The sequence below is a fragment of the Telluria antibiotica genome (assembly GCF_011682055.1).
Classification (GTDB): Bacteria; Pseudomonadota; Gammaproteobacteria; order Burkholderiales; family Burkholderiaceae_D; genus Telluria; species Telluria antibiotica.
In genome coordinates, this window is record NZ_JAAQOM010000011.1 from 56,556 (window position 1) to 264,815 (window position 208,260).

Annotated in this window: 186 protein-coding genes, 1 tRNA gene and 2 rRNA genes (1 of these 189 cut by a window edge); 69 read left to right on the forward strand and 120 right to left on the reverse strand. The window is 66.0% G+C overall.

Annotated elements, in window-relative coordinates; all coding sequences use genetic code 11:
- On the forward strand, nt 1–602 hold the end of the coding sequence (locus tag HAV22_RS18220) for a sodium:solute symporter family protein (protein ID WP_166860991.1). Its footprint begins 1,483 nt before the window's first position; only the last 602 of its 2,085 coding nucleotides appear in the window; its start codon lies off the left edge, out of view; it ends in the stop codon at nt 600–602.
- 22 nt (nt 603–624) lie between these two features.
- A complete protein-coding gene (locus tag HAV22_RS18225; protein ID WP_166860993.1) occupies nt 625–867 on the forward strand; it encodes a hypothetical protein in 243 nt (80 codons plus the stop codon).
- Between the two features lie 195 nt (nt 868–1,062).
- Here HAV22_RS18225 and purM read toward each other — a convergent pair whose 3' ends face one another.
- Nucleotides 1,063–2,106, reverse strand: coding sequence for a phosphoribosylformylglycinamidine cyclo-ligase (gene purM / locus HAV22_RS18230; RefSeq protein WP_166860995.1), 1,044 nt, complete (start codon nt 2,104–2,106; stop codon nt 1,063–1,065).
- A gap of 147 nt (nt 2,107–2,253) precedes the next feature.
- On the opposite strand from purM, the gene HAV22_RS18235 reads away from it, so the two are divergent.
- The 5 genes from HAV22_RS18235 to folK are packed head-to-tail and all read left to right on the forward strand — an operon-like array spanning nt 2,254 to nt 6,581.
- Nucleotides 2,254–3,336 carry an AI-2E family transporter gene (locus HAV22_RS18235; RefSeq protein WP_166860997.1) on the forward strand — a complete coding sequence of 361 codons (1,083 nt, stop codon included), beginning with the start codon at nt 2,254–2,256 and terminating at the stop codon, nt 3,334–3,336.
- Nucleotides 3,337–3,369: 33 nt separating this feature from the next.
- Nucleotides 3,370–4,062, forward strand: a complete 693-nt coding sequence (hda, locus tag HAV22_RS18240; protein WP_166860999.1) for a DnaA regulatory inactivator Hda — start codon at nt 3,370–3,372, stop codon at nt 4,060–4,062.
- Nucleotides 4,059–4,733: a histidinol-phosphatase gene (locus tag HAV22_RS18245; RefSeq protein ID WP_166861001.1), complete on the forward strand. Its 675-nt coding sequence runs from the start codon at nt 4,059–4,061 to the stop codon at nt 4,731–4,733. Before hda ends, HAV22_RS18245 begins: the two co-directional genes overlap by 4 nt.
- Nucleotides 4,726–6,108, forward strand: a complete 1,383-nt coding sequence (gene pcnB / locus HAV22_RS18250; RefSeq protein WP_166861003.1) for a polynucleotide adenylyltransferase PcnB — start codon at nt 4,726–4,728, stop codon at nt 6,106–6,108. The genes HAV22_RS18245 and pcnB overlap by 8 nt, the downstream gene beginning before the upstream one ends.
- A complete protein-coding gene (gene folK, locus HAV22_RS18255) occupies nt 6,105–6,581 on the forward strand; it encodes a 2-amino-4-hydroxy-6-hydroxymethyldihydropteridine diphosphokinase (protein WP_166861005.1) in 477 nt (158 codons plus the stop codon). Before pcnB ends, folK begins: the two co-directional genes overlap by 4 nt.
- A 111-nt stretch (nt 6,582–6,692) precedes the next feature.
- On the opposite strand, the gene HAV22_RS18260 is transcribed toward folK, so the two are convergent.
- Entirely contained in the window at nt 6,693–7,910 is a 1,218-nt protein-coding gene (locus HAV22_RS18260; RefSeq protein WP_166861007.1) for an anion transporter, read from the reverse strand.
- Between the two features lie 148 nt (nt 7,911–8,058).
- Here HAV22_RS18260 and panB point away from each other — a divergent pair, with 148 nt between their 5' ends.
- Both panB and thpR read left to right on the forward strand, forming a co-directional pair.
- Nucleotides 8,059–8,895: a 3-methyl-2-oxobutanoate hydroxymethyltransferase gene (gene panB, locus HAV22_RS18265; RefSeq protein WP_166861009.1), complete on the forward strand. Its 837-nt coding sequence runs from the start codon at nt 8,059–8,061 to the stop codon at nt 8,893–8,895.
- Nucleotides 8,896–8,902: 7 nt separating this feature from the next.
- Nucleotides 8,903–9,418 (forward strand): RNA 2',3'-cyclic phosphodiesterase, encoded by a 516-nt coding sequence (thpR, locus tag HAV22_RS18270; protein WP_166861011.1) that lies wholly within the window; start codon nt 8,903–8,905, stop codon nt 9,416–9,418.
- 88 nt (nt 9,419–9,506) lie between these two features.
- Here the strand turns inward: thpR and HAV22_RS18275 are convergent, their stop codons facing one another.
- Nucleotides 9,507–10,679 (reverse strand): MFS transporter, encoded by a 1,173-nt coding sequence (locus HAV22_RS18275; protein WP_229421303.1) that lies wholly within the window; start codon nt 10,677–10,679, stop codon nt 9,507–9,509.
- The gene (locus HAV22_RS18280) at nt 10,676–11,464 is read right to left on the reverse strand and encodes a DeoR/GlpR family DNA-binding transcription regulator (RefSeq protein ID WP_166861013.1); all 789 of its coding nucleotides are present in this window, start codon (nt 11,462–11,464) and stop codon (nt 10,676–10,678) included. Before HAV22_RS18280 ends, HAV22_RS18275 begins: the two co-directional genes overlap by 4 nt.
- A 168-nt stretch (nt 11,465–11,632) precedes the next feature.
- On the opposite strand from HAV22_RS18280, the gene HAV22_RS18285 reads away from it, so the two are divergent.
- Nucleotides 11,633–13,189: a response regulator gene (locus HAV22_RS18285; RefSeq protein ID WP_166861015.1), complete on the forward strand. Its 1,557-nt coding sequence runs from the start codon at nt 11,633–11,635 to the stop codon at nt 13,187–13,189.
- A 202-nt stretch (nt 13,190–13,391) separates the two neighbouring features.
- Here the strand turns inward: HAV22_RS18285 and HAV22_RS18290 are convergent, their stop codons facing one another.
- Complete coding sequence (locus HAV22_RS18290) at nt 13,392–14,738, reverse strand: glutamine synthetase family protein (protein ID WP_208296262.1); 1,347 nt, start codon at nt 14,736–14,738, stop codon at nt 13,392–13,394.
- Nucleotides 14,739–14,928: 190 nt separating this feature from the next.
- On the opposite strand from HAV22_RS18290, the gene HAV22_RS18295 reads away from it, so the two are divergent.
- Nucleotides 14,929–15,999 carry a sensor histidine kinase gene (locus tag HAV22_RS18295; RefSeq protein WP_229421304.1) on the forward strand — a complete coding sequence of 357 codons (1,071 nt, stop codon included), beginning with the start codon at nt 14,929–14,931 and terminating at the stop codon, nt 15,997–15,999.
- Complete coding sequence (locus HAV22_RS18300; RefSeq protein WP_166861017.1) at nt 15,996–16,748, forward strand: LytR/AlgR family response regulator transcription factor; 753 nt, start codon at nt 15,996–15,998, stop codon at nt 16,746–16,748. The genes HAV22_RS18295 and HAV22_RS18300 overlap by 4 nt, the downstream gene beginning before the upstream one ends.
- 217 nt (nt 16,749–16,965) lie before the next feature.
- Here the strand turns inward: HAV22_RS18300 and HAV22_RS18305 are convergent, their stop codons facing one another.
- The gene (locus HAV22_RS18305; RefSeq protein WP_166861019.1) at nt 16,966–18,450 is read right to left on the reverse strand and encodes an aldehyde dehydrogenase; all 1,485 of its coding nucleotides are present in this window, start codon (nt 18,448–18,450) and stop codon (nt 16,966–16,968) included.
- A 143-nt stretch (nt 18,451–18,593) separates the two neighbouring features.
- Between HAV22_RS18305 and HAV22_RS18310 the strand changes: the two genes are divergently transcribed.
- Complete coding sequence (locus tag HAV22_RS18310) at nt 18,594–20,051, forward strand: high affinity choline transporter 1 (protein WP_208296263.1); 1,458 nt, start codon at nt 18,594–18,596, stop codon at nt 20,049–20,051.
- 124 nt (nt 20,052–20,175) lie between these two features.
- Here the strand turns inward: HAV22_RS18310 and HAV22_RS18315 are convergent, their stop codons facing one another.
- The 3 genes from HAV22_RS18315 to HAV22_RS18325 form a co-directional block, all read right to left on the reverse strand.
- On the reverse strand, nt 20,176–21,627 hold the full coding sequence (locus HAV22_RS18315) for an aspartate aminotransferase family protein (protein WP_166861021.1): 1,452 nt from the start codon (nt 21,625–21,627) through the stop codon (nt 20,176–20,178).
- A gap of 27 nt (nt 21,628–21,654) precedes the next feature.
- Complete coding sequence (locus HAV22_RS18320; protein WP_166861022.1) at nt 21,655–23,025, reverse strand: glutamine synthetase family protein; 1,371 nt, start codon at nt 23,023–23,025, stop codon at nt 21,655–21,657.
- 126 nt (nt 23,026–23,151) lie between these two features.
- On the reverse strand, nt 23,152–23,910 hold the full coding sequence (locus HAV22_RS18325; RefSeq protein ID WP_166861024.1) for a gamma-glutamyl-gamma-aminobutyrate hydrolase family protein: 759 nt from the start codon (nt 23,908–23,910) through the stop codon (nt 23,152–23,154).
- A gap of 253 nt (nt 23,911–24,163) precedes the next feature.
- Here HAV22_RS18325 and HAV22_RS18330 point away from each other — a divergent pair, with 253 nt between their 5' ends.
- Nucleotides 24,164–25,618: an NAD-dependent succinate-semialdehyde dehydrogenase gene (locus HAV22_RS18330; protein ID WP_166861026.1), complete on the forward strand. Its 1,455-nt coding sequence runs from the start codon at nt 24,164–24,166 to the stop codon at nt 25,616–25,618.
- Nucleotides 25,618–25,941: a DUF4844 domain-containing protein gene (locus HAV22_RS18335; protein ID WP_166861028.1), complete on the forward strand. Its 324-nt coding sequence runs from the start codon at nt 25,618–25,620 to the stop codon at nt 25,939–25,941. The genes HAV22_RS18330 and HAV22_RS18335 overlap by 1 nt, the downstream gene beginning before the upstream one ends.
- A gap of 85 nt (nt 25,942–26,026) precedes the next feature.
- On the opposite strand, the gene HAV22_RS18340 is transcribed toward HAV22_RS18335, so the two are convergent.
- From HAV22_RS18340 to HAV22_RS18380, 9 genes are all read right to left on the reverse strand, one after another.
- Nucleotides 26,027–26,392 (reverse strand): nucleotide pyrophosphohydrolase, encoded by a 366-nt coding sequence (locus tag HAV22_RS18340; RefSeq protein ID WP_166861030.1) that lies wholly within the window; start codon nt 26,390–26,392, stop codon nt 26,027–26,029.
- Entirely contained in the window at nt 26,389–27,051 is a 663-nt protein-coding gene (gene can, locus HAV22_RS18345; protein ID WP_166861031.1) for a carbonate dehydratase, read from the reverse strand. The genes HAV22_RS18340 and can overlap by 4 nt, the downstream gene beginning before the upstream one ends.
- A 94-nt stretch (nt 27,052–27,145) precedes the next feature.
- Nucleotides 27,146–28,267, reverse strand: coding sequence for a molecular chaperone DnaJ (dnaJ, locus tag HAV22_RS18350; RefSeq protein ID WP_166861033.1), 1,122 nt, complete (start codon nt 28,265–28,267; stop codon nt 27,146–27,148).
- A gap of 255 nt (nt 28,268–28,522) precedes the next feature.
- Nucleotides 28,523–30,463: a molecular chaperone DnaK gene (gene dnaK / locus HAV22_RS18355; RefSeq protein ID WP_166861035.1), complete on the reverse strand. Its 1,941-nt coding sequence runs from the start codon at nt 30,461–30,463 to the stop codon at nt 28,523–28,525.
- Between the two features lie 93 nt (nt 30,464–30,556).
- Nucleotides 30,557–31,102 (reverse strand): nucleotide exchange factor GrpE, encoded by a 546-nt coding sequence (gene grpE / locus HAV22_RS18360; RefSeq protein ID WP_166861037.1) that lies wholly within the window; start codon nt 31,100–31,102, stop codon nt 30,557–30,559.
- 494 nt (nt 31,103–31,596) lie between these two features.
- Entirely contained in the window at nt 31,597–32,700 is a 1,104-nt protein-coding gene (gene hemH / locus HAV22_RS18365) for a ferrochelatase (RefSeq protein WP_166861038.1), read from the reverse strand.
- Between the two features lie 13 nt (nt 32,701–32,713).
- Complete coding sequence (recN, locus tag HAV22_RS18370) at nt 32,714–34,378, reverse strand: DNA repair protein RecN (protein ID WP_166861040.1); 1,665 nt, start codon at nt 34,376–34,378, stop codon at nt 32,714–32,716.
- Between the two features lie 30 nt (nt 34,379–34,408).
- Nucleotides 34,409–35,311, reverse strand: coding sequence for an NAD kinase (locus HAV22_RS18375; protein ID WP_166861042.1), 903 nt, complete (start codon nt 35,309–35,311; stop codon nt 34,409–34,411).
- 145 nt (nt 35,312–35,456) lie between these two features.
- A complete protein-coding gene (locus tag HAV22_RS18380) occupies nt 35,457–36,257 on the reverse strand; it encodes a DUF3667 domain-containing protein (protein ID WP_371869678.1) in 801 nt (266 codons plus the stop codon).
- Nucleotides 36,258–36,484: 227 nt separating this feature from the next.
- On the opposite strand from HAV22_RS18380, the gene HAV22_RS18385 reads away from it, so the two are divergent.
- The 4 genes from HAV22_RS18385 to gloA all read left to right on the forward strand — a co-directional run bounded on the left by HAV22_RS18385 (nt 36,485) and on the right by gloA (nt 39,050).
- A complete protein-coding gene (locus tag HAV22_RS18385) occupies nt 36,485–36,796 on the forward strand; it encodes a hypothetical protein (protein ID WP_166861046.1) in 312 nt (103 codons plus the stop codon).
- Nucleotides 36,793–38,115: a PQQ-dependent sugar dehydrogenase gene (locus HAV22_RS18390; RefSeq protein ID WP_166861048.1), complete on the forward strand. Its 1,323-nt coding sequence runs from the start codon at nt 36,793–36,795 to the stop codon at nt 38,113–38,115. Before HAV22_RS18385 ends, HAV22_RS18390 begins: the two co-directional genes overlap by 4 nt.
- Nucleotides 38,112–38,540 carry an OsmC family protein gene (locus HAV22_RS18395; protein WP_208296264.1) on the forward strand — a complete coding sequence of 143 codons (429 nt, stop codon included), beginning with the start codon at nt 38,112–38,114 and terminating at the stop codon, nt 38,538–38,540. Before HAV22_RS18390 ends, HAV22_RS18395 begins: the two co-directional genes overlap by 4 nt.
- 96 nt (nt 38,541–38,636) lie before the next feature.
- On the forward strand, nt 38,637–39,050 hold the full coding sequence (gene gloA, locus HAV22_RS18400) for a lactoylglutathione lyase (protein WP_166861050.1): 414 nt from the start codon (nt 38,637–38,639) through the stop codon (nt 39,048–39,050).
- A gap of 126 nt (nt 39,051–39,176) precedes the next feature.
- On the opposite strand, the gene HAV22_RS18405 is transcribed toward gloA, so the two are convergent.
- The 4 genes from HAV22_RS18405 to HAV22_RS18420 all read right to left on the reverse strand — a co-directional run bounded on the left by HAV22_RS18405 (nt 39,177) and on the right by HAV22_RS18420 (nt 42,347).
- Nucleotides 39,177–40,502, reverse strand: a complete 1,326-nt coding sequence (locus tag HAV22_RS18405) for a TolC family outer membrane protein (RefSeq protein ID WP_166861052.1) — start codon at nt 40,500–40,502, stop codon at nt 39,177–39,179.
- A 43-nt stretch (nt 40,503–40,545) separates the two neighbouring features.
- Nucleotides 40,546–40,869, reverse strand: a complete 324-nt coding sequence (locus tag HAV22_RS18410; RefSeq protein WP_036234402.1) for a rhodanese-like domain-containing protein — start codon at nt 40,867–40,869, stop codon at nt 40,546–40,548.
- Between the two features lie 13 nt (nt 40,870–40,882).
- On the reverse strand, nt 40,883–41,536 hold the full coding sequence (locus HAV22_RS18415; protein ID WP_166861054.1) for a protein-L-isoaspartate O-methyltransferase family protein: 654 nt from the start codon (nt 41,534–41,536) through the stop codon (nt 40,883–40,885).
- 163 nt (nt 41,537–41,699) lie between these two features.
- Nucleotides 41,700–42,347 (reverse strand): TetR/AcrR family transcriptional regulator, encoded by a 648-nt coding sequence (locus HAV22_RS18420; protein ID WP_166861056.1) that lies wholly within the window; start codon nt 42,345–42,347, stop codon nt 41,700–41,702.
- A gap of 124 nt (nt 42,348–42,471) precedes the next feature.
- Here HAV22_RS18420 and HAV22_RS18425 point away from each other — a divergent pair, with 124 nt between their 5' ends.
- The 3 genes from HAV22_RS18425 to recQ all read left to right on the forward strand — a co-directional run bounded on the left by HAV22_RS18425 (nt 42,472) and on the right by recQ (nt 45,526).
- Nucleotides 42,472–42,750 carry a YkgJ family cysteine cluster protein gene (locus tag HAV22_RS18425; RefSeq protein WP_166861058.1) on the forward strand — a complete coding sequence of 93 codons (279 nt, stop codon included), beginning with the start codon at nt 42,472–42,474 and terminating at the stop codon, nt 42,748–42,750.
- A 99-nt stretch (nt 42,751–42,849) separates the two neighbouring features.
- Complete coding sequence (locus HAV22_RS18430; RefSeq protein WP_166861060.1) at nt 42,850–43,683, forward strand: undecaprenyl-diphosphate phosphatase; 834 nt, start codon at nt 42,850–42,852, stop codon at nt 43,681–43,683.
- A 22-nt stretch (nt 43,684–43,705) separates the two neighbouring features.
- A complete protein-coding gene (recQ, locus tag HAV22_RS18435; protein WP_166861062.1) occupies nt 43,706–45,526 on the forward strand; it encodes a DNA helicase RecQ in 1,821 nt (606 codons plus the stop codon).
- Nucleotides 45,527–45,686: 160 nt separating this feature from the next.
- Here recQ and trmB read toward each other — a convergent pair whose 3' ends face one another.
- On the reverse strand, nt 45,687–46,373 hold the full coding sequence (gene trmB, locus HAV22_RS18440) for a tRNA (guanosine(46)-N7)-methyltransferase TrmB (RefSeq protein ID WP_166861289.1): 687 nt from the start codon (nt 46,371–46,373) through the stop codon (nt 45,687–45,689).
- Between the two features lie 141 nt (nt 46,374–46,514).
- Here trmB and HAV22_RS18445 point away from each other — a divergent pair, with 141 nt between their 5' ends.
- On the forward strand, nt 46,515–47,633 hold the full coding sequence (locus HAV22_RS18445) for a succinylglutamate desuccinylase/aspartoacylase family protein (RefSeq protein WP_166861063.1): 1,119 nt from the start codon (nt 46,515–46,517) through the stop codon (nt 47,631–47,633).
- 132 nt (nt 47,634–47,765) lie between these two features.
- On the opposite strand, the gene HAV22_RS18450 is transcribed toward HAV22_RS18445, so the two are convergent.
- The 3 genes from HAV22_RS18450 to HAV22_RS18460 all read right to left on the reverse strand — a co-directional run bounded on the left by HAV22_RS18450 (nt 47,766) and on the right by HAV22_RS18460 (nt 53,356).
- Complete coding sequence (locus tag HAV22_RS18450; RefSeq protein WP_166861065.1) at nt 47,766–50,450, reverse strand: bifunctional diguanylate cyclase/phosphodiesterase; 2,685 nt, start codon at nt 50,448–50,450, stop codon at nt 47,766–47,768.
- 126 nt (nt 50,451–50,576) lie between these two features.
- Entirely contained in the window at nt 50,577–51,131 is a 555-nt protein-coding gene (locus HAV22_RS18455) for a response regulator (protein WP_229421305.1), read from the reverse strand.
- Between the two features lie 167 nt (nt 51,132–51,298).
- On the reverse strand, nt 51,299–53,356 hold the full coding sequence (locus tag HAV22_RS18460; protein ID WP_166861069.1) for a hybrid sensor histidine kinase/response regulator: 2,058 nt from the start codon (nt 53,354–53,356) through the stop codon (nt 51,299–51,301).
- Nucleotides 53,357–53,643: 287 nt separating this feature from the next.
- Between HAV22_RS18460 and HAV22_RS30875 the strand changes: the two genes are divergently transcribed.
- The gene (locus HAV22_RS30875) at nt 53,644–53,808 is read left to right on the forward strand and encodes a PEP-CTERM sorting domain-containing protein (protein WP_208296265.1); all 165 of its coding nucleotides are present in this window, start codon (nt 53,644–53,646) and stop codon (nt 53,806–53,808) included.
- A 205-nt stretch (nt 53,809–54,013) separates the two neighbouring features.
- On the opposite strand, the gene HAV22_RS18470 is transcribed toward HAV22_RS30875, so the two are convergent.
- A tRNA-Gly gene (locus tag HAV22_RS18470) sits at nt 54,014–54,087 on the reverse strand.
- Nucleotides 54,088–54,359: 272 nt separating this feature from the next.
- Between HAV22_RS18470 and epsC the strand changes: the two genes are divergently transcribed.
- Nucleotides 54,360–55,283, forward strand: a complete 924-nt coding sequence (gene epsC / locus HAV22_RS18475) for a serine O-acetyltransferase EpsC (protein WP_166861071.1) — start codon at nt 54,360–54,362, stop codon at nt 55,281–55,283.
- A 19-nt stretch (nt 55,284–55,302) separates the two neighbouring features.
- On the opposite strand, the gene HAV22_RS18480 is transcribed toward epsC, so the two are convergent.
- The 4 genes from HAV22_RS18480 to HAV22_RS18495 form a co-directional block, all read right to left on the reverse strand.
- Nucleotides 55,303–56,385 (reverse strand): TraB/GumN family protein, encoded by a 1,083-nt coding sequence (locus HAV22_RS18480; RefSeq protein ID WP_166861073.1) that lies wholly within the window; start codon nt 56,383–56,385, stop codon nt 55,303–55,305.
- Nucleotides 56,386–56,510: 125 nt separating this feature from the next.
- The gene (locus HAV22_RS18485; protein WP_166861075.1) at nt 56,511–57,530 is read right to left on the reverse strand and encodes a TraB/GumN family protein; all 1,020 of its coding nucleotides are present in this window, start codon (nt 57,528–57,530) and stop codon (nt 56,511–56,513) included.
- A 112-nt stretch (nt 57,531–57,642) separates the two neighbouring features.
- Nucleotides 57,643–59,175, reverse strand: a complete 1,533-nt coding sequence (locus HAV22_RS18490; protein ID WP_166861290.1) for a UdgX family uracil-DNA binding protein — start codon at nt 59,173–59,175, stop codon at nt 57,643–57,645.
- Nucleotides 59,175–60,404, reverse strand: a complete 1,230-nt coding sequence (locus tag HAV22_RS18495; RefSeq protein ID WP_166861077.1) for a putative DNA modification/repair radical SAM protein — start codon at nt 60,402–60,404, stop codon at nt 59,175–59,177. The genes HAV22_RS18490 and HAV22_RS18495 overlap by 1 nt, the downstream gene beginning before the upstream one ends.
- A 162-nt stretch (nt 60,405–60,566) precedes the next feature.
- Here HAV22_RS18495 and HAV22_RS18500 point away from each other — a divergent pair, with 162 nt between their 5' ends.
- Nucleotides 60,567–61,370 (forward strand): alpha/beta fold hydrolase, encoded by an 804-nt coding sequence (locus HAV22_RS18500; RefSeq protein ID WP_166861079.1) that lies wholly within the window; start codon nt 60,567–60,569, stop codon nt 61,368–61,370.
- 76 nt (nt 61,371–61,446) lie between these two features.
- On the opposite strand, the gene HAV22_RS18505 is transcribed toward HAV22_RS18500, so the two are convergent.
- The 13 genes from HAV22_RS18505 to HAV22_RS18565 all read right to left on the reverse strand — a co-directional run bounded on the left by HAV22_RS18505 (nt 61,447) and on the right by HAV22_RS18565 (nt 78,407).
- Nucleotides 61,447–63,027 carry a tetratricopeptide repeat protein gene (locus HAV22_RS18505; RefSeq protein ID WP_166861081.1) on the reverse strand — a complete coding sequence of 527 codons (1,581 nt, stop codon included), beginning with the start codon at nt 63,025–63,027 and terminating at the stop codon, nt 61,447–61,449.
- 6 nt (nt 63,028–63,033) lie between these two features.
- Entirely contained in the window at nt 63,034–65,256 is a 2,223-nt protein-coding gene (locus HAV22_RS18510) for a putative bifunctional diguanylate cyclase/phosphodiesterase (protein ID WP_166861083.1), read from the reverse strand.
- 7 nt (nt 65,257–65,263) lie between these two features.
- Nucleotides 65,264–67,387, reverse strand: coding sequence for an HDOD domain-containing protein (locus HAV22_RS18515; RefSeq protein WP_166861292.1), 2,124 nt, complete (start codon nt 67,385–67,387; stop codon nt 65,264–65,266).
- A gap of 344 nt (nt 67,388–67,731) precedes the next feature.
- On the reverse strand, nt 67,732–69,006 hold the full coding sequence (locus HAV22_RS18520; RefSeq protein ID WP_166861085.1) for a multidrug effflux MFS transporter: 1,275 nt from the start codon (nt 69,004–69,006) through the stop codon (nt 67,732–67,734).
- Between the two features lie 3 nt (nt 69,007–69,009).
- The gene (locus HAV22_RS18525; protein WP_166861294.1) at nt 69,010–70,197 is read right to left on the reverse strand and encodes a THUMP domain-containing class I SAM-dependent RNA methyltransferase; all 1,188 of its coding nucleotides are present in this window, start codon (nt 70,195–70,197) and stop codon (nt 69,010–69,012) included.
- Nucleotides 70,198–70,313: 116 nt separating this feature from the next.
- The gene (locus tag HAV22_RS18530; RefSeq protein ID WP_166861086.1) at nt 70,314–70,727 is read right to left on the reverse strand and encodes a CopD family protein; all 414 of its coding nucleotides are present in this window, start codon (nt 70,725–70,727) and stop codon (nt 70,314–70,316) included.
- An 86-nt stretch (nt 70,728–70,813) separates the two neighbouring features.
- Nucleotides 70,814–72,079 carry a glutamate-5-semialdehyde dehydrogenase gene (locus tag HAV22_RS18535; protein ID WP_166861088.1) on the reverse strand — a complete coding sequence of 422 codons (1,266 nt, stop codon included), beginning with the start codon at nt 72,077–72,079 and terminating at the stop codon, nt 70,814–70,816.
- A 108-nt stretch (nt 72,080–72,187) separates the two neighbouring features.
- Nucleotides 72,188–73,201: a DNA polymerase III subunit delta gene (gene holA / locus HAV22_RS18540; protein WP_166861090.1), complete on the reverse strand. Its 1,014-nt coding sequence runs from the start codon at nt 73,199–73,201 to the stop codon at nt 72,188–72,190.
- 44 nt (nt 73,202–73,245) lie between these two features.
- Complete coding sequence (locus HAV22_RS18545) at nt 73,246–73,767, reverse strand: LPS-assembly lipoprotein LptE (RefSeq protein ID WP_166861092.1); 522 nt, start codon at nt 73,765–73,767, stop codon at nt 73,246–73,248.
- Between the two features lie 3 nt (nt 73,768–73,770).
- Nucleotides 73,771–76,431: a leucine--tRNA ligase gene (leuS, locus tag HAV22_RS18550; RefSeq protein ID WP_166861094.1), complete on the reverse strand. Its 2,661-nt coding sequence runs from the start codon at nt 76,429–76,431 to the stop codon at nt 73,771–73,773.
- A 135-nt stretch (nt 76,432–76,566) separates the two neighbouring features.
- A complete protein-coding gene (locus tag HAV22_RS18555; protein ID WP_166861096.1) occupies nt 76,567–76,893 on the reverse strand; it encodes a barstar family protein in 327 nt (108 codons plus the stop codon).
- 79 nt (nt 76,894–76,972) lie between these two features.
- Nucleotides 76,973–77,782: a 4-hydroxy-tetrahydrodipicolinate reductase gene (gene dapB, locus HAV22_RS18560; RefSeq protein ID WP_166861098.1), complete on the reverse strand. Its 810-nt coding sequence runs from the start codon at nt 77,780–77,782 to the stop codon at nt 76,973–76,975.
- 1 nt (nt 77,783) lies between these two features.
- Nucleotides 77,784–78,407, reverse strand: coding sequence for an outer membrane protein assembly factor BamE (locus tag HAV22_RS18565; RefSeq protein ID WP_166861100.1), 624 nt, complete (start codon nt 78,405–78,407; stop codon nt 77,784–77,786).
- Nucleotides 78,408–78,489: 82 nt separating this feature from the next.
- On the opposite strand from HAV22_RS18565, the gene fur reads away from it, so the two are divergent.
- Entirely contained in the window at nt 78,490–78,918 is a 429-nt protein-coding gene (gene fur / locus HAV22_RS18570; RefSeq protein ID WP_166861102.1) for a ferric iron uptake transcriptional regulator, read from the forward strand.
- Between the two features lie 36 nt (nt 78,919–78,954).
- On the opposite strand, the gene hrcA is transcribed toward fur, so the two are convergent.
- A complete protein-coding gene (hrcA, locus tag HAV22_RS18575) occupies nt 78,955–79,968 on the reverse strand; it encodes a heat-inducible transcriptional repressor HrcA (protein ID WP_166861104.1) in 1,014 nt (337 codons plus the stop codon).
- An 81-nt stretch (nt 79,969–80,049) separates the two neighbouring features.
- Nucleotides 80,050–80,760, reverse strand: coding sequence for an HAD family hydrolase (locus HAV22_RS18580; protein ID WP_166861106.1), 711 nt, complete (start codon nt 80,758–80,760; stop codon nt 80,050–80,052).
- Nucleotides 80,761–80,983: 223 nt separating this feature from the next.
- Here HAV22_RS18580 and HAV22_RS18585 point away from each other — a divergent pair, with 223 nt between their 5' ends.
- Both HAV22_RS18585 and HAV22_RS18590 read left to right on the forward strand, forming a co-directional pair.
- Nucleotides 80,984–81,577 carry a hypothetical protein gene (locus tag HAV22_RS18585; protein ID WP_166861108.1) on the forward strand — a complete coding sequence of 198 codons (594 nt, stop codon included), beginning with the start codon at nt 80,984–80,986 and terminating at the stop codon, nt 81,575–81,577.
- Between the two features lie 17 nt (nt 81,578–81,594).
- Complete coding sequence (locus tag HAV22_RS18590) at nt 81,595–82,299, forward strand: hypothetical protein (RefSeq protein ID WP_166861110.1); 705 nt, start codon at nt 81,595–81,597, stop codon at nt 82,297–82,299.
- 407 nt (nt 82,300–82,706) lie between these two features.
- Here HAV22_RS18590 and HAV22_RS18595 read toward each other — a convergent pair whose 3' ends face one another.
- Together HAV22_RS18595 and HAV22_RS18600 are read right to left on the reverse strand one after the other, a co-directional pair.
- Complete coding sequence (locus tag HAV22_RS18595; protein WP_166861112.1) at nt 82,707–82,886, reverse strand: hypothetical protein; 180 nt, start codon at nt 82,884–82,886, stop codon at nt 82,707–82,709.
- A gap of 27 nt (nt 82,887–82,913) precedes the next feature.
- Entirely contained in the window at nt 82,914–83,108 is a 195-nt protein-coding gene (locus HAV22_RS18600; RefSeq protein ID WP_166861113.1) for a hypothetical protein, read from the reverse strand.
- A 237-nt stretch (nt 83,109–83,345) separates the two neighbouring features.
- On the opposite strand from HAV22_RS18600, the gene HAV22_RS18605 reads away from it, so the two are divergent.
- Nucleotides 83,346–84,182 carry a DUF6851 domain-containing protein gene (locus HAV22_RS18605; RefSeq protein WP_166861115.1) on the forward strand — a complete coding sequence of 279 codons (837 nt, stop codon included), beginning with the start codon at nt 83,346–83,348 and terminating at the stop codon, nt 84,180–84,182.
- A gap of 19 nt (nt 84,183–84,201) precedes the next feature.
- Here HAV22_RS18605 and HAV22_RS18610 read toward each other — a convergent pair whose 3' ends face one another.
- Complete coding sequence (locus tag HAV22_RS18610; protein WP_166861117.1) at nt 84,202–85,377, reverse strand: hypothetical protein; 1,176 nt, start codon at nt 85,375–85,377, stop codon at nt 84,202–84,204.
- A 106-nt stretch (nt 85,378–85,483) separates the two neighbouring features.
- Entirely contained in the window at nt 85,484–86,767 is a 1,284-nt protein-coding gene (locus HAV22_RS18615) for a S8 family serine peptidase (protein ID WP_229421306.1), read from the reverse strand.
- A 95-nt stretch (nt 86,768–86,862) separates the two neighbouring features.
- Here HAV22_RS18615 and HAV22_RS18620 point away from each other — a divergent pair, with 95 nt between their 5' ends.
- The gene (locus HAV22_RS18620; protein ID WP_166861119.1) at nt 86,863–87,339 is read left to right on the forward strand and encodes an RNA polymerase sigma factor; all 477 of its coding nucleotides are present in this window, start codon (nt 86,863–86,865) and stop codon (nt 87,337–87,339) included.
- A gap of 8 nt (nt 87,340–87,347) precedes the next feature.
- Nucleotides 87,348–88,067, forward strand: coding sequence for an anti-sigma factor family protein (locus HAV22_RS18625; RefSeq protein ID WP_166861121.1), 720 nt, complete (start codon nt 87,348–87,350; stop codon nt 88,065–88,067).
- Between the two features lie 164 nt (nt 88,068–88,231).
- Here HAV22_RS18625 and rsmA read toward each other — a convergent pair whose 3' ends face one another.
- From rsmA to HAV22_RS18645, 4 genes are read right to left on the reverse strand one after another with little or no spacing between them, the layout of a single operon-like run.
- A complete protein-coding gene (gene rsmA / locus HAV22_RS18630) occupies nt 88,232–89,011 on the reverse strand; it encodes a 16S rRNA (adenine(1518)-N(6)/adenine(1519)-N(6))-dimethyltransferase RsmA (RefSeq protein ID WP_166861123.1) in 780 nt (259 codons plus the stop codon).
- A 4-nt stretch (nt 89,012–89,015) separates the two neighbouring features.
- Entirely contained in the window at nt 89,016–90,065 is a 1,050-nt protein-coding gene (gene pdxA / locus HAV22_RS18635; RefSeq protein WP_166861125.1) for a 4-hydroxythreonine-4-phosphate dehydrogenase PdxA, read from the reverse strand.
- Between the two features lie 3 nt (nt 90,066–90,068).
- Nucleotides 90,069–91,514 carry a peptidylprolyl isomerase gene (locus HAV22_RS18640; RefSeq protein WP_166861127.1) on the reverse strand — a complete coding sequence of 482 codons (1,446 nt, stop codon included), beginning with the start codon at nt 91,512–91,514 and terminating at the stop codon, nt 90,069–90,071.
- A 46-nt stretch (nt 91,515–91,560) separates the two neighbouring features.
- On the reverse strand, nt 91,561–93,837 hold the full coding sequence (locus HAV22_RS18645) for an LPS-assembly protein LptD (RefSeq protein ID WP_166861129.1): 2,277 nt from the start codon (nt 93,835–93,837) through the stop codon (nt 91,561–91,563).
- 95 nt (nt 93,838–93,932) lie between these two features.
- Between HAV22_RS18645 and HAV22_RS18650 the strand changes: the two genes are divergently transcribed.
- The 4 genes from HAV22_RS18650 to HAV22_RS18665 are packed head-to-tail and all read left to right on the forward strand — an operon-like array spanning nt 93,933 to nt 98,227.
- Nucleotides 93,933–94,991, forward strand: coding sequence for an aminoglycoside phosphotransferase family protein (locus HAV22_RS18650; RefSeq protein WP_166861131.1), 1,059 nt, complete (start codon nt 93,933–93,935; stop codon nt 94,989–94,991).
- An 11-nt stretch (nt 94,992–95,002) separates the two neighbouring features.
- Nucleotides 95,003–95,728, forward strand: coding sequence for an N-acetylmuramate alpha-1-phosphate uridylyltransferase MurU (murU, locus tag HAV22_RS18655; protein ID WP_166861133.1), 726 nt, complete (start codon nt 95,003–95,005; stop codon nt 95,726–95,728).
- The gene (gene pepP, locus HAV22_RS18660; RefSeq protein WP_229421307.1) at nt 95,728–97,062 is read left to right on the forward strand and encodes a Xaa-Pro aminopeptidase; all 1,335 of its coding nucleotides are present in this window, start codon (nt 95,728–95,730) and stop codon (nt 97,060–97,062) included. The genes murU and pepP overlap by 1 nt, the downstream gene beginning before the upstream one ends.
- Nucleotides 97,055–98,227: an FAD-dependent monooxygenase gene (locus HAV22_RS18665; RefSeq protein WP_166861137.1), complete on the forward strand. Its 1,173-nt coding sequence runs from the start codon at nt 97,055–97,057 to the stop codon at nt 98,225–98,227. Before pepP ends, HAV22_RS18665 begins: the two co-directional genes overlap by 8 nt.
- 137 nt (nt 98,228–98,364) lie before the next feature.
- On the opposite strand, the gene HAV22_RS18670 is transcribed toward HAV22_RS18665, so the two are convergent.
- Genes HAV22_RS18670 through HAV22_RS18680 form a run of 3 tightly spaced genes read right to left on the reverse strand, consistent with a single transcriptional unit; the run spans nt 98,365 to nt 101,307 of the window.
- A complete protein-coding gene (locus HAV22_RS18670) occupies nt 98,365–99,822 on the reverse strand; it encodes an NAD(P)(+) transhydrogenase (Re/Si-specific) subunit beta (protein WP_166861139.1) in 1,458 nt (485 codons plus the stop codon).
- Entirely contained in the window at nt 99,819–100,172 is a 354-nt protein-coding gene (locus tag HAV22_RS18675; protein WP_166861140.1) for an NAD(P) transhydrogenase subunit alpha part 2, read from the reverse strand. Before HAV22_RS18675 ends, HAV22_RS18670 begins: the two co-directional genes overlap by 4 nt.
- Before the next feature lie 16 nt (nt 100,173–100,188).
- Nucleotides 100,189–101,307 (reverse strand): Re/Si-specific NAD(P)(+) transhydrogenase subunit alpha, encoded by a 1,119-nt coding sequence (locus HAV22_RS18680; RefSeq protein ID WP_166861142.1) that lies wholly within the window; start codon nt 101,305–101,307, stop codon nt 100,189–100,191.
- 247 nt (nt 101,308–101,554) lie between these two features.
- On the opposite strand from HAV22_RS18680, the gene HAV22_RS18685 reads away from it, so the two are divergent.
- The 3 genes from HAV22_RS18685 to HAV22_RS18695 all read left to right on the forward strand — a co-directional run bounded on the left by HAV22_RS18685 (nt 101,555) and on the right by HAV22_RS18695 (nt 103,803).
- On the forward strand, nt 101,555–102,058 hold the full coding sequence (locus HAV22_RS18685; protein WP_166861144.1) for an NUDIX hydrolase: 504 nt from the start codon (nt 101,555–101,557) through the stop codon (nt 102,056–102,058).
- Between the two features lie 4 nt (nt 102,059–102,062).
- Nucleotides 102,063–103,166, forward strand: a complete 1,104-nt coding sequence (mnmA, locus tag HAV22_RS18690; RefSeq protein ID WP_166861145.1) for a tRNA 2-thiouridine(34) synthase MnmA — start codon at nt 102,063–102,065, stop codon at nt 103,164–103,166.
- A 157-nt stretch (nt 103,167–103,323) separates the two neighbouring features.
- A complete protein-coding gene (locus HAV22_RS18695) occupies nt 103,324–103,803 on the forward strand; it encodes a chemotaxis protein CheW (protein ID WP_166861147.1) in 480 nt (159 codons plus the stop codon).
- 3 nt (nt 103,804–103,806) lie between these two features.
- Here HAV22_RS18695 and HAV22_RS18700 read toward each other — a convergent pair whose 3' ends face one another.
- The 6 genes from HAV22_RS18700 to HAV22_RS18725 form a co-directional block, all read right to left on the reverse strand.
- Entirely contained in the window at nt 103,807–104,259 is a 453-nt protein-coding gene (locus HAV22_RS18700; RefSeq protein ID WP_166861149.1) for a hypothetical protein, read from the reverse strand.
- Nucleotides 104,226–104,462: a hypothetical protein gene (locus HAV22_RS18705; protein ID WP_166861151.1), complete on the reverse strand. Its 237-nt coding sequence runs from the start codon at nt 104,460–104,462 to the stop codon at nt 104,226–104,228. Before HAV22_RS18705 ends, HAV22_RS18700 begins: the two co-directional genes overlap by 34 nt.
- A gap of 149 nt (nt 104,463–104,611) precedes the next feature.
- Complete coding sequence (locus HAV22_RS18710) at nt 104,612–104,995, reverse strand: response regulator (RefSeq protein WP_166861297.1); 384 nt, start codon at nt 104,993–104,995, stop codon at nt 104,612–104,614.
- Nucleotides 104,996–105,011: 16 nt separating this feature from the next.
- Nucleotides 105,012–105,788, reverse strand: coding sequence for a 5'-3' exonuclease (locus tag HAV22_RS18715; RefSeq protein ID WP_166861153.1), 777 nt, complete (start codon nt 105,786–105,788; stop codon nt 105,012–105,014).
- 7 nt (nt 105,789–105,795) lie between these two features.
- A complete protein-coding gene (locus HAV22_RS18720) occupies nt 105,796–106,464 on the reverse strand; it encodes a glutathione S-transferase (RefSeq protein WP_166861155.1) in 669 nt (222 codons plus the stop codon).
- A 31-nt stretch (nt 106,465–106,495) separates the two neighbouring features.
- Nucleotides 106,496–106,690: a hypothetical protein gene (locus HAV22_RS18725; protein ID WP_166861157.1), complete on the reverse strand. Its 195-nt coding sequence runs from the start codon at nt 106,688–106,690 to the stop codon at nt 106,496–106,498.
- Between the two features lie 56 nt (nt 106,691–106,746).
- Between HAV22_RS18725 and HAV22_RS31540 the strand changes: the two genes are divergently transcribed.
- From HAV22_RS31540 to HAV22_RS18740, 3 genes are all read left to right on the forward strand, one after another.
- Entirely contained in the window at nt 106,747–108,663 is a 1,917-nt protein-coding gene (locus HAV22_RS31540; protein WP_308789227.1) for a methyl-accepting chemotaxis protein, read from the forward strand.
- Between the two features lie 312 nt (nt 108,664–108,975).
- Nucleotides 108,976–110,910, forward strand: coding sequence for a CocE/NonD family hydrolase (locus HAV22_RS18735; RefSeq protein ID WP_166861158.1), 1,935 nt, complete (start codon nt 108,976–108,978; stop codon nt 110,908–110,910).
- Between the two features lie 108 nt (nt 110,911–111,018).
- Nucleotides 111,019–111,483 carry a DUF72 domain-containing protein gene (locus HAV22_RS18740; protein WP_371869682.1) on the forward strand — a complete coding sequence of 155 codons (465 nt, stop codon included), beginning with the start codon at nt 111,019–111,021 and terminating at the stop codon, nt 111,481–111,483.
- A 69-nt stretch (nt 111,484–111,552) separates the two neighbouring features.
- Here the strand turns inward: HAV22_RS18740 and HAV22_RS18745 are convergent, their stop codons facing one another.
- Genes HAV22_RS18745 through HAV22_RS18755 form a run of 3 tightly spaced genes read right to left on the reverse strand, consistent with a single transcriptional unit; the run spans nt 111,553 to nt 113,982 of the window.
- On the reverse strand, nt 111,553–111,807 hold the full coding sequence (locus tag HAV22_RS18745; protein ID WP_166861159.1) for a DUF6587 family protein: 255 nt from the start codon (nt 111,805–111,807) through the stop codon (nt 111,553–111,555).
- A gap of 2 nt (nt 111,808–111,809) precedes the next feature.
- Nucleotides 111,810–113,702: a ferrous iron transporter B gene (feoB, locus tag HAV22_RS18750; RefSeq protein ID WP_166861161.1), complete on the reverse strand. Its 1,893-nt coding sequence runs from the start codon at nt 113,700–113,702 to the stop codon at nt 111,810–111,812.
- 10 nt (nt 113,703–113,712) lie between these two features.
- Nucleotides 113,713–113,982, reverse strand: coding sequence for a FeoA family protein (locus HAV22_RS18755; protein WP_052170598.1), 270 nt, complete (start codon nt 113,980–113,982; stop codon nt 113,713–113,715).
- A gap of 235 nt (nt 113,983–114,217) precedes the next feature.
- Here HAV22_RS18755 and HAV22_RS18760 point away from each other — a divergent pair, with 235 nt between their 5' ends.
- The 3 genes from HAV22_RS18760 to bfr all read left to right on the forward strand — a co-directional run bounded on the left by HAV22_RS18760 (nt 114,218) and on the right by bfr (nt 115,838).
- Nucleotides 114,218–114,436 (forward strand): (2Fe-2S)-binding protein, encoded by a 219-nt coding sequence (locus HAV22_RS18760; protein WP_166861162.1) that lies wholly within the window; start codon nt 114,218–114,220, stop codon nt 114,434–114,436.
- 183 nt (nt 114,437–114,619) lie between these two features.
- Nucleotides 114,620–115,300, forward strand: a complete 681-nt coding sequence (locus HAV22_RS18765) for a PepSY-associated TM helix domain-containing protein (RefSeq protein WP_371869683.1) — start codon at nt 114,620–114,622, stop codon at nt 115,298–115,300.
- A gap of 67 nt (nt 115,301–115,367) precedes the next feature.
- Nucleotides 115,368–115,838, forward strand: a complete 471-nt coding sequence (gene bfr, locus HAV22_RS18770) for a bacterioferritin (protein WP_166861165.1) — start codon at nt 115,368–115,370, stop codon at nt 115,836–115,838.
- Between the two features lie 43 nt (nt 115,839–115,881).
- On the opposite strand, the gene HAV22_RS18775 is transcribed toward bfr, so the two are convergent.
- The 10 genes from HAV22_RS18775 to HAV22_RS18820 all read right to left on the reverse strand — a co-directional run bounded on the left by HAV22_RS18775 (nt 115,882) and on the right by HAV22_RS18820 (nt 128,524).
- Nucleotides 115,882–116,976 (reverse strand): hypothetical protein, encoded by a 1,095-nt coding sequence (locus HAV22_RS18775; protein WP_166861166.1) that lies wholly within the window; start codon nt 116,974–116,976, stop codon nt 115,882–115,884.
- Nucleotides 116,977–117,017: 41 nt separating this feature from the next.
- The gene (locus HAV22_RS18780; RefSeq protein WP_166861167.1) at nt 117,018–117,425 is read right to left on the reverse strand and encodes a hypothetical protein; all 408 of its coding nucleotides are present in this window, start codon (nt 117,423–117,425) and stop codon (nt 117,018–117,020) included.
- Between the two features lie 57 nt (nt 117,426–117,482).
- Nucleotides 117,483–119,075: a methyl-accepting chemotaxis protein gene (locus tag HAV22_RS18785; protein WP_208296266.1), complete on the reverse strand. Its 1,593-nt coding sequence runs from the start codon at nt 119,073–119,075 to the stop codon at nt 117,483–117,485.
- A gap of 163 nt (nt 119,076–119,238) precedes the next feature.
- The gene (locus HAV22_RS18790) at nt 119,239–120,186 is read right to left on the reverse strand and encodes a PfkB family carbohydrate kinase (protein WP_166861169.1); all 948 of its coding nucleotides are present in this window, start codon (nt 120,184–120,186) and stop codon (nt 119,239–119,241) included.
- Nucleotides 120,137–121,510, reverse strand: coding sequence for an MFS transporter (locus HAV22_RS18795; protein WP_166861170.1), 1,374 nt, complete (start codon nt 121,508–121,510; stop codon nt 120,137–120,139). Before HAV22_RS18795 ends, HAV22_RS18790 begins: the two co-directional genes overlap by 50 nt.
- On the reverse strand, nt 121,492–122,451 hold the full coding sequence (locus tag HAV22_RS18800) for a PfkB family carbohydrate kinase (RefSeq protein WP_166861171.1): 960 nt from the start codon (nt 122,449–122,451) through the stop codon (nt 121,492–121,494). Before HAV22_RS18800 ends, HAV22_RS18795 begins: the two co-directional genes overlap by 19 nt.
- An 18-nt stretch (nt 122,452–122,469) precedes the next feature.
- The gene (locus HAV22_RS18805) at nt 122,470–124,272 is read right to left on the reverse strand and encodes an alpha-amylase family glycosyl hydrolase (RefSeq protein WP_229421308.1); all 1,803 of its coding nucleotides are present in this window, start codon (nt 124,270–124,272) and stop codon (nt 122,470–122,472) included.
- 59 nt (nt 124,273–124,331) lie between these two features.
- A complete protein-coding gene (locus HAV22_RS18810; RefSeq protein ID WP_229421309.1) occupies nt 124,332–126,605 on the reverse strand; it encodes a TonB-dependent receptor in 2,274 nt (757 codons plus the stop codon).
- A 286-nt stretch (nt 126,606–126,891) separates the two neighbouring features.
- Nucleotides 126,892–127,905 (reverse strand): LacI family DNA-binding transcriptional regulator, encoded by a 1,014-nt coding sequence (locus HAV22_RS18815; protein ID WP_229421310.1) that lies wholly within the window; start codon nt 127,903–127,905, stop codon nt 126,892–126,894.
- 10 nt (nt 127,906–127,915) lie between these two features.
- The gene (locus HAV22_RS18820; RefSeq protein WP_166861174.1) at nt 127,916–128,524 is read right to left on the reverse strand and encodes a glutathione S-transferase C-terminal domain-containing protein; all 609 of its coding nucleotides are present in this window, start codon (nt 128,522–128,524) and stop codon (nt 127,916–127,918) included.
- Nucleotides 128,525–128,689: 165 nt separating this feature from the next.
- Here HAV22_RS18820 and purB point away from each other — a divergent pair, with 165 nt between their 5' ends.
- The gene (gene purB, locus HAV22_RS18825) at nt 128,690–130,069 is read left to right on the forward strand and encodes an adenylosuccinate lyase (RefSeq protein ID WP_166861175.1); all 1,380 of its coding nucleotides are present in this window, start codon (nt 128,690–128,692) and stop codon (nt 130,067–130,069) included.
- 147 nt (nt 130,070–130,216) lie between these two features.
- On the opposite strand, the gene HAV22_RS18830 is transcribed toward purB, so the two are convergent.
- Nucleotides 130,217–132,166 (reverse strand): TOL_0244 family TonB-dependent receptor, encoded by a 1,950-nt coding sequence (locus HAV22_RS18830; protein ID WP_229421311.1) that lies wholly within the window; start codon nt 132,164–132,166, stop codon nt 130,217–130,219.
- A gap of 325 nt (nt 132,167–132,491) precedes the next feature.
- On the opposite strand from HAV22_RS18830, the gene HAV22_RS18835 reads away from it, so the two are divergent.
- The 3 genes from HAV22_RS18835 to HAV22_RS18845 are packed head-to-tail and all read left to right on the forward strand — an operon-like array spanning nt 132,492 to nt 134,198.
- Nucleotides 132,492–133,028, forward strand: a complete 537-nt coding sequence (locus HAV22_RS18835) for a cytochrome b (protein ID WP_166861177.1) — start codon at nt 132,492–132,494, stop codon at nt 133,026–133,028.
- Between the two features lie 11 nt (nt 133,029–133,039).
- Nucleotides 133,040–133,594, forward strand: a complete 555-nt coding sequence (locus HAV22_RS18840; protein WP_166861178.1) for a YceI family protein — start codon at nt 133,040–133,042, stop codon at nt 133,592–133,594.
- A gap of 37 nt (nt 133,595–133,631) precedes the next feature.
- A complete protein-coding gene (locus HAV22_RS18845) occupies nt 133,632–134,198 on the forward strand; it encodes a YceI family protein (protein ID WP_166861179.1) in 567 nt (188 codons plus the stop codon).
- 164 nt (nt 134,199–134,362) lie between these two features.
- On the opposite strand, the gene HAV22_RS31270 is transcribed toward HAV22_RS18845, so the two are convergent.
- Nucleotides 134,363–135,865 (reverse strand): hypothetical protein, encoded by a 1,503-nt coding sequence (locus HAV22_RS31270; RefSeq protein ID WP_229421312.1) that lies wholly within the window; start codon nt 135,863–135,865, stop codon nt 134,363–134,365.
- A 272-nt stretch (nt 135,866–136,137) separates the two neighbouring features.
- Between HAV22_RS31270 and HAV22_RS18860 the strand changes: the two genes are divergently transcribed.
- The 3 genes from HAV22_RS18860 (at nt 136,138) to HAV22_RS18870 (ending at nt 139,932) form a co-directional block, all read left to right on the forward strand.
- The gene (locus HAV22_RS18860; RefSeq protein WP_105379201.1) at nt 136,138–136,407 is read left to right on the forward strand and encodes a GlsB/YeaQ/YmgE family stress response membrane protein; all 270 of its coding nucleotides are present in this window, start codon (nt 136,138–136,140) and stop codon (nt 136,405–136,407) included.
- 71 nt (nt 136,408–136,478) lie between these two features.
- Nucleotides 136,479–137,756, forward strand: a complete 1,278-nt coding sequence (gene cls / locus HAV22_RS18865) for a cardiolipin synthase (protein ID WP_229421313.1) — start codon at nt 136,479–136,481, stop codon at nt 137,754–137,756.
- A gap of 16 nt (nt 137,757–137,772) precedes the next feature.
- Complete coding sequence (locus tag HAV22_RS18870; RefSeq protein WP_166861181.1) at nt 137,773–139,932, forward strand: S46 family peptidase; 2,160 nt, start codon at nt 137,773–137,775, stop codon at nt 139,930–139,932.
- Here the strand turns inward: HAV22_RS18870 and HAV22_RS18875 are convergent, their stop codons facing one another.
- Nucleotides 139,933–141,165, reverse strand: coding sequence for a pyridoxal-phosphate-dependent aminotransferase family protein (locus HAV22_RS18875; RefSeq protein WP_166861182.1), 1,233 nt, complete (start codon nt 141,163–141,165; stop codon nt 139,933–139,935).
- 180 nt (nt 141,166–141,345) lie between these two features.
- Here HAV22_RS18875 and HAV22_RS18880 point away from each other — a divergent pair, with 180 nt between their 5' ends.
- Nucleotides 141,346–142,269 carry an alpha/beta fold hydrolase gene (locus HAV22_RS18880; protein ID WP_371869684.1) on the forward strand — a complete coding sequence of 308 codons (924 nt, stop codon included), beginning with the start codon at nt 141,346–141,348 and terminating at the stop codon, nt 142,267–142,269.
- 166 nt (nt 142,270–142,435) lie between these two features.
- Here HAV22_RS18880 and HAV22_RS18885 read toward each other — a convergent pair whose 3' ends face one another.
- Complete coding sequence (locus tag HAV22_RS18885) at nt 142,436–143,923, reverse strand: APC family permease (RefSeq protein ID WP_166861185.1); 1,488 nt, start codon at nt 143,921–143,923, stop codon at nt 142,436–142,438.
- A gap of 189 nt (nt 143,924–144,112) precedes the next feature.
- Between HAV22_RS18885 and HAV22_RS18890 the strand changes: the two genes are divergently transcribed.
- Both HAV22_RS18890 and HAV22_RS18895 read left to right on the forward strand, forming a co-directional pair.
- Complete coding sequence (locus HAV22_RS18890) at nt 144,113–144,610, forward strand: RrF2 family transcriptional regulator (RefSeq protein WP_166861186.1); 498 nt, start codon at nt 144,113–144,115, stop codon at nt 144,608–144,610.
- Between the two features lie 85 nt (nt 144,611–144,695).
- Nucleotides 144,696–145,889 carry a globin domain-containing protein gene (locus HAV22_RS18895; protein WP_166861187.1) on the forward strand — a complete coding sequence of 398 codons (1,194 nt, stop codon included), beginning with the start codon at nt 144,696–144,698 and terminating at the stop codon, nt 145,887–145,889.
- Between the two features lie 110 nt (nt 145,890–145,999).
- Here HAV22_RS18895 and HAV22_RS18900 read toward each other — a convergent pair whose 3' ends face one another.
- From HAV22_RS18900 to HAV22_RS18945, 10 genes are all read right to left on the reverse strand, one after another.
- The gene (locus HAV22_RS18900; protein ID WP_166861188.1) at nt 146,000–147,115 is read right to left on the reverse strand and encodes an NADH:flavin oxidoreductase/NADH oxidase; all 1,116 of its coding nucleotides are present in this window, start codon (nt 147,113–147,115) and stop codon (nt 146,000–146,002) included.
- Nucleotides 147,116–147,293: 178 nt separating this feature from the next.
- Nucleotides 147,294–148,280 carry a succinylglutamate desuccinylase gene (locus tag HAV22_RS18905; protein WP_166861190.1) on the reverse strand — a complete coding sequence of 329 codons (987 nt, stop codon included), beginning with the start codon at nt 148,278–148,280 and terminating at the stop codon, nt 147,294–147,296.
- 3 nt (nt 148,281–148,283) lie between these two features.
- A complete protein-coding gene (locus HAV22_RS18910; protein ID WP_166861191.1) occupies nt 148,284–153,029 on the reverse strand; it encodes an NAD-glutamate dehydrogenase domain-containing protein in 4,746 nt (1,581 codons plus the stop codon).
- A 207-nt stretch (nt 153,030–153,236) separates the two neighbouring features.
- Nucleotides 153,237–154,580, reverse strand: a complete 1,344-nt coding sequence (gene astB, locus HAV22_RS18915) for an N-succinylarginine dihydrolase (protein ID WP_166861192.1) — start codon at nt 154,578–154,580, stop codon at nt 153,237–153,239.
- Nucleotide 154,581: 1 nt separating this feature from the next.
- On the reverse strand, nt 154,582–156,048 hold the full coding sequence (gene astD / locus HAV22_RS18920) for a succinylglutamate-semialdehyde dehydrogenase (protein WP_166861193.1): 1,467 nt from the start codon (nt 156,046–156,048) through the stop codon (nt 154,582–154,584).
- On the reverse strand, nt 156,041–157,072 hold the full coding sequence (gene astA / locus HAV22_RS18925) for an arginine N-succinyltransferase (RefSeq protein ID WP_166861194.1): 1,032 nt from the start codon (nt 157,070–157,072) through the stop codon (nt 156,041–156,043). Before astA ends, astD begins: the two co-directional genes overlap by 8 nt.
- A 25-nt stretch (nt 157,073–157,097) precedes the next feature.
- Nucleotides 157,098–158,138 carry an arginine N-succinyltransferase gene (locus tag HAV22_RS18930; protein ID WP_166861196.1) on the reverse strand — a complete coding sequence of 347 codons (1,041 nt, stop codon included), beginning with the start codon at nt 158,136–158,138 and terminating at the stop codon, nt 157,098–157,100.
- An 81-nt stretch (nt 158,139–158,219) separates the two neighbouring features.
- The gene (locus tag HAV22_RS18935) at nt 158,220–159,461 is read right to left on the reverse strand and encodes an acetylornithine/succinyldiaminopimelate transaminase (protein WP_166861197.1); all 1,242 of its coding nucleotides are present in this window, start codon (nt 159,459–159,461) and stop codon (nt 158,220–158,222) included.
- Between the two features lie 227 nt (nt 159,462–159,688).
- On the reverse strand, nt 159,689–160,627 hold the full coding sequence (locus tag HAV22_RS18940; RefSeq protein ID WP_166861198.1) for a GlxA family transcriptional regulator: 939 nt from the start codon (nt 160,625–160,627) through the stop codon (nt 159,689–159,691).
- An 18-nt stretch (nt 160,628–160,645) separates the two neighbouring features.
- Nucleotides 160,646–161,551 (reverse strand): DMT family transporter, encoded by a 906-nt coding sequence (locus HAV22_RS18945; protein ID WP_166861200.1) that lies wholly within the window; start codon nt 161,549–161,551, stop codon nt 160,646–160,648.
- Between the two features lie 96 nt (nt 161,552–161,647).
- Between HAV22_RS18945 and HAV22_RS18950 the strand changes: the two genes are divergently transcribed.
- The 4 genes from HAV22_RS18950 to HAV22_RS18965 all read left to right on the forward strand — a co-directional run bounded on the left by HAV22_RS18950 (nt 161,648) and on the right by HAV22_RS18965 (nt 164,007).
- Complete coding sequence (locus HAV22_RS18950; protein WP_166861201.1) at nt 161,648–162,136, forward strand: MarR family winged helix-turn-helix transcriptional regulator; 489 nt, start codon at nt 161,648–161,650, stop codon at nt 162,134–162,136.
- 1 nt (nt 162,137) lies between these two features.
- Nucleotides 162,138–162,419: a hypothetical protein gene (locus tag HAV22_RS18955; RefSeq protein ID WP_166861202.1), complete on the forward strand. Its 282-nt coding sequence runs from the start codon at nt 162,138–162,140 to the stop codon at nt 162,417–162,419.
- A 29-nt stretch (nt 162,420–162,448) separates the two neighbouring features.
- Nucleotides 162,449–163,285, forward strand: a complete 837-nt coding sequence (locus HAV22_RS18960) for an HDOD domain-containing protein (protein ID WP_166861204.1) — start codon at nt 162,449–162,451, stop codon at nt 163,283–163,285.
- A gap of 203 nt (nt 163,286–163,488) precedes the next feature.
- A complete protein-coding gene (locus tag HAV22_RS18965; protein ID WP_166861205.1) occupies nt 163,489–164,007 on the forward strand; it encodes a porin family protein in 519 nt (172 codons plus the stop codon).
- Between the two features lie 255 nt (nt 164,008–164,262).
- Here HAV22_RS18965 and HAV22_RS18970 read toward each other — a convergent pair whose 3' ends face one another.
- The 9 genes from HAV22_RS18970 to queA all read right to left on the reverse strand — a co-directional run bounded on the left by HAV22_RS18970 (nt 164,263) and on the right by queA (nt 174,729).
- Nucleotides 164,263–165,468, reverse strand: a complete 1,206-nt coding sequence (locus HAV22_RS18970) for a transposase (RefSeq protein ID WP_166861206.1) — start codon at nt 165,466–165,468, stop codon at nt 164,263–164,265.
- A 239-nt stretch (nt 165,469–165,707) separates the two neighbouring features.
- Nucleotides 165,708–166,511, reverse strand: coding sequence for an IS5 family transposase (locus HAV22_RS18975; protein ID WP_166861208.1), 804 nt, complete (start codon nt 166,509–166,511; stop codon nt 165,708–165,710).
- Nucleotides 166,512–166,610: 99 nt separating this feature from the next.
- Nucleotides 166,611–166,961, reverse strand: coding sequence for a hypothetical protein (locus HAV22_RS18980; RefSeq protein WP_166861209.1), 351 nt, complete (start codon nt 166,959–166,961; stop codon nt 166,611–166,613).
- 106 nt (nt 166,962–167,067) lie between these two features.
- Nucleotides 167,068–168,342, reverse strand: a complete 1,275-nt coding sequence (locus tag HAV22_RS18985; protein ID WP_166861210.1) for an alpha/beta fold hydrolase — start codon at nt 168,340–168,342, stop codon at nt 167,068–167,070.
- Nucleotides 168,343–169,001: 659 nt separating this feature from the next.
- On the reverse strand, nt 169,002–170,024 hold the full coding sequence (secF, locus tag HAV22_RS18990; RefSeq protein WP_166861212.1) for a protein translocase subunit SecF: 1,023 nt from the start codon (nt 170,022–170,024) through the stop codon (nt 169,002–169,004).
- 12 nt (nt 170,025–170,036) lie between these two features.
- The gene (gene secD / locus HAV22_RS18995) at nt 170,037–171,926 is read right to left on the reverse strand and encodes a protein translocase subunit SecD (protein WP_166861213.1); all 1,890 of its coding nucleotides are present in this window, start codon (nt 171,924–171,926) and stop codon (nt 170,037–170,039) included.
- 54 nt (nt 171,927–171,980) lie between these two features.
- On the reverse strand, nt 171,981–172,313 hold the full coding sequence (gene yajC / locus HAV22_RS19000; protein WP_166861215.1) for a preprotein translocase subunit YajC: 333 nt from the start codon (nt 172,311–172,313) through the stop codon (nt 171,981–171,983).
- Nucleotides 172,314–172,541: 228 nt separating this feature from the next.
- A complete protein-coding gene (gene tgt, locus HAV22_RS19005; protein WP_166861216.1) occupies nt 172,542–173,681 on the reverse strand; it encodes a tRNA guanosine(34) transglycosylase Tgt in 1,140 nt (379 codons plus the stop codon).
- Between the two features lie 4 nt (nt 173,682–173,685).
- Nucleotides 173,686–174,729, reverse strand: coding sequence for a tRNA preQ1(34) S-adenosylmethionine ribosyltransferase-isomerase QueA (gene queA / locus HAV22_RS19010; protein ID WP_166861217.1), 1,044 nt, complete (start codon nt 174,727–174,729; stop codon nt 173,686–173,688).
- A gap of 154 nt (nt 174,730–174,883) precedes the next feature.
- Between queA and recG the strand changes: the two genes are divergently transcribed.
- The gene (recG, locus tag HAV22_RS19015; protein ID WP_166861219.1) at nt 174,884–176,968 is read left to right on the forward strand and encodes an ATP-dependent DNA helicase RecG; all 2,085 of its coding nucleotides are present in this window, start codon (nt 174,884–174,886) and stop codon (nt 176,966–176,968) included.
- Between the two features lie 128 nt (nt 176,969–177,096).
- Here the strand turns inward: recG and HAV22_RS19020 are convergent, their stop codons facing one another.
- The 3 genes from HAV22_RS19020 to HAV22_RS19030 all read right to left on the reverse strand — a co-directional run bounded on the left by HAV22_RS19020 (nt 177,097) and on the right by HAV22_RS19030 (nt 178,558).
- The gene (locus HAV22_RS19020) at nt 177,097–177,369 is read right to left on the reverse strand and encodes a hypothetical protein (protein WP_166860911.1); all 273 of its coding nucleotides are present in this window, start codon (nt 177,367–177,369) and stop codon (nt 177,097–177,099) included.
- A gap of 53 nt (nt 177,370–177,422) precedes the next feature.
- On the reverse strand, nt 177,423–177,755 hold the full coding sequence (locus HAV22_RS19025; RefSeq protein ID WP_166861220.1) for a hypothetical protein: 333 nt from the start codon (nt 177,753–177,755) through the stop codon (nt 177,423–177,425).
- 122 nt (nt 177,756–177,877) lie between these two features.
- A complete protein-coding gene (locus tag HAV22_RS19030; protein WP_166861222.1) occupies nt 177,878–178,558 on the reverse strand; it encodes a DJ-1/PfpI family protein in 681 nt (226 codons plus the stop codon).
- Between the two features lie 85 nt (nt 178,559–178,643).
- On the opposite strand from HAV22_RS19030, the gene HAV22_RS19035 reads away from it, so the two are divergent.
- Complete coding sequence (locus tag HAV22_RS19035; protein ID WP_166861223.1) at nt 178,644–179,639, forward strand: GlxA family transcriptional regulator; 996 nt, start codon at nt 178,644–178,646, stop codon at nt 179,637–179,639.
- Nucleotides 179,640–179,681: 42 nt separating this feature from the next.
- Here HAV22_RS19035 and HAV22_RS19040 read toward each other — a convergent pair whose 3' ends face one another.
- From HAV22_RS19040 to pyrC, 7 genes are all read right to left on the reverse strand, one after another.
- On the reverse strand, nt 179,682–179,987 hold the full coding sequence (locus HAV22_RS19040) for a hypothetical protein (protein WP_166861225.1): 306 nt from the start codon (nt 179,985–179,987) through the stop codon (nt 179,682–179,684).
- A 130-nt stretch (nt 179,988–180,117) separates the two neighbouring features.
- Entirely contained in the window at nt 180,118–180,609 is a 492-nt protein-coding gene (locus HAV22_RS19045) for a hypothetical protein (RefSeq protein WP_166861227.1), read from the reverse strand.
- Nucleotides 180,610–180,825: 216 nt separating this feature from the next.
- Nucleotides 180,826–181,230 carry a hypothetical protein gene (locus HAV22_RS19050; RefSeq protein WP_166861228.1) on the reverse strand — a complete coding sequence of 135 codons (405 nt, stop codon included), beginning with the start codon at nt 181,228–181,230 and terminating at the stop codon, nt 180,826–180,828.
- Nucleotides 181,231–181,382: 152 nt separating this feature from the next.
- Nucleotides 181,383–181,757 carry a 50S ribosome-binding protein YggL gene (locus HAV22_RS19055; RefSeq protein WP_166861230.1) on the reverse strand — a complete coding sequence of 125 codons (375 nt, stop codon included), beginning with the start codon at nt 181,755–181,757 and terminating at the stop codon, nt 181,383–181,385.
- Nucleotides 181,754–182,761: a Gfo/Idh/MocA family protein gene (locus HAV22_RS19060; protein ID WP_166861233.1), complete on the reverse strand. Its 1,008-nt coding sequence runs from the start codon at nt 182,759–182,761 to the stop codon at nt 181,754–181,756. Before HAV22_RS19060 ends, HAV22_RS19055 begins: the two co-directional genes overlap by 4 nt.
- Complete coding sequence (locus tag HAV22_RS19065; RefSeq protein ID WP_166861235.1) at nt 182,751–183,566, reverse strand: DUF3025 domain-containing protein; 816 nt, start codon at nt 183,564–183,566, stop codon at nt 182,751–182,753. Before HAV22_RS19065 ends, HAV22_RS19060 begins: the two co-directional genes overlap by 11 nt.
- Nucleotides 183,567–183,569: 3 nt before the next feature.
- Nucleotides 183,570–184,619: a dihydroorotase gene (gene pyrC, locus HAV22_RS19070; protein WP_166861237.1), complete on the reverse strand. Its 1,050-nt coding sequence runs from the start codon at nt 184,617–184,619 to the stop codon at nt 183,570–183,572.
- Nucleotides 184,620–184,765: 146 nt separating this feature from the next.
- On the opposite strand from pyrC, the gene HAV22_RS19075 reads away from it, so the two are divergent.
- Complete coding sequence (locus HAV22_RS19075) at nt 184,766–185,503, forward strand: sulfite exporter TauE/SafE family protein (RefSeq protein ID WP_166861239.1); 738 nt, start codon at nt 184,766–184,768, stop codon at nt 185,501–185,503.
- 8 nt (nt 185,504–185,511) lie between these two features.
- Here HAV22_RS19075 and HAV22_RS19080 read toward each other — a convergent pair whose 3' ends face one another.
- On the reverse strand, nt 185,512–186,237 hold the full coding sequence (locus tag HAV22_RS19080) for an amino acid ABC transporter ATP-binding protein (RefSeq protein WP_166861241.1): 726 nt from the start codon (nt 186,235–186,237) through the stop codon (nt 185,512–185,514).
- A gap of 238 nt (nt 186,238–186,475) precedes the next feature.
- On the opposite strand from HAV22_RS19080, the gene HAV22_RS19085 reads away from it, so the two are divergent.
- Nucleotides 186,476–187,747 (forward strand): dicarboxylate/amino acid:cation symporter, encoded by a 1,272-nt coding sequence (locus tag HAV22_RS19085; protein ID WP_166861243.1) that lies wholly within the window; start codon nt 186,476–186,478, stop codon nt 187,745–187,747.
- Between the two features lie 118 nt (nt 187,748–187,865).
- Nucleotides 187,866–188,891 (forward strand): type II asparaginase, encoded by a 1,026-nt coding sequence (locus tag HAV22_RS19090; protein ID WP_308789229.1) that lies wholly within the window; start codon nt 187,866–187,868, stop codon nt 188,889–188,891.
- 125 nt (nt 188,892–189,016) lie between these two features.
- On the opposite strand, the gene kdoO is transcribed toward HAV22_RS19090, so the two are convergent.
- Nucleotides 189,017–189,889, reverse strand: coding sequence for a Kdo hydroxylase KdoO (kdoO, locus tag HAV22_RS19095; protein WP_166861247.1), 873 nt, complete (start codon nt 189,887–189,889; stop codon nt 189,017–189,019).
- Nucleotides 189,890–189,900: 11 nt separating this feature from the next.
- Nucleotides 189,901–191,748: an ABCB family ABC transporter ATP-binding protein/permease gene (locus HAV22_RS19100; protein ID WP_166861249.1), complete on the reverse strand. Its 1,848-nt coding sequence runs from the start codon at nt 191,746–191,748 to the stop codon at nt 189,901–189,903.
- Nucleotides 191,749–191,809: 61 nt separating this feature from the next.
- On the opposite strand from HAV22_RS19100, the gene HAV22_RS19105 reads away from it, so the two are divergent.
- Together HAV22_RS19105 and HAV22_RS19110 are read left to right on the forward strand one after the other, a co-directional pair.
- The gene (locus HAV22_RS19105) at nt 191,810–192,244 is read left to right on the forward strand and encodes an acyl-CoA thioesterase (protein ID WP_166861251.1); all 435 of its coding nucleotides are present in this window, start codon (nt 191,810–191,812) and stop codon (nt 192,242–192,244) included.
- Between the two features lie 10 nt (nt 192,245–192,254).
- Complete coding sequence (locus HAV22_RS19110; protein ID WP_166861253.1) at nt 192,255–193,844, forward strand: alkaline phosphatase D family protein; 1,590 nt, start codon at nt 192,255–192,257, stop codon at nt 193,842–193,844.
- Between the two features lie 51 nt (nt 193,845–193,895).
- On the opposite strand, the gene HAV22_RS19115 is transcribed toward HAV22_RS19110, so the two are convergent.
- The 4 genes from HAV22_RS19115 to HAV22_RS19130 all read right to left on the reverse strand — a co-directional run bounded on the left by HAV22_RS19115 (nt 193,896) and on the right by HAV22_RS19130 (nt 200,754).
- On the reverse strand, nt 193,896–195,575 hold the full coding sequence (locus tag HAV22_RS19115; protein ID WP_166861255.1) for a long-chain-fatty-acid--CoA ligase: 1,680 nt from the start codon (nt 195,573–195,575) through the stop codon (nt 193,896–193,898).
- Between the two features lie 91 nt (nt 195,576–195,666).
- On the reverse strand, nt 195,667–197,349 hold the full coding sequence (locus HAV22_RS19120) for a long-chain-fatty-acid--CoA ligase (RefSeq protein WP_166861257.1): 1,683 nt from the start codon (nt 197,347–197,349) through the stop codon (nt 195,667–195,669).
- 186 nt (nt 197,350–197,535) lie between these two features.
- Nucleotides 197,536–198,651: an aminopeptidase gene (locus HAV22_RS19125; RefSeq protein ID WP_166861260.1), complete on the reverse strand. Its 1,116-nt coding sequence runs from the start codon at nt 198,649–198,651 to the stop codon at nt 197,536–197,538.
- Nucleotides 198,652–198,660: 9 nt separating this feature from the next.
- Complete coding sequence (locus tag HAV22_RS19130) at nt 198,661–200,754, reverse strand: molybdopterin-containing oxidoreductase family protein (protein WP_166861262.1); 2,094 nt, start codon at nt 200,752–200,754, stop codon at nt 198,661–198,663.
- A gap of 148 nt (nt 200,755–200,902) precedes the next feature.
- Between HAV22_RS19130 and HAV22_RS19135 the strand changes: the two genes are divergently transcribed.
- Nucleotides 200,903–202,102, forward strand: coding sequence for a M20 aminoacylase family protein (locus HAV22_RS19135; RefSeq protein WP_166861263.1), 1,200 nt, complete (start codon nt 200,903–200,905; stop codon nt 202,100–202,102).
- Here the strand turns inward: HAV22_RS19135 and HAV22_RS19140 are convergent, their stop codons facing one another.
- Nucleotides 202,103–203,002 (reverse strand): NAD(P)-dependent oxidoreductase, encoded by a 900-nt coding sequence (locus HAV22_RS19140; RefSeq protein ID WP_166861265.1) that lies wholly within the window; start codon nt 203,000–203,002, stop codon nt 202,103–202,105.
- Between the two features lie 137 nt (nt 203,003–203,139).
- Here HAV22_RS19140 and HAV22_RS19145 point away from each other — a divergent pair, with 137 nt between their 5' ends.
- Nucleotides 203,140–203,688 (forward strand): acyloxyacyl hydrolase, encoded by a 549-nt coding sequence (locus HAV22_RS19145; protein WP_229421314.1) that lies wholly within the window; start codon nt 203,140–203,142, stop codon nt 203,686–203,688.
- Between the two features lie 109 nt (nt 203,689–203,797).
- On the forward strand, nt 203,798–205,243 hold the full coding sequence (locus HAV22_RS19150) for an MFS transporter (RefSeq protein WP_166861269.1): 1,446 nt from the start codon (nt 203,798–203,800) through the stop codon (nt 205,241–205,243).
- Nucleotides 205,244–205,249: 6 nt separating this feature from the next.
- Here HAV22_RS19150 and HAV22_RS19155 read toward each other — a convergent pair whose 3' ends face one another.
- The 3 genes from HAV22_RS19155 to HAV22_RS19165 form a co-directional block, all read right to left on the reverse strand.
- A complete protein-coding gene (locus tag HAV22_RS19155; protein WP_229421315.1) occupies nt 205,250–207,640 on the reverse strand; it encodes a penicillin acylase family protein in 2,391 nt (796 codons plus the stop codon).
- A 277-nt stretch (nt 207,641–207,917) separates the two neighbouring features.
- Nucleotides 207,918–208,030: ribosomal RNA gene (gene rrf, locus HAV22_RS19160) — 5S ribosomal RNA — on the reverse strand.
- A gap of 125 nt (nt 208,031–208,155) precedes the next feature.
- Nucleotides 208,156–208,260: ribosomal RNA gene (locus HAV22_RS19165) — 23S ribosomal RNA — on the reverse strand; the annotation flags it as partial.

Below are 208,260 nucleotides of genomic sequence, written 5' to 3' on the forward strand. Positions count from 1 at the left end.
CGATCGACGGCGACGTGCTGACGCTCGCCACGCCGGAGATCGGCGGGCTGCCGTACGTGATCTCGGGCCTCGTCGCGGCGGGCGGCCTGGCGGCGGCGCTGTCGACGGCGGACGGGCTGCTGCTCGCGATCTCGAACGCGCTGTCGCACGACATCTACTACAAGATCGTCGACCCGGGCGCCTCGACGCAGAAGCGCGTGACGATCTCGAAGCTGCTGCTGCTGGCCGTCGCGTTCATCGCCGCGTACGTGGCGTCGCAGAAGCCGGCGGACATCCTGTCGCTCGTGGGCGCCGCGTTCTCGCTCGCGGGGTCGGCCATGTTCCCGGCGCTGGTGGCGGGCGTGTTTTGGAAGCGCGCGAATTTCGCGGGCGCGATCGCGGGCATGGCGACCGGGTTCCTCGTCTGCCTGTACTACATGCTGCACACGAATCCGATGCTGGGCGGGAGCCTCGATGCCGTCTGGTTCCACATCGCGCCCATCTCCGCCGGCGTATTCGGCGTGCCGGCCGGGGCGCTGGCGCTCGTCGTGGCGAGCCTCCTGACGGCGCCGCCGCCGCGCGAGAGCGGCGGGCTCGTGGCGCATATCCGGGCGCCGGAATGACCTCATCGATCCGCTACGACACATGACGAACCGTCACACGGCCGAACGGGACGGCGACCCGCGCTCCGACAGCTGGCATTACTTCGTGAAGGTGTTCACGGCGGACGGCATCGTGCACGAGACCGAACTGGAAGTGCTCAAGAAGGACCACCGCATCGAGGTCGACTGGAGCGTGCCGGCGTTCCGCTTCCATCGCCGCAACGGCATGGCGCTCTACCATATCCGCACGGGCGAGGTGACGATGGCCGCACCGGCCGCCGGGTAAGGCCTGGCACGCACGGCACGCAAATGACGACGGGGCGCCGCGGCGCCCCGTCAAAGCATGCGTGGCTGTAGGGTGGGCGGCCTCCGCCCACGCGGACGTGTGCGGGCTGCGCACGCCCGCGTCGGCACGGGGTGCCCACCCTACAAGTCTACAGTCGGGCCGCGGCGCCCCGTTTCACTTGCAAGTCCGCAGGGCTTATTCGACGATCGTCTGCGCCTGGCCTTCGCCGCGCGCGCGGATCTCGCCGATGCGGTAGACGGTCTCGCCGGCCGCCTTCAGCTGCGCCTCGGCGGCGTCTGCGTTCTCTTTCGAGACGATCACGGTCATGCCGATGCCGCAGTTGAACACGCGGTGCATCTCGGCATCCGCCACGCCGCCGTGCTGCTGCAGCCACTGGAACAGCGGCGGCAGGGGCCACGACTTCGCGTCCAGCACGGCCGTCAGGTTATCCTGCAGCACACGCGGGATGTTCTCGACGAGGCCGCCGCCCGTGATGTGCACGAGGCCCTTCACTTCCATCGCCTGCATCAGCGCCAGCAGCGGTTTCACGTAGATGCGGGTCGGCTGCATCAGCGCGTCGGACAGCTTGCGGCCGTGGAAGTCCGCTTCCAGGTCCGGCTTCGACACCTCGATGATCTTGCGCACGAGCGAATAGCCGTTCGAGTGGATGCCCGACGACGCGAGGCCCAGCACGACGTCGCCCGGGGCGATCTTGGTACCGTCGATGATCTGCGATTTTTCCACGGCGCCGACGGCGAAGCCGGCCAGGTCGTATTCGCCGTCCGGGTACATGCTCGGCATCTCGGCCGTCTCGCCGCCGATCAGCGCGCAGCCGGCTTGTTCGCAGCCGGCCGCGATGCCTTTGACGACGGCGGTCGCGGTCGGCACGTCCAATTTGCCGCAGGCAAAGTAGTCGAGGAAGAACAGCGGCTCGGCGCCCTGCACGAGGATGTCGTTGACGCTCATGGCGACGAGGTCGATGCCGACCGTGTCGTGACGGTTCAGCTCGAACGCCAGCTTCAGCTTGGTGCCGACGCCGTCGGTGCCGGACACGAGGACCGGTTCCTTGTACTTCTTGCTGATTTCGAACAGCGCGCCGAAGCCGCCAATTCCGCCGAGCACGCCTTCGCGCATGGTGCGCTTGGCAAATGGTTTGATCGCTTCGACCAGGGCGTCACCGGCATCGATATCGACACCGGCGTCGCGGTAGGAGAGAGAAACATTAGATGGTTGGCTCATGGTATTTGGCAGCGGAGGCGGTAAAATAGTAGGCGGTTGACAACGGGGCGCCGGACGGTACGGGGCACCGATGGTCGGTCGGTCAATCCATTATTTTATCAAAACCGCCTGCCGCGGCACCGTTTTAACCACCAAGAACAACAATACATGCCATTTTCCCTCAGTCCGGAGCAGAAGCAATCGGCGTTTTGGTTGGCACTCTGGCTGGCTTGCGGTCTGCTGCTGTACGCCCTCGGCCCCATCCTCACGCCGTTCATCGCGGCCGCCATCCTCGCCTACGCCCTGAACGGCGCCGTCGACCGGCTGGAGCGCACCCGCCTCGGCAAGTTCCATTTGCCCCGCTCGCTCGCCGTGGCGGTCGTGATCCTCGGATTCCTCGCCGCCGTGACCGCCCTCGTGCTGATCGTCGTTCCGGTGCTGCGCACGGAACTGCCGCTGCTGCAGGCGCAGATCCCGGACGCGCTTGCCCGCATCGACACCGTCCTGTCGCCGCGCCTCGCGCAGCTGGGCATCCACATCAAGCTCGACGGCAGCAGCCTGCGCACGATCCTCACGCAGCAGATCATGACGTCGGGCGACGAGATCTGGACCACGGTGCTCGCGTCCGCGCGCGTGGGCGGCAGCGCGCTGCTCGGCTGGATCGCGACGGCCATCCTGATCCCCGTCGTGCTGTTCTACCTGCTGCTGGACTGGCACCGCCTGCTGCTGCAGCTGGAAAACGCCGTGCCGCGCCGCTGGGTGCGCCAGACGGTGGGCATGGCGCAGGAAGTCAACGCGCTGCTGGCGCAATACCTGCGCGGACAGTTGCTCGTGATGCTCGTGCTCGCGTTGTACTATTCGGCGGCGCTGGCGCTGGCGGGGTTCGAGGTCGCGCTGCCCGTCGGCATATTGACGGGGCTGCTCGTCTTCATCCCCTACCTGGGGTACGGCCTGGGCCTCGCGCTGGCGCTGACGGCCGCCATCCTGCAATTCTCCGACTGGAGCGGGGTGATCGCCGTGGCCGTCATCTATGGCGCGGGCCAGGTCATCGAAGGCTTTTTCCTCACGCCGCGCCTCGTGGGCGAGCGCATCGGCCTGAATCCGCTGGCCGTGATCTTCGCACTGCTCGCGTTCGGCCAGCTGTTCGGCTTCGTCGGTGTGCTGCTGGCGCTGCCGGCATCCGCGGTGCTGATGGTGGCATTCCGTCACCTGAAACGCCACTATCTGCGCAGCAGCTTTTATAATGGCTGATTCATACGCACACGACATTGTGAGAACCAAGCCATGAAACAGCTGGTGCTCGATTTAGGCGCCGAGCCGGCGCAAAGCCTCGACACCTTCCAGATAGGGGAAAATGCCGAAATGGCGCATTTGATGCACCAGTTCGCCCAGCGCGCGTCGCGCGAGCATTTCTGCTACCTGTGGGGTGAGACGGGCGCCGGCAAGACGCACCTGCTGCAAGGCCTGGCCGCAACGGACGGCGCGCGCTACATCGCGGCCGACAGCGGCCCCGAGGCGTTCGTGCTCGCGCCGGACGTGAGCCTGTACCTCGTGGACGACGTCGACCAGCTGTCGCCCGAGCGCCAGATCGACGCCTTCGCCCTGTTCAACCAGGTGCGCGAGCATGGCGCGTACATGGTCTGCACGGGGCCGGTGCCGCCGGCCGTGCTCCCGGTCCGCGAAGACCTGCGCACGCGCATGGGCTGGGGCCTCGTGTACCAGATCCACGGCCTCTCCGACGACCAGAAGATCGCCGCCCTCACCCAGGCCGCGGAAGCCCGCGGTTTGACGCTGTCGGCCAGCGTGTTACCCTATCTGCTGTCCCATTTCAAGCGCGACATGCGCTCCCTGTCGACCATGCTGGATGCGCTCGACCAATATTCGCTCGAGACCCAGCGCCCGGTCACGGTACCGCTGCTGCGCGATTTATTGCTACAGGGAAATACCGGCAGTCCACACTCCGAACCCAAAGAATGAACGACCTCGCGCTGTTTGACCTCGACCACACCCTCCTGCCGATCGATTCCGACTACGAATGGGGCCAGTTCCTCGTGCGCCAGGGCGTCGTCGACGCCGGCGAACACCAGCGTCGCAACGACGCCTTCTTCGCGCAGTACAACGCCGGCACGCTCGACCCGGTCGAATACCTCGAATTCGCCCTCGGCACCCTGGCCCGCTTCGACCCGGCCCACCTGAAGGACCTGCAGGCGCAATACATGCGCGACGTGATCAAGCCCGCCATTCGTCCGAAAGCGCTGGACCTCGTGCGCAAGCACCAGGACGCGGGCGACCTCGTTGCGATCATCACCGCCACCAACGCGTTCGTGACGGCGCCGATCGCGCGCGAGTTCGGCGTGGAGCACCTGATCGCGGCGAAGCCGGAACTGGACGAGCGCGGCCACCCGACCGGCAAGCTGGCCGGCACGCCCACGCAGGGTCACGGCAAAGTGACGCACATGCATGCGTGGCTGGACGGCCTGGGCCGCCCGTTCGACAGCTTCGCGCGCAGCTGGTTCTACAGCGATTCGCACAACGACATCCCGCTGCTGTCGGTCGTCTCCCACCCGATCGCGACCAATCCGAGCGAGAAACTGAGCCAACACGCCGCCACCCTCGGCTGGACTTCACTGCATCTCTTCAATGATTAAAAAATTCATCCGCAAAATCCTCGGTGTCAAAGACGAGCGCGACCCCACCGAACCCGTGATCCTCGGGCCGGAGCAGCACGGCATCGATCCGAAGCTCGTGTCGAACAACGCGGTGCGCGTCACGCAGACCTTGCAGGAAGCCGGGTTCAAGGCCTTCGTCGTCGGCGGCGCCGTGCGCGACCTGCTGCTCGGGGTGAAGCCGAAGGACTTCGACATCGCCACCGATGCCACGCCCGAGGAAGTCAAGAAGCTGTTCCGCCGCGCCTTCATCATCGGCCGCCGCTTCCAGATCGTGCACGTGATGTTTGGCCAGGACCTGCTCGAGGTGACGACGTTCCGCGGCAAGGGCAGCGACAACGCGCCGAAGGATGAACACGGCCGCGTCCTGCGCGACAACAACTTCGGCCCGCAGCACGAGGACGCCGAGCGCCGCGACTTCACCATCAACGCCATGTACTACGACCCGGCCACGCAGACGGTGCTCGACTACCACGGCGGCATCGAGGACATCCGCGCCAAGGTCCTGCGCATCATCGGCCAGCCGGAAGCCCGCTACCGCGAAGACCCCGTCCGCATGCTGCGCGTCGTACGCTTCGCCGCGAAGCTCGGGTTCACGATCGAGCCGGCCACGCGCGCACCGATCCCCGTGATGGCCCCGCTGATCAACAACGTGCCCGCCGCGCGCGTGTTCGACGAGATGCTGAAGCTCCTGATGAGCGGCCAGGCGCTGGCCTGCCTGAAGGAGCTGCGCTCTTCCGGCCTCCACCACGGCCTGCTGCCGCTGCTGGACGTCGTGCTGGAACAGCCGATCGGCATGAAGTTCGTCACCCTGGCCCTGGAGTCTACGGACACGCGTGTCAAAGCCGGCAAGGGCGTGTCGCCGGGCTTCCTGTTCGCGTCGCTGCTGTGGCACCAGGTGCTGGAAAAGTGGACCGCTTACCGCGCGGCAGGCGAATCGCCGATCCCCGCGCTGCACCTCGCGGCGGACGACGTCCTCGACAACCAGACGGAAAACCTGGCCCTGCAGCGCCGCATCGCCACCGACATGCGCGACATCTGGGCCATGCAGCCCCGCTTCGAGCGCCGCAACGGCAAGTCGCCTTATAAACTGCTGGAGCATCCGCGCTTCCGCGCCGGCTTCGACTTCCTGCTGCTGCGCTGCGAATCGGGCGAGCTCGATGCGGAGATCGGCAACTGGTGGACGACGTTCTACGCCGGCGACGTCGCCGAGCGCGAACGCCTGATCAATTCGGCACGCGACGTCCAGCCCTCGAGCCAGAAGAAACGCCCGCGCCGCCGCGGTCCGCGCCGCGCGGAAGGCGAAGGCGCACCGGCGGACGCAGGGTCGAACGCACAGGCGGCAAGCGGAGAATGATCGCCTGGGTCGGCATCGGCGCGAACCTCGGCGACGCGCGCGCGAACGTGGTCGATGCCATCGAGCGCCTCGCGCACCTGCCGGGCGCACGCCTGGTGCAGGCATCGTCGCTGTACCGCACGGCCCCCATCGATTCCTCCGGCGACGACTACGTCAACGCCGTCGCCGTCCTCGACACGACGCTCGATGCGCACGCGCTGCTGCAGGCGCTCTTCGCCATCGAACAGGCGCATGGCCGCGAGCGGCCCTACCGTAACGCGCCGCGCACGCTGGATCTCGACCTGCTGTTGTACGGCGACGAGATCATCATTGACGCGCCCACCTTGATCGTTCCGCATCCGCGCATGCACGAGCGCGCGTTCGTGCTGGCGCCGCTGGCCGAAGTCGCGCCGGACCTCGTCATCCCGGGCCGCGGCGCCGTGAGCGCGCTGCTCGCGAGCGTCGCGAACCAAAACGTCGGAAAGCTGACCTAGCCGTAGGGTGGGCACCCCGTGCCCACGCGAACGTTTGCCATTCGCCGGCTTCCGCGTGGGCACAGGGGTGCCCACCCTACTAAAAAAACCGCAGCGCCAGCAAATGTTCCGTTAAAAACGCAGCGCCAGGTACACGCCGGAAATCGCCAGCGTCGCGAGCGTCACCGGCACACCGACACGCGCGTGACGCCGCCAATCGATGGCGATCCCGCGCCGCGCCGCCGCATCGACGACGATGATGTTCGCGATACTGCCCACGATCAGCAGATTGCCCGCCAGGGTGCTCACGAGCGCCAGCATCACGCCGCCCAGCGGGTGGTGGACGACGGGGATCAGCAGCATCACGGCCGGCACGTTGGAGACGAGGTTCGACAGCACGAACGTCGTCGCGAACAGCGCGCCCGGCTGGTCGAGCCGCAGCCCGTGCGCGGCCATCCAGCCGACAGCTTCTCCCGTCAATCCCGTGCGCTGCAGCGCGGCGTTGACGACGAAGAGACTCATGAACAGCACGAGCAGTTCCCAGTCCACCAGCCCGAGCATGTTCTGCGAACGCAGCTGGCGGCTCATCAAAAGGATGCCCGCGCCGACGAGCGCCATGTGCTCGCGCGGCCACGGCGCCACGAGGAAGCCGACCAGCAGCGCGCCCGCGACGGCGAGGCCTTTCGTCGTCTGCCACGCATCGAACGCGATGGCCGGGGCCTGCGCGTCGGGCGCGGCCGCGGCTTCCTCCCAGCGTCCCTTCGCCTGGTGCACGATCAGCACCCAGCACAGCACGAGGCCCAGCGCGACGGGCAGGATCGCGTCGACAAAGTAGCCGTCGAACGACAACCGCATCGTCTGGCCGATCAGCATGTTCTGCGGGTTGCCGATCAACGTGGCGGCCGAGCCGATGTTCGCCGCGCACGCGAGCGCCAGCAGGAACGGCACGGGCGCGAGCTGGCGCCGCCGGCATGCGTCGACGAGCAGCGGCGCCATCGCGAGACACACGATGTCGTTGCTGAACACGGCCGACAGCGCGGCCGAGACACCGATCAGCACGGCCAGCAGGCTGGCGGGGCCGAGCCCCAGGCCCGCCAGCTTGTTCGTGACCCAGTCGTAGAAGCCGCCGAGGCGCATCTGCGCGGAGACGACCATGAAGGCGAACAGCAGGGCCATCGTCGGCAGGTGGATCGAGGCGACGGCCTGCTCGAGGCTCAGCGCATTGATGGTGATGAGCGCGATGGCCCCGAGCAGCGCGACACCCGTGCGGTCGAGCCGCAGGAACGGCAGGCCGCCGAGGATCATGCCGAGATAGACGATGAGGAAGATAATGAGGATGGTCGTGGCCATGGGATGATGCCGTCCGTCGCTGGCGTTTTCAGGTAAGATCGCGCATCTTAACAAACCGTCCCGGGCGCACCTGTCACCGCAAGCCTGTCCGGGACGGTGGCCACGCCGGGGCGATCCTCCGGCTCATCTCGATTTGCAAAGGAAGACTATGAGCGCTTATTTGGGCGGAAACTCGACGAACGATGCGCCGGTGCGCAAGGCCGTGACCTTGCCCGCGCTGCTGGCGATGCGCGCGGCCGGCGAGAAGATCGCCATGCTCACCTGCTACGACGCCAGCTTCGCCTCGCTGATGGACCGCTGCGGCGTGGACATCCTCCTGATCGGCGACTCGCTGGGCATGGTGTGCGCGGGTTACGATTCCACGTTGCCCGTGACGGTGGCCGACGTCGTCTACCACACGGCGTCCGTCGTGCGCGGCCGCAAACACGCGTTCGTGCTGGCCGACCTGCCGTTCGGCAGCTACGGCACCCTGCAGCAGGCATACGACAGCTGCGCCGCCCTGATGCGCGCGGGCGCCCAGATGATCAAGATCGAAGGCGGCGCGTGGCTCGCCGAGACCGTGCGCTTCCTGACGGAGCGCGGCATCCCCGTGTGCGCCCACATCGGCCTCACGCCGCAATTCGTCCACCAGCTGGGCGGCTACCGCGTGCAGGGCAAGACGGACGAAGGCGCGGAACAGCTCAAGCGCGACGCCCAGGCGCTGCAGGACGCCGGCGCGGCGATGGTGCTGCTGGAAGCGGTGCCGGCGGCGCTCGGCAAGGAAGTGACGGGCATGCTGCACGTGCCGACCATCGGCATCGGCGCGGGCCCCGACTGCTCGGGCCAGGTGCTCGTCATGCACGACCTGCTGGGCGTCTTCCCGGGCCGTAAGGCGCGCTTCGTGAAGAACTTCATGGAAGGCCAGACGAGCATCGACGCGGCCGTGCAGGCCTATGTGGCGGCCGTGAAGGACGGCAGCTTCCCGGCTGCGGAACACTGCTTCTGATGCGAAGATGAGTACAGCGACGCAGCCGGACAGCGTTCGCCTCTTCCTGGCCCTGTGGCCGGTTGACGCCGTGCGCGACCAGCTGCGCGCATGGCGCGACGCGTGGACGTGGCCGCGCGGCGCGACGCCCGTCCACACGGACAAGCTGCACGTCACGCTGCACTTCCTCGGCAACCAGCCGACCGCGCGGCTGCCCGAATTCCTGGACGGGTTCCAGGTGTCTTTTTCGCCATTCAACCTGCAGTTCGGCCGCCCCGAGTTGATGCACGGCGGGATCGCGTGGCTGGCGCCGCACGGTGAGCCGCAAGGGTTGCTGGACCTGCATGCGCGGCTGTCCGATGCCTTGGTGGCGCTGGGCCTCACGCCGGAAGCGCGTACCTATCGGCCGCACGTGACGATGGCGCGGCGGGCAAATGGGGCGGGCGTGCCGGCCAGCGGTCCCGCGATCGATTGGGCGGTCGGCGGTTATGCCCTCGTCGAATCGCGCGGCGGCACATACACGGTGCTCAAAGAATATTCGTAGGGTGGGCGGCCTCCGCCCACGCGGACGTTTGCGATGTGTTGACGTTACGCGTGGGCACGGGGTGCCCACCCTACGGCACCTCGGCAGATCACCCGTGCCGCTTCACGATCCGCGCATTCGCCGCGATCACGATCCCCGACACCGACAGGATACCCAGCGCCACCGCGATATTCGTGTGCGCCGCAATCGACCCGATCAGCGGCGGCGCCATCAGCAGCCCCGCATAGCCGAGCGTCGCCACCGTCGCGAGCCCGCCGCCGGCCGACATCCCCGGCATGCGCGCGGCCGCCGCGAAGATCAGCGGCACGACGTTCGCCGCGGACAGCCCGATCAGCGCGAAGCCCAGCGCCGACAGCAGGAAATGCGTGCTGACGACGGCCAGCATCAGCCCCGCGAACATCCCGACGCCGCCCGTCACCATGACGCGCAGCGCGCCGAAGCGCAGCACGAGGCGGTCCCCGGCGAAGCGGCACGCGGCCATCGCCACGGAGAACGCCGAGTAGCCGAAAGCCGCCGTCGCCGCGTCGACCCGTGTCCGCTCCGTCAGCAGCAGCGCGCTCCAGTCGACGAGCGCCCCTTCGACGGCGAAGCACAACAGCCCGAGCAAGCCGAGGAACAGCGCGGGCCCGCGCGGCAGCGCGAAGTGGCTCGCGTGCGGCGCCGGCGCCACGGCCAGCAGGCGGCGCGCGCACACGGCGACGACGGCCGCGATGGCGACGCTCACCATCAGCGCCCCGCTGCCGTCGCCGAAGCCCGCACCGATCAGGACGCCGCCCAGCGCCGCGCCGATGAGGCCACCGAGGCTGTAGAAGCCGTGGAACGACGACATCGTCGGGATGCCGCGCGCCGCCTCGACCTCGCTGGCGTTGGCGTTCATCGCGACGTCCAGCACGCCGTTGCTGGCACCGAACGCGTACGCCGCGAGGAACAGCGGCACGAGGCCGCCCAAGTTCATCAACAGGGCGCTCGTGAGCGCGAACAGCAGGCCGGCGCCGATCACGACGGCGCGCGTGCCCCAGCGCCCGGCCATCCAGCCGGACAGCGGCATCGCGGAGATCGCGCCGCCGGCGATGGTCAGCAGCAGGAAGCCGAGCACGCCCGTGTCGATGCCCGCGCGCGCCTGCACGAGCGGCACGTGCGCGGCCCACACGCCGATGCCGGCGCCGTTGAGCAGGAAAATCGTCGACACGGACCAGCGCGCGGCATTCAAGCCCGTCGCGGGCGCCCGTTCGAGCGCGTTGGCGTCGTCGAGACGGCTCATGCGCGCCCCCTTGCCACTGGCGCGGCCAGCACGATCTCGGGCGCGCGCTCGCCCCGGCGCAGGCGCGCGAGCACGTCGGGCGCAGCATCCGCTTCCAGCACGAGGCGGTCGATGTCCGCGAGCGGCGCGATGAGGAACGGGGCCGGCGCTTCCAGCCGCTCGTTCAGCACGGCGACGACGCGCCGGCTCGCCGCCGCCAGCATCGTCTGCTTGACGACGGCTTCCTCCGCGTCGCTGGCGCCCAGGCCGCGGTCGGCCTCGACGCTGCACACGCCGACGATGGCCAGGTTCACGCGCAGGCGCTGGATTTCCGCCACGGTCTGCGCGCCCAGCACGGCGCCCGCGTGCGCGGAATAGATCCCGCCCAGCAGCACGACGCGCGTCGCGCGCAAGTGGCCCAGGCCCAGCGCGACCTGCGGACTGTTCGTGATGATGGCGGCGGCGCGGCCGTCTTCCAGCAGGCGCGCGAACGCGAGGTTCGTCGTGCCGGCGTCCACGAGCACCGTGTCGCCGGGCTGCACGGCGTCGGCCAGCGCGCGCGCCAGCATGGCCTTGCGCGCCTCGTCCGCGTCGAGTCGCTGCCCGAAGCTGGGCTCCGCGCGCGTGCGCCGCATCGCGCCGCCGTGGACGCGGCGCAGCAGGCCGGCCGCGTCCAGGTCGCGCAGGTCGCGCCGGATCGTGTCTTCCGATATGCCCAGCCGCTGCGCCAGTTCGGCCGCGAGCACCTTGCCCTGCTGCTCGACCGTGTCGACGATGTGTTGCCGTCGTTCTTCCGCCAATTGCATAACACCTCCTGTGAGGCCGCCACTGTACACGCTGCAGCAAAAACACGCAACAAAACGATAAAACATGCACAAACATGCATAACGTATCTTTTCGTTAACTCCGGCCACCGCATGGTTGGATGGGGATGCGTTCGTTGCTACACTGGGTCGAACCAGTATCGGAACACCATGGACAAGTCCGCCGCCATCCTGATCGTCGACGACTACCAGCTGATCCGCACCGCCGTGCGCCGGGTGCTGGCGGACCTCGGCTTCGCCAACGTGTTCCAGGCCGATAACGGCAAGGCGGCGCAGGCGCTGATGCGCCAGCAGCCCATCGACGTCGTGATCGGCGACTGGGGCATGCCGATGATGAGCGGGCTGGACCTGCTGCGCTGGATGCGCCGCGACGCGCGCCATGCGCGCACGCCGTTCATGATGCTGACGGCCGAGGCCAACCCGGCGTCCGTGCGCAGCGCGCTGCAGGCCGGCGTCGACGCGTACATGATCAAGCCATTCACCGTGCACAGCTTCGCCAGCAAGTTCATGGCGATGATCGGCGCAGTGCCCGACAGTCCGGCGGCCGCTGCCGCGGCCGCCGCATCCCTACCGGCAGCGGAGCCCGCGCCCGTCGCGGTCGACGTCATCGGCCTGCAGGCGCCGCTGGCCGAGCGGCTGAAGCGCTGCACGGTGCTGATCGTGGACGACATCCCGACCAACATCGAGGTCCTCGCGGGCGCGCTGAAGGACGACTATGCGATCAAGGTGGCGATCAGCGGCAGCAAGGCGCTGGGCATCGCTGCCGCCTTCCCCGTCGACCTGATCCTGCTCGACATCATGATGCCGGCGATGGACGGTTTCGAGACGTGCCGCCGGCTGAAGGCCGATCCGAAGACGGCGCACATCCCCGTCATCTTCCTGTCCGCGAAGGATGCCGTCGACGACGTCGTGGGCGGGCTGCGCCTGGGCGCCGTCGACTACGTGCCAAAGCCCGCGGACCCGGCGATCCTCAAGGCGCGCATCGCCACGCACCTCGCGCTGTCCACGGCGATGGAAGACCTGCAGCGCCAGAACCGCCTGCTGATCGAGAACGCGCACTTGCGCGAAGACGTCGAGCGCATGACGCGCCACGACCTCAAGAGCCCCATCGCCGTCACCCTGCACGCGAGCCAGGCCCTGATCAATGCCGGCCTGCCCGAGCCGCAGCGCGAGCATGCGCACATGATCGAGATGGCGGCCAACCACGCGCTCGACCTGATCAACCGCACGCTCGACGTGCACAAGATGGAAAAGGGCGAATACCGCGCGGCGCTGCGGCCGTTCGACATGGCGGCGCTGCTCGCGCGCGTGGCGCGGCAGACGGAGCTCGCGTTTCCCGACCGCCGCATCGCGCTCGAGTGCGCGGCGCCGGGTGATGTCGTGTGCCTCGGTGAGTCGCTGCTGTGCTATTCGATGTTCACGAACGCCTTCAAGAATGCGGCCGAGGCGGCGCCCCCGGGCGGGACGATCCGCGTCGACGTGGCGCCCGGCCCCGGCGGGGTGCGCGTCGTGATCGACAACGAGGGCGAGGTGCCGCCCGCCATGCGCGACCGCTTCTTCGACAAGTACGCCACGGCCGGCAAGCCGGGCGGGCTGGGCCTGGGCACGTATTCGATCCGCCTGATGGCCGAGGTCCAGCGGGGCGCTGCGGCCATGGAGACGGGCGACGGGCATACTCGGGTGACGATCACGTTGCCATGCGGGTGACACCGCGGCGACGCACGCAATGGTGGGCGGAGGGCCGCCCACCCTACTCGAACGGACGGGATTTAGTAGGGTGGGCACCCCGTGCCCACGCGGAAGCCGGCATGACGCAAACGTACGCGTGGGCGGAGGCCGCCCGCCCTACGGCCTGTCATCCGGTTGAACGTACCCGGTTAGGGTGGGCGCCCGTGCCCACCGCGCATGATCAGACGAGGAGCATCAGGTGCTCCCGCTCCCACGAACTGATCACCCGCGAAAACGTGGCGAACTCCAGCTCCTTCACTTCGCAGAACGCCTGCACGAACAAGGGCCCCAGCATGTCGGCCAGTGCCGGACAGCCACGCAACTGCAGGATCGCATCCTCGAGGTTGCGCGGCAGGTCGCCGTGGATATGCTCCGCGCTTTCCGGTGTCGGCGCGGGCGGTTCCAGTCCCTCGGCCATGCCGAGGAAGCCGCAGGCGAGCGTCGCCGCCATCGCGAGATACGGATTCACGTCGACGCCGGGCACGCGGTTTTCCACGCGCCGGCTGGCCGGGCCGGAATTCGGAATGCGGATGCCGCACGTGCGGTTGTCGTAGCCCCAGTGCACGTTCATCGGTGCCGACTGGAAGCGCGACAGGCGCCGGTAGGAATTCACGTGCGGCGCGAAGAGGAGTGTCGCCGGCGGCACGTAGCGCTCGAGCCCGCCAATGAAGTGGCGGAACAGCACGCTTTCCGACCCGTCGTCGTTGGAAAAGACGTTGCGCCCATCCCCGTCGACGATACTCTGGTGCACGTGCATGGCACTGCCCGGCTCCGTCTCCATCGGCTTGGCCATGAACGTGGCAAAGATGCCGTGGCGCAGCGCAGTCTCGCGCACGGCGCGCTTGAACAGGAACACGCGGTCGGCCAGCTCGAGCGCGTCGCCATGCGTGAAATTGATTTCCATCTGACCCGCACCCGCCTCGTGGATCAGCGTCTCGACACCGAGCTCGTGCTGCTTGCAGAACGCCGACAGCTCCAGGAAAAACGGATCGAAATCGTTGACGGCGTCGATCGAATACGACTGCCGGCCCTGCTCCGTTAAGCCGCTGCGGCCCGTCGGCGGGCTCAGCGGCTCGTGTGGGTTCGTCGTGCGCGCGACGAGGTAGAACTCCATCTCCGGCGCCACGACGGGCGTCCAGCCGCGCTCGGCATAGCGGGCCAGCACGTGGCGCAGCACGGCGCGCGGAGCCAGGTCGACGGGGCTGCCGTCGAAATTCGTGCAATCGTGGATGACGAGCGCGACCCGTTCCGTGGCCCAGGGCACGACGCGGATCGTGGCCGGGTCGGGCACGCAGATCATGTCGGGATCGGTGGACCCCACGTACGGGGTGTTGTTCGGCTGTTCACCGTGCACGGTGTTCAGCAGCACGCTCTTCGGCAACCGCATGTGTTCGCCGGCCAGGAACAGGTCTTTCGGAAGGATCTTGCCGCGGGCGATGCCTGTCATGTCGGCAATGACGCACTCGACTTCATGGATGTTATGTTCGCGCAGGAAATCGCGCATCGGATTATGCGCTTCGGAATCCATCACACTCCTCGCTTGACTCGATGCGGCCAATATAGCACCGGGGATCATTGCGCCGCGCGCGGGTCGGACGGCCCGGTTGCCGCCGCCGCAACTCCGCATTTCCGCAATTGGTTGCCCGGTTACCGCACTTCGCGCCGCGGCCATCGCAATGCGCGCGTTCCTGCGGCATACTTTCCGGATGGACCTGCTGATGACACCCACGACGATGCCCACGAGCCGCATGTGGCGTAACTACGCCCTCGGCTGGCTTGCGTACATGCTGCTGCTGGCCGTCGTGCTGCGGCTGGCCGACCCCAGCACCCAGGCCTACAACTGGCGCGGCCTCGTCCCGATGCTGTGGATCGTGCCGCAAGCCCTCGTGCTGGCCCTGCACTGGCCCCTGAGCGGCTGGATGGAGCGCCGCCAGGTGCCGTTCAAGGTGCGCTGCCTGATCCACGGCGTGGGCGCGCCCGCGTACGCGACCCTGTCGTACGGGCTGCCGGGGCTGGTCTACGGCTGGACGCAGCCCCTGTCGTTCTACGTCTGGCCCGTGCTGTACTCGATGATGGGCTACGGCGTCATCGCCACGACGTTCCACATGGTGCGCGCGAACGCGGCGCGGCGGCGCCAGGAGGTGGCGACGCAGCAGGCGCACGCGCTGCTCGTGGCGTCGGAACTGAACGCGCTGCGCAGCAAGCTCAACCCGCACTTCCTGTTCAACACGCTGCACTCGATCATCGCCCTCACCCGCAAGAACCCGAACGCTGCCGAAACGGCGCTGTTCCAGTTCTCCGACATGCTGCGCTACGTGCTGGACACCGAAAAGACGGGCAGCGACCACGTCACCTTGAACGACGAGCTGCGCTTCGTGCGCGACTATCTCGAACTGGAAAGCCTGCGCCTGGGCACGCGCCTGAAGGTCGACTGGGACCTGGACGATGCCGCTTCCAGCCACGTGCTGCCCGCGCTGTCGCTGCAGCCGCTCGTCGAGAACAGCATCAAGCACGCTTTCAACCCGCACAGCCGGCCGGGCCGCCTGCTGATCCGCACGCGCCTCGACCCGCGCACGGGCACGCTCGTGCTGTCCGTCGGCGACGACGGCCCGGGCGCCGACCTCGGCCGCGTGCGCGCGTCGAACGGCCTGGGCCTGCGCACCGTCGAGCGCCGCCTGCAACTCGAATACGGCACGGCGGACGCCCTCGCCATCGAGACGTCGCCGGGTGCCGGCTTCGTCGTCACGATGGCCATCCCGCTCGCCGCCAACGACAAGGAATTTTCATGAACGCCCGCACCGTCTTCATCGCGGAGGACGAACCGCTCGCGCGCGACGTCCTGCGCGACTTCATCTATGCCCACGACGGCCTGCGCCTCGTGGGTGAAGCGGCCGACGGCGCCAGCGCGCTCGCGCAGATCGACCGCATCCGCCCCGACATCGTCTTCATGGACATCCAGATGCCCGAGATGACGGGGCTGGAAGTGCTGCGCCGCCTGACCGTCGTCCCCGACATCGTGTTCACGACGGCGTACGATCAATACGCCGTGACGGCGTTCGAGCTGAACGCCGTCGACTACCTGCTGAAGCCTTTTACGCGCGCCCGCTTCGACGCCGCGGTCGCACGCCTGCTCGACACGCCCGGCGCGGCCATCCCCGCGCGCGAGGTCGTGGACGGCGCCCTCGCGCAAGGCATGCAGCGCACGCCGGCCCGGCTCGAACGCATCCTCGTGCGCGACCGCGGCCGCATCTTCCCGCTGTCCGTGAACGAGATCGCGTACATGATGGCCGACGCCAAGTACACGGCGATTTCCGCGCGCGGCCAGACCTTCCTCGTGCGCATCGGGATCTCGCAGCTGGAAGCCCAGCTGGACCCGGGCCGCTTCATGCGCATCCACCGCTCGGCGCTCGTGAACCTCGACTTCGTCGACTCCATGCGGGCGGACGACCAGTCGCAGCTCGAGATCACGATGCGCGACGGGGCGGTGCTGACGGCGAGCCGCGAGGCGTCGAAGGTGCTGCGCGAGATGGCGATTTAGTAACGCCAACACATCGCACACGTCCGCGTGGGCGGAGGGCCGCCCACCCTACGCACGCATCGCGGTACGCATGGTGGGCACCCCGTGCCCACGCGTAACGCCAGCCGTAGGGTGGGCACCCCGTGCCCACGCGTAACGCCAGCCGTTGGGTGGGCACCCCGTGCCCACGCGTAACGCCAGCACATCGTGGCCGTCCAACCAGCCCACCGATCGCGGATCATATCTGGATCCAGGTGGTCTTGAGTTCCGTGTACTTGTCGAACGCGTGCAACGATTTATCGCGCCCGTTACCCGACTGTTTATAACCGCCGAACGGTACCGTGATGTCGTCGTTGTCGTACTGGTTCACGTGCACGGTCCCCGCGCGCAGCCTGCGTGCCGTGCGGATTGCTTTGCTCATGTCGGACGTCCACACGGCGGCCGCGAGGCCGTATGGCGTCGCGTTCGCCTGGCGCACCGCGTCGTCGAGATCCGTGAACGACAGCACGGACAGCACGGGCCCGAAGATTTCCTCGCGTGCGATGCGCATGCTGCTGTCCACGCCGTCGAACAACGTGGGTTCGACGTACAGCCCGCCGGTCTCCACGCGCGCCGCGTTGCCGCCTGCGAGCAGGCGCGCGCCGGCCGCCTTGCCCTCGTCGATATAGCCCAGCACGGTCTTCATCTGGATCGTGTCGACGATGGCGCCCATCACCGTCGCCTCGTCCAGCGGATCGCCCGGCGCGTATTGCGGAATCATTCCAAGCGCCTTGTCGAGGAACGCTTGCCGGATGGATTCCTCGACGAACAGGCGCGACGGCGCATTGCAGCTCTCGCCCTGGTTGAAATAGATGGAGCCCACGGCGGCGGCGACGGCCGCGTCGAGGTCCGGACAGTCCGCGCAGACGATGTTGGCGGACTTGCCACCCAGCTCCGTCCACGCCCGTTTCAAATTCGACTGCCCCGCCATCTGCACGATCTGTTTTCCGGTGCGCGTGGACCCCGTGAAGCCGATGCAATCGACGTCCATGTGCAGCGCCAGCGCGCGCCCCACCTCGTCGCCGTAGCCGGGCAGCACATTGAACACGCCTTCCGGCACCTCGGCTTCCAGCGCCAGCTCGGCCAGCCGCAGCGACGTGAGCGGTGCCTTTTCCGATGGCTTCAGCACGACGCTGTTGCCGGCGGCGAGTGCGGGGCCAATCTTCCACGCGGCCATCAGCATCGGATAATTCCAGGGAATGATGGCGGCGACGACGCCGACCGGCTCCCGCGTGATCAGGGCCAGGCTGTCCTGCGGGCTCGGTGCGACCTGGTCGTAGAGCTTGTCGATGGCCTCGCCATACCAGCGGATGCAGTTCTGCGCGAGGCACACGTCCACGCTCTTGCTGTAGCGGATGGGTTTCCCCATGTCGAGGGTTTCCAGCAGGGCCAGCTCGTCCTCGTGGGCGAGCATCAGGTCGGCGAAGCGGACGAGGATACGCTTGCGCTCCGCCGGTGCCTTGCCGGCCCAGCGGCCGTCCTCGAACGCCGCCCTGCCGCTGGCGACCGCCGCATCGGCATCGGCCCCGTCGCAGCGGGCGACTTCGCCCAGCTTGCGGCCGTCGATGGGAGAGATGTCGTCGAAGCGGGCGCCGGAAACGGCGTCGACGCGCCTGCCGCCGATGACGGCACGACCGTCGATCCGCACCGTTTTGGAACGCTCATGCCAGCTGTGCGTGGTCATCCTGCCTCCTTCCGGACGTCATCCTGTTGTCAGGCCGATACTAGCAAACAAAATCGATCCAAACGCCGATTTCTGCCGCTATAATCCGGGATTTTTCCCACCCGCATTTACTATTTCCGCCGTCGCACGGAGCACTTACTGATATGAATACCATCCTGATTTCATCCGTCGTGCTCTACCTGCTCGGCACGCTGGGCCTCGGCGTCTGGGCCGGTACGCGGATCAAGGACACGTCCGACTTCGCCGTCGCCGGCCGCAGCCTGCCGCTGATCATGGTCGTGACGACGACGTTCGCCACCTGGTTCGGCGCCGAGACCGTGATGGGCATCCCCGCGAAATTCGTGCAGGGCGGCCTGGGCGCCCTCGTGGAAGACCCGTTCGGCGCCGGCACCTGCCTGATCCTCGTCGGCCTGTTCTTCGCCGCTCGCCTGTATAAACTGAACCTGCTGACGATCGGCGACTACTACCGCGCCCGCTACGGCAAGGGCATCGAAGTGTTCTGCTCGGTCGCCATCATCCTCTCCTACCTCGGCTGGGTGGCGGCGCAGATCACGGCGCTGGGTCTCGTGTTTTCCGTGCTGACGAACGGTGCGATGTCGGAAACCGTCGGCATGATCGTCGGCACGCTCGCCGTGCTGATCTACGTCGTGATCGGCGGCTTCCTCGCCGTCGCCATCACCGACTTCATCCAGATGATCGTCCTCGTGATCGGCCTGTCCATCATCGCCATGTTTTCGGCGCAGCTGGCCGGCGGCGCGGGCGCCGTCATCGACATGGCGCACCAGAAAGACCTGTGGCACTTCCTGCCGGAAGGCAGATTCACCGACATCGCCTTCTTCGTCGGCTCCGCGGTGACGATGATGCTGGGCTCGATCCCGCAGCAGGACGTGTACCAGCGCGTGATGTCGGCCAAGAGCGCCCCGACGGCCAGAGCCGGCGCCGTGATCGGCGGCGCCAGCTACATCATCTTCGCGTTCGTGCCGATGTTCGTCGTCGCATGCGCCGTCATCGTGATGGGCAACCAGGCGATGGACCTGGCCAAGAGCGATTACCAGCGCGTGCTGCCCACGTTCGTGATGACGAGGATGCCGCTGATCATGCAGATCCTGTTCTTCGGCGCGCTGCTGTCCGCGATCAAGAGCACGTCGTCCGCCACCCTGCTGGCACCGTCCACGAGCTTCACCGAAAACATCCTCAAGAACCTGCGCCCGGGCATGAGCGACCGCCAGCAGCTGCTCGCGATGCGCGTCACGATCGTCGTGTTCGCATCGCTCGTGCTGGCGTACGCCATCGCGATGAAGGGCACGTCGATCTACGACCTCGTGTCGTCCGCCTACCAGGTGACGCTCGTGGGCGCGTTCGTGCCGCTCGTCACGGGCCTGTACTGGAAGCGCGCGACGACGCAGGGCGCGATCCTGTCGCTGGCGGCGGGCATCACCACGTGGATCGTGTTCTTCCCGCAGATCTCGCCGCTGGGCGAACACTTCCCGGGCCAGTTGGCCGGCCTGATCGCGGCGTTCGCGGGCATGTTCGTCGGGTCGCTGGCGCCGCAGGTGCTCAAGAACCGGCACGAGCCGCACAAGACGGCGTTGAGCGTGTAGAGAGCGTCCGCGTGGCACGGGGTGCCCACCCTACGATTGCCTCGATGTCGTAGGGTGGGCTCCCCGAGCCCACGCGAAACGTTGCATCACACGCGGCCGTAAAACGAGCCCACCATGCCTGTGATCAGTCGAGCCATCCACGTCGCTGCACATCCACCAGCGTCAGGTCGAGGCAAAGCCTGATCCGCTCCACCATCTCGTCGATCTGCGCCCCCGTCATCACGAGCGGCGGCGCCACGATCATCCGGTCGCCAACGGCACGCATGATGACGCCGTTGTCGAACATGTGCTGCCGGCACACCATCCCCACCGCCAAATCGCGCGCGAACGGTTCGCAGTCGTGCACGGTCGCGCCCTTGCGCCGCACGAGATTCAGCCCGGCCGCCATGCCGATCGCTTCCGCGTGCCCGACGAGCGGGTGGTTCGCCAAACGCGCGAACGCGGCCTTCAGGTGCGGCCCCGTCTCGCGCGCGACGCGCTCGACCAGTTTCTCGTCCTCGATGATGCGCAGGTTTTCCAGCGCCGCCGCGCAGGCGACGGGATGGCCGGAGTACGTGAAACCGTGGTTGAAGTCGCCGCCGCGCTCGACCAGCGCGCGCGCCACCCGCTCGCCGACGAGCACCCCGCCCAGCGGCACGTAGCCGGACGTGACGCCCTTCGCGAACGGAATCAGGTCGGGCCGCATGCCCATGCGCTCGCAGCCGAACCACGTGCCGAGCCGGCCGAAGCCGCAGATGACCTCGTCGGAGATCAGGAGGATGCCGTATTTGTCGCAGATGCGCTGGATCTGCGGCCAGTACGTCTGCGGCGGGATGATGACGCCGCCCGCGCCCTGCACGGGTTCGCCGATGAACGCGGCGACCTTGTCCGGCCCCAGTTCCAGCACCTTCCGTTCGAGCCAGTCCGCGGCCAGCAGGCCGAATTCGGCTTCCGACAAGCCCCGTCCGTGCTCGGCGAAGTTCGGTTGCTCGATGTGGTCGATGCCGGGAATCGGCAGCGCGCCCTGCGCATGCATCGCCGCCATGCCACCCAGAGACGCGCCCGCCACGGTGCTGCCATGGTAGGCGTTGCGCCGGCTGATGACGATGCGGCGTTCCGGCTGGTCCATCAGCTGCCAGTAGCGCCAGACCATGCGCAGCGCCGTGTCGTTCGCCTCCGAACCGGAACTCGTGAAGAACACGTGCTCGAAGCCGGGCGGTGCCAGGCCCGCCAGCTTTTCCGCCAGCTTCACGGCCGGCACGTTCGTCGTGTTGAAGAAGCTGTTATAGAACGGCAGGACGTCCATCTGGCGCGCGACGGCCTGCGTGATGGACGTGCGGCCATAGCCCACGTTCACGCACCACAGGCCGGACATGCCGTCGATGATCTTGTGCCCGTCCGAATCCCACACGTGGATGCCGTCCCCGCGCACGATCACGCGCGCACCCTTCGCGCCCAGGGCGCCGTGGTCGGTGAACGGGTGGAGGAAGTGGGCGCTGTCGAGTTGTTGCAGCGTGCGGGTGTCAAGGCGCGTGTCGGCGTCTTCGCGGGCCGTCGCGCGCGGGCCTGCCCCGATTGCCATGCTGTCGAAAGTCATGATGATCTCCTTGTCGTCGTCGCATGGTCAAACGTGCAGCAATAAATGTTCCCGTTCCCACGGGCTAATTACCGTCATAAATTCCTGGTGCTCCAATTCCTTGACGGCGGAATAGACGTCGATGAAGCGCTCGCCGAGGACGTCGCGCAGGCGGTCGTCGCCGCGCAGCGACGTCAGCGCCTCGGAGAGGCCCTGCGGCAGCTCGACCTTCATCTTGTACGCGCTGCCCTCCACCATCGGCGTCGGCTCCAGCTGTTCCTGCATGCCGAGATAGCCGCACGCCAGCGTGACGGCCAGGGCGAGATACGGATTGGCGTCGGCGCCGATCACGCGGTTTTCCACGCGCCGGTCCTGCGAGCCCGAGACGGGCACGCGGAAGCCCACCGTGCGGTTGTCGACGCCCCACTGCAGGTTGATGGGGGCCGCGGTGTGGCGCACGATGCGGCGGTAGGAGTTTACGTACGGCGCGACGATGGCCATCGCGGACGGCATGTATTTCTGCAGGCCGCCGATGTAGTGGCGGAACAGGTCGGACGGCGAGCCGTCCGGGTTGCTGAAGATGTTGCGGCCGCTCTCCTCGTCGACGACGCTCTGGTGCACGTGCATCGCCGAGCCGGGCTCGCCAGCCATCGGCTTGGCCATGAAAGTGGCGTACATGTCGTGCTTCAGCGCCGCTTCGCGCAACGTGCGCTTGAAGTAGAAGACCTTGTCCGCGAGGCCCAGCGGCTCGCCGTGCTGGAAGTTGATTTCCATCTGGCCCGCGCCGATCTCGTGGATCAGGGTGTCGACGTCGAGGCCCATCATGTCGCAGTAGTCGTAGATGTCCTCGAACAGCGGGTCGAACTCGTTGACGGCGTCGATGCTGTAGACCTGGCGGCTCGTCTCCGAGCGGCCGCTGCGGCCGATCGGCGCGGCCAGCGGCAGGTCGGGATCGATGTTCTTCGCCGTGAGATAAAACTCCAGTTCCGGCGCGACGAGCGGCTTCCAGCCCTTTTGCGCATACAGTTTCAGCACGCGGCGCAGCACGCTGCGCGGGGCGAAGTCGACCAGCTTGCCGTCGGAGAAATAGCAGTCGTGGATCACTTGCGCCGTCGGATCGACGGCCCACGGCACCATCGTGATCGTGCCCGGGTCTGCCTTCAGGATCATGTCGCGGTCCGTCGTCGAGATCGCGCGGTCGAAGGCGTCGTCGTCGGACGGCGAATTGCCGGTCACGGTCATGCCCAGCACGATTTCCGGCAGGCGCATGCCGCGGTCTTCGGTGAATTTAACGCGCGGAAGGATTTTTCCTCGCGCGACGCCCGTCAAGTCGGGGACGAGACATTCGATTTCGGTGACTCGCTTGCCATTGAGCCACTCGTCCATGTCGTTGTATGAAAAATTGTCGCGGATAGCCATGATGTTTCCTCTGTCCGTTGAAAAGGGCAGCCAAAGCGCGGGCGCGCCGCCTTTCGGCTGCGTGTGTGTCGAGCAGGGATCTGGGAAGCTATGGGACGGGCGTGACCGCCCATTTCGCGTCGGGGGTCATAGCGGTGTCCGTTTCGTTGCCCGGTAGGTGCGGCAGGCGTCGCCAAACGCGCCGAACATCTTCATCGAGTGTGGATTGTGGACGATGCGCCATTCCGGATGCCATTGCACGGCCAGCGTGAAGCCGGGCGCGCCGCCCACGGAAAACGCTTCGACGAGGCCGTCCTCGGCCGTCGCTTCGGTGACGAGGCCGGGCGCCAGTTCGTTCACGCCCTGGCCGTGCAGGGAATTCACGGGAATTTCTGGCAAACCGATGATCTGATGCAGCATGCCACCTTCCACGAGCTGGATCTTGTGGGCGTCGCCATACTGCTCGTCCATGCCCAGTTCCGGATTCTCGCGGTGGTCGAAGTGTCCCGGCACGGCCTGCACGGCCTGGTGCAGGCTGCCGCCCAATGCCACGTTCATTTCCTGGAAGCCGCGGCAGATGGCGATGATCGGGACGCCGCGCTTCACGGCAGCGCGGATCAGGGGCAAGGTCGTCTGGTCGCGCGCGGGATCCTGCGGGAGCGACGGATCGAGCACTTCTTCGGAGTAATAGCTAGGATGAACGTTCGAGGCCGAGCCCGTCAGCATGATCCCGTCGCACAGCGCGAGCATCGTCTCCAGGTCGAGCGCTTCCCCCAGCGACGGCATGATCAGCGGCGCGCAATCGGCGCCGAGGACGACGGCATCGACATACTTGTGCTGGGCCGCGTGGTAAGGGTGCTCACCGAAATCGCGGGTGCAAGCGGGGACGAAAACGATCGGGCGCATGGTCTCTACCTCGTAGTGAGCGCACAGGAACCATCATACGTACAAACTGGTCCGAACGCGAGTGGCCGTTGTTCCACATCAAGGAATGCGCAGTCCGGCAAAAACGCTTCCCTGGAATCTGCTTGTGAACGGGTTCGCAGTGATAACCCGTAGCAAAAGCTTAACGTCAACTGAAGAACGATGCCAACACAAACGGCCCGTTCCCGGGCACCGTGCTATCGTGATGCCGCCCGAACGAGATGACGAGGAACCGATGCTGAACCTCAACGATCCTTCCCTGCTGCGCCAGCAGGCCTACATCGACGGCGCCTGGCGCGATGCGGATGACGGCAAGACGGTCGCCGTGCGCAATCCCGCCACCGGCGACACGCTCGGCACCGTGCCGCACATGGGGGCGGGGGAAACGCGGCGCGCCATCGAGGCCGCGCAGGCCGCGTGGCCCGCGTGGCGCAAGAAGACGGCGCGCGAACGCGCGCTGATCCTGCGCGCATGGAACGACCTGATGCTGGCCAACGCCGACGACCTCGCCGCCATCATGACGGCGGAACAGGGCAAGCCGCTCGCGGAATCGAAGGGAGAAATCGCGTACGCCGCGTCGTTCATCGAATGGTTCGGCGAGCAGGCCAAGCGCATCGAAGGCGACGTGCTGGAAGCGCCCGCGCGCGACCGCCGCATCGTCGTCACGAAAGAGCCGATCGGCGTGTGCGCCGCGATCACGCCGTGGAATTTCCCGGCCGCGATGATCACCCGCAAGGTCGGGCCCGCGCTCGCGGCCGGCTGTCCCATCGTGCTGAAGCCGGCCGAACTGACGCCGTATTCCGCCCTCGCGCTGGCCATGCTCGCGGAGCGCGCCGGGGTGCCGAAAGGCGTGTTCTCCATCGTCATCGGCGATTCGAAGACGATCGGCGCGGAAATGTGCGCGAACCCCATCGTACGCAAGCTCAGTTTCACCGGGTCCACGCAAGTCGGCCGCCTGCTGATGGAACAATGCGCGCCGACCGTCAAGAAACTGTCGCTGGAACTGGGCGGCAACGCCTCGTTCATCGTGTTCGACGACGCCGACCTCGATGCGGCCGTCGAAGGCGCCATGACCTCGAAATACCGCAACATGGGGCAGACCTGCGTGTGCGCCAACCGCATCTACGTGCAGGACGGCGTGTACGACGCATTCGCGCAGAAGCTGACGGCCGCCGTCGCGAAGCTCAAGGTCGGCAACGGCATGGAGCCGGGCGTGAACCAGGGGCCGCTCATCGAAGAGAAGGCCGTCGAAAAAGTCGAGCACCACATCGCCGACGCGCTGGGCAAGGGCGCGCGCCTGCTGCTGGGCGGCAAACGCCATCCGCTGGGCCACACGTTTTTCGAGCCGACCGTGCTCGCCGACGTCACGCCGCAGATGCTCATCGCGGAAGATGAGACGTTCGGCCCCGTGGCGCCGCTGTTCCGCTTCAAGACGGAGGACGAAGTGATCGCCCTCGCCAACGCGACGGAATTTGGCCTGGCGTCGTACTTCTACGCGCGCGACATCGGCCGCGTATGGCGCGTGGCCGAGCAGATCGAGACGGGCATGGTCGGTGTGAACACGGGCCTGATCTCGAACGAGGTGGCGCCGTTCGGCGGCGTCAAGCAATCGGGCCTGGGACGCGAAGGATCGAAATACGGCATGGACGACTATCTCGTCATCAAATACATCTGCCTGGGCGGCATGTGATGGCCGACGACCCGTTCCGCTGGGTGCGCGACGCGCCGCTGTTCGTCGTGCCGCGCACGCTGGACGCGCTGCGGGCGTTCCGCGCCGGCCCTGGCCTGGACGACAGCCTCGCGCGCGTGACGGACCGGCTGATCGCCGGGATCGCGGCGCATCCGACGAAGTTCTGGGTGCTGAAGCAGTTCCAGCCGGCGCTGGAGGATGCGCGCGAGCAGTCCGCGGAGAGGCGCGAACGGGTCGATACGGAGCTCAGGCGCTTGATGGGCGTGGTCGGGATCGACAGTTCGGATGGGTTGCTGACGTACTACCTCGGCGGGCACGCATAAGGTGGGCACGGGGTGCCCACCCTACCTGATTATCTAACAAGCCGTAGGGTGGGCACCCCGTGCCCACCAAACCCATGCACAGCCATCAGCGTTTGTACTCGTGATACTTGCGCGCGTCCCCGCGCACCTGATCGGCCGGATACTTGGCCCGGTTGAGCACCATCTTCTCCTGCACGGCGGCAAACAAGTCGACGTCCAGCTTGTCGGCCAGCCGCACGAGATACACGAGCACGTCGGCCATCTCGTGGCGCACCTCGACGAGCTTGTCGGCGCCGAGTTCATCGGCGCGGCCGTCGTTCAGCCACTGGAAATGTTCCAGCAGCTCGGCCGCTTCCACCGACAGCGCCGCCGCCAGGTTTTTCGGCGTATGGAACTGGTCCCAATCACGCTCGTCGACGAACTGGCGCACGATGGCGCGCAGTTGGTCGAGCTCGCCGCCGGGCGTCGTCACTTCAGGTAGCCTTGCAGGATGCGGTCCAGCTTCGGCTTGATCTCCTCGTAGCTGCTGACGGTGACGCCGAGGTCGCGCAGCAGGCCGTCATGCACGCCGTAGACCCAGCTGTGGATCGTGATGTCCTGGCCCCTTTCCCAGGCATCGCGCACGACCGTCGTTTGCGCGATGTTGATGACCTGCTCGGCCACGTTCAGTTCCACGAGGCGGTTGGTGGCGGCGGTACCGGCCACGTTGCCCAGGTATTTGCCGTGCTTGTCGCGGACGTCGCGCACGTGGCCGAGCCAGTTGTCGGCCAGGCCGACGCGCGTATTGTTCAGCGCCGCGCCCACGCCCGAGCAGCCGTAGTGGCCGCACAGGATGATGTGCTTGACCTTCAGCACGTCGACGGCGAACTGCAGCACGGTCAGGCAGTTCAGGTCCGAGTGGGACACGACGTTGGCGATGTTGCGGTGGACGAACAGCTCGCCCGGTGCCATGCCGACCAGTTCATTGGCGGGCACGCGGCTGTCGGAGCAGCCGATCCACAGATATTCCGGAGATTGCTGCGAAGCCAGGTCCTTGAAGAAGTCGGGATCCTCCTGGATCATCGACGCCGCCCATTGGCGGTTGCGTTCGAAGAGGTCTGCGGCGGTGAGGCCGGTCGGGGTCTTTGCCATGGCGTTTTACCTTGTTCTAAAACTTGTTTAATCAACCACACTGTGGTCAAAAAAAACCGCCGGGGCTCGCGCGCCCGGCGGTCCATTCGCTATCTTACTCGAAGAAGTCCTTCACCTTGTCCATCCAGCCCTTGCTTTGCGGGCTGTGCTTCGCGCCACCTTCATTCGTCAGGCGGTCGAATTCGCGCAACAGGTCCTTCTGCTTCTCGGTGAGCTTGACCGGCGTCTCGACGACGACGTGGCAGAACAGATCGCCCGCATAGCCGGAACGCACGCCCTTGATGCCCTTGCCCTTGAGGCGGAAGGTCTTGCCCGTCTGGGTGCCTTCGGGGATTGTGAACGAGACCTTGCCGGCCAGAGTCGGCACCTCGATTTCGCCGCCCAGTGCCGCCTTCGAGAACGAGATCGGCATTTCGCAATGCAGGTCGTCGCCCTCGCGCTGGAACACGGCGTGCGGCTTGATGTGGATTTCGACGTACAGGTCGCCCGGCGGCCCGCCGTTCGTGCCCGGCTCGCCGTTGCCGGTCGAGCGGATGCGCATGCCGCTGTCGATACCGGCCGGGATCTTCACTTCCAGCGTCTTGTTGCGCTTGATGCGTCCGGCGCCGCCGCAGGCCGCGCACGGTTCCGGGATGATCTTGCCGCTGCCGTGGCATTTCGGGCAAGTCTGCTGGATCGAGAAGAAGCCCTGCTGCATGCGCACCTGGCCGTGGCCGTGGCACGTCGAGCAGGTGACGGGCGACGTGCCCGGCTTCGCGCCACTGCCGTGGCACGTGTCGCACTTGTCCCAGCTGGGCACGCGGATCGTCGTGTCGAAACCGGCGGCTGCCTGCTCGAGCGAAATTTCCAGGTTGTAGCGCAGGTCGGCGCCGCGGTACACCTGCGGGCCCGAGCTGCGGCCGCGGCCGCCGCCGAAGATGTCACCGAAGATGTCGCCGAACGCATCGCCGAAGCCGCCGGCACCGAAGCCGCCGCCCATGCCGCCGTTCGGATCGACGCCAGCGTGACCGTAGCGGTCATAAGCCTCGCGCTTTTCCGGATTGGTCAGCATCTCGTAGGCTTCTTTGACCTCCTTGAACTTCTCTTCCGCTTCCTTGTTGTCGGGATTGCGGTCCGGATGGTACTTCATCGCAAGCTTGCGATAGGCCTTCTTGATCTCGTCTTCCGAAGCACTCTTCGCGACGCCGAGGATCTCGTAAAAATCACGCTTTGCCATTTGTCGGCACCTTGCTGTCTATCTACAAAAGAACTGTGGCGAACCAGGCAATCACCTGCAAACGCACAGCCCAAAAGGATACGAGTATACAGTGAGCATGACGGGCCTGCTCAACTCGGCCGTAAAAACAACGGCTTAGTTGGACCCGCGGTGTTCAAGACCACAAAAAAACCGAGCCGGGCACCATGAGGTCGCTTCGGCTCGGCGGGTTGCGGCGGCGGGACGGGCAGTTGAGCCCGCCCCGCCAGGACGTCATTACTTGGCGTCCTTGACTTCCTTGAAGTCGGCGTCGACGACGTCGTCTTCCTGCTTGCCCGGCTCCGCGCCCGGCTGGCCACCAGCCGCCTGCGCACCCGCGGCGCCCTGCTGGGCCTGCATGTCGGCGTACATCTTCTCGCCCAGCTTCTGCGCAGCCGTCGACAGTGCGGACACCTTGGCGTCGATCTCGGCCTTGTCGCCCGACTTGATGGAACCTTCCAGGTCGGTGATGGCGGCTTCGATCTTTTCCTTCTCGCCGGCGTCCAGCTTGTCGCCGTACTCGGTCAGGGACTTCTTGGTCGAGTGCACCAGCGCGTCGGCCTGGTTGCGCGACTCGGCCAGTTCCTTGACCTTCTTGTCCTCTTCCGCGTTCAGCTCGGCGTCCTTCACCATCTTCTGGATCTCGTCTTCCGACAGACCCGAGTTCGCCTTGATGGTGATCTTGTTCTCTTTACCGGTGGCTTTGTCCTTCGCGCCCACGTGCAGGATGCCGTTGGCGTCGATGTCGAAGGTCACTTCGATCTGCGGCGTGCCGCGTGGTGCCGGCGGGATGCCTTCCAGGTTGAACTCGCCCAGGCCCTTGTTGCCGGCGGCGATCTCGCGCTCGCCCTGGTAGACCTTGATGGTCACGGCCGGCTGGTTGTCGTCGGCGGTGGAGAACACCTGCGAGAACTTGGTCGGGATCGTCGTGTTCTTCTGGATCATCTTGGTCATCACGCCGCCCAGGGTTTCGATACCCAGCGACAGCGGGGTCACGTCCAGCAGCAGCAGGTCCTTGCGGTCGCCGGCCAGCACGGAGCCCTGGATGGCGGCGCCGACTGCAACAGCCTCGTCCGGGTTGACGTCCTTGCGCGGATCCTTGCCGAAGAACTCTTTAACTTTTTCCTGCACCTTCGGCATGCGGGTCATGCCGCCGACCAGGATGATGTCGTCGATGTCCGAGACCTTGACGCCCGCATCCTTGATGGCGACGCGGCACGGTTCGATGGTCTTGGCGATCAGTTCCTCGACCAGCGCTTCCAGCTTGGCGCGGGTGATCTTCAGGTTCAGGTGGACCGGCGCGCCGTTCGCCATGGCGATGTACGGCTCGTTGATCTCGGTCTGCTGCGACGACGACAGTTCGATCTTCGCGCGCTCGGCCGAGGCCTTGATGCGCTGCAGGGCGATCGGGTCCTTCGACAGGTCGAGGCCGTTGATCTTCTTGAACTCGTCGATGATGTAGTCGATGATGCGCTGGTCGAAGTCTTCGCCGCCCAGGAACGTGTCGCCGTTGGTCGACAGCACTTCGAACTGCTTCTCGCCGTCCACGTCGGCGATCTCGATGATCGACACGTCGAACGTACCGCCGCCGAGGTCATACACGGCGATCTTGCGGTCGCCCTTGTCGGTCTTGTCCAGTCCGAATGCCAGCGCGGCCGCGGTCGGCTCGTTGATGATGCGCTTGACGTCCAGGCCGGCGATACGGCCGGCGTCCTTGGTTGCCTGGCGCTGGGAGTCGTTGAAGTAGGCCGGGACGGTGATGACGGCTTCCGTCACTTCTTCGCCGAGGTAGTCTTCGGCGGTCTTCTTCATCTTGCGCAGCACTTCGGCCGAGATCTGCGGCGGTGCCAGCTTCTTGTCGCGCACACCGACCCACGCGTCGCCGTTATCGGCCTTCGTGATCGTGTACGGCATCAGGCTGATGTCCTTCTGGACTTCCTTCTCGTCGAATTTACGGCCGATCAGGCGCTTGACCGCGAACAGGGTGTTCTTCGGGTTGGTGACGGCCTGGCGTTTCGCCGGCGCACCGACGAGGATCTCGCCGTCTTCCTGGTAAGCGATGATCGAAGGCGTCGTGCGGGCGCCTTCCGCGTTTTCGATGACCTTGGGCTGACCATTTTCCATGATCGCCACGCAGGAGTTGGTGGTGCCCAGGTCGATACCGATGATTCTGCCCATAATATTTTCCTTTTTAGTACTCAGTTTTCAGATGTGTCGAATATTGGGAAATGTCGTCTGCTTTCAAGAGCTTATTGAGCCCTCAACGCGACATTATTTCGGTGCCGCGGCGGTCACGATGGCCGGACGCAGCAGGCGGTCGGCGATCATGTAGCCCTTCTGCAGCACGGTCACCACGGTGTTCGCTTCCTGGTCGGACGGCACCACGGCCACGGCCTGGTGCTTGTTCGGGTCGAGCTTGTCGCCCGGCTGCGGCATCACTTCCAGCAAACGGTTCTTCTCGAACGCGGCGGTGAGCTGCTTCAGGGTCATCTCGACGCCTTCCTTGATCGATTCGACCGTCGGCGCTTCGACTTTCAAGGCCATCTCGAGGCTGTCGCGCACAGGCACCATGGCCTCGGCAAAGCTTTCGATCGCGAATTTATGGGCCTTGCTCACATCTTCCTGGGCACGGCGGCGGATATTGTCGGCCTCGGCCTTGGCACGCATGAACGCGTCATGCATCTCCGCCAGCTTGGCTTCGGTGGCGCTCAGCTGTTCTTCGAGGCCGGGCTCGTTCGCCGGCGCACCTTGCGCTGCCGCGTCGGCAGCTTCCGCCTCCGGCTGATTGCTCACCTCTTGGTTTTCTTGGTCTTGCATCGAAAAAACTCCTGAAATCAAGGACTTGGCTGATTGATTGGACGGTTATACCGCTTACACAGGCCCCCATATTGGGCAATCGCCTACATTTTCAAGGGGAATTGCCGGATTAATATGCAGATATGCGTAGTCTTTTGTTACAAGATTTACTTGCTTGTAGTCACCATCGACAGCCAGCCGTTCTACTATCGTTCTGTTAAGACATCCGTCCGAACCGACCCGATGGGAACGATCATGAAACTGCATCTGATAAGCGGCGCCGTGCTCATCTACACCCTGCTCGCGCTGGCTGCGATTTGCCTGGCGGAACTCGGGTCGGCCCCGCAAAACGTGGCATTCTAACATCCCATCGTCGCTGTCTGACGTAGGGTGGGCACCCCGTGCCCACGCGAACGCCAGCGAATCGCGAACGTCCGCGTGGGCGGAGGCCGCCCACCCTACGCAAATTCATACACGCCGACATGTCATGCCCGCGTATCCATTCAATGAGTCGATTACGCGCCCATTTTTATGGCATGCTCGCGCGCGGTCTCCGCATCGCGGCGCTGCGCCTCGCGTTGCGCGGGCGTGAGCATCGTCGGCCAGCCGATCAGGTGCTGCTCGGCGATCTCGGCCATGCCGACGATCCAGGATGGATTGTCGTTCAGGCAAGGAATGTAGTGGTAGTCCTGGCCGCCGTTCGATTCGAAATCGTGGCGGACTTCCATGTTGATCTCTTCCAGCGTCTCCAGGCAGTCGCTCGTGAAGCCGGGGCACATGACGTCGATCCGTTTCACCCCCGCGCGCGCGAGCTGCTGCACCGTGGGCGCCGTGTACGGCTGCAGCCATTCGGCCTTGCCGAAGCGCGACTGGAACGTCACCATGTACTGGTCCGGCGCGAGGCGCAGCCGGGCCGCCAGCAGGCGCGCCGTCCGGTGGCATTCGCAGTGGTACGGGTCGCCCAGTAATAACGTGCGCTTGGGCACGCCGTGGAAGCTCATCACGAGCTTGTCGCCGCGGCCGTGCGCATCCCAGTACGTCTCCACGGAGTGCGCCAGCGCCTCGATATACCCTTCGTGGTCGTGGTAATGCTTCACGAGGCGCAGCTCGGGGATGTTGCGCACCTTCTTGTAGTGGTCAAAGACGGCGTCCCAGATCGATGCCGTCGTCGTGCCCGAGTATTGCGGGTACGCGGGCAGCACGACGATGCGTTCGGCGCCGCGCGCCTTCAATTCGTCGAGCACGTCGGGCAGCGCGGGCACGCCGTAGCGCATCGCCATCGCCACCTCGACGTCGTGGTGGCCGCGCTGGACGAGCATCGCCTGCAGCGCCGTCGCCTGACGCTCCGTGTACACTTTCAGCGGCGAGCCGTCGCGGCGCCAGATCGTCGCGTATTTTCTTGCCGACTGCCCCGAGCGGAACGGCAGGATCGCCAGGTACAGGATCAGCTTCCACACGGCACGCGGAATCTCCACGACACGCGGATCGAGCAGGAACTGCTTCAGGTAACGGCGCACGGCGGGCCGCGTCGGCGCATCGGGCGTGCCGAGGTTGACGAGCACGATGGCACTCTTCGCGACGGTGCCGTGCTGGTGCGGCGGTTCTTTGTTGAAAGGCATGGAGGTCGTTCGCTCAGGACGCCAGCAGTTCGCGCGCGTGTTTGCGCGTGGTCTCGGTGATCTCGATGCCGCCCAGCATGCGCGCCACCTCTTCCACGCGGGCCTTGTTGTCGAGCACGTCGATGCGGGACACGGTCTTGCCGCCATCGGTCGTGTCCTTCGCGACCTGGAAGTGCTGGTTCGCCTGGCTTGCGACCTGCGGCAGGTGCGTGACGCACAGCACTTGCCGGCTCTGGCCCAGGCGCTTCAGCAGGCGTCCGACGACTTCCGCCACGCCGCCGCCGATGCCCGTGTCGACCTCGTCGAAGATCAGCGTGGGGACTGTCGTCGCATTCGCCGTGATGACGGAAATCGCCAGCGAGATGCGTGCCAGTTCGCCACCCGACGCCACCTTGGCCAGCGGCCGCGGCACAACGCCGGCGTGGCCCGCCACGAGGAACTCGACCTGTTCGATGCCGTACGCGGCCGGCTCGCACGGGTTCAGCGCGACGACGAAGCGCCCGCCGCTCATCGACAATTCCTGCATCGCGTCCGACACTTGCGACGACAGGCGCTGCGCGGCCTGCGCGCGCGTCGCGGACAGTTTCTGCGCGACCGCCAGGTAGGCCGCCTTCGCCTTCTCTTCCTGCTTGCGCAGGCCCTCGACGTCGCTCGCGTCGGCCAGTTGCTGCAGCTTGGCTTTCAACGTCGCGTGTTCGTCCGGCAATTCATCAGGCGTCACGCGGAATTTGCGCGCGGTGCTGTGGATGGCGTCCATGCGTGCGTCGACCTGGGACAGGCGCTCGGGATCGAGCTCGACCTTGTCGACGTACGTGTTCAGCGCGTACACGGCCTCCTGCAACTGGATGCGCGCCGGCTCCATGCAGTCGAGCACGGCCTGCAGGTCCGCATCGACGCCGGCCAGCTTGGCCAGTTTCTGGTTCAGCGACGACAGCTGCGACAGGATCGGCTGCTCCGATTCCGACAGCGCAGTCAGTGCTTCCTGCGCGCCTTCGATCAGGCTCGCAGCATGCGACAGGCGGCTGTGTTCGTTGGTGATCTCGGCCCACTCGCCCGGCTTCACCGCGAGTTTATCGAGCTCGCCGACCTGCCACTCGAGGCGCTCGCGTTCCAGCAGCACGTTCTTCGCGTTCGTCTCGAATTCCTCGCGCTGGCGCGCCAGCGCCTTCCACGCTTTGTACGCGCTCGCGACTTCCTGCACTTGCGCCGTCGCGCCCGGGTCGCGCACGGCGACCTGGTTGTCGAGCAGCGCGCGCTGGGCATCGAGCTTCAGCAGCGACTGGTGCGCGTGCTGGCCGTGGATGTCGACGAGCAGCTCGCCCAGTTCGCGCAGCTGGCTGGCGGTGGCGGCGACGCCGTTGATGTACGACTTCGAGCGGCCCGCGTTGTCGATCACGCGGCGCAGCAGCGCGCCGCCCTCGTCCGTGTCGAACTCGTTCTGTTCCAGCCACACGTTCGCTGCGGACGTGAGCGCGAAGTCGGCGCTGATGTCGGCCTTGGCCGCGCCTTCGCGCACCATGCTGGCGTCACCGCGGCCGCCCAGCGCGAGCTGCAGGGCGTCGATCAGGATCGACTTGCCGGCGCCGGTCTCGCCGGTGAGCACCGTGAAGCCGTTCGAGAACTCGAGCTCGATCGTGTCGACGATGACGAAGTCGCGGATGGTCAATGTGCGCAACATGAAGAAACTCATCTCCTGATGGATGCTGATTTACTTGAGCTTGCCGTCACCGGACGGATATTCGTTCCAGTGCAGCTTCTCGCGCAGCGTGTGGTAGTAGCTCCACCCTTCCGGATGCAGGAACGTGACGGTGTGGGGCGAGCGCGAGATCATGATCTGGTCGCCGTGCTGCAGGCTCGCGAACGTTTGCATGTCGAAGTTCACGCTGATGTCGCGGCCGTTGATGATCTCGACGACGATGTCGCTCGTGTTCGGCACGACGATCGGCCGGTTCGACAGCGCGTGCGGCGCGATCGGTACGAGCACGATGCCGGCCAGGGTAGGATGCAGCAGGGGGCCGCCGGCCGACAGCGCGTACGCCGTCGAGCCCGTGGGCGTCGAGACGATCAGGCCGTCCGAACGCTGGTTGTACATGAACGTGCCGTCCACCGTGACCTTCAGCTCCGCCATGCCCGCGCCCGTGCCGCGCGCGACGACGACGTCATTGACGGCAACGGAACAATGGATCTCGACGCCGTCGCGCACGACGCGCGCTTCCAGCAGCGAGCGTTCCTCCGTCTTGGCCTTGCCGCTGAGGATGTCGCCCAGCGCGGGTAGCATGCGGTCGATGGGGATGTCGGTCATGAAGCCCAGGCGGCCCTGGTTGATGCCGATGAGGGGCACGCGGTAGCGCGCCAGCTGGCGGGCGATGCCGAGCATCGTGCCGTCGCCGCCGACGACGATGGCGGTGCGGCAGTGCGCGCCGATCTCGTCGATGGACATCGCGTCGACGCCGGCCACCTTCACGTGGCCCGCCGTCTCCTGCTCGAACACGACGCGGTAGCCGGCGCCCTGCAGGAAGTCGACGATGGCCTGCACGGGCTCGTCGATGCCGGCCGTGTTGTGCCGTACGACGAGCGCGATGGTTTGTTGCGGTTCAGGCGTCACGGACATTACGACTCTCGGCAGCAGGTGATAGGGAGACAGAAGATTAACCGATTCGCCCGGCTTCTGCACTATCGCAACTCAGCAAATACTGTACAAACACACAGTATAGTTGGGCGGATGGACTTCCGGCAAGCGGACGGTCCAGCCCGCTTCAATGGAGGATGCCGAACCCGACCGCGGCAGCGATCGCCAGGGCGATGCCGAACACGTGCAGCGTCATCAGCACGACCCAGCGCAGGCCGGTGCCGATGCGCGAGCCGCCGTACACGCGCCGCATCGCGATGGGCGTGTAGAACACGAGCCACAGGCCCAGCACCCACTCGGCGATGCCGAGGAAGCCGGGCACGAGCATCATGAGCGTCATGGCCAGGAACGCGAATCCGTTGACGTGCAAGGCGAACAGCAGGTATTCGCCGAAGCGCCGCCCCGATCCCAGGTACAGCACCTTCAGGTACAGCGCGAACACCGGCATCATCAGGAACACGGCGTACGGCATGTAACCGTAGAAGGCCGTCTTCAGCACCTGGTTCCGTTCGTCGGGCGCCAGTTTGGTGAATCGTTCGATGTTCTCGCCCCAATGCGAGTTCACCTTGGCGATACCGTGGCGCAGTTCCGCCGTGCCGTCGACGATCTCGCCCGGCTTGTCTTCGCGCACCAGGTCGCTCCTGCCACGCGTGCCGGCCTGCGCCGTCACCGCCTGGTCGGCCGCGGTGCCGATGCTCACGCCGTCGTGCCCGGTGTACTTCATCACCGCGAAGAAGATCAGGCTGAACGTGAGGTACAGCCGCAATGGCTGGACGTAGCGCACCCGGCGGCCTTTGATGTATTCCAAAGTCAGCTGTCCTGGCCGGAACAAAAGGAGCAGCAGCGACTTCCAAAGCTTGCCTTCCAGCGCGACGTAATGGCCGATGAATTCGTGCAGGAATTCGCGCGTGCTGGGCGGATGCAGCACGGTTTCCTGGCCGCAGTCGTGGCAAAAATTACCGGAAACGACGGCCCCGCAATTCGGGCAATCGCTGGCAGTGTGATGAAGATGGGCTCGCGTGTTCACGACTTGAGGGCAATTGTCATATAAACCAGTATGTTAACCAGTTAATTTCAAAAAAGCATCATCCAATTGCGCGACCGCCTTTGACCTGAAGGATTAGGATTTAATCAATTGAATCGAAGGAGGTTGTCATGGTGCAGGAAGAAAAAGACCGTGTCGTGAATACCGACCGGAACATCGAAGACCAGAGCTACAAGCGCGAACCGCACGAGCGCGACGAATCGCCGGATGCCCAGGGCGTCAGGCCGCGCGGTATCATGAAGCAGGCGGCGGAAGACCTCGAGCAGGGCCTCGTCGACACCGATGCGCGCCAGACCCCGGGCATCAGCGAAGCCGTCACGCCGGCACCGGACGCCACCGGCCAGGCGAACCCGCAGCCGGACCGCCACCGCGACATGCGCGACCACGATTCGACGATCCCCGATGGGGGGAAAAATCGATGACACCACGCGCCAGGCTTGCGTTCCTGCTTCTTCCACTGCTGGGCGCCGGTAACGCCTTCGCCCAGCAATATCCCGCCGGCTGGGGCCCGAATCCGACATTGCCCGCGCCCCAGCGATCGCTGATCCCCACCATCAACATCGCCAAGGCAGACCCGTGGCCGCAAGGCACGCACCCGACGCCGGCCGCGGGCCTGGCCGCCACTGCGTATGCGTCGGGCCTCGACCATCCGCGCTGGCTGTACGTGCTGCCGAATGGCGACGTGCTCGTTGCCGAGAGCAACAAGCCCGGCAACGCGCCGAAGGAAAAAGGCATCCGGGCCAAGGTGCAGGGGGTGGCGCAGAAGGAAGCGGGCGCGGGTGTTGCGTCGCCCGACAAGATCATCCTGCTGCGCGGCTTCAAACCCGACGGCACGGCCGACACGAAGGTCACGTTCATGGAAAACCTGAACGCGCCGTTCGGCATGGCCCTCGTCGGCAACGACCTGTACGTCGCGAACGCCGACGCGCTGTGGAAATTCCCGTACCAGACGGGCGCCACGAGCATCGCGGCCCAGGGTACGAAAGTGCTGGACCTGCCGTCCGGCATCAATCATCACTGGACGAAGAACGTCGTCGCCTCGCCGGACGGCAAGAAGCTGTACATCTCGGTCGGGTCGAACAGCAACGTGGCCGAGAACGGCATGGACATCGAGAAGGGCCGCGCCGCCATCTGGGAATACGACGTCGCCAGCGACAAGTCGCGCATCTACGCGAGCGGCCTGCGCAACGCGAACGGGATGGCGTTCCAGCCGCAGACGAAGGCGTTGTGGGCCGCCGTCAACGAACGCGACGAGCTCGGCAACGACCTCGTGCCGGACTACATGACGGCCGTGAAGGATGGCGCGTTCTACGGCTGGCCGTACAGCTATTACGGCCAGCACGTCGACACGCGCGTGAAGCCGCAGAACCCCGACCTCGTGGCCAAGGCGATCCCGCCCGACTATGCGCTGGGCGCGCACACGGCCTCGCTGGGCCTGGCGTTCTACGATGCCGACCTGCTGCCGCAGTTCAAGAACGGCGCACTGATCGGCCAGCACGGCTCATGGAACCGCAAGCCGTATGCCGGCTACAAGCTCGTGTTCGTGCCGTTCGCGAACGGCAAGCCGAGCGGCCCGCCGCAGGACGTGCTGACGGGCTTTCTCGGCAAGGATGAACACGCATACGGGCGCCCGGTCGGGGTCGCGGTCGACAAGACCGGCGCCATTCTGCTGGCGGACGACGTCGGCAACACCATCTGGCGGATCACGCCGGCCGCCACCAACCAGGGAGCAGCTAAATGATCAAACGTAAGGGAAGCGCCGTCTGGAGCGGCGGACTCAAGGACGGCAAGGGCACCGTGTCCACGCAAAGCGGCGTCCTCAACCAGTCGCAATACGGCTTCAACACCCGCTTCGAAAACGGGCCAGGCACGAATCCGGAAGAACTACTCGCGGCCGCGCACGCGGGCTGCTTCACGATGGCACTGTCGGCCCAGTTGGGCGAAGCGGGCATGACGGCGCAAAAGCTGGAGACGACGGCCACCGTGTCGCTGGACAAGGTCGATGGCGGCTTCGCGATTCCCGCCGTGCACCTGGAACTCGTTGCGACGATTCCCGGCGCGAGCGATGCCGCGTTCCAGGAAGCGGCGCGCAAGGCCAAGGAAGGGTGTCCGGTGTCCAAGCTGTTCAATGCGAACATCACACTGGACGCGAAGCTGCAGGCTTGATTGCAATTGGTGGGCACGGGGTGCCCACCATCCGCCTGCACGAATCCGTGCGAGCGCATAAAATCCCGCTTTGCCAATGAAACGACAAGGACCACAATGCGCATCCTGCACACCATGCTACGCGTCGGCGACCTGCAGCGCTCCATCGACTTCTACACGAAAGTGCTCGGCATGAAGCTGCTGCGCACGAGCGAGAACCCCGAATACAAGTACAGCCTGGCTTTCCTCGGCTACGGCAGCAACCCGGATCATGCGGAACTCGAACTGACCTATAACTGGGGCGTCGACAAGTACGAGATGGGCTCGGCCTACGGCCACATCGCGATCTCGGCCGAGGACATCTACAAGACCTGCGACCAGGTCCGCGCGGCCGGCGGCAACATCACGCGCGAGCCTGGCCCCGTCAAGGGCGGCACGACCGTGATCGCCTTCATCACCGATCCGGACGGCTACAAGGTCGAACTGATCGAGCGCCCCGACCACGCCGGCGGCGCTGGCCTCAGCAGCTGACCCCTGCCCTGCGACGACGGTGCCGGCACCGTCGTCGGCAATAAAAAACGGCGCCGCAGCGCCGTTTCAACGTCCTGATTCGGGGTCAGAGCTCGAATTTCTCGGTTGAGCTCTGACCCCGACTGACTACGGCTGCTGCAGCAACGCATTGATCGGCTGCAGGTCTTCCTCGCGCAGCGAACCGGCCGCCGCCTTCAGCTTCAGGCCGGCCAGGATCGTGTTGTAGCGCGCACGGGCCAGGTCGGTGCGGGTCTGGTACAGCTGGCGCTGGGCGTTCAGCACGTCGATGTTGATGCGCACGCCGACCTGGTAACCGAGCTTGTTCGATTCCAGCGCAGAATTGCTCGACACCTCGGCCGCTTCCAGCGCCTTCACCTGCGCCAAGCCACTGTTCACGCCGAGGAACGATTGGCGTGCCACCAGCGCGGCGTTGCGGCGGTTCGCTTCGAGGTCGTTGCGGGCCTTGTCTTCCAGCGCGATCGACTCGCGCACACGGCTCGTCACGGCAAAGCCGCTGAAGATCGGGATGCTGTACTGGATGCCGATCGCATTGCTGTTGGTCTTGCCCGAGCCGGTGCTCTGGCCATTCACGTCGCGGTGCAGCGACGACGCGACGAGGTCCACGGTCGGGTAGTGGCCGGCGCGGTTCTTCGAGATGTCGCGCTTGGCCGATTCCAGCTGCAGTTGCGCGACGGTCACGGCGTAGTTCTGGTTCTCGGCGGCGGACACCCACTGGTCCACGTTGACCGGCTGCGGCGCCGTCAGGTTCACGCCCGTCCGCAAGGTGGCCAGCGTGGACGGCGCGGTGCCGATGATGGCTTGCAGCGCCGTCTTCTTCGTCTCCAGGTCGTTGACGGCGGCGATCTCCTGCGACACGACGAGGTCGTACGCGGCCTGGGCTTCATGGGTGTCGGTGATGGTCTGCGTGCCGACTTCGAAGTTGCGCTTGGCGGACGCCAGTTGCTCCGTCACGGCGACTTTTTGCGCGCGCGTGGATTCCAGCGTGTCCTGCGCGGCCAGCACGTCGAAATAGGCCTGCGCCACGCGCGTGATCAGGTCCTGCTGGGCCTGCGCGAACTGGGCTTCCGAAATCGCCTGCTGCAGCTTGCTCTGCTGATAGGTTTCCCAGCGGTCCCAGCGGAACAGCGGCTGCTGCAGCGTGACCTGGACCTCGTTCGTGCGCAGGTTGCTGCCGCCGCCCAGCAGCGGACTGTTGTTCCACGAGGTAAAGTCGGAGTTGTTCTTCGTGACGTCACCGGAGACGCCGACGGTCGGCAGCAAGCCGGCACGCCCCTGGGTGATACGTTCCCGACCGGCGGCGGCGGCCGCGCGGGCGCTGGCATAGGTGGCGTCGTTCGCCAATGCCTGCTGGTACACCTGGATCAGATCGGCCGCCTGGGCATTGAGCGAAAACGCGCTGGCCAACAGTACGGCGATGAGGGGCTTCTGCATTACTTTCTCCGTCGGAGTCATCAATTGTTAAGGACGCAGATCGTCAATACTTCGGCATCGATGGATCGACCTGCACGGCCCAGGCGTGTATTCCGCCTGTGAGGTTGGTGATGTTGCTGAACCCGTTGCGCTCGAGGAAGGCGGCCACCTGCATGCTGCGCGCGCCGTGGTGGCATACGCAGACGATGTCCTGGCCGTCGTCCAGTTCGCTCACGCGGATTGGAATGAGGTTCATCGGGATCTGGGTCGAGCCCTCGATGTGGCAGGTCTCGAATTCCCAGTTTTCCCGCACGTCGAGCAGCAGCGGCTTCGGACGCGACGGGTCGGCCAGCCACGTGGCCAGTTCGGGAGCGGTAATGTGCTGCATATTGCGTCTCCGCTCAGAACTGGAAGTGCGACGGCACCGGAGCGCCCGCCAGGTAGCGCACGTTGGTCTCGAACACCTTGATCGTGCCGTAGGTGTCTTCGCCAGTGCGCGTGATGATAGCCGCTTCCATCACGGGTGCCTGGCCGATGATGGCGGCGATGCGGCCACCCACCTTCACCTGCTTCAGGAATGCTTCCGGCAGCACTTCCAGCGCGCCCGAGATCACGATCGCGTCGTACGGCGCACCTTTCGCCCAGCCTTCCGCGCCGTTGCCCGTCTCGACCGTCACGTTGTGGATGCCCGCGTTGGCCAGGTTCTTCTTCGCCAGTTCCGCCGTTTCCGGATTGATTTCCACGGTCGTCACCTTGGCGGCGCGGTGCGCCAGCAGCGCGGCCATGTAGCCCGAACCGGTGCCGATTTCCAGCACGGTCTCGTGCTTGCGGACGCCCACTTCCTGCAGGATGCGCGCCTCGAACTTCGGTGCCAGCATGGCTTCGCCGCCCGGCAGCGGGATCTCGACGTCGGCAAAGGCCAGGTTCTGGTACGCCGCCGGCACGAACTGTTCGCGCTTGACGACGTGCAGCAGGTCGAGCACATCCTGGTCCAGCACGTTCCACGGACGGATCTGCTGTTCGATCATGTTGAAGCGGGCTTGTTCGATATTCATCTGTAGACTCGGTGTGAAAATAAATAATCCGATATTTTATCGTTGAACGGCTTCAGCAAACATATCTTAACGACATGCTGCCGGACGCCAGGGGAAATTGCGACAGTCTGCAGTTTAAGGGGCATGAAACCCTGAAAACCGTGTCTTGACGTAGGAAAAGAGATCACGCGGCCGGTGCGGCCGGTAACAGGCCATGCAGCGCCATGTCGAGGAACGTGTCGAGAAAGGCCTGCGGTTCCAGCTCGCCGCGGGGACAGGGGCCGACGGAATGCTTCCAGATGATCAGGGTGAGCATCGGGGCGAAGAGCACCTGGGTCGTCATGGTCACGTCAATGCGCCGGAATTCACCGCGCGCGACGCCGCGCTCCAGCATCGACGACATCGCCCGGGTGCCGCGGTTGATGACTTCTTCCTGGTAGAAGCGGGCCAGTTCGGGGAAATTGTCCGCTTCGGCCATGACGAGCTTGATGATGCCGGACGCCTTCGTCGCGCCCAGCCGCTGCCACCACGAGTGGATCAGGTGGCGCAGCAGGTCGGAACTGTGGCCGTCGAACTCGGCGACGGACGTTTCCGCCTCGCCGATCACGGGGACGATATTGCTGCGCACGACGGCCTTGAACAGCTCTTCCTTGTTTTCGTAATACAAATACAAGGTGCCCTTCGACACGCCGGCGCGGCGCGCGACGTCTTCCAGGCGTGTGGCGGCATAGCCACGCTCGACGAACAGGTCGATGGCCGCCTCGAGCAACTCCTGGGGCCGCGCGTCCTTACGGCGCTCCCAGCGCGGCTTGGTGTCAAAAGGGCATGGCATGCTTCTGTCCGACAACTAACTGTTGAGTCAGCAAATATAGACCTGGGGATAGGGCCAGTCAAGAACCCTGAGGATAAGGCGCCGTCGGTAGTATACTGGCTGCTTGCCTGCCGCCCGTCTTTAGATGCCTATCCCGTCTTCCTCCGTCTCCTGCCGCCCCGGCTGCGGCGCCTGCTGCATCGCCCCGTCGATCACGTCCCCCATCCCCGGCATGCCGAATGGGAAGCCGCCCGGCGTGCGCTGCGTGCAATTGGACGAGCACAACGGCTGCAAGATTTTCGGGCAGCCGGACCGGCCCCGCGTCTGCGGCAGCCTGCCGCCCTCGCGCGAGATGTGCGGCGACACGCGCGAGCACGCGATGCTTTTTTTGTCAGAACTGGAGCGCTTGACCGCTTCCATGTAGACACGGTAACTCGACGGCGGCCCCCTTCCTCATGGTAAGCTTGCGGCCCGCGCAACACCGTCCGCGCATGACCCCAACCCTACCGAACACATACACCAAATGGATATCATTCTCGCCCTGAAAGCGATCATCATGGGCCTCGTCGAGGGCTTCACCGAATTCCTGCCGATCTCGTCCACGGGTCATTTGATCCTGGCGGGTAGCCTGATCAATTTCACGGGCGAAGTGGCCAAAGTGTTCGAAATCGCGATCCAGGCCGGCGCCATCTTCGCCGTGATGTGGGAATACCGCGCGCGCATCGGTGCCGCGGTAGGTGGCGTCATGTCCGATCCGCGCCAGCAGAAACTCGTCCTCAACGTGATCGTCGGCTTCCTGCCGGCGGCCGTGCTGGGCGTGCTGTTCATCAAGGCGATCAAGGCGCACCTGTTCGCGCCGGTGCCCGTGGCCACCGCGTTCATCGTCGGCGCGTTCGTGATCCTGTGGGCGGAACATCGCCACAAGGTACTGCCGGGCGCACACCGCGTCGAGACCGTGGACGACATGACCCTCCTCGACGCGCTCAAGGTGGGCTGCGCACAATGCTTCGGCCTGATCCCGGGCACGAGCCGTTCCGGCGCCACGATCATCGGCGGCATGCTGTTCGGCCTGTCGCGCACGGCCGCCACCGAATTCTCGTTCTTCCTCGCGATTCCCACGCTGCTGGGCGCGACCGTGTATTCCGTCTTCAAGGCCCGCCACGCGCTGCACGCGACCGATCTCCCGCTGTTCCTCGTCGGCGGCGTGACGGCATTCATTTCCGCCTTCCTGTGCGTACGCTGGCTCTTGCGCTTCATCAGCACGCACACCTTCACGGGATTCGCCTGGTACCGTATCGTGTTCGGTGTGGTCGTCCTGATCACCGCCCATTTCGGCTGGGTCGTCTGGGCCGATTGATTCTCACGCAGCAAGCACCACCATGACGAGCGACATCCAGCAACGCGCGCTGCAGATCCTGCAGACGGTATTCGGCTACCCCGCCTTCCGCGGACAGCAGGCCGACATCGTCGAGCAGGTGGCGTCCGGCGGCGACGCGCTCGTCCTGATGCCCACGGGCGGCGGCAAGTCGCTGTGCTACCAGATTCCCGCGCTGCTCCGCGACGGCGTCGGCGTCGTCGTCTCGCCGCTGATCGCCCTCATGCAGGACCAGGTCGACGCGCTGGCGGAGGTGGGCGTGCGCGCCGCCTTCCTGAATTCGACGCAGACGTTCGAGGAAACCCTGCGCATCGAGCGCATGGTGCGCACCGGCGAACTCGACCTCGTGTACGTGGCACCCGAGCGCCTGATGACGCCGCGCTGCCTGGAGCTGTTCGAGTCGGCGCACATCTCGCTGTTCGCCATCGACGAGGCGCACTGCGTGTCGCAATGGGGCCACGACTTCCGGCCCGAATACATCCGGCTGTCGATCCTGCACGAGCGCTTCCCGCACGTGCCGCGCATCGCGCTGACGGCGACGGCCGACCAGCTCACGCGCGCGGAAATCGCCCAGCGCCTGCAGCTGGAAGAGGCGCGCCAGTTCGTGTCGTCGTTCGACCGGCCGAACATCCGCTACGCCATCGTCGAGAAGACGAACGCCCGCAAGCAACTGCTCGACTTCATCTCGACGGAACACCCGGGCGACTCCGGCATCGTGTACTGCCTGTCGAGAAAAAAGGTCGAGGAGACGGCGGAATTCCTGAACGAGAACGGCATCCGCGCCCTGCCCTATCACGCGGGGATGGAGCATTCGCTGCGTGCCCACAACCAGTCGCGCTTCCTGCGCGAGGACAACATCGTGATGGTGGCCACGATCGCCTTCGGCATGGGCATCGACAAGCCGGACGTGCGCTTCGTCTGCCACCTCGACCTGCCGAAATCGCTGGAAGGCTATTACCAGGAAACGGGCCGCGCGGGCCGCGACGGGCTGCCGTCGAACGCCTGGATGGCCTACGGCCTGCAGGACGTCGTGCTGCAGCGCCGGATGATCGACGAATCCGAGGCCGACGAGAATTTCAAGCGCGTGCTGTCGTCGAAGCTCGATGCGATGCTGGGCCTGTGCGAGACGCTGAGCTGCCGCCGCATGCGCCTGCTCGAATACTTCGGCGAGCGCTCCGGCCCCTGCGGCAATTGCGATACCTGCCTCATCCCGCCGACGTCGTTCGATGCGACGGTGCCCGTGCAAAAGCTGCTGTCCGCGATCTACCGCGTCGACCAGCGCTTCGCGGCCGGCCACGTGATCGACGTGCTGCGCGGCGTGTCGTCCGAACGCATCGTCCAGTGGCACCACGACAAGCTGTCCGTGTTCGGCGTCGGCGCCGAACGCAGCGAGCAGGAATGGCGCGCCATCGTGCGCCAGACGATCGCGCTGGGCCTCCTCACCGTCGACCACGACGCGTTCAGTTCCCTGAAGCTGACGGAGGCCGCGCGCCCCGTGCTGAAGGGCCAGCAGCCGGTGCAGCTGCGCCAGTACCAGAAACCCGTCAAGCCGAAGCGCACGTCGGCGCCGCGCGCGAGCTACGAAGAGATGGAATTGTCGAAGTCCGAACAGGCGATCTTCGACAAGCTGCGCTGGTGGCGCGTCGAGACGGCGCGCGCGCACGGCGTGCCCGCGTACGTCGTGTTCCAGGACGCCACGTTGCGCGAGATCGCCAAGGTCAAGCCGGTGTCGCTGGACCAGTTGCGCGGCGTGTCGGGTGTCGGCGAGAAGAAGCTGACCTCGTACGGCGACGAGATCGTCGGCATCATCAGCGAGATGGTGTAACACGGCCGCGCGCATCATGCGGTGCGTCGCGTGAACACATGGTGGGCTCGGGGAGTCCACCCTATGGCATCCATCACATCGTAGGGTGGGCACCCCGTGCCCACGCGTTACGTATGCGGATTGCGAGCGTTCGCGTGGGCGGGGGCCGCCCACCCTACGATTACCGACACCGCTTGGTGAAGACGAGATCCCAGACCCCGTGCCCCAGCTTCAGGCCCCGGTTCTCGAACTTGGTCAGCGGCCGATACGACGGCTTCTCCGCATACGCCTCGGCCGTGTTCTGCAGCGCCGGCTCATTGCCCAGCACTTCCAGCATCTGCACGGCGTAGTCTTCCCAATCGGTGGCGCAGTGGATGTAGCCGCCCGGCGCCAGCTTCTCGCACAGCAGCTTGACGAACGGCGGCTGGATCAGCCGGCGCTTGTTGTGGCGCGCCTTGTGCCACGGGTCGGGGAAGAAGATGTGCACGCCGGCGAGCGAACCGTCGGCCACCATATTGTTCAACACCTCGACGGCGTCGTGCTGGATGAGGCGCAGGTTGGGAATGTCCTGTTCGCCGGCCAGTTTCAGGAGGCTGCCGACGCCGGGCGTGTGCACCTCGACGCCGATGAAATCCCTGTCCGGCATCGCCTTCGCGATATGCGCCGTCGTGTCGCCCATGCCGAAGCCGATCTCCAGGATCAGCGGCGCGGTGCGGCCGAACGCGGCGTGGAAGTCGCACGGCGCCTTGCGGTACTCGATCAGGTAGCGCGGGCCGTAGGCTTCCAGCGCGCGCGCCTGGCCGGTCGACAGGCGGCCGGCGCGGGTGACGAAACTGCGGATGCGGCGTTCGGTCGGGTCGTAGAGCATGGGGCGGCCCTGCTCGTTGGTAGGCGTATCGGCAGACATGGGAGATCGATGAAGAGTGATGAAAAAGCGGGCGCCATTATAACCCGGCGCTTGCGCGCACCGATCTCGGACATAATGCGTCTGTTGCAACGAGGAGCCACCATGCGCCAGCAGACCCACCCCATCGCCACCGAAGACAACGTCGCCGCCTACCGCCTGACCTCGTACCACTACGGCACGCCGGGCCGCGGCAGGAAGGTCTACGTGCAGGCCTCGCTGCACGCGGACGAGGTGCCCGCGATGCTCGTCGCGCACGTGCTGCGCCGCGAACTCGACCGGCTCGATGCGGAAGGCAAGGTCACGGGCGAGATCATCCTCGTGCCCGCGGCGAATCCGATCGGGCTGTCGCAAGTGATCCACGGTTCGCCGTTCGGTCGCTTCGACCTGGCGACAGGCACCAATTTCAACCGCTCGTACCGTCACGTGGCCGACGCGCTGAAGACCTCGCTGCAAGACAAGCTGGGGCGCGACCCGGCCGCCAACGCGGCCCTCGTGCGCGAGCACGCGCGGCGCGAGGTGGCAGCATGGCTGCCGAAGAACGCGACGGAAGAACTCAAGAAGACGCTGCTGGGCTTGGCGATCGACGCCGACATCATGCTCGACCTCCATTGCGACAACGAGGCCGTCCTGCATATGTACACGGGCACGCCGCTGGCCGAACGCGCCATGCCGCTGGCCGCGCTGATGGGCGCGCACGCCGTGTTGCTAGCGACGGAATCGGGCGGCGAGCCGTTCGACGAGGCGTGCAGCCGCGTGTGGTGGGAACTCGGGAAGCACTTCGGCGACCGCTTTCCGATCCCGCTCGGCTGCGTGGGCGTGACGGTCGAGCTGCGCGGCGAGAACGACGTGCGCTACGACCTCGCCGAACGGGACGCGCACGCTGTGCTGCAATACCTGGCGCGCGAAGGCGTCGTCGACGTGCCCGTCGAACCGCTGCCGTCTCCGCTGTGCGAACCCACGCCGCTGGAAGGCGTCGAGCCGCTGCATGCGCCGCACGCGGGCGTCCTCGTGTTCCTGAAGAAGCTGGGCGATCAGGTGCGGGCGGGCGACGCCGTCGCCGACATCGTCGACCCGGTCAGCGGCAGGACGACCACGTTGCGGCCGACGCAATCGGGTGTGCTGTTCGCCAGCACGGCGCACCGGCACCTGCTGCGCGGCATGCACGTTTGTAAGATCGCCAGTGCGACAGCGTGGCGCAGCGGCAGCCTGCTGGGCGCATGAGCGGCATCACGTAGGGTGGGCGCTCCTGTGCCCACGCGTAACGCAAACACAACGCAAGCGTCCGCGTGGGCACGGCGTGCCCACCCTACGGCCACCGACTACGTAGGGTAGGAACGCCAACATACGCGAACGTCACGCGGCCAGCGCGTCGCCGAACAGGAAGCGCTGCGCCAGCAGCGGCGCGATCGACGCCGCAGGCAGCGGGCGCGCGACGAGGTAGCCCTGCACCTCGTTACAGTTCAGCGCGCGCAGGATCGTCAACTGCGCCTCGTTCTCGACGCCTTCCGCGACGACTTCCATCCCGAGCGCGTGCGCCATCGACACGATCGCCTGGAAGAACACGGTGCCTTCCTTCGAGCGTCCCAGTTCGGCCGTGAACGAGCGGTCGACCTTCAGCACGTCCATCTTCATGCGCTGCAGTTGCGACAGCGACGAATACCCGGTGCCGAAATCGTCCACGTGCAGCTTGACGCCCAGCGCGCGGATCGCCGCGAGTTCCGCGAGGATCTCGGCCTGGTCACCCATCATCGCGGACTCCGTGATCTCCACTTCGAGCAGGCCGGCCGGCACGTGGTAGCGCGCCAACGCGTCGGCCAGTTCGCGCTGCACGCCGCCGCGCAGGAACTGCTTGGGCGAGACGTTGATCGACACGGGCACCGGCACGGCACCTTGCGCACGCCAGGCCGCCAGCTGGGCGCAGGCGATGTCGATCACGATGGCGCCGATCGGCACGATCAAGCCGCTCGCCTCGGCCAGCGGAATGAATTCGTCCGGACGGATCATGCCCAGCTGCGGATGCTCCCAGCGCAGCAGCGCCTCCATGCTCAGCAGCTCGCCCGTGCGGGTGTCGACGCGCGGCTGGTAGTGCAGCACGAACTGGCGCTTGTCGATCGCTTCCAGCAGGCGCTGGCGCAACTGGGTGCGCGTCTTGAGGATGTTCGACTGTGCGTGGTCGAAGAAGCGGTACTGCCCCTTGCCTTCGGCCTTGCCGGCGTACATGGCGATGTCGCCGTGGCGGATCAGGGTGGCAGCATCGAGGCCGTCGCGCGGGTACACGGCGATGCCGACGGAGGCGCCGATCATGTGCTGGTCATCGGCGATGGCGAACGGCTTGCTGAACGCGTCGACGATGCGGGTGGCCACGACGGCCACCTGCTGGTCGCTGTCGAAGGGGCTCAGGAGCACGACGAATTCGTCGCCGCCGAAGCGCGCCACGCTGTCGCCGGGGCGCAGCTGCGACAGCAGGCGCTCGGCCGCGAGCTGCAGCAGGCGGTCGCCGATGGCGTGACCGTGCGTATCGTTGACCTGCTTGAATTCGTCGAGGTCGATGAACAGCAGCGCTGCGCCGTGGCCGCCGTCCTCCGCGCGCGCCAGCGCCGTGGGCACGAAGTTCAGGAACCAGTGGCGGTTCGGCAAGCCCGTGAGGCTGTCCTCGTTGGCGAGGCGCGCCAGCTGCGATTCGTGTTCCTTGCGCTCGCTGATGTCCTGCAAGGTGACGGCGAGGACGTCGCCCACGCGCACGATGCGGCGGTGGCCCCAGCGGATGTTCAGGCGGTTGGAGTCGGGCATGCGCCGGTCTTCCTGGTGGAAGCCGACGGCCAGCGCCGTGCGGTAGTTCGTGGCCAGGTCGTCGAACGAGGCGCCCTGGTGCAGTTCCGAGATCAGGCTGCCGACCAGTTCCGCACGCGTGGCGCCGTAGAACGACGCGCCCCGCTCATTGCAGTCGACGATGCGGAAGTCGACTGTCTGGCCCTTGCGGTCGCGTACCGGCGCGACCATGTAGAAGCCGTCGTTGCCGCTCTCCGTCGCGGTGCGGTAGGCGCGCTGGATTTCGGCCCGCTCGCCCGCCCGCGCGCCCGCGCGCAGCGACAGCAGGCTCGCGCCCAGCGCCACCAGCACCAGCATGGCCGTGGCCAGCAGCATGTGGTTGCGGCTGTCGGTCCAGTAGGCGTCGGCCGCTTCCAGCACGGCCGTGTGCGACAGCGCGACCAGGGTCACGAGCGGATACGCGCTGGAACGGCGCCAGCCCAGCACGCGGGCTTCGCCGTCGGCGAAACCACCCGGTCCCGTGACCAGCTGCACGCCGCGCGCGACGGGCCAGCGATCGGCGTTCGCGGGCAGCAGCGACGCGGTGCCCTGGGTACGCACGGTGCCCCGCGCATCCTGCTCGACGCGCAGGTTGTTCTCGGTACCGACGAGGGCCAGCAGGCTGCCCGGGCCCAGCGTGGGCGAGCTGACGAACGACGTGAAATAGGCGGCGTCGACGGCCATCAGCAGCACACCGTCGAATTCGTCGTCGGCCGTGTCGAGGCGGCGCGTGAACAGGATCGTGCCGCGCGCCTCGTCCAGCTCCAGCGGGGGCACGCCGATGCGCAGCGCCGTCGAGATGTTGTCGCGGTGCTGGACGAAGAACGCGGCGGACGCGAGGTTCAACGCGCGGCCGTGGATGCGGCTGGACGAGCGGATCGCGCCGTCCGGCCCCACGACGCTCACGTTGACGAACGCGGCATCCGTGAACATGCCGTCGCGGCGCATGTTCTCGATGAGGTTGCGGTCGCGCGCATGTTCCCAGCTGTGCTTGAGCTGCATGGTGATCTGGTCGACCTGTGCGACCGAGCGCGTGACGTATTGCTCGTAGGCTTCGGCATACGCGTCGGCTTCCTTGAACGCCTGCTCCTCGGCGCGGCGCCGTTCGGCGCCCCCGTGCAGGATGGTGGCGGTCCACAGGGCGGCGCAGGCGAGCAGCGCCAGCGCGGGCCACAGCAGCGCGAGGAATCGGTAGGTGCGCGGGGCGGTGTGCGCACTGGGCTTGGACATGCGGTTTCCGTCAGAAGGCGCGCGCCGGCGGCGCACGCTTAGTTACTGTTCAGCAACTCGCAGTGTAAGAAGTGAAAGTGACAGGTTGATGACAAGGCGGCACGCAAGTATGACGACTTTGCAACGTCATTCCGGCACGCCGCCGGCCAGCGCCCGCGCCAGCGCATCGACGTCGGCCGGCTTCACGAAATGGTAATGAAAGCCCGCGGCGGCCGACGCGTCGCGGTCCTGCTGCTGGCCATAACCCGTCAGGGCGATGAACAGGGCGCCCGCGGCCTGCGGCAAGGTGCGGATCTGGCGCGCCAGCTCGTGGCCGTCCATGCCCGGCAGGCCGATGTCGAGGACGAAGGCGTCAAACGACCGTTCGCGCGCGCAGGCGAGCGCCTGCAGCGGATCATATTCGACGGCCGTCTCGTGGCCCAGCACCTCCAGCAGCATCGCGACCGTCTGCGCCGCGTCGGCATTGTCGTCGACGACGAGCACGCGCCGGATGGCTGGCCCCGCCGTCGCATGGGCGGCATGGCCGGCCTGCGTGGACGCGGGCGCCGCGGGCCGCCCTCGATAGCGCTCGACGGGCCTCTTGGCCGGCGCGGGCGACACGTCCGTGGTGTCCGGATGGACCAGCTCGGCCCACGCGGTGTCGTCCTCCGTCCCTTCAATAATGCCGATGAGTTCGTCCATACGTTCGTTCCAGTATCCCGCCGTGCCGCGGCATGACATGCCAATGGTACGAAAATATGCGCCGCGGGCGCGCAGCCCACGCATGCAGGATGCATCCGCGCGACACATGCACCAAGAATATCCCTACAGGTTCCGGACGGCAATACGCGCACGATTGAATCTGCGGATCAGCGTCGCGCCTCCGCCAACGCAAGCACTTCGTTGACCTCATTCAAGTCCGCGGGTTTGACGAGATAGTGGTCGAATCCGGCCTGCTGGGCTTCCTCGCGATCCTGGTTCTGGCCATAGCCCGTGAGGGCGACGAGCGTGGCGGCCGCGTTTTCCGGCTGGGCGCGCAGGCGGCGTGCCAGTTCATAGCCGTCCATGTCGGGCAGGCCGATGTCGAGCAACAGCACGTCCGGATGCTCGGCCCGCGCCCGCGCGAGGGCCCCGTGGCCGTCGTACTCGACGCTGACGATATGGCCCTGCACTTCGAGCAGCGCGGCCAGCATCTGGGCGGCGTCGGCATTGTCGTCGACGACGAGCACGCGCAGGTTGCCGTTGTCCGGCACCGCGGTGCCGTCCCCGCCGGCCTCGCGCGCCTGCGCGGGCGGGCGCGCAGCGCACGGCAGGGTAATCGAGAACTCGCTGCCCTGCCCCAGGCCGTCGCTGCGCGCGTGCACCGTGCCGCCATGCAGGCCGACGAGGCTCTTGACGAGCGCCAGGCCGATCCCGAGCCCGCCCTGCGACCGGTCGGGCGTGCGCTCGGCCTGCGTGAACAGGTCGAAGATGTAGGGCAGGACTTCCGGCGCGATACCCATGCCGTTGTCGCGCACGGCGACGGTGGCCGCCCTGTCGTCCACGGTCACGGCCAGCACGATGCGGCCGCCGGGCGCCGTGTACTTGGCGGCGTTGTTGAGGATGTTCGAGATGACCTGCACGAGACGCGTGCGGTCGCCCGTGACGTGCACCGGCCGGTCCGACAGCTGCAAGGCCAGCGCGTGGCGGCGCGTGTCGATCAGCGGCCGCACCTGCTCGACGGCGGCGGCGACGAGCGCGTTCAGGTCCAGTTCTTCCTTCTCCAGCGTGACGAGGCCACGCGTGACGCGCGAGACGTCCAGCAGGTCGTTGACGAGGTCCGTCATGTGCTCGGCCTGGCGCACGATGATCTCGCTGGCGTTGGCCGTGCTTTTCGCGTCGAGCCGGCCGAGCTTCAGCAGCTGGGCCGCCGTCATGATCGGCGCCAGCGGATTGCGCAGCTCGTGCGCCAGCATCGCGAGGAACTGGTCCTTCTGGCGATTCGCGGCACGCAGCTCGTCCTCCACGAGCTTGCGGTCCGTGACGTCGCTGCCTTCGACGAAGATGCCGTTCACCTGGCCGTTCGCGTCGCGGATTGGCTGGTACACGAAGTCGACGTAGCGCTCGTCCAGCGGGCCGTCCGGCTCGCGCTGCAAGCGCACGGGCAGTGCGTGGCCGACGAACGGCTCACCGGTCGCGTACACGCGGTCGAGCAGTTCCAGGAAGCCCTGCCCGACGATTTCCGGCAGCGCGTCGCGCGCGCGCTTGCCGACGATGGCGCGGTGGCCGATGAGCTGCATGTACGACTGGTTCGTCAGCTCGAACACGTGCTCGGGGCCGCGCAGCACGGCCATGATGCCGGGCGCCTGCGCGAACAGGTCGCGCAGGCGCTCGTTCTCCTCGTCGCGGTACTGCTCGGCCAGCACCTGGTCGGTCACTTCGACGACGGCGCAGTACATGCCGGGAATGGCCCCGGTCTCGTCGCGCACGGGCGAATACGAGAACGTGAACCACGTGGGCTCGTCGTAGCCGTGGCGGTTCATGACGAGGTACAGGCGGTCGGCATACGTCGCCTCGCCGCGCAGGGCGCGCTCGATCAGCGGGGAGATGTCGGGCCAGATCTCGGCCCAGATGTCGTGGAAGCGCCCGCCGAGCGCGGCCGGGTGCTTGTCGCCGAGGATCTCGCGGTAGGAATCGTTGTACAGGAAGCCGAGCTCGGGGCCCCACGCGACGAACATCGGGAACTTCGAATTCAGCAGCAGGCCCACGACCGTGCGCAGCGCCTGCGGCCACGTGCGCGGATGTCCCAGCGGCGACGCGGACCAGTCGTGCGCACGCATCATGGCTCCCATATCGCCGCCGGCGCTCAGGAACATCAGGGGGCCGGCGCTGTCGGGCAGGTCCGGGGGCGGGGTAGCTTGGTCAAACCATCGTCCGTCTTCTTGCATGATTGATACTGGTAGGGGCAACAAGATCAGTGTGCCATAAGGGGCATGTCACAGGCGCGCACGGCTGCGCGGCGGAAATGGCAACGGAAACGACAAAGTCTACGCAGCCCTTTTTACAATCTTGTCAGCATATCATTCCCTTAGGAAACCGGCCACTCAGTTGTCGGAATTTTTTACACTTGCGTGCAGCCTGTCTTATGCGTTCGGCATGGGGCGGCGCTCGATTCCGGCTGGAATTTCACCTGGACCATCTTGGACTTTAGCGGCCCCTCGCCTCGGTCCGGCAGGTGCTCAACGGCGGCGGTTCCTCCTATGACGCGTTCTTCTACACCGGCATGCAATACGCCGGCAATGCGGTCGACGTATCGGCCGTGCCGGAACAGGCCAGCATCGCGCTGTTGGGCCTCGGCCTGGTGGGCGTCGCCGCCGGTCGCCGTCGCAAGGCGCGCTGATTCATCGACATCCGAACAACTGCGGCGCGCCCGGACAAGCATGTGGCGCGCCGCTGATGACGGACGATGGAAGACTGTGTGGGACGAGGCCTGCGGCTGGGCTAACGCATCGCCGTGGATTGTTCCAAGTCAGAACGAACAGGTTTTTGTGAGGCGCCATGCATTTTGTGGAGCAATGACCAAGGCGCTTCGGCGTCTTTTTCATTGGAGCGGGTGAAGGGAATCGAACCCTCGTCGTAAGCTTGGGAAGCTTCTGCTCTACCATTGAGCTACACCCGCGTTGCCTGCATTCTACGCGGGATCGGCCTCGGTTGACAACGGCGCCGGCACGCGGACGGCAATCCGCATATTGACCACGCTCAGGCCGAGCGTCACGCGCCTTAGACGTTTTCAGCATGAGCTAGTGCCGAAAAAAACGTTGGGCCGCCCATGGCCGAGCTCGTATATTGACCACTGGTCCATCAACACAGCGGAGGCACCGTGGCGCGCGCCGACTCATTGTCCACATTATGGTCGCACCTGCGCGACGTTCGCTGCCGGGAGCACGACTGATGGCCGACTTCGACATCAACGCGATCGTACGCGACCTGCACACGGCACGCCGCCAGTGGCGCCAGGCCCATCGACCCGGCGGCGAAGTGCGCGGCATCGAGTTCCCGTCGCGCGACGCGCTCGCGGGCATCGTGGCGCAGCTGAAAGGCGTGCTGTTTCCGCTGCGCCTGGGGCCGCCCGACCTGCGCGAGGAAAGCGAGGACTTCCACGTCGCGCACGCGCTCGACACCGCGCTGCACGCGCTGCTGCGCCAGGTGCGCATCGAGCTGCGCTACAGCGCCGCGCTGCGCCACCTCACCGATACCGACATCGAGCAACAGGCGCTGGACGCCACGCGCGCGTTCGGCGCCGCGCTGCCCGGCATCCGCATCCTGCTCGACAGCGACGTGATCGCCGCCTACCAGGGCGACCCCGCCGCGCGCAGCGTCGATGAAGTGCTGCTGTGCTATCCGGGCATCCTCGCGATGATCCACCACCGCCTCGCGCATCACCTGTACGGGCTCGGCCTGCCGCTGCTGGCGCGCATCGTCGCCGAGCTGGCGCACGGGGAAACAGGCATCGACATTCATCCGGGCGCGACGATCGGCGCCGGTTTCTTCATCGACCACGGCACGGGCGTCGTGATCGGCGAGACGGCCGTCATCGGCCAGCGCGTGCGACTGTACCAGGCCGTCACCCTGGGCGCCAAGCGCTTCCCCGAGAATGCCGACGGCACCTTGCAGAAGGGCTTGCCGCGCCATCCTGTCGTCGAGGACGACGTCGTGATCTATGCGGGCGCCACGCTGCTGGGCCGCATCACCGTCGGCAAGGGTGCCGTCATCGGCGGCAACGTCTGGCTCACGCACGACGTGCCCCCGGGCGCGCACGTGGCCCAGGCGGCGTCGCGCGAGGACTGTCCGGGGCTGCCGGGCGAGCCGGCCTGATGTTCGCTCACCTGTCTGCTCACCGCGGGCTCTCGACCGTGTAGCCCTTGGCCTGCAGCGCGGCGAGGTAGCTGGTCGGGCCGACGATATCCTGGATTTCCAGCACGGCAAACGTCGATGCATTGGCGACCAGCGCCTTCTCCGCCGCCCGCAGCCACGACAGGCGCAGGCGTTCGCGCATCTGGCGCAGCGCGGCGGCATCCTTCGCGATCGAACTGTTCAGGATCGCATCGAGGCAGGCATCGCGGCGCTCCGCGAAATTCAGGCCGCGGATCTGGCCGATGTCGCCGTTGGCCCAGGCATTCGCACGCACGCGCATCGTCTCGAGGTCGATGTCCAGGCTGTCCAGTGTCTTCGTGAAGCAGACGAGGTCGTCGACCTGGGAATTCTTGAAGTCGCGCACGAGCTTGCGCGGGTCGTCGAGCATCACGTCGTAGCCGGAATCGCTCATCCTGACCTTGTTCTTCTTCGCGATGTCCTCGATCGTGCCCAGCACTTCGCTGCCGTAGGCCAGGCCGCTCTGCTTGAGGCCCGCGAGCAGCAATTCCTCGCCGGCGAACACGGGCCGGTAACGCTCGACGCCGTCGTCGTCACCGATGTATTTCGCCTTCAACGTCGTCCAGTGCGCATAGACGTCGGCGGGGACGACGTCGTGCAGCACGGCGTCGTCCGGATTGCGCTTGATGCCGATGAGGCTGGGCAGCGCGGTCAGCCCGCGAAAAAAGCCGATATGCGCTTTCGCGACGGGCGGCATCAAGACTTCGTCGGACTTCGCGACGAGCCGCTCCACGCGCGACGCATCCCACTGCATCTTTTGCGGCAGCGGCGCGTACGTCCCGAACACCCACATCACATGCGTCCCCTTCGACACTTTCCACACGCCCGGACCGGGACGACGGCCTTCGACGACGACGGTGGCCGGGACGGCGTCCGCGGCGATGGCGGGCTCGGACGCGGGCATGCCGGGCTGGGCGGCGGCGGCGTCGGTGGCGGCCGGCTGGGCTGGCGGTGGCCCGGCCTGGTCCGTGCTCCGGGCCAGCGCCGGCAACGCCAGCAGGCCCAGCCACAGCGCGCAGGCGCGGCGCAGGGTTCTCTTTCTCATCGGGGTGGCATCCCTATTGTTGTGTACTGCAAGCTTAACGTTCGGGATGCCGCCACGACTACAAGCAAATGCAACGAAGTGTTACGAGTTTGACATGCATATGTCACAACCCCGCACCGGCCGTGTCACTTCGGGCTCTCGACCGTGTAGCCTTTTGCCCGCAGGTCGGCCAAGTAATTGTTCGGGCCGACGATGTCCTTCATCTGCAGCAGGGCGAACGTCGACGTGTTGTCGGCCAGTGATTTTTCGGCCGCTTTCATCCAGTTGGCGCGGATGCGCTCGCGCACGTTCTGGAAGGCGGGCGTCGTCCTGGCGAGGGAACTGTTCAGCACGGCGTCGGCACAGACCTCGTCCCGCTCCGCGAGGTCCAGACGCGTCAAGGCGGCGATATTGCCGTCGGCCCAGGCATTGGCGCCGGCGCGCATCGTGCCGATATCCTTGTCCAGGCCCTGCACCGTCCGCGTGAGGCACGCCAGGTCTTCCATCTGCGCCTTCTTGAACGCCGTCAGCGTGGCGCGCGGATCGTCGAGCTGGATGCCGAGCATGGTCCCGGTCAGCTTGACCTTGTTTTGCTTGGCGATCTTCTCGATTTCGCCGGACACGGCCATGTTCTGGACGAGACCGTTCTTCTTCAGGCCCGCATGCAGCAATTTCTCGGCCGCGAACAGCGGGCGGTCGCGCTCGACGCCGTCGTCGTTGCCGATGTACTTGTCCTTCAACGCCTGCCAGTGCGCGTACACGTCCGGCGGCAACACGTCCTGCAGCTTGGCGCCGTCCGGGTTGTTTTGCAGGCCGATCATCGTCGGCAGCATGGTCAATCCGCGCCACCAACTCATGCCGACGGTGAAGCCGGGCGGCTGCAGCACTTCCTGCGACTTGGCGACGAGGCGTTCGACATGCGACGCGTCCCACTCCATCTTTTGCGGCAGCGGCGTGTACAGGCCGAACACCCACATCACGTGGTCGCCTTTCGACACCTTCCAGACGCCAGGGCCGGGCCGGCGGCCTTCGACCACGACGGTGGCCGGGACCGGCTCCTCGGCGGCCGGCTGCACGGCCGCGGGGGCCGCATCAGGCGCGGTCTGCGCCAGCGCCGGCAAAGTCAGGAAACTCAGGTACAACGCGCATGTCGTGTGTTTGCTCATCGTGCATCCCTTTGTTGTTGTGTGCACAACAGATTAGCGCCAGCGATGCGCCCCGCCTACCGGGGCAACGAAGTGTTACATTTATGACATGCATATGTTGCGACGGCAATGTTCACGCATCAGGGACGTCGATGGGCCGCTGCAGGAGGTCGTGCGCGAGCTTGATGCCCTCGACCATCGTGTTGAACGCGTCGCGCTTCGCGTCCTCGCCGGGCACGCGCAGCACGTACGACGGGTGGTACGTGGTGACGACCCAGCGGCCTTCGTGGCGCAGCGGTTTGCCGAGGGAATTCTTCAGCGTGACGTTCGCGGTGCGCAGTACGGATTTCAGCGCGGTGGCGCCGAGCGCGACGATGACGGTCGGCTTCACGCTCGCCAGTTCCTTGTCGAGCCAGTAGTGACAGGCCTCGATCTCGCGCTGCGCGGGCGTCTTGTGCAGGCGCCGCTTGCCGCGCGGCTCCCACTTGAAATGCTTGACGGCGTTGGTGACGTAGACCGTGTCGCGGTCGACGCCGGCCGCCTCGCACACGCGGTCGAGCAGCTTGCCGGCCGGGCCGACGAACGGCTGTCCGGCCAGGTCTTCCTGGTCGCCCGGCTGCTCGCCGACGAACATGATCTTCGCCCGTTTCGGCCCCTCGCCGCCGACGGCCTGCGTGGCGAATTCCCACAGCTCGCAGCGGCGGCATTCGTCCAAGGTGGATGGCTGCTCGCGGTCGGGCTGGGCGTCCTCGGGAGCGATGGGGATCGTCGTGCCCTTGCGCTGGCCGACGGCCTCGTACTGCCCCACCTTGCGCGCACCCAGCGCGGCCGCGCTCACCATCTGGGGCACGATCTTCGCCTCGGGCAGGTTCTTCCAGCGATGCGTCGGGATGTGCTGGTGCATGACCTCCGTGTTCAGACGCGCCGGGTTGAACACGCTGCGGTAGTACGTCAGCCACAGGGCTTCCCCGCCGTCTTTGCTACCCTGCTCGAGGTCGGCGGCGTCGCGCACGAGAGGGCCCGTGTTGTGCAACGTGTGGCCGTCCCACAGGACGCTCGCGTCCGGCGTGGCGATCATCCAGCTGATCTTGCCCATGCGCGCGACGAAATGCTCGGCCACCTGGGGCAGCACGTCGTGGCGCGGCTCGTACCAGGCGACGAAGCGGGGCGGCCCGGCTTCTTCCGGGCGCTCGCGGAAGCGGATATAGGCATGCATGTCGTGTTCCTCGCGGTGCACCGCCTTCACCATCGCGTGCAGGCGCGCGCCGTCCTCGTCGGCGGGAGATTGCACGTCGTGCTCGCCCTGCTGCCAGCGCCAGATCACGCGGTACAGGAACGCCCAGCGGTCCGGCACGCGGCAGCAGGCGGCCGACTGCAGCATCTCCATCAGCGATCGCGGGATGTGCGGCGCGGGCCGCAACGGCTCGGTCGGCGGTGTGGAAGGATTATGCGAGGCCTCGGCCGTCGGCGGCGCACCCGAGACCGGCGCGGTCCCGGACAGCAGGTCGTCCATGTGCGGCGTCCCCCACGTCACCTGCTCCGGTGGAATGCCGTGGACGAGCAGCTCGCGCGCGGCCTCGCGCCATGCGGCGAACGTGTCGACGACGAGCGGTTGCCCGGCCCGGACCAGCGCGTCCGCGGGTTGGAGTGCGGCCGGCGCATCCATCATGCGGCCTGCAGCTCCGGCCACAGGTTCATCTGCTGCGGGGCGTCGGCCAGGTTACGCCGCAGCAGGTCGGACGACGCGGTGCCTTGCGCCGGCTTGTAGTCCGCCGTGATGACGAACGGGGCCAGCTTCTTGAGGCTGCAGCGCAGGCGCGACAGGTCTTCCCAGCGGATACGCCGCAACCGCCGCAAGTCGATCAGGCGCTTCGCCGTGCGCAGCCCGATGCCCGGCACGCGCGAAATCATCGTCTCGTCCGCGCGGTTCAGGTCGAGCGGGAAGTGGTCGCGGTTCGCGAGCGCCCAGCCCAGTTTGGGATCGATGTCCAGCGCGAGGTTCCCGGCTGCGGGCATCAACTCCTTCGCCGTAAAGCCGTAGCCGCGCAGGAGAAAATCGGCCTGGTACAACCGGTGCTCGCGCAACAGCGGCGGCGGCGCGGACGGCACGCTGGACGGGCTGTGCGGGATCGGGCTGAACGCCGAGTAGTACACGCGCTTGAGCTTGTAGCTGCCGTACAGCGTCTGCGCCGTATGCAGGATCGTCCGGTCGTCGCTCGCGTCCGCGCCGACGATCATCTGCGTGCTCTGCCCCGCGGGCGCGAACACGGGCGCCTTCGGGTGGTCGTCCTTTTCGTCCAGCTTCGTGCGGATCGAACCCATCGCCAGCTTGATCGTCTGGACGTTCTTTTCGGGCGCGAGCTTCGTCACGCTGTCCTGCGTGGGCAGTTCGATGTTCACGGACAGGCGGTCGGCATAACGGCCCGCCAGCTCGATGAGGCGCGGGTCGGCGTCGGGGATCGTCTTGAGGTGGATGTAGCCGCGGAACTGGTGGTCCTCGCGCAGGCGGCGCGCGACCTCGACCAGCTGCTCCATCGTGTAGTCGCTCGACTGGATGATGCCGGAGCTGAGGAACAGGCCGTCGATGTAGTTGCGCAGGTAAAAATCGTGCGTGAGCTTGACGACTTCGTCGACGGAAAAGCGCGCCCGCGGCACGTTCGACGTGCGCCGGTTCACGCAATACTGGCAATCGTAGACGCAGAAATTCGTCAGCAGGATCTTGAGCAGCGAGACGCAGCGCCCGTCCGGCGTATAGCTGTGGCAGATGCCCATGCCATTCGTGGCGCCCAGCCCGTCCTTGTCGACCGAGTCGCGCCTGGGCGCGCCGCTGCTCGCGCACGAGGCGTCGTACTTGGCCGCGTCGGCCAGGATCTCGAGCTTGTCTTTGAGTTCCATTACGCTGCCCATACTGTATATATGTACAGTATATCGCAAATCGCGGCTGCCGCGCCGTGCGCGCACGCACGGTTGCTGCGCATGTTTATCCGGCTTTATCCGGCCGCTGCAATTTCACGATGTTAATATCGACGGATCGCCCCATGCCGCTCAGGATTCACCATGTCTGTACAGTTCCGCAACAACGTCCACGTCACCGGTGCGGGGACGACGACGATGGTGTTCATCCACGGCTTCGGCTGCGACCAGACCATGTGGCGCCACATCGCACCGGCCTTCGCCGACCGCTTCCGTGTCGTGCTGTACGACCTGACGGGCAGCGGCCGCTCCGACCTGTCCGCCTACGACCGCATGAAGTACGGCAGCCTGCAGGGCCACGTCACGGATCTGCTGGACATCCTCGACGCCTGCGCGGCCGGCCCATGCATCGTCGTCGGCCACTCGGTGGGCGCGTCGATCGGGCTGCTGGCGACGGTCGCGGCGCCGCAGCGCTTCATCGCGCAGGTACTGGTCGGGCCATCACCGTGCTACGTCAACGACGGCGATTACGTCGGCGGGTTCAATCGCGAAGACATCGACGGCCTGCTGGCCGCGATGGAGACCAACTTCATCAACTGGTCGCGCAAGATGGCGCCCGCGATCATGGGCGCCCCGAACCAGCCGGCGCTCGGCGAGGAACTGGCGCGCAGCTTTTGCCGCAACGACCCCGCCATCGCCAAGCATTTCGCGCGCGTGACGTTCAACACCGACGTGCGGGCCGACGTGGTGAAGTCCACCGCACCCGCGCTGATCCTGCAATGCAGCGACGACCTGATCGTGCCGCGTGAAGTGGGTGACTGGCTGCACCGCCACCTGGCGCACAGCACGTTACGCGTGATCGACAACGTGGGGCACTGTCCGCACCTGAGCGCGCCGACGGCGAGTTCGGATGCGATCGAGTCGTTCCTCGCGCAGACGCTCATGTAGGGTGGGCTCCCCGAGCCCACACGTGACGCATCCGGCATGTTGACGTTCGCGTGGGCACGGGGTGCCCACCCTACGCTTATGCAGCGCCGATGTACCCGTTCGCCTGGGCGAGCAGCGCGGGTTCCATGCGCGCGCTCACGCGCGTGAGGTAGCTGGCGGCCGGCGCGATGCCGGCGGCGCCCGCGCGATGCAGCCACGCGTAGGCTTCCACGAGGTCGGTCGGCACACCCTGCCCCGCCGCATACATCACGCCGAGGTTGAACTGGGCGCGCGCATGGCCCTGGCGCGCGGCGCACAGGTACCAGAAATGGGCGGCCTCGTAGTCGCGCTCCGCGCCATGGCCGCTGTCGTGGCGCAGGCCCAGCGCGAACTGCGCGAGCGCGTGGCCCTGCTCGGCCGCCTTGCGGTACCACAGCGTCGCCTGGCGCGGATCCACGGTGCCCGTGTCGTCACGATCGAGCAGCTGCCCCAGCGCGTATTGCGCGGGCGCGTAGTCCTGGTCGGCGGCCTTGCGATACCAGTACGCGGCTTCGCGCTCGTCCTGCGGCACGCCATTGCCGCTTTCAAAACGTAGCGCGAGATCGAACTGCGCGCGCAGGTGGCCCTGTTCGGCGGCCTTGCGATACCAGTCCAGCGCGATCGCCGGGTCCTGCGCCACGCCATGGCCCGTGTCATACAGTTGGCCGAGGTGGTACTGCGCGCCTGCGAAGCCCTGCTCCGCGGCGAGCGCGTACCAGTGCGCGGCCTGCACAAAATCCTGCTCGACGCCCTGGCCATGTTCATAACGCAGGCCGAGGTTGTCCTGCGCGGCGGCGTGGCCTTGCTCCGCCGCGCGCCGGAACCATGCGAGCGCCAGCTGCGGATCGCGCGCGACGCCGTGGCCCGTATCGTAGATCAGCGCGAGGTTGAACTGCGAGCTCGCGTGGCCCTGCTCTCCCGCGCGGCCATACCACAGGATCGCCTTCTCGCTGTCCTGCGGGAGGTCCTGGCCCTTGTCGTAACGGAGACCCAGGTTGAACTGCGCGGGCGCATAGCCCTGCTCCGCGGCCTTGCGGAACCAGTGGATGGCCTGCTGCACGTCGCGCGCGATGCCCTGGCCGCTGTCATATCGAAGGGCGAGATTGAACTGCGAGCGCGCGTAATTCTGTTCGGCCGCCTTCCGATACCACTCGATGGCCTGCGCGACGTCCTGGGCGACGCCCTTGCCGCCTTCGTACATCATGCCCAGATTGTGCTGCGCGCCGGGGTCGCCCTGCGCGGCCGCCTTGCCGAACCAGTGCAGCGCCTCGTGCACGTCGACCGGCGTGCCCTGTCCTTTCGCGTACAGCCACCCGAGGTTGTACTGGGCCTGCACATAGCCTTGTTCGGCCGCCTGGCGATACCAGTACAACGCCTGGCCCAGGTCCTGCGCGACACCCTGGCCCTTCTGGTACATCACACCGAGGTTGTACTGGGCCTGTTCGAGGCCGCTGCTCGCGGCCATGCGATACCACGCGACGGCCAGCTCGTAGTTGCGCGGCACGCCCTGGCCGTTCACGTACATGAAGCCCAGGCTGTGCTGGGCCGTCGCGACGCCGCGCTCGGCCAGCGCTTTCACGCGCAGGAACTCCGCCGTGTGGCGGGCCTCAAGCTCGCGGCGTGCGGCCTGGTCGGGCATGGCGCATCAGGCCTGGAAGGCGAGGATGTTCGACGCGCCCGCCGGCAATCCCTGCGTGCGCAGCACGTCGATGAAGTGGCCCAGCGGCATCGGGCGGTGGTACAGGTAGCCCTGCATCGTCAGGCAGCCGTTCGAGCGCAGGTAGCGGGCTTGCGACTCCGTCTCCACGCCTTCCGCGATCAGGTTCAGGCCCAGGCCGCGCGCGATCGAGATGATGGCGAGGACGACCGGATAATGCCCGTGCTCGTCGTGGATCTCCTTGACGAACGACTGGTCGATCTTGATCGTGTGGACGGGGAAGCGGTGCAGGTAGGCCAGCGACGAGTAGCCGGTGCCGAAGTCGTCGATCGCCACCGACACGCCGAGCTGTCCAAGCTTGTTGAGCTGCTCGATCGCGTGCTGCGGATTGCGGATGCAGATGTTCTCCGTGATCTCGACTTCGATCTGGCTCGGCGCGATCCCGTAGCGCACCAGCGCGCCGCGCATCTTCTCGAAAAAGTCGCCGCGGTCGAGGTATTGCGGGGACAGGTTCAGCGACAGGCGCACCTGGTTGCCGCCGATGGTCTTCCACTGCAGCATGTCGCGGCACAGCGCGCCGATCATCCAGTCGGAGATCGGCAGCATCAGGCCGTTCTCTTCGGCGAACGGCAGGAACTCGCCCGGCGAGACGATGCCGCGCGTCGGATGGTTCCAGCGCATCAGCGCCTCGGCGCCGACGATGCGGCCGCTGATGGCGTCGATCTGCGGCTGGTAGTACATCTCCAGCTCTTCGTTCTCGAGCGCGCGCCGCAGGCTCTGCTCCAGCGCGATCTTCTGGTGCGACACGTCCTGCATCGACGGGTCGTAGAACGCGTGGCCGTTCTTGCCCTGGCCCTTGATCTGGTACATGGCGATGTCGGCGTGGCGCAGCAGCTCGTCGATCGATTCGCCGTGCACCGGATACACCGCGATGCCGATCGATGCCGAGATGTGGACGGCGTGGCCGTCCAGGTCGAACGGCGCCTGCAGCACCTCGAGGAATTTGTCGGCCACCATGCGCGCGTCGTCGCGGTCGCGCAGTTCCGGCAGCACGATCGTGAATTCGTCGCCGCCCTGGCGCGCGAGCGTGTCGCCCTTGCGCAGGCATTCCTTCAGGCGGCCCGCGGCCTGCTGCAGCAGCTCGTCGCCCTTCACGTGGCCCAGCGTGTCGTTCACGAGCTTGAAGCGGTCCAGGTCGATGAACATCACGGCGAGTTCGGTCTGCTTGCGCTTGGCCTGGATGACGGCGAGGCCCAGGCGGTCCTTGAACAGGATGCGGTTCGGCAGGTCGGTCAGGATGTCGTGATAGGCCTGGTACGAGATCACTTCTTCCGCGCGCTTGCGGTCCGTGATGTCGCGCGCGACGCCGTAGGTGCCGTAGAACTCGAGCTTGCGCACTTCCTGGTCGGGCACGTGCATGCCGATGGCGTTCAGCGAGATCGTCATCAGCGTATTGTTGAACGTGCGTTCCTGGTTCGAACCCGCGTGGCACTTCAGGCGCAGCTCGACGTTGCGCGACGCCCGTTCGTCGACGCGGCGCTCGTTGAACACGTAGCGCGCGCGCTCCAGGTCTTCGTCGTGCACGAGGATCGAGTAATGCTGGCCGATGAGTTCTTCGCGCTTGTAGCCGAGCAGCTGGTACGCGCGGTCGTTGATGAAGGTGAACTTGCCTTCGTGGTTCAGCGTGTAGATGATGTCCGGCGACGAGTCGACCAGGTAGCGGTACATCTTCTCCGAGTTTTCCAGCTGGTTCGCGATGCGTGCGTTGGCCTCTTCCAGGCGGCGCTGCTTCAGCGCGTTCGCCACGGTCTTCAGCAGCTCCTCGCGGCTGTACGGCTTGCGCAGGTAGTCGTAGGCGCCCCGTTTCAGCGCGCCGATCGCGGCGTCGATGCCGACCTCGCCGCTCATCACGATCACGTCCGATTCGATGCCTTTCTCGTTGATGAAATCCATGATCTCGTGGCCGCCGATGTCGGGGAGGCGCAGGTCGAGCAGCACGAGGTCGAAGCGCAGGCGCGACAGCTGCGCGAGCGCTTCGCTGCCGGTGGACGCCGTGACGAGCTGGTAGCCGCGGCCCTGCAGCAGTTCGTACAGGGAAGCGAGCAGGCGGGGTTCGTCGTCGACGAGCAGGAGTCGGGGCTGGTCGTTGCCGAGCGACGCTTGCGCGTCGTGGGGGCTGGACGACGGGGCGCTGGCGGAGAATGGATTCATTGTTGCCTTATACGGATCCAAGCGCGCGCACCGGCGAAGCGGCCGGGGCGCCGGCGCCGGCATGCGCCGGCAGCAGGATTTCAAAACTGGTGCCGGTCGTGCCGCTGCGGCAGGCGATATGCCCGTTCAGCTTCTTGACCAGGCTGTGCACGATCGACAAACCGAGGCCGTGGTGCGGCCCTTCCTTGGTGCTCTTCACGGCCGAGAACAGGTTCGCCAGCACGTCGCGCGACAGGCCCGGGCCGGTGTCGGAGACGACCAGTTCCAGGTACAGCCTGCGTTCGCGGTTCACGTGGCCGCGGTTGGCGATCTCGATGCGGCCACCGCTGGCGGACAACGCCTCGATCGCGTTCTTCACGAGGTTCACGAGGATCTGCTTGAGGATGTCCGGGTCGCCCTCGATGCGCCCCGCGTCGTCGGGCATGCTGACGACGATCTCCACGTTCGACGGGACGAAATTCGTCGTGCGGAACAGGCGCAGCACGTCGTCCACGACTTTCGCCACGTCCGCCGCCGGCACGCCGCCTTCGATATTCGCCGTAGCGATGGCCGGCTGGATCTGCGTCAGACTGCCCACCAGCTGGCCGACGCGGTCGATCTCCTCGTTCAGGATCGACAGCTCGGCGCTGACCGGTTCCTGGCGTTCCAGCTTGCTGTCCAGGACCGACAGGTAGTTCTTGATGATCGAGAGCGGGTTGTTCACTTCGTGTACGACGCGGCGCGACGCCTCGCGGTATTCCTCCGCGACGTGGGCCAATTGACGGCGCGCGTGGCCCCGTTCCGACAGCGCAGTCTCCAGCGCGCCCGCGGCTTGCGCGCCGAACGCCTGCAGGAAGCGCTCGCGCTTCTGGCACGCCGGCAGCTGCCAGCCCGCCACGCCGCCCACCAGCACGCCGAGGCAGCGCGCGCCTGCGACGAGCGGCAGGCACACGAGCGATTCCGTGCCGAGCATGCGCAGCAGCTGTTCTTCCGCCAGGCCGAGCGGACGACCGTCGCGGCGGATGAAGCCCAGCTTCCTGTCCAGAGCGGCCTGCGCGACGGCGCCGCCCTTCGCCAGCGGGATCGTGAATTCGGCGATGCGCTGCTGGTTCACCGTCGGCGCGCCGACGAGCGCTTGCCCGGTCGGATTCTCCAGCAGCACGACGGCGTTCTCGAAATCGAACAGGATGCGCGCCGAACGCGTCATCGCTTCCAGCAGGCCGCTTTCTCCACCATTGCCTTGCTGGCGCGTGAACATCTGGCCGACTTCCGACACGAGCACCAGGTTGCGCACTTCTTCCGACAGGCGCTGCTGCACGGGATCGACGGGCGGCGGCGGCGCGAACGCGGCCGGCACCGGCAGATCGTCGGCGCCCGCGAGGTCGATGCCGAGGTGGATGGCGGCCTTCTCGACCTGGCGCGCGGCGAGGCCCAGCAATTCGTCGGGCGCGTCCGGATCGAGGCCGCACAGCCCGCGCGCCTCGTCGACGAGCGCCTCGTCGTTCGCATGGCTGGACAGCACGTGCGCGACGCGTACGATGCGGATCAACGGATGCGCCGCTTCGAGGCGCTCGCTCGGCTCATGGTGGTACAGGACGGAGTCGGCGAGGAAGGAATCGAGCTGCCAGCGTTCGATCAGCCAGGCGCCCGCTTCCGCGTGCGTGATCTGCAGGGTGCGCTGCTCGACGGCGCACAGGTCCTCGTCGTCGAGCGCCGTGAAGTTGAACGCGTATTCCTTCGGCGCCGTCGCCAGCAGCGCGAGGCGGCCGACGTTGTGCAGCAGGCCCGCCAGGTACGCCTCTTCCGGCTGCGCGTAGTCGATGCGGCGCGCCACTTCGCGCGCCAGCACCGCCGCCATCAGCGAATTCTTCCAGAACGCGCGCAAGTCGGTGGCGCCGGAATTCGGGAAGCTGTTGAAGGTCTGGAAGACGGAGTCGCTGATGACCAGCGTCTTGATCATGTCCGTGCCCAGCGCCACCATCGCCTGCTCCAGGTTCGGCTGGCGGCTGTTGCGGTGGTACGCGGAGCTCGTGGCGACCGCGAGGATCTTCCCCGTCATGCCCGCGTCCTTCGCCACCAGCGCAGCCAGTTCCGGCATGCCCAGATCGTCCGCCTGCAGATGCGCAAGCAGCTTGATGAGGATCTGCGGCATGGCCGGCAGTCGCGCGATCAGCAGGCGATTGCGGATGTCCTGATCTGGTTGATGTATGGATTCAAGCACGGCCGCCAACTTGTTTTATAGGTGATGGCCGCCTCCCCTGCGGGGGCTGCCACAGCGTTCGTTTTCGCGGTCCCTGGAACAGGAAAGTTATTACATCGTTATTCCAGGCATGAAAAACTTATCTTAGCATATATACATTTCTGGCCGGGAACAATATTTCCCTTTAAAATTGATGCGTTTTAGAGTCAAAATTCAGCCAAGGCGTATTGACAAAGCGCAGATTAGAAGTAGAAATTTAGCATTTATTCATCGCTCGCATCATTACAACTTCACGCTCAAGCCAACGCCTTGTACCGGCGATATTGACGGGATGTCAACCAGCACGCCAGCGACGCCAGCGCGAACGCAGCCTGGCCGAGCGCCATCGCCAGCACGGAATCCGTGAGCGCCGGCGCGATGATGCCAGCCACCAGCGCGCCCATCAACGTCGTCACGAACGACTGGCACGACGCGACGGTGCCGCGGATGTGCGGGAACAGGTCGAGCGCGAGCAAGGTGGCGCTCGGGTTGATGATGGAACTGCCGAAGTTATAGAAGAACATGGGCAGCACGGTCCACGGCAGCGCCGGCGGCAGCACGGCATGGTACGCGACGCTGCCCGTGACGGCGGCCAGCATGAACGCGTAGCCGATGCCGATCTGGCGCGAGAACGTCATGCGTCCCGCCAGCCGGTTGGCGGCGAGCGCGCCGAGGAAGATGCCGCTCACGGCCGGCACGAACAGCCACGCGAACTGCGACGGCCCGAGATGCAGGTGCACGGGCAGCAGCACGGGCGCGCCCGCGATGAACAGGAACATGCCGCCGAAGTTGAAGGCGACGATCCCGGACTTCATCTGGAACAGCACGGAGCTGAAGATGTCCCAGTAGTTACGCGCGAGGAAGCGCGGGTTGAACGGCTGGCGGCGCTCCACCGGTATCGTCTCCGGCAGGTGCTGCCAGCACACCCACCAGAGCGCGATGGAGAACGCGAGCAGGCCGAGGAAGATCGAACGCCAGTCGAACGCGGACACGACCCAGCCGCCCAGCACGGGCGCGATCGCGGGGGCGATGGAAAAAATCATCGTCACCATCGACAGCAGGCGCGCGGCCGGCGCGTCCGAATACAGGTCGCGGATGATCGCCCGGCCCACGACGACGCCCGCACCGGCCGAGACGCCCTGCATGATGCGGAAGACCCACAGGTAGTGCACGGAATGCGCGGACGCGCAGCCGAGCGTGCCGACCGCGAACACGATCAAACCGACGAGGACCACGTTGCGCCGCCCGAACGCATCCGACAGCGCGCCGTGCCACAGCGCCATCACGGCGAATGCCAGCATGTACGCCGTCAGCGTCTGCTGCACTTCCAGTCCGGTCGCGTTCAAGGACGCCTGGATCGCGGGGAACGCGGGCAGGTAGGCGTCGACGGAGAACGGGCCGAGCATCGACAGCGCGGCCAGCAGGGTCGCGAGGCCGCCCGCGGACAGCATCGCGATCTTGCGCGGCGCCGGCAGCGGGACGGGGAGGACGGGGTCTTTCGGCAGATTGTCCGGTTCGGGTTCGGGCAGCATTGTTTAGTCTTCTTTCGGTTTCGCAGGGTCGAGCTGTGATGAGCGCCGGTTGAACCCCGCGACCATGTCGAAGCGGAACAGCCGGCATTCGAGGGCGCCGTTGAAGAACGGGGTCTTGCGCGATTCCTTCAAGCGCAGCATCTTGGGCAGGCCCAGGTCGGCCGTGAACAGGTACACGGTCCAGCCGGCGAAGCGCTGCTTCAGCGTGGCGGACAGCTGCTGGTAGAAGCCGACGGCCATCTCGTCCTGCGGGATCGTGGAATCGCCGCGCACGCCGATCCGCTCGCCGTACGGCGGGTTCGTCAGCAGGATGCCTGGTGTCGCGACGGGCGGCTGCACCTGCTGCGCCTCGATCTGCTTCAGCGGCACGTCGAACAGGATGCCGGCCGAGCGCAGGTTATGGCGCGTCATCGCGACCATGTCGCCGGAGATGTCGGAGCCGAAGATCGTGGGCTCGGCCGGCAGCGGATTCGGCGTGATCGCCGTCTTCATCTCCTGCCAGGCCTTCCCATTGAAATTCCTGAACTTCTCGAACGCGAAGCGGCGGCGCGCGCCGGGCGGGATGCCCTGCACCATCTGCGCTGCCTCGATGAGGATCGTGCCCGAGCCGCACATCGGATCGAACAGCGGCACGCCCGGCTTCCAGCCGGATACGCGCAGCAGGCCGGCGGCCAGGTTCTCGCGCAGCGGCGCGTCGCCCGTCTCTTCGCGCCAGCCGCGCTTGAACAGCGCTTCGCCGGACGTGTCGAGGTAGATCGTGAAGTTGCGCTGGTCGAGGAAGCCCATGATGCGCATGTCCGGCTCGCGCGTGTTGACGGACGGGCGGCGGCCGAACTGGTCGCGGAAGCGGTCGCAGACGGCGTCCTTGATCTTCAGCGTGGTGAACTCGAGGCTCGTCAGCGGCGACTTGATGGCGGTGATGTCGACGCGGATCGTGTGGTCGACGCTGAACCAGTCTTCCCACGGCTGTTCCAGCACGAGGTCGTAGATGTCGTTCTCGTTCGCGTAGTTGCGGTTCGCGATGCGCAGCAACACGCGCGACGCGATGCGCGAATGCAGGTTGATGCGATACGCGTCCGCGTCGGCGCCCGAGCAGTGCACGCCGCCCGGCACCTGGTTGTGCACCTTCAGCGTGGCGCTGCCGGTGGTGTGTGCGATCTCGGCCAGCTCGTCGGCCAGCGCCTGTTCCATGCCGCGCGGGCAGGGGCAAAAATAGGAAGCCATGGGGGTACCCTTTATCCGTAGTTAAAAACGAAACGGCCGGGATCAGGCCCGGCCGCCAATCAAGCAAGTGTAAATCAGTCAGGTCAGAACGGCTTTACGACGACCAGAATCACGATGGCCAGCAGCAGCAAAACCGGCACCTCGTTGAACATGCGGAACCATGTATGGCTGCGCGTATTCACGCCACGTTCGAATTTTTTCAGCAGCGATCCGCACGCATGATGGTAGCCGATCACGAGCAGCACGAGCGCCAGTTTTGCATGCAGCCAGCCGCCCTTGATGCCGAAGCCCAGCCATAGCCACAGGCCCAGCAACAGCGCCGGCACCATCAGGATCGTCGTGAAGCGGTACAGCCGGCGCGCCATGCCGAGCAGGCGCTCGACGACGGCCGGGTTGCTTTCCTGCGCCAGGTTCACGTAGATGCGCGGCAGGTAGAACAGGCCGGCGAACCACGAGGCGACGAAGACGATGTGCAGCGCTTTAATCCAAAGATACATAGTGTCCTTTACGTAGGGTGGGCACCCTGTGCCCACGCGTAACGTCTGCGTCTCGACAGCTTTCGCGTGGGCTCGGGGAGCCCACCCTACTTGCGTACCTCACCGTGGCCGAACACCACGTACTTCAGCGACGTGAGACCTTCCAGTCCAACCGGCCCGCGCGCATGCAGCTTGTCGTTCGAGATGCCGATCTCCGCGCCGAGGCCGTATTCGAAGCCGTCGGCGAAACGCGTCGACGCGTTGATCATCACGGAGGCCGAATCGACTTCGCGCAGGAAGCGCATCGCGTCCGTGTAATCCTCGGTGACGATGGCGTCCGTGTGCTTCGACGAATACGTGTTGATATGCTCGATCGCGGCGTCGATGCCGTCGACGATCTTCACGGCGAGGATCGGCGCCAGGTATTCCGTGCTCCAGTCCTCTTCCGTCGCGGGCACGAGGTGCGGATAACCCTGCAGGATCGCCAGCGCTTCCGGGTCGGCGCGCAGCTCCACTTCCTTCGTCGCATACAGCTCGGCCAGTTGCGGCAGCACGGTCGGCGCGATGGCGCGCGCCACCAGCAGCGTCTCCATCGTGTTGCACGTGCCGTAGCGGTGCGTCTTCGCGTTCATGGCGATCGGAAGCGCCTTCGCGATGTCGGCCTTCGCATCGATGTAGACGTGGCAGATGCCGTCCAGGTGCTTGATCATCGGGACCGTCGATTCCTGCATCAGCCGGGCGATCAGGCCCTTGCCGCCGCGCGGGACGATCACGTCGACGAATTCCGGCATCGTGATGAGGGCGCCGACAGCGGCGCGGTCGGTCGTCTCGACGACTTGCACGCCGTGTTCCGGCAGGCCCGCGCCGCGCAGGCCCTCTTCCACGAGGGCGGCCAGCGCGCGGTTGCAGTGGATGGCTTCCGAGCCGCCGCGCAGGATGGCGGCGTTGCCGCTCTTGATGCACAGGCCGGCCGCGTCGACCGTCACGTTCGGGCGCGCTTCGTAGATGATGCCGATCACGCCCAGCGGCACGCGCATGCGGCCCACCTGGATGCCCGTCGGGCGGAATTTCAGGTCCGTGATTTCGCCGATCGGATCGGGCAGCGCGACGATCTGGCGCAGGCCGTCGACCATCGTGGCGATCGCCTTGTCGGACAGCGCGAGGCGGTCCAGCAGCGCCGGTTCCAGGCCGGCGGCGGCCGCCGCTTCCATGTCGCGCGCGTTGGCGGCGCGCAGGCTGTCCGCGTCGCGCTCGATGGCGGCGGCGATCAGCAGCAAGGCCTGATTGCGGGTGGCGCTGTCCGCGCGCGCCATGCCGCGCGAGGCCGCGCGGGCCTGGCGGCCGATCGTGTGCATGTACTCGGTGATGTCCATCGTGCTTTGTCCGTTATCCGTAATATTCATTCCGTAGGGTGGGCACCCCGTGCCCACGCGTGACGTTTGCGGCATGTCGACGTCCGCGTGGGCACGGGGGTGCCCACCCTACGATGCGACTCTCAATGCCAACTGCAGCATTGCATCCCACGCATCCCCCGCGAACTGCTTCGCGCGCAGGCCCTTGATCATCTTGTCGACCTGCGCCGCCTGCTGCAGCGCCGCTTCCAGCGTAGGCAGCGAGATCCGGCGCAGCGCCGGTTCCATCATGCGCTCGCGCGGGCCCCAGATGCGGTATTCCTTCAGCAGCGCGCCCAGCGGGCGTCCCTGCGCCATCCCTGCCTTCAATTTTAGCAGTGTACGGATTTCTTCGGAGACGGCCCACAACACCAGCGGCAGCGCCTCGCCCTCGCCCTTCAAGCCTTCCAGCATGCGCACGAGGCGCGCAGGATCGCCCGCCAGCATCGCTTCCGACAGCTTGAACACGTCGTAGCGCGCCACGTTCAGCACGGCGTCCATCACCTGCTCGACCGTCAGCTTGCCCGGCTCGTACAGCAGCGCGAGCTTCTGGATTTCCTGGTGCGCCGCCAGCAGGTTGCCCTCCACGCGGTCGGCGATGAAGTCCAGGCTCTGGCGGTCCGCGCTCTGGTTCTGCGCCGAGAGGCGCGTGCCGATCCAGCCCGGCAGCTGCGCGCGTTCCACGTTCGGGATCTCGACGTAGACCGCGGCCTGCTGCAGCGCCGCCACCCACGACGCCTTCGCCGTCTGCCAGTCCAGCTTCGGCAACGTGATCAACGTGAGGTTGTCGGGGTTCAGGTCCTTCGCGTAGCTCTGCAGCGCCGCGCTGCCGTCCTTGCCCGGCTTGCCGCCGGGGATGCGCAGCTCGATCAGCTTCTTGTCGCCGAACAGCGACATGGCCTGGTTCGCGGCGAGCAGCTCGCCCCACTTGAAGCTGCGCTCGACCGTGAGCACGTCGCGCTCGGAATAGCCTTGCGCACGCGCGCGGCTGCGGATCTTGTCCGCCGCCTCCAGCGCGAGCAGGTGCTCGTCGCTGGTGATCACGTACAGGGGCGCGAGCCCCTTGGCGAGGTGGCCGTCGAGTGCCTCGGGCCGCAACTGCATGGTGGTCCTTTTCGCTTTGTCGTTAAGTGGCGGTCAAGTGCCCGTCAAGTGGCCGGCTTCATGGCGGCCAGGCGGCGGATGATCTGCTGCACGATGTCCGCCTGCATGTCGCGGTACAGCAGCGCTTCCTCCGATTCCTTGGCCAGCACCTGCGTCTCGTCGAACGCCATGTTCCGGCGCAGCGAGATCTGCGTGGGCGGCACCAGCTCGACACCCTTGGCGTCGCGCACGGCGAACGACAAGGTGTACGTCAGCAGGTATTCGCGCACGCGGCCCAGGCTGTTCAGCGACAGGATCGATTTGTTGCGCGACTCGCCCAGCAGCACGAACTGCGCCTCCGCATCAAGCGCCTTGTCGGCGATGTCCACCTGGCCCGTCGCGCGCAGGTTGCGCTTGAGTTCCGTGCCCAGCGCGGACGTGTCCGGGAAGCCGAGATAAATGCTGTGGAACGGCATCGTGTAGCTGCCGTTCGAACCGCGCAGCTGGAAGCCGCAGCCGGCCGTGCTGCTTGCCACCAGCAGGGCCGCGACGGCGCGCACTACCCACTTCCTGGAAAGGGTGCGCATCCGTTACACCACGATGTTGATCAATTTGCCGGGGACGACGATGATCTTCTTCGGCGTCCCTTCGATGAACTTCTGTGCGGATTCCGACGCCAGCGCGGCGGCCTCGATGGCGGCCTTGTCGGCATCCTTGGCCACCTTCACGGCACCGCGCAACTTGCCGTTCACCTGGATCATCAGTTCGATCTCCGCCTGTTCCAGCGCGGCCGGATCGACTTCCGGCCAGGACACGTTGAGGATGTCGCCGTACTTGCCGGCATAGCCCAGTTCCTGCCACAGCGCGTGCGTGATGTGCGGCGCGACGGGATTCAGCATGCGCAGGAAGATCGACAGGCCTTCCGTGATCACCGCGTCGGACGCCGTACCTTCGGCCAGCTTCGCCGACTCCAGCGTATTCAGCATCTTCATGCACGCGGAGACGACCGTGTTGTACTGGATGCGCTTGAAGTCGTAGTCGGCCTGCTGCAGCACCTTGTGCACTTCGCGGCGCAGCGACTGCTGATCAGCATCCACCGGAGCGCCGGCCGGCGTTCCCGCCTGCTGGCCGGCCAGCGCGGCGGCGACGCGCTCGCGCTGCGCGTAACCGAATGCCCAGACGCGGCGCAGGAAGCGGCTCGCGCCTTCCACGCCCGACTCCGACCATTCCAGCGTCTGCTCCGGCGGCGCCGCGAACATCGTGAACAGGCGGGCCGTGTCGGCGCCGTACTGCTCGATCTGCGCTTGCGGGTCGATGCCGTTGTTCTTCGACTTCGACATCTTCTCGGTGCCGCCGATGACGACCGGCTGGCCGTCTTCCTTCAGCACCGCCGACTGCGGACGGCCGCGCTCGTCGAACGTCAGGGTCACGTCGGCCGGGTTGTACCAGGTCTTCTTGCCCGCCGCGTCTTCGCGGTAGTAGGTCTCGTTCAGCACCATGCCCTGCGTGAGCAGGTTGACGAACGGCTCGTCGAATTTCACGAGGCCGAAGTCGCGCATGACCTTCGTCCAGAAGCGCGCGTACAGCAGGTGCAGCACGGCGTGTTCGATGCCGCCGATGTACTGGTCCATCGGCATCCAGTAATCGTTGCGGGCCGGGTCGACCATCGAATCGTTCGAACCCGGCGACGTATAACGCATGTAGTACCAGGACGAGTCGATGAACGTGTCCATCGTGTCCGTCTCGCGGCGTGCGGCCGCGCCGCAGCACGGGCAGTCGACCTTCAGGAACGCTTCGTGTTTCTTCAGCGGGTTGCCGGAACCGTCCGGGACGCAGTCTTCCGGCAGCACGACCGGCAGGTCCTTCTCGGGCACCGGCACCGTGCCGCACTTTTCGCAGTGGATCATCGGGATCGGCGTGCCCCAGTAGCGCTGGCGCGAGATGCCCCAGTCGCGCAGGCGGAACGTGACCTTCTTGTCGCCCAGCTCCAGGTTCGCGAGATCGCCCGCGACGGCGTTGACGGCCGACGTGTAATCGAGGCCGTCGTACTTGCCCGAGTTGATGACGACGCCGCGTTCCTTGTCGCCGTACCACTCCTGCCAGCCGTCCAGCGAGAACGTCTGGCCTTCGACGGCCACCACCTGCTTGATCGGCAGGTCGTATTTTTTCGCGAAGCCGAAGTCGCGCTCGTCGTGGGCCGGCACGCCCATCACGGCGCCGTCGCCGTAGGTGATCAGCACGTAGTTGCCGACCCAGACCGGCACCTGCTCACCGGAGATCGGATGCGTGACGAACAGGCCCGTGGGCATGCCCTTCTTTTCCATCGTCGCCATGTCGGCTTCGATGACGGAACCCTGCTTGCACTCGGCGATGAACGCCTGCAGTTCCGGGTTGTCCTTCGCGGCGTGTTGCGCGAGTGCGTGTTCCGGCGCGACGGCGCAGAACGTGACGCCCATGATCGTGTCGGCGCGCGTCGTGAAGACGTACATCTTGCCGTCGTTGATGAGCTCACCCTGCTCGTCCATGATCACGTGCGGGAACGCGAAGCGCACGCCGGTCGACTTGCCGATCCAGTTGGCCTGCATGATGCGCACGCGCTCCGGCCAGCCGGGCAGCTTGTTCTCGACGTGGTCCAGCAGTTCGTCGGCGTAGTCCGTGATGCGCACGTAGTACATCGGGATCTCGCGCTTTTCGACGACCGCGCCCGAGCGCCAACCCTTGCCGTCGATGACCTGCTCGTTCGCGAGCACGGTCTGGTCGACGGGGTCCCAATTCACGGTGCCCGTCTTCTGGTAGATGATGCCCTTCTCGAGCATCTTGAGGAACATCCACTGGTTCCACTTGTAGTACTCGGGCTTGCAGGCGGTCATCTCGCGCGACCAGTCGATCGCGAGACCCATCGATTCCATCTGGCCGCGCATGTGGGCGATGTTCGAATAGGTCCACTGCGCGGGCGGCACGTTGTTGGCCATCGCCGCGTTTTCGGCGGGCATGCCGAAGGCGTCCCAGCCCATCGGCATCAGCACGTTGTAGCCGTTCATCCGCAGGTAGCGGTACATCACGTCGTTGATCGTATAGTTGCGCACGTGACCCATGTGCAGCTTGCCCGACGGGTAAGGCAACATCGAGCAGGCGTAATACTTGCCTTTTGGGAAACGCGGGTCGTTCTCGACGGCTTTATACGCGTCGATCGACTTCCAGTAGGCCTGCGCGGCCTGTTCGACTTCGGCTGGACTATATTTTTCTTGCATGATGTTCTGCGGACTGAAGGAGGTGAGCGGAACATTATACCGGTCGTTCGGCATGGTGGGCACGGGGTGCCCACCCTACGGCAATGCGTGAATATCGTAGGGTGGGCACCCCGTGCCCACCGAATGCATGCGAAATCAGCGGAGTTCGAGTTCCAGCGCCGGCTTTTCGCCGTAGTCCTCGTAGCGCTCGTTGATGCCGATGATGCAGAACGCCATCTCTTCCAGCACGTCCGGCGCCCGCTCGCGCAGGGCTTCCGAGTGCGTCACGACGATGTGCAGCACCTCGTCCTTCTTCAGGCGGACGCTGCTCATGCCGTCCTCGTCGCGCAGATAGCTCAGGCAATCGACCCACGAATCCATCGTGTGCACGTACGAATCGGGAAAGCCGAACGCACGTTGGCTCTCGACGTGGAAGCTTTCCGCGTCCGTGATCGCGGCGCCGTTGAGCTCGACGGTGGCCATGTAACTCTCCTAAAAAACGCCTCGCGGCCAGTATGCCAGCAGATTGCCGGCATGGCCGTCCAGTTCAGCAGGCGCGCGCTCAGCCCTTCAGGCCCAGCACGTCCTGCATGTCGTACAGGCCCGTCGACTTGTCGGCGAGGAAGCGGGCGGCGCGCAGCGAGCCCTGCGCGTAGCTGACGCGGCTGCTGGACTTGTGGCTGATCTCGATGCGCTCGCCGATACCGGCGAACAGCACGGTGTGATCGCCCACGATGTCGCCGCCGCGCACGGTGGCGAAGCCGATCGTCGACGGATCGCGCTCGCCCGTCACGCCTTCGCGCCCGTAGACGGCGCATTCCTTCAGGTCGCGGCCGAGGGCGTCGGCGATCACCTCGCCCATCTTCAGCGCGGTGCCGGACGGGGCGTCGACCTTGTGGCGATGGTGGGCTTCGATGATCTCGATGTCATAGCCTTCCGAGAAATTCTTCGCAGCCATTTCCAGCAGCTTCATCGTGACGTTGACGCCGATGCTCATGTTCGGAGCAAACAGGATCGCCGTCTTCTCGGCGGCGGCGCGGATGGCGGCCTTGCCGGCGTCATCGAAACCGGTGGTGCCGATGATCATCTTGATGCCGTGGGCGGCGCAGTATTCCAGGTGGTGCAGCGTGCCTTCCGGGCGCGTGAAGTCGATCAGGTAGTCGGCGTCCGCCAGGCCCTTGTCGAGGACCGACTGGATCACGACACCGGTCAGCTGGCCGGAAAACGCGCCGGCGTCGGAACCGATGAACGGATTGCCTTCGCGGTCGAGAGCACCCGCGAGCACGGCGTCCGGCGCGGCGGCGATGGTTTCGATCAGCATGCGGCCCATGCGGCCGCTGGCGCCGGCAACGGCGATTTTCAGTTGCGTCATGTTATTGTCCTCCACCGCCGCCGCCCTTAGCGGCCTCGTCGCGCTTGCGCTTCAACTCGTCCAGCGATTCCTGCTCGGACTTTTCCTCGTATTTCGAAATACCGATCAGGCGATTGATGTACTCGCGTTCCGTCGGCAGGTTGCCGCCGTCGAAGTGGTCGACCTTGTCGTCCTTGAAGTAGACGGTGACGCGGCTCGTCGTCAGCTCGCCGTTGCCGCGCGCGAGATAGAACGGGTAATCCCAGCGGTTTTCGTGGAAGGCGTCCTGCAGCAGCGGCGTGCCGAGGATGAACTTGACCTGGTCGCGTGTCTGGCCGACCTTCAGCTGGTTCAGCATTTCCTGCGAGACGAAGTTGCCCTGCTGGATGTCCGGACGGTACGGCGAAAAGACCCAGAGGAATTTCTGCAGCTTGGTGACGGTCGTCGTCTGCGCGCCCGAATTCGCGATGGCCGCGGACTTGCTCGCGTCGGCGGCGACCGCGGCGGGGGCGGTGTTCGCCGCTTCCGCCGGCTTGGTCTGGTTGCGCCAGGCGGCGCAGCCGGACAGCGCCAGCGTCATGCAGGCGAGGCCGGCCACGAGCGCTGCGCGCGCGTGGGAACGATGGAAAACGGCTTTATTGCGCATATCTGACCTTAAAAATCGATGAGGCGGAGGCTCTGAAAACGCTATATCATAAAGCACTCCGCCCATATCCGAGTAACAAAACATGAGCAACAATCCAACCGACCTGAAGGCCAGCGGCCTGAAAGCGACCTTGCCGCGGTTAAAAATCCTGGAAATCTTCCAGAACAGCACGGTACGGCACCTGACGGCGGAAGACGTCTACAAGACCCTGTTGAACGACAATATGGACGTGGGCCTGGCGACGGTGTACCGGGTGCTGACCCAGTTCGAGCAGGCCGGCCTGTTGAATCGGAATCACTTTGAAACCGGCAAGGCGATCTACGAGCTGAACGCCGGATCGCACCACGACCACCTCGTCTGCCTCGATTGCGGCCACGTGGAAGAGTTCTACGACGACGAGATCGAAAGCCGCCAGCAAAAGATTGCCAGCGAACGTGGCTTCAAGATCGCCGAGCACGCGCTGGCCATCTACGGCCACTGCCAGAAGACCGACTGCCCGCACCGGCACTGACCGGCATCCCGGCCGGCCCCCGCCGGTCGCCACCCTTCAGGAATGACTCAACGCGTTCGACAGCAGTTTCGCTGTGATGTCGACGATCGGAATCACGCGCTCGTACGCCATGCGCGTGGGCCCGATGACGCCGAGGGTGCCCACGATCTTGCCGTTCACCTCGTACGGCGCCGTGACGACGCTCATCTCGTCCATCGGCACGAGCTTCGATTCGCCACCGATGAAGATCTGCACGCCGCCGGCCTTGCTGGACACGTCGAGCAGCTGCATCAGGCCCGTCTTCTGCTCGAACATCTCGAACATCTGGCGTAGCGAGCTCATGTTGGACGACAGGTCGGCCACGGACAGCAGGTTGCGTTCGCCCGCGATCACCATGTCGTCCGTCTCGGCCAGCGCCTCGCTGCCCGCCTCCACCGCGGCCTGCATCAGGCGCCCCATGTCGTCGCGCAGCTGGCGCAACTCGCCCGTCAGGCGGCCGCGCACTTGGTCGAACGACTGGCCGGCGAAATGCTGGTTCAGGTAGTTGGCGGACTGGATCAGCTGCGCGGGCGTGTAGTCGACGTCGGTCAGCAGCAGGCGGTTCTGCACGTCGCCGCGCGGATCGACGATGACGAGCAGGATGCGCTTTTCCGACAGGCGCAGGAATTCGATCTGCTGGAACGCCGATTCGCGCCGCGGGCTCTGCACGACGCCGGCGAACTGCGACAGCGACGACAGCATCTGGGCCGCGTTGGCGAGGACCTTCTGCGGCTGGTGCGCGGGGAGGCGCATGCCGGCTTCGACGGCGTTCTCGTCGATCTGCTGCACGGTGAGCAACGTATCGACGAACAGGCGGTAGCCGCGCGGCGTGGGGATGCGGCCGGCCGACGTATGCGGACTGGCGACGTAGCCCATTTCCTCCAGGTCGGCCATGATGTTGCGGATCGTGGCCGGCGACAGGTCGAGGCCGGAAATCTTCGACAGCGCGCGCGAACCGACCGGCTGGCCGTCGGCGATGTAGCGCTCGACCAGGGCTTTCAGCAGGGTTTGGGCACGATTATCGAGTTGCATAGCCTGAATGGGGACGGGTGGTCCGTCCGGTTGTCATCGTTTCATTTCTGTCATTATGCCCGTTCGACGCGCGCTTGTGCTTCATCCGTGCTCGCGCCCGAGCCAGTCGAGCAGTTCGTCGAAGTCGCGCACGACCGCATCCGGTACCACGTCGTGTTCCAAGTGTTTCTCCGAGCCCGTGCGGTTCATCCACACGGCCCGCAGCCCGGCGCGCTGGGCGCCCTGCACGTCGAGCAGCACGTCGTCGCCGACGTAGACCGCGTCCTCGGGCGCCACGTCCAGTTCCTTGCAGGCGGCGAGGAAGATGGCCGCATCCGGCTTGGCCACACCGAACTGCGATGCCGCCACCGACACCTTGAAATGGTGCGACAGGCCGATCGTGCGCAAGTCGGCGTTGCCGTTCGAAATGGAACCGATCAGCACCCGTTTCTTCAGGCGCAGCAGGCCGGGCAGCACGTCGTCGTACGGCACGACGGCATTGCGCGCGGCGAAGAATTGCGTCATCGCGTGCTCGACCTTGGCTGCGTCCTCGCCGGCCTCCTCGAACGCGGCGACGAGGCCCGCGTGGCGCAGCTTGCCGAGGTCGAGGTGGAGCTCGGGCTTGCGCGCCAGCAGTTCCAGGCGCGCCTGGCGCAAGGAGTCGATCGTGAAGCGTTCGGCCACGCGCGGCGCGTGCTCGCGCAACCAGGCGAACAGCTTGTCTTCGGCTTGCAGGATCACGGGTGCGATCGGCCACAGCGTGTCGTCGAGGTCGAACAGGATGGCCTTCGGCCAGGCACGGCGCGTGTTCATCGATTGCGGCTTCGGAAACGAAGCTTGGAGAGTGGAAAGGAGCGGTCCAAGCATAACGAGGGCGGCGCGGAAATGCAATGCCGCTGCGGTGCGGGCTCATGGTTACACCGTGATACAAAGGCAAATGGCGTCCGGGCTTGGCAAATGCACTAAAATGATGGGTATTTTTCCATTCAGCCGTACCGGCGCCGCGTGCGCGCCACCATTCCACTGTGGAGATTTTATGAAGAGCTCGATCCTGCGTGCCAGCGCCGTCTCGCTGGCATGCGCGCTGGTCCTGTCCGCCTGTGGCGGCGGGAGCGGTGACCTGACCCTGGGCGGCGCCGTCCAGAACGTGACCAAGGACGGCCTGGTGCTGCAAAATAATGGCGGCAACGATACGGCCGTCGTGTACCCCTATACGTCGTTCCAGTTCACTAACCGTGTATCGACCGATGACCAGTTCAACATCACGGTCAAGAGCATCCCGTCGAACGCCAGCGAATGCCATGTCAACAACGGCAAGGCGCGCGCCAACTATTACTCGATCTACCAGATCAGCGTGGCCTGCACGATCAAGCAGCACGCGCTGACCGTGGTGGTCAACAACCCGACCGGCGTCGGCATCACGATCGTCAACGGCGCGGACAAGAAAGATGCGCCGGCCGGCACGACGTCGGTATCGATGTCGCCCGTGAACGAAGACGGCCCCTACGGCATCACCGTGCTGGCCCAGCCGGCCAACCACACGTGCACCGTCAGCGGCGGCAGCAGCGGCAACGGCTCCGGCACCATGGGCTCGGACGAGAACACGACCGTCACCGTCACCTGCGCTTAAACACTGGAGAGACCCACATGAAGTTTTCCCTCGCGCGTCCGGCCCTCGCCCTCGCGATCACGGTCACGCTGGCGTCGTGCGGCGGCGGCAAGGCCACGTTCCCGATCAACGTCACGGTCACCAACCTGCAATACCCGGGCCTCACCCTGAGCACGAACGGCATGGACTACACCGTCAACCCGCCCGCCACGGCCGGCCAGGACGTCACGTTCGTCTTCCCGAACCAGATCGAATACGGCCAGACGTATGACGTGATCCCGAAAGGCCAGGTCGTCACCAACGGCACCGTCACGGCGCTGGGCGCCCAGCCCGCCCACCAGACCTGCTCGTCGCCGACGTTCCCCAAGAGCGGCACGGCCGGCCAGCTGGCCAAGATCGACATTCACTACGTGTGCGCCGTCAATACGTTCCCGCTCACCGGCACCGTCAAGGGCCTGACCGGAACCGGCCTCACCTTGGCCAATGGCAGCACGTACCTCCCGGTGCCGGTCAATCCGGCGCTGGACAGCGCCAACGCCCCGACCGGTGCCGACGTACGGTTCGCGATGAACTCGGTTCCCTACGGCACGACGTATGGCGTGACGGTGCTGACCCAGCCGAAAGACCAGACGTGCACGGTCACGGGCGGCGCCAACGGCACGGGCGGCGGCACCATGGACGATACGGCGGAAAAAGCCGGCGGCGTCACGAACCTCGTCGTCACCTGCGTCAAATCGAGCTGAGCGACCGTTCGCGCCGAATGGATGAGATATGGAGAATTCGTATATCGACTATGCGAAACAAAAATTGGACTGATATGCTGTAGCGCAGCATAATTGCACCTGTCTCCTCCAACTCTCCTCAGAAAAGAATTGGATTTAAGCCCGCCTCAACAGCGGGCTTTTTTTTCGCCCGCAGGTTTCCCGCATGCCGGCGCATCGACTGCGCGAGCGCGATCGGCGGCGGCTCGGCAGTGCGCCTGGTCGGAGTCTCGGGGTGCCGGCGCGAGGCCGGCATGGTCGGTAAGGCTTGCCTTCACGGCGCCGTGGACCGCGTGGCAGCCGGGCCGTTTCTTCATCGCTCACTGCCGGTCGGCAGTGGCTTGCTGCGGTATGTCAGACGTTGCGTGATGCGGTTCTGCGGCCGCGCTTCAGCCGGCGGCCAGGCGCTTCGCCGTGACTTTGACGACGGCCATCTGCTGGCCTTCGATCGTCACCTGGGCGTCGTAGCGGGCATGCTTGGCGACGCTGGCGGCGTGCGCGGCGCTCGTGACACCGACGAGAACGGCGGCGGCGAGGAAGATGGCTTCCATGTTTTTCAGGATGTTCATGACCGGCTCCTTGATGGCGTGCGTGGATCAGATGGCGGCTTTGGCGGCGGCCGGGAGGCGCTTCGCCGTGACTTTGACGACGGCCATCTGCTGGCCTTCGATCGTCACCTGGGCGTCGTAGCGGGCGTGCTTGGCGACGCTGGCGGCCTGTGCGGCGCTGGTGACACCGACGAGGACGGCGGCGGCGAGGAAAATGGCTTCCATGTTCTTGAGGACGTTCATTTTGCTTCTCCTTGAAGGTTCGTCGGTTGGGTCGGCGCCGTGATCGGCTTCGGATGATGTCACTGTAGGCGCACGCGCCCTTGGCTTCCACCGGACTGCGACGAACTGCACAAAACGCAGGATAAAAGGCGTAAAAACGCGATGGTGCGTTGCGGCACGTCCGCCCGCGCATGCGTACGCTCAACAGCCGCACCGGCTGCGCTGGCGATACTCCTCTGCGGCACACGTGGAGGCGACATGAAACGCTGGAACATCCTGCAACTCGATGCGAACGGGGCGGCGCGGACGGCCGGCACGGTGCGCGGCTGGAACGCCGTCGCGCTGCGGGCGATCGGCACACGTCCGCTCGGCGCGCATGCGCTCGCGCTGCTGCACGGCGCCATGTACAACGCGTGGGCCGCCTACGACGGCAGCGCGCGCCAGACCGTGCACGGCGTGGCCGTCCGCCTGCCGCGCGCCGAACGCGACGCCGCCAGCAAGGCCGCCGCGATGAGCCATGCGGCGCGCCACGTACTCGTCGGTCTGCTCCCGCACGCGCGGCCGGACGCGGACGCGCGCATGGCGATCCTGGGCCTCGATCCGGCCGCGGCCGCCGCCCGGTTCAGTCCTGCGGGCATCGGCCTGGCCCAGGCGGCGGCTGCGCTCGACGGCCGGAACGGGCCACCGTTCGCACCGCTGCCGCCCGAGGCCGCCGAACCGCGCACGGCCGCGCCGCAACCTGCTGCCGCCATGCGCACGCTGCAGCACTGGTGCCGCCTGGCCCGGCACGTCGCGCTGCGCGACGGCTACGACGACGACCGCGACGTGCTGCTGTTCGTCGTGCTGGCCCATGGCCTGGCCGACGCCGCGCGCGCGGCGCGCGACGATCCGGCCGTGTTGGCCGGCTGCGCCGCCGAGGTCCTGCGCCGCTTCACGGGCAGCGACCGGCTGGGCGCGGGCGCGCGCTGGACCACGTTCACGCAGGCGGCTACGGCCGGAATGACGAACGCCCGCGACGATGCGCAGGCGTTCGGAAGAAAGGTCGGCGCGCGCGTGTTCGACAAGGCGCGCCGGTATTGGCGGGGGAAGCTGTAGGCGCCTCCCCGCTGCCGGCTTATTTGTGCGACGCGCCGCTCGACGCCTGGCTCGCGCCCGTGGACGAACCGCCCGCGCTGCCCGACGCCGAGCCGCCCGCGCTGCCGTCCAGCGCCACGCTGCCGTTCAAGCCCGATGCCCCGTCGCGCACCGCGTGGGCGGCACCCCGCGCGGCACCGGCCGCCTCGCCGCCAGTGTTCGCGACACGGTCGCGTGCCTGGCCGGCCGCACCGCGCGCCGTGCCAGCCGCTGCACTGCCCGTGGTCGCCACGCGGTCGCGTGCCGCGCCTGCTGCGTTGCGCGCCGTGCCGACCGCTTCGCTGCCGGCCGTCGTCGCACGGTCATGTGCCTGGCCCGCCGCACCGCGGGCGGTGCCGGCCGCTTCGCTGCCGGTGGTCACCATGCGGTCGCGTGCCTGGCCTGCCGCGCCGGCAGCACTGCCGAAGGCGCTGGCCGCGCCGCTGCCGTCCACGCCGGCCGAACCGGAACCGTCGGCGCGGGCCGAGGTTCTACCGTTGCCCGCATCGACGGACGCCGAACGTTCCGCACCGGCCGTGCCGGAGGCGTTCCCGCCGAGACCGCCCATGCCCGACAACAGGCCCGAACGCTGCGCCGGTGCGGCTGGCTGGGTCGCGGGCTGGGTTGCCGCCTGGGGTGCGGATTGGGTCGCACCGGTGCTCGAGGCCGGGGCCGGCTGACGCGACGCGCTCAGCGCGCCGTCGAGGGCACCGCTGCCGGACGCATTGCCCGCAGCCTGGCCGCCGCTGCGGCTCGCGCCGGCCGCGCCGTCGCCTGCGCCATGCGCCATGCCGGTGATGTCTCCGGTGCCGCGGGTCGCGCGGCCGGCCACGTCGGCACCGAGGACGCCATTGCCGCGCGCCCCGTCCGCCGTGCCGTGCGCCGCGCCGGCGGTGTCCGTCGTGCCGCGGTTTGCGTGACCCGCCGCATCGGCACCGCGGTTCGCACCGCCGCGGACATCGTCCGTCGCATCGCGGACGATGCGGCCGTCGCCGCGCAGGCCACCCATCGAATCCATGCGGCCCATGCCGCCCATGCCGCCACCGCCGATCATGCCGCCGATGGAACCGCCCAGCGAGCCGCCCATGCGGCCGCCGAGCAGCTGCGCATGCGCCTGGTGGGTCATGCCGATGGCGAGGATGAGGGCGATGTGGTGGGCAATCTGTTTGGCTTTCATGTCTGTTCTCCTTGTCAGTGAGCGGCAAAGTACGCCGCCGATACTTGGAAAACGGACCAGCTCGCCGTTTTCTTCCATCCCTTCCAAAATATTTTTAAAATTTTTTTCAGCGCAGGTCGGACGGGTCAGTGCGCACGTCGGCGCCAACGATGCCGTATCCGATCTCGTCGTTGGCGACGGCCTGGCCATGGCCGGCCTCGCGCGCGAGCGCGTCCACGGCGCGCGCGGCGCCGGCGCGATCGGGCCTGGGCAGGCGCTGCGCCAGCAACGCGGCGACGATGGGTGCCGCGAACGACGTCCCGCGCACCTGGCGGTACGGCGGCGTGCCCGGCGCGGCGCTGACCATCTGGCTGCCGGGCGCCGCGAATTTCACTTGCGGGCCGCGCGCCGCTTCCGGCAACGGCTTGCCCCGCCGGTCGACGCCCGTCACGCCGACGACGCCGGGATAGCTGGCCGGGTACAGCGGCGGTGCCGCAGGCCCGTCATTGCCGACGGCCGCCACGAGCAGGTGGCCATGCGCCTGCATCGCGGCGACGGCGCGCGCCAGCAGCGCGTTCGACGGCCCGACGAGGCTGATGTTCACGACGCCGACCGCCTGCTGGTCGAGCCAGCCCAGCGCGGCGGCGATGCGGTCCGCGGCGCCGCCCACCGGGCTGCCGCAATACACGTCTGCCGCGTACAACGAGGCGCCGGGCGCCGCGCCGTGCAGGTGGTCGGAGCGCCCGACCATCAGCGCCGCCACCGCCGTGCCGTGCGGCGCGGGGACGGCCTGGCCGCCGCAGCCCCAGCGCGTGATGGCGGCGTCCTCGAAGACGGGATGATCGCCGTCGACGCCGCTGTCCACGAGGCCGACGCGCACCGCGGCCCCATCGCCCGCACGAGCACCGCCCGCCGCGCCGCTTCCGGTATAGACGTGATTGAAATCGTAGCTGCCGTCCGGATCGATGGCGCGCAGGCGCTCGACCATCGCGGCTGTCGACGCACCGGCCGGCAGGCGCAGCACGACCATGCGGTCGCCCAGCCCCGGCAGCACGTCGTCGCTGACGATCGTCGCCCCCGCGCCGCGCGCGGCCTGCAGCGCCGCATCCGACGGCGACCACGCGAGCACCTCGCCCCGCAGCGCCGGTTCGCCGCGCGGATCCGCCTCGAGCTGGTCAGGATGATTGCGCAGCAATTGTTTGACGGTGTCGAGGCGCAGGCTGCCGAGGTCCGGCAGCGGCGCCCGGTCGAGCAGGCGGTCGACGGGACGCCGCAGGCCGTCCAGCCCCACCGGCCCGATGCGCCCCGGCAGCGGCAGCGACGGCAGGCCCAGCTGCGCGTGCGCGGATGCCGCCGCGCCCAGCAGCACGGCGACCGTGGCGACACGCATGTTTACGAAAGGGAATTTCATGAGGAGATCATATATGATTGGGCGATACCGTATAAACGAACGGGGTTGGGAAGAAAATCCCCGTTCGGATCGTTTACCTGACATAGACACTGTTCATGCTTGCCGACGAGATTGCCGCCCTACTGCCCCGCATGCGCCGTTTTGCGCGGGCGCTGACCTTTCACCGCGAAGATGCGGACGACGTGGTGCAGATCGCAATGGAGCGCGCGCTCGGCCGCAGCGAACAGTGGGAACCGGGGACGCGGCTCGACAGCTGGCTCTTCCGGATCATCAAGAACGCATGGATCGACGAAGTACGCAGCCGCACCCGGCGCGCCGAGCTGTTCGCGCCGGAGGAGGAAGGTGAACATGTGGGCGACGATACGGCGCAGGCGCACCAGCAGCGGCTCGCGGTCCAGAAGGCGATCAGCCTGCTGTCCGAGGAGCACCGGCTCGTCGTCGGCCTCGTGCTGGTGGACGGCTTGCCGTACAAGGAAGCCGCCGAGGTGCTGGAGATCCCCATCGGCACGCTCACCAGCCGCCTCGCCCGCGCCCGCGACGCCCTGCAGCAGTTGCTCGCCGATCAGACCTAGAGGACACGATGAGATTTTCCGATGAAACCCTGATGGCCTATGCCGACGGCGAGCTCGATCCCCAGGAGCGCGCCGCCATCGAACAGGCGATGCGCGACGACCCGGCCGTCGCCAATGCCGTGGCCAACCACCGCGCGCTGCGGTCCGACGTCGCCGCCGCCTTTGCCGGCATCCTCGACGAGCCCGTGCCCGCGCGGCTGCAGCCGCCCGCGCCGGCGCCGGTGCTGTCGCTCGATGCGGCGCGGGCCGAGCGCACGGCCGCGAAGGCGCGCCGCACGTGGTCGTGGCCGGAATGGGGTGCGCTGGCGGCGATGCTCGTCGTCGGCGTCCTGGCCGGCAAGGCCCTCCCCGGCGGCGCGCCCGCCATCGCCGGCAACGGCGGCCAGGTGGTGGCGCGGGGCGAACTCGCGTCCGCGCTCGACAGCCAGGTCGGCGGCCAGGGCAGCGGGAAGGTCAAGGTCGGCGTCAGCTTCGCCGCCCGCGACGGCGATTACTGCCGCACCTTCGTCATGGGGACGTCGGCCGGCCTCGCGTGCCGCGCGGGCGGGCAATGGAAGATTCCCGTGCTGTCGGAAACGGCGCCCGAGGCCGCCGGCGGCTACCGCCAGGCCGGCAGCGCGTTGCCGGCGGCCGTGCTGGACGCCGTCGACGAACGCATCGCGGGCAAGCCGCTCGACGCGGCGGGAGAAGAAGCGGCGCGGGCCCGCGGCTGGCAGGCCGGCCGCTAAGAACCTATCTCGGTGGCGTAACGTACGTGGTTCGCGAACGTCCGCGTGGGCACAGGGGTGCCCACCCTACGATCTATCTCGGTACCCTGGTAGGGTGGGCACCCCGTGCCCACGCGTAACGTATGCGGTTCGCGAGGGTTCGTTGGAACAGGCGCCGAGGCGCGTCAGGCCAGCGGCTTCAGTATGTTGGCGAGCGCCACGTACTGTTCCAGCCCCACGGCTTCCGGGCGCGCGCCCGGGTCGATGCCGGCGTCGACGAGCTGCTGCTCGGTGAACATGCCGGCCACGCAGTTGCGGATCACCTTGCGGCGCTGCGAGAACGCCTTCTGCACGACGGCTTCCAGGGTACGCGCGTCGGCCGGCAGCTGGCGCTTCGTCGGCACCATGCGCACGATGGCGGAATCGACTTGCGGCGGCGGATCGAACGCCGTGGGCGGCACGACGAACAGCATGGCCATGTCGTAGCGCCACTGCAGCATCACGGACAGGCGGCTGTACGCTTTCGTGCCCGGCTCCGCCACCATGCGCTCCACGACCTCTTTCTGCAGCATGAAGTGCTGGTCCTCGATGAGGTGGGCGAAGTCGGCCAGGTGGAACAGCAGCGGGCTCGAGATGTTGTACGGCAGGTTGCCCACCACGCGCAGCTTCTTCCCTTCCGGGACGGGAATGCTGCCGAAATCGAACTTCAGCGCGTCGCCCGAGTGGACCGTCAGGCGTTCGCGCGGATACGATTTTTCCAGGCGCGCGACGAGGTCGCGGTCCAGCTCGACCACGTGCATGTGGTCCAGCTCCTTGAGCAGCAGCGCCGTCATCGCGGCCAGGCCAGGGCCGATTTCGACCATGGTGTCGCCGCGGCGCGGGCCGATCGATTCGATGATGTCGTGGAGGACGTGGTCGTCGGTCAGGAAGTTCTGGCCGAAGCGCTTGCGGGCTACGTGTTTCATTGTCTTATGCGGGTTGTTGCTGTTGTGCGCGCACCATGGCGACGGCGACGCGGATCGCCTCTTCCATGCTGCCGCAATCGGCCTGCCCCAGGCCTTTCTCGGCCAGGTCGAGCGCCGTGCCGTGGTCGACGGACGTGCGGATCAAAGGCAGGCCGAGCGTGATGTTGACGCCGCGGCCGAACGTCGCGTACTTGAGCACGGGCAGGCCCTGGTCGTGGTACATGGCCAGCACGGCATCGGCGTGCTGCAGATACTTCGGCTGGAACAGCGTGTCGGCCGGGTATGGGCCGCGTGCGTCGATGCCGCGGCTGCGCGCGTCGGCCAGCACCGGTTCGATCACGTCGATCTCTTCGCGGCCCAGGTAGCCGTTCTCGCCCGCGTGCGGGTTCAGGCCCGTCACGAGGATGCGCGGCGACGCGATGCCGAACTTCTGCACGAGGTCCGCGTGCAGGATGTCCAGCACCTGCGCGAGGCTGTCCCGCGTGATCGCATCCGGGACGTCCTTCAGCGGCAGGTGCGTCGTCGCCAGCGCCACGCGCAGATACGGTTGATCGTTACCGGGCGAGCCGGCGAGCATCATGACGACCTTGGGCGTCTGCGTCTTCTCGGCCAGGTATTCCGTGTGGCCGGAAAACGCGACACCCGCATCGTTGATGGTGCTCTTCTGCAGCGGGGCCGTGACGATGGCATCCCACCAGCCGGCCTGCGTGCCCTCGATCGCGAGGTCGAGCGTCGCGAGCACGGCGCGGCCGTTGGCGGCATCCAGCTTGCCCGGCACGACGTGGGCGTCGAGCGGCACATCGACGACGGGGATGACGTCCTGGCCGAAGTGCGGCAGGCCGCTATGGCGCAGTGCGAGCGTGGAGATCGCGGACAGGCGGATCGCCGGGTCGATCAGGCTCGCCGTCAGCGACAAGAAGGCGGCATCGCCCACGAGCACGCACCGGGCCGCGCCGCGCAGCGCCCACGCCGCGCGGATCGAGATCTCCGGACCGATGCCGGCCGGCTCGCCCACCGTGATGGCGAGCGTGGGGCGTGTGCCTGCCGGGGACATCGCTTATTTGTCCTCGCGGAACTCGACGTAGGCGCGGTCGCGGACCTGGCGGCTCCAGTCTTCCAGCGCTTCCTGGCGCTTGCGGTCGGTGAGGACCTGGCGCGCGGCCGAGCGTTCCTTCTCCTTCGACACGTCTTCCGACTTGCGCTCGACGACTTGCACGATGTGCAGGCCCAGCGGGGTCTTGATGACCTCGGACACGTCGCCCGGTTTCAGCGCGTTCATCGGATTCTCGAATTCAGGCATCGCGTCGCCCGGGAACAGCCAGCCCAGGTCGCCGCCCTTCGACGCCGAACCGTCCTGCGAGAACTGGCGCGCCATGTCTTCGAACGTGGCCTGCTTGCTCACGATCTTCTGGCGGATGTCTTCGAGCTTCTTGCGGGCTTCGTCCTCGGTCTGCGTCGGCGTGATCTTCAGCAGGATGTGGCGCGCGTGCGTCTGCTGCACGACGGCCTGGTCGGGCTTCTGCTCGCTTTCCAGCTTGCGTTCATTGACCAGCTTGATGATGTGGAAGCCGACGTTGGTACGGATCACGGGCGTGACCTGGCCCGGCTTCAGCTTGTGCAGTTCGCTCGCGAAGATCGGGGGCAGGCGGTCCGGGTCGCGCCAGCCGACGGCACCGCCCTTCAGTGCGTCCGGCGAATCGGAATACGTAGCGGCCATCTTGGCGAAGTCCGCACCCGTGCGCAGCTGGCGCGCGACTTCGTCGGCGCGGGCCTTGCGCGCGGCAATCTGCTCGGGCGACGCGTTTTCCGGGATGCGCACGAGGATCTGCGCGATGTCCACCTCGACCTTGTCGGCCGCGGCGGCCTTCTCGGCGGCCATGTACGTGTCGATCTCGGCGTCCGTGACCTGGATCTTGCTGTCGACTTCGTGCTCGATCAGGCGCTGCATCATGATCTCGTTGCGGATCTGCTCGCGGAACTTGGAGAACGGCAGGCCCTCCTTCTCCATCGCGTTGCGCATGTCCTGCACGCTCATCTTCTGGTTCTCGGCGATGCGGCCGATGGCGCGGTCGAGCGTCGTGTCGTCGACGCGCACGCCCATTTCCTTGGCCATCTGGAGTTGGGCGCGTTCGGTGATCATGGCCTCGACGACCTGGCGGCGCAGGTCTTCCTCGGCCGGCATCTGCGCGCCCTGGGCCTTCAGGCGCTGGATGATCTCGGCCACGCGCTGCTCGACGTCGCGCTTCGTGATGACTTCGTCGTTGACGATCACGTACACGGAATCGATCACGTGGGCATTGCTGGACGCCGGCGGCAGGAAGCCGGTGCCCGGCTTCGTCGACGCCGTTGCCGGCGCAGCGGCGGCCGGCTTGGCGGCGGGAGCGGCAGCAGGAGCGGCCGGTGCGGCCTGGGCCAGGACGTCGCCGGCGGCGAAGGCGCACAGCAGCACCGCCGCCAGCTTGAGCTGGTGCGGACGGCGTGGGGACAGACGGGTAGTACGCATATTCAGGAAAGCACTCATTTCAGGTAACGGGTTGTCCATGGACCGGTCAGGGGCGGCCGACGTTGGTATTCAGCCGGGTGTAGCCGGGGATGCTCTTGTTGAAGGTATCCAGCGCGTTGCCGACGCCGAGGTGCGACAGGCCGTTCAGCTCGAGCTGGAAGAAGCTCGTCGTGGAGAGGGTCTGCGCGGCGGTCACGAAACGCTGTGCGCCCATGCGGAAGACCCAGCAATCCGCCTTGTACTCGAGCCCCACGAGGCTCTCGAGCAGTTTGCGGTCGCGCGTCGAGTAGCTGACCCGGCTCACGCCATACCAGCGCTGCGTCAGCGGCCACTGGCCCGACACGTCGACGTTGCGGAAGCCGTTGGCAAGGCCGAAGGTGTCGCGCTGGAAGCGGTATTCCAGGTTCAACACCTTCATCGGGGCCGGCTGCCATTGCACCCCGAAATTCGAGCTGTACAGGCTGCGCGCCTGTGCATCGTATTGTACGCCGCTGTCGACGGTCCACGACTCCGAGATGCGGCCCGACGCCGCCACCAGCGCGTCCGAGCGCGTCTGGTTGCGTGGCTCGCTCGAATTCAGGCGCACGCTGGGGTCGGAGAAATAATAGCGGTTGCCGACGGCCAGGCGCAGGCGCTCGGCGCCGTCGGACTCGATGAAGCGCGACACGATCGCCGCCGTCAGCTGGTTCGCGTCCGACACCTTGTCGGCACCGACGAAGCGGTTTTCCGTGAACAGCTGGGCGTAGTTGAAGCCCGCCACGCCCGTGTCGAAATTGGGGATGTCGTCCTGCTTCTTGTACGGCGTGCGCACGTAGAACAGGCGCGGCTCCAGGGTCTGTGTGCCGTCCGGGCCGAACAGCGACGACTTGCGCTCGAACGTCATGCCGCCGTCCAGCGAGAACGTGGGCAGCACGCGCGAGATGTGGTTGTCGTTGTTGACGTTGCTCGTCAGGTCGTACTGCGTCGCGTGCAGCATGACCTTGGGCGTGATGAACCAGCCCGGATGCACCCACGGATAGCTGACCTGGCCGACGAAGTTGGCGCGGTTGCCCTGCACCTGCTTCTCGTCCGGATGGGAGAAGCGCACGGCCTCGGCGTCGACCGCCCAGTCGAAGCCGCCCAGCACGTCGTAGCGGCCGGCGTGAAAGTTAACCTGGGGCAGGCGGTTGTACGGCGTCGCCACCGTCAGCGCCGGATTCAGCACGGCGCCCGGGTCCTGCAGGATCTGGAAGTCCTGCACGCGGGCCGTCAGGTTCCAGTACTGGCCGTAGTACTCCGTGTGCAGTTCGCGCACGAGCTGGCGCACGGCGCTGGCGGCGACGGTGCGCGAGAAGTCGGACGGGTATTCGTTGTCGGACGCCGCATGCGCGTTCCAGCCGAACGCCCAGCCCGGCGCCAGCGCCTGGTTGTGCAGGGTGTCGACCCACCAGCGGTTGCGGTGTGCCAGGCCGTCGTTCGCGAGGAATTCCACGTGGCTCTCGCCGCTGTATGCGCCTGCGCCCGTCTCGCCCAAGTAGCGCCCCGTCGCGCCCAGCTGCAGGCCGCGCGCGAAGATGTAGCGCGGGAACAGCGTCAGGTCGCGGTTCGGCGCGATGTTGACGTAGTACGGCACCATCAGCTCGGCCGAGCCCTTGGAGCCCAGGCCGATCGTGGGCGGCAGCCAGCCGGAGCGGCGTGCGCCCGACAGCGAGAACGACATCGCCGGCGTGCCGATGATGGGCACGTCCTTGAAATAGATGATGGTCTTGCCCGCCGTGCCGATGTCGCGGCCCTGGTCCAGGCGCAGGGTGCTGGACTTCAGGTACCAGTCGGGATTGGGGCCTTCGCACGTGCTGTACGTGCCGTCGACGACGACGGCCTCGTCCTCGCCGAGGAAGTTGATGCGGTCGGCCCTGCCCTGCGCATTGTTCACATGCAGGCGGTATGCGGGGTGCAGCACCCAGCCCTTGCCCGTTTCCAGGTTCAGTTGCAGGGCATCGCCCTTGTAGCGGTCGCCGAAGCGCCACATCGTGATATTGCCTTCGGCCGTGACCTCGTCCTCGACGCGGCGGTAGCAGGCCGTGTCGGCCGTGACGCCGGTGGCGCCGCGCGTGATCTCGACGTTGCGCACCATGTTCAGGATGCGATCGGGGCGGCCGCTGAATTCCTCCGCACGCATCGTGATCGGAAGATCCTGCTCGTTCGGATGGGCCGGCGCGGGCATGGGCGCGGCCGCCGGCTGCGCTGCCGTCTGTGCATACAACGGCCCCGCGGCCATGGCCACGAGGGCGGACAGGGCGGCGGTTCGCCGCGGCGGGAATGGTAGGGCCGTCATCCAGCTCATGAAAGATCGCGTTGCACCATAGAGGGCGATTTTTTGGATTGAATCTCGTATTATATGGGAATTCCTATCACCAACCCGTTTCACCGGGACGCTTCATGTCTTCTCAGTCTCAACACGCTCCCACCTCCCACGACAAGGATACCCGCCTCGCCCTGTTGACAGAATGGCTCGGTTCGCTCGACCTCGTCGACGTCGCCACCGTGCGCCCCGCGTCGACGGATGCGAGTTTCCGCCGCTATTTCCGCCTCGATGTTGTGCCGGCGCTACGCGACAAGCTGGGCGCCACCCTCGTCGCGATGGACGCCCCGCCGGAGCGCGAAAACGTACCCGCGTTCATCAACGTGGCCGGCCTGCTGCGCGATGCCGGCGTCACCGTGCCCGCCATCGTGGCCCGCAACGTGGAAGCCGGCTTCCTGCTGCTGTCCGACCTCGGCACGACGACGTACCTGCAGCGCCTGGACGTCGACAATGCGTCGTTCATGTACTCGGACGCCGTCGACGCGCTGATCAAGTTCCAGCTCGCGAGCCAGCCCGGCGTGCTGCCCGAATTCGACCGCGCCTTCGTGCTGCGCGAACTGAACATCTTCCCCGAGTGGTTCATCGGCCGTCACCTGGGCGTGCAGCTGGACGACGCCCAGCGCGCCCAGCTCGACAAGGTGTTCGAGGCCATCACGGCCAACGTGTTGGCGCAACAGCAAGTCTACATGCACCGCGATTTCCATTCCCGCAACCTGATGTTCCTCGACCAGGGCAACCCGGGCGTGCTGGACTTCCAGGATGCCGTCTACGGCCCCGTCACCTACGACCTGGCGTCGCTGCTGCGCGACGCGTACATCCAGTGGGACGAGGAATTCGTGCTGGACTGGGTCGTGCGTTACTGGCAGAGCGCGAAGCAGGTCGGGCTGCCCGTCAATCCGGACATCGACGCGTTCTACCGCGACTTCGAGTACATGGGCTTGCAGCGCCACCTGAAAATCCTGGGCATCTTCTGCCGCCTGAACTACCGCGACGGCAAGTCCACCTATATGGGGGACCTGCCCACGGTGATGGAATACGTGCGCAAGACCGCCCACCGCTACACCGAACTGCGCCCGCTCGTACGCCTGCTCGACGCCTTCGAGGACAAGGCGCCGCAGGTCGGCTACACCTTTTAAAAGTCGATCCGATGAAAGCCATGATCTTCGCCGCAGGCCGCGGCGAGCGGATGCGTCCGCTGACCGACACCTGCCCGAAGCCCCTGCTCAAGGTGCGCGGCCGTCCCCTCATCACGTGGCACGTGCTGAACCTCGTGCGCGCCGGCATGCCGGACATCGTCATCAACCACTCCCACCTCGGCCACATGATCGAGGAAGAGCTGGGCGACGGCAGCCGCTACGGCGCGCGCATCGTCTACTCGCACGAGCCGACGCCGCTGGAAACGGCCGGCGGCATCGCCAACGCGCTGCACCTGCTGGGTGACGAACCGTTCCTGGCCGTCTCCGGCGACATCTACGCGCCCTACTTCGACTTCGACCAGGTCAAGGACGTGCTGAAGGACACCGACGCCGTCGGCCAGCCCATTCCGCCCGAGAAGCGCGACATCGCCTGGCTGTACCTGACGCCGAACCCGTGGCACAACCCGGACGGCGACTTCGGCCTGACGATGTACACGCTGTCGAACGATGGCACCCCGAAATGGAATTTCTCGAACATCGGCGTCTATCGTCCCGAGATGTTTGACGGGATCAAGCCCGGCGAAGTTTCGCGGCTCGGCCCCCTGATGCGCAAGTTCATTGACCTGGGTCGCATCGGCGGTGAAATCTACGACGGCCAATGGGTCAATGTGGGCACCGTGCGCCAGCTGGAAGAACTGAACGCGCCGCCCGGTTCCAAGCCGAAAGCGGGCACCTGATGGATTACGCGGCACGCCGCGCGCGCCTGGCCGCGCAGATGCAGGAAGGCAGCGTCGCCGTGCTGGCCACGGCGCCGGAAGTCGCGCGCAACGCCGACAGCGACTATCCGTACCGGCACGACAGCCATTTTTATTACCTGACCGGTTTCACGGAACCGGAAAGCGTGCTCGTGCTCGTCGCCGCGCAAGGCGACAAGCCCGCGCGCGCCATCCTGTTCTGCCGCGAGAAGAACGTGGAGCGCGAGATCTGGGACGGCTACCGCCACGGCCCGGAAGCGGCGCGCACGGCGTTCGGATTCGACGACGCGTACCCGATCGGCGAACTCGATACGCACATGGCACGCATCCTCCCCAACGCGTCCGCGCTGTACTACGCGCTGGCCTCGAACGCCGCGCTCGACGCGCAGGTGACCAGCTGGATCAAGGCCGTGCGCGCACAAGGCCGTACGGGTACGACCGCGCCCGGCACGTTCGTGAACCTGCTGCCGCTGCTGGACGAGATGCGCCTCGTGAAGGACGCCGACGAACAGGCGCTGATGCTGCGCGCCGGTGACATCTCGGGCGGCGCGCACGCGCGTGCGATGCGCGCGGCACGCCCCGGCATGTTCGAGTACGAGCTGGAAGCGGAACTGCTGTACGCGTTCCGCAAGAACGGCGCCCAGTTCCCCGCCTACACGCCGATCGTGGCGTCGGGCCCGAACGCGTGCGTCCTGCACTACAACGTCAATGACCGGCAGATGCAGGACGGCGACCTCGTGCTGATCGACGCGGGCTGCGAGCTGGATGGCTACGCGTCCGACATCACGCGCACGTTCCCCGTGAACGGCCGCTTCACCGAGGCGCAGCGCACCTTGTACGAACTGGTGCTGGCCGCGCAGGACGCGGCGTTTGCCGCCATCGCGCCCGGCCGTCCGTACAGCGCCTTCCACGAGGCGGCGCTGCGCGTGCTCGTGCAGGGCATGCTCGACCTGGGCCTCGTCGATGCATCGACCTACGCGAACGTGGACGACGCCATCGCCGCCAAGGCCCACGTCCCGTTCTACATGCACGGCACGGGCCACTGGCTCGGCATGGACGTGCACGACGTGGGCGCCTACCGCGACGTCACGCATCCCGACAAACCCTCGCGGCCGCTGGTGCCGGGCATGGTCGTGACGGTGGAACCGGGCATCTACGTGCGTCCCGCCGCCGGCGTGCCGGAGCGCTTCTGGCACATCGGCATCCGCATCGAGGACGACGTCGTCGTCACGGCAGACGGTTACCGCCTGCTGACGGCGTCCGCGCCGAAGACGGTGGCGGAGATCGAAGCGATCGTGGGGACGGCGCATGGCTGAACAGGACCTGCACGCGGACGTCGCCATATGCGGCGCCGGGCCCGTCGGGCTCGCGCTGGCGGCACTGATGGCGCACCGCGGCGTCGCGGGCGAGCGCATCGTCCTCATCGACGCGAAGGCGCTGGGCCAGGCCATCTCCGATCCGCGCTCGATCGCGCTGTCGTGGGGCAGCCGCATGCTGCTCGTCGACGTGGGCGCCTGGGCCAACGTGCAGCCGCACGCGACGCCGATCCATGAGATCCACGTGTCGCGCCGCGGCCACCTGGGCCGCAGCATGCTGGACCGCGCGGAACACAGGGTCGATGCGCTGGGCTATGTGGCGCGCTACGGCGACGTGGTCGACGCGTTGTCCCGCGCCTGCGCGCGCGCGGGCGTGCGCGTGCTGCGCCCCGTGCGCGTGGCCGCGCTGCACGAAGACCGCGGCGGCGGCGTGCTGGACCTGGACGATGGCCGGACACTCCGGGCGAAGGTGGCCGTGCAGGCGGAAGGCGGCGTGTTCGGCGAGCAGGCGGAAAAAACGCAGCGGCGCGACTACGTGCAGACGGCCGTCATCGCCCGCGTCTCGACGAGTGCGCCGATCGCGCACCGCGCCTTCGAACGCTTCACGGACGAAGGCCCGCTCGCCCTGCTGCCGCAGGACGGCCCCGACGGCCACCAGTACGCGCTCGTGTGGTGCGTGCGGCCGGAACGCGCGCAGCAGCTGCTCGACCTGGGCGAGGACGACTTCCTGCGCCAGCTGGGCGACGCATTCGGCGAACGCCTCGGCACCTTTACGCGCGTGGCGGCGCGGGCCGCGTTCCCGCTGGGGCTGAATGCCGACCCGCGTTTCAGCGCGCGCACGGTCGCCATCGGGAATGCGGCGCAAACGCTGCATCCGGTCGCGGGACAAGGCTTGAATCTCGGGCTGCGCGATGCGGCGGTGCTGGCCAGGCTGCTGGCGCGCGGCATCGACGGGGATCACGGCATCGCGCACGCGCTGGCGCGCTTCGCCGAAGAACGCGCACGCGACCGCGGCGCCATCATCCACACGACGGACGCGATGGCGCGCGTGTTCGCGAACACGGGGCCGCTGCAGCCCGTGTTCGGGCTCGCGCTGGCGGCGCTGGATACCGTCAAACCGGCGCGGATGCTCCTTGCCGACCTGATGATGTTCGGGCGCCGCTGACAATCGACACGTTCGATATCGCGTAGGGTGGGCATTTGGGGCCGGGGGCCCCAAATGAAACGAGCCCACGCGGACGTTTGCGGTACGTTGGCGTTCGCGTGGGCACGGGGTGCCCACCCTACGTCAGCGATGCGGGTTCACTCGACCGCTTTGACCATCGACTCGATGACCTTCTTCGCATCGCCAAACACCATCATCGTGTTCGGCTGGTAGAACAGGTCGTTGTCGAGCCCCGCATACCCCGACGCCATCGACCGCTTGTTGACGATGATGCTCTTGGCCTTATAGGCCTCGAGGATCGGCATGCCCGCGATCGGCGACTTCGGGTCCTTCGCGGCCGGGTTCACGACGTCGTTCGCGCCCAGCACGAGCACCACGTCCGTCTGGCCGAACTCGCCGTTGATGTCTTCCATCTCCGCCACCTGGTCGTACGGCACTTCCGCTTCCGCCAGCAGCACGTTCATGTGGCCCGGCATGCGGCCCGCCACCGGGTGGATCGCGTAGCGCACCTGCACGCCGTGTTCCGTCAGCTTGTCGACCAGCTCCTTCACCGTGTGCTGCGCGCGCGCCACCGCGAGGCCGTAGCCCGGCACGATGATCACGGATTCCGCGTTCTGCAGGATGAACGCCGCGTCTTCCGGCGAGCCCGATTTCACCGGACGCTGTTCCTTCGCCCCGCCCGCGTCCGCCACTGCCGCCTCGCCGCCGAAGCCGCCGAGGATCACGTTGAAGAACGAGCGGTTCATCGCCTTGCACATGATGTACGAGAGGATCGCGCCGGACGAGCCGACGAGCGAACCCGCGATGATCAGCATCGAGTTGTTGAGCGAGAAGCCGATGCCCGCGGCCGCCCAGCCCGAGTACGAGTTCAGCATCGACACGACGACGGGCATGTCGGCGCCGCCGATCGGGATGATGATCAACACGCCCAGCACGAACGACAGCACGGCCATCACGATGTACGGCGTCCACGCGGGTGCCGTGCCGCCCGAGAAGCAGAACACGAGACCGAGGCCGATGATGGCGAGGGCGACGATCAGGTTGATCAGGTGCTGGCCCGGATAGCGCACGGGCGCGCCCTGGAACAGGCGGAATTTATATTTGCCGGCCAGCTTGCCGAACGCGATCACGGAGCCGGAGAACGTGACGGCGCCGACGAACGTGCCGATGAACAGTTCCAGGCGGTTGCCGAACGGGAGGCCTTCGCCGCGCGCGGCGATGTTGAAGGCCCACGGCTCCGACACGGCCGCGATGGCGATGCACACGGCGGCGAGACCGATCAGCGAGTGCATGGCGGCGACCAGTTCCGGCATCTTGGTCATCTCGACGCGTTTCGCGGCGACGGCACCGATCGCGCCGCCGACGACGACACCCAGCAGCACAAGGCCGAAGCCCATGCCGCCCGTCTGCATCTGCTCCTTCAGCTTGAACATCAGGGCGATGGTCGTGACGACGGCAATGCCCATGCCCGTCATGCCGAACGCGTTGCCCATGCGCGCGGACGCGGGCGACGACAAGCCCTTCAACGCCTGGATGAAGCAGACGGACGCCACGAGGTACAAGAGCGTCACGACGTTCATGCTGATCATGTTCATGCGGTCTCCTTGGCACGTGCAGCGCCGGCGGCATCCTGGCCGGCAGGCGCGGCCTTCGCTTTGGGTTCCTTCTTCTTGAACATCTCCAGCATGCGCTGCGTGACGAGGAAGCCGCCGAACACGTTGACGGCCGCCAGCGCGACGGCGATCGTACCGGCGATCTGCCCGGTCAAGCCTTCCGTCAGGCCGGCTGCCAGCATGGCGCCGACGATGATGATCGCGGACACGGCGTTCGTCACCGCCATCAGCGGCGTGTGCAGCGCGGGCGTGACGGTCCACACGACGTGGTAGCCGACGTAGATCGCCAGCACGAAGATGATCAGGTTGATGATGGTATGGCTGATTTCCATGACGTCCCCCTCTTGGTTATGCCGCCTTGCGCAGCACGTCGCCGTCGATCGCGACGAGCACCGCACGCACGATCTCGTCCTCGCGGTCGATGACGAGCTTGCCGTCCTTGTCGATCACGAGCTTCAAAAAGTCCAGCACGTTGCGCGCGTACAGCGCGGACGCGTCGGCCGCCACGAGCGCCGGCAGGTTCGGCTCGCCGACGATCGTCACGCCATGCTTGATCACCGTCTTGCCCAGCTCCGTGAGCGGGCAATTGCCGCCCTGCTCGATGGCCATGTCGACGATCACGGAACCCGGCTTCATCGCGCGCACTGTCTCTTCCGAGATCAGTACCGGAGCCTTGCGGCCGGGGATCAGCGCCGTCGTGATGACGATGTCGGCCAGCTTCGCGCGCTCGTGCACGAGCTCCGCCTGGCGCCGCATCCAGTCGGCGGGCATCGGACGCGCGTAGCCGCCCACGCCTTTCGCGATCTCGCGTTCCTCGTCCGTAAGGAACGGCACGTCGATGAACTTGGCGCCCAGCGATTCCACCTGTTCCTTCACGGGCGGGCGCACGTCGGAAGCCTCGATGACGGCGCCCAGCCGCTTCGCGGTGGCGATGGCCTGCAGGCCCGCGACACCGACGCCCATGATCAACACGCGCGCCGCCTTCACGGTGCCGGCGGCCGTCATCAGCATCGGCATGAAGCGCTGGTACGCGTTCGCGGCCACGATCACGGCCTTGTAGCCGGCGATGTTGGCCTGCGACGACAGCACGTCCATCGACTGCGCGCGCGTGATGCGGGGTGCCGCTTCCAGCGCGAACGCGGTGACCTGCTGCTGCGCCAGCGCGGCGAGGTTGTCCGTATCGAACGGATTCAGCATGCCGACGAGGGCGGCGCCAGGCTTCATCAGCGCGCGCTCGTCGGCATCGGGGCTGCGCACTTTGAGGACGAGGTCCGCGCCGAACGCCTCCGCCGCCGTGACGATGCGGGCCCCGGCGGCGACATACGCGTCGTCGATCGCGGCAGCATGGACGCCGGCACCCGCTTGCACGAGGACTTCGTGCTGCGCGGCCAGCTTCTTGACGGTTTCGGGAGTTGCAGCGACACGCGTCTCGCCCGGCCTCGTTTCGGCCGGCACACCAATTCTCATGATGCCTCCGTATAATTGATAAACTGTCCACAATCTAGCATGTAATGCCCGCGATCAATACAGATGAGTGGTTTTTCGTAAACAGATCGGCAATTTTCATGGCACCGCGTGCGGTGGACTAGACGTATCCATTGGCTTTTTGTTTCAAATCAATATTCAAACTTGTCAGGAACTGTTGCACCGCAGCGTGCGCCCGAGCAACGCACGTTCCATCAAGGTAGAATGTCGGCTCACTACAAGGACGCGCATGACCCATACCTTCAGACCGTCAGTCACCGTCGCTGCCATCATCGAGCGCGATGGCCGGTTTCTGCTGATCGAAGAAGAAACCAGCGACGGCATCCGCCTGAACCAGCCTGCCGGCCACCTCGACCCGCATGAATCGCTCGAACAGGCGGTGATCCGCGAGGCGATGGAAGAGACGGCGCACGAGTTCATCCCGGAAGCCCTCGTGGGCATGTATTTGTCGCGCTACCACTCGAAATCGCGCGGGCACGACGTGACGTATCTGCGCTTCACGTTCTGCGGCAAGCCGGGCAGGCAGTTCGACCAGGCGCTCGACCACGGCATCCTGCGCACCTTGTGGCTCACGCGCGACGAACTGGCCGCGTGCCAGGAACGCCACCGCAGCCCCATCGTGCTGCGCTGCGTGGACGATTACCTGGCGGGCAAGCGCACCCCGCTCGACCTGCTGTACACGGACCACTCGGTGTTTAACAGCGGGCTAACCATCAAACCGGACGTAACCTGAAGCTATGCACAAAAAGAAAGTCGTGATCGGGATGTCCGGCGGCGTCGACTCCTCGGTCGCGGCCTGGATGTTGAAGGAACAGGGCTATGACGTCGTCGGCCTGTTCATGAAGAACTGGGAAGACGACGACGATTCCGAATACTGTTCCTCGCGCCAGGACTGGATCGACGCGGCCAGCGTGGCCGACGTCGTCGGCGTGGACATCGAGGCCGTGAACTTCGCCGCCGAATACAAGGACCGCGTGTTCGCGGAATTCCTGCGCGAATACCAGGCCGGCCGCACGCCGAACCCCGACGTGCTGTGCAACGCCGAGATCAAGTTCAAGGCCTTCCTCGACCACGCGATGAAGCTGGGCGCCGACCTGATCGCGACCGGCCACTACGCGCGCGTGCGCCAGAACGGCAGCAAGTTCGAACTCTTGAAAGCGCTGGATGCGACGAAGGACCAGAGCTATTTCCTGCACCGCCTGAACCAGGCGCAGTTGTCGAAATCGCTGTTCCCGCTGGGCGAGATCGCGAAGACGGAAGTGCGCAAGATCGCGGAAAAGCTGAACCTGCCCAACGCGGCGAAGAAGGACTCGACGGGCATCTGCTTCATCGGCGAGCGCCCGTTCCGCGAATTCCTCGGCCGCTACCTGCAGCACAAGCCGGGCCCGATCAAGCTCGACAACGGCCAGACCGTCGGCGAGCACGTGGGCCTGTCGTTCTACACGCTGGGCCAGCGCAAGGGCATCGGCATCGGCGGCCTGAAATCGCACAAGAACGCGGACGGCACGAGCGAGCCATGGTTCGTGGCGCGCAAGGACATCGCCACCAACACGCTGTACATCGTGCAGGGCCACGACCATCCCTGGCTGCTGTCGGCGCAGCTCGGCGCCGGCCAGGCGTCGTGGATCGCGGGCGAGCCCCCGCAGGCCCGCAGCCTGTCGGCCAAGACCCGCTACCGCCAGGCCGACGTGCCGTGCACGGTGGCGCCGGAAGGCATGGACCGCTTCTCGCTGGCGTTCACCGACCCGCAATGGGCCGTGACGCCGGGCCAGTCGGCCGTGCTGTACGACGGCGACGTGTGCCTGGGCGGCGGCATCATCGACACGGCCAGCGCCGTCTGATCCGGCGCGGCCGCCCGGCCGCGCCTGCCCTCTGTTGCGTTCTCCCCGCAGCCGCGCCATTTTTGGCCGCGGTTGCCATTCATCCATCGCATCGGACGCAAAAATGTCTTAGTCTTCAGGTATATTTCCGTATGGAAAATTTATTGCGGGGGATACCATGACTGAAGACATCGTCAACAATGCGACCGAAGTGCTGTCGTTCCGCCTGGGCGGCGAGGAATACGCGATCAGCATCCTGAAGGTCCAGGAAATCCGGGGCTACGATGCCGTCACGCGCATCGCCAACGCGCCCGACTACCTGAAGGGCGTCGTCAACCTGCGCGGGATCATCGTGCCGGTCGTGGACATGCGCCTCAAGTTCAACGTCGGCACGGCCACGTACGACGCGTTCACCGTCGTGATCGTCCTGAACATCAACAATCACACGATCGGCATGGTCGTCGACAGCGTGTCGGACGTCGTGACGCTCACGCCGGACCAGATCAAGCCGGCCCCGGACCTGGGCGCCACCGTGTCGGGCGACTACCTGCAGGGCCTGGGCACCGTGGGCGAGCGCATGCTGATCCTGCTCGATATCGACAAGCTGCTCGGCTCCGAGGAGATGGGGTTGCTGGCGGCGGCGAAGAACGCGGCGTAAGCGTCAGCGTGTTGGCAGTGGCTGCTTCATCGCGTCAAAGAAGTCGCCTCGCCAAAACACCACAATCTTTCCTTTGCCTTTCAGGAACGCTTCGGTGCAATCAAGGTCGATGACCGTGATCGTGTCGGGTAGTCCGAGATAGCCGACGCGGGCATGGTAGCCTTCACGCATGTACTTCGCCGCGTCTTCGCGGTGGCGCGTCAATTCCGGCTCGCGACAAGGTTCGACATCGACCACCACGCCGTCGCGCCGCACGACCATGGTCTTGCCGACCAGCGCAGCGGCCTGCTCGTCAGTCAGCGAGGCGATGTCGGCTGAATCGAGGACCTTGGTAAGCGTCCATGTGCCGAGAATATCGGCGTCTTTCCCGGGCTGCTTCGCCTGCGCCGGATGCGTGCCCAGCGCAAGCACGGTGGCCACAGTCAGCAAATGCGTGGAGATACGTACAGCGGACATATTTGCCTCCTTCGCTTATTTTTCGCCACTGCGGCCGCTTTTGCGGCTTCCAGGAACGGCGCGCTCTGCGCCGATCGACGCAAAATCAGGCCGCGCGCCAGCACTTTTTTGCCGTTCACGTGCGTCGACGTCATCGAGCGAATTTTCGTGGCGGCTTCGGCCAGGTGGCCGGTGTCGACGAGGGCACATTGCTCAGCGAGCACGTCAGTTTGAAGTACTCGAAAATCAAATAGGCGTATACGCAGCAGGGTATCGCCGGCGGCGTGCGAGGCAGTACGGTCGGGGGATGGGATCTGGCCGCGAACAAGGTCGCGGCATAGCGCCGGCCTCTCCCTCCGCCGCCTGCCGCATTTCAAGCACCCCGGTGTTTCTTGACGATGGCCAGCACGGTATTGCGGATCGTCTTCAGCACCGTATCGGCCTTGAACGGCTTGACGATGAAGCCGTGCACGCCGCCCGCCAGCGCCGCCTGGATCGCGGCCGCGTCGAGCGTGCCGGACACCATGAAGATCAGCGTTTTCGGCAGCTGCGCGCGCAGCTCGGCGATGGCGTCCTGGCCGTCCTCGAACTGCTCGCGTGCGATGCAGAAGATGTGCGGCTGGTGCTTCAGCGCGAGCGCGAACCCGGCCGCCGCCGTGTGGGCCTGGCCGGCGACGTCGTAGCCGCCGTCCGTGAGCACGGTGTTGAGCAGGCCGCGCGCCACGGCGCTGCCGTCGACGATGATCGCCTTGAGCATCGGTTTCTTTTCCACTTCAATGGGCCTCATAGGTCAACATATTCCACGTGACGCCCAGGCGCACGTCCGTCTTCAGCTGCACGAGCTTGCGCGACACGTCCAGGATCTCCCGTTCCGCGCGCAGGCGCTCGCCCAGCGGTGTCTTGAGGATGCCGGCGCCGGCCATCACGGCATCCAGGTCGCCGTACGCGTTCAGCAGGCGCGCGGCCGTCTTCATGCCGACCTTCGACACGCCCGGCACGCCGTCCGTCGGGTCGCCCATCAAGGCCAGCAAATCGTGCAGGCGCTCCGGCGCGACGCCGAACTTGTTGCGCACCCACGCGTCGTCGTGCCACTCGCCCTTGAAATGATCCCACACGAGCGCCCCGTGCGCGATCAGCGCGTGCAGGTCCTTGTCGGTCGTGGCGACGATGGCGTCGCCGCGTCCCTCGGCCAGCCAGCGCAGCACGCCCGTGCCGATCACGTCGTCGGCCTCGACCTCGGGCAGCATCAGCACGTGCAGGCCGGCCTTCGTCAGGCGCTCGTGGAATTCCGGCAGCGCCTCGCGCAGCACACCCGGCATCGGCGCGCGGCCTTCGCGGTAGCGCGGATACAGCGCGTGCCGCCACGTGGGGCCACCGTAGTCGAACGCGGCCAGCACGTGCGTGGGCGCGTGCGCCTCGAGCAGGTTGCGGAACGACGAGAACGCGTGGCGTAGCGCGATGCTCGCCTTGAGGTCGGAGTCCGGCTCGGGACTCGCCTCGTACACGCGTCGCACGATGTTCAAACCGTCGATGGCCAGCAGCTTCGCCATGTCTTGCTTACTTCACGAAGTCGTATTGTCCGCCCCGCTCGAGCGCGCGCCGGTAGGCCGGCCGTGCGTGGATCTTGTCGAGGAAGGCGACGAGGTTCGGATATTGCGCGGCCAATCCGCCCCGCGCGGCGGCCGCTTCCAGCGGAAAACTCATCTGGATGTCGGCGGCGGAAAACGCGTCGCCCGCGAACCACGTGCGCTTGCCCAGTTCTCCCTCCAGGTAGGCCAGGTGCTGGCGGATCTGCGGCAGCACGAACGTGTCCTTGACCTTGTTCGCGATCGCGCGCGCGATCGGGCGCACGAAGAACGGTGCCGGACTGCTCTCGACACGGTCGAACACGAGCTTCAGCAGCAGCGGCGGCATCGCCGAGCCCTCCGCATAGTGCAGGAAATACGTGTAGCGCAGGCGCTCCGGCGTGCCGGCCGCGGGCGCCAGCGCCGCGCCGTAACGGTCCACGAGGTACTCGATGATCGCCCCCGATTCCGCCACGACGAGGTCGCCGTCCTGGACCACGGGCGACTTGCCGAGCGGGTGTACGGCGCGCAGCTCGGGCGGCGCCAGCATCGTCTTCGGATCGCGCTGGTACTTCTTGATCTCGTATTCCAGGCCCAGTTCTTCCAGCAGCCACAGGATGCGCTGGGAGCGCGAGTTGTTCAGGTGATGGACGACGATCATGGAGGTTGGCGGACGTGATAAAGGCGGTAGCTTAGCATTGTTGCGTGCCGACCAGAAGCAAACTGACAACGGCACCGTTTCCCAAAAAGCCATATGCCTTGGCGAATACCCGATATATCCCTGTTGCCATTCGATATTCGAACATTTGCAAGACTATAAGAGAACGTTGTAGGGATGCCGCGCCGGCGCGCGATTTTTTGCCGAAATCGAGCATGACGAACGTCATCCCACATCTCCGTGATTAAACTCAATTTATGTTTCCCTAAATCAACGTGGGCCATCATGAAGTTCCGTCACCTCGCCATCCGCACCAAGCTCATGCTCAGCATGGGCGTCTGCCTGCTCGTATTCATCGCCATCTCCTCCACCCTGTCGATCACGATGACGAGTTCGCAGATGCGCGAACGGGTCGTCGGCAACGAACTGCCGGCGCAGATCAGCGCGATCCGCAACGACATCCAGCGCCAGATCGCGGAACCGGCGGCGATCTCGCAGACGCTCGCGAACAACACGTTCCTGCAGGCGTGGGAAGACGCCGGCGATCCGGACGACGGCCTCGCCGCGTGGACGACGCAGGCCAAGCGCCTGCAGCAGGCGAACAACGCGGCCACCGTGTTCTGGGTGTCGGACACCACGTCGAAATACTTCATCGAAAAGGGTCTCGATCGCACGATCGACAAGAAGGCCGACAAGGATGCGTGGTTCAAGAAATTCCTCGACAGTGGTGCACCCTACACGCTCAATCTGGACAAGGATGGCACCACGGGCGTCTACATGCTGTTCATCGACTCGCGCGTGCAGACGCCGGGCGGCAAGCTGGCCGTCACCGGCCTGGGCCTTTCCGCCGAAGCGCTGGCGAACAGCATCCGCAACTACCGCCTGGGCAAGTCGGGCTACGTCTACCTCGTGAACAGCGACGGCGTGCTCATCATCCACCGCGACCGCGGCCTGCTCGACGGCCACCATACGCTCGACAAGCAACCCGGCTTCACGCCCGAGCTCGCACGTGAACTGCTGGGCAAGCAGGCGTTCGCATCGAGCCGCTACGACGCGCCGGCGGGCCGCCAGTTCGTCGCCTCGTCGTACGTGCCGGAGCTGAAGCTGTACGTCATCGCCGAAGTGCCGGAGGCCGAGGTGCTGGACAATATCGGCCGCCCGGCCGCCGTGTCGGCCATCATCGCGGCCGTCGTCGGCGGCGCGATCGGCCTCGCCTCGATCTGGTTCGTCGCCGGTGCCATCTCGGCGCCCGTGATGGGCGCGGCCGGCATGTTGGGCGAGATCGCCGACGGTGAAGGCGACCTTAGCCGCCGTCTGCAATCGGACAGCGATGACGAGGTCGGCAAGCTGGCCCAGGCCTTCAACCGCTTCGTCGGCTCGCTCAGCGGCACGATCGGCAAGGTGCGCGACAGCAGCCATGTGATCGCGGGCGCGTCCGAAGAAATCGCACGCGGCAACATGGACCTGTCCGCGCGCACGGAAGCGCAGGCGTCGAGCATCGAGGAGACGGCTGCCGCGATGGAAGAACTGACGTCGACCGTGCGCAACAATGCCGAGCACGCGATCGAGGCGAACCGCCTCGTGTCCGAGACGGCGCAGTCGGCCGAGAAAGGTGGCACTGTCGTCGCCGAGGTCGTGCGCACGATGGGCGCCATCACGGAAAGCTCGCGCAAGATTTCGGAGATCATCGGCGTCATCGACGGCATCGCATTCCAGACCAATATCCTCGCCCTCAACGCGGCCGTGGAAGCGGCACGCGCGGGAGAACAAGGACGCGGCTTCGCCGTCGTCGCGGGCGAGGTGCGCACCTTGGCACAGCGCTCGGCCGCGGCGTCGAAGGAGATCCGCCAGCTGATCCTGGATTCCGTCGCCAAGGTCGACGCGGGCAGCGCGCTGGCCGACGGCGCGGGCCAGGCGATGGAAGCGATCGTCGCGTCGGTGCGGCGTGCGGAAGTCCTGATGCGCGACATCGCCGCGTCGAGCCAGGAACAGAGCACGGGCATCGCCCAGGTCAACCAGACGATCGCGCAGATGGACGACGCGACGCAGCAGAACGCGGCCCTCGTCGAGCAAGCCGCCGCCGCCGCGGCCGCGCTGCAGGAACAGGCGCGCGAGCTGGATGCCGTCGTCGGCACGTTCAAGCTGGCTGCGTCGGCCCAGTCCCTCGCCGCCAAAGCGGGCCGCAAGCGCCTGGCCGCGTAATTCGGGGTCAGAGCACATCTAGGTGCGAATTCGGGGTCAGAGCACATTATGAATCAGTGTCCAACGGGACAGTTCTTCTGCGGGATCGACATGCGGCACCACGATAGATCGCCAGCGCGCGGCGAAGCCGGCAACGCCTGACCTACCGGCTTGCTCAAGAGACCGTACTTCAGATAGTGGTCTGACCCCGAATTTACGCTCTGACCCCGAATTTCGGTGACGCGTTTGCAGAGTTTCCAACGGTTGGGTACTATGTTTTGTTGCAACTTTACCCAAGTTGCTTATTCAACCGTCCCCGTGGAGAACCATCCAATGTCGCGTCACCGCCTGCCCTCACTGTCCGCCCTTTCCCTCGTGCTCGCCGCCTGCTTCGCCACCGCGGCGCATGCGCAGACCTCGCCGATGGCGCCGGACATCCCGGCCGGCAAGTTCACCACGACGGTCCCGAACGCCGACTATGTGAAGCAGGACGTGATGATCCCCATGCGCGACGGCGTAAAGCTGCACACGGTGATCGTGATCCCGAAGAGCGTCATGACGGGCAAGGCGCCGATCATGCTGACGCGCACGCCGTACAACGCCACGCACCGCGCGGAACGCATGAAGAGCCCGCACATGGCCTCGATGCTGGGCGACGGCGACGACGCGTTCATCGAGAACGGCTACATCCGCGTATTCCAGGACGTGCGCGGCAAATACGGCTCGGAAGGCGACTACGTGATGACGCGCCCCGTGCGCGGCCCGCTGAACGACACGAAGGTCGACCACAGCACCGACGCGTACGACACGATCGACTGGCTCGTCAAGAACGTCCCGCAATCGAACGGCAAGGTCGGCATGGTGGGCTCGTCGTATGAAGGCTTCACGGTGCTGATGGCCCTCGTGGAACCGCACCCGGCGCTGAAGGCGGCCGTGCCGATGAGCCCCATGGTCGATGGCTGGCGCGGCGACGACTGGTTCCACAACGGCGCCTTCCGCAACCCGAACCTGTCGTACATCGCGGGCCAGAACGCGGCGCGCGGCGAAGGCGAACAGATCGTCACCGGCATCAACGACGATTACGAAGCGTGGCTGCGCGCGGGCTCGACGTCCGACTTCGCGCACCTGTACGGCCTCGACCAGCTGAACTTCACGAAGAAGCTGTTCGAGCATCCCGCGTATGACAGCTACTGGCAGGAACAGGCGCTGGACAAGATCCTCGCCAAGCGTCCCTTGAGCGTGCCCACGATGACCGTCGTGGGCCGCTGGGACCAGGAAGACATCTACGGCGCCTACGCCACGTATGCCGCCGTCGAGCCGCAGGACAAGACCAACAAGATGAATTCGCTGGTCGTCGGCCCGTGGCGCCACAGCGGTGTCAATTACGAAGGTTCGACCTTGGGCGCGCTGAAATTCACGGGCGATACCGCGCGCGAATTCCGCCGCGAGGTCATGCTCCCGTTCTTCAACCAGTACCTGAAGGACGGCGCCCCCGCGTTCGACACGCCGCCCGTGTGGTCGTACCAGACGGGCGTGAACCACTGGCGCCGCCTCGACCAGTGGCCGCTCGTGCCGGCCGCCACGCCGCTGTACCTGAAGCCGGGCTTCGGTCTCGGCTTCGACAAGGCGCAAGGCAAGGCCGACAAGGCGGCCGCGTTCGACGAATACGTGTCCGACCCAGCGAAACCGGTGCCGTTCGTGCCGCGTCCCGTGCACATGGGCGACGCGAACGTGTGGAAGCCGTGGCTCGTGACGGACCAGCGCAGCTATTCCGACCGTCCCGACGTGCTGACCTACACGAGCGCCCCGCTCACCGCGCCGCTGCAGCTGGCCGGCCAGCCGATGGTCGACCTGTACGCGTCGACGTCGGGCACGGACAGCGACTGGGTCGTCAAGCTGATCGACGTGTACCCGGACGAAGTGGCGGCGCAGCCCGAGCTGGGCGGCTACGAGCTGCCGATCGCGATGGACATCTTCCGCGGCCGCTACTACCAGGGCCTGGACAAGCCGGCCGCGATCCCCGCGAACAAGGCCGAGCGCTTCCGCTTCGCGCTGCCCAACGTCGACCACGTGTTCCTGCCGGGCCACCGCATCATGGTTCAGATCCAGTCCAGCTGGTTCCCGCTGTACGACCGCAACCCGCAGACCTTCGTGCCGAACATCTTCTACGCGAAGCCGGGCGACTACCGCAAGGCGACGCAGCGCGTCTACCACGCGCCGGGGCTGGAAAGCGCGATCGAACTGCCGGTGGTGCAGGCCGCGAAGTAATCCACGGTTCGGCACCGCACGGATTGCGCCCGCGCGCCGGCCTAGACTGCCGGCACGGGCGCAATCCTCATCGGCATCTCCGGCTGGCGTTACCCGCCGTGGCGCGGCGTGTTCTATCCGCCCGGCTTCGTGTTCGCCGTGAAGGGCAATCGCTTCCTCACCCACATGCTCAAATTGCGCGGCATCGAGACGCCGCTCGCCAACGTGCTCGCGTCGGGCGTGTTCGCGCTGCGCGAGAAGCTCGGCCCCATCCTGTGGCAGTTCCCGCCGCAGCTGCGCTTCGACGCGGACAGGGTCGAACGCTTCCTGTCCCTGCTGCCGCACGACACGGGCCAGGCCCTTGCCATCGCGCTGCTGCGCAAGCATGGCGTGGCGCTGGTGATCGCGGATACTGCGGGCAAATGGCCGGACATCGACGCGGTGACGGCGGACTTCGTGTACGTCCGGCTGCACGGCGAGCATGAGCTGTATGCGAGCGGATACGAGGACGCATCGCTGGAACGCCGGGCCGCGCGCGTGCGGGCGCCGTTCGATGCAAAACGATTGATAGAGTTGGTTGGAACTAAGGCGTAGGGTGGGCACCCCGTGCCCACGCGTACGTCAACGTGATGCTCCCGTCCGCGTGGGCGGAGGCCGCCCACCCTACGTATGGATCTTGATGATCTTGCGGCCTTTTGCGTCTTTTTCCGGCAAGGGTTCGGTCTCGCACGTGCCGCACGTATCGCACCCGCTGCCGCAACTCGAATCCGTCCCGAGCCACTTCACGATGCGGCCACGGCCCGTGCCGCGCGACAGCTTGTAGACGAGCCGCTCGCGCCACGCCTTCGGCAGGTACTTGGCCGCCCCATACAGCGCGGCAAAGGCAACGATCAAACCGACGATCAGGTACTGGATCATGATCAGCTCCCCAGCACGGCCCGTGCGATGTGGAAGGTCAGGAATGACGCGGTGTACGCGAGCGCGAACATGTAGCCGGCCATCAGGAAGGCGTAGCGCACGCTGCCCGTCTCCCGGCGCACGACCGACAACGTGGACAGGCACTGCGGCGCGAACACGTACCACGCGAGCAGCGACAGCGCCGTCGGCAGCGACCACGACGCGGCGATGATCGGCGTGAGCGAGCTGGCCACGTCGTCGCCCGTCGTCGACAGCGCGTACACGGTGCCCAGCGCGCCGACCGCGACTTCGCGCGCGGCCATGCCCGGCACGAGCGCGATGCAGATCTGCCAGCCGAAGCCGATCGGCTCGAACACGACGGCCAGCGCCCGGCCCAGCATGCCCGCGATGCTGTAGTAGATCGGCGGATGCGTCGCGCCTTCCGGTGCGCCCGGGAAGCTGGACAGGAACCACACGAGAATCATCAGCGTGAGGATCACGGTGCCCACGCGCGTGACGAAGATGCGCGCGCGTTCCCACAGGCCCAGCGCCAGGTTGTGCAAATGCGGCCAGTGGTAGGCGGGCAGTTCCAGCATCAGCGGCTGGTGGCCCTTGGCGCCCACGGTGCGCTTGAAGAAGTAGGCGACGCCCATCGCGCTGACGATGCCCGCCGCGTACAGCAGGAACAGCACGAGCCCTTGCAGGTTGATGCCGCCGCCCAGTTCGCGGTGCGGGATGAACGCGGCGATCACGAGCGCGTACACGGGCAGGCGCGCGGAGCACGTCATCAACGGCGCGATCATGATCGTCACGAGGCGATCGCGCGGGTTCTGGATCGTGCGCGCGGCCATCACGCCGGGGATCGCGCAGGCGAACGACGACAGCAGCGGGATGAATGCGCGGCCCGACAGGCCCACGCCGCCCATCATGCGGTCGAGCAGGAACGCGGCGCGCGGCAGGTAGCCGCAATCCTCCAGCACGAGGATGAAGAAAAACAGGATCAGGATCTGCGGCAGGTACACGAGGACGCTGCCCGCGCCGCCGAACACGCCGTCGACGATCAGGCCGCGCAGCGGGCCGTCCGGCAGCGCGTTGCCGACCCAGTGGCCCAGCGCGTCGACGCCGCTCTTGATCAGGTCCATCGGGGCGTTGGCCCAGCTGAACACGGCCTGGAAAATCAGGAACATCGTGGCCGCGAGGATGATGGGGCCGATCACGGGGTGCAGCACGACCTGGTCGATCTGCTCGCTCAGGTTGCCCTTGTCGTTGTCGTAGCTGACCGTCGCGTCGATGATGCGGCGCACTTCGCGCTGCGTCTCCTCGACGGGGACGGCATCGATGGCGGACAGCGGGTTCGGCGTGACGCGCAGGTCGAGCGGCATGGCTTCCAGCGCCGCCAGCAGGCCTTTCTCGCCGCCGGCCTGCACGGCCACGGTCTCGATGACGGGCATGCCCAGCTCTTTCGACAGGCGCGCCGTGTCGATCTCGATGCCGCGCTTCTTCGCGACGTCGACCATGTTCAGTGCCAGCACCATCGGCAGGCCGAGGCGCTTGATCTCGAGGACGAGGCGCAGGTTCAGGCGCAGGTTCGTCGCGTTGACGACGCAGACGACGGCATCCGGCGTCTGCTCGCCGGCGCGCAGGCCGGCAACCACGTCGCGCGTGATCGCTTCGTCGGGGGTGTGGGCGGCAAGGCTGTAGGCGCCCGGCAGGTCGAGCACGCGCAGCGGACGGCCGCCCGGCAAGGTGAAACTGCCTTCCTTGCGCTCGATGGTGACGCCGGCGTAGTTCGCGACCTTCTGGCGCGCGCCGGTAAGACGGTTGAACAGCGCGGTCTTGCCGCAGTTCGGATTACCCAGCAGGGCGACGAGCGGCGTTTTTGCGGCCGCCTGGACCTGCTGATCTACTGCTCCCATGTCCGTTCCATCACTCCGGCTGGATCGAGACGAGGGCCGCCTCGAAACGGCGCAAGGCGAACGTCGACTGGCCTACCTTCACCGCCAGCGGACCGCCGGGCAGCCCGCGCTTGAGCATGCGGATGCGCTCGCCCGGCACGAAGCCCAATTCCATCAGGCGGCGCGACACGTCGATGCCGCCGTCGCGGCTGCCGACCGCGTTCGGCGCGAGGTGGATCACGGTGCCGCTCTGGCCGGCCTTGAGGCTGTCGAGCGTGGTCAGGGTGGGTGCAAGAGTCATGGTGTCGCTTCCGGAGAATGGCGATGCAGTAACGGTTGGGTACATCATAAACCTAAATGCGAATTATTTCTATTTGCGGTTTGACTACTTCAGCTCACTCGGCCGCTTTTTACGCAACAACGCAACAAAAATACTTGCATTCGCGATCCGACTTCCGCAGAATACGAAGGGTAATGAGAATGATTCGCATTATAGCCCAAACAACTGGCTGTTCGTTCACACTCCGGAACCTTTCATGATCGTCTGCGTCTGCAATAACATCTCCGACCGCGAAATCCGCCAGGCCGTCGACCTTGGCCTGACGTCGATGGCCGACCTGTACAAGGAACTGGGCGTCGGCACCTGCTGCGGCAAATGCGTCAGCTATGCGCGCGAAGTGATGCACGAACACCTGGAGAGCAGGACGGTCGTTACCGAACTGCGCCGTACGCCGCACGACGGCCTGACCGCCTGACGCGCACGATCCCTGTTCCACTCCTGCCGGCCGTCGCCGCGCCAGCGGCGCCAGCGACGCCGGTCGTCTTTTCCCGCCGCGGCGGTGGCGACGGATGTTGCTCCGCACAATGCGCGCGCACCCGACCACGCCCCCTCCGGTCTTGGTAATATGTGACTTCCGATGCGCCCAGATTTCACTCCTATGCCCGTCATTCCGTTCCGTCCGCCAAAAGCGCCCTTTACGGTCCAGCCTCCCCCGCAGCCTTCGCGCCGTGCGCTCATCGTGAAATGGCTGCGCAAGACCCACGGCTGGATCGGTCTCTGGGGTGCCGTGCTGGGGCTGCTGTTCGGCGGCACCGGCATCCTCCTCAACCACCGCGCCGTGCTGAAGATTCCCGCCGCCCAGGCGCAGGAATCGACGGTGCAGATTCCCCTGCCGCAACCCGCGCCCGGCAATCCGCAGGCGCTGGCCGCGTGGCTCAAGCGCTCGCTGCGGCTGGAGCCGGAACCGGGTCGCGTGAAGTCCGAGGCCGCCCGTCCGGTCGCGTGGGGCGACAAGTCGATCGTGCAACCGGCGCGCTGGAGCGCCAGCTTCACGTCGCCGTCGGGCAACGTCCAGGCCGAGTATTGGGTGGGCAACAGCTACGTCACCGTCAAGCGCGCCGAAAACAATGTCTTCGGCACGCTCGTCAACCTGCACAAGGGTGTCGGGATGAGCGTGGGATGGATCCTCCTCGTGGACACGCTGGCCGGCTCCATCATCCTGCTGTCGCTGTCGGGCGTCGTGCTGTGGGCGCTCACCAACCGCCGCCGCACGGTGGGCATCGTGATCGGCGCCGTGTCGCTGCTGGCGGCGGGCGGCCTCGCGCTGGCGGCGATCTGATCGCTGTCGCCGGCCGGGCCGCGGTTTGCTATGATGCTATGACGACAACCGCACGCAAAGGCAATCCATGAAGGGCGATCCCAACATCATCCGGCTGCTCAACGCGCAGCTGACCAACGAGCTCACCGCCGTCAACCAGTACTTCCTGCATGCGCGCATGTACAAGCACTGGGGCTTCGACAAGCTGGGCAAGAAGGAATACGACGAATCGATCGGCGAGATGAAGCATGCCGACCGGCTGATCGACCGCATCCTGATGCTGGACGGCCTGCCGAACCTGCAAGCACTGCACAAGCTCCTGATCGGCGAGTCGACGCAGGAGATGCTGGAATGCGACCTCAAGCTGGAACGCGCGGCCCAGATCACGGTGAAGGAAGGCATCGCCGCCGCCGAAATCGCGCACGACTACGTGTCGCGCGACCTGCTGCTCGACATCCTCGAGGACACCGAGGAACACATCGAGTGGCTGGAGACGCAGCTCGACCTCATCGTCAAGGTCGGCATCCAGAACTACCTGCAGTCGCAGATGGGCGAATAAGGGGCGGCAATGCGCGCCGCCCAGCTACCCTCGGCGGCGTCCGTCAGAACACGAGGTCCAGCGTCACGCTGAACAGCTTGGCGTCATGCGTGAAGTCGTAGTTGCTGGAATCCTTGACGGCATCCCATTGCACCTTGAGGTCCATGTTCTTCCTGAAGTCCCAGCGCACGGCGGCAAAGCGCGTCGTGTCGTTCTGCGTCGACGTATAGGTCGGCGTCAGTTTTTCCTTGTATGACGAATAGCCGACCAGCGGCGTGAACTGGCCCACGCGGTAGCCCACCGTCGTCGTCCAGCTGGACGACTTGTAGTCGAGCGCGGGACGCATGAAGCGGTTGGCTTCCGCGCGCACGAGCCAGTTGCCGTAGTCGATGGTACCGGACAGGCCGATGATGCGCTGGCGCGTGCCGTTGGACGACGAGACGTCCTCGCCCGGCGGGTGGAACGTCAGGTCGATCGAGTTCTGCATGTAGATCAGGCGCGCGCCGAACACGTCGTCCGACACGTCCAGGTAACCGCCCAGGATGTGCTTCCAGGCGTCGTCCACCTTGTAGCCGTAATAGATCTTGCGCTGCTCGATATTGTCCTTGGTGACTTCCTGGCCGGCGAACAGCGTGCCCGTCACGGCCCAGTCGCCGAAGCTGCGCGTATGGCGCACGTTGACGCCGTTATAGGCCCCCACTTCCCAGCCGTAGATGTCCTGCGGGACGCGCACCCAGGGCAGCGAATAGCCGATGTAGACGCTGTCGGAATAGGCGTAAATCGGCAGGCGGCGCCGGCCGACCTGCACGGTGGTGTCGGGGGCGACGTCGTAGGAGAGATAGGCCCAGTCGACGTCCAGCTTGCCTGGCCGCGACGCGCGCCAAACAGCCTGCGCCGTGGCGGAGAGCTTGTCGGTGAGCTTGTATTTGAGCTGCAGGCCGGCCAGCGATTCGCGTGTGGCGCTCCATTCGTTCTTGTCGTACACGGCACCGTGCTCGTAATTGCCGATGAAGCAGGGGCACTGGGCGTCCAGGAACTGGCCGTCGTAGCCGCTGTAGGCCTTGCCGGCGGTAAGGGTGGCGAAACCGGTGACGCTCAGGTCATCGGCATGGGACGCGCCCGCGCTGGCCAGCAGGGCGGCGATCAATAAAGTTTTCATGCGTATGCTTGGATTCGGTAGACGGTGGTGCAAGGCGGTGGTCAGTTGACCGTGGCGATGATCGTCACGGATGGATCAATGTCCTTCTTGTCGATGTAGCCGACGGCGTTCGGATCGGCCGCCACGGCCTTCTTCATGGCGGCGGCGCTGTCGACTTCGGCCGGCGGCGTGCCCGTACCGGTCAGGATCAATTTGCTCCACGTGGCCAGCACCTGGGCCGGCGTCTTCTTGCAGGCCTTGGCATAGAACTCGTCGCGCAGCGGGCTCTTTTCGTTGAAGTTGATCGAGGTCGGCGCCTTGACCTTGCCGAGGTACGCCTGGCAGACCTGCGCCAGCGGCGGCGGATTGGCCGCGTGGGACGAGACGATGATGCCGATTTCGGCACGCGCCGCGGGCGCGGCCAGCAGTGTGGCCAGGACCGCGCCCGCGAGGGCTGCCGGTCCTGCCATGATTGGTTTCTTCATGTTGGACAGTGACGTTGACGAAAGGGGTAAAGCGGAGTGCGCTCAGGCGCGGCGCAACTGCGGCGCGGGCAAGCGTGCGTTCGGCGCCCGTGCCGGCGGGGCATCCGTACGCGCGAGCGTGAACACGCTCACGACCTGGGCCAGGCTCGCGGCCTGTGCGCGCAGCTCGGCGGCGGAGCCCGCGGTCTCCTCGACCAGGCGGGCGTTGTGCTGCGTGTCCTGCTCCATCTGGGCGACGGCGGCGTTGACGTGCTCGATGCCATCCGTCTGCTCGGTGCTGGCCGCCGCGATGGCGGCCATGATCGACGTCACGCGCTGCACGCCGGCGACGATCTCGCCCATCGTGCTGCCCGTCTGGTCGGCGAGCTTCGTGCCCAGTTCGACCTGCTCGACGGAGCGCCCGATCAGCGCCGTGATTTCCTTGGCCGCCGTGGCCGAGCGCTGCGCCAGGCTGCGCACCTCGCCCGCGACGACGGCGAAACCGCGCCCTTGCTCGCCCGCGCGCGCCGCTTCCACGGCCGCGTTCAGCGCGAGCAGGTTGGTCTGGAACGCGATGCCCTCGATGACGCTGACGATGTCCGCGATCTGGCGCGAGGACGCATGGATCGCGCCCATCGTGTCGATCACCTGCCCCACCACCTCGCCGCCGCGCTTCGCGGCATCGGCCGCGGAACCGACCAGGGCGTTGGCCTGGGCCGCGCTCACGGCGTTCTGCTTGGCCGTGCCCGTCAGGCCGCCGATCGACGACGTCGTTTGCACGAGCGCGGCGGCTTGCTGCTCCGTGCGCGCGGACAGGTCGCCGTTGCCGTCCGCGATGCGTTCGGACGTGGCGGCGATCGTGTCCGTGGCGAGGCGCGCCTGGCTGACGATGCGAACGAGGCTCGCGTTCATGTGCTGCAGGGCCAGCAACAGCTTGCCCGTCTCGTCGCTGGACGTGACTTCGATGGTGCTCGTCAAGTCGCCCGCGGCCACCGTCTCGGCCACGCGCACGGCTTGCTGCAACTGCCCCACGAGGATGCGCGCCACCAGCAGCGCGACGCCGATGGTCAGCGCCACGCCCAGCGTGCCGATGGCCGCGCCACCCAGCACTGCCCGGTTGGCCGCACCGGTCGCGGCGTCGATGGTGGCGATGAAATGCTCGCGCGACGCGGTGCGGAACGCGGCGGCGTCCTTGCGGTAGGTGGCCAGGTTGGCCGCCATGGCCTGCATCTTGTCCTTGGCGGGGAGTCCCGCATGCTGCGCCATCGCGTCCGCGACGTCGCGCGCTTCCTTGTAGTAGACGTCGAATTCACCGGTCAGGCGCTGCAGGTCCCGGGCGTGCGCGCCGTCGATGCGGCGCAGGCGGGCATAGTTGTCGCGGACCTTGGCGGCCAGCGCGTCGGCGTTCGGCAGTTGCTCCGGTTCGCCGGCCGTGGCGGCACTGTTCAGGATATCGATGATCTTGTCGAGCGAACCCGTGTTCTCCGTCATCGCGTCCAGCACGGGATATTGCACGTCCCGCACGTCGGTCAGGCTGCGATTGTTCTGCTTGGAGACGAAGGCCGTGAAGCCGAGATAGGCAACCATGCACACGATGGCGATGGCCGGGGCGAACAGGACTTTCCACAAAACGGGCACGCGGTTGAGCAACTTCATGTGGATCCTATACTGATGGCATTATTTCCATAATACTATTTCCAATAGTACATATAAAAGTGCCAAGCAGCAAGTTACTTATATGCTCTTGTTTCTCGCTTTTTACGCGTGACGGAAGGTCGTGCCGAACGACACGGCGGCGTGGCCGCCATCGCCGCCGAGGTCAGGCCGCGTTCTCGCGCCAGCGCGCGACCCACTTGTCGTAGAAGCCCATATCGCCGGGCACGGCGCCGCTGACGGCACAGATCGCGCCGGCGAATTCGTTGGCGCGCTCCAGGGTGAGGTCCAGCGGCCAGCCGCGCGCGCGGCCCAGCATGAAGACGGCGGAGAACGCGTCGCCGGCGCCCGCCGTGTCGATCACGAACGGCGGCACCGGATTGTCGCGCGTGGCGACGTAGCTGCCGTCCGCGCCGAAGTACACGGACCCGCGATGGCCCAGCGTGACGATCAGCGCCTGCAGCGAGAACCGGTCCATCAGCGCGCGGCAGGCCGCGTGCACTTCTTCCGTCGACAGCGCCGGGTCGTCGGGGCCGATCTGGAAATACCACTGGAACAGGGCCTGCAATTCCTCTTCGTTGACCTTGACGACGTCGGCCATCGTCAGCGACTTCGTGACGATGGCTTCCGTGGCCTGGCCCGGCCGCAGGTTGAGGTCGAGGAAGCGCAGTGCGGACGTCGCGTCCAGCACGGCCGTCAGCGCCAGCCGCGAGCGCTCCTCGCGCTGGGCCAGCGTGCCGAAATACACGGTGTCGTGACGGCCGCCGTCGGCGACGGCCGCGGCGGCCGCTTGCGGGTCGATGAAATCGTAGGCCTGGCGCGGCAGCAGCGCCAGGCGCGGGGCTCCGCCGTGGCGCTCGGCGACTGCACGGCCCGTTTCTTCCATCGGGTCGACCTGCAGGCCGGCGTCCGGGATGACGAAGCGCTCCAGCTCCGCGCGCACGGCCGCGCCGTTGCGGTCGTCGCCGATGCGCGTGATCAGCAGGGGTGGCGCCATGAAGGCGGCCAGGTGGCGCGCCACGTTGAACGGTGCACCGCCCACGACCGGGGCGCCGGTGCCTTCCTCAACGAGCACCTCGCCGAACACCACCGCCATCCCGTTCCATTTCACCATACGCCGTCTCCGTCCGTTCGATCGCACCCGGGGCATTGTAGCGCACCAGTCGCATCGCGCCGGCGGCGCAGATCAGCAGCACACCGGCCAGCCGGATGACGTTTTCCGGGTTCCCGCCCAGCCAGCCGCGGTAGATCAGCGGCAGCGTGAAGATCTGGATGATCATCGGGATCACGATGAACATGTTGAAGATCCCCATATAGACCCCTGTGCGTTCCGGCGGCAGGCTGGAAGCGAGGATCACGTACGGATTGCCCATGATGCTGGCCCACGCAAGGCCGATACCGACCATCGGCACGAGCAGCAGCACGGGGGTGTGGATGTGCGGGATCGCCAGCATGCCGGCGCCGGCCAGCAGCAGGCACACGGCGTGCACGACGTGCGGCCCGATGCGGCGCGCGAACGGCACGAGGGCGAACGCGGCGAGGAAGGCGACGAAGTTGTAGAACGCGCCGATCTGGCCGTTCAGCAGGCCCGCGTCGCGAAAGCCGGGCGACGCCGCGTCGCTCGTGCCGAACAGCGTGCGTGCCAGCGACAGCGTGATGAATTGCCAGTAGCAGAACATCGCGTACCACTGGAACAGCTTGACCAGCGCCAGCTGCTTCATCGTCGGCGGCATGTCGCGCACGGCCGCGACTATCTCCGCCAGCGTGTGGCGCCAGCCGCCCGGCGCAGCGCGCATGGCGGCGAGTTTCTCGGCCGGCAGCGGGTCTTCGGGGGTCGTCTTCACGGACCACAGCACGGAGACGAGCGAGCACACGGCGCCGATCAGGAACGCGGCCACGACGACCTGCGGAATGTGGCTGCCGTTGACGGCGTCCTTGTCCATGCCGATCCAGACGAGCAGCGACGGCGTCAGGTACGCCAGCGTCTGGCCCAGGCCCGTGAACGCGCTCTGCGTGAGGAAGCCGAGCGTGTGCTGGCTCGCGGGCAGCTTGTCGCTGACGAACGCGCGGTACGGCTCCATCGTCACGTTGTTGGCGGCGTCGAGGATCCACAACAGGCTCGCGGCCATCCACAAGGTGGGACTGTACGGCATCGCCAGCAGGCCGATGCTGCACAGGACGGCGCCGATGAGGAAGTAAGGCGTGCGCCGTCCCCAGCGGCTCGTCGTGCGGTCGCTCAGCGCGCCGATCAGCGGCTGCACGAGCAGGCCCGTCATCGGCCCGGCAAGCCACAGGTACGGCAGGCTCGCCTCGTCCGCGCCGAGGTATTTATAGATGGGGCTCATGCTGCTCTGCTGCAGACCGAAGCTGAACTGGATGCCGAAGAATCCGATGTTCATGTTGACGATCTGCCAGAACGTCATGCGTGGCTTGGACATGGTGTCTCCCAGCGTTCGATGAATGGACGGTAGAACGCATGATCGTCCGGGACGGCGCCGACGATGCCGCACACGGCCCCGGCGAATTCGTTGGCGCGGGTGAGCAGGACGTCCAGCGGCCAGCCGCGCGCGCGGCCGAGCAGGAACACGGCGGAAAACGCGTCGCCCGCGCCCACCGTGTCGGCCAGCTGCACGGGCGCGACGGGGGCCGGCGTGGCGTGGCGTGCGCCGTCGGCGCCGAAGTACACGGCGCCGCGCGGGCCCAGCGTCACGATCAGCCCCGCGAGGTTGAACACGCGCAGCAAGGTCGCGCACGCGTGGCGCACGTCGGCGTCCGCCATGTCGTCGGTCGGGAGGCGCATATGGGTGTACCAGCCGAACAAGTCCTGCAACTCCTCTTCGTTGACCTTCACGATGTCGGCCGCGTGCAGCGACGCGTACACGCACCGCTCCGTCACCTGCCCTGCACGCACGTTCAGGTCGAGGTAGCGGCAGGCGTCCGTTGCCGCCAGCAGCCGCATCAGCGCGTCGCGCGACTGCGGCTCGCGCTGGGCCAGCGTGCCGAAATACAGCGTCGCCGGCCGCGCAGCGTCGAGCGCCGCGACGGCGGCATTGCCGTCGATCGCATCATAAGCCTGTTGCGGCAGGATCGTGAAGCGGTGGCCGCCATCGGGGAGACGGTCGACGCGCACGGCGCCCGTGGGCAATGTCGCGTCGACCTGCAGCCCGGCCATCGTGAGGCCGAAGCGTTCGAACTCGGCGCGCATGCGGGCGCCGTTCCCGTCGAGGCCCACGCGCGTCAGCATCAGGGCATCCTGCCCGAACGCGGCCAGGTGGCGCGCCACGTTGAACGGCGCGCCGCCGATCACCTGGCGGTCGCCGAAGTCGTCGACCAGCGCTTCGCCGAACACGGCGACGGTCTGTTGTCCACTCTGTGTCATGTCGTTCCTCATCATGGATCATGCCAACGGCCGGCCGCGATGCAGCCAAACCTGATCCCAAGGGGCCAGCGCCAGCGTACCGGTGCCGCCGTAGGCGCCCAGGTCGATCGCGAACGAACGGCCGGAAAAATTGAGCAGCGCCCGGAAGCCGTCGCCGCGGGCCAGCGCCAACAGCGCCGGATCGTCGGACGGCAGCACCGTGCACGGCACGCCGGCCGCCAGCTCGGGCAGTTCGCGGCGCAGGCAGATCAGGCGGCGCAGGCCCGCGTAGGCGCGGCCCGCGGGCGTCGTCGCATCGTTGCGCTCCGCGTAACGGACGATGTCGAACGGCGCGCGCTGGATCCAGCGGCTGTCGTGCGCGCGCGCGGGGTCGTCGCGGTAACTGCCGTCGTTGGCCATCGCCAGCTCGTCGCCCGTGTACAGCACGGGCAGGCCGCCGAAGCACAGCGCGAGGCCGTGCACGAGCAGCAGCCGGCGCAACGCGGCGTCCGACGGGTCGGAGGAGAACCCGCACAGCGCGGCCGCCGTGCCGTTGGTGGCGAGGCCACCCTGGAAGCCGGTGCCGGCCGCGTAGCTGGCGCCGTCGTTGTAGAAATGCGCGACGGCGGCCAGGCGGGAGATATCGCCCGCCTCGGCCAGCAAATGCTTCCAGCCGATGTCGTCGTGGCAGCGCACATAGGTCAGCCAGCTGGCCCCGGCCGGCAGCGCGGGCGTCGCGGCGGCCACTTCACGCACGAGGCTCGCGTCTTCTTCCGCGAGCGCCGCCCAGCCGGCCGTCATCAAGGTGCTGTGGTAAGCGAGGTGGCATTCGGGTGCGTCGGCGGCGCCGAAATACGCGGGCAGTTCGCGCGTGGGGACGATCGCCTCGGCCTTCAGCAGCACGCCCGGCGCGGCGATGTCGACGATGGCACGCAGCGCCTGCAGCAGCCAATGCGCTTCCGGCTGGTTCATGCAATCGGTGCCGAGGCGCTTCCACAGGAACGCCGTGGAATCGAGGCGGAACACGTCGATGCCGCGGTTCGCGAGGCGCAGCAGCGCGGCCGCGACGGCCGCGAATACCGCGGGGTTCGCGTAATTCAGGTCCCACTGGAATGGATAGAACGTCGTCCACACCCAGCCCCCCATCGCATCGACGTGCGTGAAGTTGCCGGGCGCGGCCTGCGGGAACACCTGGCCCAGCGTGGCTTCGTACGCGTCCGCCTGCTCGCGGCCCAGCACGTGGAAGAAGTCGCGCAGGTGGGGGTTGCCTGCAGCGGCGCCTTGCGCCCACGGGTGGTCGTCCGCCACGTGGTTCAGGATCAGGTCGGAGCACAGGCTGATGCCCGCTTCGCGCAGCGACGCCGTCAGGTCTTCCAGGTCGGCGACCGTGCCCAGGCGCGGGTCGACGTCGTCGAAGCTGGCGACGGCGAAGCCGCCGTCGTTCTCGCCCGCGCGCGGGCGCAGGAACGGCAGCAGGTGCAGGTACGTGACGCCGAGGTCGCGCAGGTGCGGGATGCGCTCCTTCACGCCGCGCAGGTTGCCGCCGAACCGGTCGACGTAGGCGCTGTAGCCCAGCATCGTCGGCGCGCAGAACCATGTCGGGTCGTCCTCGCGGGCGGCATCGACGGCTTGCAGCGCGGCGGGCCGCGCAGCCATCAGGCAGCCCACGTCGGTCATCAGGCTCTCCAGCCAGGCGGCGTGGCCCGGCAGGTGGCCATACAGGCGCTGCAGGCGGTCGGCCAGCACGGCCTCGTGGCGCGCGGCGCGCCGGCGCGCGTCGGCCTGGCGGCCGGCGGGCAACGCGTCGAGCAGGCGGCGCAGGGGAAGTGACATCGTCGTCATGAATCTCAAGAATCTGGATGATGGGCCGGCGGCGGTGCGCCGGCCCGGGAGGGAACGCGTCAGAACGCGTACTTGACGCTGGCCTTCACGGCGCGGCCGGTGATCGAGCGGGCGGCGTGGCCGTCGCCTTCGATTTCCGTGTAGCCGATGCGGTTGAACAGGTTGTTGGCGTTCAGCGACAGCTGCACCTTCGGCGTCACCTGGTAGTTCAGGAACGCGTGCACGACGGTGTAGCCCGGCAGGACGAGCGTGTTGGCATCGTCGCCCCAGCTCTTGCCCGTGCCGACCACGGTCAGGCCGAAGCTGGCCGGGCCCAGGTCGTAGCTCGGCGCCAGCTGGTACACGGCATGCGCCTGGCGGCGCGGCGTGTGGCCGATGGTGGCTTCGCCGCCCGGCGCCGTCGCCGTGATCTTCGCGTTCGTCAGCGTGAGGCCGCCCGTCACGTGGAAGTCGCCGAGTCGATACGCGGCTTCCAGTTCGGCGCCTTTCGCGTCGTAGCTGTTCGCGGTCGACAACTGCGTCGTCGCCTCGTAGTTGGACTCCTTGGTGCGGGCGCGGAACAGCGTGAGGAACGTGGACAGGCCGCCGCTGCGCCATTTCACGCCACCTTCCAGCTGCTTGACGGTGTTGATGCTGATCGGCGCGCTGCCGTCCAGCGGGGTGCCGAACAGGATGCGGTCGGCGTTGAACGCCACGCCTTCGCTGGTGCGGGCAAACAGTGCCAGCGCCGGCGTCACGCGCCAGTTGCCGCCGACGGAATACGACGTGTGGCCGATGTCGTAGTCGACGTGCTGCACGGTGGCGGGGTCGTAGGTCGCGGCGTTCGTGGCGATGTTGGCGCTGCCGCCGGCATGCTGGCGGTCGCGGCGCACGCTGGCGTCCAGGTTGACGGGGCCCTGCTCCCAGCCGATGTTCGCGTACGGCGAGTTGGTGCGGTATTCGACGTCGACGGCGCGCGAGCAGCAGGCGCCGAACGCGGGACCGACGAAACCGGGCGTGCTGTTCGCCGTCTTCAGCAGCGCGGGGTCGTCACCGGTCCCCTGCAGCAGGTACTGGTTGAAGTTCCACGTCAGGCCCAGCTTCTGCAGCGACGAGTACCAGCCGGCCGTCAGGTTCAGCTTCGCGCCATCGAGCTTGAACGTCTTCGTCACGCGGGCGTCGTTCAGCGTGTTGCCCGCGTCGTCGATCGACGTGTTGAAGACGACGGCGTTGAGCGCGCGGCCGTTGTACGCCTGACCGGCGGACGGACCGGTCGCGAATGTATAGCTGCCCACCGTGCCACTGTCGGCCGGGAAGACGCCGATGAAGCGGCCGCTGTTGGACGCCTTGCGGAACTTGTCCGTCACGGTCCAGCCATTACCCAGGTCGTACGAGCCTTCCAGGCCGATCGCATTGCTCTTCACGGACAGGCCGTCGTTGACGTCGCTCGACACGTGGCCGTTGCCCTTCGTGAGCGAGACGTCCTTGACCCAGTACGGCGAATAAAACGATGCGTAGCGCGGGTCGATGCCGGCGATTTCCGAGATGTGGCCGTTGTTGACGAGGACGGGCACCGGCAGCGCCGTCGGGCTCTGGTCGTCCAGGTGTTTCAGCGAGACGCGGACGTAGCCGCCGTCGAAGTCGTGCGTGAAGTTCGCGCGCAGCTGGCCGCCGCGCTCGTCCTTGCCGGCCGCGTTGCGGATGCCTTCGCCGCGGCGGTAGAAGCCGCCCACGAAGAAGCGGTCATGGTCCGATACGTGGTTGCCGTAGTCGAAGTCGACGCGCGTGCTGTCGTAATCGAGGCCGCGCGACAGGCCGATGCTGCCGCCCGGCTGGGAACCGTCCTTCGACATGAAGTTGATGATGCCGCCGGGCGAGTTGGTGGCGAGCGTCGATGCCGAGCCGCCGCGCACGACTTCCACGTGGTCGAGGGAGCCGTCGATCTTGACGTAGCTGTCCGGGGTGATGAAGTTGAAGTCGCCGAACTGCAGCACCGGCAGGCCGTCTTCCTGGATCTGCACGTAGCGCGCGCCACCCGCGGAGATCGGGACGCCGCGCACGGTGATGTTGGCGTTACCTTCGCCGCCGGACGATTCCGAGCGCACGCCGGGGATCGCGCGCAGCACTTCGGCGGCGCTCGTCGGCGCCAGGTTCTGGATCGCGTCCGCTTCCAGGGTGCTGACCGAGACGCTCGACTTCATCTTGCTGGAACCGATCGGCGTACCGGTGACGACGACGCGCTCCATCTTCAGGCCGTCGGTCGATTGCGTGTCGGCCGGCGCGGCCGCTTCCTGCGCGGATGCCGCGCCCAGGTGCAGCAAAGCCAGCGCCACGGCACGCGCCGTGTGTTTCATGCGAACTTCCATGTCTCCTCCGTTATGTTGGCCGCCGTGCGGCGCTCGATTTGTTGGCACCTTCTCAGGCACGTGGCCATTATTTCTCGATTTTTCGAAAATTGCAAACGATTGCAATAACGTTGCAAAAACGCCGCAATACGTCGGCGTTGGGTCGTCGCCCCGCACCTGTGCGCCAATGCCGCCGGGCCACGTGCGTCCGCGTGGGCACGGGGCGCCCACCCCACACTGTTGTTGCAAACGTTTGCAAATAAGCTTGCACAGGGCACTGCGGCAAATCGGCCGCTCAGGCGCTGGCGCGGGCGATCAGTTCGGTGGGAAGCTTGACGGACGGCGCGCTGCGGCCGTCGACGAGGACGAGCAGCGCGTCGACGAGCGCGCGTGCGGCGACGTCGCGCGGCTGGCCGATAGTGGTCAGCGGCGGGTGGAAGTAGCCGGACAGTTCGATATCGTCGTAGCCGACGACGGCCACGTCGGCCGGCACGTCGCGGCCCTGCGCTCGCATGGCGTGGATGGCTTTCATCGCGAGCAGGTCGCTGCTGGCGAACATTGCGTCGTAGTCGACGCCGCGGCGCGCCAGTTCCGCCACGGCCTGGCCGCCGCTCTCGGGCAGGAAGGAGACGGCAACCTGCAGTTGCGGGTCGGGCGCGATGCCGTGCGCGGCCAGCGCCTGCACGTGGCCGCGGTAGCGCTGTTCGACTTCGGGCAGCGTGGTGTCGCCGAGGAAGGCGATGCGGCGCCGGCCCTGCGCCAGCAGGCGTTCCGTCGCGAGGCGGCCGCCCGTCACGTTGTCGCCGCCGACCGTCGTGTACAACTGCTGCGGCAGTTGCGCGCCCCAGACGACGAACGGCACGCCGCGCGCGGCCATCTTGTTCAGCTGGTCGTGATGGCGGCCCTGGCCGATCAGGATCACGCCGATTGCGCGGCCGCCGTCGAACGGCGCGGAGGCCGCATCGACCCGGTCGGCGTCGACGCGCGAGACGAGCGTGTCGAAGCCCTGCTCGCTCAGCGCGTCCGCGAGGCTGCCCAGCATCGACAGGAAGAACGGGTCGGACAGCTGCTGGCGCGACGACTGGTCGATCGGGATGACGACGGCCACCGTGCGGTTCTGCTGCAGGCGCAGATTCTGCGCGCCGATGTTGATCGTGTAGTTCAGCGAGCGCGCGAGGTCGAGGATGCGGTCGCGCGTCTCCTGGTTGACGAGGGGACTGTGGCTGAGCGCGCGCGACACGGTCGACGTCGACACGCCGGCCAGGCGTGCGATATCGGCCATCTGCAACCGCCGGGATGGCGTCGTCATTGGGCGGGCGTCAGTGCGGGACCGTGTCCTTGAACGACTGCCGTTCGGACAGCTTGTCGAACAGGCGCGCCAGGTTCGGGTGGGTGTCGCGCCAGGCGATGTCCGGGAAGCGGAACGCCAGCCAGCCCAGCGTGCAGCCGACGGCGACGTCGGCCAGCGTGTAATGGATCCCCATGCAGAACGGCTGCTCGCCCAGGTTTTCGGCCATCACCGCGAGGCCGCCGTGCACCTTGCCCATCTGGCGGTCGAACCAGGCCTGGCTCTGCTGCCCGGCCGGGCGCCACGTGCGTTCCAGGTAGGCCAGCACGGCCGCGTCGAGCACGCCGTCCGCAAGCGCTTCCCACACCTTGACGTTGGCGCGGTCGCGGCCGTTCGGCGGCAGCAGCTTGCACACGGGGGTCAGCGTATCGAGGTATTCGGCGATGACGCGCGAATCGTACATCGTGCTGCCGTCTTCCATCACGAGGCAGGGCACCTTGCCGAGCGGGTTCGACGACGCGATCTTCGTTTCCGCCGACCAGACATTTTCCAGCTCGAACTGATAATCGAGCTTTTTTTCTGCCAGCACGACGCGCGCCTTGCGCACATAGGCACTGGTGAAGGAACCGATGAGTTTCATAAATGCTCAGTAATGGAGATTGGCATACAGTATAGCATCGGCCTATCGCCCGCCGAACGCACGGGAACCGCGTGCAACGGTGGCCAAATGAGACTTGACAAAGCGGCCGGCCCCAGGCTGCCGATGGTAGAATCTCGTTTTTGCACTCACCGCTTCCGTCCTCCCATGACCTCTACCGCCTCCTCCTCGACCCTGTTGGCCCTGTCCCCGCTGGACGGCCGCTACGCCGGCAAGACCGACAAGCTGCGTCCGATCCTGTCGGAAGCCGGCTTCATGCACCACCGCGTGAAAGTGGAGATCGCCTGGCTGCAGGCGCTGTCGCAGGCCGGCTTCGCCGAGCTGAAGCCGTTCTCCGCGCAGGCCGGCGCCCTGCTGGACAAGCTGGCCGCCGACTTCTCGGACAGCGACGCCGCCCGCATCAAGGAAATCGAGGCCGTCACCAACCACGACGTCAAGGCCGTCGAGTATTGGCTGAAAGAGAAAGTGAAGGACGTGCCGGAACTGGTCGCCGCGTCCGAATTCATCCACTTCGCGTGCACGTCGGAAGACATCAACAACACGTCGCACGGCATGATGCTGAAGGCCGCGCGCGACGGCGTGCTGCTGCCGTCGCTGCAGGCGGTGATCGCCAAGCTGACGGAGATCGCGCACGCGAACGCCGACCTGCCGATGCTGTCGCGCACGCACGGCCAGACTGCGAGCCCGACCACGCTCGGCAAGGAATTCGCGAACGTCGTCGCCCGCCTGCAGCGCGCCGTGAAGCGCATCGCCGACGTGGAAATCCTCGGCAAGATGAACGGCGCCGTCGGCAACTACAACGCGCACCTGTCCGCGTACCCGGGCTTCGACTGGCCGGCGTTCTCGAAGAACGTCATCGAGCAGCGCCTGGGCCTGACGTTCAACCCGTACACCATCCAGATCGAGCCGCACGACTACATGGCCGAGCTGTTCGACGCGGTCTCGCGCACGAACACGATCCTGCTCGACCTGAACCGCGACATCTGGACGTACGTCTCGCTCGGTTACTTCAAGCAGAAGCTGAAGGCCGGCGAGATCGGTTCGTCGACGATGCCCCATAAAGTCAACCCGATCGACTTCGAGAACTCGGAAGGCAACCTGGGTCTCGCCAACGCCATGCTGCGCCACATGGCGGATAAACTGCCGGTCTCGCGCATGCAGCGCGACCTGACCGACTCCACCGTGCTGCGCAATATCGGCGTGGGCTTCGGCTACGCGCTGCTCGCGTACGACAGTTGCCTGCGCGGCCTGAACAAGCTGGAAGTGAACCCGGCCCGCCTCGCCCAGGACCTGGACGCGAACTGGGAAGTGCTGGCCGAGCCGGTGCAGACCGTGATGCGCCGCTACGGCATCGAGAACCCGTACGAGCAGCTGAAGGAACTCACGCGCGGCAAGGGCATCACGCGCGACGCGCTGCAGGAATTCATCGGCAAGCTGGCGATTCCGCAGGACGCCAAGGACCTGCTGCTGGCGATGACGCCGGCGAATTACACGGGTCTGGCGGCGCAGCTGGCCAAAGCCATCTAAACACCGCGTAGGGTGGGCACCCCCGTGCCCACCATGTGTTCCCGCGACGCTGACAGTTGGTGGGCGGAGGCCGCCCACCCTACGTTTGCGTTACCGGTAGGGTGGGCACCCCGTGCCCACCATGTGTTTGTTACCGCGACGCGTACTTCAGCGCTGCCACGTCAATTTGACGCCCACCGTCCGCGGCACCTCGCTGCGCGTGGGCGCAACCCCGTATTCCGCATGGCCGCCGTTCAGGTTCGTGCCGATCACCGATAACTCCACCCCGGGCGCGCAGCGCCAGCCAAAGCGGGCATCGATGGCCCAGTAGGCCGGCACGTCCGGGTAGCCCAGCGGGCCGTTGCGGCGCACGGCCACCTCCAGTTCGCGTGCCTCGTCGAGCACGTGGCTGGAGCGCAGCTGCGCCGTGTACGCGGGGTCGCGGCCCGTCGTCAGCACGCTGCCTTCGTCGCCGCTCCCGGGCTTCAACGTGAATTCCTCATGCAGCACCGTGGCGCCCGCCGCGAGGCGCCAGGCGTCCGTCACCTGCACATTGCCCCAGGCCTCGAGGCCGCGCGACCGCCCTTCCATCAGGTTGCCGAACACGATCGCGCTGCCGTCGGGCGTGACGTCCTGCGTGCGCAGGTGGTCGTACAGGTTGCGGTACGCCGTCACGGAATACGACACGACCTGCCCCGCCTGGCCGCGGTAGCCCAGCTCGAACACGCGCGCGGTCTCGGCGCGCACGCTGCGGCCGCCCGCCAGCAAATACGGCGGCGCCCCCGGCACATAGGCATCCACGTCCAGCCGCGACGGCGCCCGCACCGTGCGCGACACGGCGGCCCAGAACGCGTGCGCCGGCGTGGCGCGCCAGGACAGGCGCACGTTCGGCAGGAATTCCGCGCCCGTGTACGGATTGCGCTCCCAGCGCACGCCGGCCGTCAGGCGCAGGTCGTCGCGCAGCGCCACCTCGTCCTGGGCGAACAGGCTGGCCCATGCCTGCTTGTCACTGGCGGGCAGGAACGCGACGAAGCGGCTGTTTCCGACGTGGTCCCAGCTGTAGCGGTATTCGCCGCCCCACACGATGCTGTGGCGGCCCAGCGGCGCCAGCGCGTGCTGCAGCTGCAGGTCGGCGATGTCGACGGCGTCGCTGAACGTCGGGGGCACGCGGCGGTAGCGGTAGTCGTAATACGCTTGCGCCGTCACGCTGCCGCCGCCGTCGAGCAGGTGTTCCCAGCGTCCCGTCACGTTGGCGCCGTGGATCGTGATGTCGCCCAGGCCCTGGTCCGCGCCCGGCGCGCCGATGACGCCCGGCGCCGGCTGGCCCTCGCGCCCGCGCCACGCGTTGGCGTTCACGCTGAAGCGCTCGGCGCCGCGCTGCCAGTCGCCGCGCCACCCGGCCTGGCCCTGCGTCCAGTCGTCGTCGATGGACTGGCCGGACGCCAGTTCGCTGCGGGCGCGACCGAACACCTTCGCGTACGCGCGCCACGCGCCACCCGTCATGGCGCCGCCGTGGCGGAACGCGGCCGCGCCGCCGTCGCTGTCGGCGCGCAGCATGAGCAGATCGCCCTGCGTGTCGCGCGCGTGGCGCGTCGTGATGCTGATGATGCCGTTGACGGCATTCACGCCCCACAACGTGCCGCCCGGGCCGCTGATCACCTCGATGCGTTCGACGTCTTCCAGCATCACGTCCGGCTCGTCCCAGAACACGCCGGAAAACAGCGGGGAATACACGGAGCGGCCATCGATCATCACGAGCAGCTTGTTGGCCGGGCTGTTGCTCGTACCGTTCATGCCGCGCGCGGAAATGAAATAGTTGGTGTTGCTGCCGCGCGCGACCTGCACGTTGGGTGCAAGGTTCAACGCTTCCGCGAGGTTGCGAACGCCCGCGCGCCGGATGTCTTCCGCCGTGATCACGTACACGGACGCCGGCGCGTCCTGCAGGCGCTCGGGCCGGCGCGACACGGACGTGACGTCGATGTTCGCCAGTTCCTCGATCGACAGGTCGGCGAATTCCCCGGCTGGCCGCCGCACCGAGTCGTCTGCGCGTGCCGGCTGTGCCAGCGCCAGGCCGGCCAGCAGCAAGGTCCAGGGGAAGGTGCGGCCCATCGCGTTCATCGCTTATCGAAGGAAATAATCATTTCCCAACCATTATGTTTTATAAATCCATTTTCTCAATATTTTACCTTCATGCAGGACGGATTTTCTCGTACGTACGGTAGAGACTGGCAAACGTACCACGGATTGTGCCGCTGGTTGAACAAAGTTATCCGCCCAGGTGGCTTCCGCACAATATTTGGAACAGGTAAAGTGTCCGTATTGCAAAACCACGTCCGCACGCAAGTCATGCTAGTGCGTCCAAGGAAATGCAGGCTGCTTAATGCTTAAGCCAGCGGATTTGGTAAGATTTAGTTCTAACGCGTACTAATTGATCGGAGACCCCATGCAGCGCTACACCCCGACCGCCATCGTGCTTCACTGGCTGATCGCCGTGCTGATCATCGGCGCGTTCACGCTGGGGCTCGTGATGACGGACATGCCCGGCATCTCGCCCACGAAGCTGAAGTATTTTTCGTGGCATAAGTGGGCCGGCGTGACCGTGCTGCTGCTGGCCACGTTGCGCATCCTGTGGCGCCTGAAGAATCGTCCGCCGGCGCTGCCCGACTCGATGCCCGCATGGCAGCGCGGTGCCGCCCACGGCCTGCACCACCTGCTGTACGTGCTGATCTTCGCCGTGCCGCTGTCCGGCTATTTCTACACCCTGGCGGCCGGCTTCCCGGTCGTCTATTTCGGCCTGTTCCAGCTGCCGGTGCTGATTGCCAAGAACCCGGCACTGGCCGAAACGCTGAAGCCCATCCACTACTGGCTGAACATGGTCATGGCCGGCCTCGTCGGCCTGCACGTGGCAGCCGCCCTGAAGCACCAGTTGATCGACCGCGACGGCACGCTCGGACGCATGCTGCCGGGCCGTTCCCTTTGAAGGAGATATCCATGACATTTACCCGTGGCACCCTCGCTGCCGTCCTCGCCGGCGTCACCCTGATCGCCAGCGCCGTGCCGCTGAAGACCGACGCGGCGCACAGCAGCGTCTCGGCCGTGTTCAAGCAGATGAACGTGCCCGTCGAATCGAAGTTCAAGAGCTTCGCCGCGCAGATCGACTACGACGCCGCGCATCCGGACAAGGCGAGCGCGCGCATGGACATCGACACCGCGAGCTTCGACATCGGCGAGGCCGAGTACAACAAGGAAGTGGCGGGCAAGGACTGGTTCAACTCGGCCAAGTTTCCGAAGGCCACCTTCGTGTCGTCCGCCATCAAGCCGGCCGGCGCGGGCAAGCTCTCCGTGTCGGGCAAGCTCACGATCAAGGGCCGTGCCCAGGACGTGACCTTCCCCGTCACCGTCAAGCCGGAAGGCGGCAAACAGGTTTTCGAAGGCCAGCTGCCCATCAAGCGGCTGGCGTTCAACATCGGCGAAGGCGAGTGGAAAGACACGAGCATGGTCGCCGACGAAGTCGTCATCAAGTTCCGCGTTGCCGCGGGACAGTAATCAACAACCCACCGTTCAAGTCAAAGGATCGTCTTACATGAAACTCAAGCATCTCGCCCTGCTCGCCGCCGTCTTCGCTTCCAGCGCCGCCTTCGCGGACGTCTACAAGGTCGATTCCGGCCACACCTTCCCGAGCTTCGAGGCCGACCACTTCGGCGGCCTGTCGAACTGGCGCGGCAAGTTCGACAAGACCGACGGCACCATCGTCCTCGATCGCGCGAACAAGACGGGCACCGTGGACATCAACATCGATGCGACCAGCCTGGACTTCGGCCACACCAAGCTGAACGAGCACGCCAAGGGCCCGGACATGTTCGACGTCACCAAGTACCCGACCGCGAACTACAAGGGCAAGCTCGTGTTCAAGGGCGACGTGCCGACGTCCGTCGACGGCGAGCTCACGCTGCACGGCGTCACCAAGCCGGTCACGCTGCACATCAGCCAGTTCAAGTGCATCCAGCACCCGATGCTGAAGCGCGAAGTGTGCGGCGCCGACGCGTCGGCCACGTTCAACCGTGCCGATTTCGGCGTCGACTACGGCGTCAAGATGGGCTTCAAGCCGGAAGTCAAGCTGGCCATCCAGGTCGAAGCCGTCAAGCAGTAATCCCGACAGCAAACGACAAAGCCCCGCGGCCAGCAACGGCCGCGGGGCTTTGTCTTTTTTTGCGGTGCCGCGAACGATGGTGGTGGGCACGGGGTGCCCACCCTACGGCTCGTGAATGATGCCCCCGGCATCATTCACCCCACCGAACGTTCGCGTACCGTCGATCAACGGCCATCGCGATCCAGGTCACCCGGCATCGCACGCTCCACGCGGTCCCACGCGGCCCGGCTGGCGGACTTGGCCTGCTCCCACGACAGGCGCGACTGGCCCTTCATGCGGTCCCATTCGTCCGCCATGTGCGGCTCGGCCATGTCGTAGCTCGGGAAGCGGCCGGCATTGTTGTAGCCCAGCGCATAGGCCGGCGAATAATCGTCGTACGTGTAGCCCGTGCTGTAGTACGGCTGGGTTTGGTAGTTCGTGCGCCAGTACGCGTCTTCCGCCGTCGGGTTGACGAGGTGGCCCGCGCCCTTGCCGACCATGCCGCCGGCGATGCCGCCGATCGCGGCACCCGCTGCCATGCCCACCGGGCCGCCCACGGCGCCCAGCGCGGCACCTGCCGCTGCGCCACCGCCCGCGCCGACGCCGCCGGCCAGGTTGTGCTCATGCAGCTGGTCGCCCGGTTTCGGGTTCACGACTTCGCCCGCGCCCTTGCCGGCCATGCCGCCCGCGATGCCGCCGATGGCTGCGCCCGCGACGGTGCCGATCGGCCCTGCGGCGCTGCCGACGGCTGCACCGGTCAGTGCTCCCGCGCCGGCACCCGTGCCCTGGGCAAGGTTGTGCTCATGCAGGCGGTCTTCCGAATGCGGATTCGCCACTTCGCCCGCACCGCGGCCCGCTGCGCCGCCAGCCAGGCCGCCGATCGCCGCACCGGCCAGCGCGCCCACGGGTCCTGCCACGGAACCGGCCGCCGCGCCCATCGCTGCGCCCGCGCCTGCGCCGGTGCCTTTGGCCAGATAGTGTTCGCCCAGGTCGTCGCCCGGCTTCGGATTGACGACTTCGCCCACGCCCTTGCCGGCCATGCCGCCCGCGATGCCGCCGATCGCGGCACCGGCCGCCATGCCGATCGGACCGCCGACCGCGCCGAGGGCGGCGCCGGTGGCGGCACCTGCTGCCGCGCCGATGCCGGTGCCGATCACGTGCGAGCCGCCGTTATCGACGAAAGTCTGGTTCAGGTAGGCAACGTCTTCGTCCGAACGCGGCGTCACGCCCATCACGATGCCACCGTTCTTGATGCCTTCCTCGTAGTGCTTGACGCGCTCTTCCGGAATGCCGGCGCCGATCAGTGCACCGATCAGGCCGCCGGTGATGCCGCCGGCGCCCGCACCGGCGAGCGCTGCCGCGAGAGGACCGGCGATGACGAGGCCGGCGCCCGGGATCACGAGCGAGGTGCCGATGGCGGCCACGCCGGCCAGCACGGCACCGATCGTGCCGCCGATGCCGGCGCCGGCAGCGGCGCCCTCTGCGGCCTTGCTGCCCAGCTCAGTCTCGGAGTCGGCGAAGGTCTTGCGGGTGGAGTCCGACATCATGAGGTTGACGTCGTCCTTCGTGTAGCCGCGGGTCGAGATCGCATTGTAGGCGCGCTCCGCGCTGTCACGGTCCGGGAACAGGCCGGTGATCATGCGATTGTCTTTGGTCGTCGTCGTCGTTGTCGTGTCGTAAGTAGCCATGATGGATCCTTTCGGTAATCGATGTGGTCCGGAGTGCCGGGGTCGGGTGATGCAAGGTGATTTACACGATATGCCTGCCCAACAACGACCTTCTGTTCGATGACGCACTCTGGCGGGGAGATTCCGCACCACAAGAGAACACAACGCCGGATTGCGCGTCTAACGTTCGGCAGCGCACCGACCCCGTACCGTGTGCATCACTAGACTTTGCACATGGCCTCGGCATTCAATTGGCCTGGAGTATGTTTTTTCCAACTTGAGGAGGACTCAACATGTTATTCATTATCTGGATCGTCGTTGGTGGTGTGCTCGGCTGGCTCGCCAGCATGGTCATGAAAACGGATGCTGAGCAAGGCATGATTCTCAATGTCGTGGTCGGTATCATCGGAGCCTTCCTGGGTGGCTGGCTGCTGTCTCCGCTATTCGGCAGTGGCACCATCAATTCAGATGACTTCAGTGTCTCGTCGCTGCTCGTGTCGTTCCTGGGCGCCGTCATCCTGCTCGCCATCGTGAATCTGCTGCGTCGCGGCCGCGTCCGCTAAGCAGGTGCAAGCCCCGCTTTGAAAACCAACGTCGGCTGGCGTTGGTTTTTTTACGTCCGGAACCCGAACTCATGCGCATCAAACGTCCCATGGTCGTCCTCATCACCTGTATCGTCACCCTCGTGGCGGGCTTGCTCGTGCTGAATTTTTCGCCCGGCGAAAAAAAGATCGATACGCAGCTGACCCGGCAATACGACACGGACGACCCGCAGTTCCGCCGCTCGCTGGGCGTGCTGCTGGGTCCGCCCATCGTCGAGGGCAACAAGGCCGACGCGCTGCTCAACGGCGACCAGATCTTCCCCGCCATGCTGGACGCGATCCGCTCGGCGCAGAAGTCGGTCAGCTTCGAAACGTATATTTATTGGGAAGGCACGATCGGCCGCGAATTCACGGAAGCGCTGTCGGAACGGGCGCGCGCCGGCGTCAAGGTGCACGTGCTGCTGGACTGGATCGGCAGCATGAAGATCGACGACGCATCGCTCGACGCGATGCGCAAGGCCGGCGTCGAGGTGCACCGCTATCACAAGCCCGTGTGGTGGAAGCTCGCGCGCCTGAACAACCGCACGCACAGGAAGCTCTTGATCGTCGACGGCAAGGTCGGCTTCACGGGTGGCGTGGGCATCGCCGACAAATGGCGCGGCCACGCGCAAGACCCCGACCACTGGCGCGACTCGCATTTTCGCGTGGAAGGCCCCGTCGTCGGCCAGATGCAGGCCGTCTTCAACGACAACTGGACGAAGGCGACGGGCGCCGTGCTCGACGGCCCCGACTACTTCCCCGCGCTCACGGCGAAGGGCGACATGCCCGCGCAGATGTTCGCCAGCTCGCCGACGGGCGGCAGCGAGAGCATGCACCTGATGTACCTGCTCGCCATCACGGCAGCGCGCCGCACGATTCATTTGTCGAACTCGTATTTCGTGCCGGACAAACTGGCCATCAAGGCCCTCATCGCGGCGGCGAAACGGGGTGTGGACGTGCGCATCATCACGCCCGGTCCCGTCATCGATTCCGACGTCGTGCGCGCCGCGTCGCGCGAGCGCTGGGGCGAATTATTGGCTGCGGGGATCAAGATGGCCGAGTACCAGCCGACGATGTACCACGTGAAGGCGCTCATCGTCGATTCGCTGCTCGTCTCCGTCGGCTCCACGAACTTCGACAACCGCTCGTTCATCCTCAACGACGAGGCGAACCTGAACGTGCTCGACGCCGGCTTCGCCAAGCAGCAGGAAGCCGTGTTCGAGGACGACTGGAAGCACGCGCGCCCCATCACCTTGCAGGCATGGGAGAACCGGCCGTTCTCGGAAAAGATCGGCGGCAAGCTGGCCGACCTGATCGGGACCCAGCTTTGATCGCGCAGGACACGCGATGAAACCGCCCGTTCTCTCGCTCGCCATCCTCGCCAGTATCGCCGCGCATGCCGACGAAGGCATGTGGATGCCGCAGCAGCTGCCGCAAGTCGCGAAGCAGCTCAAGGCCGACGGCCTCAAGCTCGATCCGGCGAGCCTCGCGCGGCTGACCGATTTCCCGCTGGGCGCGATCGTGAGCCTCGGGGGCTGCTCGGCGTCGTTCGTGTCGCCGCAAGGCCTCGTGATCACGAACCACCACTGCGTGTACAACAGCGTGGCCGTGAATTCCACGCCGCAGCGCGACCTGCTCGCCGACGGTTTCCTCGCGAAGACGATGGCAGACGAATTGCCGGCCGCGCCGGGCAGCCGCGTGTTCGTCACGGAAGACGTCGCGAACGTCAGCACCCGCGTGATCACGCCGGAAGTCGCCAAGCTGGCGGGCAAGGCGCGCCAGGACGCGATGGAGAATAACCAGAAAATCCTCGTCGCCGAATGCGAGCAGGACCCGGGCCGCCGCTGCACTGTCGCGAGCTTCTACGGTGGCCTCGAGTTCTACCGCATCAAGCAGCTCGAGATCCGCGACGTGCGCCTCGTGCACGCGCCGCCCGTCGGCATCGGCAAGTTCGGCGGCGACACGGACAACTGGATGTGGCCGCGCCACACGGGCGACTACGGCATCTATCGCGCCTACGTCGGCAAGGACGGCAAAGCGGCGGACTACGCGAAGGACAACGTCCCGTATCGGCCGAAGCTGTGGCTGCGCATCGCGAAAGACGGCGTGAAGGAAGGGGATTTCGTCATGGCCCTCGGCTACCCGGGCCGCACGAACCGCCACCGCCTGCCGTCGGAAGTGGCGTTCACGTTCGACTGGAACTACCCCGCGTTCGTGAAGGCATCGGGCGAGACGCTCGCCATCATCGAGCGCGAGACGAAGAACGATCCGGCCACGCACCTGAAGTATGCGGGCCAGATCGCGAGCGTCAACAACTACTACAAGAACCGCAAGGGCATGCTCGCCAGCTACGCGGGCAGCGACATCCTTGCGCGCAAGACGGCCGAGCACGAGGCGCTGAAGGCCTGGGTCGACGCGAACCCGCAGCGCCGCGCGGCATTCGGCGCCGACATCGCGGCGGCCGGAAAACTGATCGCCCGGCGCGACGCGGAGCTGCGGCGCGACTTCTTCCTCGGCTATTCGATGCCGCGCTTCCTGAACTCGGCGCGCACCTTGTACCGCCTTGCGAACGAACGCACGAAGCCGGACATCGAGCGCAAGTCCGGCTACCAGGAACGCGACGTGCCGCGCCTGGCGTCCGTCATCGGCGGCCAGGACCGCACGTACGACGAGAAGGTCGACAAGGCCCTCGTGCTGAACTTCCTGAAGCAATACAACGCGCAGCCCGCCGACCAGCACGACGCCGCGTTCGATGCCGCCCTCGGCATCCGGCCGGGCATGGGCGAAGCCGAGCTGAAAGCGGCCCTCGACCGCATCTACGCGGGTTCGCAGTTGCAGGACAAGGATGTGCGCACGGCGTGGCTGACGAAGACCCCGCAGGACTTCAAGGCCAGCAACGACAGCTTCATCAAGGCCGCCGTCGCGATGTACGACGCCGATATGAAACGCGAGGCGGAAGAGGACGAACTCGCGGGGAACATCCAGAAGGCCTACGCCGGCTATATGAAGGCGAAGATCGCGTACCTGCACAGCCGCGGCCGCGCCGTGTACCCGGATGCGAACAGCACGCTGCGCGTCACGTTCGGCAACGTGAAGGGCCGCGACTACGGCGCCGACGGCACGGGTTCATGGACCGCGTTCACGACCGTGAAAGGCATCGTCGCGAAGCACACGGGCGAAGGCGAGTTCAATGCGCCCGAGCGCCAGCTGGCCGCCATCCGCGCGAAGGACTTCGGCCGCTGGGCCGACCCGGCACTGAAGACCGTCCCTGTCGACTTCCTCGCCACCTTGGACATCACGGGCGGCAATTCCGGCTCCGCCGCGCTGAACGCGCGCGGGGAGCTGGTGGGCCTCGCGTTCGACAACACGCTCGATTCCATCATCTCCGACTGGGACTTCGACCCGCGCGCGACGCGCGACATCCAGGTCGACATCCGCTACATCCTGTGGAACATGGAGAAGGTCGACCATGCGGACAACCTTCTCAAGGAGATGGGCGTGTTGTGATCAGTCGGCGTCGGCTTTCGATCGCTGCAGCGAGTTCTCCAGTTCGGCCATGCCGGCCGGCAGATCGACGGTCGCACCCAGGTCGCGCATCGTGCTGCCCAGCGCGTGCACCGTGCGGAACAGGTGATGCGCGCGGCACTGTTCGCCCATCTGTCCGATGCGGACGATCGGCAGGCCGAACGAACCGGAGATCTCGACCTGGTAGCGGCTGGAGATCGTGGAGCACACGGCCTGGCTGGTGACGCCTTCCGGCAGGGTGATGCCGACGACGGAATTGAGCCGCGATGCCGCGGGCGCGAACAGCGACAGGCCCATCGCCTCGATGCTGTCCTGCAGCGCCGTCGAGCAGCGCAGGTGGCGCGCGAAGCGGACCGGCAGCGTTTCCTCGCACACGAGGCGCAACGCCTCGTGCAGTGCCAGCACGCCCGACACGGGCGCCGTGTAGTGGTACGACGCCTTGTGCCAGAAATTCTCGGCCAGCAGCGCGTCCAGGCACCAGTGCGTATTGGGCGTCGGCCGTTCGCGGATGCGGCTCCACGCGGCATCGGAGAACGCGAGCAGCGAGACGCCGGGAATCGACGACAGCCCTTTCTGGCCGCCCGTGATCACGGCATCGACCTGCCAGTCATCCATCTCGAACGGGGTCGTGCTCAGAGTGCACACGGCATCGACGATGATGAGACACCCCCGCGCTTTCGCCAGCCGCGCGATGTTCTTCACGTCGGCGTTGAACGTCGTGTTCGACGTTTCGCCCTGGACGAGCGTCAGGCAGTGCGGCCGGTGCTGGTCGAGCAGCTGCTCCAGCCGTTCCAGCGACATCGAGTGCGGGAAGATCTCGTTCATCTCGACGACGTCCGCGCCGGCGCGGCGGCTCATTTCCGCCATCCTGCCGCTGAAGAATCCATTGCAGATCGAGAGCACGCGCGTGCCCGGCCAGACGAGATTGCAGATCGCCATTTCCATCGCGGCCGAGCCGGGACCGGCCACGCCCAGCACCCAGTTCGAGCGGGTCTGGAAGACGTAGCGCGCCATGTCCTTCACTTGGCCGATGATCTTCGCCATCGTCTCGCCGAGGTGGTTGATGACGACCGAATTCGCGCGCGCGACCGCGCTGGGGATCGGCACGGGGCCGGCGCCCATCATGAGCAGGGGATCGTCCGGCAGGATGGTGTTCAGGTGCTCCACCTGCGGCGGGAGGATGTCGTTGCGGGTCGGCTCGGGCTGTGTATGCATGGGGTCTCGTCGATTTGTTGGCAGTCGGACAAGTGTATCAAGTATTTCACCCGCGCCATCTGCAGCTCATCCCGCCCAATGCGCAATTCACCCCATCGCACCTGTGCCACACGCGGCCATCCCTCTACACTGCCCGCACATCGAGAACAAGGAGGCTGCAATGAAACGAATCTGGATCGGGTGCTGGGCCCTGCTCGGCATCGCGTGCGCGGCCAGGAGCGCGACAACCCGATGGTCCTGTTCGTGCACGGCGGGCCCGCAGCGCCCGTCACGCCCACGTTGTGGCAGTTCGAGCGTCCGCTCGAGGAATACTTCACCATCGCGAACTGGGACCAGCGCGGCGCGGGCAGGACGTATGGCGAGATGGCGCCGGAGAAGGTCGCGGACACGATCCACATCGACCGCTACGTCGACGACGCGATCGAGGTGGCCGAGCACCTGCGCCAGCGCTACGGCAAGAAGAAGCTGATCCTGATGGGCCACAGCTGGGGCACCATCGTGTCGATGAAGGCGGCGCTGAAGCGGCCGGATTTATTCTATGCCTACGTCGGCATCGGCCAGGTGATCAGCACGCGCGAGAACGAGCGCATCAGCTTCGAGTACGCGCTGGAGCAGGCGAAGCTGCACAAGAACGAGGAAGCGCTGCACGACCTGGAGTCGATCGCGCCCTACCCCGGCAACCTGCCGATCACGCGCGAGCGCATCATCGTGGCACGCAAGTGGCCGCAGTACTACGGCGGCCTGAGTGCGTGGCGCAGCGAATCGGACTATTACTTCGACGGCCCGCGCCTGTCGCCGGACTACGATGCGAAGCAGGCGCAGGCCATCGACCAGGGCAACCTGCTGACGCTGGGCCGCATCCTGCCGGAATTCGTGCAGGTGGATTTGTCGAACGTGCAGCGCTTCCCGATCCCCGTCGTGATGTTCCTGGGCCGGCACGACTACACGACGCCGACGGCACCCACCGAGGCATGGCTCGCGCAGGTGCAGGCGCCATCGAAGCGGGCCGTGTGGTTCGAGCGTTCGGCGCACATGGTGCCGTGGGAAGAGCCGGGCAAGACGCTCGTCAGCCTGTTGACCTACGTGCGGCCGCTGGCGCAATGACGATCGCGGTCGGTGGGCACGGGGTGCCCACCCTACGGCGCTGACGCATGTTCGACCATTCGCCCGGTAGCGCGTAGGGTGGATTCCCCGAGCCCACGCGGACATTTGCGGTGTGTTTGCGTGACGCGTGGGCACACGGTGCCCACCATGGCGCAGACGCGGCGCATCAGTGCGTCAACTCCGCCTGCACCGCCTCGACCTTGTTCAGGCGGCTGTTGCGGATACCGTAGCCGAAATAGGTCAGCACGGCCACCGTCATCCAGATGGTGAAGACGGTGTACGTGGTGCTGGACAGCCCGCACACGAGGTACAGGCAGGCGACGATCGACAGGCAAGGCACGAGGTAAGGCCCGAACGGCACGCGGAACCCCTTGCGCCCCGTATCGCCCTGCTTGCGACGGATGACGGGCACGGCGATCGACACGACGATGAACGCGACCAGCGTGCCCATGCTCACCATGTCCCACAGGAAGGTCGAGTCGACGAGGCCCGCGACGGTGCCGACGGCGATGCTGACGATCAGCGTGTTCGTCACCGGCGATTGCGTGCGCGGATTCACGGTGCGGAAGGCTTGCGGCACGAGGCCGTCCTTGGCGATCGCGTACAGGATGCGCGTCTGGCCGTAGATCGTCACGAGGGTCACGGAAAACACGGAGATGACGGCGCCCGCCGACAGCACGAGCGCCGGCCAGGCCTTGCCCGTCACGTTCTGCAGGATCACGGCGAGGCCAGCTTCCTGGCCGGCGAACTGCGTGGCCGGCTGGGCGCCGAGTGCGGCGATCGCGACCAGCATGTAGAACACGGTGACGATGCACAGGGCGGCCAGGATGCCGATCGGGACGTCGCGCGTGGGATTCTTGACTTCTTCGCCGGCCGTCGCGATGGTGTCGATGCCGATGAACGAGAAGAACACGGTGCCGGCGGCCGCCGTCACGCCGGCGAGCCCGCCGATACCGTGGCCGTTGGCCGGCCAGACGAACGGGTGGAAGTTGCGGATGTCGAAGCCGGACAGCGCGATCACGGAAAAGAACACGAGGATCGCCAGCTTGATCACCACCATGACGGCGTTCGTCGTCGCCGATTCCTTCGTGCCGCGGATGAGCAGCACGCAGCACAGCACGACGAGCAGGATCGGCGGCAGGTTGATATGGCCGGCGTGGAATTCGACGCCGCCCGTCTTGCCCGCCACGACCATGGGCGAGCGCAGCGCGTCCGGGATCTGCCACCCGAGCGCGTTCTGCAGGAAGTTGTTCAAATAGTCCGACCAGCCGATGGCCGTCGCGCTGGCCGCGAGGCCGTATTCCAGCAGCAGGCACGCGGCGACGACGAAGGCGCCGAACTCGCCGACGGTGGCGTAGGCAAACGAATACGAGGAGCCGGACGCGGGCACGCGGTCGGCCAGCTCGGCGTAGCACAGCGCGGTGAGACCCGCCGTGAGGGCGGCCATCAGGAACGACAGCACGACGGCCGGACCGGCCTTCGGCACGGCTTCCACCATCGTGAAGAAGATGCCGGTGCCGATCGTGGCGCCGACGCCGATCATGGTCAGGGGAAATAAGCCCAGCGTGCGGCCCAGGGCGTGGGCATGGCCGTCTTCGAGTTTGTGCTCGGACGTCTTGGTGCGAATGAGCTTTTGGCCCAGGGTCTGGTTCACGGCGTCTTCCTCTTGGCGCGCGCGGGTAGCGCGCTGTTATCTATCCAAAGTCCGCGATTATAGGTCCACTTTCCGTGCTGCTATCAATGCGGAAAAAAAATACTTCATATAAATATGCATTTTTAATGCATGTTTATGTAGAATACGTCCAAGCGGGTAGAATACACTTGTACCCACTGAGCTTACCCAATGCGACTCACCCGATTCTCCGATATTGGCCTGCGCGTCCTGATCTACCTGGAGCGTGCGGGAGAACGTCCGCATCCGGTGACAGTGGCCGAGATCGGCAAGCAGTTCGACATTCCGCTGAACCACCTCGTGAAAGTGGTCGGGCAGCTGGCCAAGCTGGGGTGGGTCCAGGCGACGCGTGGACGCAACGGTGGCCTGCGTCTCGCGGCCGATCCGGCGACCCTGACCATCGGCCAGGTGTTGCGCAAGCTGGAAGGCGAGGACAATGAACTGGTCGATTGCGACGGCACCGACTGCGCGCTGAAGCTCGATTGCCAGCTGCGCGGCATGCTCCGCACCGGCATGCGTGCGTTCTACGACGCGATGGACGGCTACACGCTGGCCCAAGCCACGGCCGGCAATACCGGCGAGCAGGTCATGCGCATGCACCGCATGTTCTGGGATGGCGGCGTGGCGAAAGGCAGTCTGCCGGCGCCTGAGCCGGTGAGTGAGGATTAACTTAGTATTGATGGCAACGCCCGCCAAGCGGGCATTTTTTTGAATCTTAAATCTGCATTTAAAATGCATAATTAAAGGAATCACCATGATTTCGAAAGCTTCCCGTCCCTACATCGATGCCAGCGTCCCCGTCCTGCGCCAGCACGGCCTGACGATCACCAGGCTGTTCTACACGAACATGCTGGGTGCGCATCCTGAACTGACCCGGATCTTCAATATGGGGAACCAGGCCAGCGGGGCGCAGCAGCAATCGCTGGCGTCGGCCGTGTTTGCGTATGCGGCCAACATCGGCAATCCGGGCGCGCTGGGCCCGGTCGTCGAACGGATCGTGCACAAACACGTGTCGGTCGGTATCCGCGCCGAGCACTACCCCATCGTCGGCAAGCACCTGCTGGACTCGATCGCCGCCACCTTGGGCGACGCCGCCACGCCGCCGCTGCTGGACGCCTGGAAGGAAGCCTACAACTCGCTCGCCAAGCTGCTGATTGCGGCGGAAGCCAAGTTGTACAACACGGCCGGCGTCGAGCCGGGCGAGACCCGCCCGATGCGCGTGACGGGCGTGAAGACCGAGAGCGTGAACGTATTGTCGATCCGCTTCGTGCCAGCGGACGGCAAGCCGGTCCCCGCGTTCAAGCCGGGCCAGTACGTGAGCGTCGCCGTCGACCTGCCGGGCGGCCGTCACCAGTTGCGCCAGTACAGCCTGTCGGACGCGCCGGACGGCGAGAGCCTGCGCATCTCCGTCAAGCGCGAAGACAGCGTCGACGACATGCCGGCCGGCGAAGTGTCGAACTGGCTGCACGCCAACGTGAAGGTCGGCGCCACCTTGCAGGTGTCGCATCCGTTCGGCGAATTCACCCCGGAGACTGAAGGCGACAAACCGATCGTGCTGCTGTCGGCAGGCGTCGGCGTCACGCCGATGGTCGCGAGCCTGAAGCGCGTGGCGCAGGTGAATCCGCAGCGCCACGTGATCTTCGCGCACGCCGCCCGCGACGCGGGCCACCACGCGCTGCGCGCCGAAGTCGAGGGGTTGAAGGCGACCATGCCGAACCTGTCGGTCGTCACCTTCCACGAGGATGCGCAGGGCGCGGCGGGCGTCATCGAAGGCCGCATGGACGTGGCGAAGCTGCCGGCATGGCCGCGCGAGGAAGCGGACGTGTACCTGTGCGGCCCGCACAAGTTCATGCAGGCGCAGTGGCTCGGCCTGCTGAACGCGGGCGTGCCGGCGGCCCGCCTGCACCGCGAGGTGTTCGGGCCGGAGCTGCTCGATCACCTGCTCTGATCGGGCGCGGCAAAAAAACGCTCGCGTCGGGTACGCATTGGTGGGCACGTTTCATTTGAGGCCGCCGGCCTCAAATGAAACGTGCCCACCAAAACGTTGCGTCACCCGTATCAGCGCTGGCCCAACCGCGTATCGCCGAAAAGGTGTTTTAGCTCATGCGGCTGCGAGCGCCAGTACTGGGGCGGCGCGCTGACCGATGCCCCCAGCTCCGCCGCCGCGTGCCACGGCCAGCGCGGGTCGTACAGCATGGCGCGCGCCAGCGCCACCATGTCGGCCTGGCCCGTCTGCACAATGGTCTCGGCCTGCTTCGCCTCCGTGATCAAACCGACGCCGATCGTGGGCATCGCCGTTTCCGCCTTGATGCGCGCGGCGAACTCGATCTGGTAGCCCGGCCCGACGGGTATCTTCTGCTGCGGCGACACGCCGCCACTCGACACGTGGATGAACTGGCAGCCGAGCTTCTCCAGCTCGCGCGCCAACACGATGCTCTGCGCCAGGTCCCAGCCGCCGTCGACCCAGTCGCTGGCGGAGATGCGCATGCCCACCACCATCTCCGCCGACACGGCCGCACGCACCGCGGCGAACACTTCCAGCGGAAAACGCATGCGGTTCTCCAGCGAGCCGCCGTAAACATCGTCGCGCCGGTTCGACAGCGGCGACAGGAACTGGTGCAGCAGATAGCCATGGGCGCCGTGGAGTTCGATGGCGTCCAGGCCCAGCGCATCGGCACGCCGCGCGGCAGCAATAAAGCCCTCCTTCACGCGCGCGAGCCCGTCGGCATCGAGCGCCTGGGGCACCGCATCGCCGTCGGCGTGCGGGAGCGCGGACGGCGCGACGGTCTGCCAGCCATGCACGTGATCGGGCGGGATGCTCGCCCCGCCCAGCCACGGCACTTCGCTCGACGCCTTGCGGCCCGCGTGCGCGAGCTGGATGGCGATCTTGATCGGAGAATGCTTGCGCATCGCGTTGACGACGGGTTCCAGCGCGGCCGCGTGCTCGTCGGACCACAGGCCAAGGTCGGCGTAGGTGATGCGGCCCTCCTCCGTCACGGCGGTCGCCTCGATGATCAGGAGACCGGCGCCGGACAGCGCGAGGTGGCCGAGGTGGATCATGTGCCAGTCGGTCGCGAAGCCCTGCTCGGCGGAGTATTGACACATCGGCGCGATGGCGATGCGGTTGGCCAGCGCGAGCGGGCCGAGCTCGATCGGTGAAAACAGCTTGCTCATGGGTGACTGCGCTCCCTTAACGTAGGGTGGGGTGATTGATGCCAGGGGCATCAACCACGTGCCCACCAAATGCATGCGTAAAGGGACAGTCTAACGCGCGCCGTGGAAGCGCGTCGTTCATGACAAGGAAAACGGGGTAGTACGCGACGGTTACGGTGGGCACGGGGTGCCCACGCGTTCAACCGGCACGGACGACCATGATCCCGGCCCGCAGCCCGACCCGAACATCCGGATTCGGAAACACGACACACTCCTCGTCGTGCTGAACGGTATAAACGGTTTCGCCGTCGCGCGCGATCACGTCGCCCTTTTTCAACGGCGTGAAATTCTCCGTATCGCGCCCGAAGCTCATGGTGAACGCATCGGACAGCTTGGTGATCGACTGCGCCGTATTGAACACGATGGGCGCTGTCCCACCCGCCCGCGCGTGCCCGCGCAGCAGGCCAGCCAGCGCATCGGCCATCGCCGCGAACTGCGACAGGTCGTTCCGGCCCAGCGTCCCGATGCGCCCCAGCTCCACGGTGGTGCCCGCAGTGCCGTGGCGCTCGGCCGTCCAATAACTGTACGTGCCCGCGGATGCCGGGTTCATGATGACGGCGTCGATGCCACCGAGGCCCAGCCACGCGATCAGTTCGCGGCGGGACGCATCGGCAATCAGCTCCGGCACGATGGCGAAGCGCGGATAGCGCGAGGCGCGGATCGCCGTGTGCAGGTCGAGGTGCCAGCGGCGCGGCCCCGTGCCGTCGAAGAACGCCGCGGTGGCCGCGATCAGCGCGTCCGCACGGCCGGCTTCGAACGTGCCCGCCAGGTCGCCCCGCCGGTCGCGGAACATGCGGTTCAGGTCCGCGTCGATGAAGCGCTTGCCGGCCGCGATGGCGTCGATGTTCCCGACGCAGAGCATCAGGTCCACCGCCAGTTCATGCGGTGCCCGCGACAACGCGTCGATGGCATAGGCCACCATCTCGATCGGCCCCGTCTCGTCGCCATGCACGCCCACGGACAGCAGCACGGCGGGACGGTCCGGCGACGGCGTTGCCGCCTTCACCGTCAGCACACCCTTCGCAGGCTCGCCGACCGTGAAGCCGGCGCCCGCGAACCGGGCGGCCACCTCGCCGAAGTCGCCTTCGGCCAGCGCCCGGATTTCCTTCGGCAAGGTGGCCGTCATCGCTTACGCCAACGTCGCGACCGAGGCCGCGGCATTGCCCGCTGCGATGCGGTCCGGGCTCGAACCTTCCGACAGCGACCACACGGCCAGCATCGCCTGCTCCAGGTCCGTCGGCTGGGCATGGCCGCCCGACAGGCCCATCGCCGCCGTCAGTTCGCGCACGGCCGCCTGCATGTCGCCGGTGGCGCGGCTCGCTTCCAGCACTTCCAGCAGCAGGCGTTGCTGCGTGCGGCGCAGCGCTTGCAGCGCGTAGTTGCGCAGTTGTTCCTGCGACTTGCTGATGGCCGGCAGCTTGAGGCCGCGCTCCAGCGTATCGATACCGGCCCGCGCGCGCAGCAGCATGCCGACCTGCAGGAACTCGGCCAGCGACATGCCTTGCGGACGCTGCACCGACACGGCCGCGAACAGGAAAGCGGCCAGCGATTCGACGGTGTCGACCGCTTTCCACGCCTGCACGAACGACGGCGACAGGCCGCCATGGCTGTCCGCGTCAAGCTTGGCCGGCATCAGCTGGCGCAGTTGTTCCGGCTGGGCGAACAGGTTCGACAGCTCTTCCATGCCGCCGGCACCGGCCTGCTCCGCCGGCAGCGACAGCACGCCTTCGATCACGGTGCGCAGCATCACGCGGGTGCGGGCGTCGACCGTCTGCGACACGTCGCGCGGCACGGCCAGCGCATCATGGTCCAGCGCCTCGAACACGGGCGCCAGGTGCAGCGCGGCCCAGGCCTGGCCCCACGCTTTCACGACCTCGACGTCGTCGATGCGGTGTTCCAGCGCCAGGTCGCGCAGCATCAGCGGGCCGCAGCGGTTGACGGATTCGTTCGCCAGCACGGTCGCGAGGATCGCGTTGGACAGCGGGTGCGCCAGTGGATCGCGCGTGGCGACCAGCTGCGCCGGGAAGTACGGGCGCAGGATGGTCTCGGCCCACGGCTGGCTGGTCAGCGGCAGCGCGGCCAGCAGGCGCTTGAAGCGGTTCTTCACGTTGGCGACGACGACCGCGAGTTCCGGCGTCGTGAGGCCCAGGCCCAGTGCCTTGCGGCGCTGCAGTTCCGTCTCGCTCGGCAGCTGTTCCAGCTCGCGCGACACGGCGCCTTCCGCCTCCAGGCTCGCGATCAGCGCCGCATAGCCGTCGACGACGGCGCTGTTGCTTTGCGCCTGCGCCTCGCGCACCAGCAGGTGCGTCTGCAGCGTGTTGTCGCGCAGGACCAGCTTCTCGATATCGCCCGTCATTTCCGTCAGCAGGCGGTTACGCTCGCCCTCGTCCAGCTGGCCCGCGTTGACTTCCGTGTCGAGCCAGATCTTGACGTTCACTTCGTGGTCGGAGCAGTCCACGCCGGCCGAGTTGTCGATCGCATCCGTGAAGATGCGGCCGCCGGCCAGCGCGAATTCGATGCGGCCGGCCTGCGTCGCACCGAGGTTGCCGCCTTCCGCCACGACCTTCACGCGCAGCTCGTTGCCGTTGACGCGGATGTTGTCGTTGGCGCGGTCCTTCACCTGGGCGTGCGATTCGCTCGACGCCTTGATGTAGGTACCGATGCCGCCGTTGTAGAACAGGTCGACGGGCGCCAGCAGGATGCGGTGCATCAGTTCTTCAGGGCTCAAGCTCGTCTCTTCGATGGCCAGCGCTTCGCGCACTTGCGGCGACAGCTCGATGTGGCGGGAGGTGCGCGGGAACACGCCGCCGCCTTCCGAGATCAGTTCCTTGTTGTAGTCCTCCCACGAGGAACGCGGCAGCGCGAACATGCGCTTGCGCTCGTTGAACGACACGACGACGTCCGGATTCGGGTCGAGGAAGATGTGGCGGTGGTCGAACGCGGCCAGCACTTTCAGCTGGCGCGACAGCAGCACGCCGTTGCCGAACACGTCGCCCGACATGTCGCCCACGCCGACCATCGTCACCGGAGTCGTGTTCATGTCGTGGCCCATCTCGTAGAAGTGGCGCTTGACGGCTTCGAACGCGCCCTTCGCCGTGATGCCCATCTTCTTGTGGTCGTAGCCGTTCGAGCCGCCCGATGCGAACGCGTCGCCCAGCCAGAAGCCGCGCGACACGGCGATGCTGTTGGCGATGTCGGAGAACGTCGCGGTACCCTTGTCGGCAGCGACGACGAGGTACGGGTCGTCCTGGTCGTAACGCACGGTGTCCGTCGGCGGCACGATCTCGCCGCGCACGCGGTTGTCCGTCACCTCGAGCAGGCTCGCGATGAACAGGCGGTAGACGGCTTCGCCTTCGGCCGCCACGACGTCACGCGCCGCATCCTTCGGCATCTGCTTGCAGACGAAGCCGCCCTTCGAGCCGGCCGGCACGATGACGGCGTTCTTGACCATCTGCGCCTTCACGAGGCCCAGCACTTCGGTGCGGTAGTCTTCCATGCGGTCGGACCAGCGCAGGCCGCCGCGCGCGACGGGGCCGCCGCGCAAGTGCACGCCTTCGAAGCGGCGCGAGAACACGTAGATCTCGCGGAACGGACGCGGTTCCGGCACCAGCGCCAGGTGGCTCGTGTCGAGCTTGAAGATGATCTTCTCGCCGTCGTTTTGATAATAGTTGGTGCGCACGGTCGCCATCACGAGGTCGACCAGCGCGGCCATGATTTCCTCGGTGTCGGCGTGGTTGACCTTCGCGAGGCTTGCCTTCAAGGTGGCCAGCTTGGCGTCGCCCGATGCGCGTTCCTCATCCGACAGCTTGGGATCGAAGCGCAAGGTGAACCCTTCGACGAGTTCCTTGACGAGGGCCGCGCGCGGACGCAGCGTCTCCGCCATGTAGCGGGTCGAGAACTTGCTGCCGGCCTGGCGCCAGTAGCTGATGTAGGCGCGCACGAGCTGCACTTCGCGCATCGACAGGCCGCCTTCGATCGTGAGGCCGTTCAGGCGGCCGTCTTCCGCTTCGCCGTTGAACAGCGCGGCGAACAATTCGCCCGCCACGTCCGCGACGCCCGGCCTGGCCAGCTTGGCGGCGGAATCCGCGTCGACGATCAGGCTCGTGATGTAGCGGCGGGTGCCGTCGGCCGTGTCGATCCAGAAGCTCTGTTCGCGGTCGATGGCGACGCCGGCGTTCTGCAGCGCGGGCAGGATGCGCGACAGCGACGGCATCGTGTTCGCCGAGTACAGGCGCAGCGACGTGACCCCGGCTTCATCCGTTTCGATGCGCACGGACACGTGGCCCTGCTGGCCGTTCGCGATGAGCGCCGTCACGTCGCGGAAGGCGATTTCCGGCGCCGTCGCGGCCACGTAGTTCACCGGCAGCGTGGGCAGGAGCTTGCGCAGCGCGTTGCGGGTCGGGACGTCTTCCACGGTGTCGGTCAGTGCCGTGTAGCGGTCGTGCCAGCCGTCCAGCACGGACAGCAGCGGTTTCTGGATGTCCGTTTCGAGGTCGAGCGGATAGCGCGCGGCCTGGGCGATCAGGTACACGCGAGCCAGCGGACCGTCGGCGACGAGCGTCTGCGTGCGCACGTCGACGGCGCCCGAGCTGTCCTTCAGCGCCTGCGCCAGCGCGGCGACGACTGCGGCGCTGTAGCGCTCGCGCGGCAGGTAGACGAGGACGTTCAGGTGGCGGTGGTACACGTCGCGGCGGGCGAAGACTTTCGCGCGCGGCTGCTTGTACAGCGAGACGACGGAGCTGCACACCTGGGCGAGCCATTCCGGATCGGCTTCCAGCGCCTCGGTGCGCGGCAGCGATTCCAGGATCTCGAGGAATTTCTCGGCGCGGAAACCTTCCTGGCGCACGCCGGCGATCGACAGCACCTTCGCCACGCGGCCGCGCGCGAACGGCAGGCGCGCCAGCGGCGTCGACGTGGCGGCGCGGGTGAACAGGCCGACGAAGCAGTGCTCGCCTATCGTGTTGCCCTGCGTGTCGGTGTCGCGCACGCCGATGAAGTCCAGCGGCTGGTCGCGGTGCAGGGTGCCGGCCACGTCGGCCTTCACGATCGACAAGGTCTCGTCGCGCTTGGACAGGATCTCGAAGTCGCCCGGGATGTTCTGCAGGCAGGTGCCGTACACGGGGTGCGCGGTGTCCTGCAGGACGCCGATGCGGCTCGGGATGTCGCGTTCGAGTTCGCGCACGCCCGGCTTCACGAAATAGTAGGCGTAGCCGAACGGCTCGAAGCCTTCGTTCTTGGCCCAGTCGAGGAATGCCGCGACTTCCTGGCCGGACGGCGTGCCCTGGGCTGCCGCGGCGGCAGCAACAGCCGTCATGCGGTCGGCCATCGCGACGGCGTCGCGGTGCACGGTGGCGGCGTCGCGCGCGACCATCTGGATGCGGGCGATGAGTTCGGAGAGTTCGTCCTGCGGCAGGTCTTCCGCCAGCAGGCACAGGACGTACGATTCCAGCGGCGCGCCGGTCTCGCCGACGGCGACCACGCGGCCGGCTTCGTCGCGGCGCACGGGCAGCACGGCGTTCATGACGCCCGACGCGACGACGCGCTGGCGGCGCAGCGCCATCACGAACGAGTCGACGAGGTAGGGCATGTCCTCGTTCAGGATCAGCAAGGCGGTCGACATGCCGCTGCGCCCGTCCGTAGCGCGCATCTGCGCGATCTGGCAGCCGTCCGTCGTGCGCTGCGCCACCTGGGCGAACGCGTCCCACAGGATGGCGGCGAGGTTGCGCGGATCGATGCCGGCGAGGTCGTCCTCGTCCAGGGCGCCGATCCAGGCGCCGATCAGCGCGCCCACTTGTTCGGGGGCGTTGGCCGGCTTGTTCTCGTTGACGAGCGCCAGGGTCTGGGTGCGCAGGTCATGAGGCATGTCTTTGTTCATTTGCTTCTCCAAGCTGATAGTTGCGCCGGGTTCGTCACGGCTTGTGGCCACATGTTCCCGGCTTGTGTGGACAGGGTTGTCCCGTCCAGATTCGTGCTTCCTTGTTACCGGAAACTATCTTTTACTGTAGGGTGGGCTCCCCGAGCCCACGCGTATCGTTAGCGTTATGCAGGCGTCCGCGTGGGCACGGAGTGCCCACCCTACGAATCATGCCAGATCATACAATCCCGGCAAGCCGAGGATGCGTTCGAGGTCTTCCAGTGCGGCCGCGCACTCGATTGCCAGTTGCGGGTCGGCCAGGTCCTTCGGCTCGACGCGGTCGCGGTAATGGCGCTCGACCCACGGCACGAGGCGCGCATACAGGTCTTCCGTCATCAGCACGCCCTGGTGCATCGCGGTCGCTTCCTCGTCCGTGAGCACGACGCGCAGGCGCAGGCACGCGGGGCCGCCGCCGTTGCGCATGCTCTGGCGCAGGTCGAATTCGACCAGCTCGTCGATGGGCCCGCCGGAAGCCACCAGCTGCTCCAGGTAGCGCGCGACGGTCGCCGTCTCGCGGCATTCGTGCGGGACGACGAGGGCCATGCCTCCATCCGGCTTGGACAGCAGCTGGCTGTTGAACAGGTAGCTCGCCACCGCATCGGCGACGGGGACCACACCCGTGTCGACGCGCACGGCGCGCAGGTCGGTGCCGGTGACACCGAGCGCGCGGCGCAGCGCTTCCAGCGTGCCCGCTTCATTGGCAAAGGCCTGCTCGTGGTAGAACAGCACGTTGCCGTTGCCGACGGCGATCACGTCGTTGTGGAACACGCCCTGGTCGATGACGTCCGGGTTCTGCGACGCGAACACCGTGCGCGCGGCATCGAGGCCGTGCAGCCGGGCGACGGCTTGCGACGCTTCCAGGGTCTGGCGCGCCGGGTATTTGGCCGGTGCCGGTGCGGACGGGTCGAACTCGACGCGGCCGTACACGAAGAACTCGACGCCGGCCGCCCCGTGGGCGCTGGCGAAGCGCGTGTGGTTAGCGGCGCCCTCGTCGCCGAATGCGGGCGTCGAGGGCAGCGGATCGTGCACGACGAAGCGGTCCGGATTCGCGAACAGCGCGCGCAACGTGCGCGTGGCCTGCGCATGCTCTTCCGCGCGGTGCAGCTTGTTGTTCAGGTTCGCGGCGGTGAAGTGCACGCGGCCATCGCGGGTGTCCGCGGACGGGCTGACCGTGGCGGCGTTGGCCGTCCACATCGGCGACGCGGAGTACGCGCACGCGAGGATCACGGGCGATTCGCGATAGGCCTGCGCCAACACGTCGGCATCCGTGCCGGAAAAGCCGAGGCGGCGCAGCAGGCGGAAGTTCGGACGCGCCTGCGGCGGCAGCAGGCCTTGCGCGAAGCCGCGCGCGGCCAGCGCCCGCATCTTGGCGAGGCCCTGCAGCGCGGCCTGGCGCGGGTTCGACGCGCTCCTCACGTTGTTGAACGAGGCGACGTTGCCGAACGAGAGGCCGGCGTAGTTGTGCGACGGACCCACGAGGCCGTCGAAGTTGAATTCGCGTGCGTTGCGCATGTTAGAAACTCAATCCCGGAGACAGTTTGGCCGGCATTTCCAGCTCGGACGTTTCGATCGACGCGACCGGGTACGCGCAGTAATCGGCCGCGTAATAGGCGCTCGGACGGTGGTTGCCGGACTTGCCCACGCCGCCGAACGGCGCGGAGCTGGCGGCGCCCGTCGTCGGACGGTTCCAGTTGACGACGCCGGCGCGCGCCTTGATGGCGAAGCGCTTCCACAAGTCTTCCGACGGCGACAACAATGCCGCGGCGAGGCCGAATTCGGTGGCGTTGGCCGCAGCGATGGCCTGGTCGAAATCGGCCACGCGGATCACTTGCAGCAAGGGGCCGAACCATTCCTCGTCCGGGATGCCTTTCGCATCCGTCACGTCGACGATGCCCGCCGTGACGAAGCCCGCGTTCGCGTCGAGCTGGCGCATGCGCAGCAAGACCTTGCCGCCCTGCGCTTCCATCATTTCCTGCGCCTGCACGAGACGTTGCGCGACGGCGGCCGAAACGACGGGACCCATGAACGGCTGCGGGTCCGCGTTCGACGGCCCCACCGCGAGCGTGCGGGCCACTTCCACGAGGCGGTCGATGAACGCCTGGCCTTGCGGCGTATCCTGCACGATCAGGCGGCGCGCGCACGTGCAGCGCTGGCCCGCCGAGATGAATGCGGACATGACGGTGTGGTGCACGGCCGCGTCGACGTTGGCGACGTCCCACACGACGAGCGGGTTGTTGCCGCCCATTTCCAGCGCCAGCATCTTGCCCGGCTGGCCGCCGAATTGTTTGTGCAGCGCGGCACCCGTCTGGCTGCTGCCGGTGAACAGGACGCCGTCGACGTCTGCCTGGCCCAGCGCGACACCGGTCGCGCGGCCGCCGTTCACGAGGTTCAGCACACCCTTCGGCAAGCCGGCCTGTTCCCACAACTGCACGGTGCGGACCGCGGTGCGCGGCGCGTATTCGCTCGGCTTGAACACGAGCGTGTTCCCCGCGATCAGCGCCGGCACGATGTGGCCGTTCGGCAGGTGGCCGGGGAAGTTATACGGACCGAACACGGCGAACACGCCGTGCGGACGGTGGCGCAGCACGGCGTTGCCGTCGGCGACCTTGCTGCTGGTCTCGCCCGTGCGCGCGGCATGCGACTGCACGGAGATGTCGACCTTGTTCGCCATCGTCGTCACTTCCGTGCGGGCTTCCCACAAGGGTTTACCCACTTCCTCGGCGATGATGGCGGCCAGTTCCTCGTTGTGCTCCTTCAGCAGGTCGCGGAAGCGCTGGCAGACGGCGATGCGCCGCTCGAGCGGCGTCAGTGCCCAGTCTTCGAACGCGGCACGCGCGGCCTTGACGGCGCGGTCGACGTCTTCCGCCGTCGATTCGTTACTGGTCCAGGTCTGGCGGCCCGTGGATGGGTCGATGGTCGCGAGCAGCGGACCCGAGCCGGCCAGCCATTCGCCGCCGATGTAATTCGATACGTTAGCCATTGTTCTTCCTTACGTTGAGGGCCAGCGAGCGGATAAGGTCGCCCGGCTGGCAATGCAGCAGTTGGAGTTCGCGCGCGGAGAGCGCGACCTTGCGGCCACCGTCGCAGGCCTGGGTAAGGACCATGCGAAAATCGTCGAGCTTCGTGTTGGAGACGAGCGTGACTTCGCACTCGCCTTCCGGCTGGCCTTCCTCGGCCGTCGTCAGGATGCTGTCGCGCACGGCGCGCAGCTCGGCCACGCGGCCCTGCAGCACGGGGCCCGCGTCGAAGATGTCGACATAGCCCTCGTAGTGCATGCCTTCTTGTTCCAGCAGCTTGCGCGCGGGGAGCGTGGAGCGGTGCACCTGGCCGATCACGGCCTGCGCGTCTTCCGGCAGGTACGCGACGTACAGCGGCTGGCGCGGCATCAGCTCCGCGATGAACGATTTTTTACCAAGCGCAGTGAGGCCGTCGACGTGGTTGAAATCCATCTTGAAGAAGTGGCGGCCCAGGCCTTCGTAGAACGGCGACGTGCCGTCCTCCGCCTGGTAGCCGCGCATCTCGGCGATGATCTTTTCCGTGAACAGGTGCTGGAACTGCGCCATGAACAGGAAGCGGCTCTTCGACAGCCACTTGCCGTTGTAGCCCGTGCGGTATTCCGGCATCAGGAACAGCGAACACAGTTCCGTCGAGCCGGTCAGGTCGTTCGACAGGTACAACGTGTCCATGCGCGTGAACACGTTCAGTTCGCGGCTGGAATGCACGAGCGTGCCGATGCGGTAGTTATAAAATGGCTCCGTCAGGCCGACGGCGGCCTTGATGGCGCACACGCCGGCCAGGCGGCCGTTCGACGTGTCTTCCATCACGAACATGTAGTCGCGTTCTTCGGGCGGAATCGTCTGCGCGAACGATGCCACCGCGGTCTCGACGCGCTCGCCCAGCATGGCGCGGTCCGGCTTCAGCGTGGTCATGCCGCTGCCGACCTGGCGCGCCATCTCGATCAGCGGATCGATGTCGTTCAGGGTGATTGCGCGGATTACGAGCATGGGTTCCTCATGATTGTCCTTCACGTCAGATGCGTACGCAGATGACGCTGTCGCCGGTCGCGACGCCCAGCGCCTCGCGTGCCGCGGGCGGCAGGCAGATGGCGTCCGAGCTCTCCGCCGGGTCGCACGGCAGCACGATCGCGCGAAACTTGCGCTCGCTGCTGGCCACCGCGTAATTCACCATCGCGGCCTTGCCGCCGCGCGTGGGCGGCTGCAGTTCCGCGTTCGCCACCTTCCTCACCATCGAGCCCGAGAACGAATGCAGCGCGTGCTTGTGCGCCTGCAGGATCGGGCCGCCGTCGAAGATGTCGATGTATTCGTCGGCCTCGAAGCCTTCTTCCGTCAGCAGGTCGAAGGCCATTTCCCCGCTCGGGTGGATCTGGCCCATCACGGCCTGCGCGGGGCCGGGCAGCAGCGGCACGTACACGGGGTAGTGCGGCATCAGCTCGACGATCAAGGTGCGGTTGCGGGCACCGCCGATCGTGCGCTCCGCATCGAGGAAATCCATCTTGAAGAACTTGCGGCCCAGCGCATCCCAGAACGGCGACTGGCCATGTTCATCGGTGACGCCGGCCAGCGGCACGAAGAAGCGGTCGCCAAAGCGGTGCGGCGCCAGCACGGCATACAGCAAGCGGGCACGCGACAGCAGCGCCGCTTCGCGCCGCGCGGTGTCGCGGTGGCGGATATAAAAGCCGGACAGCTGCGAATACGCCGTCAGCTCCGAGCACAACGTCAGCGCATGCACGCTGTGGCTGATGTTCAGGTCGCGCGAAACCTGCTGGATCACATCGTTACGGAACGCGAAATACGTGCCGTTGGAGCCGGCCGACGCGTGAATCGCGGCGGTGCCGACCAGCTCGCGGGACTCGACGTCTTCGAGCACGAACAGGTAGGACTCTTCGCTGGGGATGTCGACGTGGGCGGCGAATGATGCCACCGAACGCTCCACGAACGCGGCGATCTTTTCGCGCGTGCGCGGCAGGGTGTGCACTCCCGGCGTGGACGCGGCAAGCAGCGTCTCGAGGGCGCCGACATCCGCTGGTTCTACCGGACGAACTACGTACATGGATTCTCCCGACAATGACATCGAACGGATGGCGCCGGCCGGGCTGGGATACTCCCCTTCCGGCCGGATCATGCCGGTTGTTTAACCGGCCAGGAACGCGTCGGCGGCCTTGCGCATGATGCTGTCGGCTTCCGCGATCTGCGCATCCGACACGATCAGCGCCGGTGCCAGGCGGACGACGTCCGGACCGGCGATCAGCAGCATCAGGCCCAGTTTTTCCGCGACCTTCGTGTAGTCCTTCGACTTGCCCTTGTAGCCTTCGGCCATCGGCAGGCCGATCAGCAGGCCCTTGCCGCGCGGCTTGGCGAACAGCTGCGGGTAGTCGGCGACCAGCTTCTCCAGGTTCGCGAACACCTTCGCGCTCGCTTCGCGCACGCGCGCCAGGAACGCGGGCTGGTTGATCTGCTCGATCACGTTCAGCGCGACGGTCGTCGCCAACGGGTTGCCACCGTACGTCGTGCCGTGCGTGCCCACGGTGAAGTGCTTGCCGACTTCGTCCGTCGTCAGCATCGCGCCGATCGGGTAGCCGTTGCCCAGTGCCTTGGCCGACGTCAGGATGTCCGGGGTCACGCCCACGTTCATGTAGTCGTACAGCGCGCCCGTGCGGCCCACGCCCGACTGCACTTCGTCGAACACGAGCAGCGCGCCCGTCTTGTCGCACAGTTCACGCAGTGTCTTCAGGAATTCGACGTCGCCCGGGATCACGCCGCCTTCGCCCTGGATCGGCTCGACGATCACGGCGGCCACGTCGTCGGTGATGGCGGCGCGTGCGGACTCGATGTCGTTGTAGTTGATGTGGTTGATTTCCGGCGGCAGCGGCTCGAAGCCTTCGGTGTATTTCGACTGTCCGCCGACCGACACGGTGAACAGCGTGCGGCCGTGGAACGAGGAATAGCACGACACGATGCGCGACTTGTGCGGGCCGAACTTGTCGTGCGCGTACTTGCGGGCCAGCTTCAGTGCCGCTTCGTTGGCTTCCGCGCCGGAGTTGCAGAAGAAGGCGCGGTCGGCGAACGTCGCTTCCGTCAGCGCGGCCCCCAGGCGCAGCACGGGCTCGTTCGTGTAGCCGTTACCGAGGTGCCACAGCGTGTTGATCTGGCGGGTCATCGCGTCGACCAGCACCGGGTTGCAGTGGCCCAGGCTCGAGACGGCGATGCCGGAGGTGAAGTCGAGGTAATGCTTGCCTTCCTGGTCCCACACGTCCAGGCCCGAAGCGCGCACCGGGACCATCGCGGCCGGCGCATAGGTCGGGACGAGCACCTCGTCGAAAGTCTGACGTGTGACAGGCCGCGTGGTGACACCCGATTCGAGCTTAGCATTCATGACGTTTTCCTCATCCAAATAAGAGATTGCGCGGACTCCAGCAGCCGCGCCGAGCGATCCATTATAGAGAAGCCAAACCTTGCCGTTCTTTCCAAACTGCGACAGGCATTTTCATTTTTGGACGAGCAACAACTTTTTTGGGTAGGGTGGGCTCCCCGAGCCCACGCGAAAGCTAGCACGGTGCTGGCGTCACGCGTGGGCACAGGGTGCCCACCCTACATAAGCTCTCATTGGCTGAGCTTGCGCTGGCGCTCCTCGCGGGGGGTATTGCCGAACAGGGCGCCGAAGGCGGTGGAGAAGTGGGAGCCGGACGAGAAGCCGCACATCAGCCCCACCTGCACGATGGAGTGGTTGGTGTCGCGCAGCAGCTGGCGCGCCCGTTGCAGGCGCAGTTCGAGGTAGTAGCGCGACGGCAGGCTGCCCAGGTACTGCTTGAACAGCCGTTCCAGCTGGCGGCGCGACACGCCCGCCAGTTGGGCGATCTCGTCGGTCGACAGCGGTTCCTCGATGTTCGCTTCCATCAGCGTGACGGCTTCGGTCAGCTTCGGCTGCAGCACACCGAAGCGGGCCTGCAGCGCGACGCGCTGGCGCTCGTCCGGGCCGCGCACGCGGTCCACGCACAGGATTTCCTTCACCTGCGCCTGCACGGTCGCGCCGAACAGCAGGTCGACGAGGGTCAGCGCAAAGTCGATGCTGGCCGCGCCGCCGCAGCACGTGACGCGGGCGCCGTCGATCTCGTACAGGTGCGGGCTCAGCAGGACCTGGTCGGCGCGCATGTCGACGTCGGGATACAGCGACCACGGCAACGCCGCGCGCGCACCGTTCAGCGCGCCCGCCTCCGCCAGCCACAGCACGCCCGCGCCGACGCCGCCCCAGCACGGGGCCGCGCGGCAGCGGGCGATGACGGTACGCAGGTTGGCGGGCCGCAATGCCGCCTCGGCCTCGTCCGCCACGAGCAGCACGAGGTGCCACAGGCGCTGGTCGGCCGTGAACTTGTCGGGCGTGCGCACGTCCACGTGCAGCCGCTCCGGCCCCAACAGCTTGGCCGCCAGCCGCAGCGGCTGCACGAGGCCCGACCACGTCAGCGCGTCCGGCTCGCCCGCATGCACGAGCAGCACGCGCAACGGCGCCTCCTGCGCAAGGCGGGACAGTTCAAGCGGCTGCATCGATACGGACTGGGGTCATCACTCGGGGGCGAGCGCGGCGGGCGGCCGGCTCTCGGCATTCCATTGGCTGACAATCATACCGGAGATCAACAATGCGGCGCCGACCCAGCCGCGGCCGCCCATCGCCTCGCCCAGCCAGAAATACGCGAAGAACGCGGCGCCGCCGGGCTCGAACGCATAGATCACGGCCGCCTCGTTGGCGCTCGTGCGCGCCTGGCCCCACGTCTGCATCGAGATGATGGCGGCCGTGCACAGCACGCCCAGGTAGGCGAAGTTCGGGGCATAACGGGCGAGCCCGTGGCCGATGTGCGTCCAGTAGTTCGCGGCTTCCTCGACGCCGTGAGGCACCTCGCGCGCGACGAGCCACAGCGCGGCGCACAGGGCGACGGTGCCGATCTGCGCGGCCGTCACGCTCATCAGCCGCACGGCGCGGCGGGTGTAGATTTCCATGACCTTGATGTAGGCGCCGAACGTGAGCGCGGCCAGCAGCGCGAGCGTGTCGCCGCGGCCCCAGCCGCCGCCGCCGTCCCAGCACAGCGCGACGAGCCCGGCGATCGCGAGCAGCAGCGCGACGACGATGCGGCGCTCCGGCAGCCGGCCGCCCAGCAGGCCCAGCAGCGGCACGACCAGCACGTTCAGGCCGCAAATGAAGGCGTTGCGGTTCGACGTCGTCAGCGCGAGACCCTCCACCTGGAACAGGTAGCAGAAGAACAGCAGCAGACCCAGTGTGCCGCCCAGCATCAGGTCCGTCCGGCGCGCGCGCCACAGGAACGGCGCCAGCAGGACGGTTGCGATGGCGAAGCGCGTCACGATGATCCAGACGGGGGAAAAATAGGCGGTCAGTTCCTTCATCGCAGGAAACGTCGTCCCCCACACGAGGACGACGACGACGAGGGCGAGGATGCCACGCAGATGCTGGGTCATGAAAGTGACGCGAGTTCGGGAAGATTGCTATGGTAACGGACGCGACGGCAACGATGAAGACTGGGGCCGGACCGCGCTGGCGGCTATAATCGTTTCATGGGTGAACGATATCTGAAGAGTGTGCGCCTGCTGGCCGAATGCCTGCAAGGGTTCGAACGCTTCGTTGCCGAACCGGTACGCCGGCACGGGCTGACGCATCCGCAATTCGACATCATCGCCACCCTCGGCAACACGCCCGGCATGACGTACAAGGAACTGGGCGAGCGTACCCTGATCACGAAGGGCACGCTGACCGGCGTCATCGACCGGCTCGAACAGAAGGGCCTCGTGGAACGCGTGCGCAAATGCGACGACAAGCGCTCGTTTCTCGTGCGTCTGACGGCGGCCGGCGATACCCTGTTCCACACGGTCTTTCCGGCCGTGGTTGCGCACGGCAAGCTGCTGTTCGCCGATTATGGCGACGGCGATTTCGAACAATTGGACCACGCACTGCACCGCCTGCGCACCCGGCTCGACGCGCCGGACCTGGCGGCCGCGGTGCCTGGCGAACTCCGCGCGGGGCATGTCCCCGCCGATGAAAGATGACATGAAGACTGCCCTGCTCGAAGGCAAAAAGCCTCCCCATTTCGACAAACACATCATCGGCAACCTGTTGCTCGACGTGGCCCCGCCCGCCGAAGTGCGCGACGAACCGATGGTGATCGGCGTGCGCAACGACGCCGGCGACATCTACCGCGTGATCGGTGCCGCCACGCTGAACAGCTTCATGAACGCCGTCGAGGAATTGTTCGACCTGGGCCTCATCGACGAACTGCAGGACAAGGAAGAGCAGAAGGACGGCTGCGACGCCATTTTCAGCGAACCCTGACGACCTGCCCGGGGGTATAATTTTTTCCCATGGACAGAATCGACGCCCTCAAGAGCATTGCCGCGCAAGCCGGGCGCGGCGACCTTCATTTTCCGACGCACGTCGACGCGACGCTGAAGCTGCAGCGCGCGCTCGCCGACCCCGACTGTCACATCGACGAAGCGGCGCGCCTCGCCCAGACGGAACCCTTGCTGGCCGCGCGCACCGTCGCCATCGCCAACTCGGCCGCCTATAACCGCTTCGGCAACGACGTCACCAACGTCAAGGCGGCCGTCGCGCGCGTGGGCTTCCGCACCCTGGGCGCGCTCGCCGCCGCCGTCATCGTGCGCCAGCTGGCAAGCGAGATCCGCGACCCGGCGTTGCGTGCGAAAGCCGACCAGTTGTGGCTGCACTCGACCCACGTGGCCGCGCTGTCGCAGGTGATCGCGCGGCGCGTCTCGTTCGTCGATCCCGAAACGGCGATGTTCGCCGGCATCGTGCACGAGGTCGGCGGCTTTTACCTGCTGTCGCGCGCGGCCGAATTCCCGGGCCTGCTGGACGGTGGTGCCGACGAGTGGATCGAACATGGCGAGACCGCGATCGGCCGCGGCGTCCTCCTCAAGCTGGGCGTGCCAGCCCCCGTGATGGGCGCCATCGAAGCCCTGTGGAACGGCATGCGTGCCCTGCCGCCGGAAACGCTGGGCGATACGCTGCTGCTGGCCAACGACCTGGCGCCCGTCGGCTCGCCCCTGCTGGAACGCGATCCGGGCGTGAGCGGCATGCAAGTGGGCGCCACCATCGACTTCGCCGTCGGCGACGGCACACTCTCGTCCATCCTCGAGGAATCCGACGACGAAGTCCGGAGCCTCACGGCCGCCCTGGCCTGATCTCCCTGCTCCCTGCTCCTGCCTGGCATCGGCCGCCCGCGCGGTCGGTGTGTTGCCGTACATATGTGACTTTTTGGTCATTTACTTTCATCTTGTTACATTCCTTACCGATTGAGAACTTCTCTTCGGGAAACACGGTGCTATCTTGGCCATATTGCGATTCACGACGAATCGCGAGCCCCGAGAACACTAAGGAGTGAACCATGAAAAAACTGCTGCTCGCACTGATCGCCACCACCGCCGTCGCCGGCGCCGCCCAGGCCCAGACGAACGCACCGCGCGCCTACGTCGGCGTCGGCGCTGCCACGGCCAACAACCAGACTTCCGACAGCTACAAGACCAGCGGCAAGATCTACGGCGGTTACAACGTCGACCAGAACTGGGGCGTGGAAGCGGGTTACACCGACTTCGGCAAGGAAAACGTCGGCGCCGGTAACGTGAAGGGTTCCGGTACCTATGTCGCCGGCAAGTACAACTTCCCGCTGGGTGAGCGCTTCTCCGGTTACGGCAAGCTGGGCGTGGCCTATAACGAGCGCAAGTACGACAACGGCGCCGGTACGCACGTCAACAATTACGACACGGGCCTGTATGGCGGCGTGGGCGTCGAGTACAAGCTGAACGAGAACCTCGCCGTGAACGCCGAGTACGAGCGCTACGGCAAGGACAAGGCGTTCGGCGCCAAGCCCGACGTGTACACCGTGGGCCTGAAATACGGTTTCTAAGCTCCCTCCCCGGACCCGGCAACGGGTCTGCTGCACCGACGTCGTTCCTGCGCAGGCAGGGACGACGTTTTTTTTCGTGGTGCGTCCGGGCAGGGCAACCCTCAGGCAAAAAAATGCCCGCTCCGAAGAGCGGGCCAAGTCCAAAACTAGGGATGTCCTGAAAGAGACGAGTTCATCTTAGGCCTCCACGGCCTATCGCCTCTGTGCGGTGACTCACATTTGTTAAATATTTTGACTTATTCATGTGCCGGCAAATTACGCGCCGGCGCGCGCACGCGTCTTCACCGACAGCGCGGCCCTGCCGGCATCGTTGGAGAAGGCAACTATCCGGAATTTCCGGATAATTCGTCGGGAAGGGGCAGAACAAGTCACTCGCGACGTCAGGGTCCTGCCTATTCCTCTACTTCTATCAAGCAGTTGGGCCAAGGTGGACGAGAGCCGAAGGCGCTTCCAACTCTGGTACAGGCGTGTCTGCATGTCGTCGAGCACGTCCTGATGCTCCCATCGCGTCACTCCGCGCTGCTGGCTCGGCGTGCACTTCGTCTTGAGCGGGCAATCCTTGCAGTTCGAGCTCCAGTAGCGATGGTTTTTGAGGCCATTCTCGATGCTCGCAAAACGCCAGATCAGTGCTTGTCCCGCAGGACAGCGAAACTCGTCCTTCTCAGGATCGTAGATGAAATCGGCCTTGTCGAACCTGCCGTCAGCCATGGCATTCGATGTCTTCACCTTCGGTACCAGGGCACTGATACCGACCTCATGGCAGGCCAGAATCTCTTCACCCTTGAAATAGCCGCGGTCAGCTATCGCTGTAAGCTTTGGCGTCCCGATTGCCGTACGCGCTTTCTTGGCCATGCCGGACAATTGATCGCGGTCGCTGCCGTTATTCGTTACGTCGTGCTCGACGATCAAATGATGCTTTGTGTCGACGGCAGTCTGCACGTTGTAGCCAACGATGCCCGAGCCCCGTGTCATCATCGAGCGTGCATCCGGATCGGTGAGCGAAATCTGTGTTTCGCCTGTTTCTTGCAGCTTCGCTTCGATCTTTGTGAGCGCCGCCATCTGGTCTTTCAGCGCTGCAATCTTGTCGTTGAGGCGGACCGCTTTCGCCTGTTTGGCAGCGGGTTCCTGGCGATCGTCTTGAAGTCGGGTGCCAGTCGCTGCTGACAGCTGCGTCAGCCACATCAAGTCCACGTTACGTTGGGCTTCGCGCTCAAGCCGTCGACTCGACTGAATCCGGTTGAGATAACCGTAGATGTAGAGTTTGAGCAGCACGGCCGGGTGGTAAGCGGGCCGCCCCGTTTTCGCTGGCTGTACCCTCTTGAAGCCAAGCCCGGCAAGGTTCAGCTCTTCGACAAATACATCGACTACGCGCACCGGATTGTCCTCGGAAACGTAGTCGTCCAGTAGCGCAGGCAGCAGCGTGCCTTGTCCTCGATGTTCGCCTTCGATAAAGCGCTTCATGCGGCAGCCGTATTGATGAGATACTGGATCAACGTTTACAGACCCGGTTCCGTTTGCCCAAAACCCAAGTTTTTACACAGCCTGGGCCAAGAGCAGACGTTATAGAAAGGGTGAGCTCGATGACTTTGACGGCTTGGATTCTGCTGGCGTTAGGCATCACAACGCTTTGTCTAGCTGCCTATGCCATACGGAAGGTGCCGTGACCGGGTGGAGCATCCATTCCATCGTTCTTAGTACGCCTAACAAAACCGTTCGACATACCGCCAACAGATCGGCGAGCAGGCAAGCGAAAGGAACGCCTGATGGATATCTGCTCGCCGCTCATGCCGGATGCGCAACCTGCGAAAGCGGTGTAGCCATCCCAAGGTGCGCTCAACGACCCAACGCCATCGGCCGAGCCTTTCTCGAGACTCCACACCATATCGCGCGATACGTGCTGCGATACCTCGTCGGCGTAGCCAAGCCCGATGTGCTCGCGAAGCGTATGCCCGATCAGCGTGCAGCTTACCCGGACGTTTCCGCGCACGACCGCAAAGCCCTTTGACCGCTGGGATAGCTTCAACGAGTGGAATAAGAAAACGCGAGTCGTGTACCTGGGCGCCCGAGATCTTGGCTACCAAGGGCAACCCGCGCTGATCTACGAGCAGGTGGTGTTTGCAGCCGAGCTTGCCACGATCAGTAGGATTTCTGCCCGTGTGCTCGCCACCGGCAGGGGCCGGAACACTGGCAGCGTCAACGCAAGCTCGATCCCACATGATTTGATCGTGCTCGCGCAGCCGTCGAAGAACTGCCTCGTGGACTCGCTGCCAAACGCCAGCTTTCATCCATTCATGGAGCCGGCGCCAACAAGTCATGCCACTGCCGCAGCCGAGTTCGCGCGGCAAATATTCCCATGGTATTCCGGTCTTGAGCACAAACAGGATGCCAGTTAGGGTCGCGCGATCATTGAGACGCGGCCGTCCGCCTTTTGGCGACCTGCTGTGGGTCGGGAGATGAGCTGCTATAAGCGACCAAAGGTCTTCGGGAAGAAGTGCTTGGGCCATGGCATCAGTCCGTTTCGGAACACGACCGCCATCTTAGCTGCCGAAGCACGGCTGTGTACGCCCGCTATCGCCCCGAGGCAGAAATAGTCCGACATGGCGTTAAACGTCAAAACCTGCTTTTCGTAGAAGCGCGTCGACGTCAATCAATGCTTCTTCCGCCTTCACCTTGTCCCATGGCGGCGCGGGACATCCCGGTTCTTGTGTGCAGATGTAGAGGACCGAGTTCTCGAGAAGCCAGTCGACAACGAAACCTTCCGCAAGGGCAAACGAAATTTCATACTCGATTTGTGCTGGAGCTATGTCTAGACCGTTCGGTTTGTCTGCACCGGCATACTGCACCATTCGGCATCGTTGAGGAAGACATGTCCCTACCGAGTTTCGGTACTCGGTTAGCCGCTGCTTCAGCTTCGCAAGAAATTCTGGCGAGGAGTTTTCGATGTTGAATGCCATGGTACGAGATCCGCTCCTGGCCGAACTTGGCCGGTCGGCACGGCTCAGTGTATCAGACTGTTGTCTGTAGAGCAACTATGGGGTTTTGTTAGGCGTACTTAGTCTCTCATTTCAATCTACTGCTCCAGGTAGCACTGCTCGCTGCTTCCACTGCTTGGATCAAGGCGACCATGCCATTCTCGTTAACGCTGTGATCGTGGTTGCCGAGCCAATGATCCATGCCCTCTATCGCGACAACCGATACGCGAGCCGGCTGCTTTGCATACGCAATGAGTTTTTCCTGCGTGCCAACGTTAATCATGATGTCGTCCTGCCCGAACACAAATGTGATGCTTCCCCGGTAATCTTTTAGCCTATCCAGTATGCTAACTTTATCGCTTAGCAACTCCGAGATATAAACAGCTTTCACAGCCGAAACATTTATAAGGGCACCGTCACTAAGGTTCACAAGCTGCTTGGTATCGGGAGGCGCGTTTATTAACTCTTTCACATCGTGCTGGTAGCGTTCCTCGAGCTTTCCCCTGATGTCGACGAGGTCTTGAACGCTAAATGAGTCAGTCTTCCATTTCAACAGGTCCATTGCCGAATAGTGACGGGTTTTCGCGTCAGGAAGCTTATCGATATCGGCGTTGGTAATGACCCCATTATGTTGACTTGCGATATCCTGTAACCATTCGATTTGGCGATCAACAAGCTGCCAGTGGAACAAATCACGCGGTGAACTCGCGAAACCTCCGATCAGAACCAGGGCGAGTGGATCAATTTTCCCCGCTTGTATTAGCTTGGCTGCGGGCACAATTCCTTCCGAATGAGTAACGATAATAACGTCGTGCGAGCGCCACCGTGCTCGAGCCATATCGATTATTGCCATTAGGTCTTCCGCTCGCGTCTCGCCAGTAGTAGTTCCTGCGGCATTCAAATCGAGACAATCAACATTGAAAGCATATTCGGTCAGCATCAGGGCGCGCCCGACTTGTTTTTCGCATCTCAATACGCTTCCCAAGCCGCGGTTGTCGAATCTGATTACTCTGTAGCCACGCGCAGCTAAACGCATCGCCACATCCCTATACCAGAATTTTCCTCTGCGGGCCTCGGGGAAAGGTTGGACATAAAGTTCACCATCCGCCGACGAATAAGTACCGCCCACAAGAATGATTGTGGGCCGCGCCGCACTCGCCGGCGATGCAGGTTGGGCTATGCTGCCCTTGATCTCGATTTTTGGTGTGGATGAAGGTATCGAAAAGAACTCTTCAATGACCTCGGCGTGTGCATATGGCGCAAACATTGAAAGAAAAGCGGCAGCAAAAATTAAAGCGGTCCAACCCCGGTGTCCGCGCATGTAATCCCGGCATTTGTTGGCTATCAAATTATGTCGTGCCATTGATCATTTGATGACGAATGAACCAAAAAAATGAAATATGCAGACATACGAATTTCAGTCAGCGACTTAACCCTTCTTGTGGACCCAAATCGCTCTTTTTCGTATTTTCCCGTAAAAAAGCACTTCCGAAGCTGTAGAAATAACGCTAATGGGCCGGAAGTACTTATGCTTCCGACCCATGATAGCTCGATGTTCGCCTTCGATAAAGCGCTTCATGCGGCAGCCGTATTGATGAGATACTGGATCAACGTTCACAGACCCGGTTCCGTTTTCCCGAAACCTAAGTTTTTACACAGCCTGGGCCGGTTGCGGAAGTCTAAGGAGGCGCGGCATCGGTAAGCGTCCTTGAAGTATCCGCCAGCCAGATGGGCAGTATGGTTTTCGACTTTATCGCATGTTCGGCTGTTCGTCTCGCTAGGACTCAGCAATACCTCGGACGGCACGGACATAAAAAAACCCGCTCCTTGCGGGAGCGGGTGAAGTCCAAAACTAGGGATGTCCTGAAAGAGACGAGTCCATAGTACGGCAGCCTTGAGCGGGCCTCTGTGCGCTGCTTCACACAAAGAAAAATCTTTTATATCAAGGCGATCATGTATTGAGCAGCACCATAAAAAAAGCCGCCGCGGCCAGGCCGGGCGGCTTTGTCGGAACGGACCGGATTACACGACGGCGCCGTCCGTTTCATCCTTCGGCTTGACCGGCTTGATCAGGTCTTCGCGCTTGACGCCCAGCCACATGGCGATGGCGGCCGCGACGAACACGGACGAGTAAATGCCGAACAGGATACCGATGGTCAGCGCGACGGCGAAGTAGTGCAGCGTCTGGCCGCCAAAGAACAGCATCGACAGGACCATCATCTCGGTACAGCCGTGGGTGATGATCGTACGCGAGATCGTGCTCGTGATCGCGTGGTCGATGACCTGGGTCACGGACAGCTTGCGCTCCTTGCGGAACGTCTCGCGGATCCGGTCGAAGATCACGACCGATTCGTTGACGGAGTAGCCCAGCACCGCGAGCACGGCGGCCAGCACGGTCAGCGAGAATTCCCACTGGAAGAAGGCGAAGAAGCCCAGGATGATGACGACGTCGTGCAGGTTGGCGACGATCGCGGCGACGGCGAACTTCCATTCGAAGCGCACGGCCAGGTAGACCATCACGCCGATCACGACCATGATCAGCGCGTTCAAGCCGTTCTGCGCCAGCTCGTCGCCGACCTGCGGGCCGACGAATTCGACGCGCTGCAGGCTCACGACTTCCGCCCCGGCCGCGTTGACGCAGCTGGTGCGGGTGACGTTCTCGCCCTTGTCGGTGGTCTGCTGGACCTGCTTCGGCGCACCGGATTCGGCCGCGCACAGCGCGTTGAACACGGTGGCCGACGTGCCCGAACCGGAGACGTCCTTGCGGACCGGCAGGCGCAGCATGATGTCCTGCGCGGTGCCGAACGGCACCACTTCCGGCTGCTCATAGCCCAGCTTTTCCAGGCTGCGGCGGATCTTCTCCTGGTCGGCCGCGTGCGGGTAGCGCAGCTCCATCACGGTACCGCCCGTGAACTCGACCGAGAAATGCAGGCCCTTGGTCACCAGGAAGAACACTGCGGCGACGAAGGTCAGCGCCGAGATCACGTTGAAGATCAACGCGTGGCGCATGAACGGGATGTCCCGTTTAATCTTGAAAAATTCCATGTTCTACCCCGATTAACCTTTCTTGACGGCCGTGCCGGCCCCTGCGGCATTCGCGTTCCACACGGTGCCGATGGCAATCTTGCCCAGTTTCTTCTTGCGGCCGTACCACAGGTTCACGACACCGCGCGACAGGAACACGGCCGAGAACATCGAGGTCAGGATGCCCAGGCAGTGAACGACGGCGAAGCCGCGCACGGCGCCCGAACCGAACACGAGCAATGCCAGGCCGACGATCAGGGTCGTCACGTTCGAGTCGAGAATCGTCGCCCATGCATGGCTGAAGCCGGCCGAGATCGCGGCCTGCGGCGTGTTACCCGCGCGCAGTTCCTCGCGGATGCGTTCGTTGATCAGCACGTTGGCGTCGATCGCCATACCGAGCGCCAGCGCGATTGCCGCGATACCCGGCAGGGTCAGCGTCGCGCCCAGCATCGACAGCAGGGCCAGCAGGAACAGCAGGTTGCAGGCCAGCGCGATGACGCTGAAGAAGCCGAACAGCTGGTAGTAGATGATCATGAAGATCGCGATCGCCACGAAGCCCCACAACGTGGAATGCAGGCCCTTGGCGATGTTCTCGGCACCCAGCTGCGGGCCGACGACGCGTTCCTCGACGAATTCCATCGGTGCCGACAGCGCGCCGGCGCGCAGCAGCAGCGCCAGCTCGGCGGCGGCTTGCGGGCTGGCCATGCCGGTCGTCTGGAAGTTCGAACCGAATTCACTCTGGATGGTCGCGACCTGGAGCACGCTGTACTTGCCTTTTTCCTTCAGCAGCGTGGCCATGCGCTTGCCGACGCGCTCGCGGGTCATGGCGCGCATCTTGCGGCCGCCCTCGCTGTTCAACTCGATGCTCACGGCCGGACGCTGGTTCTGGTCGAAGCTGGCGACGGCGTTGATGACCGAGTCGCCGGTCGCGACGACGTCCTTTGACACGACGACCGGTGCACCCGGGCCTTCGGTGAACAGTTCCGAATTCAGCGGGATCGCGGCGGACAGCTCGGTGCCCGGGGTGACGGTATCGTCGGTCACGCGGAATTCCAGCGTCGCGGTACGGCCGATGATGTCCTTCGCGTGGGCGACGTCCTGCACGCCCGGCAGCTGGACGACGATGCGGTCGCGGCCCTGTTGCTGGATCACGGGCTCGCTCACGCCCAGTTCATTGATACGCTTGCCCAGTGCCGCGATGTTCTGCTTGACGCCCTCTTCCACCACGCGCTGCAGCGCTGCCGGCTTCAGGGTGACGACCAGCTTCAGGTCGTTGCCGTCGGCGGCATCGGCGAATGCCAGGTCGGCGTTCTGGTTGGCCAGCACGTTGTGCGCCTGCGTACGCGTGGCCTCGTCGCGGAAATTGACCACGACGTCGTTGCCGACGCGGTCGATACCGGCGTGACGGATGTTCTTCTCGCGCAGCTCGCTGCGGACGCTGGAGAGGACGCTCTTGATGCGGGTGTCCTGCACGGCCTTGGCATCCACCTGCAGCAGGAAGTGCACCCCGCCGCGCAGGTCGAGGCCGAGATTCAACGGCTTGGCGTGCAGCGCCTGCATCCACGCGGGCGTGTTCTTGACCAGGTTGACGGTGACGATGTAGTCCGGGTCCGTCGGGTCGCGGTTCAGGTCGCGCTCGAGCGCCGCCTTCGCCTTGAACTGGGCGTCCGGCGTCGCGAAGCGCGCACGCACGGACGCGCTGTCGCCCGCACCCTCCAGACTCACGACGTCGGCGGGGATGCCTTCGCGCTTGAGCGCATCGGCGACCTTGCCGACCGTGTCGCTGTTGACCTTGACCGTCGCCTTGGACGTCGTCACCTGCAACGCCGGCGAATCGCCGAAATAGTTCGGCGCCGTGTACAGCAGGCCGACCAGTACTGCGACAAGGATCAGTATGTATTTCCAGAGGGGGTAACGATTCATGATGCTCCAGCGTTCAGGATCGGGCGGAGCGCGGCGCGGGCCGCGCGGCCGGCGTTACAGGGACTTCAGCGTGCCCTTCGGCAGCAGCGCGGTCACGGCGTTCTTCTGCACGACCACTTCGGTACCGGCAGCCACTTCGATGTTGACATAGGTGTCGGTGACTTTGGTCACGCGGCCCAGCATGCCGCCGACCGTGATCACTTCATCGCCCTTGGCCAGCGCATCCATCATCGATTTCAGCTCTTTCTGGCGCTTCTGCTGCGGGCGGATCATGAGGAAGTACATGACCACGAACATCAGGACCAGCGGGGCGAACGTGGTGAGGTTGCCCATCAGACCCGGATCGGCGGCACCGGCGGTTTGCGCGTACGCGTTGGAAATGAACACAAGGACTCCGATTGTATAAGTGAAAAAACAAGCGCTGTATTCTAGCACCGGCAAAGTGTCAACAGCCAGATTCCCGCCATGTGGGAACGGCAATGCCCGAATGCAAGAGTTATCGGAAATTTAATTCGCGGGATGATTGACGTAGGGTGGGCACCCCCGTGCCCACGCGTAACGTATGCGTCATGCCGACGTCCGCGTGGGCACAAGGGTGCCCACCCTACAGGACGATCACACGCCGCGGGAACGGTCCGCGTTGAACTGGACGCGGAACTCATTGAACCGATCCGCATCGATGGCATCGCGGATCTCCTGCATGAGGTTCAGGTAGTAATGCAGGTTGTGGATGGTATTCAGCCGCGCCCCGAGGATTTCCTTGGACCGGTGCAGGTGGTGCAGATAAGCCCGCGAGAAATTCTTGCAGCAATAGCACGAGCACGACTCGTCCAGCGGCGACTGGTCGTCCTTGTAGCGGGCGTTCTTGATCTTGAGGTCGCCGAAGCGGGTGAACAGCCAGCCGTTGCGCGCGTTCCGGGTCGGCATCACGCAGTCGAACATGTCGACGCCGTTCGCGACGCCTTCCACGAGGTCTTCCGGCGTGCCGACGCCCATCAGGTAGTGCGGCTTGTTCTCCGGCAGGCGGGGGCCGACGTGCTGCAGCACGCGCATCATGTCTTCCTTCGGCTCGCCCACCGACAGGCCGCCGATGGCCAGGCCCGGGAAGTCAATCTCTTCGAGGCCCGCGAGCGATTCGTCGCGCAGGCGCTCGTACATGCCGCCCTGGACGATGCCGAACAGCGCGTTCGGGTTCTCGCCCTTATTAAATTCGTTCATCGACCGTTGGGCCCAGCGCAGCGACATGCGCATCGACTTCGCGGCTTCCTCGGCCGTCGCGGGGCGGCCGTCGATCTCGTACGGCGTGCACTCGTCGAACTGCATGACGATGTCGGAGTTCAGCGAGCGCTGGATCTGCATCGAGATTTCCGGCGACAGGAACAGGCGCGAGCCGTCGATCGGCGACGCGAACTTCACGCCCTCTTCCGTGATCTTGCGCATCGCACCCAGCGAGAACACCTGGAAGCCGCCGGAGTCCGTGAGGATCGGCTTGTCCCAGCCCATGAAGCCGTGCAGGCCGCCGAACTTGTCCATCACGTCCGTGCCCGGGCGCAGCCACAGGTGGAACGTGTTGCCGAGGATGATCTGCGAACCGACTTCCTTCAGCTCGTTCGGCGCCATCGCCTTGACGGAGCCATAGGTCCCGACGGGCATGAAGATGGGCGTCTCGATGGTGCCGTGGTTCAGGGTCAAGCGGCCGCGCCGCGCGTGCGACAGGCCGCTCGTGTCTTTCTTGAGGAGGGTGAATTCGAGCATGGGTTCAATTCTTGGTTGCGCGTGATGCCGTCGTGAGCAGCATCGCGTCGCCGTAGCTGAAGAAGCGGTATTCGCTGGCGATCGCGTGTGCGTACGCCTTGCGAATCTCGTCATAGCCGGCGAAGGCCGAAACGAGCATCATCAGCGTCGACTTGGGCAGGTGGAAGTTCGTGATCAGGCGAGTGACCGTCTTGAAGGCGTAACCCGGCGTGATGAACAGATTCGTGTCGCCGCTGCCGGCCACGAGTTCGCCCGACTGCGATGCCGATTCCAGCGCGCGCAGCGACGTCGTGCCGACGGCGACCACGTCGCGTCCGGCCTGCTGCGCGGCGCGCACGGCGTCGACGGTCTCTTGCGGGATCGTGTACCACTCGCTGTGCATCTTGTGCTCGGCGAGGTTTTCCACGCGCACGGGCTGGAACGTGCCGGCGCCCACGTGCAGCGTGACGCACGCGATGCGCACACCCTTCGCCGCGACCCTGGCGAGCAGCGCCTCATCGAAATGCAGGCCGGCCGTCGGCGCGGCGACGGCGCCCGGTTCTTTCGAATAGACGGTCTGGTAACGCTGCTCGTCGAAGTCGTCGGCATCGTGCTCGATGTACGGCGGCAGCGGCAGGCGGCCGTGGGCCTCGATCAGCTCGAACACGTCGCCGTCGAAGTGCAAGGTGAAGAATTCGCCGGCGCGTTCGCCGACGCCCACGTCGAATGCGTCCGCCAGGCGGATGCGCGAGCCGGCCTTCGGCGACTTCGAGGCGCGCACCTGCGCGAGCACCGTGCGCGGGTCGAGCACGCGCTCGACGAGCACCTCGACCTGGCCTCCCGTATCCTTCTGGCCGAAGAAGCGCGCCTTCAGCACCCGCGTGTTGTTCATCACGAGCGTGTCGCCGGCGGCGAGCTGGTCGACGATGTCGGAGAAATGACGGTCGGTGATGCGGTCGCCGTCCAGCTGCAGCAGGCGCGACGCGCTGCGGTCGGGCAGCGGCACCTGGGCGATGCGCTCGGGCGGCAGGTCGAAGTCGAAGTCGGAGAGGGAGTACGTTTTGCTCATCTTGGCTGGGAAAAACTGGTGCCGGCGCCTTACAATACGGGCTACAGCGTGCGGCGAACCCATTATTTTACACCCGGATTTCAGCCGGCGGGCGCAGGCCATCACCGTTATGCGCAAATACTGATAAGCCGACAACACGCCCCAACGAACCGTCATGCCAGCCATGAATGCCAAACCGGCGGCCAACGCCGCCGCCAAGCCAGCACCGAAAAGCATCGAGAGCAAGCTCGCCAAGCTGGGCCTGCGCACGGACATGGACCTCGTGCTGCACCTGCCCATGCGCTACGAGGACGAGACGCAGATCGTGCCCATCCGCGAAGCCTGCCTGCGCGGCGGCCACGTGTCGCAGGTCGAAGGCGTCGTCACGAAGAACGAGATCGCTTATAAACCGCGGCGCCAGCTGCTGGTGACCATCGCCGACGAGACCTCCGACATCCAGCTGCGCTTCATGAATTTCTACGGCAGCCAGGTCAAGCAACTGGCCGAGGGCACGCGCCTGCGTGCGCGCAGCGAGGTGCGGCACGGCTTCTTCGGCGCGGAGATGGTCCATCCGGTCTACAAGATCGTCAACGAGGGCGCCCCGCTCCCCGACTCGCTCACGCCCGTGTATCCGTCCGGCGAGGGCTTGTCGCAGACGGTGCTGCGGCGCGCGATCGCGGACGCGATGAAGCGCGTGGACTGGACCGACACCGTGCCGCGCGCCGTGCGCGAGAAGCTGAACCTGGCCGAGTTCCAGCCGGCCGTGCGCCTGCTGCACTACCCGCCGCCGGACGTCGACGAGCACGCGCTGACGGAACGCAGCCACCCCGCGTGGACGCGCGTGAAGTTCGACGAACTGCTCGCGCAGCAGTTGTCGCTGAAACGCGCGCAGCAGGCACGCCGCGAAAAAGGGGCGCCGGTGCTGGGTGCCGTCGGCGCATTGTCGGACGCGTTTTTAAAGACGCTGCCGTTCAAGCTGACCAACGCCCAGCAGCGCGTCGTCGAAGAAATCCGCCGCGACCTGCGCGAGGACTATCCGATGCAGCGCCTGCTGCAGGGCGACGTCGGCAGCGGCAAGACGGTCGTCGCCGCGCTCGCCGCCGCGCAGGCCATCGACAGCGGCTACCAGGCCGCGCTGATGGCGCCGACGGAGATCCTGGCCGAGCAGCACTTCCGCAAGATCGCCGCGTGGATGGAACCGCTGGGCGTGAAGGTCGCGTGGCTGACGGGCAGCCTGAAGAAAAAGGACAAGACGGCGGCCAGCGACATGGCGGAATCGGGCGAAGCGCAGCTCGTGATCGGCACGCATGCCCTCATCCAGGACAGCGTGCAGTTCGCGAAGCTGGGACTCGTGCTCGTCGACGAACAGCACCGCTTCGGCGTGGGCCAGCGCCTCACCTTGCGCAACAAGGGGTCCGACGGCCTCGTGCCGCACCAGTTGATGATGTCGGCGACGCCGATCCCGCGCACGCTGGCGATGACGTATTACGCCGACCTGGAAGTATCCATCATCGACGAGCTGCCGCCGGGCCGTACGCCCATCGTCACGCGCGCCATCGACCAGAACCGGCGCGACGAAGTCATCGCACGCGTGCACGCGGCCGCGCAGGAGGGCCGGCAGGTGTACTGGGTCTGCCCGCTGATCGAGGAATCGGAAGCGCTGCAGCTGCAGACGGCCACCGAGACGTACGAGACGCTCGCCGCCGCCCTGCCCGACCTCGTCGTGGGCCTCGTGCACGGGCGCATGAAACCGGCGGAGAAGCAGGTGATCATGGACGCGTTTTCCGCGGGCGACGTGCACGTGCTCGTGGCGACGACGGTGATCGAGGTGGGCGTGGACGTGCCGAACGCGTCGCTGATGGTGATCGAGCACGCGGAGCGCTTCGGCCTGTCGCAGCTACACCAGCTGCGCGGCCGCGTGGGCCGCGGCTCGGCTGCGAGCGTGTGCCTGCTGCTGTATCAAAGCCCACTGGGCCCAGTCGCCAAGCAGCGCCTGATGACGATGCGCGAGACGACGGACGGCTTCGAGATCGCGCGGCGCGACCTGGAGATCCGCGGCCCCGGCGAATTCCTCGGCGCGCGCCAGTCCGGCCAGGCCATGCTGCGCTTCGCGAACCTGGAGACGGACCAGTGGATCGTCGAGCAGGCGCGCGACGTGGCGGCGTGGTTGCTGGAGTCGGACCGGCCCGAGGCCGAGGCCATTGTCGATGCGCACCTGCAGCGCTGGCTGGGCGGGCGGGAGGAGTTCTTGAAGGTTTAACGGTCGTGACGGCCGTTAACACTGTGCCGACGTCCGCGTGGGCACGGGGTGCCCACCCTACGTCAAACCCGGTCCACACAAAGGAAATGGCCCGCGAACGGGCCATTGTCATGACGCTTTGACGCGTATTACTTGGTCGGTGCCGGTGCCGTCGCGTCGGCCGCGGCATCCTTCTTCGCACCCTTCTGCCCCGTCGTGGCGACGGCCTTCTTGTGGCGCTTGACGACGCCCACGTGCTTCTTGCCTTCCTTCGTGTCCTGCTTGTCGTGCGCGGCTTCCGCCTTCGCGACGGCCGGCGGCGTGGCCGAATCAGGTGCGGTCGTCGGCGCCGGCGCCGGGGTCTGGGCGAATGCGGCGGTGGCGAACAGGCCGGCGATCAGGGTGGCGATGGTACGTTTCATGACGTTGGCTCCTGCGTGATGCGGTGAACGGGTCGGTCAGTATGCGCCGATACTTATTTTGCCGGCGCCGGGGTCACGGCAGCGACGGTCGTGTCCTTGGCGGCTTCGGTCTTGGCCGCAGCGGTCTTGGCGGCATGCTTGGCCTTGGCCTTCGTGTGCTTGGCAGCGACCTTGGCGCTCTTCACGTCGGCTTTCGCTTCCGCCTTGGCGTCAGCCTTGGCTTCCTTGGCCTCGACCTTGGCTTCCTTCACTTCCGCCTTGGCAGCTTGTTTTTCCTGCTTGGCTTCGACCTTGGCCGCGGCCGGGGTGGCGGCAGGCGCGGGCGCCTGGGCGAAGGCAGCGGTTGCGAACAGGCCGGCGATCAGGGTAGCGATGGTCTTTTTCATGATGAAGGGTCCTCGTAGTTTTGGGGTTGCGTGACCACGTTTGCGTGTCACTTGTACCTGAAACGGCCCATCCCGCCCGCCTGTTGACGCGATTTACAAATGCTAACAAGGCTGACAAACGCTTACAGCTCAGCCGTATTCGCCAACGTCGCCTCGACCTGCGCCAGCCGCGGCGCCACCATCGCGCGGTAGCGTGCCACCAGCTCGGGCCCCGCGCCGTCGGGCGATCCCGCGTTGAAAGGCGGCCGCGGATCGTATTCGAGCGCCAGCTGGATCGTGCGCGCGACGTCTTCGCCCGCCAGCTCGGCCGCCAGCGCGAGGCCGAAGTCGATGCCCGCCGTCACGCCGCCGCCGGAGATGCGATTGCGGTCGCGCACGATGCGCTCGGCCACCGGCACGGCGCCGAAGCGTGTCAGCAACGGCAGCCATATCCAGTGGCACGCGGACCGGTAGCCGTCGAGCAGGCCGGCGGCGCCCAGCACGAGCGAGCCGTTGCAGACGGACGTGACGTAGCGCGCCTGCCCGCCCTGGCGGCGCAGGAAGGCCAGCGTATCGGCGTCGCCGAACAGCTTCTCGATGCCGAAGCCGCCCGGCACGCACAGCACGTCCAGCGGCGGGCAGTCGGCGAACGTCGTCGTCGGATTGATCGTGAAGCCGACGTCCGTCGGCACCGGGTCGCGTGTCTTCCACACGAGGTGCACCTGCGCGCCGGGGACGCGGCTCAGGATCTGGGCGGGACCGGTGAGGTCGAGCTGGGTCACGTGGGGAAACAGCAGGAATCCGATGTGCAAGGCAGTGGTCATGGCAGGCTCCGTCGATGAAAGGTGACGCCATTCTAGGAAGTGGCTAGCATTGGCAGCAATGTCAATCTTTTGTCGAATCCTGCCAATGCCATCCAGACTCCGCCAGGTCGCCCTGCTCGCCTTCGACGGCGTGCAGGTGCTCGACGTCACCGGGCCGGCCGCCGTCTTCGGCGCCGCCAACGACGCCGCCGTCCACCTCACCGGCAGCCCGTTCTACCGCCTCCACATCCTGTCGCCACAGGGCGGCCACGTGACGAGCAACTGCGGCCTCGCACTCGTGACGGCGCCACTGGCAGGGCTCAAGCCGGGCGCGCTGGACACGGTGCTCGTCGCCGGCGGGAGCAAGCGCGGCCTGCAGGCACTGGCACAGGATGTGGCCGCGCAGGCATGGCTGCGGCGCGCGTGCGCGCGGGCGCGCCGCTACGGATCCGTGTGCACGGGCGCGTTCGCGCTGGCGGCGTGCGGCCTGCTGGACGGCAAGCGCGTCGCCACGCATTGGGAAGCGACCGATATCCTCGGGCGCACCTATCCGGGCGTCGAGGTCGACGCCAATGCGCTGTACGTCGAGGATGGCCGCACGTGGACGTCGGCCGGCGTCACCACCGGCATCGACATGTGCCTGGCGCTCGTCGCGCGCGACCTGGGCGACGCGGTGGCCAACGCGATCGCGCGGCGCCTCGTGCTGTACGCGCGGCGGCCGGGCTATCAATCGCAGTTCAGCACCGTGCTGGCGGCGCAGGAAAAAGCGGACGCGCCGTTCGCCGGCCTCGTCGACTGGATCCGCGCACATCTCGACGACGCACTGGACGTGGCCAGCCTGGCGGCGCGCGCGGGGATGTCGCCGCGCACGTTCCACCGCCGCTTCACGGACGCAATGGGCGAGACGCCGGCGCGCTTCGTCGAGACGCTGCGCCTCGACCATGCGCGCGGCCTGCTGCAGACGACGCTGGCGCTGAAGTCGGTCGCCGCGCAGACGGGCTACCCGACGCCGGCCCAGTTGTCGAAAGCGTTCGCGCGCCGTTTCGGCGTGAGCCCGGGCCTGTTCCGCGCGATGCATCGCGATGGGCCGGCGACGCCGTAAAAAAAGCCCGCATCGCGCGGGCTTTCGGAGGGGACTGCGGGATTACTTGGCAACCGGTGCCGTCGTGTCGGCGGCGACGGTCGTGTCCTTCGCGGCTTCTTTCTTCACGGCGTGGTGCTTGGCCTTGTGCTTGCGGTGCATCGCGTGCTTGGCGCTGGCTTTGGCTTCCTTCGCGTCGGCCTTGGCAGCCTGTGCGTCGGCTTTCGCGGCCTTCACGTCGGCGTTGGCTTCGGTCTTCGCGACGGAGGGCGTCGCGGTCGTCGTCGTCGTGGCGGCAGGTGCCGGGGTCTGGGCGAAAGCTGCGGTGGCGAACAGGCCGGCGATCAGGGTGGCGATGGTCTTTTTCATGATGATGAGTCCTCAGAGGTTGTTTGGGGCTGGTGCACGTCGTTGCGTGTCACTTGATCCTGAAAACGCGGGCGGCTGCGGGCTTGTTGACGGGCTTTACAAACGCTTACAACCGGCCGCGTGGGCTTCATTACTGGGTGACCGGAGCGGCAGGTGCCGGCGCCGGAGCGGCTTCCGGTGCAGGGGTCGCTGCCGGTGCGGGCGCCGGCGTGGCGTCGGCAGCAGGCGCCGGGGTCGGCGTCGCTTCAGGTGCCGGTGCCGGCTTCTCGGTCGGTGCCGGCGTGGCCGAGGAGGTGTCGCTGGTGTTATTCATGGTGTCGGTCCTCGCCGCATGCTTGGCCTTGTGCTTCGCGTGCTTGGCGCTGGCCTTCGCTGCCTTGGCATCGGTCTTGGCGGCCGTCGCATCGGCTTGCGCCGCCTTCATGTCGGCGGATGCCGTTTTCGTGTCGGCAGGCATTGCCTTGGTCGTGGTCGTGGTCTTCGATGCCTTCACGTCGGCATTGTTGACCAGCACGGCTTGCTTCGAGGCAGGCGCTGCGGGCTTCGTGGCCGGGGCGGGCGTCTGGGCGAAAGCTGCGGTGGCGAACAGGCCGGCGATCAGGGTAGCGATGGTTTTTTTCATGATGAAGGGTCCTCGAAGTTGATCGGTCATGGTGCACATCGTTCGTGTGTCACTTATGCCTTCAACGGCTGCGTCCGTCGGTCTGTTGACGCACTTTACAAACGGTTACGTCGCTGACGGATGCTTACAGGAACTGCAACTGCCTTGGCGATCCGGCACGATAGATACCAAAGAAAAAGCCCGCATCGTGCGGGCTTTCGATAGAGCATCGGCAGATCACTTCGTCGTTGCCGGGGTCGCTGCGGCAACGGTCGTTGCCTTGTGCTCGGCCTTCTTCTCGGCCTTGGCATGCTTGGCGTCCGCCTTCGCTTCCTTTACCTCGGCCTTGGCATCCTTCTTGGTCTCTTTCGCCTCGGCCTTGGCTTCCTTGACTTCTGCCTTGGCGTCAAGCTTGGCTTCCTTCACGTCGGCTTTCGCGGTCTGCTTGGCTTCCTTGACGTCGGCCTTGGCGGCGGCTTTCGTTTCCTTCACTTCCGCCTTGGCAGCCTGTTTTTCCTGCTTGGCTTCGACCTTGGCCGCGGCCGCGGTGCTGGCCGGCTTAGCGGCGGCAGGCGCGGGCGCCTGGGCGAAGGCAGCGGTTGCGAACAGGCCGGCGATCAGGGTAGCGATGGTCTTTTTCATGATGAAGGGTCCTCAGAGTGTTTGGGGTTGGTGCACGTCGTTTTGCGTTGCACTTGATCCTGAAACGCGGCCGAGAACCCGCCTGTTGACGGGCTTTACAATCGCTTACTCTGCTGACAGATGCTTACAACTCAGCCGTTCAGCTCAGTCATTTAGAAGTTGTAGCCATGCCACGCGTCCTTGAAGTCCAGGGCGCGCGCATCGACCACTTCCGGCCGCGCGCGCAGCCACGCGATCACGGCCTCGCGGTCTTCCACGGTGGGCGAACCGCGCTCGATGCGGGCAATCACGCCCTCGGTCTCGCTGAACGGCTCGCGGCCGCCGAAGCCGCCGCCGAGCAGGCCCCGCTCTTCCAGCGCGCCGAAGAAATCGTGGATGAAGTCGTGATACGGCTCGCCGCGCATCGGGCTGTGGAACACGAGTTCGACGTCGAAGCAGTGCTCCTGGAATTCGCCGACGCGCAGCTTCTTGCGCTGGCGGGCATTCAGGCGCCGCATGCGGCTGGTCGAACGGGGGTCGCGTTTCATGGATTCTCCTTGGTTGTCATCGATTGGTCGGCCTCGTACGTCAGCCCGATCTGGCGCCGGATCTCGTCCATCAGGCCCATCAGCGCCAGCGTGTCGGCATGGGTCATGCCCGGGCTTTCCACGAGGCCCGCGCGCCAGCAGCGCTGCGCTTCGGCCACCTCGTGCACGTAGCCGTTGCCGAGGTAAGGCGTGGGCACCGTGCGCGAGATGCCGTCGGCACGCGCCACCGTCACCGTCTGCGTGCGGTAGAACATCGTGTTCATGCGCACGTGGCCGCGCTCGCCCGCGATCGTCAACTCGCTCGACAGGCGCGCGCGCAGCGAGCAGCTGCACACGGACATGCCGCCGCCGCTGTGGCGCAGCAGGACGCCCGTCTGTTCATCGACACCCGTCGGGCCGAAGTCGGCCTGGGCCAGCACGCTTTCCACTGGTCCCAGCAGCGCCATGGCGATCGAAAGCACATAGACCCCCATGTCGAGCAGCGCGCCGCCGCCCAGCTCGGGATTCAACAGGCGATGCTCCGGCCCGACGTCGGCCTTGAAGCCGAGGTCCGCGTGCAGTTGGCGCACGGTGCCGATCTCGCCCGAGTCGACGATGCGGCGCACCTCGGCCAGCGCGGGCAGGAAGCGCGTCCACATCGCCTCCATCAGGAACAGGTTGTTCGCGCGCGCGAGCGCCACCAGTTCCTCTGCCTGGCGACGGTTGACGGTAAACGCCTTTTCGCACAGCACGCCCTTGCCCGACTCCAGCGCCAGGCGCACGTTCTCGTAATGCACGGGAAGCGGCGTGGCGACATAGACGAGGTCCACGTCGGCGGCATGCACGAGGTCCGCGTACGAGCCGTATGCCGTCCCGCCGAATTCGCGTGTAAAGAGTTCGGCAGTCGCGAGGTTGCGCGAGCCGACGCCGGCGAGCTGGCCGTCCGGCGTGTCCTTGAGTGCGGTGGCGAATGCCTTGGCAGCTTTGCCCGTGCCAAGGATGCCCCAACGTACCTTATCGGTCATGGTGTCCTCCTTCGGTATGACTGGCCGGCCGCTTGGGCCGGAACACGGTGTGGTCGAGATAAAACGCTTCGCTCTGGTCCGGCCACCAGCCCGGCACGCCCAGGACGGGCAGTGGCGTGAAGCCGGCCGTGGACAAGCCCTCGGCCGCTATGGCGTTGGACACCGCGGCGTCGATCCAGTCGCGGCGCCCGGCGCGGTCGAGCGCAAAAAAATCGTCGCCGGCAAACACGACGCGCACGTGGGCCGTGATCGCCTTGCGCGGCGCGACGAGCTTTTCCATCAGCGCGTGCCCGAACAGCCACAGCTCGGCGTCGCGGCCGAACAGCGCGCGCCGGTCGTACAGCGCCTCGCGCCAGCGGTGCGCGCGCAGGTCGTCGACGAGCGCGCGGCCGGCAGCGCCATCGCGCACGAGGAGCAGCGCCGCGTTCTCGTCGAAGATGGTGGCGGCGTCGCGCGCCGGTCCGCGCGATTTGCCGACACCGGCCTGCGCGATCTGGGCGGCCTGCAGCGCGTTCAATTCACGCTTGATGCGGGGGAAGGTCTGCCACACGAGGCCGTTGAAGAAATCATGCAGGTTCTCGCGTGTCGGGACGCATCCCGTCGCGCCGATGAACGCTTCGTACGCCGCGCCCTCCGGCAGCGCTGCCTGGGGCACGAAGCGGACGGGCTGGCCCTGGTCGTTGACGAGGCCGAGCCGCGCCGCATTCGCATTGAAGGCCTCGATGAACGGGCCATCGATGAGGCCTTCGAAAGCGGGACGGACCGTGTCGTACCATGGCCGCGTCCAGTCGATCTCCGGGAACATCCGTTACAGCATCTTCCAGCCGATCTGTTCGCCGGCGTTCAGCGGGACGAGGTCGTGCTCGCCCATCGGCACCGTCGCCGGCAGGCTCCACGTCTCGCGCGCCAGCGTGATCGTGCCTTCGTTGACGGGCAGGCCGTAGAAGGCCGGGCCGTTCAGGCTCGCGAACGCTTCCAGCTTGTCCAGTGCGCCGGCCTGTTCGAAGGCGGTGGCGTACAGCTCCATCGCGTGCAGCGCCGTGTAGCAGCCGGCGCAGCCGCAGCTCGACTCCTTCGTGTGCACGGCGTGCGGTGCGGAGTCGGTGCCGAGGAAGAAGCGCTCGTCGCCGCTCGTCGCCGCCGTCACCAGCGCCAGGCGGTGTTCCTCGCGCTTCAGCACGGGCAGGCAGTAGTAGTGCGGACGGATGCCGCCGCGGAAGATCTCGTTGCGGTTGTACAGCAGGTGGTGCGCCGTGATCGTCGCGGCGATCGGGCCCTCGGCCTCCGCCACGTATTCGGCGGCGTCCTTCGTCGTGATGTGCTCGAACACGATCGGCAGTTCCGGGAAGTCGCGGCGCAGGGGACGCATCACGCGCTCGATGAACACGGCTTCGCGGTCGAACAGGTCGATGTGCTGGTCCGTCACTTCGCCGTGCGTCAGCAGCGGCATGTCCAGTTCCTGCATCACTTCCAGCGTCTTGTAGCACTTCTTCAGGTCGGTGACGCCCGCGGCGGAATTGGTCGTCGCGCCGGCCGGGTACAGTTTCACGCCGTGGATGAAGCCCGTGTCGCGGGCGCGGCGGATCTCGTCCGGTTCCGTGTTGTCAGTTAGATACAACGTCATCAGCGGCTCGAACGCCATGCCTTGCGGCAGCGCGGCCAGGATGCGGGCACGGTATTCCGTCGCGAGCGCAGCCGTCGTGACGGGCGGCTTCAGGTTCGGCATGACGATGGCGCGGGCGAACTGGCGCGCGGTGTGCGGCAGTACGCTGGCCATCGCGGCGCCGTCGCGCAGGTGCAGGTGCCAGTCGTCGGGACGGGTGATGGTGATGGAGGCGGGGGATTCGATGGTGGACATGGCAGCTCTCGGATTGCGAACCCCGACATTTTACCTGCACGCCCCGCGTCCGGCATGCTTTCCAGGTGCGCACGATACATTGCAATACAGAACGAAAATATCCAATAAGGCTAGAATCGTCGTATCGTCAACCTGCCTGCGCAAACATGACGTTCGACACGCTCACGCTCGCCCAGCTGGCACTCATCATCGTGTTCGGCTATACGGTGCTCGGCCTCACCGGCTTCGGCTCGTCCGTGACGGCGATGCCGCTGCTCGTACTGTTCATTCCGCTGCGCACGGCGGTGCCGCTGATGCTCGTATTCGACCTCGTCTCGAACGTGCTGCTGGGCCTGAAGAACCGCCGCTTCATCGAAAAGCGCGAGGCACTGCGGCTGATTCCGTTCATGGTGGTCGGCATGGCCGTCGGCGTGCTCGCGCTCGTGCACGCGCCGGAGCGCATCCTGCTCGTCGTGCTCGGCCTGTTCATCCTGACGTATTCCGCGTGGAGCCTGCTCGCGCACCGCAAGCCGAAGACGCTCGCGCCCATATGGGCCGGGCCATTCGGCGTCGTCGGCGGCCTGTTCACGGCGCTGTTCGGCACGGGCGGGCCGTTCTACACGATCTTCCTCACGAGCCGCCTGGACGACAAGACGGTCTTGCGCGCCACGCTCAGCGGCGTGCTGTTCTTCAGCGCCGTCTCCCGCCTCGTGCTGTTCACGGGCGCGGGCCTGTACAGCCAGCCGGCGCTGCCTTTGCTGGTCGGCGTGCTGCTGCCGTTCGCGCTGGGCGGGCTGTACGTCGGCAACCGGCTGCACCAGCGGCTGCCGGCGGAGCGCATCAAGCAGGTCGTGTGGCTCGTACTGATCGCGGGCGGGACGAGCCTCGTGTTGCGTAACATGTAATCAAGTGATCAATGGATGATCCGGGTCAGGAATTCGCGCGCGCGATCGGACGCCGGCGCCGCGAAGAACGCATCTGCGGCGCCCTCCTCGACGATCCGGCCCTCGTCCATGAACACGACACGGTCCGCCACGCGGCGCGCGAAGCCCATCTCGTGCGTCACGACCATCATCGTCATGCCGTCCTGCGCGAGCCCTGTCATCACGTCGAGCACTTCACCCACCATCTCGGGGTCGAGCGCGGACGTGGGCTCGTCGAACAGCATGGCGACGGGGTCCATCGCCAGCGCCCGCGCGATCGCCACGCGCTGCTGCTGGCCGCCGGACAGCTGGGCCGGGAACTTGTCCTGGTGCGCCAGCAGGCCCACGCGGTCGAGGTATTTCAGCCCGTTCGCCGTCGCCTCGTCGCGCGAGCGCTTCAGCACCTTGACCTGGGCGAGCGTCAGGTTGTCGCGCACGGACAGGTGCGGGAACAGCTCGAAATTCTGGAACACCATGCCGATGCGCGCGCGCAGCGCGGGCAGTTGCGTGGCCGGGTCGCCGACGGACGTGCCGTCCACGTGGATCGCCCCCTGCTGGAACGGTTCCAGCCCGTTGACGGCCTTGATGAGCGTCGACTTGCCGGAACCGGACGGTCCGCACACGACCACCACCTCGCCGCGCGCCACTTGCGTGGTGCAATCGCGCAACACTTGAAAGGGCCCGTACCACTTGCTGACATTGTCGATGACGATCATTGAACGTGCTTTCCAAAAATTCAGATTACTTAACGAGCGATTTTCCAAGTATTCGTGTTGCTTATTTGCCCGCCCGCGGGCGTGCTTGACAGCACCATCATCGGCAAGGATACTGCCGGGACTTGTCAATATCATCAGTACAAGATACCCGGTAACTCCCTGATCTTGCACGAGATTGTGCCATGGCATCGGAACAGGACGGACGATCTCCCCTGCGCCGCCACCCCAGAGGAAATTTATGAACAAAAGAAACCGCCTCACCACCTGGATTCTCGTGGGCCTCGTCCTCGGCATCGCCACCGGCTACGTGGCGAACACCAGCCTGGCCGACCCGAAGGGCTTCGCCGACATCATGTCGCTGGTCACCACGCTGTTCCTCCGCCTGATCAAGATGATCATCGCGCCGCTCGTGTTCTCCACGCTCGTCGTCGGCATCGCCAAGATGGGCAACGCGGCGGAAGTCGGCCGCATCGGCGTCAAGGCGCTGGGCTGGTTCGTCATCGCCTCGCTCCTTTCGCTCACGCTGGGCCTGATCCTCGTGAACCTGTTCCGCCCCGGTGACGCGATGGCGCTGTCCGGCACGCTGCCGGCGACGAGCGCATCGTCGGGCATCACGGCGTCCGGCCTCACGCTGAAAGACTTCATCACCCACCTCGTGCCGACGTCGATCGCCGACGGCATGGCCAAGAACGAGATCCTGCAGATCGTGATCTTCTCGATCTTCTTTGGCACCGGCGCCGCCGCCGTGGGCGCGCGCGCCACGCCGCTGATCGACGCCATCGACGGCGCCGCCCACATCATGCTGAAAGTGACGGGCTACGTGATGAACTTCGCGCCGTTCGCCGTGTTCGCGGCCGTCGCGGGTGTCGTCGCCACGAGTGGCGTGGGCGTGCTCGCCACCTACGGCAAATTCATGGGCGAGTTCTACCTCGGCATCGCGCTGCTGTGGGTCATCCTGATCACCATCGGCGTGCTGTTCGTGGGCCCGCGCCTGTTCAAGCTCCTGGGCCTGCTGCGCGAACCGACGATCCTCGCGTTCACCTGCGCATCGTCGGAAGCCGCGTATCCGAAGACGCTGGAAGGCCTGGAACGCTTCGGCGTCAAGAACCGCCTGGCCGCGTTCGTGCTGCCGATCGGCTACTCGTTCAACCTGGACGGCTCGATGATGTACTGCACGTTCGCGTCCGTCTTCATCGCCCAGGCGTACGGCATCGAACTGGCGCTGTCCACGCAGATGACCATGATGCTCGTGCTGATGCTGACGTCGAAAGGCATGGCCGGCGTGCCGCGTGCCTCGCTGGTCGTCATCGCCGCCACGCTGAGCCAGTTCCACATTCCCGAGGCGGGCCTGCTGCTGTTGCTCGGCATCGACCACTTCCTCGACATGGGCCGCTCGGCCACGAACGTGATCGGCAACGGCATCGCCACCGCCGTCGTCGCGAAGTGGGAGGGCGATCTTACCGATCCCGCCCTTGCCGACAAGGACATCGCCACAGCGCCGCTGCGCTGACAAGCGCCCCGAACAGGCTCCTCCCAAGGAGCCTTTTTTTTGCCTTCCAAAAATTGTTAAAAAAGGAGATGAAATGTTTTTAAAATCCATACGCGCCTGGTTCGCCCTGGTTCTCTTCATGCTGTGCGCAGCCACCGCGCACGCGGCGGCCCGCATGCCGAACGTGGTGATCCTCGCCACCGGCGGCACCATCGCCGGCACCGGCGCCACCAGCACGACGACGGTCGGCTACACGGCCGCCAAGGTCGGCGTCGATGACCTGATCAAGGCCGTGCCGGAACTGAAGCAGGTCGCGCACGTGACGGGCGAGCAGGTCTTCCAGATCGCCAGCGAAAACATGAGCAACGAGCACTGGCTCACCTTGGCCAAGCGCGTCAACACGCTGCTGGCCAAGCCCGACGTGGACGGCATCGTGATCACGCACGGCACCGACACGATCGAGGAGACCGCGTACTTCCTCGACCTCGTCGTGAAGAGCAAGAAGCCGGTGGTTGTGGTGGGCGCGATGCGTCCGTCGACCGCGATCTCGGCCGACGGCCCGATCAACCTGTACAACGCCGTCCTCGTCGCCGGCAGCCAGGACGCCATCGGCAAGGGTGTGCTCGTCGTGATGAACGACCAGATCAACGCCGCGCGCGACGTCAGCAAGACCAACACGACCACGACGGACACGTTCAAGTCCACGGAACTGGGCCTGCTGGGCTACGTGGTGGGCAACCAACCGCACTTCTACCGCGCTTCGACCCGCAAGCACACCGTCGACACGGAATTCGACGTGAGCAACCTGAACGCGCTGCCGCAGGTCGACATCGCCTACACGTACGCGAACGTGGGCCCGACGGCCGTCAACGCGCTGGTCGCCGCTGGCGCCAAGGGCCTGATCCACGCGGGCGTGGGCGACGGGAGCCTGCCGAACAAGGTGCGCCCCGCCCTGTCGGCCGCGCGTGAAAAAGGCGTGGTCATCGTGCGCGCAAGCCGCGTGGGCCAGGGCATCGTGGCGCGCAACGGCGAAGCCAACGACGACCAGCTGGACTTCGTCGTGGCCGACACGCTGAATCCGCAGAAGGCGCGCATCCTGCTGATGCTGGCGCTGACCAAAACGAACGACACCAAAGAGATTCAGCGGATGTTCTACACCTATTGATGCACGCATTGGTGGGCACGGGGTGCCCACCCTACGCATCAACTAAAACGGCCGCGATTGCGGCCGTTTTAGTTTGTCACACCAATTCGTAGGGTGGGCTCCCCGAGCCCACCGCAACGTATGCGTCACACCAACGCATGCCCTTTCATACGCGTCAGAATCGCCAGCGGACTCGCATCCTTATCGTACTGGTGCATGGGCGACAGCTGCAACGTGTGCTCCATCATGTACTGCCCCGCCATCACGGCGTGCGACGTCTGGTCGGAGAAGCACACCCACGCGCAGCCCGGCGGGAAGCCGAACGTGACCTGCGGCGCGTTCTTCTGGTAGTCGAGGTCCGACTTCATCGCGTCGTGCAGCTGCAGCATGATGTGGTCGTATTCGCTGCGCAGCGACTTCGTCACGTGCAGCGCATTCAGCACCTTCGCCTGCCACGCGGCGTATGGCTTCACCTTCGGCAGGAAGCGGCGCGCCACGTCCTCGAACGGTTCGCCCACGCGCCACACGCGCGGCTCGCCGTCCAGGTTCACGTTGGTGAACACGCGCAGCAGGCGCTCGCCGTAGTTCGGGCGCGACGGGAACGCGTCCACGTGCAGGCGGCGGTCGTCCGCGCGCCATGACTGCACGCGGTTCTGCACGACGGCCGGCCGGAAGCTCGTCGCGCCGCGGCGCAGGTGTTCGCCGTAGCGCGGCACGAGGTTCGCGAGCAGCCCTTCCGCCTCGGCACGGAAGCGGCCGATCATCCCGGCCATCAGCGCCTTCGTCGCATCGTCGCCGACGACGCCTTTCAAGTCGCCGCTGGCGGAAAGGCTGATGTTGCGGGTCTTGGGATCGCGGATGTCTTCGCGGAACAGCGCCAGCTCTTCCTTCTGCGGCGCGAAGCCGCGCTGTCCGAAATTGGGGAAGTACAGCACCTTGCCCGCTTCCAGCGCGGCGATCCAGGCGGGGTTGCCGTGCCCCACGTCGGCCATGTCGATCTCGACGATCTGTTTTTCCATTCTCTTCAATCCTAGTCTTGTACCACTTCGACCGGCGGCGACGCCAGGTCCTCGTCCTGCCTTGCCTGCTGGCGGTCCCACATCTGCCGGTACAGGCCATCCGCCGCGATGAGCGACGCGTGCGTGCCCCGCTCGACGATGCGGCCGTGGTCGAGCACGAGGATCTGGTGGGCGTCGGCGATCGTCGACAGGCGGTGCGCGATGACGAGCGTCGTTCTCTGCTTCGCGATTTCCTTCAGCTGCGCCTGGATCGCCTGCTCCGACTTCGAATCGAGCGCCGACGTGGCTTCGTCGAAGATCAGGATCGCGGGATTCTTCAGCAGGGTGCGCGCGATCGCGACCCGCTGCTTCTCGCCGCCGGACAATTTGAGGCCGCGTTCACCCACCATTGTCGCATAGCCGTCGGGCAGCGTTTCGATGAAGTCGTGGATCGACGCGGCGCGCGCGGCCGCCACGATGTCGGCGCGGCTTGCGCCCGGGCGGCCGTACGCGATGTTGTATTCGATGGTGTCGTTGAACAGCACCGTGTCCTGCGGGACGATGCCGATCGCGTGGCGCAGCGAATCCTGCGTGACGTTCCTCACGTCCTGGCCGTCGATGCGGATGGCGCCACCCTGCACGTCGTAGAAGCGGTACAGCAGGCGCGACAAGGTCGACTTGCCCGAGCCGCTGTGGCCCACGACGGCCGTCGTCGTGCCGGCCGGGATCGTGAAGTCGACGTCGAACAGGATCTGGCGTTTCGGGTCGTAGTTGAAGTCGACGTGCGAGAACTCGACCTTCGCGCCATGCGTCACCAGGGGCTTCGCATCGGGGGAGTCTGCCACTTCCCGATTTTGTTCAAGGAGGCCGAACAGGCGTTCCATGTCGGCGAGGCTCTGCTTGATCTCGCGGTAGATCACGCCGAGGAAGTTCAGCGGAATGTACAGCTGGATCATGAAGGAATTCACGAGCACGAGGTCGCCCAGGGTCATCGTCTTGTCGATCACACCCTGCGTCGCGCGCCACAGGATCGCGGTGACGGCCGCCGCGATGATCAGGGACTGGCCGCTGTTGAGGAACGACAGCGACGTCTGCGAGCGCACGGCGGCCTGCTCGTAACGCTGCAGGCCTTCGTCGTAGCGCTGCGCCTCGTAGTCCTCGTTACTGAAGTACTTCACCGTCTCGTAGTTGATCAGCGAATCGATCGCCTTCGTGTTCGCCTTCGAATCCAGTTCGTTCATCGTGCGGCGGAAGTGCGTGCGCCATTCCGTGACGGTGACCGTGAACGTGATATAGGTGACGAGTGCGATGGCCGTGATGCCCGCGAACCAGGCGTCGTAGTGCGTGCCGAGGTAGCCCAGCACCAGCGTGATCTCGACGAGCGTGGGCAGGATCGAAAACAGCGAATACGACACGAGCGAGCTGACGCCGCGCGTGCCGCGCTCGATGTCGCGCGTCATGCCGCCCGTCTGGCGGTTCAGGTGGAAGCGCAGCGACAGCGCATGCAGGTGGCGGAACACTTTCAGCGCGATCGTGCGCACGGCGCGCTGCGTCACGCGCGCGAACAGGAATTCGCGCAGCTCCGTGAACAGCGTCGTTGAAAAGCGCAGCGCACCGTACGCGACGAGCGCGCCGAGCGGCAGCACGAGCAGCGCGTGCGGATTGGAAGGGCTGATCGTCAGTGCGTCGATGAGCTTTTTCAGCACGAGCGGCACGCCCACGTTGGCCATCTTGGCACCGACGAGGCAAATCAGCGCGGCCAGTACGCGCCACTTGTACACCCAGAGGTAGGGCATCAGGGTGGCGATGGTCGCCCAGTCGTTCCGTTTCGCGTTCGGGTCAAGCGCGGGTGGTGGGGTGTTCGAAGAAGAGCGTCGCATGGCAGGGCTCGAGGTTTTATGGTTCAATCGAGAGGATTGTAGCCTTTACCGAGAATTCAAGATGACCCAGCCAGTAAACCCGACCCCGTCCATCACCCGCCTGCCTGAAGGAAAGATGCCCGTGCTGCGGATGATGCCCGCCCCGTCCGATGCGAACGTCTACGGGGACGTGTTCGGCGGCTGGATCATGGCCCAGGTCGACGTCGCCGGCTCGCTGCCGGCCGTGCGCCGCGCCAACGGCCGCGTCGCCACCATCGCGGTGAATTCCTTCCTGTTCAAGAATCCCGTGTTCGTCGGCGACCTGCTGTCGTTCTACGCCGACGTCGTCAAGGTCGGCAATACGTCGATCACCGTCTACGTCGAGGTGTACGCGGAGCGCAACCGCCTGCAGACGGACGTCGTCAAGGTGACGGAAGCCACGCTGACCTATGTCGCCACGGGCCCGGACCGCAAGCCGCGCCAGTTGCCGCCGCTCGAATCGCTCATCGCACATTAACCTCGCTTCGATGTCCTGGCCGCGCCGCCTGTTCCTGTTGAACGCCGCGCGGCTGGCGGCGGCTTCCACTGCGGCGTCGTCGTCGCTGCTGCTCGCCAGGCCGTCGAACGGGGCCGGCTATCCGTTCAGTCTCGGCGTCGCGTCGGGGTCACCGCTGCCCGATGCCGTGGTCCTGTGGACGCGCATCGCCTACGATCCGCTCGACGCGACGAAGACGCCCCCTCTCGCCCTCACCTTGCGCTGGGAAGTGGCGCACGACGGGGCATTCCGCGACATCGTCGCGAAAGGTAGCGCCGTCGCGACACCGGCACTGGCGCACAGCGTGCGCGTCGACGTGCGGGGCCTGCAGCCGGCCCGCTGGTACTGGTACCGCTTCATGCTGGGCGATGCCGTCAGTCCCGTCGGCCGCACGCGCACGGCGCCCGCGCCGGACAGCATGCCGGATATGCTCAAGCTGGCCGTCGCATCGTGCCAGCACTGGGAATTCGGCAGCTATGCGGCGCACCGCTACATCCAACAGGCGAATCCGGACCTCGTCGCCTTCCTCGGCGACTACATCTACGAATGGGGCGCGTACCGGCTGCAGCATCCGCCGCCGGGCATGCGTATCGTGCGCCAGGACGAGTCGTTCCTGCTTGCCGACTACCGCCGCCGTTACGCGCAGTACAAGACGGACCCCGACCTGCAAGCCGCCCACCTGGCCGCGCCGTGGATCGTCACGTGGGACGATCATGAAGTCGCGAACGACTACGCGGCCGACCGCGACGAGCGCCTCGCGCCGGATTTCTGGCTGCGCCGCGCGGCCGCCTACCAGGCGTTCTACGAACACATGCCGCTGCGCCTGCCGCCTCCGAAAAGCTTCACGAACGTCCGGATGTTCCAGCGCTATGACTGGGGACGCCTCGCGCGCTTTCACGTGCTCGACGACCGCCAGTACCGCGCATACGAGGTGTGCCCGCATCCGGGCCATGGCGGCTCGAATTCCGTGACGCCGCGCGCCTGCCCCGCCCTGCTCGATCCGCGCCGCACGATGCTCGGGCTTGAACAGGAAGCGTGGCTGCAGGCCGGGCTGGCGTCGTCGCGGGCGCGCTGGAACATTCTCGCGCAGCAGACCTTGATGGCGCAGTCGTCGCAGATTCCGGTCACGCCAACGGAGGCCGGCCGCTTCTGGACGGACGGCTGGGATGGTTATCCGGCCGCGCGCCGGCGCCTGCTCGACACGCTCGTGGACTCCCGCGCCGCGAACCCGCTCGTGCTGGGCGGCGACGTCCACACGTTCTACGCGACGGAGCTGCGGCGCGATTTCAACCGGCCCGTGTCGAAGGCCAACCCCGTCGTCGCGACGGAATTCGTCGGCACGTCCGTCACGTCGAATTCGCGCCCGCAGCAGCGCACGTCGCAATACGTGGCGATGAACCCGCACATCCGGTTCGGGCGCAGCGACAAGCGGGGTTACATGCTGATGGAGATCACGCCGCGGGAGACGCGCACGCATTTCATGGGACTGGATGAGGTGCGCGACCCGAAGACAGCGCAGCGCGAACTGGCGGCCTTCCGGATCGCGGATGGACGGCCAGGAGTGGAAATCACGGCCGTCTAATAACGTATGCGGACCGCAAACGTCCGCGTGGGCACGGGGTGCCCACACTACTTACGCCGGCTGCTTCTCGTCGCGCAGCTCGCGCCGCAGGATCTTGCCGACGTTCGTCTTCGGCAGGCTGTCGCGGAACTCGATGAATTTCGGACGCTTGTAGCCGGTCAGCTGCTCCTTGCAATAATCCATCACCGCCTCCTTGGTGAGGCTCTTGTCCTTCTTGACGATGTACAGCTTGACGGCCTCGCCCGAATGCTGGTCCGGCACGCCCACGCACGCCACCTCGAGCACGCCCGGGTGGGCGGCGACGACGTCTTCCACTTCGTTCGGGTACACGTTGAAGCCGGAGACGAGGATCATGTCCTTCTTGCGGTCGACGATCTTCACGGCGCCCGTCTCGTTCATGATGCCGATGTCGCCCGTCTTGAAGAAGCCGTCGCGCGTCATGACCTTCGCCGTCTCGTCCGGACGCTGCCAGTAGCCGGACATCACCTGCGGGCCGCGCACGGCGATCTCGCCGGCCGTGCCGAACGGGACTTCGTTGTCCGCCTCGTCGACGATACGCAGCTCCGTCGACGGCAGCGCATAGCCGATGGTGCCCGTGAATTCCTTGATGTCGCAACGATTCGCGGCGACCACCGGCGACGTCTCCGACAGGCCATAGCCCTCGACGATCGGCGCCCCCGTCACCGCGAGCCACTTGTCGGCCACGACCTTCTGCACGGCCATGCCGCCGCCCGGGCACACGAGCAGGCCCGAAAAATCGAGGCTCGCGAATTCGGGATGGTTCAACAGGCCGTTGTACAGCGTGTTCACGGCCGGGAAGACGTTGACGCGGTAGTTCTTCAGCTCCTTGATGAAGCCGCCGATGTCGCGCGGGTTCGGGATCAGGATGTTGGTGCCGCCGGCGCGCAGGCCCATCAGCGCGCACACGGTCAGCGCATAGATGTGGTACAGCGGCAGCGCGCACACGAATTGCGGCGTGTCGCCGGCCGGGATCTTCGCCAGCGTGGGCGCGAACCATGCTTCGTTCTGCAGCACGTTGGCGATCACGTTCTTGTGCTTCAGCACCGCGCCCTTCGAGACGCCCGTCGTGCCGCCCGTGTACTGCAGGAAGGCGATGTCCTCATGGCTGCACTCGACGGGTCTGCGGGACAGGCGCGCGCCTTCCGCCAGCATGCGCTTGAACGGCACGGCGGACGGCAGCGACCACGCCGGCACCATCTTTTTGACGGTGCGGACGACGAAGTTGACGAGCAGGCCCTTCGCGCCCAGCAGGTCGCCCATGCTGCCCACGATGACGTGCTTCAGCTTCGTATGCGGGGCCACTTCCGCGACGGTGTGCGCGAAGTTTTCCAGCACGACGATGGCTTCCGCGCCCGAGTCGTTCAGTTGGTGCTGCAGCTCGCGCGCCGTGTACAGCGGGTTGACGTTGACGATCGTGTAGCCGGCGCGCAGGATGGCGGCCATCGCCACCGGATACTGCAGCACGTTCGGCAGCATGATCGCCACGCGCGCACCGCGCTCGAGGCCGCGCTGCTGCAGCCAGGCGGCCATCGCGCCGGACAGCTTGTCCAGCTCCGCGAACGTCATGGACTTGCCCATGCACGCAAAAGCCTTGCGGTTGGCGTACTTGCGGAAGGAATCCTCCAGCAGGTGCGTGAGGGAGCGGTACTGCGTCCAGTCGATCTCCGCCGGCACGCCCGCCTCGTACGACTTCAGCCAGAATTTGTCCATGTCATTGCCTCGCTAGTTCTCAATCATATAAATCGTATGCGCAAAAAAACCGCCCGGCAAACGGGCGGTTCATGCGCGCTGCGCGATGACGCTACGCCGCCTGCTTTTCCTCGCGCAGTGCGCGGCGCAGGATCTTGCCGACGTTCGTCTTCGGCAGCTCGTCGCGGAATTCGATGTACTTGGGTTTCTTGTAGCCGGTGAACTCGCGCTTGCAGTAGTCCATCAGTTGGTCGGCCGTCAGGTTCGGGTCGCGACGCACGACGAACACTTTCACCGCTTCGCCGGAATGCTCGTCCGGCACGCCGACCACCGCGCATTCCAGCACGCCCGGATGCGCCGCGATCACGGCTTCCAGCTCGTTCGGATACACGTTGAAGCCCGAGACCAGGATCATGTCCTTCTTGCGATCGACGATCTTCACGTACCCGTTCTCGTCCATGATGCCGACGTCGCCCGACTTGAAGAAGCCGTCCGCCGTCATGACCTTCGCCGTCTCGTCCGGACGGTTCCAGTAGCCTGCCATCACCTGCGGGCCGCGGATCGCGATCTCGCCCACGCTGCCCACCGGCAGCGGCTTGCCGTCGTCGTCGACGATGGCGATCTCCGTGGACGGTACCGGCAGGCCGATCGTGCCGGTGAAGCCTGCGATGTCACAGCGGTTGCACGTGGCCACGGGCGACGTCTCCGACAGGCCGTAGCCTTCGATGATGTTGGTGCCCGTGATTGCCTTCCACTTGTCGTTGACGGCCTGCTGCACGGCCATGCCACCGCCGTTCGACACCTTCAGCGCGGTGAAGTCGACGCTGCGGAAATCGGGGTGGTTGACGAGCGCGTTGTACAGCGTGTTCACCGCGGGCAGCATGTTGATGCGGTACTTCCTCAGCTCCTTGATGAAGCCCGCGATGTCGCGCGGGTTCGGGATCAGGATGTTCAGCGCGCCCACGCGCATGCCCCACAGCGCGCACGCCGTCAGCGCGAAGATGTGGTACAGCGGCAGCGCACACACGATCGTCGGGAACGCGACGAGCGGCGGCTGGCTCATCGCCGGCTTCGACCACGCCTCCATCTGCAGCACGTTGGCGATGACGTTGCGGTGCGTGAGCGTCGCGCCTTTCGAGACGCCCGTCGTGCCTCCGGTGTACTGCAGGAACGCGACGTCGCTGCCCTTGCTCTGCGCCGGCTGGAACGACATCTTCGCGCCCTGCGCCAGCGCATCCTTGAACGGGACCATCTGCGGGATCGAGAAATCCGGCACCATCTTCTTGATGTTGCGGACGACGAAATTGACGAGCATGCCCTTCGCGCCGCCCAGCAGTTCGCCCATGCTGGCGACGACGACGTGGCGCACGGCCGTCTTGCCCAGCACCTGCTCGACCGTGTGCGCGAAGTTCTCGAGCACGATGATCGCTTCGGCGCCCGAGTCCTTCAGTTGGTGCTCCAGCTCGCGTGGCGTGTACAGCGGGTTCACGTTGACGACGGCGTAGCCGGCGCGCAGGATCGCTGCCAGCGCCACGGGGTACTGCAGCACGTTCGGCATCATGACGGCCACGCGCGCGCCCGGCTTCATCCCGCGGCTCTGCAGCCACGCCGCGAGGCGCTTCGACATGCCGTCCAGTTCACCGTACGTGAGGAATTTGTCCATGCAGACGAACGCGTTGTTCGCCGCATACTTGCGAAACGATTCCTCCAGCAGTTGCACCAACGAGCCATACTGGTCGGGATCGATTTCCGCCGGCACGCCAGGCGGATAAGCATTGAGCCAAATCTTGTCCATCGGTGCCTCTGTCTCCAGTGTCGTTATCGTTTTCTGAGCCCGGCAAAATCGCTTGCGTATCGACGACCGAAAAAATCGCACGGTCGTGCTGATATTGCTAAGCAAGATGCTATCGGGCAGTGCGCGCGGACGCAAGCACTTTTGCGCTTTTCGAACAACGACTCTATCGACGTTTTGCGCAAATGGCTACGGGCGCGTTTCGCTGCGCTGCACCATCAAGGGCGCGGCCACGAGCGGCGGCACCATCGCGTTCAAGATCCGGTGGCGGTCCGAGCGGTCCATCTCGGCCAGGCGTTTGACGGCGCCATAAAACTTCGGGAAGCTGCCTTCGCGTTGTAATAACGCACGGAATGCGGGCACGAAGTCCTCGTAGGTCGCGATCGACGCCAGGTGGGCATTCGACAACGGCTGGTCGAAGAAGCGATCATAACCCGCATAACCGCCCCAGTTGCCCTTCAGGATCTGGTACTCGTCCTTCAGCTCCTGGAACAAACGCACCTTGACGACGCGCTTTTCGGCATCGCTGCGGTCGACGACCGCGTAGTTCTGCTCGAGCGCCTTGCGGTACTTCATCAACAGGCCAAGGAAATCCTTCTTGCGGCTGCGGTAGCGCGCATAGGCGTCGCGCATCTGCTGGTTGCCGAAACGGTCCATCCAGCGCTCGACACCGACCTCTTCCACCGTCGACGCGAACGATTCGTTGAACTGCGAATCGCCCTGCGCGTACGCGATCTGGTGCGCCAGCTCGTGGAAGATCATGCGGGCCAGTTCGCCGTCCGGGTAATTGATGAACGTGGAAATCAACGGGTCGCTGAACCAGCCCAGCGTGGAATATGCGGCCACGCCGCCGACCTCGACGTCGTCGCCCGCGTCGCGCAATTCCTTCGCATACGACTCGGCCGCTTCCTTGCTGTAGTAGCCGCGGTAGTTCACGCAGCCGGCCACGGGGAAGCACCATTGCAGCGGATGCAGCGACAGCTCGGGCGTGGCGACGACGTTCCACAGCACGTATTGCCGCTTCAACGCAGCGTAGTTTTTATAGCTGTTGTTGTCGGGTAAAGCCATTTCGGCAACTGCGAAGCGGCGGATCTGGCGCGCCGTCTCGAGGCGATGGCGCAGTTTGGTACTGGTGCCGGGGTCGGCGATCCAGTCGTCGATCGGACGGGCGTCCGACAGGAGTTCAAGCTGGCCCTGGGCCGCCTGGGTGTAGTAGTTCAGCGTCGAGCAGCTGGCCAGCAGCCCCGCTGCCGTGCCTGCGACCAGCACGGAGCGGAACCACGGGGTGATTCGATTGAGTTTCATAGGTCCAGATCATGGTGCGGCGCTTTCCGATACTTTAGCAACCTGCACCAGCGTGTCGTAAAAGGTGGGCGCCCTGCCCATATCGGTCAGGCGCTGGCTGGTGACTTCGTTGGCGTTCTTGCCGTCGCTGGCGAGCTTCTTCCACCAGATCGACAGGCCGACCACGAGGCCGGCCCGCGCGCGGGCGGTGACCCGGGCGCGCGCGACGAACGCGCCCCGGTCGTTGAAGATGCGCACCATCTCGCCGTCTGCGATGCCCCGGGAGGCCGCATCGACGGGATGGATGTCCAGGTGAGGTTCACCTTCCGTTGCGCGGAGGCTCTGGACATTGACAAAGGTTGAGTTGAGGAAGTTCCTGGCCGGCGGAGAAATCATCGCCAACGGATATTTCTCTGCCAGTTCGGGGTTGGATGCGACCGACTCATAGTTCGGAATGTAAGTCGGCAGCGGATCGAGGCCGTCGGCCTGCATGGCCGCGGAATAAAACTCGCACTTGCCGGACGGCGTGGGGAAGCCGCCTTCGGCGAACGGCGCCGCGGGCATGTTCAGCTTTTGCCAGCCCGTGCGCTTCAGCAACGGCCAGTCGAAGTGCACGGCGCGCTCATGCTTCTTGTCGAACGCCTTCGCGGCCAGTTCGTCGTCCGTCTCGTCGAACGCGGGGTCCGTGAAGCCCATGCGCTTCGCGATCAGGCGGAAGATTTCCGTATTCGGTTTCGCTTCGCCCAGCGGCGCAATCGCCGCATTGTTCGCCATCATGTACAGGTGGCCATACGCGAGGTGCGCGTCGACGTGTTCCAGCTGCGTGGTGGCGGGCAGCAGGATGTCCGCGTAGTCGGCGGTGTCGGTCTGGAAGTGTTCCAGCACCACGGTAAATAAATCTTCGCGTTCGAAGCCGCGCTGCACCTGCGCCGAATCGGGCGCGATCGCGAGCGGGTTCGAGTTGTAGACGATGACGGCATCGATCTTCGGACCGAATGCGGGTGACGCCTCCTTCTGCAGGTCGGCACCAATCGTGTTCATGTTGATCGTGCGCGGGAGCTTGCCGCGCAACAGGTCCGGACGTTGCAGCGCGACTTTATCGGCCGGAAACGTGCCCGACGTCGACAACTGCACACCGCCGGCCGCATGGCGCCACGCGCCCACGAGCGCGGGCAGGCACGCGATGGTACGCACGGCCATCCCGCCGCCATGCACGCGCTGCAGGCCGTAGTTCATGCGGATCGCGACCGGCTCGCCCGCGCGCGCCGTGCGCCCGTACTCGCGCGCGAGGTCCAGCACTTCATCGACCGTGATGCCGCACGTCTGCGCGGTCCTCTCCGGCGTCCATTCGGCCACGCGGTCCTTCAATTGCGCGAAGCCGAACGTGTACTTGTCGATGTAGTCGTGGTCGAGCAGGTTCTCTTTCACGAGCACGTGCATCATGCCCAGCGCCAGCGCGGCGTCGGTGCCGGGCATCGGCGCGATATGCTGGTGACATTTTTCCGCCGTCAGCGAGCGGTACGGATCGATGGCGATCAGCTTCGCGCCGCGGCGCTTCGCTTCCTGCAGGCGCGTCCACAGATGCAGGTTCGACGCGATCGGATTACCGCCCCAGATCAAGACCAGCTTCGCATCCTGGAACTGTTCCGTGTCCGTGCCGATCGAACCACCGATCGTGTATTTGTAGCCCGTGGCGCCCGCGTTCGCGCACACGGTACGGTCGAGCAGCGAGGCGCCGAGCGTGTGGAAGAAGCGCATCGCCATTGCCTCGCCCTGCACGAGGCCCATCGTGCCGCAATAGCTGTACGGCAGGATCGCTTGCGGATCGCGCGCGGCGATGGGCTGCAGGCGGTTCGCGATCTCGTCGAGCGCCTGCTCCCACGTGATGCGTTCGAACTTGCCTTCGCCCTTCTTGCCGACGCGGCGCATCGGGTACAGCAGGCGGTCGGGGTGGTACGTGCGTTCGAGGTAGCGCGAGACCTTCGTGCACAACACGCCGGCCGTCGTCGGATGATCCGGATCGCCCTTGACCTCCGTGGCCACGCCATCCTCCACGGTCACGAGGAGCGCGCAGGTGTCGGGGCAGTCATGCGGGCAGGCGCCGCGGACGATGGTCTTGGTCATCGGATTCATCCTGAAAAACGTCGATAAACCAGCACTTTATACGATTCCAGCGGCAGCCGTGGCGACCCTGGCGTTGCACATGATGGAAGGGCTACAATAGTTCAATAGATGCATGCCCAAGAGGCATCACAGCAAACGGAGAGAAACAATGAGACTGGTCGAACCTATTCTCGCTTACCAATCCGAGCTCGAAACGATCCGGCGCGACATCCACGCCCATCCCGAACTCTGCTACGAAGAACAACGTACGGCCGACGTGGTGGCCGCACGCCTCACCGATTGGGGCATCCCCGTCGTCCGCGGTCTTGGCGTGACGGGCGTCGTCGGCATCATCAAGAACGGCACCTCCGACCGCGCCATCGGACTGCGCGCCGACATGGACGCCCTGCCGATGCAGGAACTCAACACATTTGAGCACGCGTCGCGCCATGCGGGCAAGATGCATGCTTGTGGTCATGACGGGCACACAACGATGCTGTTGGGTGCAGCCCACTATCTGTCGCAGAACCGCAACTTCGACGGCACCGTCTACCTGATTTTCCAACCGGCCGAAGAAGGCGGTGCCGGTGCGCGCCGCATGATGGACGATGGCTTGTTCGAGCGCTTCCCGATGGAAGCCGTGTACGGCATGCACAACTGGCCGGGCATCAAGGCGGGCAGCTTCGGCGTCGTCGCCGGGCCGATGATGGCATCCAGTAACGAGTTCCGCGTCGTCGTGAAGGGCAAGGGCGCGCACGCCGCGCAGCCGCACCGCGGCATCGACCCCGTGATGGTCGCCGTGCAGATCGCGCAAGGTTGGCAGACCATCATCTCGCGCGAAAAAAATCCGCTCGACACCGCGGTGCTGTCGATCACGCAGATCCACGCCGGCAGCGCGACGAACGTCATCCCCGACGAAGCCGTCATGATCGGCACCGTGCGTACATTCTCGACGGACGTGCTCGACCTGATCGAACGGCGCATGCACGAGATCGCGAACGGCCTCGCGGCGGGTTTTAACGCCACTGTCGATTTCGCGTTCAAGCGCAATTACCCGCCCCTCGTCAATCACCCGGCGCAGACGGCATTCGCCATCGAGGCGATGCGTGCGGTGGTGGGCAACGACAACGTCGACACGAACGTCGAACCGACGATGGGCGCCGAGGACTTCGCGTTCATGCTGCAGGAAAAGCCGGGCTGCTATGTCTTCATCGGCAACGGCGACGGCGACCATCGGCACCACGGCCACGGCCTCGGCCCGTGCCAGCTGCACAACGGCAGCTACGACTTCAACGACCACCTGCTGCCGATCGGCGCCAGCTTCTGGGCGAAATTGGTCGAGATGAGCCTGCCGTTGAAATCGGCCTGATTACGGCAGCTTGTCCTCGGCCGTGCCGAGACGCTTGCCCGGGTTCATCCGCTCCAGCGCGATGAGACCGGCAGCGTGGTCGGCCGACGGGATGTCGCCTGCGATGGTTTCGTACTGCCGCGTCACCAGCGCAGTCACGGGCAAGGTGACGCCGGCGGCGCTCGCGGCGGCGAGGATGTTGCGCTGGTCCTTCAGCTGCGTCTTGACCTGGCCGCCCGGCATGAAATTCCGCTCGAGCATGCGCTGGCCATGCACGTCCAGCACGCGGCTGCTCGCAAAGCCGCCGCGGATCGCTTCGCGCACGGCGGCCGGATCGGCGCCTGCCGCTTCCGCCAGCAGCAGCGCCTCCGCGACGACGTTGATGGTGGCACCGACGATCAATTGATTGCACAACTTGGCCACCTGGCCGCTGCCGACGGGGCCGACGGCTTTCGGCGCTCCCAGCACGCGCAGTACGGGCTCGGCCTGCGCATAGTCGACCGCATCGGCACCGGCCATGATCGCGAGCTGCCCCGCTTCCGCGCCGCCCACGCCGCCGGACACGGGCGCGTCGACGAAGCGGCAGCCGGCCGCTTGCAGACGCGCGGCGAATGCCAGCGCTTCGTCCTGGCGCGTGGAACTCATGTCGATCCACAGCGTGCCCGCAGCCAAGGCCGGCAACGCGTCGTCGATGACCTGGCCGACGACGGGCCCCGCTTCCAGGATCGAGATCACGATGGCGGCGCCGCGCACGGCATCCGCCAGCTCGGCATGGGGTTCGGCCCCGGTCGCGCGCAACGCCTCGGCCTTGGCGGCCGTGCGGTTCCACACGCGCAGGGGATAGCCGGCCTGGGCCAGCCGGGTCGCCATCGGCTTGCCCATCAGGCCAATGCCGAGAAATGCCACGGTCGGTAACGTCATTGCTTCCTCTCGAATATCCATTGATCATATTGTAACAATTGATAGGCCGACCACGTCCTTGCAACGACCTCGCTACAATAGCGGTCTTGCCGTGACCTTTCGCTTCCACGGCTCCTTTTACAGCAAAGGCAATGTCCATGAAAAAAATGATGCGTTACCTGGCGGCCGTGACCGCATTGTCGGCGATGCAGGCGGGCCACGCGGCCGACGGCATGTTCGATTCCTCGTCGGTGGAACTCGGCGGTGGCGAACATGTGCAGGTCGTCCGCCTCGCGATGCAGAAAGACTGGAACAAGAACTGGCTGCCGGCCGGCGGCTACCACCTGTCCGGCTACTGGGACGCGAACGTCGCGTACTGGCGCGCCAACCAGTGGCTCGACGTGCCGGGCAGCCGCAAGAACCTGGCCGTGATCGGCATCACCCCCGTGTTCCGCTGGGAAGCGGACGACAAGCTGGGCCTCTACGCCGACGCCGGCATCGGCGCCGCGCTGTTCTCGAGCGTGTACCGCAACACGCACCGCCAGCTGTCGACGGCGTACGAATTCGCCGACCACGTGGGCGTCGGCTATGTGTTCGCCAACAAATGGGAACTGGGCGCACGCCTGCAGCATTACTCGAACGGCGGCATCAAGCATCCGAACGGCGGCGTGAACCTGTTCATGCTGAAGGCGGCGTACCACTACTGATCGGCCATCGCCTCGGGGTCAGAGCACTTTTCGAAAATGTGCTCTGACCCCGAATGTGTGACAATCGGGACGGGCGACGCCTGTCCCGCGCGTCGCATCAGACCATCCGATGACCGATACCGACACCATCAAGCGCTACCTCCCCTGGCTGGTGGCGGCTGCCCTGTTCATGGAGCAGCTCGACGCCACCATCGTCAACACGGCCGTTCCCAGCATCGCGGCCAGCCTGCACGTCACGCCGCTCAGCCTCAAATCCGTCGTCACGAGCTACATCCTCAGCCTCGCCGTGGGCATCCCCGTGAGCGGCTGGATGGCCGACCGCTTCGGCACGAAGCGCGTGTTCGGCACGGCGATCGCGATCTTCACCTTGGCCTCCGTGCTGTGCGGGCTGTCGCTGAACGCGCCGATGATGGTCGCGGCGCGCCTGCTGCAAGGCCTGGGCGGCGCGATGATGATGCCGGTGGGGCGCTTGTCGATCATCCGCACGTTTCCCAAGAACGAATTGCTGGGCGCGATGAACTTCGTGATCCTGCCCGCGCTGATCGGACCGCTGCTCGGGCCGACGGTCGGCGGCCTGATCGTCCACGTGACGTCGTGGCGCGCCATTTTCTTCGTGAACGTGCCCGTCGGCCTGCTCGCGCTCTACCTCGTCTGGCGCCACATGCCGGACTACCACGGCGCCGAGCCGCGCCCGCTGGACGTGATCGGCCTGATCCTTTTCAGCTCGGGCACGGCGATCCTGTCGTGGCTGCTGGAAGTCTTCGGCGAACACACGCTCGATCCCGTCACGGCCGGCCTGATGCTGGCGCTGTCCGTCGCCCTGCTCGCGGCCTACGCCTGGCACGCGAGCCAGGCCCAATTCCCCTTGCTGCGCCTGGCGTTGTTCAACGTGCGTACGTTCCGCCTGTCCGTGCTGGGCGGCTTCATCACGCGCCTCGGGATCGGCGGTCTGCCATTCCTGCTGCCGCTGCTGTACCAACTGGGCTTGAAGCTGGCGCCGTGGCAATCGGGCTTGCTGATGATGCCGACTGCAGCCGCCGCGATGGGCATGAAATTGATCGCACCGAAAGTGCTCGCGCGCTTCGGCTATCGCCAGGTGCTGGTGGTCAACACGATCTGCATCGGCCTGACGATCGGCCTCTTTTCGCTCGTCGGCGCGGCCACGCCGTGGTATGCGATTGCCGGCATCGGCCTGCTGCAGGGCTTCTTCAACTCGTTGCAATTCTCGAGCATGAACACGCTCGCGTATGCCGACGTCGAATCGAAGGACTCCAGCATGGCCAGCACGATTGCGTCGTCATTCCAGCAACTGTCGATGAGCTTCGGCCTCGCCACCGGCTCGCTCGTGACGGCGTGGTTCCTGGGCCGCGTCCCGCAGACGGACCAGGTGATGGTCACCAAAGCGCTGCACCACGCATTCCTCACGCTGGCCGTGATGACGATGCTGTCGTCGATCGTCTTCGCCCGGCTGCGCCGCGGCGATGGCGAAAGCATCACGCGGAGCAAGACGGCGACGGCCGTCGCCCAGGACCCGGCACCGCTGTCCCAGGCGTGAACGGCGTCACTGTGTCAACGTCATGCGCGTGCGGTTCGGGTCCGCGTTGATGCTCGTCTCGCTGAAGGGCAACGTCGTCCACTCCTTGCGCGAGTATGGCCCCAGCTGGTCTGCGTAATACGGCGAGGTCGGGTCCGTCGACTGGCCGTACACGAGCATCGCCTGCGCGACGGGGCCGGCATCGTCGAACGTCACCGTCTGCACATAGCTCGTGCCCCAGTAGACGTTGTTGTAGCCTGTGGCCGTCAGGGCCGTGCTCATCCGCAGCGAATTGTACGAACCATCGATGTCGCCCACGCCGCCGTGCAGCGGCGTGCGCACGCCGTTGCGTGTCTCGCCCTGGTAATCGCCCAGCCTGCCGTCGAGCGGGATGTTCAGCGATTGCAACAGCGACGCCGCGTTCTTCAGCGCCGTGAACATGGCCGGCAGCGCGGCGGGCGCCATGCCGTTGGGCGTGTGCACGGGGTCGGTCGGGTCGAGCGGCACTTTCCACTTGTTCGGGATTTGCGATGCCGCACTCCAGAATTCGCGGAACAGCACGGCGCCGCGGCTGTCGACGTTCGCGTGGCGGTCCCACGCGGCGAGCACGGCACAGGCCTGGACGAGGGTCGCATCGTCGCTCGGGCAGGCGGCGAGCAAGTCCGGCAGCACGAGCTCGGCGGCGTAGATGCGGTCGGCGAACACGAGCGTCTGCAAGTCGGACAGCTGGAATTTATGGCCCTGCTTGGCCAGCTCCTCGAACTGGATGAAGCCGATCCGCGTGCGCAGGCGCTGCTCGGCGCCGACCTTGCCGTACAGCGGCGAATACCCCAGCGGCGGCGGTCCCGTGAGCAGGGAGCGGGCATTGGTCAGCCAATAACTGTCGTTCGAGTTGCCGACGTAGTCCGTGCGCAGCATCGATGGCGCATTGGCGGGCGAGAAAATGCCGGGCGGCGTATTCGCGTCCTGGCCCCACGCGCACGCGCTGCGCGCGCCGTCGAACAGCACGAGAGCGGGCAGCAGCAGGCAGTTGCCGGCGAACTTGTCCGTCGTGACGCGGGGCACGACGCTCGCATCGGCATACAGCGCGTTGCCGGTGCGGTCGGACGCGACGGTATTCACCCACGGCAGGCCGACGACGGCATCCAGCGACGACTTGAGCGCCTGGACGCTCGTCGCCGTGCCGATTCCCAGCCATTGCTCGAGCATGCGCGTGTTGTCGCGGTTCGGGTCCGCCAGCACGTACGCGGTCGTGCTGGTCCACGTCAGCCCCGCTTCCGGTTTGACGATCACGGCACCTTGCTTGCTGAAGTAGAACGTCTTGCTGTGCCTGGCCGTCGTCCCATCCGCCATGAGGACGTCGACCGACACCGTCTTCGACGTCATCTTGTTCTTGTCGCCGTCGATCAGGTACGTGGTGCCCGTCGAATCGCCGGGATCGAGCGCGAGCTTGAACGTCGTGAAGTGCGTGGCCGCCGTGACGGTGTGCGACCAGGCGACATCCTTGTTGAAACCGATGACGACAGTCGGCATGCCGCCCAGCGCGACACCCATCACGTCGTAGCGGCCGGGGACCGTCAGGTGGGCCTGGTAGAAGCGGTCGGTACTCGCCCAGGGGAAGTGCGGGTTGCCGAGCAGGAGGCCGTGGCCGCTCGCCGACAGATCCTTGCCGACGGCCAGCGTATTGCTGCCGAAGCCCTGGTGCACGACCTTGTCGAGCCGCGCGAGCAGGAAGGCGGGATCGAGCTTGCGCTGCGGCCCGCGTGCGGCGACCGTCGCGTTCGCGTCACGTGCGCCGGCCACGACCTCTTTCGCGAACACCTCGCCCGATGCGTGCAGCGCTTTCTCGGCCAGCACGAGGTACATGTCCTCGACCGTCATCGGCTTGACCCACTTGGCGTCGTGGCAGGCAGCCGGAAATTTGCCGGCGTTCTCCTTCAGGTAGCGGTTGTAGCCGGCAACATAACCTTCCAGCAGGTCACGCGGCTCTTTGGCGCCTGCCGCGTAGCCGGCGCGCAGTTGGTCGACGTCCAGATAGCCTTTGAAAAAGAAATCGCTGTCCTCGTTCTTGAGGTCCATGAAGCCGCTGGCGGCGCCGTATTCGTCCCCTTTGCGTGCGGTGGCGTGGGCGTCGCCACCAAAATATTGCGAACGTTCGCCCCGTACGGTCAACAGCGTATCGGCAAACATGCACAGATTGTCCTGCGCGTACGCGTACGCGATGCCGTAGCCGAGACTGCGGAAATCGGCCGCCTTGACGTGGACGACGCCGTGCGTCGTGCGGATGACTTCGGCACTGAACTGCGGGGGCGGCGTCGTGGTTGCGGTGCCGCCGGTGTGCGGGCCGCACGCGGCAAGGATAGCGCCCATGGCCGCGGTGACGACCAGGCGGCGGGCAGAAACACGATGAAGGTACATGCTGCTCCTTGAAGTAGAAAAAGCAATGGCCTGCGCATTGGCGCGCCGTCAGGGTAGGCCAACGATGCTAGCCGTTTTCGCTTTTTCTACAACTGCTGGAATGTCAGCTTGTCAGGTTCCGATTTTTCCGATTTAAATGGCGCTTTTCGAGCGTCGCTGAAAAGCAAAAAGCCCGCTCAGAGCGAGGATTGCCGGTGGCAATCCAAGCGAGCGGGCTTCGTTTTCCCAAAACGAAAAACCCCGTCAGGGTCACCTGACGGGGTTTCGCTTATAACTAGCCTGACGATAACCTACTTTCACACTGGTTGCAGCACTATCATCGGCGCAAAGTCGTTTCACGGTCCTGTTCGGGATGGGAAGGGGTGGTACCGACTTGCTATGGTCATCAGGCATAACTTGTACGGGTATCGCTGCGTGTTCGCGAGCGCTACCCTGAATCTGGAAGAAGTGGTTTCTTAATCTGTTGTCTCAACAAACAGCTGAACCCTTGTATTGGCAATGACTGCCAAGGTTATAGGGACAAGCCGTACGGGCAATTAGTATCGGTTAGCTTAATGCATTACTGCACTTCCACACCCGACCTATCAACGTCCTGGTCTCGAACGACCCTTCAAGGAGCT

Excerpts from the sequence above, each read along its gene's own strand:
- HAV22_RS18225 (WP_166860993.1), top strand. The coding sequence starts at position 625 with ATGACGAACCGTCACACGGCCGAACGGGACGGCGACCCGCGCTCCGAC.
- purM (WP_166860995.1), bottom strand. The coding sequence starts at position 2,106 with ATGAGCCAACCATCTAATGTTTCTCTCTCCTACCGCGACGCCGGTGTC.
- HAV22_RS18235 (WP_166860997.1), top strand. The coding sequence starts at position 2,254 with ATGCCATTTTCCCTCAGTCCGGAGCAGAAGCAATCGGCGTTTTGGTTG.
- hda (WP_166860999.1), top strand. The coding sequence starts at position 3,370 with ATGAAACAGCTGGTGCTCGATTTAGGCGCCGAGCCGGCGCAAAGCCTC.
- HAV22_RS18245 (WP_166861001.1), top strand. The coding sequence starts at position 4,059 with ATGAACGACCTCGCGCTGTTTGACCTCGACCACACCCTCCTGCCGATC.
- pcnB (WP_166861003.1), top strand. The coding sequence starts at position 4,726 with ATGATTAAAAAATTCATCCGCAAAATCCTCGGTGTCAAAGACGAGCGC.
- folK (WP_166861005.1), top strand. The coding sequence starts at position 6,105 with ATGATCGCCTGGGTCGGCATCGGCGCGAACCTCGGCGACGCGCGCGCG.
- HAV22_RS18260 (WP_166861007.1), bottom strand. The coding sequence starts at position 7,910 with ATGGCCACGACCATCCTCATTATCTTCCTCATCGTCTATCTCGGCATG.
- panB (WP_166861009.1), top strand. The coding sequence starts at position 8,059 with ATGAGCGCTTATTTGGGCGGAAACTCGACGAACGATGCGCCGGTGCGC.
- thpR (WP_166861011.1), top strand. The coding sequence starts at position 8,903 with ATGAGTACAGCGACGCAGCCGGACAGCGTTCGCCTCTTCCTGGCCCTG.
- HAV22_RS18275 (WP_229421303.1), bottom strand. The coding sequence starts at position 10,679 with ATGAGCCGTCTCGACGACGCCAACGCGCTCGAACGGGCGCCCGCGACG.
- HAV22_RS18280 (WP_166861013.1), bottom strand. The coding sequence starts at position 11,464 with ATGCAATTGGCGGAAGAACGACGGCAACACATCGTCGACACGGTCGAG.
- HAV22_RS18285 (WP_166861015.1), top strand. The coding sequence starts at position 11,633 with ATGGACAAGTCCGCCGCCATCCTGATCGTCGACGACTACCAGCTGATC.
- HAV22_RS18290 (WP_208296262.1), bottom strand. The coding sequence starts at position 14,738 with ATGGATTCCGAAGCGCATAATCCGATGCGCGATTTCCTGCGCGAACAT.
- HAV22_RS18295 (WP_229421304.1), top strand. The coding sequence starts at position 14,929 with ATGACACCCACGACGATGCCCACGAGCCGCATGTGGCGTAACTACGCC.
- HAV22_RS18300 (WP_166861017.1), top strand. The coding sequence starts at position 15,996 with ATGAACGCCCGCACCGTCTTCATCGCGGAGGACGAACCGCTCGCGCGC.
- HAV22_RS18305 (WP_166861019.1), bottom strand. The coding sequence starts at position 18,450 with ATGACCACGCACAGCTGGCATGAGCGTTCCAAAACGGTGCGGATCGAC.
- HAV22_RS18310 (WP_208296263.1), top strand. The coding sequence starts at position 18,594 with ATGAATACCATCCTGATTTCATCCGTCGTGCTCTACCTGCTCGGCACG.
- HAV22_RS18315 (WP_166861021.1), bottom strand. The coding sequence starts at position 21,627 with ATGACTTTCGACAGCATGGCAATCGGGGCAGGCCCGCGCGCGACGGCC.
- HAV22_RS18320 (WP_166861022.1), bottom strand. The coding sequence starts at position 23,025 with ATGGCTATCCGCGACAATTTTTCATACAACGACATGGACGAGTGGCTC.
- HAV22_RS18325 (WP_166861024.1), bottom strand. The coding sequence starts at position 23,910 with ATGCGCCCGATCGTTTTCGTCCCCGCTTGCACCCGCGATTTCGGTGAG.
- HAV22_RS18330 (WP_166861026.1), top strand. The coding sequence starts at position 24,164 with ATGCTGAACCTCAACGATCCTTCCCTGCTGCGCCAGCAGGCCTACATC.
- HAV22_RS18335 (WP_166861028.1), top strand. The coding sequence starts at position 25,618 with ATGGCCGACGACCCGTTCCGCTGGGTGCGCGACGCGCCGCTGTTCGTC.
- can (WP_166861031.1), bottom strand. The coding sequence starts at position 27,051 with ATGGCAAAGACCCCGACCGGCCTCACCGCCGCAGACCTCTTCGAACGC.
- dnaJ (WP_166861033.1), bottom strand. The coding sequence starts at position 28,267 with ATGGCAAAGCGTGATTTTTACGAGATCCTCGGCGTCGCGAAGAGTGCT.
- dnaK (WP_166861035.1), bottom strand. The coding sequence starts at position 30,463 with ATGGGCAGAATCATCGGTATCGACCTGGGCACCACCAACTCCTGCGTG.
- grpE (WP_166861037.1), bottom strand. The coding sequence starts at position 31,102 with ATGCAAGACCAAGAAAACCAAGAGGTGAGCAATCAGCCGGAGGCGGAA.
- hemH (WP_166861038.1), bottom strand. The coding sequence starts at position 32,700 with ATGCCTTTCAACAAAGAACCGCCGCACCAGCACGGCACCGTCGCGAAG.
- recN (WP_166861040.1), bottom strand. The coding sequence starts at position 34,378 with ATGTTGCGCACATTGACCATCCGCGACTTCGTCATCGTCGACACGATC.
- HAV22_RS18375 (WP_166861042.1), bottom strand. The coding sequence starts at position 35,311 with ATGTCCGTGACGCCTGAACCGCAACAAACCATCGCGCTCGTCGTACGG.
- HAV22_RS18385 (WP_166861046.1), top strand. The coding sequence starts at position 36,485 with ATGGTGCAGGAAGAAAAAGACCGTGTCGTGAATACCGACCGGAACATC.
- HAV22_RS18390 (WP_166861048.1), top strand. The coding sequence starts at position 36,793 with ATGACACCACGCGCCAGGCTTGCGTTCCTGCTTCTTCCACTGCTGGGC.
- HAV22_RS18395 (WP_208296264.1), top strand. The coding sequence starts at position 38,112 with ATGATCAAACGTAAGGGAAGCGCCGTCTGGAGCGGCGGACTCAAGGAC.
- gloA (WP_166861050.1), top strand. The coding sequence starts at position 38,637 with ATGCGCATCCTGCACACCATGCTACGCGTCGGCGACCTGCAGCGCTCC.
- HAV22_RS18405 (WP_166861052.1), bottom strand. The coding sequence starts at position 40,502 with ATGCAGAAGCCCCTCATCGCCGTACTGTTGGCCAGCGCGTTTTCGCTC.
- HAV22_RS18410 (WP_036234402.1), bottom strand. The coding sequence starts at position 40,869 with ATGCAGCACATTACCGCTCCCGAACTGGCCACGTGGCTGGCCGACCCG.
- HAV22_RS18415 (WP_166861054.1), bottom strand. The coding sequence starts at position 41,536 with ATGAATATCGAACAAGCCCGCTTCAACATGATCGAACAGCAGATCCGT.
- HAV22_RS18420 (WP_166861056.1), bottom strand. The coding sequence starts at position 42,347 with ATGCCATGCCCTTTTGACACCAAGCCGCGCTGGGAGCGCCGTAAGGAC.
- HAV22_RS18425 (WP_166861058.1), top strand. The coding sequence starts at position 42,472 with ATGCCTATCCCGTCTTCCTCCGTCTCCTGCCGCCCCGGCTGCGGCGCC.
- HAV22_RS18430 (WP_166861060.1), top strand. The coding sequence starts at position 42,850 with ATGGATATCATTCTCGCCCTGAAAGCGATCATCATGGGCCTCGTCGAG.
- recQ (WP_166861062.1), top strand. The coding sequence starts at position 43,706 with ATGACGAGCGACATCCAGCAACGCGCGCTGCAGATCCTGCAGACGGTA.
- trmB (WP_166861289.1), bottom strand. The coding sequence starts at position 46,373 with ATGCTCTACGACCCGACCGAACGCCGCATCCGCAGTTTCGTCACCCGC.
- HAV22_RS18445 (WP_166861063.1), top strand. The coding sequence starts at position 46,515 with ATGCGCCAGCAGACCCACCCCATCGCCACCGAAGACAACGTCGCCGCC.
- HAV22_RS18450 (WP_166861065.1), bottom strand. The coding sequence starts at position 50,450 with ATGTCCAAGCCCAGTGCGCACACCGCCCCGCGCACCTACCGATTCCTC.
- HAV22_RS18455 (WP_229421305.1), bottom strand. The coding sequence starts at position 51,131 with ATGGACGAACTCATCGGCATTATTGAAGGGACGGAGGACGACACCGCG.
- HAV22_RS18460 (WP_166861069.1), bottom strand. The coding sequence starts at position 53,356 with ATGCAAGAAGACGGACGATGGTTTGACCAAGCTACCCCGCCCCCGGAC.
- epsC (WP_166861071.1), top strand. The coding sequence starts at position 54,360 with ATGGCCGACTTCGACATCAACGCGATCGTACGCGACCTGCACACGGCA.
- HAV22_RS18480 (WP_166861073.1), bottom strand. The coding sequence starts at position 56,385 with ATGAGAAAGAGAACCCTGCGCCGCGCCTGCGCGCTGTGGCTGGGCCTG.
- HAV22_RS18485 (WP_166861075.1), bottom strand. The coding sequence starts at position 57,530 with ATGAGCAAACACACGACATGCGCGTTGTACCTGAGTTTCCTGACTTTG.
- HAV22_RS18490 (WP_166861290.1), bottom strand. The coding sequence starts at position 59,175 with ATGGATGCGCCGGCCGCACTCCAACCCGCGGACGCGCTGGTCCGGGCC.
- HAV22_RS18495 (WP_166861077.1), bottom strand. The coding sequence starts at position 60,404 with ATGGAACTCAAAGACAAGCTCGAGATCCTGGCCGACGCGGCCAAGTAC.
- HAV22_RS18500 (WP_166861079.1), top strand. The coding sequence starts at position 60,567 with ATGTCTGTACAGTTCCGCAACAACGTCCACGTCACCGGTGCGGGGACG.
- HAV22_RS18505 (WP_166861081.1), bottom strand. The coding sequence starts at position 63,027 with ATGCCCGACCAGGCCGCACGCCGCGAGCTTGAGGCCCGCCACACGGCG.
- HAV22_RS18510 (WP_166861083.1), bottom strand. The coding sequence starts at position 65,256 with ATGAATCCATTCTCCGCCAGCGCCCCGTCGTCCAGCCCCCACGACGCG.
- HAV22_RS18515 (WP_166861292.1), bottom strand. The coding sequence starts at position 67,387 with ATGCCGCAGATCCTCATCAAGCTGCTTGCGCATCTGCAGGCGGACGAT.
- HAV22_RS18520 (WP_166861085.1), bottom strand. The coding sequence starts at position 69,006 with ATGCTGCCCGAACCCGAACCGGACAATCTGCCGAAAGACCCCGTCCTC.
- HAV22_RS18525 (WP_166861294.1), bottom strand. The coding sequence starts at position 70,197 with ATGGAACAGGCGCTGGCCGACGAGCTGGCCGAGATCGCACACACCACC.
- HAV22_RS18530 (WP_166861086.1), bottom strand. The coding sequence starts at position 70,727 with ATGTATCTTTGGATTAAAGCGCTGCACATCGTCTTCGTCGCCTCGTGG.
- HAV22_RS18535 (WP_166861088.1), bottom strand. The coding sequence starts at position 72,079 with ATGGACATCACCGAGTACATGCACACGATCGGCCGCCAGGCCCGCGCG.
- holA (WP_166861090.1), bottom strand. The coding sequence starts at position 73,201 with ATGCAGTTGCGGCCCGAGGCACTCGACGGCCACCTCGCCAAGGGGCTC.
- HAV22_RS18545 (WP_166861092.1), bottom strand. The coding sequence starts at position 73,767 with ATGCGCACCCTTTCCAGGAAGTGGGTAGTGCGCGCCGTCGCGGCCCTG.
- leuS (WP_166861094.1), bottom strand. The coding sequence starts at position 76,431 with ATGCAAGAAAAATATAGTCCAGCCGAAGTCGAACAGGCCGCGCAGGCC.
- HAV22_RS18555 (WP_166861096.1), bottom strand. The coding sequence starts at position 76,893 with ATGGCCACCGTCGAGCTCAACGGCGCCGCGATCACGGACGCGGAAAGC.
- dapB (WP_166861098.1), bottom strand. The coding sequence starts at position 77,782 with ATGACGCAACTGAAAATCGCCGTTGCCGGCGCCAGCGGCCGCATGGGC.
- HAV22_RS18565 (WP_166861100.1), bottom strand. The coding sequence starts at position 78,407 with ATGCGCAATAAAGCCGTTTTCCATCGTTCCCACGCGCGCGCAGCGCTC.
- fur (WP_166861102.1), top strand. The coding sequence starts at position 78,490 with ATGAGCAACAATCCAACCGACCTGAAGGCCAGCGGCCTGAAAGCGACC.
- hrcA (WP_166861104.1), bottom strand. The coding sequence starts at position 79,968 with ATGCAACTCGATAATCGTGCCCAAACCCTGCTGAAAGCCCTGGTCGAG.
- HAV22_RS18580 (WP_166861106.1), bottom strand. The coding sequence starts at position 80,760 with ATGAACACGCGCCGTGCCTGGCCGAAGGCCATCCTGTTCGACCTCGAC.
- HAV22_RS18585 (WP_166861108.1), top strand. The coding sequence starts at position 80,984 with ATGAAGAGCTCGATCCTGCGTGCCAGCGCCGTCTCGCTGGCATGCGCG.
- HAV22_RS18590 (WP_166861110.1), top strand. The coding sequence starts at position 81,595 with ATGAAGTTTTCCCTCGCGCGTCCGGCCCTCGCCCTCGCGATCACGGTC.
- HAV22_RS18595 (WP_166861112.1), bottom strand. The coding sequence starts at position 82,886 with ATGAACATCCTGAAAAACATGGAAGCCATCTTCCTCGCCGCCGCCGTT.
- HAV22_RS18600 (WP_166861113.1), bottom strand. The coding sequence starts at position 83,108 with ATGAACGTCCTCAAGAACATGGAAGCCATTTTCCTCGCCGCCGCCGTC.
- HAV22_RS18605 (WP_166861115.1), top strand. The coding sequence starts at position 83,346 with ATGAAACGCTGGAACATCCTGCAACTCGATGCGAACGGGGCGGCGCGG.
- HAV22_RS18610 (WP_166861117.1), bottom strand. The coding sequence starts at position 85,377 with ATGAAAGCCAAACAGATTGCCCACCACATCGCCCTCATCCTCGCCATC.
- HAV22_RS18615 (WP_229421306.1), bottom strand. The coding sequence starts at position 86,767 with ATGAAATTCCCTTTCGTAAACATGCGTGTCGCCACGGTCGCCGTGCTG.
- HAV22_RS18620 (WP_166861119.1), top strand. The coding sequence starts at position 86,863 with ATGCTTGCCGACGAGATTGCCGCCCTACTGCCCCGCATGCGCCGTTTT.
- HAV22_RS18625 (WP_166861121.1), top strand. The coding sequence starts at position 87,348 with ATGAGATTTTCCGATGAAACCCTGATGGCCTATGCCGACGGCGAGCTC.
- rsmA (WP_166861123.1), bottom strand. The coding sequence starts at position 89,011 with ATGAAACACGTAGCCCGCAAGCGCTTCGGCCAGAACTTCCTGACCGAC.
- pdxA (WP_166861125.1), bottom strand. The coding sequence starts at position 90,065 with ATGTCCCCGGCAGGCACACGCCCCACGCTCGCCATCACGGTGGGCGAG.
- HAV22_RS18640 (WP_166861127.1), bottom strand. The coding sequence starts at position 91,514 with ATGCGTACTACCCGTCTGTCCCCACGCCGTCCGCACCAGCTCAAGCTG.
- HAV22_RS18645 (WP_166861129.1), bottom strand. The coding sequence starts at position 93,837 with ATGAGCTGGATGACGGCCCTACCATTCCCGCCGCGGCGAACCGCCGCC.
- HAV22_RS18650 (WP_166861131.1), top strand. The coding sequence starts at position 93,933 with ATGTCTTCTCAGTCTCAACACGCTCCCACCTCCCACGACAAGGATACC.
- murU (WP_166861133.1), top strand. The coding sequence starts at position 95,003 with ATGAAAGCCATGATCTTCGCCGCAGGCCGCGGCGAGCGGATGCGTCCG.
- pepP (WP_229421307.1), top strand. The coding sequence starts at position 95,728 with ATGGATTACGCGGCACGCCGCGCGCGCCTGGCCGCGCAGATGCAGGAA.
- HAV22_RS18665 (WP_166861137.1), top strand. The coding sequence starts at position 97,055 with ATGGCTGAACAGGACCTGCACGCGGACGTCGCCATATGCGGCGCCGGG.
- HAV22_RS18670 (WP_166861139.1), bottom strand. The coding sequence starts at position 99,822 with ATGAACATGATCAGCATGAACGTCGTGACGCTCTTGTACCTCGTGGCG.
- HAV22_RS18675 (WP_166861140.1), bottom strand. The coding sequence starts at position 100,172 with ATGGAAATCAGCCATACCATCATCAACCTGATCATCTTCGTGCTGGCG.
- HAV22_RS18680 (WP_166861142.1), bottom strand. The coding sequence starts at position 101,307 with ATGAGAATTGGTGTGCCGGCCGAAACGAGGCCGGGCGAGACGCGTGTC.
- HAV22_RS18685 (WP_166861144.1), top strand. The coding sequence starts at position 101,555 with ATGACCCATACCTTCAGACCGTCAGTCACCGTCGCTGCCATCATCGAG.
- mnmA (WP_166861145.1), top strand. The coding sequence starts at position 102,063 with ATGCACAAAAAGAAAGTCGTGATCGGGATGTCCGGCGGCGTCGACTCC.
- HAV22_RS18695 (WP_166861147.1), top strand. The coding sequence starts at position 103,324 with ATGACTGAAGACATCGTCAACAATGCGACCGAAGTGCTGTCGTTCCGC.
- HAV22_RS18700 (WP_166861149.1), bottom strand. The coding sequence starts at position 104,259 with ATGTCCGCTGTACGTATCTCCACGCATTTGCTGACTGTGGCCACCGTG.
- HAV22_RS18710 (WP_166861297.1), bottom strand. The coding sequence starts at position 104,995 with ATGCTCAAGGCGATCATCGTCGACGGCAGCGCCGTGGCGCGCGGCCTG.
- HAV22_RS18715 (WP_166861153.1), bottom strand. The coding sequence starts at position 105,788 with ATGGCGAAGCTGCTGGCCATCGACGGTTTGAACATCGTGCGACGCGTG.
- HAV22_RS18720 (WP_166861155.1), bottom strand. The coding sequence starts at position 106,464 with ATGATCGTCGTCCATCACCTGAACAACTCGCGCTCCCAGCGCATCCTG.
- HAV22_RS18725 (WP_166861157.1), bottom strand. The coding sequence starts at position 106,690 with ATGACGTTCGTCATGCTCGATTTCGGCAAAAAATCGCGCGCCGGCGCG.
- HAV22_RS31540 (WP_308789227.1), top strand. The coding sequence starts at position 106,747 with ATGAAGTTCCGTCACCTCGCCATCCGCACCAAGCTCATGCTCAGCATG.
- HAV22_RS18735 (WP_166861158.1), top strand. The coding sequence starts at position 108,976 with ATGTCGCGTCACCGCCTGCCCTCACTGTCCGCCCTTTCCCTCGTGCTC.
- HAV22_RS18745 (WP_166861159.1), bottom strand. The coding sequence starts at position 111,807 with ATGATCCAGTACCTGATCGTCGGTTTGATCGTTGCCTTTGCCGCGCTG.
- feoB (WP_166861161.1), bottom strand. The coding sequence starts at position 113,702 with ATGGGAGCAGTAGATCAGCAGGTCCAGGCGGCCGCAAAAACGCCGCTC.
- HAV22_RS18755 (WP_052170598.1), bottom strand. The coding sequence starts at position 113,982 with ATGACTCTTGCACCCACCCTGACCACGCTCGACAGCCTCAAGGCCGGC.
- HAV22_RS18760 (WP_166861162.1), top strand. The coding sequence starts at position 114,218 with ATGATCGTCTGCGTCTGCAATAACATCTCCGACCGCGAAATCCGCCAG.
- HAV22_RS18765 (WP_371869683.1), top strand. The coding sequence starts at position 114,620 with ATGCCCGTCATTCCGTTCCGTCCGCCAAAAGCGCCCTTTACGGTCCAG.
- bfr (WP_166861165.1), top strand. The coding sequence starts at position 115,368 with ATGAAGGGCGATCCCAACATCATCCGGCTGCTCAACGCGCAGCTGACC.
- HAV22_RS18775 (WP_166861166.1), bottom strand. The coding sequence starts at position 116,976 with ATGAAAACTTTATTGATCGCCGCCCTGCTGGCCAGCGCGGGCGCGTCC.
- HAV22_RS18780 (WP_166861167.1), bottom strand. The coding sequence starts at position 117,425 with ATGGCAGGACCGGCAGCCCTCGCGGGCGCGGTCCTGGCCACACTGCTG.
- HAV22_RS18785 (WP_208296266.1), bottom strand. The coding sequence starts at position 119,075 with ATGAAGTTGCTCAACCGCGTGCCCGTTTTGTGGAAAGTCCTGTTCGCC.
- HAV22_RS18790 (WP_166861169.1), bottom strand. The coding sequence starts at position 120,186 with ATGGTGAAATGGAACGGGATGGCGGTGGTGTTCGGCGAGGTGCTCGTT.
- HAV22_RS18795 (WP_166861170.1), bottom strand. The coding sequence starts at position 121,510 with ATGTCCAAGCCACGCATGACGTTCTGGCAGATCGTCAACATGAACATC.
- HAV22_RS18800 (WP_166861171.1), bottom strand. The coding sequence starts at position 122,451 with ATGACACAGAGTGGACAACAGACCGTCGCCGTGTTCGGCGAAGCGCTG.
- HAV22_RS18805 (WP_229421308.1), bottom strand. The coding sequence starts at position 124,272 with ATGACGACGATGTCACTTCCCCTGCGCCGCCTGCTCGACGCGTTGCCC.
- HAV22_RS18810 (WP_229421309.1), bottom strand. The coding sequence starts at position 126,605 with ATGAAACACACGGCGCGTGCCGTGGCGCTGGCTTTGCTGCACCTGGGC.
- HAV22_RS18815 (WP_229421310.1), bottom strand. The coding sequence starts at position 127,905 with ATGACGACGCCATCCCGGCGGTTGCAGATGGCCGATATCGCACGCCTG.
- HAV22_RS18820 (WP_166861174.1), bottom strand. The coding sequence starts at position 128,524 with ATGAAACTCATCGGTTCCTTCACCAGTGCCTATGTGCGCAAGGCGCGC.
- purB (WP_166861175.1), top strand. The coding sequence starts at position 128,690 with ATGACCTCTACCGCCTCCTCCTCGACCCTGTTGGCCCTGTCCCCGCTG.
- HAV22_RS18830 (WP_229421311.1), bottom strand. The coding sequence starts at position 132,166 with ATGAACGCGATGGGCCGCACCTTCCCCTGGACCTTGCTGCTGGCCGGC.
- HAV22_RS18835 (WP_166861177.1), top strand. The coding sequence starts at position 132,492 with ATGCAGCGCTACACCCCGACCGCCATCGTGCTTCACTGGCTGATCGCC.
- HAV22_RS18840 (WP_166861178.1), top strand. The coding sequence starts at position 133,040 with ATGACATTTACCCGTGGCACCCTCGCTGCCGTCCTCGCCGGCGTCACC.
- HAV22_RS18845 (WP_166861179.1), top strand. The coding sequence starts at position 133,632 with ATGAAACTCAAGCATCTCGCCCTGCTCGCCGCCGTCTTCGCTTCCAGC.
- HAV22_RS31270 (WP_229421312.1), bottom strand. The coding sequence starts at position 135,865 with ATGGCTACTTACGACACGACAACGACGACGACGACCAAAGACAATCGC.
- HAV22_RS18860 (WP_105379201.1), top strand. The coding sequence starts at position 136,138 with ATGTTATTCATTATCTGGATCGTCGTTGGTGGTGTGCTCGGCTGGCTC.
- cls (WP_229421313.1), top strand. The coding sequence starts at position 136,479 with ATGCGCATCAAACGTCCCATGGTCGTCCTCATCACCTGTATCGTCACC.
- HAV22_RS18870 (WP_166861181.1), top strand. The coding sequence starts at position 137,773 with ATGAAACCGCCCGTTCTCTCGCTCGCCATCCTCGCCAGTATCGCCGCG.
- HAV22_RS18875 (WP_166861182.1), bottom strand. The coding sequence starts at position 141,165 with ATGCATACACAGCCCGAGCCGACCCGCAACGACATCCTCCCGCCGCAG.
- HAV22_RS18890 (WP_166861186.1), top strand. The coding sequence starts at position 144,113 with ATGCGACTCACCCGATTCTCCGATATTGGCCTGCGCGTCCTGATCTAC.
- HAV22_RS18895 (WP_166861187.1), top strand. The coding sequence starts at position 144,696 with ATGATTTCGAAAGCTTCCCGTCCCTACATCGATGCCAGCGTCCCCGTC.
- HAV22_RS18900 (WP_166861188.1), bottom strand. The coding sequence starts at position 147,115 with ATGAGCAAGCTGTTTTCACCGATCGAGCTCGGCCCGCTCGCGCTGGCC.
- HAV22_RS18905 (WP_166861190.1), bottom strand. The coding sequence starts at position 148,280 with ATGACGGCCACCTTGCCGAAGGAAATCCGGGCGCTGGCCGAAGGCGAC.
- HAV22_RS18910 (WP_166861191.1), bottom strand. The coding sequence starts at position 153,029 with ATGAACAAAGACATGCCTCATGACCTGCGCACCCAGACCCTGGCGCTC.
- astB (WP_166861192.1), bottom strand. The coding sequence starts at position 154,580 with ATGCGCAACGCACGCGAATTCAACTTCGACGGCCTCGTGGGTCCGTCG.
- astD (WP_166861193.1), bottom strand. The coding sequence starts at position 156,048 with ATGGCTAACGTATCGAATTACATCGGCGGCGAATGGCTGGCCGGCTCG.
- astA (WP_166861194.1), bottom strand. The coding sequence starts at position 157,072 with ATGCTCGTAATCCGCGCAATCACCCTGAACGACATCGATCCGCTGATC.
- HAV22_RS18930 (WP_166861196.1), bottom strand. The coding sequence starts at position 158,138 with ATGTACGTAGTTCGTCCGGTAGAACCAGCGGATGTCGGCGCCCTCGAG.
- HAV22_RS18935 (WP_166861197.1), bottom strand. The coding sequence starts at position 159,461 with ATGAATGCTAAGCTCGAATCGGGTGTCACCACGCGGCCTGTCACACGT.
- HAV22_RS18940 (WP_166861198.1), bottom strand. The coding sequence starts at position 160,627 with ATGCAGCCGCTTGAACTGTCCCGCCTTGCGCAGGAGGCGCCGTTGCGC.
- HAV22_RS18945 (WP_166861200.1), bottom strand. The coding sequence starts at position 161,551 with ATGACCCAGCATCTGCGTGGCATCCTCGCCCTCGTCGTCGTCGTCCTC.
- HAV22_RS18950 (WP_166861201.1), top strand. The coding sequence starts at position 161,648 with ATGGGTGAACGATATCTGAAGAGTGTGCGCCTGCTGGCCGAATGCCTG.
- HAV22_RS18955 (WP_166861202.1), top strand. The coding sequence starts at position 162,138 with ATGAAGACTGCCCTGCTCGAAGGCAAAAAGCCTCCCCATTTCGACAAA.
- HAV22_RS18960 (WP_166861204.1), top strand. The coding sequence starts at position 162,449 with ATGGACAGAATCGACGCCCTCAAGAGCATTGCCGCGCAAGCCGGGCGC.
- HAV22_RS18965 (WP_166861205.1), top strand. The coding sequence starts at position 163,489 with ATGAAAAAACTGCTGCTCGCACTGATCGCCACCACCGCCGTCGCCGGC.
- HAV22_RS18970 (WP_166861206.1), bottom strand. The coding sequence starts at position 165,468 with ATGAAGCGCTTTATCGAAGGCGAACATCGAGGACAAGGCACGCTGCTG.
- HAV22_RS18975 (WP_166861208.1), bottom strand. The coding sequence starts at position 166,511 with ATGGCCCAAGCACTTCTTCCCGAAGACCTTTGGTCGCTTATAGCAGCT.
- HAV22_RS18980 (WP_166861209.1), bottom strand. The coding sequence starts at position 166,961 with ATGGCATTCAACATCGAAAACTCCTCGCCAGAATTTCTTGCGAAGCTG.
- HAV22_RS18985 (WP_166861210.1), bottom strand. The coding sequence starts at position 168,342 with ATGGCACGACATAATTTGATAGCCAACAAATGCCGGGATTACATGCGC.
- secF (WP_166861212.1), bottom strand. The coding sequence starts at position 170,024 with ATGGAATTTTTCAAGATTAAACGGGACATCCCGTTCATGCGCCACGCG.
- secD (WP_166861213.1), bottom strand. The coding sequence starts at position 171,926 with ATGAATCGTTACCCCCTCTGGAAATACATACTGATCCTTGTCGCAGTA.
- tgt (WP_166861216.1), bottom strand. The coding sequence starts at position 173,681 with ATGCTCGAATTCACCCTCCTCAAGAAAGACACGAGCGGCCTGTCGCAC.
- queA (WP_166861217.1), bottom strand. The coding sequence starts at position 174,729 with ATGAGCAAAACGTACTCCCTCTCCGACTTCGACTTCGACCTGCCGCCC.
- recG (WP_166861219.1), top strand. The coding sequence starts at position 174,884 with ATGCCAGCCATGAATGCCAAACCGGCGGCCAACGCCGCCGCCAAGCCA.
- HAV22_RS19020 (WP_166860911.1), bottom strand. The coding sequence starts at position 177,369 with ATGAAACGTACCATCGCCACCCTGATCGCCGGCCTGTTCGCCACCGCC.
- HAV22_RS19025 (WP_166861220.1), bottom strand. The coding sequence starts at position 177,755 with ATGAAAAAGACCATCGCTACCCTGATCGCCGGCCTGTTCGCAACCGCT.
- HAV22_RS19030 (WP_166861222.1), bottom strand. The coding sequence starts at position 178,558 with ATGACCACTGCCTTGCACATCGGATTCCTGCTGTTTCCCCACGTGACC.
- HAV22_RS19035 (WP_166861223.1), top strand. The coding sequence starts at position 178,644 with ATGCCATCCAGACTCCGCCAGGTCGCCCTGCTCGCCTTCGACGGCGTG.
- HAV22_RS19040 (WP_166861225.1), bottom strand. The coding sequence starts at position 179,987 with ATGAAAAAGACCATCGCCACCCTGATCGCCGGCCTGTTCGCCACCGCA.
- HAV22_RS19045 (WP_166861227.1), bottom strand. The coding sequence starts at position 180,609 with ATGAAAAAAACCATCGCTACCCTGATCGCCGGCCTGTTCGCCACCGCA.
- HAV22_RS19050 (WP_166861228.1), bottom strand. The coding sequence starts at position 181,230 with ATGAAAAAGACCATCGCTACCCTGATCGCCGGCCTGTTCGCAACCGCT.
- HAV22_RS19055 (WP_166861230.1), bottom strand. The coding sequence starts at position 181,757 with ATGAAACGCGACCCCCGTTCGACCAGCCGCATGCGGCGCCTGAATGCC.
- HAV22_RS19060 (WP_166861233.1), bottom strand. The coding sequence starts at position 182,761 with ATGACCGATAAGGTACGTTGGGGCATCCTTGGCACGGGCAAAGCTGCC.
- HAV22_RS19065 (WP_166861235.1), bottom strand. The coding sequence starts at position 183,566 with ATGTTCCCGGAGATCGACTGGACGCGGCCATGGTACGACACGGTCCGT.
- pyrC (WP_166861237.1), bottom strand. The coding sequence starts at position 184,619 with ATGTCCACCATCGAATCCCCCGCCTCCATCACCATCACCCGTCCCGAC.
- HAV22_RS19075 (WP_166861239.1), top strand. The coding sequence starts at position 184,766 with ATGACGTTCGACACGCTCACGCTCGCCCAGCTGGCACTCATCATCGTG.
- HAV22_RS19080 (WP_166861241.1), bottom strand. The coding sequence starts at position 186,237 with ATGATCGTCATCGACAATGTCAGCAAGTGGTACGGGCCCTTTCAAGTG.
- HAV22_RS19085 (WP_166861243.1), top strand. The coding sequence starts at position 186,476 with ATGAACAAAAGAAACCGCCTCACCACCTGGATTCTCGTGGGCCTCGTC.
- HAV22_RS19090 (WP_308789229.1), top strand. The coding sequence starts at position 187,866 with ATGCTGTGCGCAGCCACCGCGCACGCGGCGGCCCGCATGCCGAACGTG.
- kdoO (WP_166861247.1), bottom strand. The coding sequence starts at position 189,889 with ATGGAAAAACAGATCGTCGAGATCGACATGGCCGACGTGGGGCACGGC.
- HAV22_RS19100 (WP_166861249.1), bottom strand. The coding sequence starts at position 191,748 with ATGCGACGCTCTTCTTCGAACACCCCACCACCCGCGCTTGACCCGAAC.
- HAV22_RS19105 (WP_166861251.1), top strand. The coding sequence starts at position 191,810 with ATGACCCAGCCAGTAAACCCGACCCCGTCCATCACCCGCCTGCCTGAA.
- HAV22_RS19110 (WP_166861253.1), top strand. The coding sequence starts at position 192,255 with ATGTCCTGGCCGCGCCGCCTGTTCCTGTTGAACGCCGCGCGGCTGGCG.
- HAV22_RS19115 (WP_166861255.1), bottom strand. The coding sequence starts at position 195,575 with ATGGACAAATTCTGGCTGAAGTCGTACGAGGCGGGCGTGCCGGCGGAG.
- HAV22_RS19120 (WP_166861257.1), bottom strand. The coding sequence starts at position 197,349 with ATGGACAAGATTTGGCTCAATGCTTATCCGCCTGGCGTGCCGGCGGAA.
- HAV22_RS19125 (WP_166861260.1), bottom strand. The coding sequence starts at position 198,651 with ATGAAACTCAATCGAATCACCCCGTGGTTCCGCTCCGTGCTGGTCGCA.
- HAV22_RS19130 (WP_166861262.1), bottom strand. The coding sequence starts at position 200,754 with ATGACCAAGACCATCGTCCGCGGCGCCTGCCCGCATGACTGCCCCGAC.
- HAV22_RS19135 (WP_166861263.1), top strand. The coding sequence starts at position 200,903 with ATGAGACTGGTCGAACCTATTCTCGCTTACCAATCCGAGCTCGAAACG.
- HAV22_RS19140 (WP_166861265.1), bottom strand. The coding sequence starts at position 203,002 with ATGACGTTACCGACCGTGGCATTTCTCGGCATTGGCCTGATGGGCAAG.
- HAV22_RS19145 (WP_229421314.1), top strand. The coding sequence starts at position 203,140 with ATGAAAAAAATGATGCGTTACCTGGCGGCCGTGACCGCATTGTCGGCG.
- HAV22_RS19150 (WP_166861269.1), top strand. The coding sequence starts at position 203,798 with ATGACCGATACCGACACCATCAAGCGCTACCTCCCCTGGCTGGTGGCG.
- HAV22_RS19155 (WP_229421315.1), bottom strand. The coding sequence starts at position 207,640 with ATGTACCTTCATCGTGTTTCTGCCCGCCGCCTGGTCGTCACCGCGGCC.